Source organism: Burkholderia pyrrocinia, assembly GCF_018417535.1.
Lineage (GTDB): Bacteria > Pseudomonadota > Gammaproteobacteria > Burkholderiales > Burkholderiaceae > Burkholderia > Burkholderia pyrrocinia_E.
Genome location: NZ_CP070977.1, coordinates 3149531 through 3374391 on the forward strand (window position 1 = coordinate 3149531; position 224861 = coordinate 3374391).

Here is a 224861-nt window from a genome sequence, read left to right on the forward strand (position 1 = left end):
CCGTTGCAAAAGCGGTAATATGGAGCAAGCGCGCTGTCGCCGCTCCTCTTCAAGATCCGGTAGAACGCACGCAGCCGCAGTGTCGCGTGGGCGGATTGCTCCATTTCAGCGGATACGGCAATGCGAAACGGTTGCCCCTCGGCGGATGAAAATCCCTCCCCTAGGCCTCCGGGACCTGCGAACAGGTCGACGATTGGAATGTGGCTGATGAGGCTCATTTCTTTCTAAGTTAGTTTCTTCGCCAGCCAGGATACCAGGATATGGACGTCGTCGACAAGGCCACGCGTTCCCGGATGATGTCAGGAATCCCATCCAAGGATACGAAGCCGGAGATGACCGTGCGTCGATTCTTGCACCGGCGCGGATTCAGGTACACGCTGCACGACAAGAAACTGCCTGGGCGGCCGGATCTTGCACTGCCGAAGTACCGGACTGCCATCTTCGTCCACGGCTGTTTCTGGCATCGCCATCTAGGATGTAGGTACACGACCACCCCGCGGTCCAACGAACAGAGCTGGCAAACGAAGTTCGAGGCGAACGTGTCTCGGGACACGAAGAGTGTCGAAGCGTTACGAGCTGCTGGCTGGTCGGTAATTATAATTTGGGAATGCGGGCTCCGTGGGGCGAATGCGGTGGCCCACCTCGAGTGGCTGCCTGACATCATCTCCAGAATGCCGGACGCGGTTTATGAATGGCCGGCTTGACTGCTGAGATTCTCGCGGTGGTGCCACCACACGCCCCCGGATTCAGACGGGCACCGTTGGACAACATCGGAATAAAAAAACCGTGAAGCCTTGTGCTATCACGGGTTGCAGGATTCCCGAGGATGCTCTCGGATAGGTGTTTGGTGCCAGCTGCAGACTCACACTCGCCACCTGACGATTACAAATCAACTGCGAGGCTGACGCTTTGACCAAGCGGCTCGAAAACTCTGAAGAGGGCTGTTACTCGACGGCTTGTCGCCCCCCAGCAAATTCCGTGTTTCCCCGCAACAGTGCAGGGAATCGGAATTCATTGGACTGCGTTCCTCGAAAAATCAATAGCTTGCTAACGAATTCGGTCGGCAGTTCCGGTCCACCCGAACCGAATTAGTGAGACTGCGCGGATTTGGCACGCAAATTCGTTAGACTGGTATTTAGGCCCTTGCTGCTACAGCTTGAGCGCGGTGGCCGGCAGATTCATGGGCGGGTTGGACACCCGGCCACGAAATGACTCTTCGATCCGACCGTGCTCCAGATGACCACCATCTGCGTGTGGAGCACGCCATGAAAACTGCCCGACGCTGCATGGCCTACGGCAACTTCTTTCAACCTCGCCTGCAGACTCCGAACCAGATGCGGGCCGCACGGCGCTCCCTGCAGTCATCCTTTCAAGCGCTCCAGCGCTCCTTCGTAGAGACTCTTCGCCGGCTCCGGCAATCGCTGAATCAATCCGAAAAGCAGCTTGAACCGGTTAAATCTAACTAAAATCTGCTTTGAATCGGCGTCATCCCGGCCCTTCGACATCACCTCAGCGAAGTGATCGACGACAGTGAGAAAGACCTTGCTCAATACCGACTGCGGATAACCGCGAGACAGTATCGCGGGCGCTTCAACATAGAACGTCATGTAATCCGGGATCCGCTCTCCCGAGCACTTTTCCAGAAGGCGTTCGAATTCATCAATAAGCGACTCGCACTCCGCCTCGAAGGCCAGCTCGTGCTCACTCGGTTGCGTGATGATCTGACTGATCGCGCCAAAAGCCCGCTCGATTATGGTGGCGGCCATCACGATGGCATCATACGTCGCCTCCGAGCCGCATTCGCCACGTAACCAATCGCGCAATAGGGCGATTCGTTGTGTTGCCGGTGGATGCATGCCATCGACGAAATCGAGGCCAACCCGCCCCATCACGTCCCAAATCTGCAGTGCCAGTTCGGCGCCTGCGTAGGTGAACGCTAACCATGTCGGATCGGAAGTCCCGTGTTTGGCCATGCAGGCTTTGACACAGAGACTCAGAGCCGCGATGTCGGCAAGGTGCTCTTCAAGCGTATCGTTGACCTCCTCGGCAAACTCCGCATGAGACATCGCCCCCATGGCGGCGTAAACATGGCCCAGCTCGTGTGCGAGCAGGAAACGTTCGGCGCTCACCGCGAGCAGGTTGGCCAGCAGCTTTTGGTCAAGCGTGACCTCGTAGTCGGGACCAAAACTATCGCCCGTCTGCTGCAGCCACCAGAAGATTTCGGCAACGACGCGCGCCAACGTCGGCATGTCGATTCCGGACCCGATCCCTTCAGCGGGCCGGAACACCGCGCTCGCGAGTGGTCGCGCGATGCGATACAGAAATGCAAACAACCCGCTATATAGCACCACGACGAATTGCCCATCTTCCACTGGGATGACTTGGGCGTTGGGGGAGTCGAGACCAACCTCCGCAACGACCAAACGGCCCTCCCGTATGAGTTCCTGGAGGATAGGCGGCAGTACGTCTTCCAGGTCGTGCAAGAGTTCAGGCACCCGGCCGCGCAGATCCGAAACAGCATCGCGAGCTGCCGCTCCCAGATCCTGGGTCACCATGTGAATACGCTCAGGCGGCAATTCCGGCAACGGATGCTGCGCCAGCAGCGCCTCCAGATACTGCTGAGCGGCGGTCTGTGTCACGCCTTGCGCTTCAGTTTCAATTTGATTGCCGCCTGCGCACCGACGGTGGCCTTGCCCAGCAGTTCGACGCCGCCACTGGCTGACACGGTCAGCGATAGTTCGATCTCTTCAATGACTGTATTGCCCATACCGATCGGGCCCTCGTCCAGGAGGTCGGTGAACTGGGCAGCAAAAGATCGAATGCTTTCCCTCAACGCGTCACTGCTGATGTCCACGGTCTTGCCGACCGCTGTACGTGCCAAAGTCGGCAGTGCGGACTTGGTGGTTGTGTCTGAGGCCTCGTCGACCCACACCTTAACTGTTTCCAAACTATCTCTCCCGAAATACGATTCGCGAAGTGGTCTGTATGCGAATGGTATCAACCATTTTCGCCGGAGTTCAATGTTCCGCGTCGCGCGGTTTTATAGACTCTTTATCGGCAGTTTGAGCTGACAGTTGAGGCGGGTTGACCTGCCCCCGGTTTTAGCCCGAACTGCAGTTAGAGTCCGAGGTTAAAAACTGCTGCTTCGCGTCGTGCGCCCGGGCGAACTGCGCAGGCGTCAGATAGCCGAGCGAACTATGAGGCCGCTCGGGGTTGTACTCGATACGCCATTCCTCAATCAGCCGCTTGGCGTGGCGCATTGAGACGAACCAGTGCTCGTTCAGGCATTCGTCGCGGAACCGCCCGTTGAAACTCTCGATATAGGCATTCTCCACCGGCTTGCCAGGCCGAATGAACGACAGCGTGACACCGGCTTCGTAGGCCCATGCATCCAGCACCTTACCAGCGAACTCCGGCCCGTTGTCGACCGTGATGGATGCGGGTAAGCCTCGCATCTCCTTGAGCCGCTCGAGCACTTGCTGCACTCGTAGGCCCGGTAGCGAAGTATCGACCTCAATGGCCAAGCACTCGCGGGTGTAGTCGTCGACCACGTTCAGGCATCGAAACCGCCGACCATAGGCCAACCTGTCAGAAACGAAGTCCATCGACCAGCTCTGATTCGGGCCTGTTGTGGTAACGGCAGCGGGGTGCGCTCGACAGCCGCAATACGCTTGCGTCGCCGCTTGCGCACGCTCAGCCCCGCCTTGCTGTACAGGCGCCAGATGCGCTTGTGGTTGGCGAAGCAGCCATCCCGCTGCAACAGCACGTGAATCCGGCGATAGCCGTATCGGCGCTTCTGCGCGGCGATGGCCATCATCCGGCCAGTCAGCGCTTCGTCGTCAACTCGGCGACGTGATTCGTAGTGGAACAGCGAGCGCGAAATCCCTACCAGCCCGCAGGCCCGGGTAACACCCATGGCACGTTCGGTCATCAATATCCGGACCGCTTCGCGCTTGGCCTGCGAGCTTGCTACTTTCGAGCCAGCAGATCCTTCAACGCGGCGTTGTCGAGCATCGATTCGGCCAACAGGCGCTTGAGCTTGTTGTTCTCCTGCTCCAGTTCCTTCAGGCGCTGCGCTTCGGAGACCGTCATCCCGCCGAACTTTGCTTTCCAGTTGTAGTAGGTCGCTTCCGAGATGCCGTACTTGCGACACAGCTCCGCCGGCTTCAGGCCAGCCTCGGCTTCCTTCAAGATGCCGATGATTTGTTCTTCGGTGAATCGCTTTTTCATTGCCGCTCCTCTCTGGAACGGACTCTACACCGTCACCGTACTAAACACGGGGAGCAGGTCAAACCAGCATCCACGATTCCCGGAGCGGTTCAATGTCAAATTGTGTCGTATTCCGAGAGATCTGACGAGGGGCCATACTCAATTTCCAGCCAGCGCTCATAAGCCGATTTCATGCCAGATGTGAATTCTTCGATTTTCAAATCAACCTCCTCCAACGATGAATTATCACAACCCGCGAAACGGTAAGCGGCTCTCAGCCGAAGATTAAAGCAAGTGAAACAGTCCGAGATAAGACGCATCAGGTGCGCCATGTGCAGTGAATCACGCCGCTCGGGTGAGCGCATTTCACGATCCATTGCGATAGAGACGCCCACGTAGTCCGCGTGGTGTATATGGCTGGCCACCGCGTAAGAATAGGACAATCCAGTGAATCCATGATAGAAAGGGTCCCCGCTCCTACTTAGAGAATCTAAAATTCCAGCGTATCCCCAGCGGGTTTCCATGGCACGCCGGGTGGATTTGTCATAGCGCGTTCGTAGTTCGTCGCGTGTAGCATCCGGAAGAACCATATCGCGGATGGGTCTCCATTGGTCCGCTTCTGGGTCGCGAAGGCTAGTCAATAAATCTCTCGCCTTCTGATCGTCTTTCATGAATGCAAGTTCTCGCTGATCCTCTGTGTACTCCCTAAATCTTTGCGAAAAATCCTCGCGAGTCTGGACGATAAACGCAAATTTAAGCGATGCCTCGAAGACTGATCGGACAGCAACTTCCGCATCCCAAAGTTGCCCATAGGCTATTAGAAGGAAAACACTCTCAGTGGAGCGAGCGGCAGCGGTAAGCAGCATACCAAGACTGATGCGCTCATGCGCTTCTAACTCGCGGTAGCGCGCGAATTCTCCCATGAAAGGGAGCAATTCTCGCATAAGGAACAGCCCGCGCTCGCCCCAGGCGTTCTGTTCGGCAGACATCTCGTCCGTGTACATTGTATTCACCTATACGTGACGGTACTTTGTTTACTTCGAACACTATACTATTTGTCTGATACCAGCCCCCAGCGCATTTTCCCTTGCTATTGGTATGTCAAAAATCGATACAGCGCCTAGGTATCGAAGCCCTGCTTCCACGCTCGCGAAAGACGGCGGGCCCCCAATTTATTGTGGATGTCAGCATACCAGGTGCGAGCGTGGCAATACCGGCACGCCGTGGCGAAACCCAATGTGAAATCTTGTGGGTGACCGAATTCGCTATCGCGGAAGGGAATAAAAAAACCCTGCAGCCATTGGAGTTGCAGGGTTTCAGAAATACTAGAGCATTGCCTGTTTCGGTGTCAAACGTCAATATTCCCCGCCCGCAACGCATTCGACTCGATAAACGCCCGCCGCGGCTCGACATCATCCCCCATCAGGGTAGTAAAGATCCCATCCGCCGCAATCGCGTCTTCGATCTGCACGCGCAGCAGGCGCCGTACCGCCGGATCCATCGTCGTTTCCCACAGCTGCCCGGGGTTCATCTCCCCGAGCCCCTTATACCGCTGCTTCGACACATTCCGCTCGGCATCCGCCAGCAGCCACTTCATCGCGCTCTTGAAGTCCGTCACGGCCATGCTGCGCTCACCACGCTTGATAACAGCCCCTTCCCCAATAAGCCCCGTGAACGTATTCGCGGTAGCCACAAGCTGCTGATAATCCGCCGTGTGCTGGAACTCCTGATCGATAACAGAAACCCGCACATTCCCGTGATGGGTACGCTCGACATGCAGCGACCGCTGTTCCCGAACCGCGTCATACGAAGGCACCACACGCACTTCGTTCTTCAAAGCCTCGTCATGCAGCGCAGCATGCAGCGCCTTCGCCGAAGCCTCCGTCGAAGCCTCGTTGGAAAGGTCGATCGCCACCCCGTCCATGATCGCCTCGAGCGCCGCCGGGTCATACAACCGGCTCAACCGGTTGATCACACTCTGCGACAGCAAATACGACCGCGCCAGCTCCCCAAGCGCATCGCCGGAGATCGCCGCCGCATTCTCCCCAGGCACCAGCTCCGACCCTTGCAGCGCCAACCGCAGCATATGCGCGTTCAACTCCACATCATCCTTCAGATACCGCTCGTCCTTGCCCGCCTTGATCTTGTAAAGCGGCGGCTGTGCGATATACACATACCCGCGCTCGATCATGTCCGGCATTTGGCGATAGAGGAACGTGAGCAGCAGCGTCCGGATGTGCGCACCGTCGACGTCCGCGTCGGTCATGATGATGATGCGGTGATAGCGCAGCTTGTCGAGGTTGTAATCGTCCTTGCCGATCCCGCAGCCGAGCGCCGTGACCAGCGTAACGATCTGCTCCGACGAAAGCAGCTTGTCGTAGCGCGCCTTCTCGACGTTCAGCACCTTGCCGCGCAGCGGCAGGATCGCCTGGAACTTGCGGTCACGCCCTTGCTTGGCCGAGCCGCCTGCCGAGTCACCCTCGACGATGTAGATTTCGCACTTCGCCGGGTCTTTCTCCTGGCAGTCCGCGAGCTTGCCGGGCAGGCCGACGCCGTCGAGCACGCCCTTGCGGCGCGTCATCTCGCGCGCCTTCCGTGCCGCATCGCGCGCACGCGCGGCTTCGACGATCTTCCCGCAGATGATCTTCGCGTCGAGCGGCGTTTCCAGCAGGAACTCCTCCAGCGCCTTCGCGACGACTTCTTCAACCGGCGCCCGCACTTCGGACGAAACCAGCTTGTCCTTCGTCTGCGAGCTGAACTTCGGCTCCGGCACCTTCACGGAAAGCACGCACGACAGCCCTTCGCGCATGTCGTCGCCGGTCGTCTCGACCTTGGCCTTCTTCGCGATTTCGTTGTCGGTGATGTACTTGTTGATGACGCGCGTCATCGCGGCCCGCAGGCCGGTCAGGTGCGTGCCGCCGTCGCGCTGCGGAATGTTGTTCGTGAAGCACAGCACGTTCTCGTTGTAGCTGTCGTTCCACTGCATCGCGACTTCCACACCCACGCCGTCCTTCTCGCCGATGGCGTGGAAAACCGTCGGATGCAGGTTGGTCTTCGTCTTGTTGATGTACTCGACAAAGCCCTTCACGCCGCCGGCGAACGCGAAATCGTCTTCCTTGCCGCTGCGCAGGTCGGTCAGGCGAATCCGCACGCCGTTGTTCAGGAACGAAAGCTCGCGCATCCGCTTCGCGAGGATGTCGTAGTGATACTCGACCGTGCCGAAAATGGTCGGATCGGCCATGAAGTGCACTTCGGTGCCGCGGTTCTCGGTATCGCCGGTCACCAGCATCGGCGACACTTCCACGCCGTCCACCATCTCGAGCACGCGGTCCTGCGCGATGCCGCGATGGAACTCCATGAAACGCTTCTTGCCGCCGCGGCGCACGGTGAGGCGCAGCCAGCTCGACAGCGCGTTCACGCACGACACGCCCACGCCGTGCAGGCCGCCGGACACCTTGTAGCTGTTCTGGTCGAACTTGCCGCCGGCGTGCAGCTCGGTCATCACGATCTCGGCGGCGCTGCGCTTCGGCTCGTGCTTGTCGTTCATCTTCACGTCGGTCGGAATCCCGCGGCCGTTGTCGATCACGGAAATCGAGTTGTCGACGTGAATCGTCACCTGGATGTCGTTGCAGTACCCGGCCAGCGCTTCGTCGATCGAGTTGTCGAGCACCTCGAACACGAGGTGATGCAGACCGGTGCCGTCCGACGTGTCGCCGATGTACATCCCGGGGCGCTTGCGCACCGCCTCCAGACCTTCGAGGATCTGGATCGACGAGGCGCCGTAGCTGCTGTTATCGGGTTGCGAATTGTGCTGTTCACTCATGGATATCTTCCGGTTCTGCGAGGCCACTCTAGTGGCGGCGCGGTGCGTTTCAGCGAGAAATCGCCGGGCCGCTCCAGTTTCCTGGCTCGTCCGCGGTGCCGGTGAGGCACCGAAAGGACGGGTTGTCGGTTCGCCATAAAAACGCCAAAGGGGCTTGCCGCCCCCTGGTGTGTGTCGTGATGTCGCGCGCGTCAGATGCGCATCGGCATCACGACATACTTGAACTCGTCGTTCTCGGGCACCGTGATCAGCGCGCTCGAGCTGGCGTCGCCGAGGCTCACCTGCACGGTGTCGACCTTCAGGTTCGCGAGCACGTCGAGCAGATACGTGACGTTGAAGCCGATGTCGACGGTGTCGCCCTGGTACGCGATTTCCAGTTCTTCCTGCGCCTCTTCCTGGTCGGCGTTGGTCGACATGATCTTCAGCTGGCCCGGCGCGATGATGCAGCGCACGCCCTTGAACTTGTCCGAGGTCAGGATGGCCGCACGCTGCAGCGAACGCTGCAGTTCTTCGCGGCCGATCTCGAACGTGTTCTTGTGCGCCTTCGGGATCACGCGCTGGAAGTCGGGGAACTTGCCCTCGACGAGTTTCGACACGAGCTCGACCTGGCCGAACGTGAACTTGGCCTGGGTTTGCGCGATGTCGATGGTGACGGTGTCGTCGATGTCCTCGAGCAGGCGCTGCAGCTCGAGAATCGTCTTGCGCGGCACGATCACTTCCTGGCGGCCGAACGTGCCGCCTTCGAGCTTCATCGACGAGAACGCGAGGCGGTGGCCGTCGGTGGCCACGGCCATCAGCTGGTCGCCGTCGACGACGAGCAGCATGCCGTTCAGGTAGTAGCGGATGTCCTGCTGCGCCATCGCGAAGTGCACCATGCCGAGCAGCTGGCGGAACGACTTCTGCGGGACGGTGAGGGTCGCGCCGAAATCCTTCGCCTGCGCGACGGTCGGGAACTCGTCGGCCGCCAGGGTTTGCAGTGCGAAGCGGCTCTTGCCCGATTGAACGGTGAGGCGCTTGTCGGCGAGCGACAGCGTGACCTGGCCGTCAGGCATCGCGCGCAGGATGTCGAGCAGCTTGCGGGCCGCGACGGTGGTGGCCACCTGGTCGCCGCCGACGCCGAAATCGGCGCGCGTGGTGATCTGCAGCTCCAGGTCGGTCGACAGGAACGAAACGTCCGGGCCGTTCTTGGTGATCAGCAGGTTGGCAAGGATCGGCAACGTATGGCGGCGTTCGACGATGCCGCTGACCGTTTGCAGCGGCCTGAGGAGTGTGTCTCGTTCGGTCTTGACCAGTTGCATAGAGTTCCTTCGTTGAGTAACGGCCTGCAGCGCAGCAGCCTCGCAGCGCCCCGCCAGCCGGGCTCTTGGCCCGCCACCGCCGGGGCGGTCAAACCAGTATTGTGCCTCAAAACCGAACCGCCCCCCTTAATTTGGGGCGGATGCCGAATTATCAAGCGCGCCCGCGCGCTCAGCCCTTCAGCGTCTGTTCCAGCACGTGCAGCTCGTGGTTGAGCTGCGCGTCCTTGCTGCGCTCGTCGGCGATCTTGCGCACGGCGTGCAGCACGGTGGTGTGATCGCGCCCGCCGAACAGCTCGCCGATTTCCGGCAGGCTCTTCTGCGTGAGTTCCTTCGCGAGGTACATCGCGATCTGCCGCGGCCGCGCGATGTTCGCCGGACGCTTCTTCGAATACATGTCGGCGACCTTGATGTTGTAGAAGTCGGCGACGGTCTTCTGGATGTTCTCGACCGAAATCTGCCGGTTCTGCACGGTCAGCAGGTCCTTCAGCGCTTCCTTGGTCAGCTCGATCGAGATCTCGCGGCCGTGGAACTTCGAATACGCGAGGATCTTGCGCAGCGCGCCCTCGAGCTCGCGCACGTTCGAGCGCAGGTGCTTCGCGACGAAGAACGCGACGTCTTCCGACAGGTTCACGCCTTCCGACTGCGCCTTGCGCATCAGGATCGCGACGCGCATTTCCAGCTCGGGCGGCTCGATCGCGACGGTGAGGCCCGAGTCGAAGCGCGAGATCAGACGATCGTCGATCCCCGAAATCTCCTTCGGATACGTGTCGCTGGTGATGATCACCTGCGCCTTGTTCGCGACCAGCGCCTCGAACGCGTAGAAGAATTCCTCTTGCGTGCGCGACTTGCCGGAGAAGAACTGGATATCGTCGATCAGCAGCAGGTCGAGCGAGTGGTAGTAGCGCTTGAAGTCGTCGAACGCCTTGCGCTGGTACGCCTTCACCACGTCCGACACGTATTGTTCCGCATGGATGTAGCGGATCCGCGCGCCGGCCTTGTCGAGCAGCAGCTGGTTGCCGATCGCGTGGATCAGGTGGGTCTTGCCGAGGCCGACGCCGCCGTACAGGAACAGCGGGTTGTATGAGATGCCCGGGTTGTCCGCGACCTGGATCGCGGCGGCACGCGCCAACTGGTTCGCCTTGCCGGTCACGAAGTTGTCGAACGTCAGTACGGGGTTCAGCTTCGAGCGCTCGTACATCGAATCGGCTTCGCCGCCTGCGGGGGCCGCACCGGGGCCCGGGCGCCACGTGCGGCGGCCGGCGGCCGCTTCGTGCGCGGGCAGGCTCGGCAGGTCGATGTCGGCGTCGTCGGCGTTCAGGTGGTGCGCGGCCGCCGCCGACGGCGTCATCGGCACGTCGGCGGGCGCCGCCGCGGCATGCGCGGTCAGGTTGGCGGCGATCGCGGCCACCGTGGCGGCCGGGCCGCTCGGCTGCAGCGGCGCGCGCGGGGCGCCTGCGCCCGGTGCTGCGCCGGCCGCGGCGCTGCGCATGCCTGCCTTGGGATCGAGGACGAACTGGACTTCGATCGGCGCGTTCCAGAAATCCCGGGCCAGATCGGAGATCCGGCCCGAAAACTGGCTCTTGACCCAGTCCAGCTTGAAGCGGTTCGGCGCGGCGATGGACAGCGTGTTCGCCGACGCATCGAAGGCCACCGGGGCCAAGGGTTTGATCCACGTCACGTACTGCTGGGGCGTCAGCTCGCGCTCCAGCAGTGCGGAACAGTGTTGCCAGAAATCGTTCATCAAGTAACAGTCGTTTTTTGCATGCACAGCGTGGCTCGCCGGCGCCCTTGTCGCGGTCGCGCAACAAGGCCCGAAGCGGTCGTGCGAGCGTGCCTCGGACGCCTGCGTCACAGTCTTGGAGAGGCAGGCGAGAGCCGAAGCGGCGTGCGGGATTCTTGGAGGTAAGGCGAGATTCTACCGCCAAACGCGGCCACAGCGGGACTTATCCACAGGCTGGTTTTGTGGGTCGCGGGGCCGGATCGGCCGGGGCGGGCACAGGCGAGCGACTCCTAAAGTATTGACCGTCAAGAGAAAAACGGTTTAAATAGCGGGTTCCGCGAAAACCAATCCTGTATTCCCGGCGATTGCGTTCGCCCGAATGCCTCTGGTTAAGGGCACGCGGTCCCCTGAATTTCGACATTCTCGAACAAGTGAGAACATCATGAAACGTACTTACCAACCGTCCGTGACGCGCCGCAAGCGCACCCATGGCTTCCGTGTCCGCATGAAGACGGCAGGTGGCCGCAAGGTCATCAACGCTCGCCGCGCGAAGGGCCGCAAGCGCCTCGCCATCTAAGGCAGGTTGCACGCTGTGTCCGCCGTCCGCAGTCCCGCGGAAGGTGCCGTCGAGCCGGGTGCGAATCCGTCGCAGACGAAAGCCGCCTTCCCGAAAGCTGCGCGACTTCTGAAAACGGATGAATTTTCATCCGTTTTTCGTTTGCGCCCCTGGCGGCGTTCGGCGCACTTCGTGATTTACGGCAAGCCGACCGGTCAGCCCGCGCGTCTGGGGCTCGTCGTCGGCAAGAAGTATGCGCCGCGTGCAGTCACGCGTAATCTCGTGAAGCGGCTGGCGCGCGACGCGTTTCGCTTGCGCCGGGCCGAATTCGCCGGTTACGACCTGCTGCTGCGGCAGCACACGCGCTTCGACAGGAAAGCGCTGCCGAGCGCGGCTTCCGCCCCGCTCGCGGCGATGTGTGCGGCCGAAATCCGCGAGCTGCTCGACAGGGCAGTCCGGGAGATCGCCCGCCGTGCGTCGAAGCCCGCGTCCGAGTGACGCATCCGTGCCCGGTGCGGCGTTCGCGCCCGCCCGGCCGGTTTTGACGCGGCGCCGAACGGCGTCGCCCAAGGTATGGAAACGGTATTGATCGCCTTGCTGCGCTTCTACAAGGTTGCCGTGAGCCCTCTGCTCGGCAACCGTTGCCGTTTTTATCCTTCCTGTTCGGATTACGCGCGCGAGGCAATCCAGTATCATGGCGCCGCGCGCGGCACGTATCTCGCCGTCAGGCGCGTGTGCCGATGCCATCCGTTTTCCGCGGGCGGCATCGACCTCGTCCCGCCGCCCAACTCCGACACTCGCGCTCGCGGCGAAGCCGACGCGCGGTCCCATCGACTCTGAGACAACGCATGGATATCAAACGCACCGTCCTATGGGTGATCTTCTTCATGTCAGCTGTCATGCTGTACGACAACTGGCAGCGTTCCCATGGACGCCCGTCGATGTTCTTCCCGAGCGCCACGCAGACTGCCCCCGCGGCCGCTGCCGGCGGCGCATCGGGCACGGGCGCGACGACGACGACCGCAGGTGAAGTGCCTGCTGCCGCAGCCGGCGCCGCACCGTCGACGACGGCACCGGCCGCCCAGGCGCAGCTCGTGAAGTTCTCGACCGACGTGTACGACGGCGAAATCGACACGCGCGGCGGCACGCTCGCGAAGCTGACGCTGAAGAAGCAGGGCGACGGCAAGCAGCCCGACCTGTACATCACGCTGTTCGACCACACGGCCGGCCACACGTATCTCGCACGCTCGGGCCTGCTCGGCGGCGATTTCCCGAACCACAACGACGTCTACACGCAGGTGAACACCGGCTCGACGTCGCTCACGGGCGACCAGAACGCGCTGAAGCTGTCGTTCGAATCGCCGGTGAAGGGCGGCGTGAAGGTCGTGAAGACCTACACGTTCACGCGCGGCAGCTACGTGATCGGCGTCGATACCAAGATCGACAACGTCGGCACGGCGCCTGTCACGCCGACGGTCTATATGGAACTGGTGCGCGACAACACGGCCGTCGAAACGCCGATGTTCTCGCACACGTTCCTCGGGCCGGCGGTCTACACGGACACGAAACACTTCCAGAAGATCGACTTCAGCGACCTCGACAAGAACAAGGCGAACTTCGAGAAGTCCGCCGACAACGGCTGGGTCGCGATGGTGCAGCACTACTTCGCGTCGGCATGGATTCCGCAGCAGGGCGTGAAGCGCGACATCTACGCCGAGAAGATCGATCCGACGCTGTACCGCGTCGGCGTGAAGCAGCCGGTCGCCGCGATCGCGCCGGGCCAGTCGGCCGACGTGCAGGCACGCCTGTTCGCCGGTCCGGAAGAAGAGCGCATGCTCGAAGGCATCGCGCCGGGCCTGGAACTCGTGAAGGACTACGGCTGGGTGACGATCATCGCGAAGCCGCTGTTCTGGCTGCTCGAGAAGATCCACGGCTACGTCGGCAACTGGGGCTGGGCGATCGTGCTGCTGACGGTGCTGATCAAGGCCGTGTTCTTCCCGCTGTCGGCCGCGAGCTACAAGTCGATGGCGCGCATGAAGGAAATCACGCCGCGCATGCAGGCGCTGCGCGAACGCTTCAAGAGCGATCCGCAAAAGATGAACTCGGCGCTGATGGAGCTGTACAAGACCGAGAAGGTCAATCCGTTCGGCGGCTGTCTGCCGGTCGTGATCCAGATCCCGGTGTTCATCTCGCTGTACTGGGTGCTGCTCGCATCGGTCGAAATGCGCGGCGCGCCGTGGATTCTGTGGATTCACGACCTGTCGCAGCGCGATCCGTTCTTCATCCTGCCGGTGCTGATGGCCGTGTCGATGTTCGTGCAGACGAGCCTGAACCCGACGCCGCCGGACCCCGTCCAGGCGAAGATGATGAAGTTCATGCCGATCGCGTTCTCGGTGATGTTCTTCTTCTTCCCGGCCGGCCTCGTGCTGTACTACGTCGTGAACAACGTGCTGTCGATCGCGCAGCAGTACTACATCACGCGCAAGCTCGGCGGGGTCAAGAAGAAACCGGCCTGACGCTCGTTGCACCCGCGGGCGGCGAGCCGCCCGCGATGCACGCAAAAAAGCCGCATGGTTCGCCCATGCGGCTTTTTTATTTCTCGGCGGCGGCGCGCGGTGTGCGGTGCGCGTGCCGTTCGCGGTCAGATCTTCTTCGCTTCGATTTTCGGTTCGCCGTAGAACTGCTCGACCAGTTCCTGAACGAGGTAGCGTTGATGCGGCGACAGCGCCTCGATCTTCGACGCGAGTTCGATCGTTTCCGGCGTCGGCGGATAGCGTTCGTCGCGCGGCAGCGGTTGCGGCGTCGGGTGTTCGATCACGCTCGGCGACGGCCCGTAATGCAGCCAGTGCAGTTCGACACGCAGCCATTCGGCGAGCGTTTCGAGTTTGTCCGACGTCGGAATCGTGCGGCCCGTCAGCCATTTATGCGCGGTTTGCGGCGAAACGGGATGCGATCCGCGGTGGCGCAGATTGAATCGGTTCGCAAGCTCCGTCGCGCCGGAGACCTTCTCCGGGCTGCGCCGCAGGGCGAATTTCAGGCGTTCCGAGAACGCGGCTTTTTCTTCGGATGTCGGCATGGGGGAGATTGTGCAATTCCACCGATGCGTTTCAGACAACCGTATGGGATAAACGTATCTCATTTGGACGAATCTCAACCTTGCGCTGGATTGGCAGCGAAATTGAGGGACGAAACGTCAGGCCGCTCTGGCAAACATACTCGTCCGAAACGGTGGCGGTGTTATCGCGCTGGACTGATACTAGACTTATCCCCGCCGGGATAAATTCGGGCGAGTCCGAATCCCGCGTGGCGCCCGGTGGTGTGTGTGCCGGCACGCTACAATGCCGGCGTTCCGATGCCCGTACTGTTGCGCGGGCGCACCACTCACCGTCTGATCACCCGATTCATCCGATTCCCATGCTCGCTACCGATTCCGATCCGATCGTCGCCATTGCCACTGCTGCCGGCCGGGGCGGCATCGGTGTCGTCCGCGTGTCGTTCGGGCGTGGCGGCGAGGCGGCCGCGCTGCCGCTGATCGACGCGTTGTGCGGGCAGAAGCTCGCACCGCGCCATGCGAGCTACGTGCCGTTCCTCGACGAGCACGGCGCGCCGCTCGACCGCGGGATCGCGCTGTATTTCCCGGCGCCGCATTCGTACACCGGCGAGCACGTGCTCGAGCTGCAGGGGCATGGCGGGCCGATCGTGATGCAGCTGCTGCTGCAGCGCTGCCTGGATGCGGGGCGTGGCTTCGGGCTGCGGCTCGCGGAGCCGGGCGAGTTCACGCGGCGCGCGTTCCTGAACGACAAGCTCGACCTCGCGCAGGCCGAAGCGGTGGCCGACCTGATCGAGGCGAGCACCGAGGCGGCGGCGCGCTCGGCCGGGCGCTCGCTCGATGGCGCGTTCTCGCGGCAGATCCATGCGCTCGTCGAAGACGTGATCACGCTGAGGATGCTGGTCGAGGCGACGCTCGATTTTCCGGAAGAGGAGATCGACTTTCTGGAGGCCGCCGATGCACGCGGCAAGCTCGCGAAGATCCGCGCGCAGCTTGCGCATGTGCTTGGCGATGCCCGGCAGGGTGCGCTGTTGCGCGAAGGGCTGTCGGTCGTCCTTGCCGGACAGCCGAACGTCGGCAAGTCGTCGCTGCTGAATGCGCTGGCCGGCGCGGAACTGGCGATCGTCACGCCGATCGCCGGGACGACGCGCGACAAGGTCGCGCAGACGATCCAGGTCGAAGGAATTCCGCTGCACATCATCGATACGGCCGGGTTGCGCGAGACGGAGGATGAAGTCGAGCGGATCGGTATCGCGCGTACGTGGAGCGAGATCGAGCGCGCGGACGTCGTGCTGCATCTGCTCGATTCGCGCACGGGGCTGACGCCGGATGACGAGGCGATCGCGGCGCGGTTTCCGGGCGGCGTGCCGGTGGTGCGCGTGCTGAACAAGACGGATCTGACCGGCGTGCCGGCTTGCGTCGAGCATCCGGCGGCGGAAGGGGACCTGACCGAGGTGCACCTGTCGGCGAGGCGCGGCGACGGGATCGATATGCTGCGTGCGGAGTTGCTGCGGATTGCGGGGTGGCAGGCGGGGGCTGAAGGCGTGTATCTCGCGCGCGAGCGGCATCTGATCGCGTTGCGAGCGGCGCAGGAGCATCTGGCGCAGGCGGCGGATCATGCTGAGCAAAGGGCGCAGTCGCTGGATCTGTTTGCCGAGGAGCTGCGACTCGCGCAGGAACAGCTCAATGCGATTACCGGGGAGTTCACTTCGGATGATCTGCTGGGGGTGATTTTCAGCAGGTTCTGTATCGGGAAATAGAAGCGAAAAGGATTGCAGGGCGGGAATGGCACAGCCATCGCCCAGTAATAGAACGTGCCTGCATCCGCGTGACGGCTGCAAGTCAGATTGACACTGTGGTTTTACAGATGCGGACGGGCCGCTAGCATCCGATCGATAAACGATGGCGGCAACGATATATATACAGAATCATCTCCGCCGTCACCTTTTGAAAAGGACACGTAGGCCTCGCTATAACTATTCCAGGAAATTTCGGGAATCGGTGTGCTGAATGTGTGCTGGGCTATTAACCTCCCAGTTTGTGCGATGTATACGCGACCAACATACCGCGAATCTCCACCCGGAACCCAAGCTAAAAGGCACAGGTCGGCAAGATACATCCCATCTGGAGATGTCGACGTTCTACACTCTTCCCCTCGAGGCGTTCGGTCAAAGGCAAAGGTACCAATCAGTGCCATGATGAGCAGTGTATGAGTAATTTTCAAAGAAATCGTCATGATTTATTGTTGAATTTGATCATAGTGAAATTTCTATGGGAGGGGAGATTGGGATGAATTTTTTGTCAGAGTAGATGATAAAGTCGCCGCCTCTGTCATGTATCTTAGACCATTTTCTAAAATCGATATTTTCTACCGGATAGTGGACGTTCCCCTTGATGAGTGAGTCGCCTCTGGCGACGGCGTATTTGACATATGGGATATGCTCGGAGTTCGAGAATGCAGCGATTGCACTATATGGCACAATGATGACGCCGTCGCTACTCCAATGCCCTAAGTATTGGGATCGCTCATTAGATTTGTCGGTGAATGTATAGTTGTCTTTCACATACACCCACACTCCGGTCACTTCAGCTATTTTTCTGTGTGAATCCACGTCCCACGAGAAGCGCGCGCTTCCGAGCGCCACATAGATATTGAAGGACCCGAGTGCTCCGGATAGGTCGTCAGGTACACCATTGTTGCGAAGTTGTGCATCTAGTTGAGTTTCAATTTTCTGCCCAAACGTGCTATCTACTTTTGAGTATTGAAATTGGAATCTTCGGTGCAAATCGCGAAGATCATTGCCACATATGTCGTGGTGTAGAGTCGCGCTGCGCAGTCTTTATGCGGGATCAGCAGTTTGTAAAGCTGGATTCTGGATTTTGGTGAGCGAATCATTTCATTAATAAGATAATCGAATTGCCGCTTCGCTCGGGGGAAGCGCAGAATCCAATCCAATTTAATGGTAGACATGTCATACATGTCGGATGGATATGGTTTTCCATATTGATTGATTTCTAACGACTCATCCGAAGAAGTCCGTGAATAATTTAATTTTCCAGAGAACCATCGCTCCATAAGTTTGGCAGATGTCGGAAGGTACATTTTGCGCATTGCTGCGGGAATCTCTTGAATATCGAACGCTGGTACGGGATCGCCCTTTTTAAGTTTCACGATGGAGGGTTTGGGAGGGGGGGCATTTAGCCAAACTTGAAAGCGTGCCAGCGCCTTGCCGGCCCTTTCCAAGGCATCAACCATTTTGTCAAGCGAATCGCGCTTGGGCGTGGCGGAGGAATGTTTGAGTTCAGTTGCGTTCGATTTTTGTTGCATCGGAAGCGGTGGCGCAGGTTTATCCATGGATAACGAGATGTTTGGAACAATCTTGCATCCAATCAGCACCGTCATGGAGTTTCCACTTCCAAAAAATTTTATTTATCGTGAAATAGGGAATTTTTTCCTTGTTTGATGGCATTTCTATTTTAGATCCGGTGATGGTGGGCGGTTTGCGCGATGCCTGTTACGCTAGCGTGATCGCACCCGTAAAATCAATCGGACTAGTTCGAAATCGTTGTTAACGTGACTGGGTTTGGGGTCAAATATTCTTGGGGTTTTCTTGGCCGTCTAAGCGCACCGGGATCGTGAGGCCGTCGATAGGTATGCAGATATTCAAAGGAGTTGCGACTTTTTATTTTTCTTGGCCAGGTGGCGGGTCGGGCGTTAGCTATCATTGTGCTGGCGTCAACGGTGGCCGGCGCAGCGGGTATTCCACGGGTAGAATATCCCGTTGCGGTCGGTGATATGCGAGTCGCGGGGAATGTCTATTACCCGGTCCGGAATGGCTCATTTCGCGAGTGGTAGCGGCGTCATCATCGAGGCGGCGATTTTGTTATTTTTTCGGACTACTGCTAAGTGACGTTGCAGGAACCCATCAAACTTCGGCTCACATGAATCTTCGTATTAATGATTTGGGCGTGTTGTTAATGATAGCCCTCGTGACGATAATATTGTCCGTTGTCGTGCTCGCTTCGGCAGTGAGATTGCTGAATGCTTTCTTATCTGGCTCAAGAGGTTGGGCTGATGTTATTGCGAGTGAGATTAGGATTTTCATTCGGCGCGCATTCGTTTCGGCTGCCGTCGTCACTGTCCTCGGGTTTGGCTGGAGCTACTGGAAAGACGTATAACTGCGCGCGATTTGCGATTCACGCGAACAAAAGATCGAGCGTTCTTCGCACGGTGGCTATTGGGCACGGTACTGTTATTTTGGAGATACGATCGTTCTCAGGCTCTACGACAGGGGGGGCGAGCACCTCGTCGCCGAGCGAACGTATCGGGACGGGTCTCGCTTACCTGTTGAGCTTCATTGGGCGAAGGAGGCATTGATGTACCCCCAAGGGCTCGAGTTCGGCGCAACATTTGGCGAAATCAGTTTGCCGCCGACTTTTCTTGACCGGATGTTGGCGGCTTCCCTAGCAGACCACGTTCGGCGCTTATGCTTCGCAAGCACGTCGCGCTCAAGGGAGTGGGGCTCCGATTGGGCGACGGTCGATGCAAATGCGATCGACAGCGTGCCAGGTGAATGTAGCTGCTGGCGTGCAGAGTGACTACGCCGGCCTGATTGAGTTGCGGTCCGGATCATCGATCCAGCATGGGCGAGCATGCTGATCGACTCGTCCGGACCCCCACCCGCATCAATCCCAATGATGGTGATGGTAATACCCGCCACCACCGTAGTACCCGCCGTCCGGCACCACGATACAGCCGCTCAATAGCACGGCGACGCTGGCAATCAGCAAAAGGGTTTTCTTCATCGCGTCCACCTGCTCGGGTTCAATATGGAGCCCAGCATAGCGAGCGCTCGCAACACCGGCTGTAAGCGATCGTTTCCCTGTTCCGCAATCCGTAACGGCGCATTATTCCGGTCAAAATGACCGTAACAAATGCCCCAAACAGCAGACGTTTTCAGGCGACGACGACCCTGTTTCTCCCCGCATCCTTCGCACGATACAGCGCGGCATCGGCGGCTTCGATCAGCGCGTCGGGCGTCGACAGGTCGTCGGCCGACACGGTCGCACAGCCGACGCTGACGCTCACGCGCCCGGCCGGCGAAGCAGGCATCGCGAGATCGAGCCGCAACACGGCTTCGTGTGCTTCCTCGGCAACGACCCGCGCGCCGCGCGCACCGGTGTTCGGCAGCACGATCGCGAACTCCTCGCCGCCGTAACGCGCGACGATATCCGCTGGCCGCCTCACCGCGCCGGCCAGCGCATTCGCGATCGCGATCAGGCACGCGTCGCCCTTCACGTGACCGAACGCGTCGTTGTACGCCTTGAAGCGATCGACGTCGACCATCAGCAGCGACAGCGGTTCGCCCTGCCGCCGCGCCTGCAGGAACAGCGTGTGGAAATGATCGTTGAAGTGGCTGCGGTTGAACGCGCCCGTCAGCCCGTCGCGCGCGGAAGAACGAATCAGCGTTGCATGTGCCTCGAACAATTGCTGATACAGCATCGTGACTTCCCATGCGAGCACGCACACGAGCACGCCGGGCGTGAACATGCTGAACACGCGCGCGACATACCAGCCGACCGTGAAGCGGTTCGTGCTCAGCAGGTTGAGCGTCGTGTCGGTGAGGCACGCCAGCACCGCGATCGCGAGCCACAGGTCGAGCGTCGTGCGCAGCCGTCCGGTGACCAGTACGGTCACGAGCGCAAGCGCATTGAGTATCCATACGCCGAGCGCGACGCCGTTGACGGGCAGCACGGCCGCGTCGCCGGGCGGATGGAACGCGGGCGGCAGCGATACGTTCAGCGCGAGTGCGCACAGCAGCGCGGCCGCGATGGCCGGCCCGCCGACCAGCGCGACGGCCCACCGGCGCGTCTGCTTCTGGCCGACTGGTGCGCGCGTCAGCCGCTCGCGTGCGAGCAGCGCGGCCATCACGAAGCACGGGAAGCCCGCATGCCAGAAGATCCACATCCACGCGGCGCTTTGCGGGCGCGCGCCGAGCAGGCCCTGCGGCGCGAACACGCCCGGAAAGGTGAGCAACTGCAGCGCGACGGCGAGTGCGGTGAACGCATAGGCGCCGCCGAGCGCGCCGAGCACGGGCTGGCGCGTCACGGTGAACTGCGCGCCGAGGAAGAACGCCGCGATGCTCGCAGTCGTGAACACGGTGAGCGCACACATCGGCATGAACGGCTCGACGGCTGGCAGCGCGACGTTCGCGTGCGGCGCGGCGATCCCGAGCGCAAGCAGGATGACGAGCGCCGTCAGCGCGCCGAACCACAGCTGACGACGCGTCGTGTGCTGGATCAGGATGCCTTCCATGGAGTCCCCCGGACACGCGTGCGACACGCCCGGTCTTGCGCCGGGCGGCACGCATCCCGGCCGCGGCGCGACCGGTGCGGCCCGATCCTATCGCGTTATTCGCGCGGGCTCAAATGCCGAGCCCCGGGCCGAAGTTGCCGGCGACCCAATGCGTGACGGCGTCGACGTCCGCATAGTCCTGTTCGGGCAGGCCGTCGAGCATCGACAGCACTTCGTTGCTGGCGCCGGCGTCGCGCGCGGCATCGACGATCGCATCCTTGTTCGCCGGGTAGCGGACGGCCGCCAGCACGTCGGCGATCTGCAGGTCGATCGTTTCGTGAGGGATATCATGCGGAGGGAGGGCGGGCTTGTCGTTCACGTCGGCGTCTCGCGGGTTGGGCGGGAATCGGATCGAAGCGGATAAGGGCGCAACACGCGTTGCCCGGCCCGGGACGGCCCGGCCGGCGCGCGCCGCGGGTCGACGGCGATATCGGCTCAATGCCCGCGTCGCACGCGGCGCCACGGATGCTTCCAGTCGATGTGCGGGGCGTTTTCGTCGCGCGGATGCTGGCGCCGATGTTCCTGCCAAAGTTCGTCGGAAAACAGCGCCGCCACGATCACGAGCGGCAGCACGAGAAAAATTCCGAGTATGACTTGCTCGATCACGATAGCCTCCTCGCGGTGGCAGGAACCCTTGCTCCCATTCTAGGCTCTGAACTTCGCCCGCGTTCAATTTCTTACAGTGCGGAACGGGCCCGAACGCGGCTGCGCCGCACGGGCGTTCCGCACGTGCGCCGGCATCAACCAGGACACGAAAATGCAACTCCAGAACGATACCAACACGCTCGCGCTGCGGCCGCTGGAGCGCCAGGACCTGCGCTTCGTCCACGAACTGAACAACGACGCAAAGATCATGCGCTACTGGTTCGAGGAGCCGTACGAAACCTTCTCGGAACTGTCACAACTGTACGACCGCCACGTGCACGATCAGCGCGAGCGCCGCTTCGTCACGGTCGATGCGCAAGGCGAACTGGTCGGCCTCGTCGAGCTGATCGAACTCGACTACATCCATCGCCGCGGCGAGTTTCAGATCATCATCGCGCCGCAATGCCAGGGGCGCGGCTATGCCGGCCAGGCGACGCGCCTCGCGATCGCGTACGCATTCAAGGTGCTGAACATGCGCAAGCTGTACCTGATCGTCGATACGTCGAATGCAGCGGCGATTCACGTGTACGAAAAATGCGGATTCCAGCACGAGGCCGAATTGAAGGAAGAATTTTTCGGCAACGGCGCGTATCACAACGCTTATCGCATGTGCATCTTCCAGCGCGATTATTTCGAGCGCCAGCAATCGGCCTGAATAAAGCCGGGTAAACACGCTGACGAAAGACGCCCGCGGCATGGCCTCCGCGGGCGCCGGGTGCATGCGGGGAAATACGGATAAATACGGATGCGCTTATACCTGGCATTTTTCTTGTATCAGGTAAATGCGATTCCGCGCTGCGGTAAAGTCGGATCGTTTCGGATGACTTTATGTGCAACGCATCAAAACGATCCGGATATCGAAATGGATTATCCAAACCGTTCAATCGCCGCATTGTAACTTTGCTGAAAGTCATGCCGGGCAACGCTTTCCGCCCGGCGTCACGGGCCTGTCCGCCGCGCGGCAGGTTTTGTCCCGCACGCGCATCGCGCGAAAAACGGGCTGCGCACGGGGTGCGACAATCCGCCGCTATTGCGGTCGCACAACAAATGTGCTTGCTATCGCTTGCCGGTCTTCTAAAGTGAAAAACGTGGGTTGACGATCATCTTTAAACACATAGCTAACCCAAGCCTGGTGCCCGCAAGCCTGGAGACAGAACATGATGAAGCGTACCGGTATCCTTTTTGCCCTCGTCGGCGCATTTTGCGCGGTATCGATTGCCCAGGCAGGCGGCGATTCGGCCGTCAAGCCGAAGCAGGAAATCCAGTTGACGAAGAACGCATGGGGCTGCCTGTCAAAAGACAATCTGGATTCCGTACTGAGTCACGAGCGCGACGGCAAGTCGCAGGCGAAGCAGCAGTATTTCGACGACTACCGTTGCCTGTCGGTGCCGGAAGGCCAGCGCTTCCGCGTGGTGTCGGTCGACCAGGGCGACGTGCAGTTCGTCAGTGCCGACAACAGCGACCAGCAGGGTCTCTGGGCCGATTCGCGCTTCGTCAAGCAATAAGCGCACCTTCACCGCGCAGTCGCACGACGCGCGAGCGCGCCGGCCCGATGAGCCGGCGGCGCGAACCGAACACGGCCCGGCCCATGCCGGGCCGTTGCGCTGTGGGTTGCGCATGACACGCGCCGGACGGCGCGCATTCGGTATCATCACGGCCCGACCGAACCGAATGCCCGCCCGGGCCGCATCCGCATGGCGCTGAAATCCACGATCTACAAAGCTGAACTGCAAATCGCCGACATGGATCGGCATTACTACGCCGATCACGCGCTGACGGTGGCGCGCCACCCGTCGGAAACCGACGACCGGATGATGGTGCGGATCGTCGCGTTCGCGCTGTTCGCGCACGAGCGGCTCGAATTCTGCAAGGGGCTGTCGGACGTCGACGAGCCCGATCTGTGGCAGAAGGACCTGACGGGCGCGATCGACGTGTGGATCGAGGCCGGCCAGCCCGACGAACGGCGTATCTCGAAGGCGGCCGGCCGCGCCGGGCAGGTCACGGTGATCGCGTACGGTGGCAAGACGTCGGATATCTGGTGGCAGGGCGTGCGCAGCAAGGTCGAGCGGCTGCGCAACGTGCAGGTATTGTCGCTCGCCGACGGCGTCGCGGCCGCGCTCGGGCAGCTCGCGGAGCGCACGATGCGCCTGCAGTGCACGGTGCAGGACGGCGCGGCGTGGATCTCGAGCGCCGACCACGATCCGGTCGCGGTCGAATGGACGGTGCTGAAGGCGCGCGCAGGCGCGTGACGGCCCGCGCGCCGGCCGTGCTCAGCCGATCGCGGCCGGCGGCCCCTTGAATTCCAGCATGTTGCCTTCGGGATCGAACAGGTAGATCGACGGCCCGTAGCCGCCGGCGCCGTAGCGCTCCGCGGGGGCGCCCGGCCGCGCACCATGCGCGGCGAAATGGGCGATCAGCGCGTCGGGATCGAACGGCTCGACGCGCAGGCACAGGTGATCGAGGTTGCGTCCCGTGCCGGGCGGGCCGCTGTCGGGACGGTCGATCGGGCCGCCGACCGACAGCAGGTCGATCAGCGCGTCGCCTGCGCGCAACTGCACGAGGCCCAGATCGGGCTGTTCCTTCTCCACGTGACAGCCGACGGCGTCGCAGTAAAAGCGCGTCATCGCCGCCATGTCGGTCACGCGCAGCACGACGTGATCGATCGCGCGGATGGTCGGTTTCATGGGCAGGCTCCCTTCGTAGTCGACGAGCATCGAGTGTAGACGCAACGCGCCTGCGACGCGGGCCGGAACGCGGCACAATCGACGGACGAAAAAAAGCCCGTTCACGCAGAGCGGAACGGGCTTAATCCATATCAGGAGGAGACATGGAGGAGACAGTTCCAACTATACACACGGCGATGGTGCGACGCAATATTCCGAATGCAAAAAATCGTCAGGACGGCGATTTGTCGCATCCGCACTGCAGCAAAATGGTGACGGGACGATGACGAAAACCGCGCTGGAGCGGCCGGCGCACGCTTTCCATCCGATTTCTTTCGTATGATGTGACCCCGGTTCACCGGCACGAATCACAGAGCAAGATTCAGGGCGCGACAGCACGTGCCGATGTCTAGAGTAGGCACCATCTACACTGAGAGTGCGAGGTTCAGATGAAAACCGCCTATCCGACCGACGATGCCCGCTGGGGTGCCGTGACCGAGCGCGATCCGCATGCGGACGGCGCGTTCTTCTATGCCGTGCGCACGACGGGCGTGTTCTGCCGCCCGACCTGCGCGTCGCGGCTGCCGCGCCGCGAGCATGTGTCCTTCTTCGCCGATCCGGCCGCCGCGCGTGCGGCCGGCTTCCGGCCCTGCAAGCGCTGCCAGCCGGAAGGGCTGCCGCGCGAGCTCGAGATCGTCAACCGCGCGTGCGCGGTGCTCGACGCGCATGCCGAGCGGCTCACGCTGCAGCAATTGAGCGATGCCTTGCATGTGAGCCCGTTCCACCTTCAGCGGCTCTTCAAGCGTGTGGTCGGCGTGTCGCCGCGGCAATACCAGGCCGCGCAGCGCGGCGCCGCGCTGCGGCAGGCGCTGCAAAGCGGGCAGCCGGTCACGCAGGCGGCCGTCGATGCCGGCTTCAACTCGCCGTCGCGGCTCTATGCGTCGGTGCCGCGCGAGCTCGGGATGGCGCCGTCCGCGTTCCGCCGCCAGGGCGCAGGCCTGCGGATCGACTATGCGACCGCGTCGACGTCGCTCGGCACCGTGCTCGTCGCCGCGACCGAACAGGGCATCTGCCGGATCGCGTTCGGCGACGAGCCGGCGTTGCTGGTCGGCGAGCTGAAGGACGCGTTCGCGCGCGCCGAACTGGTGGAATCGTCCGCGCGGCTCGCGCCGTTCGTCACGCAGATCCGCGCGTACCTGGACGGCACGCGGCACGCATTCGACCTGCCGCTCGACATCGCGCCGACCGCGTTCCAGCAGCGCGTGTGGGAAGCGCTGACGCATATTCCGTACGGCGAAACACGCAGCTACTCGGAAATCGCCGAGGCGCTCGGTTCGCCGCGCGCGGTGCGCGCCGTCGCGTCCGCGTGCGCGTCGAATCCGGTCGCGCTCGCGATTCCGTGCCACCGCGTCGTGCAAAAGGGCGGCGCGCTCGCCGGGTATCGCTGGGGCGTGCGCCGCAAGGCGACGCTGCTCGCGGCCGAGGCGCGTCATGCGCGAAACGATGAAACCGAAGCCATGACGGAGGGAAGTGCAGTTTGAGCATCGCCAAAACAACGATCACGTCAACCGTGAACGGCGGCCATGTGCCGCCGTCCGCGCAGATGGAGCTGCGCTTCAACGCGCCTTACGACTGGGCGCGCGTGCTGCGCTTCTTCAGCGGGCGCGCGATTCCGGGCGTCGAGCAGGTCGCGGACGGCGTGTATCGCCGCATCGTCGACCTGCATGGCGACTCGGGCCGGCTCACCGTCACGAAACATCCGCGCAAGCATTGCCTGATCGCGACGGTCGAAGGGGCGGTCGCGCGTCATGTCGACGATGCGTTCGCCGTGCGCGTCGCGACGATGTTCGACCTCGGCGCCGATCCTGCCGCGATCGGCGATGGGCTCGCGCGCGATCCGTGGTTCGCGCGGCTCGTCGAGGCCGCGCCGGGGCTGCGCGTGCCGGGCGCCTGGTCGGGGTTCGAGCTGGCGGTGCGCGCGATCGTCGGCCAGCAGGTGAGCGTGAAGGCCGCGACGACGATCGTCGGCCGGCTCGTCGAACGGGCCGGCGAGCGCGTTGTACGTGAAGATGACGGCGCGCCCGCGTGGCGCTTCCCGACGCCTGACGCACTGGCCGCATGCGATCTCGACAAGATCGGGATGCCCGGCAAGCGCGTTGCGGCACTGACGGGCGTGGCGCGCGCGGTGGCGGCCGGCGACGTGCCGGTCGATCGCGCGCATGCCGACCTCGCGACGCTGCGCGGCGCGTGGCTCGACCTGCCCGGCATTGGCCCGTGGACCGTCGAATACATCGCGATGCGCGCATGGCGCGACCCGGACGCGTGGCCGGCATCCGATCTCGTGCTGATGCAGTCGATCGCCGCGCGCGATCCGTCGCTCGACCGGCTTGCGAGCCAGAAGCGCCGCACCGAAGGCTGGCGGCCGTGGCGCGCGTATGCGGCGCTGCATTTGTGGAACGAAGTGGCCGACCGGGCGGGCGGCGCGCGCGGCGGGTGATCGGGGCAGCCCGCGGCCGGGTGTGACCGGACACGGCCGTGATGCAACCCGTTGCGCAGGCCGTGCCGCCATTCGCCGGCTGCCCGCCGGATGCGGGCCGTCACCGCGATTCCGCGAATCCGGCGCCTGCCGGATGCCAGGCGCGCGACGTGCGCGCCCCCCGCTTTCGTCGACCCGATCGGCGGCACGGTTGCACCTGCCGCGGCCTGTCCGTTCTTCCCGTTCCGTCGGACGAATTCGCGTGACCGACGTGCCGATCGGCGCCGCCTGGAACCGGTGGCACGTGATGCGACCGCCGCGATCGGCCCGTCCGGCGGCCCGCTGCGGCCCGCGCGCCGTGCCCGCGGCCACCTCAAGCGCGTGTTCCGGCGAGATGTTAAAGTGCCCGCTACCAACGAAGCGACCAACAATCCAGCCGGCCGCGCGCGGCATTCTGCGCGCGGCCGTCACGCACTTGCGTCTCCATGTCGAACACCATGACTCACCGCCAGTCCGAACTGCTGCTGAATCGCCTCGAAGCACTGAGCTCGGGCCCGACGCGGCAGCATCTGCCCGACGGCCTGCGCGGCATCGAAAAGGAAAGCCTGCGCGTGACGCGCGACGGGATGATCGCGTTCACGCCGCATCCGCGTGCGCTCGGTTCGGCACTCACGCACCCGGCGCTGACGACCGACTATTCCGAAGCGCTGATCGAGCTGATCACGCCCGCGGAACCCGACGCCGCGATCACGCTCGAACGCCTCGACGAGCTGCATCGCTACGTTTATGCGTCGCTTGGCGACGAGATGCTGTGGAACGACTCGATGCCGGGCCTGCTGCCGGCCGACGACCAGATTCCGATCGCCGACTACGGCGCGTCGAACATCGGCCGCCTGAAGACGGTGTACCGGCGCGGCCTCGCATATCGCTACGGCCGCACGATGCAGTGCATCGCCGGCATCCATTACAACTACTCGTTGCACGAGGAAGTGTGGCGGCGCCTGCATGCGGAAGAAGGGTCGACGGCCACGCTCGTCGACTACCAGTCGGAGCGCTATCTCGCGCAGATCCGCAACTTCCGCCGCCGCAGCTGGCTGCTGATGTACCTGTTCGGCGCGTCGCCCGCGCTCGACACGAAGTTTCTGCGCGGCAAGCCGCACAAGCTCGATACGTTCGACGCCGATACGCTGTACCAGCCGTATGCGACGAGCCTGCGGATGAGCGATCTCGGTTACTCGAACACGACCGCGCAGGCCGCGCTGCACGTCGACTACAACACGCTGCCCGGCTATCTCGACGCGCTGTCGAAGGCCGTCAGCGAGCCGTATCCGGCGTACGAGGCGATCGGCACGCATCGCGACGGCGAGTGGATCCAGATCAACACGAACGTGCTGCAGATCGAGAACGAGTTCTACTCGACGATCCGGCCGAAGCGCGTCACGTATTCGGGCGAGCGCCCGCTGCATGCGCTCGCATCGCGCGGCGTGCAGTACATCGAGGTGCGTTGCCTCGACATCGATCCGTTCGAGCCGACCGGCATCGCGCTCGAGACCGCGCGCTTCATCGACGCATTCCTGCTCGCGTGCGCGCTCGACGACAGCGCGCCGCTCGACTGCGACGCGTACAAGGAAGCGAACGCGAACTTCGGCAGTGTGACGATGGAAGGCCGCAAGCCGGGGCTCACGCTGTCGCGCGACGGGCAGTCGATTTCGCTGCAGGCGTGGGCGGACGACCTGATGGCCGATATCGAAACCGTCGGCCGCCGTCTCGATGAAATCCGCGGCGGCGACGAGCATGCGCGCGCGATCGCCGCGCAGCGCGAAAAGCTCGCCGATCCGGAGCGCACGCCGTCCGCGCGCGTGCTGCGCACGATGCGCGAGAACGGGCAATCGTTCCTCGCGTTCGCGCTGGCGCAGAGCGAAACGCATGCCGCGCATTTCCGCGCACATCCGCCGTCGGCCGACACGCTGCGCACCGAGCAGGCGCTCGCCGCGAAGTCGCTGGCCGAGCAGGCCGAACTCGAAGCGAAGGAGGCCGGATCGTTCGACGCGTTCGTCGCGGCCTATCGCGCGTATACGCTGAACCGCTTCAGCGTGTGACGATCGCGCACGTGCACCGCGTCGGTCGGCGCGGTGCACGATGCGCATCTCCGTCGCCGGTTGCGCCGCACCGTGGCGCGACCAATCCGGTCCGGTTGGCAATCAGTGATGCGCGTACGTACCGCGATCGATCGCGTACGGCAGCGCCGGCTTGCCCGATTCCCCGTTCGCCCGTGCGTCGCTGCCGTAGCCGGCGGCGTCGCCGCGCGCCTGCGCGGCACGCTGCATGATCGCCTGCATGTTCTCCGGAAATTCGGGACTGCTCGCGAGGCTCGTCCGGTAGCCGGCGGCCTGCAGCTCCGCGAGTTCCTGGCGGACCTCCGCGCGCGTCAGCGTCGATGTGGCCTGCGCGTGGGCGGCGAACGCTGCGCCGATCAGCAGGAACGCGCATGCCGCGTGTTTCATCGTCTTCATCGTGTTCACTCCGTGAGGTTCCGGTGCCGTGCCGTCGTCGGCGCGGGCGGAATCGATGCGGCCAGTCTAGGCTTCGGACGCCAAACGAAACATCCCGCTTGCCGGTAGTCACCTTTGTCGCGCGCGCAACATTACGCGGGCGTCGGCGCCGGCGTCGCGCACGCCGGTGAACCGTTCGCGACCGGCTTCCTGTCGGGCGCGGCAGTTGCCCGCCAACTGCCGGTCATCGTGCTGCGGATGCTCCGTTTCGGGTCGCCGCGCATCGGGCTTGTCCCCCTTGTACAAGCGCCGTGCGCCTCCTAACCTCTTTTAAGCGACTGATCGGTTGGCCGTGCAACGTGGTTGCGCGCGCAAGCGCCCGATCATTGTCGTGACTGAAGAACGTCGCCTTGTACTGAATCCGGGGGCGCCGAAGCGCCGACTCGGGTCGCCTTTGGAGACACGATGAACCCTACCGACGCCCTGCCGCCCGGCATCGTCTTCGCGCAGCCGTTGACACCGATCGCCAACTCGCTGCTCCTGTCCTTCCTCGTCGCCGTGATCCCGATCGCGGTCGCGCTGATCGCGCTCGGCGTGCTGCGCCGCCCCGCGTGGCAGGCGTCGCTCGCCGGGCTCGTCGCCGGCCTCGCGGTCGCGATCGGCGCGTGGGGCATGCCGGCCGGGCTCGCGTTCAACGCGGTCGGCGCGGGCATGGCGCTCGCGGTCGTGCCCGTGATGTGGATCGTCTTCAACGCGCTGCTGCTGTACAACATCGCGGTGAAGTCGGGCCGCTTCGACCAGTTCCGGCAGTGGATGCTCGACAACCTGCCCGACGACCGCCGCCTCGTGCTGCTCGTCGTCGCGTTCTCGTTCGGTTGCCTGCTCGAAGGGATCTCCGGATTCGGCACGCCGGTCGCAATCACGAGCGCACTGCTGATCGCGCTCGGCTTCCCCGCGCTCGAAGCGCTCACCTACACGCTGCTGTTCAACACCGCACCGGTCGCGTTCGGCGCGCTCGGCGTGCCGATCACCGTGCTCGGCGCGGTCACGTCGCTGCCGCCCGCGACGCTCGGCGCGATGGTCGGCCGCCAGTTGCCGTTCTTCGCGCTGCTGCTGCCGTTCTACGTGGTCGGCGCGTATGGCGGGCTGCGTTCGATCAAGCAGCTGTGGCCGGCGCTGCTCGTGTCGGGCGCCAGCTTCGCGATCGCGCAGTTCGTCACGTCGAACTTCCTCGGCTACCAGCTCACCGACGTGCTGTCGTCGCTCACGTCGCTGATCGTCACGATCGGCTTCCTGCAGGTGTGGAAACCGCAGCCCGATCCGCAATACGCGCTCGCGCGCAGCGTGCCCGCGGCAGCCGGCGCCGCGCGCGCGGGCTTCGGCGGCTGGCTGCCGTGGCTCGTCGTGTCGGTGGTCGTGATCGTGTGGGTGCACGCGAACATCGCGGCGATCGGCGACGTGAAGATCAAGTGGCCGGGCCTGCACAATGCGGTGTTCGTGTCGCTGTACCACAAGCCGTATGCGGCGATCTGGGATTTCCAGCCGCTCGGCACGGGCACCGCGATCCTGCTCTCGGCGATCATCACGGCCGTGCTGACGCGCACCGGCGTCGGCGCGTTCTTCGAATGCGTGGTCAAGACGTGGCGGCAGACGTGGCTCGCGATCGTCACGGTGATGATGATCGTCGGGCTCGCGTACCTGCTGAACTACTCGGGAATCAGCTACACGCTCGGCACCGGCGTCGCGTCGACGGGCGCGCTGTTTCCGCTGGTGTCCGCGTCGCTCGGCTGGATCGCCGTGTTCCTGTCCGGCAGCGACACGTCGGGCAATGCGCTGTTCGGCAACCTGCAGGTCGTGGCCGCCAGGCAGCTCGGCTTCGATCCGGTGCTGATGGCCGCGACCAATTCGTCGGGCGGCGTGATGGGCAAGATGATCTCGCCGCAGAACATCGCGACGGGCGTATCGACGACGGACCTGAAGGGGCAGGAAGGCGTCGTGTTCGCGCGCACCTTCTGGCACAGCGTGATCCTCACACTGCTGCTCGGCGTGCTCGTGTTCCTGCAGCAGCATGTGTTCACGTGGATGATTCCGGCGCTGCCGAAGTGACGCGTGGCCGGACGCGAGAAGGAAGGCACGAGGAAACAACGAGGGAAGGCGCGACGAAAAGCGCCAGGAAATGCGTGAAAGCGGCGAACGCGCGGCGGCTCAGCGCGCGTTCGCCCGCCGCGTCGCGTGCTTCGCGTCGTTCGCTGCGTGCTCCGCCGGCAGGATGCAGGCGAGGAACGCATCGATCGCCGGGCTCTGGCGGCGCGCTTTCAGGTAGTACACGTATTCGTCGATCGTCGTGTCGACGCCGCGCAGCGCGATCACGCGCAGGTCCGGATGGCGCTCGGCCTCGCCGAGCGGAAACAGGCTGCCGCCCACGCCATGCAGGATCGCCTCGCGGATCGCTTCGCGGCTGCCGATCTCGGCGACCGACACGGCCGCGACGCCGGCCGTCGCGAGGATCGTCTCCGTGCAGCGGCGCGTGACCGAGCCTTCCTCGCGCATCAGCAGCCGCACGTCGGCGAGCTGCACCGGATCGATCGCGTCGAAACGCGCGAGCGGATGGTTGCGATGCACGACGAGCACGAGCGGATCGGTCGAGATCACCTTGCGCTCGAGTCCGTCGGCGTCGTTGCGCTGCGACGAGACCGCGAGATCGATGCGGAACTCCTGCAGCGCCTGCAGGATTTCCTCGGAGTTGCCGATCCGGCAGGTGAGCGCGATCGACGGATGCGCGTTCGAGAAGCGGCCGACCGCGTCCATGATGTAGTACGGGCCCGTCGCGCCGATTCGCAGGTGGCCTTCGAACAGGCCGCCGACGTTGCGCAGCATGATGTCGGCCTGCGCCTCGAGCGCGATCATCTTCTCGACGAGCGGCAGCAGCTCGATGCCCGTCTCGGTGACCTCGAGCTTGCGGCCGCTGCGGTAGAACAGCTCGACGCCGTACACCTGCTCGACCTGCCGGATCTGCGCGGCAATCGTCGGCTGGCTCACGCCCAGGTGGCGCGCGGCGCGCGTGATGCTGCCCTGCCGGACGGTCGCGTGGAACGCCTTCAGCTGATCGAACACGACTCGGCTTCTCCCCCCTCTTCATCGCGCGTCAGCGTAGCGCATGCGTGTGTCGGCCGCATGAAAGGCGCGTCGTATGCCGCTTCGAAAAAAAGCTGGGGGTCACCGCAAGAAACCTGCTGGAACCGGTCACGGCCGGGACATGCCGGTGCGGGGTAATAACGGCAACGCACCGACCGCCGGCCCCGCTCGACCGGCGACCCCACTCCTACCGACCACAGGGTCCTCTTCATGTCCTCGAACAATCGACGCGATTTCCTGCGCCTCGCCGCGCAGTCGGCCGGCGCGATGGCCGCCTACGCGGGCTTCCCGCCCGCGATCCGCAACGCGCTGGCGATGCCGGCCGCCTATCGCACCGGTACGATCCGCGACGTCGAACACGTCGTGATCTTCATGCAGGAAAACCGCTCGTTCGACCACTACTTCGGCGGGCTGCGCGGCGTGCGCGGCTTCAACGACCCGCGCCCGCACCTGCTGCCGAGCGGCGCGCCGGTGTGGCAGCAGCCGCCGGCGTCGGTGTTCACGAAGAACTACCATTCGCGCGGCCTCGACCCGTCGGCGCCGTACGTGCTGCCGTTCTACCTCGACCCGAAGCAGACGACCGAATTCCAGCCGGGCACCAATCACGGCTGGAGCAGCGGCCACCTGTCCTGGAACAACGGCCAGTGGGACCAGTGGGTGAACCAGAAGCAGGACGTGCTGACGATGGGCTACCTGAAGCGCCAGGACCTCACGTACCACTACGCGCTCGCCGACGCGTTCACGATCTGCGATTCGTATTTCTGCTCCGCGCACGCCGACACCGCGCCGAACCGCATCTACCTGTGGACCGGCACGATCGACCCGCGCAACGTGTACGGCACGCAGCCGAACGGTCCCGGCATCGGCGAGCGCAACAATACGAACGGCTATACGTGGACGACCTACGCCGAACGGCTCGAGAACGCGAAGATCAGCTGGAAGGTGTACCAGGGCGGCACCGGCATCCCGGGCGACCCGACCGACAACTACACCGACAACTCGCTGATGTTCTTCAAGCGCTTCCAGGTGAAGGAAGGCGCGAGCGGCCCGCTGGTCGACAATGGCGCGTCGAACCACACGCTCGCCGAGCTGAAGGCCGACGTGCAGGCGAACCGGCTGCCGCAGGTGTCGTGGATCGTGTCGCCGTACAAGTACAGCGAGCACCCGCAGGCATCGCCGACCGACGGCGCGTTCTACATCAACATGGTGCTCGAGGCGCTGACGTCGAACCCGGAGGTGTGGGCGAAGACGGTGTTCATCCTCAACTACGACGAGAACGACGGGCTGTTCGACCACGTCGTGCCGCCGGTGCCGCCGGTGACGAGCGGCGTGGGCGGCCAGGGCATCGTGTCGTCGAACCTGCTGTCGAACCTCGGCGACGAGCTGCTCGACCTGAACAAGTATCCGGGAGAGATGAGCCCGCTCGTGCCGGGCGCGGACCCGGGCGGCATCCAGCCGATCGGCCTCGGGCCGCGCGTGCCGCTGATCATCATCTCGCCGTGGACGAAGGGCGGCTGGGTGTGCTCGGAGACGTTCGACCACACGTCGGTGCTGCGCTTCCTCGAAGCGCGATTCGGCGTGCAGGAGCCGAACATCAGCGCGTGGCGCCGGTCGATCTGCGGCGATCTCACGTCGGCGTTCGACTTCTCCGCGCGTCCCGACACGCGCACGGTGAGCTTCACGGTGCCGCAGCACATCGCGACGGCCGGCCAGGCATACCAGGTGCCCGCGCAGCAGTCGATGCCGGCGCAGGAGCCCGGCACGCGTCCCGCGCGTGCGCTGCCGTACGAGCTGTTCGTGCACAGCCGCGTGAGCGGACACGACGACACCGTGTCGCTCGACTTCGCGAACTCCGGCGACGCGGGCGCGGCGTTCTACGTGTACGACCGCCGCAACCCGGCGACGCCGCCGCGCCGCTACGCGGTGTCCGCGCACGACCGCTTCGTCGATACGTGGAGCACGTCGGCCGCGCGCGGCGAGTACCATCTCGCCGCATACGGCCCGAACGGCTATCTGTGCGAGTTCCAGGGCAACACGCGGCTCGCGGCCGATGGCCGCCACGCGAATCCCGAAGCGAAGATCGGCTACGACGTGCGCAACCGCCACGTGTACCTGCAACTGCGCAACAGCGGGCGCGCGACGTGTCGCGTGACGGTCGACAACGCGTACAGCCATGCGCATGCGCGCACCTACACGCTGGAGCCGGGCGAGCGCGTTGAGGATCACTTCGAGCTGTCGTCGAGCCACGGCTGGTACGATCTGACGATCACCGCGACGACGCTGCGCGGCGGCGACGACAAGGTCGTGCGCCGCTTCGCGGGCCACGTCGAAACGGGCCGGCCGAGCCACAGCGACCCGGGGCCGGTGAAGCACTCGGCCTGACGGCCGGCATCTGTCGCGCGGTTCGGGCGAACTTCGCCCGCCATGCGACGGCCGCCTGCCGGGGCCATCCCGGCAGGCGAAATTGGTTTTTGGAGACTGAAAACTGTTGACAATGTGCCGGGCCGAGGGTATAGAAGGATCATTCGCCGATATGGCGCCCTCGTTTCCACCCGCAGCCCCGCTGCCTGCCCGACCATGACTGCCCCGAACGCGCTCAGCGCCATCGAACTCCTGCAAAGCCAGTCGCTCGCGATGATCGTCCAGGACATGCTCGAGCGCGCGATCGTCTCCGGCGAATACGCACCCGGCGAGAAGCTCAACGAAGTCGAGATCGCGACGAAGCTGAACGTGTCGCGCGGCCCCGTGCGCGAAGCGTTCCGCGCGCTCGAACAGGCCGGCCTGCTGCGCAACGAGAAGAACCGCGGCGTGACCGTGCGCGTCGTGCCGCTGCGCGAGGCCGAGGAGATCTACGAAGTGCGCGCGATGCTCGACGAGTCGGTCGCGCGCGCGCTCGCGAAGCGCATCTCGCCCGACACGCTGAAGGTGCTCAAGGGCATCATCCAGTCGATGAAGGGCGCCGCGAAGACGCACGACGTCACGCGCTATACCGAGCTGAACGTGCAGTTCCACGACGCGATGGTCGTCGGCGTCGGCAATACGCACCTGACCGACACCTACCGCCGGCTCGTGCGCCAGCTCGGGCTGCTGCGCCAGGCCGCGATCGAGGCCGAGGAAGATGCGATTGCCGTGTCGGCGGCCGAGCACGATAAGATCGTGCAGGCGCTCGCGGCCGGCGACGGCGAGAAGGCCGTCGCGCTGGTGCGCGAGCACGTCGCGCACGGTCTTGCGCGGATGCGCCGCACGCACGAACAGGGGCTGCCCGCGACGGGCAAGGCGGCGCGGGAGAAAACCGCGCGCGCATAAGGCCCGTCAAGGCCCGGCAACGCTCGCGCGGGTTGCCGCACAAAAGCAAAGGGACGCATTCGCGGCGTCCCTTTTTTGTTGCGTCGTTACCATCGTGGCGTCAAACGCATCGTCACGCCTTGTCCGCCTTCCCGGCCGCGCTCGCGAATTTCGCGAGCCACGTATCGACGGCCGACGGCTGCCGGCTCTCGTCCTCGGCGCGCTCCTTGCGACGAATCGCATTGCGCACGACATGCGCGCCGACATAACGGATCGGCTCCGGCGGGAAATGGCCGAGCGGGCCGCGCACGATCGGGCTGCGCGTCCACGCGTTGTCGAGGCCGAGCACGAGCGACGACAGGATCTGCCCGCCCATGTAGGTCGGCCCGACGCCGTTGCCCGAATAGCCGAAGCCGTAGAACACGTTCGGCGCGTCGTCGAGGCGGCCGAAGAACGGGAAGCCCGTGACCGAGCGGTCCGACGGGCCGTTCCAGCTCGCGGTGACCGGCACGCCCGCGAGCGACGGAAAGAACGCGCGCAGGCTTTGCGTGAGCTGCGCCTCGTATGGCGAGCGCCGGTCGAACACGGGCGCGATGCGGCTGCGCCACGAGAACGTGTTGCCGCCCTTGCCGAGCATCAGCCGCCCGTCGGCGGTGGTGCGGTAGTAATAGACGAAGATCCGCGAATCGAGCACCGACACGCCGTCCACGAGCCCGGTCTTCTCGAGCAGCTCGGGGCATTTCTCGGTGATGACCATGTCGCTCGACACGACCGCGATCGTGCGCTCGAACTGCGGGAAGCGGCTCGCCATCCACGCGTTGATCGCGAACACGAGCTTGCCCGCCATGACGCTGCCGGACGGCGTGAGCACGACGGCCGGCTGCCCGGGCGTGAAATCGAGCATCGGCGTGCGTTCGTAGATCCGGATGCCCATCGCGAGCGCGACGCGGCGCAGCCCGCGCACGAGCTTGCCGGGATGCACGGTCGCGGCGATCGGCGAGTAGACGCCGTCGAGATTGCGCGCGGAACCCGAGCGGCGCGCGACTTCGGCGGGCGGCAGCGGCTCGTAGCTGTGGATGCCGCACGCGGCGAGCGCGTCGAGCACCGGCGCGAGCGTGCCGACCTGCGCACGCGACGTCGCGGTGTACAGCGTGCCGTCGAGCCGCAGTTCGGCGTCGATGTCGTGCGCGCGGCAGAAATCGGCGATGTGCCGGACGGCCGCTTCCGACGCCTTCACGAGCCGGATCGCCTCGGCTTCGCCGAACAGGCGCCGCAGCGTCAGGAATTTCGCGGACCACGTGAGCAGGCAGCCGCCGTTGCGGCCGCTCGCGCCGGCGCCGCACAGGTCGGCTTCGAGTATCGCGATGTCGAGCGCCGGGTTCTGCTGCTTTGCCTGGATCGCGGTCCAGAGCCCGGTGAAGCCGCCGCCGACGATGCAGACGTCGGCCTGCGTTGCGCCCTGCAGTGCGGGGGCGAGATCGCCGTCGTTGAACAGTGCTTGTTCGATCCAGAAGGGGCGCATCGGATGGCTCTTCAATAAGGGTCGGGGGCCGTGCCGTGCACGGCCGGAAAACCTGGCCGCCGCGTGGCGACACACGGCGGGGTTGGCCGCGCGCGCATGGGCACGCAGCCGGGGGCATCACATGGGGGCATCACATCACATTGCGTCAGGCTGCCGCTTCGGCCGACACGCGGCGCCTGCCCATCGCCCGCAGCGTGTCGGCGATCGCGGCGACGGCGCCCGGAATGCCGGTTTCGCCGAGGTGGCCGATGCAGCCGACCCGAAACGTCTCGACTTCGGTCAGCTTGCCCGGAGACAGAATGTAGCCGCGCTTTTTGACCTCCTGATAAAACCGCCTGAAGTCGTAGCTCGGTTCATCTACAGACTCCTTGACTGTGGCGCCGCGGCACGCGGCGGATGAGTGGAGCCCCGCCCTCTTTCTGTCACATCGTTTTGCTTTCTGTTCTCTGTATGTTGTTGACAATCTACAAATCATCAATTTTAATGTCAAGCATGGAAAACACCTCCTTCGGCGCGGCGCGGGCGCCGACGGCTCAACGCCTTCGACCTGAAAGGAATGAACGTCATGACTGAAACGCCGGTATCCGTGGAAGTGAACGGCCGCCGCTACAACTGGATGAGCCGGCCCGTGGTGGTGGTCTGCGTCGATGGCTGCGCGTACGAATATCTGGAAATGGCGGCCGAGGCCGGCGTCGCGCCGTTCCTGCGCACGCTGCTGAAGCCCGGCACGGCGCTCAAGGGCGAATGCGTGGTGCCGAGCTTCACGAACCCGAACAACCTGTCGATCGTTACCGGCGTGCCGCCGTCGATCCACGGGATAAGCGGCAACTACTTCTACGATCGCGACACCGGCGCCGAGGTGCTGATGAACGATCCGAAGTACCTGGTCGCGCCCACGGTGCTCGCGACCTTCGCGGAACAGGGCGCGCGCGTCGCGGTCGTCACCGCGAAGGACAAGCTGCGCCGCCTGCTCGGCAAGGGGCTGAAGGGCATCTGCTTCTCGTCGGAAAAGGCCGACGAGGCGAGCATCGAGGAGAACGGCATCGACAACGTGCTGGCGCTGGTCGGCAAGCCGGTGCCGAGCGTGTACAGCGCGGATCTGTCGGAATTCGTGTTCGCGGCCGGCGTGCGCCTGCTCGAGACGCGGCCGATCGACCTGATGTACCTGTCGACGACCGACTACGTGCAGCACAAGTGCGCACCCGGCACGCCCGGCGCGAATGCGTTCTACGCCATGATGGACACGTACCTGCAGCGCCTCGACGCGCTCGGCGCGATCGTCGCGATCACGGCCGACCACGGGATGAACGCGAAGCACGACGACGAGACCGGCGAGCCGAACGTGATCTACCTGCAGGAGCTGTTCGACGAGTGGCTCGGCCACGACGCGGCGCGCGTGATCCTGCCGATCACCGATCCGTACGTCGTGCACCACGGCGCGCTCGGTTCGTTCGCGACCGTCTACGTGCCGGCGTCGGTCGATGCCGACGCGCTGCGCGCGCGGCTCGCCGCGGTCGACGGCATCGAGGTCGTGCTGACGGGCGCGGAGGGCTGCGCGCGCTTCGAGCTGCCGCCTGCGCGGATGGGCGACCTGATCGTGATTTCGAAGCAGGACGTCGTGCTCGGCACGCGCCGCATCAAGCACGACCTGTCGGGGCTCGACGTGCCGCTGCGCTCGCACGGCGGGATTTCCGAGCAGATCGTGCCACTGATCTTCAGCAAGCCCGTCGCCACCGGCGTCGCGGGCCGCCCGCGGCTGCGCAACTTCGACATCATCGACATCGCGCTCAACCATCTGCAGTGATGCGCACGCATCCGCAAGGGGACACATTCATGAACGCCATTGCAGCATCGACGGCTGTCCGCGAGATTCGTCGCGAAGCACTGCGAATCGATGGCGAACGGATTCATCGGGACGCGGTGATCGACGTGCGCAACCCGTACGACGGCTCGCTGGTCGGCACCGTGCCGAAGGCGACGCTGGACGACGTGCGGCGCGCCTTCGCGGTCGCGCGTGCGTACCGGCCGACGCTCACGCGTCACGATCGTGCGGCGATCCTGCGCCGCGCGGCCGACATCGTGCGCTCGCGCACCGCCGAGATCGCGGCGCTGATCACGGCCGAGGCCGGGTTGTGCATCAAGGATTCGACGTACGAAGCGGGCCGCGTCGCCGACGTGCTGACGTTCGGCGCCGGGGAAGTGCTGAAGGACGACGGTCAGATCTTCTCGTGCGATCTGACGCCGCACGGCAAGAAGCGCCGCGTGTACACGCAGCGCGATCCGCTGCTGGGCGTGATCTCGGCGATCACGCCGTTCAACCACCCGATGAACCAGGTCGCGCACAAGATCGTGCCGTCGGTCGCGACCAACAACCGGATCGTCGTGAAGCCTTCGGAGAAGGTGCCGCTGTCGTGCTACCTGTTCGCCGACATCCTGTACGAAGCCGGCTTGCCGCCGCAGATGCTGCAGGTGCTCACCGGCGACCCGGCGGAGATCGCGGACGAACTGATCACGAACCCGGCGATCGACCTCATCACGTTCACCGGCGGCGTATCGATCGGCAAGTCGATCGCGGCGCGGATGGGCTACCGGCGCGCGGTGCTCGAACTCGGCGGCAACGATCCGATCATCGTGATGGAAGACGCCGATCTAGACGAAGCGAGCACGCTCGCGGTGTCGGGCTCTTACAAGAACTCGGGGCAGCGCTGCACGGCGATCAAGCGGATGCTCGTGCACGAGTCGGTGGCCGATCGCTTCACGGAACTGGTGGTCGAGAAGTCGCGTGCGTGGTCGTACGGGAATCCGGCCGATCCGTCGGTCGACATGGGCACCGTGATCGACGAAGCGGCCGCGAAGTTTTGCGAGCAGCAGGTGAACGACGCGATCGCGCGCGGTGCGCGGCTGCTGGTCGGCAACGTGCGCGACGGCGCGCTGTATTCGCCGACGGTCGTCGATTGCGTGACGCCCGACATGCCGCTCGTGAAGCATGAAACCTTCGGCCCCGTGTCGCCGATCATGCGCTTTAGCGACATCGACGAAGCGATCCGGATGTCGAACAGCACCGACTATGCGCTGTCGTCGTCGGTCTGCACGAACCGCTTCGACAACATCACGCGTTTCATCACCGAGCTGGAAGTCGGCAGCGTGAACGTGCGCGAAGTGCCGGGCTATCGACTCGAACTGACGCCGTTCGGCGGCGTGAAGGATTCGGGGCTCGGCTACAAGGAAGGTGTGCAGGAAGCGATGAAGAGCTTCACGAATACGAAGACGTATTCGCTGCCGTGGTAAGCGGCGTGCGATGCGGACGCGCCGGCGCGAAGGCCGGCGCGCGGAATGTCCCCCGGGGCGGGAGGCGGCCGCGACGGCCGCCGGGCGACGGTCAATCGTCTTCGTCGTCGCGGTGATGTCGCCAGCCGCGATGCCAGCCGTTGTCGTGCCGGTAGCGGCGGTAGCGATATTCGCCGTAGTACGGGCCGTAATAGACGGGCGCCGGCTCATACACGACGGGCGGCGGCGCGTAGTAGACAGGCGGCGGCGCCTCGATCACCGGCCCCGGCACGCCGAAGTACACGCCGATGTCGGCGTGCGCGAACGCGCTGGCCGACACGCAGGCGGCCGCGATGCCGAGGGCACAGGACAACAGGATGCGTTTCATTTGCCGTTCACTCCGTTCGTGGGGGCAAGGCCCGCGAGCAATAGGTTCACCTGTCTTCATGGTACGTAGCGCATGCCGAATGGGTGATACCGCGGTGTCGCTTCTGTAACCGCCGGTAACGAATCGTCGGACGATCGCCGCGCTACATCGCGACGGATTTCGTCTGCGGAATGCGTGGCTGACCGGCGCGTTATTCGACGCGCTCATATCGTTAGCGGATTTGCGTTTTTGCCGGGCATCGGCGCGTCGGTAGAATTCGCGGACCTCTCGCGCGGCCGCTCGGGCCGGCGGGTTCACTTCCTTCCATCGCTCGGGGTCCGCATCATGAAATTCCTTCGCTCCATTCTGGTCGTCGCATTGCTGCAGGCCACAGCCGCCACGAGCGCGCTGGCGGCCGACGCTCTCGCGCAGATCAAGTCGTCCGGCGTGTTCCGGGTCGGCACCGAAGGCACGTACGCGCCGTTCACTTACCACGACGAGACGGGCAAGCTGACGGGCTTCGATGTCGATATTGCCACCGCGATCGCGCAGCGCCTCGGCGTGAAGCCGCAGTTCGTCGAAGGCAAATGGGACGGGCTGATCGCGGGCCTCGACGTGAACCGCTACGATGCGGTCGTCAACGAAGTGTCGATCACCGACGCGCGCAAGGCGAAATACGCTTTCTCGTCGCCGTACATCACGTCGCACGCAGTGCTGATCGTGCGCACGGACAACACGACGATCCGCTCGTTCGACGACCTGAAGGGCAAGAAATCCGCGAACACGCTGACGAGCAATTTCGGCAAGCTCGCGGTGGCCCACGGCGCGGACGTGGTGCCCGTGCAGGGCTTCAACGAATCGATCGACCTGCTGAGCTCCGGGCGCGTCGACGCGACGATCAACGATTCGCTGTCGTACCTCGATTTCCGCAAGCACAAGCCCGACGCGAAACTGAAGATCGCGGCGACCGACACGACCGGCGCCGGCGACGCATCGGGCGTGCTGCTGCGCAAGGGCAGCCCCGAACTGGTGGCCGCGATCGACAAGGCGCTCGCGGACATCAAGTCGGACGGCACCTACGCGAAGATCTCGCAGAAGTATTTCGGCCGCGACGTGTCGCAGCCGTAACGCGGGGCTGAACGATGCCGGCCTGGCTGCACCTGATGGCGGAATCGCTGCGGCCCCTGCTGGTCGCGGGGCTGGTGTTCACGGTTCCGCTCACGCTCGCGTCGTTCGCGATCGGCCTGCTGCTCGCGTTCGGCGCGGCGCTCGTGCGCCTGTTCGGGCCGCGCTGGGCGCAGGCCGTCATTCGCTTCTATATCTGGCTGTTCCGCGGCTCGCCGTTGCTCGTGCAACTGTTCGTGATTTTCTACGGACTGCCGAGCGTCGGTATCGTGCTCGATCCGCTGACGGCCGCCGTGATCGGTTTTTCGCTGAATGTCGGCGCGTACAACGCCGAGGTGATCCGCGGGGCGATCGAATCGATCCCGAAGGGGCAGTGGGAAGCCGCGTACTCGATGGCGATGACGCGCGCGCAGGCGCTGCGCCGCGCGATCCTGCCGCAGGCCGCGCGCGTCGCGCTGCCCGCGCTGTCGAACTCGTTCATTTCGCTCGTGAAGGACACGTCGCTCGCGGCCGTGCTGACCGTGCCCGAGATCTTCCAGGCCGCGCAGCGCATCGCGGCGGTGACCTACGAGCCGCTGATTCTCTATACCGAAGCCGCGCTGATCTACCTGTTGTTCAGCTCGGTGCTCTCCACGCTGCAGCGTCGCCTCGAAACCCGTTTCGGCCGTCACGCGCTGTTCCAGGTGGAGTTGCGATGATTCGTCTCGAACGCATCGACAAGTCGTTCGGCGCGCATCGTGTGCTGAGCGCGATCGACCTCGCATTGCAGCCGGGTAGCGTGACCGCGCTGATCGGGCCGTCCGGCAGCGGCAAGAGCACGCTGCTGCGCTGCGTGAACCTGCTCGAAGTGCCCGAGGCGGGCGCGCTCACGGTGGGCGATGCGCACATTGACTTCGCGGCGGGGCGCCGGCCGTCGCGCGACGCGGTGTTTGCGGTGCGCCGGCAGACCGGCATGGTGTTCCAGAATTTTCAGTTGTTTCCGCACCTGAGCGTCGTGCAGAACGTGATGGAAGGGCTCGTGACCGTGCAGCGCTGGCCGCGCGAGCGGGCGCGCGACCGGGCGCTGGCGCTGCTCGACAAGGTCGGCATCGCGGACAAGGCCGACGCATGGCCCGCGACGCTGTCGGGCGGCCAGCAGCAGCGCGTCGCCATCGCGCGGGCGCTCGCGCCGTCGCCGCAGGTGCTGTTGTGCGACGAGCCGACGTCGGCGCTCGATCCCGAGCTGTCCGTCGAAGTGGTCGAGGTGCTGCGCCAGCTCGCGCGCGAAGGCACGACGATGCTGATGGCCACGCACGACCTGCGCCTGGCGGCGTCGATCGCGCACGACGCGGTGTTTCTCGCGGAAGGGCGCGTCGTCGAGGCCGCAGCATCGCACGACCTGTTCGGCCGGCCGCGCGACCCGCGCACCGCGAAGTTCATCTCGACGCTCACGCAACGCGTGCTGGCTGCCTGATTGCCTGGCTGACGCGATTCCGGCGGCGCATCAGGCCCGTCCGTGCCCGTCCAGCACCGCGGCGACGATCGCTTCCGGTGCATCTTCCTGGACCAGGTGGCCCGCGCGCGGCACCCGGATCAGCTTGCCGTTCGCGATGCGATCGGCAAGCGCTTGCCCCTGTTCGAGCGGAATCCACGCATCGTCCTCGCCCCACACGATGCGCACCGGGAAATCCGGCGGCGCATAGCGGGCCTCGGCTTCCTCGATGTAGCGCTGGCGCATCTGCGCGATCTGGCGATAGAACGCGGATTGGCCGGCGTGCGTGAGCCACGGCGCGCGGTAGATCGACAGCGCGTCGTCGCTCAGCGGCCGCGCGACCGCATTGCCGATATAGGCCGACACGAGCGCGTGATGCGCATACGCCGGCAACCCGGTGAACGCGGCTTCGTGCTGTGCGACATGGCGCACGAACGGCGATCCCTGCGGTGCGGTCGCGACCGGGTTCACGAGCGTGAGGTCCGCATACGCGATGCCGTCGAGGAAGTGCGCGCGCAGCACGGTCGCACCGCCGTAATCATGTGCGAGCACGCGCGGGCGCGAGATCTTCCACTCATCCAGCATCGCGCCGAACAGCACGTTCTGCCGGCCGAGCGACACATCCGCGTCCGGCATGTCGGACTGGCCGTAGCCGAGCAGGTCGTAGAAGTACACGCGATGACGCCGCGCGAGCCACGGCGCGATCCGGCGCCACACCTGCGACGAAAACGGCGTGCCATGCACGAGCACGAGCGGCGGGCCTTCACCGAGCGTGCCCCATGCAATCCGGTGACCTTCAAAAATGAAGCGGTTGGCGAGATCGAGCATCGGCTTCTCCGTGCTAACCTGTTTTGGTTGTTAACAGGTTACTCCGGATTGCCCGGATGTGAAACCGATAGGTGAATATAAATGGTTACTCGACACGAGCCTGCGCGACGCGCGCCCGAATGGGGTGCAGCCGATTTCGTCGGCGGACATCCGTCGCTCGACTTCCTCAACACGGTGGCCGACACGGGCAAGACGCGCGACGAGGACAAGCTCGTCGACTGGCCGGCCGTGCGTGCGTGGGCCGAGAAAGCGGGATTGCTGGCGCCGGCCGATCTGGCGCGGCTTCTGCGTCATGCGCGGCAGGACGGCCCGGACGAACTGGCGGCGCTACATCGCTTTCGCGAGGATGCATACGTTGCGATCGTGCACCTGACAGCCGGAGGCGGCGGCAGCGCCGGTGCGCGCGCGGCGGACCGGCTCGCCGACGCGATCCGCGAAGCGATCGGGCGCAGCGCGTTCGATGCGGTCGACGGCCGTTTCGCGTGGCGGCCCGATGCGCGCGCCGCGTCGCGCTGGATCGATGCGGCCGCGCTCGGCTTCGAGCATCTGCTGCGCAGCGACGATTTCGCGCGCGTGCGGCAGTGCGGCCGGTGTACGTGGTTCTTCGTCGATCGGGGGCGCGGCATCGGGCGGCGCTGGTGCGACATGCGCACGTGCGGGAATCGCGCGAAGGTGGAAGCGTTCAGGGAACGGTGAGGCGCGCGCCGTTACGGTTGCCGCGCCGCGCGCGGCCGGCGCGCGATCGTCATTGAGCGGCTTCGTGCGGCCGATGGTCCGGCCACAGCGTCGCGGCGACGAACAGCCCGGCTGCGAGGAACGGCGCGCCGATCGCGAACAGGATGGCCGTAAGGCCCCAGCGATCCCAGAAGCGGTCGACGAGCGCGCGCTCGGGTGTGACGGGATCGTACAGCACGTTGACTGCTTCGCCTTCGCGCAGGCCCGGATGCGACGACGCCGATCCCTGGGCGAACGTGATCTGGCGCCCGCTGTCGGTCGTGAACGCGACGATCGCCGAATACAGCGACATGCGCGCCCGGGACGAGCGCGCGTTTTTCGCGATCTCGACGACGTGGCCGGTCGAGTGCGCGTAGTGGCGGACGATCTGCCACTGACGCAGGCCGGTCGCGCCGGCGCCGGCGAGGAAGCCCGTGCCGATCGCGATCGGAATCAGCACGATCGCGATATCCCAGCGGCGCCGCGCCTGCTTGCTTGCGGCGCGGGCCGGCGGCGGGCCGGATTGCCGGCGGCGGCGCTCGCCGGCGATCAGCAGGCCGCCGATCGCAAATGATGCGATGGCGAGCAGCGCCGGCACCGCGGCCGGAAACCAGCGCTGCGCGAAATCGTCGATCAGTGCGGGGCGGTCGGGATGAGCCGGGTCGAGCAAGACGTCGACGTTCTCGCCGATGTCGTACGCGGGGACGGTCGAGGCGGTATTGCCGGCAATTTCGCGGCGCTGGCCGTCGTTCGTGAGGTAGGCGACGATCGGCCGGTATGCGCGCATCGCGTCGCTGTCCTGGACGATGCGCACGACCGTGCCCGGCGCGTGGACTAGGTGGCCGGTCGCGCGGCCGGTCGTGACGGCAAGCACGCCTGCCAGCACGAGCAGCACGACGCCGAGCGCCAGCGCGGCGAGCGCGTCCTTACCCGGCATGACCGGATCCGGCTCGTGCGCCGCGCGACGGATCCGGGTGCGATCGGGTGGACGGCGTGTCCCGACGGACAGGCCGATATCGGCGCAACCATGCCCTCTGAATGGTCGCGTCTCGTTCACATGCTTCCATGTCTGACGTCCCATGTTCTCTCAGTGCCGGCAGGCAAACGACAGTACCCGCGCCGGTCGTGTGATATTTGTCGGACGATTCTAGCGGAAACGGTGCGCAAGGGGCGTGCGGATGCGTATCGAGAGAGGCGCGCGCCACGAGCGGGCGACGGAAATGAAAAAGGCCGGTCAGCTTGCGCTGACCGGCCTTTTGAATTCCTGGTGGGGCGTGAGTGACTCGAACACTCGACCTACGGATTAAGAGTCCGCTGCTCTACCAACTGAGCTAACGCCCCCAACAGAAAAAAGATTATGCACGCGTTTAAGGGGCATGGCAAGCCCTTTGTGCGAATTTCCTGAAAATATTTCGTCACACCAACTGCAGCCGTCGCCGCGGTCACGAGCGGTCGCAGTTTGCGCGCTCCCGGTATGATGACGCCACACGCGTTGCGCGGCGGTCGCGCAACGCTTTCTGGACATTCGAAGATGGACGAAAACGCAGTCCGCGAATTGCTGGATCGCCTGCTGGCCCCGTGGGTCCGCTCGCTCGGTCTGGTCCCCGTGTCGATCGGCGACGACAGCGTCACGATGCGCTTGCCGTTTTCCGGCGAATTCCGCCATTCGGGCGGCGTGATCTGCGGCCAGGTGTTCACGGCGGCCGCCGACACCGCGATGGTGGTCGCGATCTCGGCCGCGCTCGGCGAGTTCCGGCCGATGACGACCGTGTCGCTGAACACGAACTTCATGCGCCCCGTGCGCAAGGGCGACGTGCTCGTCACCGCGCGCGTGCTGCGGATGGGCCGCAACCTCGTGTTCGGCGAAGTCGAACTGTTCGACGAGGACGGCAAGATGGCCGTTCACGCGACGTCGACCTACGCACTCGTCAGTTGAGCGGCGCGATGTTCGACCAGATCGTCTTTGCGGGCGGCGGCAATCGCTGCTGGTGGCAGGCCGGCTTCTGGGACGTCGCGCAGCCGGCCCTCGGCCTGCACCCGCGCGTGATCACCGGCATCTCGGCCGGCGCGGCGACCGCGTGCATGCTGTATACGCGCGACGCCGCGTGGGTGATGCGCTATTACGAAGAGGCGCTGCGCCACAACCGGAAGAACGCGTACTGGGGCAACCTGTTCGGGCGTGAGCCCGTGTTTCCGCATTACCGCATCTACCGTCAGGCGTTGATCGACATCTACGGCGAGCCGTTCGCGAAGCTCGCCGCGGCGCCGGAGATCCGCATCGGCGTGTCGCACGTGCCGCGCTGGCTTGGCGCGCGCAGCGCGGTCGCTGCCGGCCTGGTCGCGTACAACATCGAGAAATACGTGCGCAAGACGCTGCACCCGACACTCGGGCGCACGCTCGGCTTTCGGCCCGAATTCGTGCGCGCGCAGGCCTGCACGCAGGTCGACGAACTCGCCGACCTGATCCTGCAGTCTTCCTGCACGCCGCCGTTCACGCCGGTGCTGCGCCGCGGCGGCCGGCCCGTGCTCGATGGCGGGATGGTCGACAACGTGCCGGTCGACGCGCTCGACCCGTCGCCGGGCGACGTGCTGGTGCTCGTCACGCGGCTGTACCCGCGCCCGCAGATGTTCACGGTCGCGCACGGCGACCAGCGGCGGCTGTACGTACAGCCGTCGAGCAAGGTGCCGATTTCAAGCTGGGATTACACGAGCCCGTCGCAGATGCGGCATGCGTACGACCTCGGGCGGCGCGACGGCGAGCACTTCCTCACGCGCGTCGATGCGATGACAGGCGGCCGCGTGGCCGCCTGATGGCGGGGAGTGGAGCAGCGGCCCGCCCGTGCGATCAGCGCTTGCGGATCGGCGTCAGCGCTTCCGGATTGGCGACGCTCGACATGTCGCCGTCGTCGAACGCGAGGATGTTCCTGAACGCCGCGCTGAAATAGAGCTCGTAGCTTTCGCGCTCGACATAGCCGATGTGCGGCGTGCAGATCACGTTTTCCATCCGCAGCAGGCTGTAGCCCTGCAGGATCGGCTCGCTCTCGAACACGTCGATCGCGACCATTCCCGGACGGTTGTGCGACAGCGCGTTGACGAGCGCGTTTTCCTCGAGCAGCTCCGCGCGGCTCGTGTTGACGAGCAGCGACGTCGGCTTCATCCGCATCAGGTCTTCCTGCTTGACGATCCCGCGCGTGTCGTCGTGCATGCGCAGGTGCAGCGACAGCACGTCGCTCTGCTCGAACAGCGCCTCGCGGCTCTCGGCGGCCGTGTAGCCGTCGGCGCGCGCGGCTTCGAGCGAGTGCTCGCGGCCCCAGATCAGCACGTTCATCCCGAACGCCTTGCCGTAGCCGGCGACGAGCCGGCCGATCTTGCCGTAGCCCCAGATGCCGAGCGTCTGGCCGCGCAGCACCTGGCCGAGGCCGAAGTTCGGCGGCATTGCCGACGTCTTCAGGCCCGACTGCTGCCAGGCGCCCTGCTTCAGGTTCGCGACGTATTGCGGAATGCGGCGCTGGGCGGCCATCACGAGCGCCCAGGTCAGCTCGGCGGGCGCGACCGGCGAACCGGTGCCTTCGAGCACCGCGATGCCACGGTCGGTACACGCTTCGAGATCGATGTGGCTTGAGACGCGGCCGGTCTGGCTGATCATGCGCAGGTTCGGCAGCTTGGCGAGCAGTTGCGACGAAATCGGGGTCCGTTCACGAATCAGCACGAGCGCCTCGACTTCCGCCAGGCGGCTGGCGAGCTGTCCCAGGCCGCGCACCGTATTGTTGAAGACCTTCACGTCGTGGCCGGCAAGCATCTCGAAGCAGTTCAGCTTGCGGACGGCGTCCTGGTAGTCGTCGAGGATGGCAATTTTCATGGTGAACGGGTGTCGCGCGTTGAAAGCGGCAGTGGCGGCGGCGCACGTCGCGCACCCGTCCCGCCCGGCCGGGGCCGACATGATGCTACGTCGGCCGCCTTCCTGGTGTCTTTTTAACAGGTTGTTACGCTCCGCCGCAATTGGCGGCAGCCTTACCCGGAACCGCTTGTATGCGGTGCGCAAGGGTGCGCTGTTGTGTCGCACCAAATACGTCCTTCCTGATTCGGCCGCTTACTCGACGAGGTTCACCCAATTGTTGCTCCAATCAGAATAGTTGGATCAACTATCCGCAGAAGGCGAGGATTTTTGACTATTTTTATCGTCAACCGGCGCCTTGTTGAGCAACTCTGCATCATTTCCGCTGTCGTAGGAGAATTACGCATTTGCTTCATCTTTTTGAAGTTGTAACAGCGGCAGGAGTCGTTTATGGATCATTTGCAGTCGATGCGCGTGTTCGTCAAGGTTGCAGATCTCGGCAGTTTCGCGCGGGCCGCGAGCGCAATGGATATCTCCAACGCGGTCGCGACGCGTCACGTCGCCGACCTGGAAGGCCGGCTCGGCACGCGTTTGCTGAATCGCACCACACGCAGCCTTTCCCTGACGGAGTCGGGTCAGGTCTATCTGGAACGTGCTCGCCAGATCCTCGATGAGCTCGAGGACGTCGAGCAGATGGTCGTCGCTCGCAATCACGAGCCGGTCGGCACGCTGCGCATCGTCGCGCCGGTCGTGTTCGGCCTGCACAACCTCGCGCCCGTGCTGCAGTCGTACACGGAGAATTTCCCGAAAGTGGTGCCGGATCTCACGCTGGTCGACCGGCAGGTCGATCTCGTCGAGGAAGGCTTCGACGTCGGCATCGTCGTCACGCGCCAGATGCGCAGCGCGAGCATCGTCACGCGGCGCCTGACCACGGGCTGCATGACCGTGTGCGCAACGCCGAGCTACCTGGAGAAGCATGGCGTGCCGACCCATCCGGAGCAGCTTGTCGCGCACCCGAGCCTGAGCCTGCCGGCCGAATACTGGGGCGACGAGCGCGTGTTCACGGGGCCGGACGGCGAAGTGCGCGTGCGCCCGACCAACGTGATCGTCGCGAACAACACCGCGATGCTGCGCCAGTTTGCGCTGCTCGGGATGGGCGTCGCGATCCTGCCGAGCTACCTGATCGGCAGCGACATCGCGCGCGGCGCGCTCGTGCGGCTGCTGCCGGATTTCCGGCTGCCGCAGGTCGAGATCAACATCGCTTACCCGAGCCGGCGCCATCTGCCCGCGAAGGTGCGCACGTTCATCGACCACCTCGTCGAGTATTTCAGTCGCTCGACCGATGCGACGATCGGCGAGCAGTGGGCCGCGCAGGGTGCGCCGCTCGCGCCGATCGGCGTCGAGACGCGTGCGGAGCAGCCCGAAGTGGCCGACCCGAACCTGTCGCCGCGCCTGCCGCGTTCGTCGCGCACGCGTGTCGCGGTGCCGTCGCCGCTGTAACGGCGCGCCGGCCGGGCGGCGGTTGCCGCCGGCACAAAGAAAAAACGCGGATCGAGCGATCGATCCGCGTTTTTTTATGGCTGCCTGGCGGAGCCCGATGCGCCGGGGAAGGCCCCGGCGGCCCGGTCGTTACGAGCCCGTCTTGCGCACCGTCGTTTTGCGAGCGGCGGTCTTGGCAGCGGTCTTGCGGGCCGGTGCCGGTTTCTCTGCGGCGCCTTCCGTCACGGTTTCGGCATCCTTCGTCGCCGATTTTGCCGTCTTCTTCGCGGCGGCGGCCTTCGGTTCCTTCTTCTCGAACTCGAAGCCGATCTTGCCGTCCGGCTGCTTCACGAGGAACGCCTTGAAATTGCGGCCCGTGCGCGACGACTTGAAGTTCGGCAGCAGATCCGTGCGGCCGTCGGCGAGCAGCTTGCCCATCTGCTCGCGCGTGATTTCCTGCTGCAGGATCACCTTGCCCGAGCGGAAGTCGCAGGTCTTCGGGTTCGCAACCGAGTGCTCGCACACGTAGCTCATCCCGTGCTCGAACACGCGGCCCTGGCACTTCGGGCATGCGCCGACCGGCTCCTGCGCGGAGAAGTCGGGTGCTTCGCCTTCCTCGCCGCCCTGGTCCTGGCCGAAATCGAACTCGAGCTTGTAGTTCTTCGTCTCGTCGTCGAACGACAGCTTGAGGATCGCCGAGAACGGGCGGCCCATCTTGCTGCGGAACCCGGACAGCGGACCGATTTCCTTCTTCTGCAGCAGTTCCTCGACTTCCGGGATCTCGAACTGCCGGCTGCCCGGGATTTTCGAGATCGAGAACTCGCACTTCGTGCACGCGAAGCGGCGGTAGTTTTCCTTCACCTGGCCGCCGCAGTTCGGGCACGGCGTCTCGAGCGTCGCGTAGTCGCCGGGGATCGTGTCGGAGTCGTATTCCTTCGCGCGCTTGACGATCTGCTGCGTCATGCGGGCGATTTCCTGCATGAACGCGTCGCGCCCGAGGTTGCCGCGCTCCATCTGCGACAGCTTGTATTCCCACTCGCCGGTGAGTTCCGGGGCGGTCAGTTCCTTCACGCCGAGCCCGCGCAGCAGCGTCATCAACTGGAATGCCTTCGCGGTCGGGATCAGCTCGCGGCCTTCGCGCAACAGGTATTTCTCGCCGAGCAGGCCTTCGATGATCGCCGCGCGCGTGGCCGGCGTGCCGAGACCCTTCGCGGCCATCGCCTCGCGCAACTCATCGTCCTCGACGAGCTTGCCCGCGCCTTCCATCGCCGACAGCAGCGTCGCTTCCGAGTAGCGTGCGGGCGGCTTCGTCACGAGCGCGACGGCGGCGATTTCGTCCGTCTTCACCTTCTCGTTCTTCTGCACCGGCACGAGGTTCGCGTCCGCGCCTTCGGCGTCGCGGCCGTAGACCTGCAGCCAGCCCGGCTCGACGAGCACCTTGCCTTCGGTCTTGAAGTGATGGCCGGCGACTTCGGTGATCCGCGTCGTGACGCGGAATTCGGCCGCCGGGAAGAACACGGCGAGGAAGCGCTTCACGACCAGGTCGTACAGCTTCTGCTCCGGCTCGGACAGCGACTTCGGCGCCTGCAGCGTCGGGATGATTGCAAAGTGGTCGCTGATCTTCGAGTTGTCGAAGATCCGCTTGTTCGGCTTCACCCAGCCCTTGTCGAGCACCTGCTTCGCATGCGGCAGGTAGTTGTTGCTCTCCTTGAGCATCTCGAGCGTGGACTCGACCGTCGAAAGATAGTCTTCCGGCAGCGCGCGCGCGTCGGTACGCGGGTAGGTCAGCACCTTGTGCTTTTCATACAGCGCCTGCGCGAGGCCGAGCGTGTTCTTCGCGGAGAAGCCGAAGCGGCCGTTCGCCTCGCGCTGCAGGCTCGTCAGGTCGAACAGCAGCGGCGACAGTTGCGTCGACGGCTTCGATTCCTCGGAAACCGTGCCGACCTGGTCGCGGCATGCGGCGACGATCGTTTCGGCGGCAGGCAGGCTCCACAGGCGGGAGTCGCGTTTCTCCGGATCGAATTCGTCGCGCTTGAATTTCGGGTCGTACCACCTGCCTTCGTAGAAACCCCCCGCGCAGGCGAATTCGGCCCGCACTTCCCAATAGTCGCGCGGGATGAAGCGGCGGATCTTCTCTTCGCGTTCGACGACGATCGACAGCGTTGGCGTCTGAACGCGGCCGACTGTCGTCAGGAAGAAGCCGCCGCCCTTGCTGTTGAACGCGGTCATCGCGCGGGTGCCGTTGATCCCGACGAGCCAGTCGGCTTCCGAGCGGCAGCGTGCGGCGTCGGCGAGCGGCTGCATGTCGGTGTCGCTGCGCAGGTTCGCGAAGCCGTCGCGGATCGCCTGCGGGGTCATCGACTGCAGCCACAGGCGCTGGACCGGCTGCTTCGCTTTCGCGTGCTGCGCGATCAGGCGGAAAATCAGCTCGCCCTCGCGCCCCGCGTCACATGCGTTGATCAGGCGCTCGACGTCCTTGCGCTTCATCAGCTTCGTGAGCACCTTGAGGCGCGACTCGCTTTTTGCGATCGGGTTCAGGTCGAAATGCGGGGGGATGACGGGCAGATGCGCGAAGCTCCATTTCCCGCGCTTGACCTCGTACTCTTCCGGGGCGGCGATTTCCAGCAAGTGGCCGACAGCGGACGAAAGGACGAATTCGTCGCTCTCGTAATACTCGTCATGCTTGGTAAAGCCGCCCAAAGCGCGTGCGATGTCGTTCGCGACAGAAGGCTTTTCCGCAATGATCAGTGCTTTGGACATGACAGGTGTGTGTTGGTGGACCGGGTTCGCCGGTTGTGGGTCCCTTTTACGACCGCTTTATAGCACACGCCGAAGCGACGGCGGCTCGGCGTGTAAAAAGCGGCCCATCATAGAGGGGGGGCGCAACGGCGGCAAGCGCCCGGCGCGACAGGGCGCGCAAACGTGCGAAAAACCGCCGGGTCGGCACGCGAATTCAGGCTTCGACGTTCAGGACGTTGCGCAATTTCGGTGCGTGCGGCGCACCGGGTACCGCGCTCAGGTCGGACAGCATCCGTTCGACGATCGCCGCGTGCGGCAGGACCGTGCCGAAGAAGCGGGCGGCGTTGGCATCCTCGATCAGGATCGTCGGGAAGTTCTCGACGTCGAGATCGTCGAGCCGGTCGGCATGCGTTTCGATGTCGATCCAGGCGAAGCAGGCGTCCGGATGCGCGTCGGCGAGCTGGTCGAAGGCCTTTCGGTAGTCGCGGCACGTGCCGCACCACTCGGCGCACAGGCAGGCGACGAGCAACGCGCCGGGATCGGCGAGCCGCTCGGCGATCCGATCCGCATCGGTGTCGAGATTCAGCGCGGGCATGGATTTCCTTGGGTAGCGTCGGCGGCACGGCCGCCCCTATTCGGGGAAATGTAGCACGCCGCGCGCGGGCGGGGTGGGCGCGGCGTCAAGCCGCGCGAAGCGTCCGCCGGGGAGGCTTGCAACGCGACCGGCCAGTTCGAGCGCGAGCAGCGCGCGGTGCAGTACGTCGTCGGACAGGCCGCTGTGTTCGGCGAGCCATTCGTATGTGACGGGGCCGTATCCCAGTGCGGCGAGCACGGCCTGCTCGGGCAGGGTGCGGGGTGGCGGCGGCGCTTCGACCCGGGCGGGCGCGGCGGCTGGAACGGCGGGATCGGTTCGCGTGATGCCGGCGACGGCGCGCTCGCCGGCGGCTTGGATTCCGCCGATGCTGCCGGCGTTCGCGCCCGAATTTCCGGAGCATGCCGCGCGTGCCGTCGGTTCGCCCAGCCCGTATTCCTCGAGAACATCGAGCGGCGCCGCCGTAAGCTTCGCGCCGTCGCGGATCAGCGCGTGGCAGCCTTGCGCGAGCGGTGCGTGGATCGAGCCCGGCATCGCGAACACATCGCGCCCCAGTTCGTTCGCGAGCCGTGCGGTGATCAGCGAACCGGAGCGCGGGGCGGCCTCGACGACGAGCGCGCCGATCGCCAGCGCCGCGATCAGCCGGTTGCGCTGCGGGAAATGTGCGGCGCGGGCCGGCGTGCCGAGCGGCCATTCCGACAGGATCGCGCCGTGCGCGGCGATCTCGTGGGCGAGCGTGCGGTGCCGCGCCGGATAGACGAGATCGCCGCCTGTCGCGATCACCGCGATCGTGCCCGACCGGCCGTCGAGCCCGCCGCGATGCGCGGCGCCGTCGATTCCGAGCGCGAGGCCCGAGATGATCGGAAGCCCCGCGTCGGACAGCTCGCGTGCGAAGCGCGTCGCGTCGGCGAGCCCCTGCGGAGTCGCGTGGCGGCTGCCGACCACGGCGAGGCCGCGTGCGTGCAACAGGTCGAGCCGGCCCTTTACATATAGCAGCGGCGGCGGGTCGTGCAGGTCGCGCAGCCGCGGCGGGTAGGCCGGATCGTTGAGCGTGACGAGCGCATTACCCGGCGCATCGAGCCACGCGAGCGCGGCATCGGTGCGTGCGTCGAGATCGTCGCGTTCGCTCGCGCGCACGGCCAGCGCGGCGGCCGGGCCTGCTGCCGCGGCAATGGCCTGGTCGGGCGCGCGCAGCAGCGCCGCCGGCGAGCCGAACGCGTCGAGCAGCGCCTGCAGTACGGTGGGCGCGAGGCCAGGCGCATGCGCGAGCTGCAGCCACGCGCGCAATGCGGAGGTGGTCAGCGCTTGCGGCGACATGAGGCTGCCCTCGAACGCGGCGGCCAGCGGACCGCGTGACGCCATGATAAAATTTTCATCATCCGAAATACTCGACAGGGCCGCGCGTGCAGGCGCCCGGCCAATTGCAGGAGGCGCGATCCGCGGCATTGATTCGCCGCGCATCCGCCTCATCTTCATTGCATCGCGGCGGCGGCGCCAGCCGGCCGGATGGCCGATGCCGCACCCCGCTCTACCGAATACCGAACGCCATGGCTTTGCTCAACATTCTTCACTACCCCGACAAGCGGCTGCACAAGGTCGCCAAGCCGGTCGACAAGGTCGACGACCGGATCCGCAAGCTCGTCGCCGACATGGCCGAGACCATGTACGCGGCGCCCGGCATCGGCCTGGCGGCCACGCAGGTCGACGTGCACGAGCGCGTGATCGTGATCGACATTTCCGAGGAAAAGAACGAGCTGCGCGCGTTCATCAACCCCGAGATCGTGTGGTCGAGCGACGCGAAGCAGATCTATGAAGAGGGCTGCCTGTCGGTGCCCGGCATCTACGACGAAGTCGAGCGCCCAGACCACGTGCGCGTGCGCGCGCTCAACGAACAGGGCGAGAGCTTCGAGCTCGACTGCGAGGGCCTGCTCGCCGTGTGCGTCCAGCACGAGATGGATCACCTGATGGGGCGCGTGTTCGTCGAATACCTGTCGCCGCTCAAGCAGACGCGCATCAAGACGAAGATGAAGAAACTCGAACGCGCGATGTGACGCGCGTTCGCCCTGCCCGACCCCGAACGCTGTCATGACCCATACGTTGCGCGTGATTTTTGCCGGTACGCCGGAATTTGCCGCGGCTGCCCTCGCCGCGATCCACGAGGCCGGTTTCCCGGTGCCGCTCGTGCTCACCCAGCCCGATCGCCCGGCCGGGCGCGGGATGAAACTGCAGGCGAGCGCCGTGAAGCGCTACGCCGTCGAGCATGGCATGCCCGTCGCGCAGCCGCCGTCGCTGCGCCGCGCGGGCAAGTACCCCGCGGAGGCGGCCGACGCGATCGAGCTGCTGCGCGCGACCCCGCACGACGTGATGGTGGTCGCCGCGTACGGCCTGCTGCTGCCGCAGGAGGTGCTCGACATTCCGCGCGACGGCTGCATCAACATCCATGCGTCGCTGCTGCCGCGCTGGCGCGGCGCCGCGCCGATCCACCGCGCGATCGAGGCCGGCGACGCCGAGACGGGCGTCACGCTGATGCAGATGGACGTCGGCCTCGACACCGGCGCGATGATCGAGGAGGCGCGCATCGCGATCGCGCCCGACGATACGACCGCGACGCTGCACGACCGGCTGGCCGCCGACGGCGCGCGGCTGATCGTCGACGCGCTCGTGCGGCTCGAGCGCGACGGCACGCTGCCGGCGACGCCGCAGCCGGCCGACGGCGTGACCTATGCGGAAAAGATTGGCAAGCACGAAGCGGCGCTCGACTGGCGCAAGCCGGCCGACGTGCTCGCGCGCCAGGTGCGTGCGTTCGATCCGTTCCCCGGCGGCGTCGCGACGCTCGACGGCGCGGCAATCAAGCTGTGGGCGGCCGAGCCCGTGGCGGCGCGCGGCGACGCGGCGCCCGGCACGATCGTCGAAGCCGCGCCGGAAGGCGTGGTCGTCGCATGCGGTAGCGGCGCGCTGCGCGTCACGCAGTTGCAGAAGCCGGGCGGCAAGCGGCTGCCCGCGCGCGAATTCCTGGCCGGCTCGCCGCTCGCCGCGGGCCAGCGTTTCGCGCTGACCGACGTTGCGTAAGGTGGCCTGACCGCCATTCGACACGGCCTGCCGGCCCTGCGCAATCGGCCGGACGGCCGAATCGCGCAGCGCGGCAGGCGCGCGTAGAATTTCCCTGCGCTCTCCGGTTTCGAGGTTTTCATGTTTGGCATCACCCATTTCGGCTTCTTCGTGCTGGCAGTTTTCTTGCTGAACGTCACGCCCGGCCCCGACACGGCCTACATCGTCGGCCGCAGCGTCGCGCAGGGCCGCGGCGCGGGGCTGATGTCGGCGCTCGGCATTTCGGCCGGCTGTTGCGTTCACGCGCTGGCGTGCGCATTCGGCCTCACGGCGCTGCTCGCGGCGTCGGCTGCCGCGTTCACGGTGATCAAGCTGGCCGGCGCCGCGTACCTGATCTACCTCGGCGTGCGGATGATCGTCGCGAAGCAGGCGGCCGCGCCGTCGGGCGCCGCGGCCGCGCAGGCCGCGAAGCCGCTGCGCCAGCTGTTCACGCAGGGCTTCTGGACCAACGTGCTGAACCCGAAGGTCGTGCTGTTCTTCGTGTCGTTCTTCCCGCAGTTCGTGTCGGTCGACAGCCAGCACAAGGCATTGGCGTTCCTGACCCTCGGCGCGGTGTTCGTTGCGATGAGCACGGTCTGGACCAGCCTGGTCGCATGGGTCGCGGGCAGCGTCACGCAGCGCTTTTCCGGCAAGCCGGGCGTCAGGAAGTGGCTCGACCGCACGGTCGGCAGCGCTTTCGTCGGCCTCGGCCTTCGTCTTGCAACATCGCAACGCTGAGATTGAATTTTTCCGGCAAGACCTTATCTAACAAATCGCTTACAATTTTCCGCCGTGCCTGTGATGCGCGGCGGGTCCCCTGACGGATAAGGAGTGGGTATGTTCAATTGGGTCAAAACGGCGATGCTGATGGCCGCGATCACGGCCCTGTTCATCGTGATCGGCGGGATGATCGGCGGTTCGCGCGGCATGACGATCGCGTTGCTGTTCGCGCTCGGCATGAATTTCTTCTCGTACTGGTTCTCCGACAAGATGGTGCTGCGCATGTACAACGCGCAGGAAGTGGACGAGAACACGGCGCCGCAGTTCTACCGGATGGTGCGCGAGCTGGCCACGCGCGCGAACCTGCCGATGCCGCGCGTCTACCTGATCAACGAGGATGCGCCGAACGCGTTCGCGACGGGCCGCAACCCCGAGCACGCGGCGGTCGCGGCGACGACAGGCATCCTGCGCGTGCTGTCGGAGCGCGAGATGCGCGGCGTGATGGCGCACGAACTCGCGCACGTGAAGCACCGCGACATCCTGATCTCGACGATCACCGCGACGATGGCGGGCGCGATCTCGGCGATTGCGAACTTCGCGATGTTCTTCGGCGGGCGCGACGAGAACGGCCGGCCGGCCAACCCGATCGCGGGTATTGCGGTCGCGCTGCTCGCGCCGATCGCCGGTGCGCTGATCCAGATGGCGATTTCGCGGGCACGCGAGTTCGAGGCCGACCGCGGCGGCGCGCAGATTTCCGGCGATCCGCAGTCGCTCGCGACCGCGCTCGACAAGATCCATCGCTATGCGGCCGGCATCCCGTTCCAGGCGGCCGAAGCGCATCCGGCCACCGCGCAGATGATGATCATGAACCCGCTCCACGGCGGTGGCCTGAAGAACCTGTTCTCGACGCACCCGGCCACCGAGGAGCGCATCGCACGCCTGATGGAGATGGCGCGTACCGGCCGCTTCGATTAAGTCCCGGCGCACCGCGCGGCCGTTGCCGCGTGGCGTCCGCCCCGCCACCCCGCACGCGTCGCGCTGCGGGGTGTTTCATTTGTGCGCGCGGTAAAGGGGCCAAAGGGGCCGCATGGTCGCACGCTACAATGCGCGGTTTGGGATCGCGCCTGCTACGCGGCCGCGATCCCGTCGTTTGCCGCATTTGTTTGCAGCGCCTGTTTGCTGATTCCGCTCCGATGACACGAACCCGTTCTTCCGCTCCGTCTTCTTCCGGCCGCCCGGCGCGCCTGTCCGCACTGCACCTGGCGCCCGAGTCGCTCGGCTTCGCACTCGACGCGGCCGCGCAGGCGGTCGATGCGGTACGGCGCGGCACCGCGCTGCCGGCAGCACTCTCGGCGGTATTCGGGCAGATGGCGTCCGGTGCGCAGGCGCTCGCGCGCGGCGCGACGCAGGACGTTGCGTACCGGACGATGCGTCGCCTCGGCAGTGCGGACTGGCTGATCGGCCGGTTCGTCGGCAAGGCGCCGCCCGCGCACGTGCACGCGGTACTCGCGGGCGCATTCGCGCTGCTGCTCGACCCGGCGGAAGATGCCGCGTATCCGGCGTTCACGGTGGTCGACCAGGCCGTCACCGTGATCGGCGCGCGGCGCGAATACGCGTTCGCGAAGGGCATGGTCAACGCGGTGCTGCGTCGTTTCCTGCGCGAGCGCGATGCGCTCGTCGCGGCGATGCAGGACGACGCCGTCGCGCGCTGGAATTACCGCGCATGGTGGGTCGATGCGGTGAAGCGCGCATGGCCCGATGCATGGCAGGCGATCCTCGCGGCCGGCGAGCGCCAGGGGCCGCTGACGCTGCGCGTGAATGCGCGCCGCGCAAGCGTCGACGCGTATCTCGACACGTTGCGCACGAGCGGGATCGAAGCGACCGCAATCGGCCGGCATGCGGTGCGGCTCGCATCGGCGCTGCCGGTCGAGCGCATTCCGGGATTCGCCGACGGCGTGGTGTCGGTGCAGGATGCCGGCGCGCAGCTCGCGGCAGAATGGCTCGGCGCGCGCGACGGCATGCGCGTGCTCGACGCATGTGCGGCGCCCGGCGGCAAGACCGGCCATATTCTCGAACTGGCCGATGCGGAAGTCGTTGCGCTCGAAAGCGACGCGACGCGCGCGGCACGCATCGGCGAGAACCTCGTGCGCCTGTCGCTGGAAGCGGACGTGCGCGTCGGCGATGCAGGTGCGCCCGATGCGTGGTACGACGGGCGCCCGTTCGACCGTATCCTGGCCGATGTGCCGTGCTCGGCCTCCGGCATCGTGCGGCGGCACCCCGACATTCGCTGGCTGCGCCGCGAGGCCGACATCCCGGCGCTCGTCGCGGAGCAGCGCCGCATCCTGTCGGCGCTGTGGCCGCTCGTGAAGCCGGGCGGCGAACTGCTTTACGTGACCTGTTCGATCTTTCCCGAAGAAGGCGAGTTGCAGGCCCGCTGGTTTGAAGCGGCTTGTGAAGATGCGGTACGATTGGACGCCCCCGGCCAACTGCTGCCGGACGGAGTGCAGGGAGGGGCTGCCGCCGGCGCACTCGACCAGAACACCGATCACGACGGATTTTTCTACGCGCGGTTTCAGAAACGGTGACGATCAAACACCTTTTTCCACTTCGGCTCGCGGCCGTCCTGATGGTCGCGTTGACGCTGTGCCTGGCCGTCGTCCGGCCGGCGCATGCCCAGTCGATCGCCGTGCAGCGTGCGTCGCTCCAGGCCGACGGAAGCGGCTGGAGCCTCGACGCCCGCTTCGATTTCGAGCTGAATCCGAACCTCGAGGATGCCGTTAACAAAGGCATTCCGGTGTATTTCACGACGGATTTCGAGTTGAGCCGCGCGCGCTGGTACTGGCTTGACGAACAGCCGGTATCGGTGTCACAGACGATCCGCCTGTCGTTCCAGCCGCTCACGCGCGAGTACCGCGTGTCGACGGGCGGCCTGCAACTCGGTTTCCCGTCGCTGAAGGACGCGCTCGCGGTGGTCCGGCACATCACGTCGTGGCACGTGATCGACCGCAACCAGGTGCGCACGGGCGAAACCTACATGGCGTCGGTGCGGATGCAGCTCGATACGGCGCTGATGCCGAAGCCGTTCCAGGTCGACGCCGTGAACAACCGCGACTGGACGCTCGGGTCGGACTGGAAGCGCTTCAACTTCACGGTGACCGAACGTGCTAAATAAAGTGCGCCGCGCGGCCAGCGGGAAGAGCCTCCTCGTTCGCGTGATCGTCTCGACCGTCGCGCTCACCGCGCTGCTGCTGCTCGTGCTGCTCGCGGCCGCGAGCGCCAACACCGAATTCTTCGATCGCTACTACTCGTGGCTGTACGCGACGAACATCGTCGTCGCGCTCGTGTTCCTGCTCGTGGTGCTCGGGCTGATCGGGATGATCGTCGTGCGCCTGCGCAAGGGCAAGTTCGGCACGCGGCTGCTCGCGAAGCTCGCGGTGTTCTTCGCGCTCGTCGGCGTGGTGCCCGGCGGGATCATCTACATCGTGTCGTACCAGTTCGTGTCGCGCAGCATCGAGTCGTGGTTCGACGTGAACGTCGAGACGGCGCTGACGGCCGGCCTGAACCTCGGCCGCGGGATGCTCGATGCGTCGCTGTCCGATCTGCAGACGAAGGCGCGGCTGATGTCCGATCAGCTCGCGAGCGTCGACGCGAACACGAACGGCACGACGCTTACGCTGCTGCGGCTGCGCGACCAGTTCGGCGTGCAGGACGCGACGATCGTCGAGCCGAGCCGCGGCGGTTCGGGCGCGGCGCCCGACCTGCATATCGTCGCGCAGGCGTCGGGCAATTTTGCGGCGTTGATTCCGGACGACCTGCCGACGTCGCTGATGCTGAGCCAGGCGCGCGAACACGGCGCGTACGCGGCGATCGAGGGCGAAGTCGACGGCGACCCGCGCGCGCACGGCGCGAAAGGCGCGCTGCGGTTGCGTGTCGTGCGGCCGATTCCCGATGCGACGACATCGCTGTTGCAGCCGGCCGAACGCTTCCTGCAGCTCACGCAACCGGTGCCGCCCACGCTCGCGCACAACGCCGACGCCGTGCAGCGCGCGTATCGCGAGTACCAGGAAAAGTCGCTCGGCCGCACGGGGCTGCGCAAGATGTACATCGGCACGCTGACGCTCGCGCTGTTCCTCGCGACCTTCATCGCGATGATGCTCGCGCTCGCGCTCGGCCAACAGCTCGCGCGGCCGCTGTTCCTGCTCGCGCAGGGCACCAAGGAGATCACGGAAGGCGACTACACGCCGAAGCGCGAGATCAAGACGCGCGACGAGCTCGGCTTCCTCACGCAGTCGTTCAACGCGATGACGCGCCAGTTGTCCGAGGCGCGGCTCGCGGTCGAGAAGAACCGCATCGCGCTCGAGCATTCGAAGACGTATCTCGAGAGCATCCTCGCGAACCTGACCGCAGGCGTGTTCGTGCTCGACCGCCAGTTCCGGCTGACGACGGCCAACCGCGGCGCCGAGCGGATCTTCCGGCAGCCGTTCAACGCGCTGATCGGCACGACGCTCGACCGGATCGGCGTTGCCGCGGGGTTCGGTGCAATGGTGCGCAAGGCATTCGCCGATCGCGAGGCGGCGTCCGACGGCGGCAGCGGCGATCGCGGCCACTGGCAGCAGCAGTTCGCGATCGAGATGCCGGGCGAAACCGAACCGCTGACGCTGCTCGTGCGCGGCGCGCGCCTCGTGTCGACGGTCGAGGGGCAGGCCGACGATCCGCAGACGTCCGGTTACGTCGTCGTGTTCGACGATATTTCCGACGTGATTTCCGCGCAGCGTTCGGTCGCGTGGGGCGAGGTCGCGCGGCGGCTCGCGCACGAGATCAAGAATCCGCTGACGCCGATCCAGCTGTCGGCCGAGCGGCTGCAGATGAAGCTGTCCGACAAGCTCGCGCCGTCCGACGCGGATGTGCTCAAGCGCGGCGCGACGATGATCGTCAACCAGGTGGCCGCGATGAAGCGGATGGTCGACGATTTCCGCGAATACGCGCGCACGCCGCCGGCGGTGCTCGCGAACCTGCAGTTGAACGAACTGGCAAGCGAGGTGCTCGGGCTGTATGGTGTCGGTGAAGGCAAGAGCCCGATCGTCGCCGAGCTCGCGCCGTCGCTGCCGGTGATTCGCGGCGACGCGACGCAATTGCGCCAGGTGATCCACAACCTGCTGCAGAATGCGCAGGATTCGGTCGCGGAGTCCGCACATCCGCGTGTGTTGATCGAAACCAAGACAGTAGAATATGGCGATCCCGACGCCGAGGGCAAAACGCGCGTCGCGGTACGTCTTACCGTGTCCGACAACGGGCCCGGTTTTCCGGCACGCATCCTGACCCGCGCGTTCGAGCCTTACGTGACGACGAAGGCGAAGGGCACAGGGCTCGGGCTGGCCACGGTCAAGAAAATCGTCGATGAGCACGGTGCGCGGATCGATCTGCGCAATCGCATGCACGGCGAGACCGTCGAGGGTGCGCAGGTGTCGATCCTGTTCCTGCAGATGGCGAGCGATGCGCCGGGCGCCGAATCGGGCGCGCAGGGCGGGACGACCCCCGCTAAGACAAAAGCAAGTGAGCAGACAAGGGCAGCGTAAATGGCAACCATCCTGGTGGTAGATGATGAAATGGGCATCCGGGAATTGCTCTCGGAGATCCTCAGCGATGAAGGACATGTCGTCGAGGCAGCGGAGAACGCGCAGGCCGCGCGGGAATACCGGCTGAATCAGGCGCCCGATCTCGTGCTGCTCGATATCTGGATGCCCGATACCGACGGCGTCACGTTGCTCAAGGAATGGGCCGCGCAGGGGCTGCTGACGATGCCCGTGATCATGATGTCCGGGCACGCGACGATCGACACGGCCGTCGAGGCGACGAAGATCGGCGCGCTCGATTTCCTCGAGAAGCCGATCGCGCTGCAGAAGTTGCTGAAGTCCGTCGAGCACGGTCTCGCACGCGGCGCGGCGCCGGTGTCCGCGAACGCGGCGGCGAAGGCCGGCGCCGGGCAGGGCGCGGGGCCCGCGGCGGTTGCGTCCGCGGCGGCGCTGCCGACGCTCGGCGACGACATGGCGGCGGCACTCGGCCTCGCGGGGCAGACGGCCGCGATCCCGTTCGACATCCCATTGCGTGAAGCACGCGATGCGTTCGAGCGCGCGTACTTCGAATATCACCTCGCGCGCGAGAACGGCAGCATGACGCGCGTCGCGGAGAAGACGGGCCTCGAGCGCACGCACCTGTATCGCAAGCTCAAGCAGCTCGGCGTCGAGCTCGGCAAGAAGCCGTCCGAAGGCGCGATATAAGATTTTTTGCGAAAACGCTTGAGCAGATGTGAAAAGCTCGATATACTTTCATTCTTCGTTGGCCCGGTAGCTCAGTTGGTAGAGCAGCGGATTGAAAATCCGCGTGTCGATGGTTCGATTCCGTCCCAGGCCACCAGAATTAGACGCCCGACCTGAACAGGTCGGGCGTTTTCATTTCTGCGCTCTGATATGTCATTCGGCCGTTTGCCAAATTTTGCCAAGCGGATTAGCATGGCCGCATGAGCACCATGAATATCTCCCTTCCCGAATCGCTGAAGGCTTTCGTCGATGAGCAGGTCGGCCTGCGCGGTTACGGTACCAGCAGCGAGTACGTGCGCGAACTGATTCGCAAGGATCAGGATCGCCAGCATCTGCGCGGGCTGCTGTTGGCGGGCGCCGCTTCGGCGCCTACCGCGCCTGTCGGTGACGATTATTTCGATTCGCTGCGGGTTCGCGCCCGCGGATGACGAAGAAGCCTGTCGTTCCGAGGGGGCTTGCCAGGCAGGATGTCGAAGACGCAATCGACGACTACCTGCGACAGAATGCGCGGGAAGCCGCACTCGGTTTCGTCGACGCGCTCGAGCAGGCGTATATGCATATCGGCCGACATGCGGCGACCGGTTCGCCTCGTTATGCTCATGAGCTCGCTGTGCCGGGATTGCGTAGCTGGCAACTGACGCACTACCCGCACATCGTTTTCTATGTCGAGCACGACGATCACGTCGATGTCTGGCGCGTATTGCACGGCATGCGCGATATTCCGTCGTGGCTGCGCGAAGAGGATGGCCAGAGCTGACCTGTTCCCCCTTGTCGGAGCGACGTTTTTCGCCGTCATCGCGTCGCGACAACCAGGAGGTGAACTGATGAAGGGAAGAAAAAGCGCGTTGCCGTTCGAGTTGCAATCGCTGCGCAGGCGCAAGGCTGCGTATATCGACGTGAGGAATCGCATTCGGCGAGCAGCGCCGATGCTCGGCGGACAGTTCACCACGCACGATTACCTGCACGGTCGCAATGGCTGGATCGATGCATTTTTTCTTGGACGCAAGGCTCCGGTGTTCTACAACCTGACGATCGAGACCGCGCGCCATGCATTTCAGGAAGCCGTTCAAGATCGCGCATGGCGGCATTCGTATGAACTCGCACCCGACCGCGAACCGCTGTTTGTCGACGCCGTGGTCGACCCGAAATCGGGGTGCCGTACGTTCGGTGCACGGGAGCCCGTCCGTTACCCCGAGCTCGATGGCAATACGCGGGCCGAATGGGTGCAGGCGCACCTTCAGTCCGTTGCCGACAGTGGCGACATCGAGGTCTTCGAAGCGTGGGAGTTGCATCGCGATTATTCCGTCGGCATAGGGTTGCATGCGACGATCGATGTGCCCTATATCACGGTCGACGCAGTGAACGGTTTCATCGACCGTTTCCGCGTGACCGAGGCAAATCATCGCGATCCGGTGCCGCGTGCTTGGCGATATGAGCAATTGCCGCACTGGGGATTGGAGGCAAATGCGGTACTTGAGCCGTGGGAGTGGGCTGACGCGGAAGCGAAGGCTGGGCTGGCCGTCCCCGACCGTTGAGTGTGATAAAATCGTACGCTGCCGGTACCAACCCCAAGAGTCGTGGCGATTCTTGGGGTTTTTCGCTTGTGCCGGGTGCGACGCGTCCCGCGTCCTTTTGGGCGGCATGGTAAAATCCGTGCCCGCTCAATGACTTAGCCGCGGCTTCGAGCGCGGCGCACTGATGCCGTGCGATGGGCGCCGTGCGATGGCCGGTATAACCTCCCGCCGTCTTTGCGGCATGTGCCGCTGCCTATACTGGTCGAGCCGGCGCAGGCCGGCACGCGTCGGGCCGCCCGGCGGCAGCCGGCCCCGGGGCGCAGCGCGACGCGAGCCTACACATTCACGGAGTATCACGGTGATTCGGACAGACGCTAAAGACGGCGCGCTCGTGTTGTTTTCCGGCGGGCAGGACTCGGCCACGTGCGTGGCATGGGCACTCGAACGCTACCAGACGGTCGAGACCCTTGGCTTCGATTACGGCCAGCGCCATCGTGTCGAGCTCGAATGTCGCGAAGGCGTGCGCGAAGCGCTGAAGCGCAAGTTTCCTGCGTGGTCGGACCGGCTCGGCGACGATCACATGATCGACCTGTCGGTGCTCGGCGCGATCAGCGATACCGCGATGACGCGCACGATCGAGATCGAGACGGCGGCGAACGGCCTGCCGAACACGTTCGTGCCGGGCCGCAACCTGATGTTCATGACGATCGCCGCGGCGATCGCCTATCGCCGCGGGCTGCGCGTGCTGGTCGGCGGGATGTGCGAGACCGATTTTTCGGGGTACCCCGACTGCCGCGACGATACGATGAAGGCGCTGCAGGTCGCGCTGAACCTCGGGATGGACACGCGTGTCGTGCTCGAGACGCCGCTGATGTGGCTCGACAAGGCGCAGACGTGGCAGCTCGCCGAACAGCTCGGCGGCGAAGCGCTCGTCGAACTGATCCGCGTCGAGACGCACACGTGCTACGTGGGCGAGCGCGCGGAACTGCACGACTGGGGCTTCGGCTGCGGCGAGTGCCCGGCCTGCAAGCTGCGCAAGCGCGGCTACGAGGCCTACCTGAAGGGCGAGCGGGTGACCGAAGCGCCGCTGTGACGCGGATGCGCCGGCAGCGCTTGATGGATAACGGATTCTGATCGACAACGAGCGGCGCGAGCCGGACGAAGGACGATGACTTACGCGGTCAAGGAAATTTTCTACACGTTGCAGGGCGAGGGCGCGAACGCGGGCCGGCCGGCCGTGTTCTGCCGGTTCGCCGGCTGCAACCTGTGGTCGGGCCGCGAAGAGGATCGTGCGGAGGCAGTGTGCCGTTTCTGCGATACGGACTTCGTCGGCACCGACGGCGAGAACGGCGGCAAGTTCAAGGACGCCGAAGCGCTCGTCGCGACGATCGCCGGCCTGTGGCCGGATGGCGAGGCGCACCGCTTCGTCGTCTGCACGGGCGGCGAGCCGATGCTGCAGCTCGACCAGCCGCTCGTTGACGCGCTGCACGCGGCGGGCTTCGAGATCGCGATCGAGACCAACGGCTCGCTGCCGGTGCTCGAATCGATCGACTGGATCTGCGTGAGCCCGAAGGCCGATGCACCGCTCGTCGTCACGAAGGGCAACGAACTGAAGGTCGTGATCCCGCAGGACAACCAGCGGCTGGCCGACTATGCGAAGCTCGACTTCGAGTATTTCCTCGTCCAGCCGATGGACGGCCCGTCGCGCGACCTCAATACGAAGCTCGCGATCGACTGGTGCAAGCGTCATCCGCAGTGGCGCCTGTCGATGCAGACCCACAAATATCTGAACATTCCCTGAGCCACGGCCTTTGACATCGTGCTGATTACCCGAAAACTCGAATTCGATGCGGGCCACCGCATTCCCGATCACCGCAGCCAGTGCAGGAACCTGCACGGCCATCGCTACGTGCTCGAAATCACGCTGCGCGGCGATCTCGTCGATACCGAGGGGGCGCCCGACCGCGGCATGGTGATGGATTTCGCCGACGTGAAGGCGCTTGCGATGGAGCACCTTGTCAGCAAGTGGGACCACGCGTTCCTGGTCTATGCGCGCGACGAGGTCGTGCGCTCGTTCCTCGAACAGATGGCCGACCACAAGACCGTCGTGATCGACCGGATCCCGACCGTCGAGAACCTCGCGGCGATCGCGTTCGACCTCCTCGCGAACGTGTACGACGCGCACTACGGCGTGAACCTGCGCCTCGAGCGCGTGCGCTTGTACGAAACGCCGAACTGCTGGGCCGACGTCGAGCGCCAGCCCGGCCGCTGATCCCGCCTTTCCGGCAGCCCCGCCGTCCGGCGCGGGCTGCCCGCCACCGCGCCCCGCGGCCTCGTCCCGCGCCGGCGTTGCTCCCCGCCCATTCCGACATTCCGCGTAATGCCGCGCTATGATCGTTGCGTGGCACCGGAAAACGCATCGGTGCGCCGTCGTACGGCCCGCGCTGTCAGATCGGCCGTCCACGGCCGACTAACGTTCCAGGGCGAGGCTTGGCGCCGCCGTCGTGCTGCTCTACCCGGCGCGTTGCGCCGTCGCTTCGCCAGTTGCTTGTCCCGTTCGATTGCCGTTCCGTCCAGGAGGCCGTATCGATGAGCACGCTCACCAATTCCCTCAAACAACGCCTGCGCGACGGCGACGAGCCGCTGTACGGCCTGTGGCTGTCGCTCGGCAGCGATTCGGCCGCGGAAGCGCTCGCGCACGCCGGCTACGACTGGCTCTGCATCGACATGGAACACGCGCCGAACGACAGCCGCGAGGTCGCCTCGCAGTTGCGCGCGATCGCTGCCGCACACCTGCCGAGCGAGCCCGTCGTGCGCGTGCCGGCGCGCGAGCCGTGGCTCGTGAAGCGCGCGCTCGACGCCGGCGCGCGCACGCTGATGTTTCCGTGCATCGAGACGCCCGACGACGCCGCGCACGCGGTGCGGCTCACGCGCTTCCCGTCGCCCGAATCGCCCGACGGGCTGCGCGGCGTCGCGGGCATGGTACGCGCGGCGGCGTACGGGATGCGCCGCGATTACGTGCAGACGGCGAACGCGCAGGTCGCGGTGATCGTGCAGATCGAATCGGCGCGCGGCGTCGACGAAGTCGAGCGGATCGCGGCGACGCCCGGCGTCGATTGCCTGTTCATCGGCCCGGCCGATCTCGCGGCGAGCCTCGGGCATCTCGGCGACATCCGCCACCCGGACGTGGAAACCGCGATGGCGCGCGTGCTCGCGGCCGGCAAGCAGGCCGGCGTCGCGGTCGGCATTTTCGCGGGCGATACGGCGGGCGCGCGGCAGTACCGCGAGGCCGGCTACCGGATGATCACGCTGTCGGCCGACGTGAGCTGGCTGCTGCGTGCGACGCGGCAAGCGCTGCAGGAGGTACGGTCATGAACGGCGGCGACGGCGCGTCTTGCAGGCGCGCGCAGGGTGCGACCGGTGCGACCGGGGCATGCGCGCGGTTCGGCGCGATGCTCGGCCTGTGGGCCGTGTGTGTCGCGGCGGCCGCGCAGGGCGCGCCGCAAGCGAAGCCTGATCCGTCGCGCGAGACGCAATCGGCGGTCGCCGACTACAACGCCGGCGACTATCGCGCGGCGCTGGTGCAGTTCCACGACGCGGCCGAGCGCGGCGACCGTCTCGCGCAATTCAACTACGCGATGATGCTGCTGACGGGCGAAGGCGTGACGGCGAACGTCGACGAAGGGCTGCGCTGGCTGAAGCGCGCGGCTGACGCGAACATGTCGCATGCGCAGTACGTGTACGGCCGGATGTTCGACGACGGCGAGTTCGTCGCGCGCAATCCGTCCGAAGCGCATCGCTGGTTCCTGCGGGCGGCGAAGCAGGGGCATGTGCAGGCCGAGCTGTCGCTCGCGAACCAGTTTCTCGACGGACGCGGCACGCCGCGCGACAACCGGCAGGCGTTCGCGTGGTACAAGCAGGCCGCCGACGCCGGCGAGCCGACCGCGCAGTACGTGACCGCATCGTTCTACGAGCGCGGCGGCGACGGCGTCGAGCAGAACCTGAACATCGCGCGTGCGTATTACGCGGCGGCGGCCGCGCAGGGCGACGAGACGGCCGGGCTGAAATTCAAGGAGTTGAGCGCGCGGCTGAAGTCGCAGGGGCCGGCGCCGGGTGGCGGCGCGGAGCAAGGAGGCCCGCACGCGGCGCCGCAGTGAGCGGCGGCCGCGTTGCATCGCATGGCCGCGTTCGGCACGCCCGATGAAAAACGGCGCCGCGGGGCGCCGTATTTTTTCCGCGATGCAGGCTGCGCGGTCAGCTCTTCATCAGCCGCCGCTGTCGCCCGACGCTCATGATCATCCCGATCGCGATGCCGAGCGTCGTGAGCGCGGTGCCGCCGTAACTCATGAACGGCAACGGCACGCCGACGACCGGCAGCACGCCGCTCACCATCCCGATGTTGACGAATGCGTAGACGAAGAACGCGAGCGTGAGCGAGCCCGCGAGCAGGCGGCCGAACAGCGTCGCGCCCTGCGCGGCGATATAGAGCCCGCGCGCGATCAGCGCCATGTACAGCGTCAGCAGCACGAGCCCGCCTGCGAGCCCCCATTCCTCCGAGAACACCGCGAAGATGAAGTCGGTGTGCTTCTCCGGAATGAATTCGAGGTGCGCCTGCGTGCCCTTCAGGTAGCCCTTGCCGAGCACGCCGCCCGAGCCGATCGCGATCACGGCCTGGATCGTGTGGAAGCCCTTGCCGAGCGGGTCGGAGGTCGGGTCGAGCAGCGTGCACACGCGGTGCTTCTGGTAGTCGTGCATCAGTGGCCACTGCACTTCGGGCTGGCAGATGCGCTCCTCGAACACCGCGATCGACCCGACCGCGATCACGCCCGCGACGAGCACCGGCACGATCAGCTTGAACGACAGGCCGGCGAGGTAGATCACGAAGAAGCCGGCCGCGAACACGAGCAGGCCCGTGCCGAGGTCGGGCTGCTTCGCGATCAGCCCGACCGGCACCAGCAGGATTCCGAACGCGACGAGGAAGTCGTACCAGCGCAGCCCGCCTTCGCGGCGCTGGTAGTACCACGCGAGCATCAGCGGCGTCGCGATCTTGAGGATCTCCGACGGCTGGATCACGACGCCGACGTTCAGCCAGCGCTTCGCGCCCTTCTTGGTCATCCCGAACAGCGCGACCGCGATCAGCAGCGCGACCCCGAACGTATAGAGCGGGACCGCGAAGCGCATCAGCGTGGTCGGCGGGATGTTGGCGATCACCCACATCAGCACGAACGTCAGCAGGATGTTGCGCAGTTGATCCTCGACGCGACCCGGCATGTCGATCGCCGCGCTGTACAGCGTGACGATGCCGACGCACAGCAGCAGGAACACGATGAGGGCGAGCGGGCGGTCGAAGCCCGCGAACATCTGCTTGATCTTGTCGAGCCAGGCGCGCTTGTCGAATTGCATGCCTTTCTCCGTTAATGAGCGGTGCCGGCGTCCGCCGCTTTCGCGGGGGCCGTCGCACGATGGTTGTCGTCCCGCGGCGCGGCAGCGACCGGCTGCGCGTCGCTGGCGGGGCGGCGCGGCCGGTGCGGGCGCCGGATCGGCGGCAGGCTCGCGGCCCTCGGCGCCGCGGCGCTCGCGTCGGCGGGCTGCGCCGCGCTTGCACCGGCCGCACCCGACGCATCGGACGCCGACGCGGCCGAGGCCGCATCGGCCGCGCTGGCCGCGGTCTGCACGACGGGCTGCGGCAGCGTCTTGAAGCCGACCGCGACGGCGGCGGGCTTGTTCGCGTCGCCGATCACCGGTGCGTTGACGGGTTCGGTCGCCGATGCCGCGGCGGCCACGGCCGCGGCCTCGTTCTTCGGGTTCTGGCGCTCGACGAGGTAGAAATCGAGCACGCGGCGCGCGATCGGGCCCGCGGCCTGCGCGCCCCAGCCGCCGTTCTCGACGACCAGCGCCACGGCGATCTGCGGATGGTCGACCGGCGCGTACGCGATGAACAGTGCGTGGTCGCGCAGGTGCTCGGCGAGCAGGTGGCCCTTGTAGTTGGAGCCCTGCAGCGAGAACACCTGCGCGGTACCGGTCTTGCCGGCGGCGAGGTACGGCGCACCGCGGAACACCTTGTACGCGGTGCCGGACGGGTTCTCGATCACGTTCTCCATGCCGCGCTTCACGACATCGATGTCGGCCTGCTTGAGCGGGATCGTCTCGCTTTCCTTCGGCACGGTCAGGTGGCGCCCGCGCGTGATCGGATCCTCGACTTCCTTCACGAGGTGCGGCTTCATCACGACGCCGTTGTTCGCGAGCGTCGCGGTCGCGTGCGCGAGCTGCAGGATCGTGAACGAGTTGTAGCCCTGGCCGATCCCGAGGCTGATCGTCTCGCCGTCGAACCACTTCTGCTGCGCGGCCTTCTTGAACGCCTTCTTCTTCCAGTCGGTCGACGGCAGGATCCCGCGCGCTTCGCCCTGGATGTCGATCCCGGTGATCTGGCCGAAGCCGAACGGCTTCATGAAGTTCGCGATCGCGTTCACGCCGAGGTCGCGCGCGAGCATGTAGAAGTAGGTGTCGTTCGACACCATGATCGCCTTGTTCATGTCGACCCAGCCCTGGCCCGAGCGCACGTCGTTGCGGAACGTGTGGCCGCCGAACGTGAAGTAGCCGGGATCCTGGAACCCCCAGCCCGGCGAACGCTTGCCGAGCGTCAGGCCCGCGAGCGCCATGAACGGCTTGTACGTCGAGCCGGGCGGGTAGGTGCCGTGCAGCGGGCGGTTCAGGAGCGGTTTGTCGGTCGACGTGTTGAGTTCGTCCCAGGTCTGCTGGTCGATGCCGTCGACGAACGAATTCGGGTCGAAGCTCGGCGACGACACGAACGCGAGCACGTCGCCCGTCTTCGGCTCGATCGCGACGAGCGCGCCGCGCTTGCCGGCGAACGCCTGCTCGGCAACCTGCTGCAGCCCGATGTCGAGCGACAGCACGAGGTTGTTGCCGGGCGTCGCCTGCGTGCGCGACAGCGTGCGCACGGGCCGGCCGCCGGCCGTCACCTCGACTTCCTCGAAGCCCGTCAGCCCGTGCAGCTCGGTCTCGTAGCTCTGCTCGACGCCGATCTTGCCGATGTAGTCGGTGCCCTTGTAGTTGTTCGCGTCGCGGCGCGGATCGTAGTTTTCCTGGTCGCTGTCGTTGTCGTCGCTCACCGCGTCGATACGATCCTGATCGCGCTTCGAGATCCGGCCGATGTAGCCGATCACGTGCGCGGCGGTCGTGCCGAGCGGGTATTGGCGGAACAGCCGCGCGCGCACGTCGACGCCGGGGAAGCGGAAGCGCTGCGCGGTGAAGCGCGCGACTTCCGCATCGGTCAGCCGCGTGCGGATCGGCAGGCTCTCGAAGTTCTTCGAGTCTTCCTGCAATTTCTTGAAGCGGCGGCGGTCGCGTGCGTCGATCGGGATGATCTCGGACAGCTTGTCGATCGTGTTGTCGAGCGTGTCGTCGAGCTTCGACGGCGTGATCTCGAGCGTGTACGCCGAATAGTTCTTCGCGAGGATCACGCCGTTGCGGTCGGTGATGATCCCGCGGTTCGGCACGATCGGCGCGACCGAGATGCGGTTTTCCTCGGCCTGCAGCGCGTATTTGCCGTGCTGCATCAACTGCAGGTAGAAGAAGCGGCTCGCGAGCAGCCCGAAGCAGACGAACACGAACACGCCCGCCGCCGCGACGCGCAGGCGGAACTTCGAGAGCTGCTGTTGGGTGTCGTTGAATTCGGTCATGCGGTTAGGGTCGATCTGACCCGCGGGCGCGCGGGCGAGGTGCCGCCCCGAAGCGCGGTGCGCGGCGGGCGTGGGGGCGGCGGGTATTCAAGGTCGGTCCGGCTCAGATGGGGCGCGTGTCGTCCGGATCGACCGGGCGGCGTTGCGGCATCAGCAGCAGGTGGCTCGCGATCGGCCACAGCGCGGCCTCGACGAAGCCGTCGACCAGGTAGCGCCAGCCGGGGAACGCGGCGCCCATCACGAGACGGATCACGAACGGCACGAGCTGCGCGACGACGAGCAGCGGCGTGACATACAGCACCTGCACGCCGATCGGCATCCAAAGCACGCGGCGGTGGATTGTGATCGCACCGTACGACAGCAGCGTATAGGCGAGCGCGTGCTCGCCGAGCAGCCCCGCGTCATGCACGTCCATCAGGATGCCGAGCGCGAACGCGACGCCCATCCCGACCTTGCGCGGCTGGTGGATGTTCCAGAACAACAGCACGAGCGCGACGAAATCGGGCACGCCGGGCAGGCGGCCCCACGGCATCAGGTTCAGCAGGAACGCGGCGGCGAGGCTGAAGACGATGAAGTACGGATTGACCGGCTGCAGGATGTATTGCGGGCGGTTCATCGCTGGGCTCCTGGTTGCCCGGCCGGGGACTTCGCGGGCGCGGCGGCGGGCTTGCCGGGGGCGGCGGGCGCGGCCGGCGCGGGCTTCGCGCCGGGCTGGGCCGCAGCGGCCGGTTTCGCGTTCGCGTCGGCCTTGTCGGCTTTCTCGCCCTTCGCGGCGGCTTTCGCGCCCTTCTTGCCGCCCTTCGCGTTCTTGTCGGCGGCCGGTTCGAGTTCGGCCGGGCGCGGCGGGATGTCGTTCTGGTAATGCAGCACGAGCATCTGGCGCGCGCCGCGTACGGCCGCGACCGGCGCGCAGGTCACGCGCGCGAATGCGGTATCGGCGAGCTTGTCGACGCGCACGACCTTCGCGACCGGCAGGCCGGGCGGATAGACGCCGTCGAGGCCGCTCGTGACGAGCTCGTCGCCGACGACGAGATCCGCGCTCGTCGGCACGAAGCGCAGGTCGAGCGAATCGCCCTTCGGCGTGCCGTAGATCACGCTGCGCAGGCCGGTGCGCAGCACCTGTACCGGAATCGCGAGATCGCGGTCGGTGACCAGCGTGACTTCGGACTGCAGCGGGAACACGCGCGTGACCTGGCCGACCACGCCGTCCTCGCTGACGACGGGCGCGCCGTTCTGGATGCCCTGCTGCGAACCTTGCCCGACCACGATCTTCTGCGTGAACGGATCGCTGGTGTCGTACTGGATCTCGACCGGCGTCGATTGCGTCGCGATGTGCTGGCGCAGCTCGAGCACCGCGCGCAGGTGCATGTTTTCCTGCGCGAGCACGGCGGCCTGGTTGGCCTGCGTCGACAGTTGCAGGTTGCGTTTGCGGAGGTCGTCGTTCTCGTGGCGCAGCGACGCGCCGGTGACGGCGATGTCGGCCGCGCCCATGAACAGGTCGCGCGGCACGAGCGCCGCGCGCTGCAGCGGGTAGAGCACGGTGCCGAGTACGCCGCGAACGATTTCGAGCGTGCTGAAGCGCGCGTCCGACACGAGGAGCGCGATGGCGAGGGCAACGAAGAAGATGAGCCGCGCGAGCGCGGGCGGACCTTGCTTGAAGAGGGGCGGCGGACTGTATTCCATGGTCGGCGCCGGGCGCGTGTGATCGGTTAAATGATGCTCAGACGCGCAAACGGCGCGGCGGTTCGTTCTAAACGAGCGATCCGGCCACGCCGCGGGTGCGTCATATCAACGAAATCGGGGGGCTGTTTTCCCATGAAACGTGCGTGCGTTGACCCGAAACGGGCCGCTCGCAAGGATCGCGACGCCGCGAATACTTGACGTATTCGCAAGGAGCATGACGCAGCGAGCGGCCCGTTTCGGGTCAACCCCAAATTTAAAATTCGTTTCACGGGAATGCCCGAAATCGGCCGCATGGCGGCGTCGTTCGTCGCTTGTTTGGCGCGGCCAAACGGCGCTCCTCACTTCTTGCCCTGCGACCGATTTCGGGCATTCGCACGTACGTTTCATGGGAAAACAACCCCCTAGACGATCACTCGTACGAGAAGATGCTGCCCAGCTTGTCCATGCGCTCGAGCGCCATGCCCGAACCGCGCACGACGCAGGTGAGCGGATCTTCCGCGACGAGCACCGGCAGGCCGGTTTCTTCCGCGAGCAGGCGGTCGAGGTCGCGCAGCAGCGCGCCGCCGCCCGTCAGCATCATCCCGCGTTCGGCGATGTCGGCGCCGAGTTCCGGCGGCGTCTGTTCGAGCGCGATCTTCACCGACGACACGATCTGGTTCAGCGGATCGGTCAGCGCTTCGAGGATTTCGTTGCTGGAGATCGTGAAGCTGCGCGGAATGCCTTCCGACAGGTTGCGGCCCTTCACTTCCATTTCCTTGACTTCGGAGCCCGGGAACGCGGAGCCGATTTCCTTCTTGATTGCCTCGGCGGTCTGTTCGCCGATCAGCATCCCGTAGTTGCGGCGGATGTAGTTGACGATCGCTTCGTCGAACTTGTCGCCGCCGACGCGCACCGAACCCTTGTACACGATGCCGCCGAGCGAGATCACGCCGACTTCGGTCGTGCCGCCGCCGATGTCGACGACCATCGAGCCGGTGGCTTCCGACACCGGCAGGCCCGCGCCGATCGCGGCCGCCATCGGCTCCTCGATCAGGTAGACCTGCGACGCGCCGGCGCCGTGCGCGGCTTCCTTGATCGCGCGGCGCTCGACCTGGGTCGAGCCGCACGGCACGCAGATGATGATGCGCGGCGACGGCGAGAACATGCGCGACTCGTGTGCCGTCTTGATGAACTGCTTGATCATCTGCTCGGTGACGGTGAAGTCGGCGATCACGCCGTCCTTCATCGGGCGGATCGCCTCGATGTTGCCCGGCACCTTGCCGAGCATCTGCTTGGCTTCCTTGCCGACCGCCTGGATCGTCTTCTTGCCGTTGGGGCCGCCTTCCTGACGAATCGACACGACGGACGGTTCATCGAGCACGATGCCCTTGCCGCGCATGTAGATCAGGGTGTTTGCGGTGCCGAGGTCGATCGCGAGATCGTTGGAGAAGTAGCTGCGCAAAAAACCGAACATTCAGAATCCTGTTTCGCTCTGGGCCGGCCCTGCATAGCGAACGCTGAGGGCGGCAGCGGAAAAAATAACAGCCTCGGGAAGCGTGGCGGAAGCGGCCGCCGCGGCGCACGAAGCTGCGAGTGATGTCTACCGGGGATCGCACGAAGCACGCACGGCTTGCCGAAGTGGGGCGAAACGGTGCGGGAAAAGGCTGCCGGGTTTGGGTCGAACGCGTAATGATACCTTATAATTTCACGGTATTTGAATCGAAACGGGCGGTATTTTTGCCGCTTCGGTCCCGATTTTTGAGGGTGGGATCGCACCCTCCAACCCCCCGCCGCGGCGCTGCTTTCGATGCGCCGCGCAGCCTTGTTTTTCCGGTGATCGCATGGCCCTGACCCTGACCGATGTGAAACGCATCGCGCATCTGGCGCGACTCGAAATGGCCGACGCCGACGCCGAGCACATGCTCGGCCAGCTCAACGAATTCTTCGGCCTCGTCGAACAGATGCAGGCGGTCGACACCGCCGGCATCGCGCCGCTCGCCCACCCGATCGAACAGATCCAGGCAGTCGCGCAGCGCCTGCGCGACGATGCCGTGACGGAAGTCGTCAATCGCGACGACAACCAGCGTCCGGCGCCGGCCGTCCAGGACGGCCTCTATCTCGTGCCGAAGGTGATCGAGTAAGCATTCGATGACAAGCGCGCCGGCCCGCCAGCGCCGCGCGCCACCCAGAATTCCCAGGAAAACCACTCAATGCACGCAAAAAGCCTGACCGAACTGCGCGCCGCGCTCGCCGCCAAGGAATGCTCGGCCGTCGAGCTCGCACAGCACTACCTGAAACGGATCGACGCCGCGCGCGACCTGAACGCGTTCGTCTACGTCGACGCCGATCTGACCCTCGCGCAGGCGAAAGCCGCCGACGCGGAGCTCGCGCGCGGCGCGGGCGGCGCGCTCACCGGCCTGCCGATCGCGCACAAGGATGTCTTCGTCACGCGCGGCTGGCGCTCGACCGCCGGCTCGAAGATGCTCGCGAACTACGAGAGCCCGTTCGACGCGACCGTCGTCGCCCGCCTGCAGGCGGCCGGCATGGTCACGCTCGGCAAGACCAACATGGACGAGTTCGCGATGGGCTCGTCGAACGAGAACTCGGCGTTCGGCGCGGTGAAGAACCCGTGGGACACGAACGCGGTGCCGGGCGGCAGCTCGGGCGGCAGCTCGGCCGCCGTCGCCGCGCGCCTTGCGCCGGCCGCGACCGGCACCGACACCGGCGGCTCGATCCGCCAGCCCGCGTCGTTCGCGGGCGTGACGGGCATCAAGCCGACCTACGGCCGCGTGTCGCGCTACGGGATGATCGCGTTCGCGTCGTCGCTCGACCAGGGCGGCCCGATGGCGCAGAGCGCGTCCGACTGCGCGCTGCTGCTGAACGCGATGGCCGGCTTCGACGAGCGCGACTCGACGAGCCTCGAGCGCGACGACGAGGATTTCACGCGCCATCTCGGCCAGCCGTGGGCGGCCGGCAACGATACGGGCAAGCCGCTCGCGGGCCTGCGCATCGGCTTGCCGAACGAGTATTTCGGCGACGGCCTCGCCGACGACGTGCGCGCGGCGATCGACGCGGCACTGAAGCAGTATGAAGCGCTCGGCGCGACGCTCGTGCCCGTGTCGCTGCCGAAGACGGAACTGTCGATCCCCGTGTACTACGTGATCGCGCCGGCCGAGGCGTCGTCGAACCTGTCGCGTTTCGACGGCGTGCGCTTCGGCCATCGCGCCGCGCAGTACGGCGACCTGCTCGACATGTACAAGAAGTCGCGCGCCGAAGGCTTCGGCCCCGAGGTGAAGCGCCGGATTCTCGTCGGCGCGTACGTGCTGTCGCACGGCTACTACGACGCGTACTACCTGCAGGCGCAGAAGATCCGCCGCATCATCGCGCAGGATTTCCAGGAAGCGTTCGAGTCCTGCGACGTGATCATGGGCCCGGCATCGCCGACGGTCGCATGGGATCTCGGCGCGAAGGGCGACGATCCGGTGCAGATGTATCTCGCGGATATCTACACGCTGTCGGTGAGCCTCGCCGGCCTGCCCGGCATGAGCGTGCCGTGCGGCTTCGGCGCGGGCGCGAACGCGAAGCGCCCGGTCGGCCTGCAGATCATCGGCAACTATTTCAACGAAGCCCGGATGCTGCAGGTCGCCGACGCGTTCCAGCGCGCGACCGACTGGCACAAGCAAGTTCCGGCGGGGGTGGGGAATGAGCCCCCACGCTCACTTTGTTCGCTGCCCCCCGAGGGGGCGCATGCCTCCCTTGAGGCGGCTCGGCGGGAGGCATGAATATGGCTACTCAATGGGAAGTCGTTATCGGTCTCGAGACGCACGCGCAACTGTCGACCGTCTCGAAGATTTTCTCGGGCGCGCCGACGCAGTTCGGCGCCGAACCGAACACGCAGGCGTGCCCGGTCGACCTGGCGCTGCCGGGCGTGCTGCCGGTGCTGAACCGCGGCGCGGTCGAGCGCGCGATCCGCTTCGGCCTCGCGATCGGCTCGACCATCGCGCCGCGCAGCATCTTCGCGCGCAAGAATTATTTCTACCCCGATCTGCCGAAGGGCTATCAGATCAGCCAGTACGAGATTCCGGTCGTGCAGGGCGGCCAGATCACGATCCAGGTGCCCGCCAACGAAAAGGCCGGCAAGGAAGCGTACGAGAAGACGGTCAACCTGACCCGTGCGCACCTAGAGGAAGATGCGGGCAAGTCGCTGCATGAAGATTTCGCCGGGATGACGGGGATCGACCTGAACCGCGCGGGCACGCCGCTGCTCGAGATCGTCACCGAGCCGGAAATGCGCAGCGCGGCCGAGGCCGTGGCCTATGCGAAGGCGCTGCACGGGCTCGTCGTGTGGCTCGGCATCTGCGACGGCAACATGCAGGAAGGCTCGTTCCGCTGCGATGCGAACGTGTCGGTGCGACCGGTCGGCCAGGAGAAGTTCGGCACGCGCGCGGAAATCAAGAACCTGAACTCGTTCCGGTTCCTCGAGGAAGCGATCAACTACGAAGTGCGTCGCCAGATCGAGCTGATCGAGGATGGCGGCGAAGTCGTGCAGGAAACGCGCCTCTACGATCCGGACAAGCGCGAGACGCGTTCGATGCGCAGCAAGGAAGACGCGCACGATTACCGCTACTTCCCCGACCCCGACCTGATGCCGCTCGTGATCGGCCAGGACTGGATCGACCGCGTGCAGTCCGGGATGCCCGAACTGCCGGCCGCGATACAGCAGCGCTTCGTCGAGCAATACGGCGTGTCCGCGTACGACGCGGGCGTGCTGACGTCGAGCAAGGCGATGGCCGCGTATTTCGAGTCCGTGGTCGCGAAGGCCGGCGCCGCGAATGCGAAGATCGCCGCGAACTGGCTGATGGGCGACGTGTCGTCGCAACTGAACCGCGACGGCATCGAGATCGATGCGATTCCGGTGTCGGCGGCCCAGCTTGCACTCGTGCTGCAGCGCATCGCCGACGGCACGATCTCGAACAAGATCGCGAAGGAAATCTTCGCGACGATCTGGGACGAGAAGGCGGACGACGAAGGCGCGGCCGACCGCATCATCGACGCGAAGGGGCTGAAGCAGATCTCCGATACCGGCGCGCTCGAAGCGATCATCGACGAGGTGCTCGCGGCGAACGCGAAGTCGGTCGAGGAATTCCGCGCGGGCAAGGAAAAGGCGTTCAACGCGCTGATCGGCCAGGCGATGAAGGCGACGAAGGGCAAGGCCAATCCGCAGCAGGTCAACGAACTGCTGAAGAAGAAGCTCGGCTGAGCATGATCGCGCGCCTGAACCGCGCTTGACGACGGGCCGCCGCCGAACCTGTTCGGGGCGGCCCGTTGCGTTGATGGGTGCGTTATCGTATGCACCACACCGTCCAACGGAGGAACGAATGGCGAAACAACCGTCGCTCGACGATTTCCGCGTGCCTTACAGCACGCGCGAGAAGGAAGCCGCCGCATTCACGCTCGATGCATTCGACCCGGCCGCGAAGCCGTTTTCGTCCGGTTCGAAGGACGCCGACCGCGAACGGCTGTCGGCCGTGTCGACCGAACTCGACGTGCAGCAGGAGCGTCTGCACACGCAGCAGAAGAAGCGCGTGCTGCTCGTGCTGCAGGGGATGGATACCAGCGGCAAGGACGGCACCGTGCGCGCGGTGTTCCGCGAGGTCGATCCGCTCGGCCTGCGCGTCGTGTCGTTCAAGGCGCCGACGCCGATCGAGGCCGCGCACGATTTCCTGTGGCGCGTGCATGCACAGGTGCCGGCCGCGGGCGAGCTTGCGATCTTCAACCGCAGCCACTATGAAGACGTGCTCGTGCCGCGCGTGCTCGACACGATCGACGGCAAGGAATGCGAGCGCCGCTACCGGCAGATCCGCGATTTCGAGACGATGCTGGTCGAGAACGGCACGACGATCATCAAGTGCTTCCTGCACATCTCGAAGGACGAGCAGCGTGAGCGGCTGCAGGCGCGCATCGACGATCCGGCCAAGCACTGGAAGTTCGACATCTCCGATCTCGACGCGCGCAAGCACTGGGACGCGTACCAGTCCGCGTACCGCGACGCGCTTGCCGCGACGTCGGCCGAGCATGCGCCGTGGTACGTGATCCCGGCGGATTCGAAGACGCACCGCAACGTGATGATCGCCGAGCTGCTGCTGCGCACGATGACCGACATGAAGCTGGAATTCCCGCCGCCGAAGCCCGAGCTCGAAGGCGTGAAGATCCGTTAAGCTGCCACCCTGTAAAACATCGAACTGAACGGAACCCGACATGATGCGAGTGATTACCGCCAACCTGAACGGCATCCGCTCCGCCGCGAAGAAGGGCTTCTTCGACTGGCTCGGCGAACAGAACGCCGATTGCGTGTGCGTGCAGGAAATCAAGGTATCGGCCGACGACCTGCCGGCCGAATTCGTCGAGCCGCACGGCTTCAGGAGCTACTTCCACCACGCCGAGAAGAAGGGCTACAGCGGCGCGGGCGTGTACAGCCGCCACGAGCCCGATGACGTGATCATCGGCTTCGGCAGCAGCGAATTCGATTCCGAGGGGCGCTACGTCGAGGCGCGCTACGGCAAGCTGTCGGTCGTGTCGGTGTACGTGCCGTCCGGCTCGAGCGGCGAAGAGCGCCAGCAGGCGAAGTACCGCTTCATGGACGAGTTCATGCCGCACCTCGCTCAGCTCAAGAAGAAGCGCGAAGTGATCCTGTGCGGCGACGTGAACATCGTCCACAAGGAAATCGACATCAAGAACTGGAAGAGCAACCAGAAGAACTCGGGCTGCCTGCCGGAAGAACGCGAGTGGCTCACGAAGCTGTTCGACGATGTCGGTTATGTCGACGTGTTCCGCACGCTCGACCCGCGCGCCGAGCAGTACACGTGGTGGAGCAACCGCGGCCAGGCGTATGCGAAGAACGTCGGGTGGCGGATCGACTACCAGATCGCGACGCCGGGCGTGGCCGGTACTGCGAAAAGCACGTCGATCTTCAAGGACATCAAGTTCAGCGATCATGCGCCGCTGACGATCGATTACGACTACAAGAAGTGACCGCCGGCGCTACGCAGTGCGCGTAGCGGTCGAACCCCCCTGGTTGCAGGATGCCAAACGGGCCGCATGTCGAACATGCGGCCCGTTTCGTTTTTGCTTCGGTGCGGCGGTCGTGCGCGCCGCCCGGCGACGCTCAGTGCTTGATCGACGCCATGTCCACCACGAACCGGTACTTCACGTCGCTCTTCAGCATCCGCTCGTAGGCCGCATTGATCTGCTGCATCGGAATCGTCTCGATATCCGACGTGATCCCGTGCTCCGCGCAGAAGTCGAGCATTTCCTGCGTTTCCGCGATCCCGCCGATCAGCGAGCCAGCAAGGCGGCGGCGCTTGAAGATCAGGTTGAACACCTGCGGCGACGGATGGTCGTGCTCCGGCGCGCCGACCAGCGTCATCGTGCCGTCGCGCTTCAGCAGGTGCAGGAACGGGTTCAGGTCGTGCTGCGCGGCGACCGTGTTCAGGATGAAGTCGAAGCTGTTCAGGTGCGCGTTCATCTGCGCTTCGTCCTTCGAGATCACGACCTCGTGCGCGCCGACGCGCTTGCCGTCGTCGATCTTCGACGGCGACGTCGTGAACAGCACGACGTGCGCGCCCATCGCGCGCGCCAGCTTCACACCCATGTGGCCGAGGCCGCCGAGACCGACGATGCCGACCTTCTTGCCGGGGCCGACGTTCCACTGTCGCAGCGGCGAGTAGGTCGTGATCCCCGCGCACAGCAGCGGCGCGGCGCCGGCCGGGTCGAGCGTGTCGGGCACGCGCAGCACGAACGCCTCGTCGACGACGAGCTGCGTCGAATAGCCGCCGTACGTGACGTCGCCCGTCACGCGGTCCTGACCGTTGTAGGTGCCGACGAAGCCGTTCTCGCAATACTGCTCGAGGCCGTCGGCGCAGCTCGCGCAGGTGCGGCACGAATCGACGAGGCAGCCGACGCCGACCAGTTCGCCGACCTTGAAGCGCGATACCTGCGGGCCGGTCGCGGTCACGCGGCCGACGATTTCATGGCCCGGCACGACCGGATAGATCGTGTTGCGCCATTCGTTGCGCGCCTGGTGCAGGTCCGAGTGGCAGACGCCGCAGTAGAGGACGTCGATCTGGACGTCGAGGTCGCGCAGCGCGCGACGCTGGAATTCGAACGGGGCGAGCGGCGACTGCGAATCGGTTGCCGCGTAAGCGTAGGTGGTGCTCATGCAGGGGGCTCCTTGTCCGGGAAAAACATCCGGCGAAACGAACTGCCGTCGCATCATGTGGCGATGCGGCGAGGCAGGACGTCATCGTAAGGAGCGCGGCGCCGCGGCGAAATACACGAAGGTCTGGAAGATTTGCCTATTCCTCTCGAATTGCACGCGAACGCCCGTTAAAACGCATTCATGGTGCTACATTGCGAGCCAGATTCTCTTGCCGGACAGGACCACGCAGATGAGCTTCCAGCCCCTTTTTGCCGATGCGGGCGAGCGTGTGCAGCGCCGCATGATCGAGCTGCACACGCGTCTCGCGCCGAACGAGGGCGACACGCTCGCGGCGCTCGACGGCGTACGCTTGATTCGCGTGAGTCGTCCCGCGCCGCGCATGCCGGTGCTGTACGAACCCAACATCATCGTCGTGTGCCAGGGGCGCAAGCTCGGCTATCTCGGCGACCGTTCGTTCGTCTACGACGCGCAGCAGTATCTCGTGCTGTCGGTGCCGCTGCCGTTCGAATGCGAGACCTTCGCGAGCATGGACGAGCCGTTTCTCGCGATCTCGATCCGCATTGATCTCGCGGTGATCGCCGAGCTCGCGATCCTGCTCGACGAGACGCTCGGCGCGGCCGCCAGCGAGCCGCTCGGCGTCTACTCGACGCCGCTCGACGCGCCGCTGGCCGACGCGGTGGTGCGGCTGCTCGAAGCGCTCGCGTCGCCGCACGACACGCGCGTGCTGGGGCCGGCGATCATGCGCGAGATCGCGTATCGCGTGCTGACGGGAGCGCAGGGCGACGCGATCCGCGCGGCGCTCGTGCAGCAGCATCACTTCGGCCGCATCGCGAAGGCACTGCGGCGCATCCATGCGGAGTTGAAGGCCGATCTCGACGTCGAGACGCTTGCGCGCGAGGCGGGGATGAGCCTCGCGGTGTTCCACGCGCAGTTCAAGCATGTGACGGCGACGTCGCCGATGCAGTACGTGAAGGCCGCGCGCCTGCATCAGGCGCGGCTGATGATGGTGCAGGACGGGGTCGGCGCCGGCACGGCTGCCGCGCGCGTCGGTTATGCGAGCGCGTCGCAGTTCAGCCGCGAGTTCAAGCGGCTGTTCGGCCGCAGCCCCGGTGACGAGGTGCGCTGGATGCGTGAGAGCGGAGGCCGGCCGATCGCGGCGGACGTGGACGCATAGCGATCGGCTCCGCGCGGCGCTCAGCGCCGCACGACCTTGCGCCGCTGCGCGCTGATGCCCGCGTAGTCGGGCAGCGCGTCGACGCGCTTGCCTATCGCCTTCGCGTACAGCGGCATCAGGTCCGGCAGGCGGTTCAGCAGATCCTGGCGCCGGGCGGTGCTGTACGGGTGCGTGTAGATGAAGCCTGTCGCCTTGTTCGCGCGCGTCGCGACCGCGAGCTTGTCCCACAGCGTGATCGCCGCGCGCGGATCGAAGCCCGCGCGGGCGGCGATGTCGCCGCCGATCACGTCGGCTTCGGTCTCGTCGGTCGGGTCGTAGCGGAGCGCCTGAAGGCGCTCGCCGAGGTTCAGTGCCTGCGGCAGCGGATCGCCGACGCCGAACAGCGGCGGCAGCGCGGCTGCGCGCAGCGACGTCTGCGACGCCGCGCTGAAGTTGCTGCGCGCGTGTTCGCGCAGCGCGTGCGCGATGCCGTGCGCGAGCAGCACGCCGAGCTCGTCGTCGTTCAGGCGGACGCGGTCGAGCAGGCCGCCGTACACGAGCACCTTGCCGCCCGGCAGGCAGGTCAGGCGGATGTCGCGCGAGCGGATCGCGTTGACGTCCCACGCCCAGTTCTTCACGCGATCGTTCCACTTCACCGAATACGGCGCGAGCTTCGCGACGATCGCGCGCAGGCGCTTCACGCGCGGCTGGTTCGCGGGCAGCAGGCGGTTGCTGTCGGCTGCCGCCTGCACGATCTGCGCGTATTCGTTCGCGGTGAGCTGTTCGAGCAGCGGCGACGGAAGCAGCGTACGGAACGCGATCTCGTTGCCGTAGCGGACCTGCTGCGGCGTCGGCGTATAAGCCTTCGCCGACGCGGTGGCGCCGGTCGGCTGCGCGGCTTCGGCGGCGGACGGCGGGACGGGCGCGGCGGAAGTCGCCGGCGCGGATGGCGTTGCCTGCGTAGCGGCCGGCGCGGAGCCCGCCGCGGCCGCACCGGTGTCGGCCGCGTGCGCGAACCCCGCGGCGAGTGCCGCGGCACCGACGCTCAACGAAGCCGCAACGCGCGCGACGCGGCGCAGGCGGTCACTGCGCACGGCTGGCCTCGCCGTTGCGTGCGGTGCCGTTCCACGGCGCGATCCTGAACAGCAGCAGCATGCCGGGAATCGCGAGCGCGGTGCACACGATGAAGTAGTCGAACCAGCCGATCTTCGCGACGATGAAGCCGCTCGCGGCCGATGCGAGCGTGCGCGGCACCGATGCGAGGCTCGTGAACAGCGCGAACTGCGTGGCCGTGTAGCGCGGGTCGGTCGTGCTCGCGATATATGCGACGAACGCGGCCATCGTCAGGCCGGTGGTGAAGGTTTCGACGCCGTAGACGAGCGCGAGCGCGACCGTCATCGGGCTGAATTGCGGCGCGACGGCAATGCCGAAGATCGACAGCCCCGATGCGATCGCGTGGCTCGTCGCAACGGTGAAGTCGTAGAGCGCCGCGAGCACGGGCGAGCCGGGGCCGAGTTGCGCGAGCCACGCGAAGCCGAGCGTCGACACCATCTGCAGCGCGCCGAAGATCCACAGCCCGCGGCCGATGCCGATCTTCACGAGCCAGACGCCGCCGATGATGCCGCCGGCGACGCTCGCGACGAGCGCGGTGGTTTTCGCGACGATGCCGATCTCGGTGCGCGTGAAGCCGATGTCGAGGAAGAACGACGTCGACAGCGTGGTGGCCATCGTGTCGCCGATCTTGAACAGGAAGATGAATGCGATGACGAGCAGCGCGCCGGTCCAGCCGTCGCGCTGGATGAATTCGCGAAACGGCAGCACGATCGCGTCGCGCAGGTTGCGCGGCGGTGCGCCGACCACTTCCGGCTCGCGCACGACGAGCGTCATCAGGATGCCCGGCAGCATGAACGCGCCGGTGATCGCGAACACGACATCCCACGGCATGTGGTCGGACAGGATCAGCGCCAGCGAGCCGGGGATCAGCGCGGCGAGCTTGTATGCGTTCACGTGCACCGCGTTGCCGAGGCCCTGCTCGGTGTCGCGCAGCAGTTCGCGGCGATATGCGTCGATCACGATGTCGGAGCTCGCGCCGAAGAACGCGACGAGCGTCGTGAGCGCGGCCACGGTCCAGATCGAGTCGCGCGGCGATACGAAGCCGAGCGCGGCGATCGCGCCCGCGACCAGCACCTGAGTGAGCAGCATCCAGCCGCGCCGGCGGCCCGGCCGCCAGCCGGGCAGGCGCGGGAGGTAGCGGTCCATCAGCGGCGCCCACAGGAACTTCCACGTGTACGGGAACTGGATCAGCGCGAACAGGCCGATTTCCTTCAGGTTCACGCCCTCGGAGCGAAGCCATGCCTGCACGAGGTAGACGAGCGTGAACAGGGGCAGGCCCGACGTGAAGCCCAGGAACACGCAGATCAGCATGTGCGTATTCAGATAGGCTCGCCAGCCGGGGTGATCCTCGTGAGCGGTGAGTGCGGGCGCCTCGTGTGGCGTTTTCGACATGGACTGGAACTGGGTAGCGTTGACTGATTGCGGCGGCAGCGCGCGGCGGGGGAGCGGCGCGGGCCGGGCCCGGCGTCCGTCAACGGCCCCCCGGCTCAGCTGCGCTTGACGCGGTAGACAGCAAGACTACCACGCCAGTTCGCTCCCCATCGAATCGGCTGGCCTTCGTGCAGCACGACGCGGTCGAGGATCGTGACGCCGACTTCGGGCGCGAGCGCCTCGAAATCCTTGATCGTCAGCACCCGCACGTTCGGCGTGTTGTGCCACTGGTACGGCAGCGATTTCGACACGGGCATCCGGCCGTGCAGCACCGACAGCCGGTGCGACCAGTAGCCGAAGTTCGGGAACGACACGATGCACTCGCGGCCGACGCGCGCCGTTTCGCGCAGGATCGCGGCCGTCTGGTGGATCGTCTGCAGCGTTTGCGACAGGATCGCGATGTCGAAGCTGTGGTCCTCGAACAGGCGCAGGCCGTCCTCGAGGTTCTGCTGGATCACGTTGATGCCGTTCTTCGCGCTTGCGAGCACGCCCGCGTCGTTCAGTTCGATCCCGTAGCCGGTGACGTCCAGCTCCTCCATCAGCAGCGCGAGCAGCGAGCCGTCGCCGCAGCCGAGGTCGAGCACGGTCGAGCGCGGCTCGACCCAGCGTGCGATCGTGCGGAAGTCCGCGCGCGCGGACAGGGAATTCAGCGCTTGCTGGTTCATGCCCTCACCTCGTTGGCGATTCGTTCGTAATACGCGCGGATCAGGTTGTGATAGCGCGCGTCGTCGAGCAGGAACGCGTCGTGGCCGTGCGGCGCGTCGATTTCCGCGTAGGTGACCGTGCGCTTGTTGTCGAGCAGCGCCTTCACGATCTCGCGCGAACGCGCCGGCGCGAAGCGCCAGTCGGTCGAGAAGCTCGCGATCAGGTATTTCGCCTGCGTTTGCGCAAGCGCGGCGGTCAGGTTGCCGTCGAACGCCTTGGCCGGATCGAAGTAGTCGAGCGCGCGCGTGATCAGCAGGTATGTGTTCGCGTCGAAGTAGTCGGCGAACTTGTCGCCCTGGTAGCGCAGGTACGACTCGACCTCGAATTCGACGTCGAAGCTGAAGTTGTACGCGTCGAGCGCGCCGTCGGCGCGGCGCAGCGCGCGGCCGAATTTCTCGGCCATGTCGTCGTCGGACAGGTACGTGATGTGGCCGATCATTCGCGCGACGCGCAGGCCGCGCTTCGGCTTCACGTCGTGCGCATAGTAGTCGCCGCCGTGGAAGTCGGGATCGGACAGGATCGCCGAGCGCGCGACCTCGTTGAACGCGATGTTCTGCGCGGACAGCTTCGGCGTCGACGCGATGTCGATGCAGTGTGCGACGCGCTCCGGATACATCAGGCTCCACGCGAGCGCCTGCATCCCGCCGAGGCTGCCGCCCATCACGGCCGCGAAGCGCTCGATGCCGAACGCGTCGGCGACGCGCGCCTGCGCATGCACCCAGTCCTCGACGGTGACCACCGGAAAGCGCGCGCCGTACGGCTTGCCCGTCGACGGATCGATGCTCATCGGGCCGGTCGAGCCGAAGCACGAGCCGAGGTTGTTCACGCCGATCACGAAGAAGCGGTTGGTGTCGAGCGGCTTGCCGGGCCCGACCATGTTGTCCCACCAGCCGGTGCTGCGCGGATCGTCCGCGTAGACGCCGGCGACGTGATGCGACGCGTTGAGCGCGTGGCAGACGAGCACCGCGTTCGAGCGCGCGGCGTTGAGCTCGCCGTACGTCTCGACGACGAGCTGATAGTTGCCGAGCGCGCTGCCGCTTTGCAAGCGCAGCGGTTCGGCGAAATGCATGGTCTGTGGAGCGACGATGCCGATCGATTCCATTCGTTCCGCCTTATGACTGGGCGGCTAAATGGTGTCGGCGATGCGCGGAGTCGAAGATGCGCGGCTGACGACCTCTTTAGCCGCATTTGTAGTGAACCGCCGGGACAAAGACAAATCAAGGCCCCGGCCGGTTCGCGCGCCCGCAATCGAGTCAGCAAATCGGCGCGCTTCCGACACACCGCCCGGGAGGGGGCGGCAGTCGGCAAAGTATAGCGGAAATCCGGAGGGCACGGATTTCACGGCACAGCCGTCGGTTTGCACGCGCAAATCGTCGAGTGTCGCGGTGGTGGCGCCCGGCATGAACAGGGTCGACGCGCAGTCGTCAGTCGTGCCGGAGCGGCGAGCGGGGGTTGCTGTCGGCGAACGCTTTGCTTACTGCAGGATCAGCCGCAAATGCGCGTCGGCCTGCTCGCTCGGCGATTTCTGGAATCCGCCTTTCGCGAAGCGGTGCCACCTGCCGATCACGTAGCTGACGAGCAGGCTTGCGCGCGCAGCCGGGTCGTAATCGGCCGGCAGCGGGAAGGGCGCGGCACCGTCGGGCGCGGCAGCTTCCGTGCGCGCGACCCGCAGGCATTGCTTGACGGTCGCCTCGATGCGATCGAGCAACTGGTTCACGCGTTCGGTGAGCCGTTCGTCCTCGCCGACCAGCGCTTCGCCGGTCAGCACGCGCGTCATCCCGGGGTTCTTCGCGGAGAAATTGAGCATCGTCAGCGCGATCGTGCGGGCCTGCAGCACGCCGTTCGGCTCCTTCGCGACGATCTGGTTGACGAGGCCGAACAGCGACTGCTCGATGAACTCGATCAGCCCTTCGTACATCTTCGCCTTGCTCGGGAAATGGCGGTACAGCGCGGCTTCCGACACGTCGAGCCGGGCCGCCAGCGCGGCCGTCGTGATCTTCTCGCGTTTCGGCGCCTCGAGCATCGCGGCGAGCGTCTGCAGGATGTGCACGCGGCGCTCGCCCGGCTTCGGACGTGCACGGGTGCGGGTGGGTGATGCCTGGTCGTCCGTTACCGCTTGGTCCTGCGGGTGAGTCGGCTGCATTTCTGTCGCCCCGATCGAGTGCCCTGTCGGAGCGATTTTAGCGAACGAATGCGCTGGTCGACATAAAGCGGGCGGCCGGTACCCGGCAGGTGGCCGGGAAGATGGCCGGTAATCCAGACCGTGCCGATGCCGAGGCGCTTGTAGCGCTTCAGGTGGCCGCGCGTGTCCTCGACGAGGATCGCGTCGGTGATCCGTGCGTGCGCGGCGCGCAGCGTTCGGCGCAGCATCATGTGGTCGGGTTTCGCGCGCCACGTGCGGCGGTCGCGCATGTGCTCGATCGCGATCACGCGCTCGAACAGGCGCTCGATGCGCAACTCGCGCAGCACCGCGCGCGCATAGTTCTCCGGCGCGTTGGTCAGCACGAACTTGCGGCCCGGCAGCGCGGCGATGATGCGCGCGAGGCCGCGCTCGGCGCGCACCATCGCGGGAAGATCGGCGAACGTGTGGACCACGCGCAGGAAGTCGTGCGGATCGATCGGGTGATGGCGCGTGAGGCCGAGAAGCGCGGCGCCGTAGCGCTGCGTGTAGCCGGTGCGCAAGCGGTCGGCTTCGGCGCGCTCGACCTGCAGCGCGTCGATGATGTACTGCGTCATCGCCCGGTTGATCTCGGGAAAGATCGCGTGCGACGCGTGGTGCAGCGTGTTGTCGAGATCGAACAGCCAGACGGGCGCGCCGGCGCGCGGCCGGCTGCGCGAGATGCGCCGGCGCCGCAGCGGGGCCGGCAGGTCAGGGCTGGCTGGCGGGCGGCGTGTGCTCAATGCGAGCGGATCATCGTGCCGAACGGCTGCTCGGTCAGGATTTCCAGCAGCACCGAGTGCTCGATCCGGCCGTCGACGATGTGCACCGACTTCACGCCGCTCTTCGCGGCGTCGAGCGCCGACGAAATCTTCGGCAGCATGCCGCCGGAGATCGTGCCGTCCTCGAACAGCGCGTCGATCTCGCGTGCGGACAAATCGGTCAGCAGGTTGCCGTCCTTGTCCATCACGCCCGGGATGTTGGTCATCATCAGCAGCTTCTCGGCGTTCAGCACCGTGGCGAGCTTGCCCGCGACGAGGTCCGCGTTGATGTTGTACGACAGGCCGTCTTCGCCGAAGCCGATCGGCGAGATCACCGGGATGAACGCGTCGTCCTGCAGCGCCTTCACGACCGCCGGGTTGATCGCCTCGACTTCGCCGACCTGGCCGATGTCGATGTACTGGCCCGGGTTGTCGCGGTCCGGCATCAGCAGCTTGCGCGCATGGATCAGGCCGCCGTCCTTGCCCGTCAGGCCCACCGCGTGGCCGCCGAAGTGGTTGATCAGCGTCACGATGTCCTGCTGCACTTCGCCGCCCAGCACCCATTCGACGACTTCCATCGTCTCTTCGTCGGTGACGCGCATGCCCTGGATGAAGGTGCCGGCCTTGCCGATCTTTTTCAGCGCCTGGTCGATCTGCGGACCGCCGCCGTGGACGATCACCGGATTGATGCCGACCAGTTTCAGCAGGATCACGTCGCGTGCGAAGCCTTGCTTGAGCCGTTCTTCCGTCATCGCATTGCCGCCGTATTTGATGACCACGGTCTTGCCGTGGTAGCGGCGGATGTACGGCAGCGCCTCGGCGAGGATTTCTGCTTTCAGCGTGGGGGCGATCTGCGAGAGGTCGATGGGCTCGGACATGGCGGCGGCTCAGGCTGGGAACGGTTGAAACACGGCGAATTGTACAGGAGTGGCGCAGCGCAGCATCGGGTTTTTGGGCTGGCGGAACGCGGGCGGCGCGGCTCGGGCACCGCACGCGGCGGCCCGCCGGCTATGGCGCTGCGCGATGCGGGCGACGGTGCGCGCGCGGCGGCGGCAGGCAGGTCCGCGCGCGTTCGTGACGAACCTCGGCCGGGCGGCCGGCGTGCAAAATCCGTCCGTCGCGCTATGCTTGTCGCGTAGGGCGACTTCACGCCCGCTTCCGCGATTGCGCCATGACCGATTCCGCCGCCGACGCCCGTTCCGCCCCGCGCCGTGCGCGCTGCCCGCACTGCGGGCGCGGCTTCGACTGCGGCGCCCGCACGCAGCCGTTCGACTGCTGGTGCGCGTCGATGCCGACGCTGCGCGGCGGCACGCCGCCTGCGCCCGGCACGCGCTGTCTGTGTCCCGAGTGCCTCGCCGACGAGATCGCGCAGCGCATGGCCGGCGCGACCGGCTGACAGCACCGGCCTGGCACGCGATGCGCCCCGTTCACCCGCTCCGATCCGGCCCCGCTGGAGGCGCCGCCCGCTAAACGGGTAAACTGCCCGGATGCAACGAATCACCACCACCGGGCGCGTCAACCTCAGTCACCTGTTCTGGCTTCGCAATCTCGCGATCATCGGCCAGCTCGTGACGATCGGCGTCGTGCAGACCTATTTCGGCGTGCACCTGCCGTTGCCGGCGATGCTGATGGTCATCGCGCTCGAAATCGTTTTCAACGCGCTGACCTGGGTGCGCGTGCTGCGCGCGCGGCCCGAGACCAATTTCGAGTTGCTCGGCCAGTTGTGGGTCGACCTCGGTGCGCTGTCGGCGCTGCTGTTCCTGTCGGGCGGCACGACCAACCCGTTCGTGTCGCTGTACCTGCCGTCGCTCGCGATCGCGGCGGCCGTGCTGCCGTGGCACCTGATGATCTGGCTCGCGGCGTTCGCGGTCGCCTGCTACGCGGCGCTCGGCTTCGATTCGGTGCCGCTCAACATGGACAACCCCGCGAACCTGTTCGACTACTACCGCACCGGGATGTGGGCGAACTTCATGGTCAGCGTCGGGCTGATCGCGTGGTTCGTCGCGCGCATGTCGAATGCGCTGCGCCAGCGCGATGCGGCGCTCGGCGAAGCGCAGCAGCACCTGCTGCGCGACGAGCGGGCGGTTGCGCTCGGCGTGCAGGCCGCCACCGTCGCGCACGAGATGGGCACGCCGCTGTCGACGATCGCGATGCTCGCCGAGGAGCTGCGCGACGCGGCGCGCGCCGACCCGGGGCTGGCCCGCTACGAGGCCGACCTGAAGGTGCTCGAGGAACAGATGACGCTCTGCACGTCGGCGCTCGCGCGCCTGCGCAGCCGCGCAAGTGCGCCGGCGAGCCGCCAGCCGGTGGACGACTGGCTCGACACGTTCGTCGAGCACTGGCGCCTGCGGCATCCGCACGTGCAGTTCGAGCTGCTCGGCGCGCGTCCGGCGGGCGTCGCGCTCGACGACACGGTCGCGGCCGGCCAGATCCTGACGATCCTGCTCGATAACGCCGCGCGCGCGAGCCCGCAGCGCGTGACGCTGGCAGGGAAGGTCGCGCACGACCGCGCGGCCGACGTGATCGAATTCGAGGTATGCGACGACGGGCCCGGCATTCCGGCCGCGCTGCGCGAATCGCTCGGCGCGATGCCGGTCGACAGCACGCAGGGCGGACACGGGGTCGGCCTGTATCTCGCGTTCAGTGCGGCCGCGCGGCTCGGCGGCGAGATCGAACTGTCCGATGTCACGCCGCGCGCGGCGGGCGGCAACGGGCGGGCCGGCGGTGCGGCGAATGGTCACGCCGCCGTCGTATCGGGTCAACGCGCGGCCGAACGAACGGCCGGCACGCCGGACAGCCGCCCGGCCGGCGCAACCGCCGGGCGCGGCACACGGGCGGTGCTGCGCCTGCCGGTCGTGCGCGTCGCGGCGCCGGCTGCCTCAACCAACACGTAGACGGAGAAACCACATGAGCGAGAACAATTTCCTGGTGATCGACGACAACGAGGTGTTCGCGGGCACGCTCGCGCGCGGCCTCGAGCGCCGCGGTTACGCGGTCCAGCAGGCGCACGACAAGGAGACGGCGCTCAGGCTCGCCGCGGGCGGCAAGTTCCAGTTCATCACCGTCGACCTGCATCTCGGCGAGGATTCGGGCCTGAGCCTGATCGCGCCGCTGTGCGACCTGCAGCCCGATGCGCGGATTCTGGTGCTGACCGGCTACGCGAGCATCGCGACCGCCGTGCAGGCGGTGAAGGAAGGCGCCGACAACTATCTCGCGAAGCCCGCGAACGTCGAGTCGATCCTGGCCGCGCTGCAGACCAACGCGACCGAAGTGCAGGCCGACGAGGCGCTCGAGAATCCGGTCGTGCTGTCGGTCGACCGGCTCGAATGGGAGCACATCCAGCGCGTGCTCGCGGAGAACAACAACAACATCTCGGCGACCGCGCGCGCGCTGAACATGCACCGCCGCACGCTGCAGCGCAAGCTCGCGAAGAAGCCGGTCCGGCAGTAAGCGACGCGCCGCGGTTGTCGCGGCGGGTGTCGGTTCCGCACGACGCGCGACGCGGGTTGCGAGGTGCAGGCCGTGCTCGGCTGCCCGCCGGACCCGCCAACGAAAACGGGCGGCCCGTCGGGCCGCCCGTTTCGCATTCGACGCCGCGCGCGTTACAGCACGTAGCGCGACAGGTCTTCGTCCTGCGACACTTCGCCGAGCGCCCGGTCGACATACTTCGCGTCGATCGTCACACGCTCGCCGGCGTGGTTGCCGGCCGCGAACGACACTTCCTCGAGCAGTTTCTCGATCACCGTGTACAGCCGGCGCGCACCGATGTTCTCGGTCTTCTCGTTGACCGCATACGCGATCTCCGCGAGGCGGCGGATGCCGTCCGCGGCGAATTCGAGCTGCACGTCTTCGGTCGCGAGCAGTGCCTGGTACTGCTTGACGAGGCTCGCGTCGGTCGCATCGAGGATCGCCTCGAAGTCTTCGACCGACAGCGAATCGAGCTCGACGCGGATCGGAAAGCGGCCCTGCAGTTCGGGGATCAGGTCGCTCGGCTTCGCGAGGTGGAACGCGCCGCTCGCGATGAACAGGATGTGATCGGTCTTCACCATCCCGTACTTCGTGTTGATCGTCGTCCCTTCGACGAGCGGCAGCAGGTCGCGCTGCACGCCCTGGCGCGACACTTCGCCGCCGCTGCCTTCGTTGTTGCGCGACGTGATCTTGTCGATCTCGTCGAGGAACACGATGCCGTTCTGCTCGACGTTCTGCACGGCCTTCGTCTTCACTTCCTCTTCGTTGAGCATCTTCGCCGCTTCCTCGTCGGTCAGCAGCTTCAGCGCTTCCTTGATCTTCACCTTGCGGCGCTGCTTCTTGCCGCTGCCGAGGTTCGAGAACATCGAGCGGATCTGCTCGGTCATCTCTTCCATCCCCGGGGGCGCCATGATGTCCAGGCCGGCCGACGGCTGCTCCAGGTCGAGCTCGACTTCCTTGTCGTCGAGCTGGCCTTCGCGCAGGCGCTTGCGGAACGTCTGGCGCGTCGCGTTGTTGTCGTCGTTCGCGTGTTCGGCATTGCCGCCGAAGCCCACCGCGCGCGGTTGCGGCAGCAGGATGTCGAGGATGCGGTCTTCCGCCTGGTCGGTCGCCTTGCTGCGCACCTTGCGCATCTCGGTTTCGCGCGTCTGCTTGACCGAGGTCTCCATGAGGTCGCGCACGATGCTGTCGACGTCGCGGCCGACGTAGCCGACTTCGGTGAACTTGGTCGCTTCGATCTTGATGAACGGCGCATCGGCGAGCTTCGCGAGGCGGCGCGCGATTTCGGTCTTGCCGACGCCCGTCGGCCCGATCATCAGGATGTTCTTCGGCGTGATTTCCGTGCGTAGCGGGTCGGCAACCTGCTGGCGGCGCCAGCGGTTGCGCAGCGCGACCGCGACGGCCTTCTTCGCGTTGTTCTGGCCGATGATGTGCTTGTCGAGTTCCGAGACGATCTCGGCAGGGGTCATGGTGCTCATGGTGCGGTCCTTACTCGATCGTTTCGATGATGCGGTTGTGGTTCGTGTAGATGCACATGTCGCCCGCGATCCCGAGCGACTTCTCGACGATCTCGCGCGGCGACAGCTCGGTGTTCTCGACGAGCGCGCGCGCCGCGGCCTGCGCATACGCGCCGCCCGAGCCGATCGCGCAGATGCCGCCTTCCGGGTCGAGCACGTCGCCGTTGCCGGTGATCACGAGCGTGGTGGTCGCATCGGCCGCGATCAGCATCGCCTCGAGGCGGCGCAGCATCCGGTCGGTGCGCCAGTCCTTCGCGAGCTCGACGGCCGCACGGGTCAGGTTGCCCTGGTGCTTCTCGAGCTTCGCCTCGAAGCGGTCGAGCAGCGAGAACGCATCGGCGGTGCCGCCCGCGAATCCGACCAGAACCTGGTTGTTGTAGATCCGCCGCACTTTCCGCGCACCACCCTTCATGACGATGTTGCCGAGGGTTACCTGGCCGTCGCCGCCAAGCGCGACCTTGTCGCCGCGCCGGACCGAAACGATGGTCGTGCCGTGAAATTGCTCCATCTGCGTTCCTTGAGAAAAACGGGGAAGAGTCGGGCGGCGCAAGGCGCCGCCGCGTGAATCGCAATGCGCCGGGGAGCGGCCCGGCGCGCATCCGTTTCATTTTAGGGCGGGCGCGGGGATATCAAGAGGCGGGGGGGCAAATCGGCCGGCCGGGAACCGGTGCCGGAAAAACAAAAAGCGCGCGGCAGGCCGCGCGCTTTCGGAAAGCAGCGTGTCGGAGCGGAACGCCGCTCGATCAGTCGCCGAACAGCTTCTGGCGCAGCTCGCGGCGCTCCTGTGCCTCGAGCGACAGCGTGGCCGTCGGGCGCGCGAGCAGGCGCGGGATGCCGATCGGTTCGCCGGTTTCCTCGCACCAGCCGTAATCGCCGGAATCGATGCGGGCGAGCGACTGCTGAACCTTCTTGAGGAGCTTGCGTTCGCGATCGCGCGTGCGCAGCTCGAGCGCGTGCTCTTCCTCGATCGTCGCGCGATCGGCGGGATCGGGCACGATCACCGTCTCGCGGAGGTTCTCGGTCGTCTGGCCTGCATTCTTGAGGATGTCCGCCTGCAACTGTTCGAGCCGATTTTTGAAGAAGGCGAGCTGATCCTCATTCATGTAATCCTTGTCGCTCATCTTCAGGATTTCGGCTTCGGTCAAGAGTTTCTTCGTCATCTGCTTGCTTCTTCAATGTGCGGCAAATCGACAGATATTGCCTGCACTTTGGGATTACCCGCAACCGCGCTTGCAATCATTTGCGATTTGCCGCCGCGGGGCCGAAAGCCTCTGGAAAACCGGTTCTCAAATACCAGGATAGGCCTGGCGCGAATTTGCGCGCGCGGCGAACCGGTATGCTGCGCGGCAGATCGCATCGGCCGCGGCCGGGTGGCGGATTGGCGATCCGGCGCGGTTGCGATGCCCGGAAAACTGGTTCAGCAAGAACCGGGCCTGTTTGTTGCCGTACTCCAGCGGGCACGTATTGTAACTGAATCGCAAGCGGGCGCCGTATCGGGTCGATCCCCGTCGGCTGCGCCAATATCTAGAAAATATAACGCGCAAATCGCGAAAAAGCGATGACGGCGAAACCCTGCCCGCACGCCGCCGCCGGGGCCGCCGCGAGAGCGGCGGCGCCGGCGGGGCGCAAAGGGGCGCAAACGGCGCCCGCGCGCGTCAGGCGAGGCAGGCGTCGAGGCCGTCGGTGATCAGGTCCTGCGGCAGGTCGACGCCGATGAACACCATCTTGTTGGTCTTCTTCTCGGCCGGCAGCCACTTCGCGGCGAGGTCGCTGCCCATCATCTGGTGCACGCCCTGGAACACGACCTTGCGGTCGACGCCCTTCATGAACAGCACGCCCTTGTAGCGCAGCATCCGCTCGCCGTAGATCTGCAGGATGCCGCCGAGGAAGTCTTCCAGCTTGTTCGGGTCGAACGGGCGGTCGTTGCGGTACACGAACGACTTGATCTTGTCGTCGTGGTGCGCGTGGTGGTGATGGTGGTGGCCGTGGTCGTGATCGTGCGCGCATTGACCGTGATCGTGGTCGCAATCGGCGTGATCGTGATCATGGCCGTGATCGTGGTGATGGTGCGCGTGATCGTCCTCGGCGAGGAAGTCGGGGTCGATCTCGAGCTTCGCGTTCAGGTTGAAGCCGCGCAGGTCGAAGATTTCCTTGATGTCGGCAACGCCAAAGTTCACGACCTTGATCGCCGCCCTCGGGTTCATGTGCATCAGGCGATGCTTGAGGCCGGCGACGGTCTGGTCGTCGACGAGGTCCGACTTCGTGATGAACAGGCGATCGGCGAAACCGACCTGACGCTGCACGACTTCGTGTTCGTCGAGCTGCGCGTTCGCGTGCTTCGCGTCGACCAGCGTGATGACCGCGTCGAGCAGGAAGTCGTCGGCGATTTCGCTGTCGATGAAGAAGGTTTGCGCGACGGGGCCCGGGTTCGCGAGGCCGGTCGTCTCGATCACGATGCGGTCGAAGTCGAGCTTGCCTTCGCGTTTCTTCGCGGCCAGATCGCCGAGCGCGCGTGCGAGGTCGCCGCGGATCGTGCAGCAGATGCAGCCGTTGCTCATCTGGATGATCTGCTCGTTCGAATCCTGCACCAGGATTTCGTTGTCGATGTTCTCTTCGCCGAACTCGTTCTCGATCACGGCGATCTTCATGCCGTGCGGTTCGTTCAGGATGCGCTTGAGCAGCGTCGTCTTGCCGCTGCCGAGGAAGCCGGTGAGGATGGTGACGGGAGTGGCCATGTCGGTCGCCTGTGGTTCGTGAATCGGGGTCAAAACCAGGATGTGCGTCGCGCCCGCGCTTTGCCAGCCGGGGCGCACAACCATCCATTGAAACATACCTGTCAAGCCCTCGCCCGTCGTCCGGACGACAGGCGAAAGCGCTGGGCCGCCAGGGGGCGGGCGCGGTTGTCCGGCTAGATCGGGGCGATCAGACGATTTGCAACAGCAGGCCCTTCAGATATTCGCCTTCCGGGAACGCGGCGAGCAGCGGGTGATCGACGCCCGCGCCGAGCCGCTTCAGGATGCGCGCGTCGACCTTCGCGTCGGCTGCCGCGCCTGCGACGATCTTCTGGAACAGGTCCATGTCGATCGCGCCCGAGCACGAGTACGTGAACAGCAGGCCGCCCGGACGCAGCAGCTTGAAGCCGCTCAGGTTGATGTCCTTGTACGCGCGCGCCGCGCGATCGACGCTGTCGCGGGTCGGTGCGAACTTCGGCGGATCGAGCACGATCAGGTCGAAACGCTCGCCTTCGTCGACGAGGCGGCGCAGCGTCTTGAATGCGTCGGCGTCGAGCCAGGTCGCGCGTTCGGCGTCGAAGCCGTTGGCGACGACGTTCTGCTGCGCGAGCGCGAGCGCATCGCCCGACGAGTCGATCGACACGACGCGTTTCGCGCCGCCCTTGAGCGCCGCGAGCGAGAAGCCGCCCGTATAGCAGAAGCAGTTCAGCACGTCGCGGCCGGCCGCGTACTGCGCGACGAGCGCGCGGTTGTCGCGCTGGTCGACGTAGAAGCCCGTCTTGTGGCCGTTCGGCACGTCGACGTGATAGCGCACGCCGTTTTCGTTCGCGATCAGCGTCGCGGGCGGCGCATCGCCGGCCAGCACGCCGGTTGTCTGTTCGAGCCCTTCCTTGTCGCGGATCGACACGTCCGAGCGCTCGTACACGTTCGGGCAGCCCGTCGCGCCGGTGAGCGCCGCGACGATCGCGTCCTTCCACGCTTCGACGCCCGCGGCCATGAACTGGCAGACGAGCTGGCCGCGCGGCGCTGCGCCGGCTTCCGCGGTGTCCGCGACGTAGTAGTCGACGATCAGCCCCGGCAGCCCGTCGGCCTCGCCGAACACGAGCCGCACCGCGCCCGTGCCCGACACCATCGTCGTGCGGTGCGCGACCGCGCGCTGTACGCGGCGCTTGAAGAACGCGTGGTCGATCGGCTCGTTCTCGTCGAAGTTCCAGACGCGCACGCGGATCTGCGATTGCGGGCTGTACGCGCCGCGCGCGAGGAAGCGGCCGTCGTGCGTGCGCACGATCACGGTTGCGCCGGGCGCGGGCTTGCCGTCGACGCGGTCGATCGCATTGGCGTAGATCCACGGATGGCGACGCAGCAGCGATTTTTCCTTGGACGGCTTGAGTGTGACGGTTTGCATGATGAGGTCGAGGTGGGCCGCGCCCGACGCCGACCGTTGCCGGTCGCCGCGCGCGGCGGGTAACACGGGAAACGCGTCAGTCGCGCTTCTTCGCGCGCGGATGCGCGCTGTCGTAAATCTTCGCGAGATGCTGGAAGTCGAGCGACGTATAGACCTGCGTCGCGGCGACGCTCGCGTGGCCGAGCAGTTCCTGCACCGCGCGCAGGTCGCCGCTCGACTGCAGCACGTGCGTCGCGAACGAGTGGCGCAGCACGTGCGGGTGGACGTTGGCGGGGATGCCGGCGGCGAGCGCCGCGCGCTTCACGCGCTCGCGCACGACGCCGGGCGACATCCGGTTGCCGCGCACGGACACGAACAGCGGATGCGGGTCGTGCTTCACGAATTCGCCGCGCACCGCGAGCCACGCATTCAGCGCATCGATCGCCTTGCGGCCGACCGGCACCTTGCGCTCCTTGTTGCCCTTGCCGCGCACGGTGACTTCGGCTTCGGCGAGATCGAGCCAGCCGGCCGAGCGGTAGCCGTCGGCCTGCGTGTACACGGCGTCGAGCCCGATCAGCTCGGCCAGGCGCAGCCCCGACGAATAGAACAGCTCGAGGATCGCGTGATCGCGGATGCCTTCGGTCGTGCCGGCGACCGGCGCGTCCATCAACGCCGAGGCGTCGTCGACCGACAGCGCCTTCGGCAAGGTTTTCGGGCGTTTCGGCGCGCGCACCGCGGCAACCGGGTTCGCGGGCATCTCGATGCGCTGCGCGAGCCAGCGGTAGAACGCGCGCCACGCAGATAACCGGTGCGAGATCGACCGCGCGGACAGCCCGCCCGCATGCGCGCGCGCGACCGCGCCGCGCATGTCGGCGGCCGTCAGCGTGTCGAGCGGCCGGCCCGCCGCGAGCTTCTTCAGCTCGTCGAGTTCGTGCGTGTACGCGCGCAGCGTGTGTTCCGACAACTGCCTGACGTGCTTCAGGTTCGACAGGTAGGCGGCGATCGGATCGTCTGTCATCGCGTGCGGCGGATCAGTGCGGCAGCAGGCGCGTGAGCGCGGCGCTCGCGAGCGTCGCGATCTGCGCGAGGAAGTCGGTGGCCATCCCGTCGTGGAAGCGGCGCGGATCGGGCGAGCCGAGCACGAGCAGGCCGAACGCGGGCGCGTCGGTGCCGGCGAGCGGCGCGCGCAGCGCGAGCAGCGCGACCGATGCGGCGGAGCCGTCGCCGGCCGGCGCTGCCTCGGCGCCTTCCGCCGCATTCGCGGCCGAGGCGGCTACCGCGGGCGCGAGCCACTGCGCGGCCTCGAAGCCCGTATTCGCGCCGCAGTACGGCGTCGACAGGCCGTTCGTGAACAGGCGCACTTCCTCGCCGACCTGGCGCGCGAAGTCGGCCTGCGCGTAGGTGTCGGCGACGTCCCACACGCGCAGGGCCGTCTGCGGCACGTCGAACACGTCGGCGATGCCGTCGGCGATCGTGCGCGGCAGCGCGTATGGATCGCGTTCCGCGATCACGCGCGCGGTCCAGCGGCTGAACTTCGCGGACAGGCTGTCGTTCTCGTGGCCGTAGCGCACGAGCTCGGCGAGGCGGCGCTCGAGATGCTTGTTCTTGTCGCGCAGCATTTCCATCTGCCGCTCCTGCAGCGAGATCGCGGCCTTGCCGTGCGGATTCGCGAGACGGATCGTCGCGAGCAGTTCGGCGTGCTGCGCGAAGAATTCGGGATTGGCGAGCAGGTAGTCGGCGACTTCGCGATCGTTCATGTGGCTGGAGCGTTCAGTTATCAAGGACGTTGCAGGGTCAGGCGTTCAGGTCGATCTCGCCTTCGAACACGGTCGTGGCGGGCCCGGCCATCGTCAGCGCGGCGGTTTCGTCGCGCGCGCCGTCCCAGCCGATCGTCAGCGTGCCGCCGTGCGTGTGCACGGTCACGGGCGAATCGAGCAGGCCGCGCCGGATGCCGGCCGCGACCGCCGCGCATGCGCCGGTGCCGCACGCGAGCGTCTCGCCCGCGCCGCGTTCGTACACGCGCAGCTTCACTTCGTGGCGCGACACGATTTGCATGAAGCCGGCGTTCACGCGCTGCGGGAAGCGCGCGTGGCGCTCGATCAGCGGGCCTTCTGCCAGCACGGGATACGCTTCGGCATCGTCGACGACCTGTACCGCATGCGGATTGCCCATCGACACCGTCGAAATCCAGCGCGTCGCGCCGCCGACGTCGAGCGGCCACAGCGTGTCGCGGCCTTCGGTGCGGCCGTCGAGGCCCGATGCGTCAAACGGCACCTGCGCCGGCGCGAACACGGGCGCACCCATGTCGACGACGACTTCGCCGTTGTCCTGCAGTGTCAGCGTGATCAGGCCCTTCATGACCTGCACGCGCACGCTGCGCTTGTCGGTCAGGCCGCGGTCGCTGACGAATTTGACGAAGCAGCGCGCGCCGTTGCCGCAGTGCTCGACTTCGCCGCCGTCGCAATTGAAGATCCGGTACTTGAAATCCGCGCCGTCGACGGTCGGTTTCTCGACGAGCAGCAACTGGTCGGCGCCGACGCCGAAGTGCCGGTTGGCGAGTGCGCGCACCTGCGCTTCGGTGAGCGGCGGCAACGCGCGCGAATAGCCGTCGAGCACGACGAAGTCGTTGCCCGCGCCGTGCATCTTGGTGAACGAGAGTTTCACTGGGTCCGGGATTCCATGGCGAACAAGGCGGCCGGCACGGTGCGAACGGCCGGCCGCCATGCCGGGCGGCCTCGTTCGTCGTGCTGATCTCAACCGCAAATGATACATGCAGCCGACAGGGGCGTCCTGCGCGCGCGGGCGTTTCGCGTCGTCGGCGAAGGGGGAATGGGCGGCATCTGTCGATCGGTCGACTGGTCGCGTCGGTGGTGAGCGGACAAATTGACGCGGCGCGGCGGGCGTTGTCGCCGCGGAGGCGAGGCTGGCGATGCGTGCTCGGTGCATGACGAAAGCATGGGACGACCCGGACGCGCGTTTTCGTACGGGTCAAATTGACAGGGTAATCAAGCGATTCGTATAGCTTGGCTATACGCATACAGGCCATGCTGTCGATATCGCGACTCGAGTGTGCGAGGTCCATGATCAAGTCATGGCGGCACAAGGGGCTGGAAGCGATTTTCATGAACGGAAGCAAGGCGGGCATCCTGCCGGACCATGCTCCAAGACTGCGGCGCCAGCTTGCCCGTCTCGACGTGGCGAGCCGACCGTTCGACATGAACGTGCCGGGCTGGCGCTTCCACGGCCTTGCCGGCGGGCTGGACGGTTATTACGCGGTGAGCGTGAGCGGTAACTGGCGCCTGACGTTCAGGTTTGAGGGCTCCGATGTCGTTCTGGTCGATTACCAGGACTATCACTGAGGTGTTTAAGCCATGACACGCATCTTCAATCCGCCCCATCCTGGCGAAACGTTGCGCGACGACGTGCTGCCGGCGCTCGGCCTCACCGTTACCGAGGCCGCCGCGCAGCTCGGCGTGACGCGCGCGGCGCTGTCGCGGATCCTGCACGGACATGCCGGCATCTCGCCGGAAATGGCGCTGCGTCTCGAAGCGTGGCTGGGCGAGGACAATGGCGGGCGTGCCGATCTATGGCTCGCGCAGCAGGTTGCGTTCGATTTGTGGCGGGCGCGCGCGAAAGGCGTGCCGAAGGTGGAGAGGGCGCAGGCGCGCTCCTGATGGCGCGCCCGCGGGTTTCGCCCGGCAGGGTCAGTACAGGCTCGGTTCGCCGGGCGGGCGCGTCTTGAAGCGCTTGTGAACCCAGTAGTACTGCTCGGGCATCAGCGGGATCTGTTCCTCGAGGAATTCGTTCATCCGCCGTGCGTCGAGATCGTCGTCGCCGGTCGGGTAGTTGGCCCACGGCTTGAAGACCTTCAGCCGGTAGCCCTTGTAGTTCGGCAGCACCTCGCCGATAAAGGGCAGAACCTGCGCGTGACCGGTCTTTGCGAACCGGCCGACAGCCGTCAGCGTGCAGGCGGGTATGCCGAAGAAGGGCACGAACGTCGAGTTGCGCAGCCCGTAGTCCATGTCGGCACCCAGCATGACCGGCTTGCGGTCGCGCAGCCAGCGCAGCACGGTGCGCGCGCTGTCTGCCCGGCTCGCCAGCTCCGCACCGAAGCGGCTGCGGCCGGCTTTGGCCGCGGCTTCGACTTCCGGGTTCTTCATCGGCGTGTAGAGCGAGCCGCACATGCGGCCGAGTGCGAGATTGATCGCCATCGAACCGGCCTCGATGCCGACGAAATGGAAACCGAGCAAGAGGGTCGGCGGCATGTCCGGATCGCTGAGGTCGACCTCGCTCTCGACCGTAAACAGCTTGCGGTAGGCCTGTTCCGACGCGAACCACTGGTAGCTGCGCTCGACGTAGCTGCGGATCGCGTGACGGAAATGCAGGCCGGCCACTTCCTCGCGCCGTTCGTCGCTCCAGTCCGGGAAGCAGAGTTTCAGGTTGGTGTGTACGATGCGCTTTCGCCCGCTGGGGATCTGGTACAGCAGCCAGCCGAGACCGTCGCCGAGCCGCGCGGTCAGGCCGTACGGCAACAGGGCGAGCAGCTTCAGGAAGCCGATGGCGAGATGCGTGCCGACGCGGCCTAGCATGCGGAACCTCCGTGGGACCGGCTGGCCGGCGCGTTGCGAACAGGGTGATAAGACAGCGGAAAATGCAGCACGGGCAGCACTCTGTGACAATTCAGGAAAGCCGCTATAATACGGGCTTCGCCGAGTTAACTGACAACTTGCGGGGCGAAGCCGGCTGGCGCGAAGCGCGCTGCCCGGTCCTGGTAATCCGCTAAAGCGTCGCCGCTTCAGGCCCAACGAAGCTGGCTACGTGAAACCAACCGTAACCACACAGGAGCCTGAAAAAGTGGCAAACGATTATCTCTTCACGTCCGAATCCGTCTCCGAAGGCCATCCGGACAAAGTCGCGGACCAAATCTCGGACGCGATTCTCGACGCCATCCTCGAGCAGGACAAATATTCCCGCGTTGCGGCGGAAACGCTGTGCAACACGGGTCTCGTTGTTCTGGCCGGTGAAATCACCACGACGGCCAACATCGATTACATCCAGATCGCGCGCGACACGATCAAGCGAATCGGCTACGACAACACCGAATACGGCATCGACTACAAGGGTTGCGCGGTGCTCGTCGCGTACGACAAGCAGTCGCCGGACATCGCCCAGGGTGTCGATCGTGCACACGACGACAACCTCGACCAGGGCGCGGGCGACCAGGGTCTGATGTTCGGTTATGCGTGCGACGAAACGCCGGAACTGATGCCGCTGCCGATCTACCTGTCGCACCGTCTCGTCGAGCGCCAGGCCAGCCTGCGCCGCGACGGCCGCCTGCAATGGCTGCGCCCGGACGCGAAGTCGCAGGTGACGGTCCGTTACGTCGACGGCAAGCCCGATTCGATCGACACCGTCGTGCTGTCGACGCAGCACGCACCGGACATCGAGCTGCCCGCGCTGCGCGAAGCCGTGATCGAGGAAATCATCAAGCCGACGCTGCCGGCCGACCTGATCAAGGGCGACATCAAGTTCCTGGTGAACCCGACCGGCCGGTTCGTGATCGGCGGCCCGCAGGGCGACTGCGGCCTGACCGGTCGCAAGATCATCGTCGATACCTACGGCGGTGCCGCACCGCACGGCGGCGGCGCGTTCTCGGGCAAGGATCCGTCGAAGGTCGACCGTTCGGCTGCGTATGCCGGCCGCTATGTCGCGAAGAACATCGTTGCCGCCGGCCTCGCGTCGCGCGCGCTGATCCAGGTGTCGTACGCGATCGGCGTGGCCGAGCCGACCTCGGTGATGGTCAACACGTTCGGCACGGGCCGCGTGTCGGATGCGGTGATCACGAAGCTCGTGCGCGAGCATTTCGACCTGCGTCCGAAGGGCATCATCAAGATGCTCGACCTGCTGCGCCCGATCTACGAGAAGACGGCTGCTTACGGCCACTTCGGCCGCGAAGAGCCGGAATTCTCGTGGGAAGCGACCGACAAGGCGCTCGCACTGGCCGAAGCGGCCGGCGTGGAGCCGACGGCACGCGTCGCGTAAGCGTCGTTCGCCCGAAATGAAAAACCCCGGCATGCCGGGGTTTTTTTATGGGTTCCGACCGCCGGCGCAACGGCGGCGATCATGGCGGGCTGTGCCCGCCGGTGCTGCGTCAGCGCGCGCTGAACGCGAACCAGCCGTCGCTGGCTGCGAGGCGGCGCGGGCGGTTGACGCGGCGCTGCGGGCCGAGCGTCCGGCGCAGCGCGAGCGCGCGCAGCGACGACGGTTTCTGCAGCAGCGAGCGCAGGCCGGCACGGCGTGCGAACGCTTGCGCGCTCATCATCGAGAAAAACGTGTGGAACCACGCACGGATACCGTCCAGCCGGCTGTGTGCGTGCGTGCGCTCGGCCAGCGCCTGCGTGCGTGCGCGGTGATGGCGCAGCGAGCGGGCAGGAGCGGACGGCACGACGCGTTTCGCAGCGCGGCTGAGACGGGAAGTCAGACGGAATGGCATGTGAACGATGCTTCGCTTGTATGGATGGCGCCCTTGAAGAGCGCACTGGTATGAACGGCCTCGGATGGCGCAACGGATCTTACCGAACGTCGCTGCGCGCCGCGCCCGCCAGAATTGACAGGCCGCGTCAGGCTACAGGGGATTCATGACGGGCAAAAGTCGCGATAAACCCTTGTGCCACAAGGCGTGTGCCGCATACCGCCTGTCGGTGAGGCAGGTGCCGCGCCGCACAGTTCCCTTGAGCCAGATCAAATCCGCGATTGGCATGCCCCTGCGCACGACAATGGTGCTGTTCGCGGCATCCGGCGCCGAATTACAATCGTCACATTCACACAATAAACGTCTGGCATCCCATGTCGTCTCCATTGCAGTCGGAATCGATCCGCGCGCAAGTCGCGGAATTGCGCGAGCGCGGCTTCGTCGTCGCGCGTGGCCTTGTCGGCGAGCAACAGTGCGCGGTGCTCAAACGGATTGCGGAGCACCAGTTGCAGGAGGCCGCCGAGCCGATCGAATTCGAGGCGGACCTGCGTTACCCGGGCGCACCCGAGTCGAAGCATGTGCCGGGCGGGCACACGGTGCGGCGGCTGCTCGACGCGTACTCGCGCGATCCGGCATTCGCCGAGCGCGCGATCGCACCCGAAATCGGCGCGTGGATGCGCGAGTATTTCGGCGAGGAGCCGGTGCTGTCGCGCGCGCATCACAACTGCATGATGACGAAGCACCCAGCGTACGGCAGCCTGACCGGCTGGCATCGCGATTTCCGCTACTGGTCGTTCGAGCGGCCGGACATGGTGTCGGTGTGGCTCGCACTCGGACCGGAAACGAATGAGAACGGCGCGCTGTGGCTGGTGCCGGGTTCGCATACGGCCGAATTCGGGCCGGAAGCGTTCGACGACGCGAAGTTCTTCCGCAGCGACCTGCCGGAGAACCGGAAGATGATCGACGCGGCCACGTGCCCGTCGCTGCAGGCCGGCGACGTCGTGTTCTTCCACAGCAACACGCTGCATTCGGCCGGGCAGAACCGTTCCGACCAGGTGAAGTTCTCGCTCGTGTACACGTACCACGGCGCGAGCAACCGGCCGGCGCCCGGCACGCGCTCGGCGGCGAAGCCGGAAGTGCAGTTCTAGGTGCGGATCGGGTGGCCGGCGAGGCCGCCGCGATTGCCCGGTGCGGCGCTTCGCGTCGCGGGCGAATGAAGCAACGGGCGGCCAGGCCGCCCGTTTCGTTTTGCGCGACCCGATCGTGTGACGCGGGCCGTTCGCGCGGCTGCGCGATCAGCGCTTGCCGCCCGGCATCGCGAGGCCGATCAGGCCGATGAACGATGCGACGGCGCCGCCCACGATCAGCAGGATCGTCTTCGTGGCGGGCGAGCCGGTGAAGAAGCGCGACATGTTGTCGTTGAGCGAATGGAACGACTGGCCGCCGAAATACAGCAGCAAGACGCCGCCGACGAGCAGCGCAACCGAGATGACCCGGGACATACCAACCTCGCTGAAACGGTGATTCGAGACGCCGCAGTGTAGGCGACGACCGCGGTCGCGTCCATCGCCGTGCGCGCATCGGCCGCCTTCGTTACCATAGCCGTCGTGCGTTTTCTTCGCCGCCGTCGCGCCGTGGGCGCGGCCGGTGTGCGTCTCTCCCTCCGACGTCCTGACGGGAAATACTCATGGCCTACGAAGCAGCTTCCGAACGTTATGCGGACATGCAATACCGCACCTGCGGCAAATCCGGGCTCAAACTGCCCGCCCTGTCGCTCGGCCTGTGGCACAACTTCGGCGACTCGACGCCGATCTCGACGCAGCGCGAGATCCTGCGCACCGCGTTCGACCTCGGCATCAACCACTTCGATCTCGCGAACAACTACGGGCCGCCGTACGGCAGCGCCGAAACCAATTTCGGCCGGCTGCTGAAGGAGGATTTCCGGCCGTATCGAGACGAGCTGCTGATCTCGACGAAGGCCGGCTGGGACATGTGGCCGGGGCCGTACGGCAGCGGCGGCGGGTCGCGCAAGTATGTGCTCGCGAGCCTCGACCAGAGCCTGCAGCGGATGGGGCTCGACTACGTCGACATCTTCTATTCGCACCGCTTCGACGCGCACACGCCGCTCGAGGAAACGGCGGGCGCGCTCGCGTCGGCCGTGCAGCAGGGCAAGGCGCTCTACATCGGCATCTCGTCGTATTCGGCGGCGAAGACGCGCGAGATGGCCGAGTTGCTCGCGCAGTACAAGGTGCCGCTGCTGATCCACCAGCCTTCGTACAACATGCTGAACCGCTGGATCGAGAGCGAACTGCTCGGTACGCTCGACGACGTCGGCGCGGGCAGCATCGCGTTCACGCCGCTCGCGCAGGGGCTGCTCACGTCGAAGTACCTGAACGGCGTGCCGGCCGACGCGCGCGTGAACAAGCCGGGCGGCGGCTCGCTGAAGCAGGATCACCTGAGCGCGGACAACCTCGAGCATGTGCGCAAGCTCGACGCGATCGCCGAACGGCGCGGGCAGAGCCTTGCGCAGATGGCGCTTGCGTGGGTGCTGCGCAATGGCCGCGTGACGTCCGCGCTGATCGGCGCGAGCCGTGCGGAGCAGGTGCGTGAAAACGTCGGCGCGCTGAAGAACCTCGAATTCTCGGCGGAGGAACTCGCGGAGATCGATCGTCATGCGACGGAAGGCGGCATCAATCTGTGGGAAAAGCCGTCCACCGATCAGGCCATCTGACCGGCAGTCGATACGGCATGCGAAACATTGCATGCCGTATTGCAGAAAGCCCGACGCACATCGCTGCGGTGCAGCGATGTGCGTCGGGCACGGGGTGCGCCGCTAGAGCAGCGCAGGCAGGCCTTCGACCAGCAATACCGCGACGCCGACGCCGAGGATGACGCCCAGCACGCGCAACAAGTTGTGGCGGAATTCGGTTGCGCATGGCACCGCGCCGAGAAATAGCGCTCCGGCCAGCGCCATCGGGATCAACAGGATGAAGTCGCCGATTGTGAAATAGGTGGTCATGCGTGTCTCCAGTGTCGGCCGGAGTTGGCGCTTTAGCGCTTACTTCGGCCCCATGCCGGGTGTTTCTAGTGTTGGTCCGACCCGATTGCGAGCGGGGCGGTCAATTCGAGTATAGGTAACCGGCAGCGCTTTTCGCTATCCGAACCATTAAAAATCAGCGGAAAGCCCGGCGAATCGCGCATCTTTCCCGCAAGTTCGACGAACGCCTTGCACGCATCTTTCCCGTTCCTTTCGATTTTCGCGGAATTGGCGTATGTGTCCGATGCGGGCCGCCGCACCCGCGGGCGCGGCGGCCTGTCCGTTTACGCGCGGTCGGGTTGCTTGCGTGCGGCCGGTGCGCGGAACACGAGCGCGAGCCCCGCGATGATCGCGCCCATGCCGGCGAGCGCGAGCGGTTCGGGCCGGTTGCCGAGCCACACGGCATCCATCAGCGTGGTGACGACGGGCACGAGATAGAACAGGCTCGTCACGTTGACGAGATCGCCGCGCTGCATCAACCGGTAGAACAGCAGTTGCGCGATCACCGAAATCACGATGCCGAGCCATAGAAGCGGCACGACGAACGCCCAGCTCATATCGAACGACACCGGCCGGAACGGCACGATCGCCATGCACAGCGCGAGGCCGATCGCATTCTGCAGCGGCAGCACGTCGGCGGGCGCCGCGCGTACGCGTTTTTGCAGCAGCGAGCCGACGGTCAGCGCGACGAGTGCCGTGAGCGCGCACGCGATGCCCGCGAGCGGCAGACCGGTATTGCCCACGCCGCGGCCCACGACGAGCGCGAGACCGGCCAGCGACAGCGCGAGCCCCGCGACGCGCATGGGTTGCCAGCGCCGCTCGACGATCGCGAGCGTGAGGATCGGCTGCACGCCGAGGATCGTCGCGAGCACGCCCGGTGCGATCCCGCGCTCGAGTGCGAGCAGGTAGAAGATCGAATAACCGCCCATCATCAGCAGGCCGGTCAGCGCGGCCATGCGCCGCTCGCCGCGCTGCGGCAGCCAGCGTTTGCGCATGAAGGCCAGCGCGAGCAGCACGAGCGACGCGAGCGCGAAACGCGCGGTGAGAAAGACGAACGCGGATGCGTGGCGCAGACCGAGTTCAGAGAAGATCGCGCCGCTGCTCCACAGCAGCACGAAGAGCGACGTCGCTCCATGCGCGGCAAGCGCGCGTTTGAACGAAACCATGTGAATCCACCTGTCGAACGGATCGGAACGTTCCATCCGCGCGCGCAGCGAAGCGCCGTGCGTCACGACGCACGAACCAAAGCCGACGGGCGAATGGAAGACGAAACGGAAGCCGGCTGGTCAGCCGGCGCGTGCCGCCGGAGGGGGCGGCGCGGCGCCGACGAGCGGCGGTGCGACAGGAGGCGGGAGGACCGACGGATGCGCGCACGCCTGCGGCCGCGAGTCGAACTGCGGCCGGGATTTTGCGAGGGCGGACGTGAGCGGATGCATCGTGTCGGAATGCGGTTGAACGCGAATGAACGCCAAAGGTACCGCAAGGCCGTCATCCAGCGCAACACCTGTCGGCGGCCCCGCACGACGAAAGACGTGTTGCGGCGATGCCGCGCGATGCGTGCGCGCCAGCGGCGGCGCGAGCCGCGTTCGAGCTAGGAGGAGGACGCGACAGCGCGCGACGCAGGCGGCGTGGTTCCGGGGCGGGTTCGGTCACGCGAAATCTCCCGGCGGCCGGGCACGTGGCAAACGATGCGCGCGTTGTGTCGATCGCGTGTGCGCCGCGGCGCCGGGCGGATTCGGCGGACGGTCACATTCGACAGGGTATGATGGGGGTATCCGCCCGTGCAAGCGCACGCGCGGCGCAGTGGTTGATTGGAGACATTCGACGAAATCGCGGCACTTCGCCTGCTTCTTCTTCTTTTCGCGCTTCGATAAACCGTGAACAATGGGATTACGCGCAGCGCTCCGTCGAGAGCGGCGCGGATCGTGCATTTGCCGGCTCGCCAGCGGGCCGGGTTTCAAGATTCAAGAGTGGGGAACCATCATGCATGTCGGGTCGATTGTCTGCACTACCCATATCGCGGTGCCGAAGGGCGCGCGCGGCATCGTCCAGCGCGTCCTGGGCGACATGGCCATGGTGACCTGGTACGCGGGCGTGCCGGGCGAGTCGAAAGAACTCAACACCGAGCCGTTCTTTCTCGAGGATCTGATCGACACCGGCGAATCCGTGCTGCCGGCCGGCGCGGCGCTTCACTGAGCGTGCAAGCCGCACCGGGCGCTCGTCTTTCGGCCCGGCTGGCGGCACAATGCGGGGCATGAACGAAGTCACTTCCGCTCCTGCTTCCCCCGCCGGGCCGCCGCCGTTCGCCGGCCTCACGCCCGAGTGCGTGCTCGACGCGCTCGACAGCGTGCTGATGCCGGTCGGCCTGCGCACCGACGGGCGCCTGCTCGCCCTCAACAGCTACGAAAACCGCGTCTACCAGGTCGGCATCGAAGACGGCCCGCCGGTCGTCGCGAAGTTCTACCGGCCGGCGCGCTGGTCGGACGACGCGATCCTCGAAGAGCACGCGTTCGTCGCCGAACTCGCCGCACGCGAGATTCCGGCGGTGCCCGCGCGCGCTTTCGAAGGCCGCACGCTGCACGCGTTCGACGGCTTCCGCTTCTCGATCTTCGAGCGGCGCGGCGGCCGCGCACCCGATCTCGACCGCAGCGACACGCTCGAATGGCTCGGCCGCTTCGTCGGCCGGATCCATGCGGTCGGCGCGACGCAGCCCTATGTCGCGCGTCCCGTGCTCGACATCGGGACGTTCGGCTACGAGCCGCGCGACTACCTGCTCGCGCACGATTTCATCCCGGATGATGTACGACCCGCGTACGAGACGGCGGTCACGCTCGCGCTCGAAGGTGTCGAGGCCGCGTTCGAACGCGCGGGCGAGATTCGCCTGCTGCGCACGCATGGCGACTGTCATCCGAGCAACGTGCTGTGGACCGATGCCGGCCCGCATTTCGTCGACTTCGACGACAGCCGGATGGCGCCCGCGATCCAGGATCTGTGGCTGTTGTTGCCGGGTGATCGCGAAGGCGCGTCGCGCGCGCTGGCGGACCTGCTGGCCGGCTACGAGGATTTCTGCGAATTCGAGCCGCGCGAGCTGCATCTCGTCGAAGCGCTGCGCACATTGCGGCTGATCCACTACGCGGCGTGGCTCGCGCGGCGCTGGGACGATCCCGCGTTTCCGGCCGCGTTTCCGTGGTTCAACACGCATCGTTACTGGGAAGCACGGGTGCTCGAACTGCGCGAGCAGATCGGCGCGATGCAGGAAGGGCCGCTCTGGCCCGTGTGACGGCGCGCGCGGCACCGGCGCCGCGCGGCAGGCTTGCGCGGGCCGCGGCGCGATGCGCGCGGCCCGTCCGGTTCAGAGTTTCAGCATCAGCTTGAGCACCGCCGCGAAGCGCTTGCCGTACGGCGGCGCGATCAGGCCGCGCGTGTTCAGCCGCGCCTGCGTGAGCACCGGCTTCATCTTCGAGAACGTCACGAAGCCGTCGTAGCCGTGGTACGCACCCATGCCGCTCGCACCGACGCCGCCGAACGGCAGGCTGCCGCATGCGATGTGCATCAGCGCCTCGTTGATCGTCACGCCGCCCGAGATCGTTTCGCGCATCACGCGATCGATCGTGCCGCCGTCCTCGTCGAACAGGTAGAGCGCGAGCGGACGCGGGCGCGCATTCACATACGCGATCGCCTCGTCGAGCCGCTCGTACGGCACGAGCGGCAGCAGCGGGCCGAAGATTTCCTCCTGCATCAGTTGCGACGCGGCCGGAACCTGCGTGATCGCGCACGGTACGAAGCGACGCGACGCCGGATCGGACTGCGCGTCGGACAGCGGATGCAGTTGCGCACCGGCCGCCTGCGCATCGCTCGCGAGTTGCTGCAGCCGGGCGTAATGGCGCGGCGACACGATCGTCGTGTAATCGCCGTTGGTCGACAGGTCGGGATACATCTTCGCGAGCCGCGCCCGCGCGCGCTCGATGAACGCGGCTTCCATCCCGCGCGGCAGCAGCACGTAGTCGGGCGCGATGCAGGTCTGGCCCGCGTTCAGCGTCTTGCCCGCGACGATCGCGTCGACGGCTGCGTCGAAGCGCGCATTCGGGCCGACGATCGCCGGCGACTTGCCGCCGAGCTCGAGCGTGACGGGCGTGAGGTTGTCGGCTGCCGCGCGCATTACGTGGCGGCCGACTTGCGTCGAGCCGGTGAACAGCAGGTGATCGAACGGCAGCCCGCTGAACGCGGCGCCGACCTCCGCATCGCCGTTCACGACCGCGACGTGGTCGCGCGTGAAGGTCTTCGCGATCAGTTGCTCGAACAGCGCCGACGTGCGCGGCGTCAGTTCGGACATCTTGATGATTGCGCGGTTGCCGGCGGCAAGCGCGCAGATCAGCGGGCCGGCCGCGAGCAGCACCGGGTAGTTCCACGGCACGACGATGCCGACCACGCCGAGCGGCTGCGGAATCACCTTCGCGCGTGCCGGGCGCAGCCACTTGTTCATCGGCTTGCGGATCGGCTTCATCCAGCGCTTGCCGTGCTTGAGCGCGTCGTCGATCTCTTCCTTCGCCATCCAGATTTCCGACAGCAGCACTTCCTGCTTCGCGCGATGGCCGAAATCGGCGCTGATCGCTTCGGCGAGCGCGTCCGAATTGTCGAGCAGCATCGTGCGCAACGCGCGCAGGTGCTGCACGCGCGTCTCCCATGCCGGGTACGGTGCGCGCAGGTAGGCCGCGCGCTGGTCGCGCAGCAGCGACGTCAGCGCATCGGCCGACGGCAGTGCTTGCGGGGCCAGTTCGGGCAGGTCGTTCTTCATGTCGTCTCCTCCAGTTGGGCCTGGCTTGTCGGCCAGCCGTCACGCCGCACGTGAGCGCTCGGCGAGCGCGGCGGCGCGGATCGGGGTGGTGCGCGTCGCCCGGCGTGGGGCCGGATGCGACGTGTGTTCAAAAACCGGTTGTTGCGTGCGACGGGCGTCGCATCCGCGCGACGGTATCCGCAGCCGAAAACCGCGCTGCAGCGCATGCGCGTGCCGCGCGATACGACTGTTGCCGGGCATGCGACGCTGCCGCGCGAGCGCTTGCCGGCGCACCGAAGCGGGGCAGCGCGACGCGCACGCCAATACGGGCGGCAGCACCTCGTGCCGCCGCGGCGGACAGCCGTCCAAACGGTCGGCGACGACGCATGCCGTTCGATTTCGATCTGCTGCGCGCATGATGCCGACTGTCCCCGCGCGGGCAGCCGTTTGAAATGAAATGCGGGCCGTGTGCAGTGCATCCGGGCAACCCGGTCGGCACGCGGCCTGCAGAACCTGGCGCTGCATCGTCGTCTCTCCCGTTTCGCGACGGATCGGCTTCTCGTGGCCGGCGCGTCGCGCGAAGCGAATCGATACATCTTAAATTTAGTTCACGCGGGCGTTTAGAGGAATCGCTCTTGAATCCGCACGCCGCGCGCATGACGGCCATTCCTACAATGCCCGAACATTACAGGACGCGGTCGCGCGGCGGTGCCGGGCGCCCTCCATGACACGACGGAGACGCGACATGCAATACGACTACATCATCGTCGGCGGCGGTTCGGGCGGTTCGAGCCTGGCAGGCCGCCTCGCCGATGCCTGCCCCGATGCGACGATCGCGCTGATCGAGGCCGGCTCGCATACGGAGCGCAACCTGCTCGTCAACATGCCGGTCGGCATCGCGGCGCTGGTGCCGTTCAAGCTCGGCACGAACTACGGCTACGAGACGGTGCCGCAGCCGGGCCTCGGCGGGCGGCGCGGCTACCAGCCGCGCGGGCGCGGGATGGGCGGCTCGAGCGCGATCAACGCGATGATCTATACGCGCGGCCACCCGGGCGACTACGACGAGTGGGCACAGCTCGGCGCGACAGGCTGGGGCTGGCAGGACGTGCTGCCGTATTTCCGCCGCGCGGAAGGCAACGAGCGCGGCGCCGATGCGTGGCACGGCGCGGATGGGCCGCTGTCGGTGTCCGATCTGCGCTTTCGCAATCCGTTCTCCGAACGATTCATCCAGGCCGCGCACGCGGCCGGCTATCCGCTGAACGACGACTTCAACGGCGCGACGCAGGAAGGCGTCGGTTTCTATCAGGTCACGCACCGCGACGGCTCGCGCTGCAGCGTCGCGCGTGCTTACATCTACGGCCGTAACCGGCCGAACCTGCACGTGATCACCGACGCGACGGTGTTGCGCGTCGGCTTCGACGGCAAGCGCGCGGTCGGCGTCGCGGTATCGCGCAACGGCCGTGTCGAGACGCTCGGCGCGCGCGCGGAAGTGATTCTGTCGGCCGGCGCGTTCAATTCGCCGCAACTGCTGATGTGTTCGGGGATCGGCCCGGCGGAGCAATTGCGCCGCCACGGGATCGCGGTCGTGCAGGATGCGCCGGACGTCGGCACGAACCTGATCGACCACATCGACTTCATCATCAACACGCGCGTGAATTCGTCGGAACTGGTCGGCGTGTGCCTGCGCGGGATCGCGAAGATGACGCCCGCGCTCGCGCGCTATTTCTCGAGCCGCACGGGGATGATGACGAGCAACGTCGCGGAGGCCGGCGGCTTCATCAAGAGCGATCCGTCGCTCGAACGTCCCGACCTGCAACTGCATTTCTGCACGGCGCTCGTCGACGACCACAACCGCAAGATGCACTGGGGCTTCGGCTATTCGCTGCACGTGTGTGCGCTGCGGCCGTTCAGCCGCGGCACGGTGGCGCTCGCGAGCGGCGATGCGCGCGACGCGCCGCTGATCGATCCGCGTTTCTTCAGCGATGCGCGCGATCTCGACCTGCTCGTGCGCGGCACGCAGGCGATGCGCCGCATCCTGTCGCAGGCGCCGCTCGCGTCGCAGGGCGGGCGCGAGCTGTACACGCGGGCGGACCAGAGCGAAGCCGAGTTGCGTGCGACGATCGTCGCGCATGCCGACACGATCTATCACCCGGTCGGCACGTGCCGGATGGGCTCCGATGCGCGTGCGGTCGTCGATCCGCAACTGTGCGTGCGCGGCGTCGAAGGGTTGCGCGTGGTGGATGCGTCGGTCATGCCGACGCTGGTCGGCGGGAACACGAATGCGCCGTCGGTGATGATCGGCGAACGCGCGGCGGACTTCATCGTTGCCGCGCGCAAGGGCGGCGTACCGCGCGGCGAGGCGGCTGCCGCGGTGCACGGCCGCTGATCGGCGCGCGCACTTAAGCGGCAATGCTCAGGCAAACGTATCGACGAGGCCCGCGCGGCTCACGCGCGCGGCGGCCGGTGCGGATTGCGCAGCGTCGGTGGGTGCATCGACGGCTGACGATCCGCCGTGCCCGCGCCGCGACGACTGGCCGCGGGCGAAGGTCTGTTGCGGGTTCTGCTGCTGCGACGCGAAGCCGCCGTCGCTGACTGTCGCGCTGCCGAGCCCGAGCCCGCCCGCTTCCATCGCATCGCGCAGCTTCGGCAGCGCGGCTTCGACCGCGTCGCGCACCTGTGCGTGCTGCGACACGAACAGCGCATGCGCGTGGTTGTCCGCGACGCGCAGCACCACCTGCAGCGGCCCGAGATCGGGCGGGTTGAGCGTCAGTTCGGCGCTCTGCTGGTGCGCATTCGACAGGAATACGACCTTCTGGCTCAGCGCGTCCGTCCAGTCGGCGGTACCGACGTGCGGGGCGAGCACGTGCGGGTTGGCAGTGGCGATCGCGCTCGCGGCGGGCGACAACTGCAGGTTCGCCTGCGCCGCGGCCGCAGCCGTTGCGCCGGCCGCGAGCGTCGCGCTGGCCGCCGGGTCCGTCGCGTCGCCGGCTGCCGCGAGCGCATGCTGCGCGCCGGACTGCGCGTTCGCGTCGGCCTGCAGCGCCTGCGCGGTGACCTGCGTCGGCGTCTGCTGGGTGGCGAGCGCCCCTTTCGCGTCGGCGAGCGTGCGGTCGAACGTCGGCACCTTCGGCGTCAGCGGTGCGGCGGCGGTCGATGCAGACGATGCGGGTGCCGAAGCCGAAGCCGAAGCCGAAGCCGAAGCCGAAGCCGAAGCCGTTGCGCCGGCCGCGGGCATCGCGATCGCGCCCGAGCCGCCGGTCAGCTTGGCGAGCGCCGCTTGCAGCGCGTCGCGGCTCGACGCCGGCGTGGCCGGCTGGGCGGCCGCATCCTTGGCTGCGTGGTCCGCCAGCGCGGCCGTCGCGTCGGGCTGGCCGGACACGGCCGCCTTTTGCGCGGTAGCGGCGGCTGGGGCGGTATCGGCTGGCGTCGCGTTGTCCGTGCGTGCCTGCAGTTGTGCCTGCACGGCCGCGGCGGCCGCGAGTGCGCCGGCGTCGGGATTGGGGTTGGCGGTGGCGTTCGTGTCGTCGGTCGACCGGGCGTCGTCCGGGCCGGACGGCTTCGTGCCGGCGGCCGGCTTCGACGCGGCCTGCGTCGTCGACGCACCCGGCGTGCCGGCGTTCGCCGCGTCGCGCCGCGTGACGACGCTTTGCTTCAGCGTCTGCGCGAACGGCACGGCGGCCGTGGCGGTCGTGGTGGCAGCGGTGTCTTTGGCGGAGGCGGTGCCGGACGAACCCGAGCCGCGGGCGGCCTTGAGTGCGGCGCCGGCGGTGTCGATCAGCGCGCCGAGCAGGGGCAGGGGAGGCATGGCGGTTCTCTCGTTCGAATGCGGTGGTCGGTTACGACGAACGGGCCGCGTCGGCCCGCATGCGCAGGAGCTTCGCGGCGTGTTCATCGGAGTCGCGCTGTTCGCGCCGGGCGTCGCGCTGCGCTTCCTGCGCGACGCCGCGCGCCTGCAGGATTTCATACGAGCCGACGGTGCGTTTCTTCTGTTGCCAGTTCGGGCGTGCTTCGTCGATGCGGACTTCGGCCGCGGCCAGCACGTTGCGCTGCTGCGCGATCGCCGCGTCGAGCGTGTCGATGAACGCCTGGAAATTGCGCCAGTTGCCGGCCGGCATCCCGTTCTGCGCGGATTGCGCGAAGCGCGCGTGGTATTCGTCGCGATAGCGCAGCAGCGCGTCGAGCTGCTCTGCGGCCGAGGTGCGGTCGCGCTGCGCGGTACCGAGCTGCTTCGCGGCCGTGTCGAGGTCTTCCTGCGCGCGGTCGAGCAGCAACTGAAGGGGAAAGCCGGGAGCCATCGTGATCAGCCTCCGTAAGCATCGAACAGCGCATCGAGCCCGGCGAGGCTCGACGCGAACGGCGCGCATTCGCGAAAGCCCTGTTGCAGGAACGCCTCGATGCGCGGATAGAGCGCGATCGCGCGGTCGAGCTGCGCGTCGCGTCCGGGGGCGTACGCGCCGACCGCGATCAGGTCGCGATTGCGCTGGTAGCGCGACAGCATCTGCTTGAACTGCCGCACGTGGTCGAGATGCGTTTCGTCGATCAGCGCGGTCATCGCGCGGCTGATCGACGCCTCGATGTCGATCGCGGGATAGTGGCCGGCCTCGGCGAGCGTGCGCGACAGCACGATGTGGCCGTCGAGGATCGCGCGCGCCGAATCGGCGATCGGGTCCTGCTGGTCGTCGCCTTCGGTCAGCACCGTGTAGAACGCGGTGATCGAGCCGCCGCCTTCGGGCCCGTTGCCGGTGCGCTCGACGAGCGCGGGCAACTTCGCGAACACCGACGGCGGGTAGCCCTTCGTCGCGGGCGGCTCGCCGATCGCCAGCGCGATCTCGCGCTGCGCCATCGCGTAGCGCGTCAGCGAATCCATCAGCAGCAGCACGTGCTTGCCCTGGTCGCGGAAATACTCGGCGAGCGACGTCGCGTAGGCCGCGCCCTGCATCCGCAACAGCGGCGACACGTCGGCCGGCGCCGCGACGACGACCGAGCGCGCGAGCCCGTCTTCGCCGAGGATCTGTTCGATGAATTCCTTCACTTCGCGGCCGCGTTCGCCGATCAGCCCGATCACGATCACTTCCGCGCTCGTGTAGCGCGCCATCGTGCCGAGCAGCACCGACTTGCCGACGCCGGAGCCCGCGAACAGGCCCATCCGCTGCCCGCGGCCGACGGTGAGCAGCGCGTTGATCGCGCGCACGCCGACGTCGAGCACGTGGTGGATCGGTTCGCGTTCGAGCGGATTGATCGACGGCGCCGACAGCGGCGCATCGACCTTCGACGCGAGCGGGCCGAGGCCGTCGAGCGGGCGGCCCGACGCGTCGACGACGCGCCCGAGCATCTCCCAGCCGACCGGCAGCCGCTTCGCGCCCGCGAGCGGATCGGTGACGGGCGCGCTTTCGCGCGGCCACACGCGCGCGCCGGGCAGCACGCCGGCGACGTCGGTGGTCGGCATCAGGAACAGGCGGTCGCCGGCGAAGCCGACGACTTCCGCTTCCGCGTGCGGCAGCGTGCTGCCGGGCGGCAATTCGATCGTGCATTCGGCACCGACCGACAGGCGCAGCCCGATCGCCTCGAGCACGAGGCCCGCCGCGCGCGTGAGGCGCCCGCACGGCCGCAGCGGCAGCGCGCGGTGGCTGCGCGCGGCGAGCCCGTTCAGGTGCGTGCGCCAGTGCGCGAGATGCGGATTGTGCGGCGCGCGCGGCGTGGTGCCGGATGCGGCGGCCGCTGCGTGCGGCTTCGCGTCGTGTGCGGTGTCGTGTGCGGCAGCGGGGCCGAACGATGCGAGCGCGAGCTCGCGTTCGAGCGGCGTCATGCCGTCATGCGCGAGCGATTCGGGCGGCCGCGTCACCACGTGCTCACCTTGCCGATCGCGGCGGCGACGCGCTGCCAGCGCGTGGGCAGCGTCGCGTCGACCTCGCCGGTCGCGGCGTGCGCGCGGCAGCCGCCGCGCTCGATCGACGCGTCGGTGCGCACGTTCCAGCCGAGCGTATCGAGATCGTCCTGCAGATAGGCTTCGACGACGGGCAGGTCGGCCGGATTCACCGCGAGATGCGGCGCGCCGGACAGCGCGGGTTCGGCCGCGAGCACGTCGCGCACGGCCGCGACGAGCGCGGCCGGGTCGTGTTTCACGTGCTGGCGCACGACCTGCTGCGCGATGTCGAGCGCGAGCTGCGCGATGTCGGACGCGAGATCGTGCTCGGCGGTCGACACGGCCTCGCGGAACGACGCGGCGAGCGCCGCGAGCTGCGCGGCTTGTTCGCGCGCATCGGCCTGGCCGGCCTCGAAACCCTGTTCGCGGCCCTGCTCGAACCCGGCCTGGTAGCCGAGCGCCTGGCCTTCGACGTGGCCGGCCGCACGGCCTTCGGCGTGCGCGGCGTCGCGCACGCGCTGCAGTTCCTCGGCGAGCGCGGCGGCGGCCGCTGCCGCGTCGTCGGTCGGCGGCGGCGGCGGCGGGTCGAACGACGCCATCTCCCACCGCTGGTAGGCGGTGAGGGTGCCCGCGCGATCGCTCGCCGAATCAGACATACGCGTCTTCCGCCTTGCCGCCGATCACGATCTGGCCGCTCTCGGCGAGGTTGCGCACGATCTGCAGGATGCGGCGCTGCTGCGTCTCGACTTCGGACACGCGCACCGGGCCGCGCGCGTCGAGATCCTCGGCGAGCAGTTCGGCGGCGCGCTGCGACATGTTCGCGAGGAACTTCTGGCGCAGCGCGGGCGGCGCGCCTTTCAGCGCGACGATCAGTGTTTCCGACTCGACTTCCTTCAGCACCATCTGGATCGCGCGATCCTCGAGTTCGAGCAGGTTCTCGAACACGAACATCTGGTCGACGATCTTCTGCGCGAGATCGGCGTCGTACTGGCGCACGCTTTCGAGCACGCCTTCCTCGTGCACGCTCGTCATGAAGTTCAGGATCTCGGCCGCGGTGCGGATGCCGCCCATCGGGCTGCGCTTCAGGTTGTCGCTGCCGGACAGCAGGCCGGTGAGCACGTCGTCGAGCTCGCGCAGCGCGGCCGGCTGGATGCCGTCGAGCGTCGCGATCCGCAGCAGCACGTCGTTGCGCAGCCGCTCGGTGAAGCACGACGCGATCTCGGACGCCTGGTCGCGGTCGAGGTGCACGAGGATCGTCGCGATGATCTGCGGATGCTCGTTCTTGATCAGTTCGGCCACGGCGCCCGAGTCCATCCACTTCAGGCCCTCGATGCCGCTCGTGTCGCTGCCCTGCAGGATGCGGTCGATCAGCACGCCGGCCTTGTCCTCGCCGAGCGCCTTGGTCAGCACCGAGCGGATGTACTCGCTCGAATCGAGTGACAGCGCGGTGTGCTGCTCGGCTTCCTTCACGAAGTCCTGCAGCACGTCCTCGACCTGCTCGCGCGTGACGTTCTTCAGCGCGGCCATCGCGGCGCCGATCTTCTGGACCTCGCGCGGCGCGAGGAACTTGAATACCTGCGCGGCCTCTTCCTCGCCGATCGACATCAGCAGCAGCGCGCTCTTGGTCAAGCCTTCAGCGTTCATCGGACACCCAGTTCTTCACGACGGTGGCGACGATCTTCGGATCCTGGCGGGCGATCGTGCGCGCGTAGTCGAGGTTGCGTTCGTAGCGGTTCTTCTCGTTCTCGAAGCCGAGCAGCAACGAGTCGGCTTCCTCGGTCATGACCGGCGCCGGCAGGCCGTCGAGCACGACCGGATCTTCCGGCGCCGCGAGCGCCGGCGCGACCGGCTCGGCCGGCGGGAACGCGCGGCGCATCGCCGGGCGTACGAACATGAAGTAGAGCGCCGCCGCGGCCGCCGCGATGCCGAGCCATTTCGCGGCTTCCTTCGCCATCGCGATCATGTCGGGCTGGCGCCACCACGGCAGGTCGGCGTACGGGTCGCTCACGGTCGAGAACGCGCTGTTCACGACGTTGACCGAGTCGCCGCGCTTCTCGTCGTAACCCATCGCGTCCTTCACGAGCTGCTCGACCTGCGCGAGCTTCGCGGGCGGCAGCGGCTGCATCGTCACGTGGCCCTTCGCGTCGGCGATCGGCTGGTAGTTGACGACGACCGCGACCGACAGCCGCTTCACGCTGCCCATCGGCTGTTCGAGATGGCGGATCGTCTTGTCGACTTCGTAGTTGGTCGTCTGGTCCTTGCGGTCGCTGACCGGCGTCGTCTGCGGCGCATTCTGGCCGTTGCCGGCGACGACCGGCGCGGAAGCCGGCTGCGGCGGCGTGTTCGACAGCGCGCCCGGCACGCCCGACGCGCCGCCCTGCGCGAGTTCGGTCGCGCTGCTGGTCTGCTGGCTGCGGATTGCGGCCTGCTGCTGCGTGCCGTTCGGGCCATAGCTTTCCGACGTCTGCTCGATCTTCGAGAAATCGAGGTCCGCGCTGACCTGCGAGCGCGCGTTGCCGGCGCCGAAGATCGGCACGAGGATCGCGTCGATGCGCTTCTGCGTGTTGTGCTCGACCTGCTGCACGTACTTGAGCTGGCTCGCGTCGAGGCCCGACGCCGAAGCCGGCTGGGTCAGCAGGTTGCCGTCCTGGTCGACGATCGTCACGTTCTTCGCGGGCATGTCGGGCACGCCGGACGACACCATCCGCGTGATCGCCTGGACCTGGCCCTCGTCGAGCACGCGGCCCGGGTAGAGGTCGACGAAGACCGACGCGCTCGGCGCTTCCTTGTCGCGCACGAATACCGACGGCTTCGGGATCGCGAGATGCACGCGTGCGCTGCGCACCGCGTTGATCGATTCGATGGTGCGCTGCAGCTCGCCTTCGAGCGCGCGCTGGTAGTTGACCTGTTCGGCGAACTGGCTGATGCCGAATTTCTGGTTGTCCATCAGCTCGAAGCCGACCGAGCCGCCCTTCGGCAGCCCCATCGCGGCGAGCTTCAGGCGCGTTTCATGCACCTGGTTCGACGGCACGAGGATCGCGCCGCCGGCATCGGCGAACTTGTAGGGAACGTTTGCCTGCTGGAGCGCGGTAATGATCGCGCCGCCGTCGCGGTCCGACAGGTTGCTGTACAGCACGCGGTAGTCGGGCGTGCGGCTCCACAGCACGAGCGCGGTAATCGCGGCGATCGCGAACGCGACGGCGATCAGGAACGGCAGCTTCGGGTTGCCCTTCATCCGCGAGATGCCGGGAATGCGTTCCGCGAAGCCGCCGAGCCCGAAGTCCGCGCCGGCGACGCCCGCGCCCGGCAACGCGGCGGCCGCGGCGGCGCCGGGCGCCGGGCTGGCGAGGCCCGCGCGGGCGTCGGGGTTGATCAGCGAGTTGGCCTGCGAATCCATGCGTCGAGTTTCTCCGGAGCGGGACGACTGAGCTCGCTCGGACGAGCGGGCGGACAATGACACGATGCGATTATCGTGACCCGGGCCGGACTCCGATCGACCGAAAAGAGCGGGGTTTCCCCCGTACTTTCTCGGCTTTGCCGCGCGGCGCGCTGCTATCCTTTTTCGCGATCCGGTATGGTGCGCGTGGTGCGGCGCCGGCGGAAACGCCCGGTGCGTCCGGGTCTCTTCTCTTATGTCTGGGGACAGCATGGCTGCGAACGTCAGCGGAATCGGTTCGGTGTTGCAACAGATGCAGTCGATGGCCGCGCAGGCGTCGGGCGGCGTCGCAAGCCCGACGGCGGCGCTTGCCGGCTCGGGCGCGGCGACGGCCGGCACGTTCGCGAGCGCGATGAAGGCGTCGCTCGACAAGATCAGCGGCGACCAGCAGCACGCGCTCGGCGAGGCGCAGGCGTTCGAGGTCGGCGCGCCGAACGTGTCGCTGAACGACGTGATGGTCGACATGCAGAAAGCCAACATCGGCTTCCAGTTCGGGCTTCAGGTCCGCAACAAGCTAGTGAGCGCTTACAACGACATCATGCAGATGTCGGTGTGACGCGACGGGCATCCGGGGACGGCCAACCGGCGACGGCCTCCGGGCTTGCCGGGCAGGGCCGGCGGGCCGGCATCCCGGGTCCGGCGGCGGCCCCGCGCGCCTAAAGCTTTTCAAATCCCTTCCGATAACTCCGGAGAAGGCCGCGTCGTGCGATGCACGGCGGCGGCTCCCGTATAGCCAAGGCATGACAAGGAGAAGCGCATGTTTTCCCCAGGACACGCTGGAGCCAGTGCTTACGCGCGTGTCGGCGTCGAGACGGGGGTGATGGGCGCCTCCCCGCACCGGCTGATCGCGATGCTGTACCAGGGCGCGCGGCAGGCGATCGCGCTGGCGCGCATGCATCTGCAGCAGGGCAACGTGTCCGCGCGCGGCGAAGCGATCGGCAAGGCGATCCGGATCGTCGAGAGCGGCCTGCAGGCGTCGCTGAACCGCGACGTGGGCGGCGAGATCGCGGGCCGGCTCGACGCGCTGTATGCGTATATCGGCCGGCGCCTGCTGGAAGCGAACGCGCAGGCGAGCGACGCGATGCTGGTCGAGGTCGACGGGCTGCTCGCCACGCTCGAGGAAGCATGGACGGGCATCGCCCCGGAAGTCGCGCGGATGGCCGCGCAACAGGCAGTGGAAGCAGCACGATGAATCTCAAGGCCGAATACTTCGCGCGTTACGAGGCGCTCGCGGCCGTGTCGGGCCGGATGCTGTGCGCCGCGCGCGGCGCCGACTGGAGCGCGTTGCCGGGGTTGCAGGCCGAATTCATGCAGCTCGTCGCCGGACTGAAGGAAGCCGATCCGGGCGTCGCGCTCGACGAATCGGATCTCGGCCGCAAGCTCGACCTGATTCGCCGCATCCTGGCCGACGACGCCGCGATCCGCGATCTCGCGAGCCCGGACGTCGCGCGGCTGTCCGCGCTGTTCGAGGCGCGGCGCTCGACCAAGGTATTGACCGACCTCTACCGCGCGCGCGGGTAGGGCCCGTTTTCCGGGGCGACGGGCGCGGAGTGCCCGCACCCGTTGCCGCATGCGGCACGCGCGCTATTCCCGCGGGCGGCACTGGCGTGCCGCGCCCGGATTCGCAACGATGTGGCTGAGGTGAGCAGGCTCCGATCATGACCGGTATCGACTCCGTTGCAGCCGCGCTGCTGGCGAGCCGTCTCGACAGCCTGCTGACCGGCACCGTATCGGCGCCCGCCGGCGGCGGCGCGACCTCGCAGGTCGGCACGCCGGGTACCGGTGCGTCGTCCTCGCCGCCGGCCGGCGGCCAGCCCGCCGCGCCGCAAGCCTCCACACAGACCGCGCTGTCCGATGTCGGGCGCGTGCTCGACGCGATCTCGCGCGCGGGCGGCGACGCGACGCCGGCGATCGCCGGGCGTGCGCCGCTGCTGGCCGATCCCGCCGTGCTGCTGACCGATACGGCCGTGCCGGCGCGTGCGCCGGCCGCGTCCGATCCGGCGGCGTCTTCCACGCCTTCTTCCGCCGCGGCGGCGCGCGAAACGACCGCGCTGCCGCCGGTCGCAGCGTTGCGCGCAGCGCTCGCGCAGGCCGTGAGCGAGAGCGGCCTCTTCTACGAATCCCATCTGGCGCAGTGGCTGGCCGGCCAGCGTCCGCTCGCGGCGCTGATGCGCGAGCCGCAGGCGCGCCTGACGGCCGCGCTCGCGCCGGCCGACCCGGGTGCCGCGCAGCACGATTCGACCGACGTGCTCGACGAACTGCTCGCGCAGCGCCCGCCGCTGCCGGCGACCACGCGGGCGACCGCGCAGGCGGGCACGCCGGCCCAAGGCGGCGCGCCCGCTCGCGATTCCGCGCAGGCGTGGCCGGCGGCCGCCCGGCAGGGCGCGTCGCTGCCGCCCGATACCGTCGATCCGCTCGGCGCGCACGCCGACCCGCGCTGGACGCCGGCGCGTGCCGAGCTGGCTGCCGCGTCGTCCGATCCACCGGCGCAGACGCTCGCCACCGTACACCCGGCCGCCGTGCCGCTCGTCAGGCAACAGCTCGACGCACTCGCGACCGACCAGTTCCGCTGGACCGGCGAGGCGTGGCCCGGCGCGCGGCTCGACTGGACGATCGAACCCGACGATGCGGGCAGCCGCGCGCCGGGCGGCGGCGACGACACGGGTGACGGCATCGCATGGCGCACGCGCCTGACGCTGACGTTGCCGTCGCTCGGTACGGTCGACGCGGAGCTGGTGCTGAACGGCGCGCAGCTTGTCGCGCGGCTGCGTGCGAACCAGACGGGTGCCGACCGTCTCACGCGGCACGAGGCCGCGCTGCGGCAGCGGCTCGAGGGATCGGGGCTGCGGGTGGGCGGGCTGTCGATCCGCGCGGTCGATGACGGGCCGGACGGCTTCGACCTGTTTGCCGCGCAGGCCGCCGCCACCGCGTATGCGCGCGGTGCGGCCGGCGGGCCGGGCACGCGCGTGCCGGGCGCCGACGACGAGGTGCCGCAATGAGCATGACGTCCCGCAAGCGCGCGGCCGCGCTCGTCTACGACCCGAAAGGCGGCGATGCGGCGCCGCGCGTGGTCGCGAAGGGCTACGGCGTGCTCGCCGAGATGATCGTCGCGCGCGCGCACGATGCGGGGCTGTACGTGCATACCGCGCCGGAGATGGTGTCGCTGCTGATGCAGGTCGACCTCGACGACCGGATTCCGCCGCAGCTTTACCAGGCCGTCGCGGATCTGCTTGCGTGGCTGTACGCGCTCGATCGCACCGAGCCCGGGCCGGACGACGCCGCGCCGCGCTTTCCGCTGCCGCCGCTGCGCTGAACGGCGCGCCATCGCGCGTCTGCTTACGAAATGCTGTCTCGGTCTTGTGGAGTCATTCGGCCGGCATTTGTCGTCTATTTGTCGATATTTGAATGCAACGTGCCAGCTTCGCCCGTATTTCTTCGCTCATCGAGCCCGCCGCCGCGTAACCGGACGGATTGAGCCGGCATTCGATTTGTGTAATGATATCCATTCTCATTTTCATGTTGCTCGGGCGGCGTGCGATCTCTGCGCGCCGCCCGTTGTTTTGAACGAATGGATACTTTCGCGTGAACGCGCCCGAAACGATCAATCCGCCGCAAGCACGCGTCACCGTGCTGCGCCCGACGGCCCGCCCGCTGACCGACGACGAACTGGCCGCGCGCCGCCAGCGCTCGCGCCGCGCAACCTTCATCAAGTGGCTGCGCAAGGTGCACGGCTGGGTCGGCCTGTGGGGCGCGGTGCTCGGGCTGCTGTTCGGCGTGACGGGCGTGCTGCTGAACCATCGCGCGCCGCCGCTGAAGATCCCAACCGGCGAGCCGCAGGTCGAGCAGATGCAGATCGCGCTGCCCGATCCGGTGCCGAAGACACCCGCCGCGATGACGAAATGGCTGCAGCAGGAATTGCATTTCGACGGCCGGCCCGGCCGCATCCGCAAGGAGCCTGCGCAGGCCGTCGCGTGGGGCGACCAGCGCGTGATGCAGCCCGAGCACTGGCAGTTCGGCCTGTTCGGCCCGCACCAGAACCTGCAGGCCGAATACTGGGTTGGCAACGGCTACGTATCGGTGAAGCGCACGGACAACACGTTCCTGACGACGCTGAACAACCTGCATCGCGGCGTCGGGATGAACCTCGGCTGGGTGCTGCTGATGGACACGATTGCCGGCTCGCTGATCCTGCTGTCGCTGACGGGCGTGCTGTTGTGGACCGAGCTGAACAAGCGCCGCACGGTCGGCGTCGTGCTGGTGGTCGGTTCGGTCGCCGCGGCGCTTGCCGCCGGCCTGACCTGATCGACGATCGCGCCGGCCCGCCGCCGGCGCGAACCGATTCGTCCGATTCGTCCGGTTCGGCCGCTTCTGCCGCTTCTGCCGCTTCTGCCGCGCATCCGGCGCGGCAGAAGCGGTTGGCCGGTCCGGATCAGAGGCCGCAGGCCGCGCCGCTGTTCGCCGCGATTTCTCGCGCGGCCTTTGCGCCTTCGACCTGCAGGATCGTCGGCAGCGACACGTTGTTCTTCGCGGCGGTGATCTCGGCGAGGATCGAGATCGCGATTTCCGGCGGCGTCCGGCTGCCGATGTAGATGCCGGCCGGCCCGTGCAGCCGGCCCAGTTCCGCTTCGTTCAGGTCGAACTCGCGCAGCCGCTCGCGCCGCGCCGCGTTGTTGCGCCGCGAGCCGAGCGCGCCCACATAGAACGCGGGCGTCTTCAGCGCCTCCATCAGCGCAAGATCGTCGAGCTTCGGATCGTGCGTGAGCGCGATCACGGCCGAGCGCGCATCGAGCTTCATGTCGAGCACCGTATCGTCGGGCATCGTGCGCACGACGCGCGCGCCCGGCACGTCCCACGCATCCGTGTATTCCTCGCGCGGATCGCACACCGTCACCTGGTAGTCGAGCCCGACCGCGATCTGGCACAGATAGCGCGACAACTGGCCGGCGCCGATCACGAGCATCCGGTAGCGCGGCCCGTGGATCGTCACGAGCCGCTCGCCGTCGAACGCGAGCCCGTCGGCCGCCTGCGCGGGCGACAGCGCCGCGCGGCCGGTCGCGAGCGTCATCGTGCGCGTGACGAGGCGGCCGGCCTCGACGTCCGCGCACAGCGCGGCAATCCCGCTGTCGCGCGTGAGCGGCTCGAGCACGAGCTGGATCGTGCCGCCGCACGGCAGCCCGAAGCGGTGCGCTTCCTCGGCCGTCACGCCGTATTTCACGGCTTCCGGGCGCGCGTCGGCGGCGATCCCGCTTGCATGCACGCGGGCGATCAGGTCGTCCTCGATGCAGCCGCCCGACACCGAGCCGACGACGAGCCCGTCGTCGCGCACCGCGAGCGTCGCGCCTTCGGGGCGCGGCGACGAGCCCCACGTCTTCACGACTGTCACGAGCAGCACGCGGCGGCTTTCTTCGATCCAGCGCGCGCTCGTCTTCAGCACGTCGAGATCCACACTTTCCATCGTCGGTTTCCAGTTGCAGGACGGGCCTGGCGGTCCGTCATTCGATGGCGGGATTATGAACCGCCCGGCGCAAGCGTGCAGGAGGGGGGCGAGCAGGGAGGCCGCGACGCGGGAAAGAGGGGAGGCGCGGACGGCGGGCGCGCCATCCGAAGGCGGGACCAGTGGCGGAGCCGGTCGGCGCGCCGCCCCGGCCGGTCCGGGCGAGGTGCGCTGGTGCGTTGCCGGGCGGGCGCATCCGCCCGGCGGCGCGATCCGTCAGAGCGATCCCAGGTACTGCGTCAGGTTGCGAATGTCGGTGTCGTACGCGCTCGACGAGCCGAGCTCGACGCCGCCGCTACGCACGTAGTACTCGAACGGCACGGAGCGGGTGCCGAAGAACGGCAGGAAGTTGTCCGGCTGCAGCGTCGTGCCGTTCAGGCCGATTGCCCAGTTCCTCGACTTGTACAGCTCGAGATCGCGGATCGTCGCGTTGACCGCGTTCGTCTCCGATGCGCGAATCGCGGCGATGTGGTGTGTCAGCGTCTCGATGTTCGCCTGGTATGCGCTCGGCTCGCCGATCGAAACGCCTCGCGCGCGCACGTAGTAGCTGAAAGGCAGGTTGCGTTCGGTGAAGAAGGACAGGAAACCATCCGGCGCCAGCGTATCCCCGTTCAGCCCGATCGCCCAGTTCCTGCTCTGATAATCCTTGAGCTCGCCGATCGTCTTGTTGGCGGCGTTGATTTCGACCTTCGCCGTGACGTTAACCAATGTATTGCTCATGACGGACCTCTCAGGTTCTTGTTGAACTTCGGACAGGTGCTGCAACATGCCTCCGCATGGAGGCAATTCAAGGCAAACGGCCGGATTATCCGATTTGAATCGGGTCGAATGAAAATGGGCTGAATAATTCGTTTATTGGCGCTGCCGAGAATTCCAGTTATTGGAAATTAATTTCAATGAAGTCGGCCGTGTGGCGCCGTGCGACGTGGGCAGCGCAAGGCCCGGCCGCGCGAGGCCAAGCGGGTGTGTGCGTGTGGTCGAACTGAATACTAGGTTGGCCGCTTAAAGAGATCAACGTCGGCTGGACAATTTTTTTTCGCCATTAATTTGAATTCAGTGGAATTGCATGATGCGTCGATTAATTCAACGCGATGCATCGAATCTGCCGGTATTCGGGAAATCGGCCTGAAAGAATCGAAACCGCCGCGCGGATCGTTGCGCGTTTCGCAGCAACGCGGCGGCGCGATCAGGGGAAGGAGGTGAAGGCGCGGGGCCGGCATCCGACCCCGCGGGAGTGCACCGTGCCGCGTGCGGCACGGTGGCGTTCAGTGCGCCTGCTGGCCGTGCGCGAGCTTCGAACGGCTGCGCGAATACGCGAAGTAGATCACGAGGCCGATCACGAGCCACACGGCGAACGCGATCCACGTGACGGGCTGCAGGTTCAGCATCAGGAACAGGCACGACGCGACCGCGAGGATCGGCACGACCGGCACGCCCGGGCAGCGGAACGCGCGCGGCAGGTCCGGGTGCGTGCGGCGCAGCACGAGCACCGCGATCGACACCATCGAGAACGCGGCGAGCGTGCCGATGTTGATCAGTTCGGCGAGCACGTTGAGCGGCACGAGCGCGGCGATCAGCCCGAAGAACAGGCCGACGAGCCAGGTCGTCAGGAACGGCGTCGCGTAGCGCGGATGCACGCGCGACAGCGTCGCCGGCAGCAGGCCGTCGCGCGACATCGCGAAGACGATGCGGGTCTGGCCGTAGCTCATCACGAGGATCACGGTCAGCATGCCGAGCACGGCGCCGAGATCGATGAAGCCCGCGACCCAGTTCTCGCCGGCGGCCTGCAGCGCGTACGAGATCGGGTGCGAGATGTTCGCGTACTGCGCCGACGGCACGATGCCGGTCGCGACCGCGGCGACCGTCACGTACAGCACCGCGCACACCGCAAGCGACGCGATGATGCCGATCGGCAGGTCGCGTTTCGGATTCTTCACTTCCTCGGCCGCCGACGACACCGCGTCGAAGCCGATGAACGCGAAGAACATCACGGCCGCAGCTCCGAACACGCCGTTCCAGCCGTGCGGCATGAACGGCTTCCAGTTCGCCGGCGTCACGTGGAACACGCCGACCGCGATCACGAGCAGCACGACCGACACCTTGATGAATACCATGATGTTGTTGATGCGGGTCGACTCGCGGATGCCGATCGACAGCAGCGTCGTGATCACGACCATCACGAGGAACGCAGGCAGGTTGAACCACGTGACGACGCCGGGCACCGCGCCGGGTGCGGCCGTCAGCACGGTCGGCAGCGTGAGGCCGAAGCCCTGCAGCAGCGACTGCAGGTAGCCGGACCACCCGACCGACACGGCGGACGCGGCGAGCCCGTATTCGAGCATCAGGTCCCAGCCGATGATCCACGCGACGAGTTCGCCGAGCGTCGCGTACGAATACGTGTAGATCGAGCCGGCGACCGGAATCGTCGATGCGAATTCCGCGTACGACAGCGCCGCGAGGCCGCAGGCGATCGCGGCGATCACGAACGACAGCATCAGCGCGGGGCCGGCCTGCACGGCGCCGGTGCCGGTCAGCACGAAGATGCCGGTGCCGATGATCGCGCCGATGCCGAGGAAGGTGAGGTCGATCGCGCCGAGCGCTTTCTTGAGCCCGGCGGCGTGCGCGCCGGCGATCATGCGATCGACGTTTTTCTTGCGGAAGAGAGACATTGCGGATGAATTGCCAGCGCGCGCGAGCGCGGCGACGCTGACTGAGTGAAAACCCGTAATTTTAGCCGATCTGGCGAACAAGACCCGCTGCGACGCAGCGGCGCGTTGCGGAATCGTCCGATAAAACAAGCGCTTGCGCGAGAAAGGGGGCTGTTGAAGGCGACGCGGCGCGCGCCGCGCCGTTGGATCGGGTGAATCAGGCGCCGGCCGCGGGCGCCATGTCGACGAGCCGGTTGCTCATCACGTAGAACGTGAGCTCCGCGTTGTTCGACAGCCGCATCTTCTCGAGCAGCCGCGACCGGTACACGCTCACCGTCTTCACGGACAGCGACAGCGTGTTCGCGATGTCGGTGAGCCGCTTGCCCGATGCGAGCATGCAGAGCGTCTGGTATTCGCGGTCGGACAGTTTCTCGTGCGGCAGCGGCTCGTTCTCGAACGACACGTATTCGGCGAGCGCCTCGGCCATCGCGGGGCTCACGTACTTGCGGCCGGCCGCGACCTGCTGGATCGCGCCGATCATCTGCGCGGCGTTGACCGTCTTCGACAGGTAGCCGGAGGCGCCGGCCTTCAGCGCGCGCACCGCGTACTGGTCCTCGCGGTACATCGAGAACATCAGCACCGGCGTGCGCGACAGCTTGCGCTTGAGGCGCTTGAGCACCTCGATGCCGTTCGTGTCCGGCAGCGAGATGTCGAGCAGGATCACGTCGAATTCCTGCCGGTCGACGGCAGCCATCGCGTCGCCGCCGGTCTCGGCCTCGGTGACGTCGCGCGCGATGCCGCGGTCGATCAGCAGTTGGCGGATCCCTTGCCGGACGATCGCGTGATCGTCCACGAGCAGGATGTTCAGGCTCATGACGACCTCACGAAAGCGACGCGCGGCGTGCCGCGACGGGCACCGCGAGCAGCGAATCCCACGCGAAGCGCGCGGTGACGCGCGTGCCGTGGCCGGTTTCCGGCGTGGCCGTCTCGAAGCTGCCGCCGAACGCTTCGCAACGGGCGCGCATGCCGGCGAGGCCGTAGCCGGTGCGACGGCTCCGGGCGAAACCGGTGCCGTCGTCGGCGACAATCAGTGACAGATGGGTGCCGTCGGTGACGATCCGCACGTCGACGGACGCCGCGCGTGCGTGCTTCGCGACGTTCGACAGCGCTTCCTGTGCGACGCGGAACACCGCGAGCGCGCTGGCGCCGGCAATCTGCGTCAGGCGCGCGTCGGCCGCGCACACGAAGCTGGTGCGCAGGCCCGTGCGCGTGGCATGGCTGTCGACCCACGACGACAGCGCGCCGACCACGCCCGCGTCGAGCGCCGGTGTGTTGCGTTCGTCGATCAGCCGGCGATTCGCGTCGGTCGCGGCGTCGAGCGCCTGCTGCGCAAGTTCCAGCGCGCGCAGGCAGCCGTCCGGCGCATCGGCCGGCAGCCATGTTTGAACGTTTGCGAGCGCGAATCGCGCGGCGGTGAGTTCGGCGCCGAGTCCGTCGTGCAGCTCGCCGGCCAGATGGCGGCGGGCGGCTTCGTCGGCGGCCAGCAGTTGGGCGGATAGCGCCGCGATGCGCGCGGCGGACGCGGCGCGTTTCGACGCGGCTTCGGCACTGGGCGGAGTAGCGGCGCAGTCATGCACGTGTTGCCGCGACGGGAACGGGGCGTGGGCGCCCGAGGGCGCGTTAAGCGACGTATCCATGACTCTCCCTGCTGTCAGAAAGCGGTTCAGACACCGGCTGGCTGCGTGGAACGGCTGCCGTTTCGATGACGGTCGCCGCCAGGGAGTCGCCCCATGCCGAGGTAACAAAAGTTACATTTAGTAACATCTGCATCCGACCCTTCAACACGCATCCGAACGGCAACCACGCGCGCCGAATAATATCTCAAAAACTCCGTAAAAGTCATGTCGGGCGGACATTTAAGGGTAAATGTGAATAATCGGGATGAACCTGTTGTAGGAAAAACACTGACACCCAAGCACCGGGCGATGACGTATCGAAATGTAACTATTTGAGATGAGATGGTCCCAGTTTGTTACGAATTCGCCAAGTGGGGACGAAAAAAAACCGGAGCTTTCGCTCCGGTTCTTGATGCGGCGCAAATTTCGGGGACTGATCAATCCACGAATGCGCGCTCGATCACATAGTGGCCCGGCGCGCTGTTCTTGCCTTCGACGAGGCCGGCCTGCTTCAGCAGGTCGGTCGTGTCCTTCAGCATCGCGGTGCTGCCGCACAGCATCACGCGGTCGTTTTCCGGCGAGAACGGCGGGACGTCGAGATCCGTGAACAGCTTGCCCGTCGCGATCAGGTCGGTGATCCGGCCTTCGTTGTCGAACGCTTCGCGCGTGACCGTCGGGTAGTAGACGAGCTTTTCCTTGATGATGTCGCCCAGGTACTCGTGGCCCGGCAGGTCGTGCTTGATGTAGTCCATGTACGCAAGCTCGCCCTTCAGGCGGCACGTGTGCGTGAGGATCACCTTGTCGAAGCGGTCGTAGATGTCCGGATCGCGGATGATCGACATGAACGGCGCGAGGCCCGTGCCCGTCGACAGCATCCACAGCGTCTTGCCCGGCAGCAGGTTGTCGGCGACCAGCGTGCCCGTCGGCTTCTTGCCGATCAGCACCGTGTCGCCCACCTTCAGGTGCTGCAGGCGCGACGTCAGCGGGCCGTTCTGCACCTTGATGCTGAAGAATTCGAGATGCTCTTCGTAGTTCGGGCTGACGATCGAGTAGGCGCGCGCGAGCGGCTTGCCGTCGACCTCGAGGCCGACCATCGTGAATTCGCCGTTGTTGAAGCGCAGGCTCGCCTCACGGCTGCAGGTGAAGCTGAAAAGCGTGTCGGTCCAGTGGTGGACGGATTGGACGGTGGCGGTGTCGTATTTGCTCATGGCTTTGAAAACGGACGCGCGTAGCGAACGCGTGTAACGGGCCCAAAAATGGGCAAAAAAAACCGAGTGCGACGGCCCGATCGCGGATCGGCCGGCCGGCGCGTCGGACACGCGCCTTCTCGATGACAGACGATTGACGAACTGGTTATTTTACCCTGTTGGCGCTGATCGCGGGCTTGACCCCCGCAGTTGCGCGGATTTGGCGCAACGAATTATTTCAATCTGCTTTCACCGATCGGCTGCGAGTTTGGCGCCGAGGCCGACGAGCGCGACGCCGCACAGCGCGTCGAGCGGGCGCCGTACACGCCGGTAGCCGCGCTGCGCGCGCGGGCTCGCGAACAGGTACGCGACGCACGAATACCAGCCGGCCGACAGCACGCCGATCGTCACCAGTACCGCGCCGTTGAACCACAGCGGCACATGCGCGGGCAGCATCGCCGCGAATACGCTGGTCCAGAACGCGCACGATTTCGGGTTCGTCAGGCAGGTGAACAGGCCGCTGCGATAGGCGCGCAGGTAGTCGCGCGCGTGCGGTGCGGCCAGCGGCGCGCGTTCGTCCGGTGTGTCGGCCGGCGCCGCGTCGCGGCGTACGCCCGAGCGCAGCAGCTTGAAGCCGAAATACACGAGATACACGGCGCCGCCGATCCGGATCGTCTCGTACAGCCATTCGACCTGGTGCAGCACGGCCGCGAGGCCGAGCATCGCGAGCGTCGCCCACGCGACCGACGCGGTGCCGACACCGAGCGCCGACGCGGCGCCGAGGCTGCGCCGCCCCGCGAGCGACAGTTGCGAAATCATGAAGAAATTCGGGCCGGGCGTGATCGCCGCGACGAGATAGACGACGGCGATTTGCAGCAGGATCGGAAGGTAGGTCATGGCGGCGCGGGCCGGCGGCGGCTCGGTGGCGGGATGGGCAAGCCGTTAATGTAGCAGCGCGCGCCGCGCGGCCGCGCTTGCGGCGGATCGCAATCGAGTCGCGATCGAGACCGTTATTGCGGGTCGAGGCGCAGGCGCGCGATGTACGGCAGGTGGTCCGACAGCCACGCGGCCTCGCCGGACGGTGCGCGCCATTCGAGCGGCGTCAGGCCGCGCACGAACATCTTGTCGAGCGCGAGCGCCGGCGAGAACGCGGGGAACGTGCGGCCCGATTCGCCGAGCAGCGTCGCGACCTCGGACATCCCGATCTCGCCGAACAGCGCGACCGAATCGTTGCGCCAGTCGTTGAAGTCGCCGGCGAGCATCAGCGGGCCGTCGCCGGCATTGCGCACGATCCAGTGCGCGATCCAGTGCATCTGGCGCAGCCGCGCGGCGCGCGTGAGCGCGAGGTGTGCGCACAGCAGCGTGACCGGGCGCGCGCCCGCGAGCGTCGCGCGTGCGACGAGCAGCCCACGGCGTTCGAAGCGGTGCGCGGAGATGTCCCAGCGGCCGCCGAGGTCGAGCGGATGCGGCGACAGGATCGCGTTGCCGTGCCGCCACGACGGCTTGAACACGTTCGGCCCGAGCGCGATCTGCCAGTCGAGCGCATGCGCGATCTCGGTGGCCTGGCAGTGCCACACGTCGTCGACCGCGTCGTCCATCGGCACGCCGAAGCCGGGCGCGAGCATGGGGCGCGGCATGCGGCGCGCCATCGCTTCCTGCAGGAAATACACGTCGGCGTGCGTCGACTGCATCCAGTTGCGCATCGCGTTCCATGCGGTGAAGCCGAGCGGCGAGCGGCCCTTGTGCAGGTTCCAGCTCACCGCGGTGATTTCGTCGGGTGCGGCGTGCGGTTCGGCGAACGGCAGGGACAGGGCATCGGCGGACATGTCGCTCAGTCCTTCGCGACGTGCGCCCGCACGCGGTACACGAGGTGCGGGTGCTGCTCGACGAGCGTCCAGTCGGTCCACGCGTCGCTGCCGACCGACAGGCCGGGGTGGCTTGCGACGATCTGCCGCGGCGATGCGGGCACGCACGGATCGCTGCGCGTCGCGCTTTCGTCGTCGAGCGTTTCCTGCACGTCGAGCGCGAGCGACACGGTGTTCGCGCCGGCATCGACGGCGAGCGGCGCGACCGTCACCGAGCGCGAGCGCTCGGTCGGCACGACGCGCGCGGCGTTGCCGCAGCCGACGGGCACGGCGGACGGATAGCGATGGGTATCGGTGCGGGTCTGACCCACGGTGGTGCGCTGCTGGAACGTGTCGATCGTCTGACCGTCGCGCGCCACCTGGATCTCCCACGCGACGGAGGCCGGTGCGGGGCTCTGCGCATGGGCGGCGAGCGCGACGCTCGCAAGCAGGACGGCCAGGCCGTGTTTCAGCATGAAACGTCTCCGGAAACGCGGGATAGCGGGGAACGGACGCACATCTTACGCCCGATCGATTTCGATCGTGATGTGACAGGACGCGCCGCGACAGGTTCGCCGCGCGGTGCGGTCCTGTCCGAAAGGTAGGTGCGCGTCACGCGTTTTCAAGCGAAAAAGCGCGTGAATTCGGCGACGGGCGCACGCTCGGTGACGAGGCGATTCTCGATCGCGTCCGGGTCCGCATGGCCGAGCGACATGCCGCAGACAAATTGTTCGTTGGCGGGAATGCCGAGGTGTTCGGCGACGATCCGGTGAAACGGCACGAACGCGGCCTGCGGGCAGGTATCGAGCCCGCGTGCGCGCGCGGCCGTCATCACACCCTGCAGGAACATCCCGCAATCGAGCCACGCGCCGTGCGTCATCACGCGGTCGAGCGTGAAGAACAGCGCGACCGGCGCATCGAAGAAGCGGAAGTTGCGCGCGTGCTGCGCGTGCATGCGCGCCTTCTCGTCGCGGCCGATGTTCAACAGCCCGTACAGGTCCCAGCCGACCTTGCGGCGCCGGTCGATATACGGCGACACCCATTCGCGCGGGTAGTAGTCGTACTCGGCCACATATTTCTCGTCGCGCGCGGGATCGTCGTGGGCCCGCGGTGAGCGCGGCGGCGAGCGCATCGCGCGTGGCGCCCGTCGCGACGTACACGCGCCACGGCTGGATGTTGGTGCCCGACGGCGCGCGGCTCGCGGCTTCGAGGATCGCCTCGAGCGTGTCGCGCGGCACGGGCGTCGGCAGGAACGCGCGGATCGCGCGGCGCGACAGGAGCGCCGCGTCGACGGCGCGGATTGCATCGGCGTCGATGCGCGGGGATGCAGTGGGGACGGACATCGGCAAACCCTTCGGGACGAAAGCGGACGCGCCGCGCGCAGCGGCGCGGGCGAGGCCGCGCAGGTCGGCAGCGCGGCCGGTGAATTGTCGATCATACGCCGCACCGTCCGCGGCTGCAGCGCGCGGCGGGTGTTAGCAGCAGACGCACACGGCTGCTTGCTTGCGCGCGGGTACGGGACCGCTACACTGAAATCGTAAGGGTCTGATGGTTGTGCGACAGCAAGCGGCAGCGAGGTTGGTATGACGACGGCGATGGTGAAACAGGAACTGGCGGTGGCGTCCTTCAGCACGGTGTACGACCTCGAGCAGGTCGAGACGGCGCTGAGCGACCTGAACGAGAGCGCGAGCGATGCGCTGCGCGCCACCTACGAGAGGATGCTCAAGACGGGGAATCTGCGTTTTTGCGTGAAGCCGAACCGGATGCCGTCGTTCGACGCGCTCGGCGACGCGCTGCCCAATTTCACCGAGCCGCTCGACGACGTGCGCAAGCAGGTCGCGCTGTGCCTCGAAACGGACGACCGGCTCGAACTGATGCCGATCCTGCTGCTCGGGCCGCCCGGCATCGGCAAGACGCATTTCGCGAAGGCGCTCGCGCAACTGCTCGGCACCGCGTACCACTACGTGCCGATGAGTTCGCTGACGGCCGGCTGGATCCTGTCGGGCGCGTCGTCGCAGTGGAAGAACGCGAAGCCCGGCAAGGTGTTCGATGCGCTCGTGAACGGCAGCTACGCGAACCCGGTGATCGCGGTCGACGAGATCGACAAGGCCGGCAGCGATGCGCAATACGATCCGCTCGGCGCGCTGTATGCGTTGCTCGAGCACGACACCGCGCGCGCGTTCATCGACGAATTCGCGGAAGTGCCGATCGATGCGGGCAACGTGATCTGGGTCGCGACCGCGAACGACGCGCAGGCGATTCCGGAGCCGCTGCTCAACCGGATGAACGTGTATGAGATCGCGCCGCCCGATGCGGCCGGCGCGCGCCGGATTGCGCAGACGATCTACGACGAGATCCGCACGTCGCACGCGTGGGGGCGGCGCTTCCCCGAGACGCTTGGCGACGACGCGCTCGACGTGCTGGCCGCGACGCCGCCGCGCACGATGCGCCGCGCGCTGCTGCACGCATTCGGCGCCGCGCGGCTCGACGGCCGCGACGCGATCGGGCCGCACGACATTCGCGCCGACGAGGGCGCGGCGAAGCGCAGGCCGATCGGCTTCTGAACCGGCGGCGCGCGCACGCCGTGCGCCGTGCCGTCGCGATGCAAATACAGATGCGTTCGGCAAGCGGATGAACCGGGACGTACAATTCCTTTCTCTCCCCTCGACGCGCTAGCGGCGCGAAAAGTCATGGAGCAGATGGATTGTGTAGTGATCGGCGCGGGCGTCATCGGCCTTGCGATTGCGCGCGAACTGGCCGCACGCGGGCGGGACACGCTCGTGCTCGAGGCCGCCGATGCGATCGGCACGGGCACGAGCTCGCGCAACAGCGAAGTGATCCACGCGGGGCTCTACTATCCGCGCGGTTCGCTGAAGGCGATGTCGTGCGTGCGCGGCCGCGATCTGCTGTACGAATTCTGCGACACGCATCACGTGCCGCACCGGCGCGCGGGCAAGCTGCTCGTCGCGACGAGCGCCACGCAGGTGAAGCAGTTGAAGGCGATCGCCGTGCGCGCCGCCGAAAACGGCGTGCTCGACCTGATGCCGCTCACGCGCGTCGAGGCGCAGACGCTCGAACCCGCGCTCGAATGCGTGGAGGCGCTGTTCTCGCCGTCCACCGGCATCGTCGACAGCCACCAGTTGATGCTCGCGCTGCTCGGCGACGCAGAGCGCGAAGGCGCCGTGTGCGCGCTGAAATCCCCGGTCGAGTCGATCGACGTGCTGCGCGGCGGGCGCTTCGTCGTGCGCACGAGCGGCGACACGCCGACCGAGATCGAGGCCGCCTGCGTGATCAACAGCGCGGGCCTCGGTGCGCAGGCGCTCGCACGCCGCACGCGCGGCCTCGACCCGCGCTGGGTGCCGCCGCTCTATCTCGCGCGCGGCAATTATTTCAGCCTGTCGGGCCGCGCGCCGTTCTCGCATCTCGTCTACCCGATGCCCGACCGCGCGGGGCTCGGCGTGCACCTGACGCTCGACCTCGCCGGGCAGGCGCGCTTCGGCCCGGACGTCGAATGGTGCGATTCGCTGCGCTACGAAGTCGATCCGGCGCGCGCGGGCGCGTTCTACGCGTCGATCCGCGCGTACTGGCCGGATCTGCCCGACGGCGCGCTGCAGCCTGCGTACGCGGGTATCCGGCCGAAGGTCGCGGGGCCCGGCGAACCGCCGGCCGACTTCATCGTGCAGGGTGCCGCGCAGCACGGCGTGCGCGGGCTCGTGAACCTGTTCGGCATCGAGTCGCCGGGGCTCACCGCGTCGCTCGCGCTCGCGCAGCGTGTCGGCGAGATGACCGCTTACGGCTGACGCGCCGGTGCGCGTCGCACCGTGTGAAATCCCTTATTTCCGGCATTTCGACGCGCACATTTGTTCGCTTGAGCGTTATTCTGTTGAACGGCTGTCGCCAGAACAGCTTTCAAACCGATAACGTTGGAGCGAGTCCCCCATGAAAACATCCCGTCGGAGTTTCCTGATTTCGAGCGTTGGCGTCGTGTCCGCGCTGGCGCTGTCGCGCGAAGCGCTGGCCGATGCGCCGATGCTGTCGGAAACGGATCCGACCGCGGTGGCGCTCGGCTACAAGGCCGATGCCACGAAGGTCGACAAGGCGAAGTACCCGAAATACGCAGCGGGCCAGGATTGCGCGGCCTGCATGCTGTACCAGGGCAAGAAGGGTTCGGCTGCGGGCCCGTGCGGCGCCTTCCCCGGCAAGCAGGTGTCGGCGAAGGGCTGGTGCAGCGCATTCTCGAAGATGGGTTAAGGTCCATGCGGCATCGTGCGATGCCGCAATGTGGCGAAAACCGCAAAACGCCCGCCGTCGAAAGACTGCGGGCGTTTTTATTGCTTGAAAACGGTTCCGTCGCTTTCTACACTCGCTGCAAACCAGCGTGCGGCGATACACCGCGCGCGGCGCCGCGCCGCCCGACACGGCGCATTCACGAGGATGAGGACGCATGGCGACGATTGCGAATTCAACGAAATCGATCCGGCCCGAGCGTGCGCTGAACCGGCGCGCAGTCGCGGCTGCCGTGATCGGCAACGCGCTCGAGTGGTACGACTTCACGGTGTTCGGCTTCATGACGGTCGTGATCGCCGAGCTGTTTTTCCCGACCTCCAGTGAATATTCGTCGCTGCTCCTGACCACCGCGACGTTCGGCGTCGCGTTCTTCATGCGCCCGATCGGCGGCATCGTGTTCGGGCTCTATGCGGACCGCGCGGGCCGCAAGGCCGCGCTGTCGCTCGTGATCCTGCTGATGACGGCCGGCATCTTCCTGCTCGCGATCGCGCCGCCCTATGCGGCGATCGGCATCGGCGGCCCGATCCTGATCGTGTTCGCCCGCCTGCTGCAGGGCTTCTCCGCGGGCGGCGAATTCGGCAGCGCGACGGCGCTGCTGATCGAGGCCGCGCCGTTCTCGAAACGCGGTTTCTACGGCAGTTGGCAGATGGCGAGCCAGGCGGCCGCGCTGCTGATCGGCGCGCTCGTCGGCGCGGCCGTCACGCGCGGGTTGTCGCACGACGCGCTGCATAGCTGGGGCTGGCGCGTGCCGTTCATCCTCGGGCTCGTGATCGGCCCGATCGGCTTCTATATCCGCCGCCATCTCGCCGATTCCGAAGCGTTCCTGCACGCGCAGCAGAGTGCGCGCCGCGCGACGCTCGGCGAAGTGTTCACGCGCCATCCGCGCGAGGTGCTGTGCGGGCTCGGCTCGGTGATCGCGCTGACGGTGACGATCTACGTGCTGATCAGTTATCTGCCGACCTTCGCGGTGAAGCAACTGAAGCTGCCGTACGCGGAATCGTTCTACGCGGTGATCATCGGCAACCTGCTGCTGATGGTGCTGTCGCCGGTCGCGGGCGCGTGGTCGGACCGCATCGGCCGCAAGGGGCTGTCGCTGTGGTCGCTCGTGCTGACGCTCGCGCTGATGTATCCGCTGTTCGCGTGGCTCGACGCGGCGCCGAGCATCGGGCGGCTGATCGCGGTGCAGGCCGTGCTGTCGGTGACGCTTGCCGGCTATTACGGGCCGTTCGGCGCGATGATCGCCGAACTGTTCCCGGCCAACGTACGCTCGACCGGGCTGTCGATCGCGTACAACGTCGCGGTGATGCTGTTCGGCGGCTTCGGGCAGTTCATCGTCACGTGGCTGATCAAGGTCACGGGTACGCCGCTGGCGCCCACCTACTATGTGATGGCCGGGCTTGCGCTGTCGATCGTCGCGGTCGCGTTCGTGCCCGCCCGCAGCGCCGACCTCGACGCGCCGGCGTGACAGCATGACAGCATGACAGTATGAAGACCGTCATCGGATCGTTTCGCAAAACGCAATGATGTGCGACCAGACGCGGGAAACGGCGCGCGGACCCTTCGCGTTCGCGCCCGAATTGTTTAGTCGTCGAACGAAACTTGCGCGGGATGAACGAAACTGTCGCTCGCGCGCGTTGTCGCATTTTTTATCCGCGTCAAACATCGGCAAAAACCCGCGCGGGCGCGTCTGGAAGAGTTTTTTCTCCAGCTTGTTGCCGCATCGCTAGCTCAAGTAATATCCGCGTACGCCGGCCCCTGGCGGGGCCGGCTCCGATCTGGAGACCTGGAGGAAACATGGAATACAACCGTCTGTTGCACACCCTGCGTGTTACCGCCATTGCAGGCGTGGCAGCGGCATCGCTCGGCGTCGCGGGTTCTGCATTCGCACAGATCCCGAACAAAACGCTCGTCTACTGCTCAGAAGGCAGCCCGGCGGGTTTTGATTCCGCGCAATTTACGACCGGCGTCGATTTCACCGCCGCCACGTTTACCGTTTACAACCGTCTCGTCGAATTCGAGCGCGGCGGCACGAAGGTCGAGCCGGGCCTCGCCGAGAAGTGGGACGTGTCGTCCGACGGCAAGGTGTACACGTTCCACCTGCGCCACGGCGTGAAGTTCCACACGACCGACTTCTTCAAGCCGACGCGTGAATTCAACGCGGACGACGTGCTGTTCACGTTCCAGCGCATGCTCGACCCGAACCAGGCGTTCCGCAAGGCGTACCCGGTGTCGTTCCCGTACTTCACCGACATGGGCCTCGACAAGCTGATCACGAAGGTCGAGAAGGTCGATCCGTACACCGTGAAGTTCACGCTGGCCGAGCCGAACGCGCCGTTCATCCAGAACATGGCGATGGAATTCGCGTCGATCTTGTCGGCCGAATACGGCGACCAGCTGATGAAGGCCGGCAAGGCTGCCGACATCAACCAGAAGCCGGTCGGCACGGGCCCGTTCATCTTCCGCAGCTACACGAAGGACGCGACGATTCGTTTCGACGGCAATCCTGATTACTGGAAGAAGGGCGAAGTGAAGCTGTCGAAGCTGATCTTCTCGATCACGCCGGACCCGGGCGTGCGCGTGCAGAAGATCAAGCGCAACGAATGCCAGGTGATGAGCTATCCGCGTCCGGCCGACATCGCGACGCTGAAGGCCGATTCGGGCGTCGACATGCCGTCGCAGGCGGGCTTCAACCTCGGCTATCTCGCGTACAACGTGGAGCACAAGCCGGTCGACAGGCTCGAAGTGCGTCAGGCGCTCGACATGGCGATCAACAAGAAGGCGATCCTCGAATCCGTCTACCAGGGTGCGGGCCAGGCTGCTACCGCACCGATGCCGCCGACCCAATGGTCGTACGACAAGAACCTGAAGATGGCCGCGTTCGACACCGCGAAGGCGAAGGCGCTGCTCGCGAAGGCCGGCTATGCGAACGGTTTCGAGATCACGCTGTGGGCGATGCCCGTGCAGCGCGCGTACAACCCGAACGCCCGCCTGATGGCCGAGATGATCCAGGCCGACTGGGCGAAGATCGGCGTGAAGGCGAAGATCGTCACGTACGAGTGGGGCGAGTACATCAAGCGCGCGCACACGGGTGAGCAGGACACGATGCTGATCGGCTGGACGGGCGACAACGGCGATCCGGACAACTGGCTCGGCACGCTGCTCGGCTGCGAGGCGATCAAGGGCAACAACTTCTCGCACTGGTGCTACAAGCCGTTCGACGAGCTGGTCCAGAAGGGCCGCACGACGACGGGCCAGGACGCGCGTACGAAGCTCTACACGCAGGCGCAGCAGATCTTCGCGCAACAGCTGCCGTTCTCGCCGGTCGCGAACTCGACGGTCTACCAGCCGGTGCGCAAGAACGTGGTCGACATGCGCATCGAGCCGCTCGGCTATGCACGCTTCGACGGTGTCGGCGTGAAGTAATACGACCGGCGTAAGCTGTCTACGAAGACCGAGACCGGTAAGGGCCTGTTCACGCTAATAACGGGCTTGCGCTGGTCGCCAGACGGGCTGAGCGCAAGGAATGCGACGAAGCGAATACTCGACGTATTCGCAAGGAGCATGACGCCGCGCTCGGCCCGTCTGGCGACCAGCCCCACGAATGATTTTTTGGAAACAGGGGAACGTGTCTTTCCGCCCGCATTGCGGCGTCGATCGTCGCTTGTTTGGCTCGGCCAAACGGCGCTCCTCGCTCCTTGCACTGCGAGCGGAAAGACACGTTCGCAAGCCCGTTATTAGCGTGAACAGGCCCTATTCATCCGGCGGCGGGAGGCCACGAGCTTCCCGTCGCCGGTCGCACATTTCCCACAAGAAAATACGAGACGCATCATGTTCACATTCGTGTTGCGCCGCGTGGGGATGGTGATCCCGACTTTCATCGGCATCACCATCCTGGCGTTTGCGCTGATTCACCTGATACCGGGCGACCCCATCGAAGTGATGATGGGCGAACGCGGCGTCGATCCCGCCATGCACGCGGAGGCGATGAAACGCCTCGGGCTCGACCAGCCGCTGCCCATGCAGTATCTCCACTACGTCGGCCGTGCGATGCACGGCGACCTCGGCACGTCGATCATCACCAACACCAGCGTCGCGGGCGAGTTCTTCGCACGCTTCCCGGCGACCGTCGAGCTTTCGCTGTGCGCGCTCGTGTTCGCGCTCGCGGTCGGGCTGCCGGCCGGCGTGATCGCCGCGCTGCGGCGCGGCTCGGTCGTCGACCACGGCGTGATGGGCACCGCGCTCACCGGCTATTCGATGCCGATCTTCTGGTGGGGGTTGATCCTCATCATGGTGTTTTCGTCGTACCTCGGCTGGACGCCCGTGTCGGGGCGCATCGCCGTCGAATACGACTTTCCGCACCCGACGGGCTTCATGCTGATCGACGCGCTGCTCGCGCCGGACGAAGGTTCGTTCAAGTCGGCGGTCAGCCACCTGATCCTGCCCGCGATCGTGCTCGGCACGATCCCGCTCGCGGTGATCGCGCGGATGACGCGTTCGTCGATGCTCGAAGTGCTGCGCGAGGACTACATCCGCACCGCACGCGCGAAGGGGCTGTCGCCCGTGCGCGTGGTCGTCGTGCATGCGCTGCGCAACGCGCTGATCCCGGTCGTCACCGTGATCGGCCTGCAGATCGGCACGCTGCTCGCGGGCGCCGTGCTGACCGAGACGCTCTTTTCGTGGCCCGGTGTCGGCAAGTGGCTGATCGATGCGATCGGCCGCCGCGACTATCCGGTCGTACAGGGCGGCATCCTGCTGATCGCGACGCTCGTGATCGTCGTGAACCTGGTTGTTGACCTGCTGTACGGCGTGCTGAATCCGCGCATCCGCCACACGAGGTAATTCCATGAGCAATCTGCAAAACACCCTGCCGACCGAATCCGCGCCGGCCGGCGGCCGTGCGCTCGCGCTGCGCGAGTTCTGGGCCAACTTCTCGCGCAACCGCGGCGCCGTCGGCGCCGGCATCGTCGTGCTCGCGCTGATCCTGGTCGCGCTGCTCGCGCCGCTGATCGCGCCGCACAGCCCGGTCGAGCAATACCGCGACTACGTGAAGATCCCGCCCGCGTGGCTCGACGGCGGCAACTGGACATTCATCCTCGGCACCGACGAAGCGGGCCGCGACATTCTTTCGCGCCTGATGTACGGCGCGCGGATGTCGTTCTGGATCGGCTTCGTGTCGGTCGTGCTCGCGCTGATCCCCGGCATCGTGCTCGGGCTCGTCGCCGCGTTCTTCCAGAAGTGGGCCGACACGCCGGTGATGCGCATCATGGACGTGCTGCTCGCGCTCCCGTCGCTGCTGCTCGCGGTCGCGGTCGTCGCGATCATCGGCCCGGGCCTCACCAACACGATGTTCGCGATCGCGATCGTCGCGCTGCCGGCCTACGTGCGCCTCACGCGCGCGTCGGCGCTCGGCGAGCTGCAGAAGGAATACGTGACGGCGTCGCGCGTGGCCGGTGCCGGCACGCTGCGCCTGATGTTCTCGCAGGTGCTGCCCAATTGTACGGCGCCGCTGATCGTGCAGGCGACGCTCGGCTTCTCGTCGGCGATCCTCGACGCGGCCGCGCTCGGCTTCCTCGGCCTCGGCGTGCAGCCGCCGACCGCCGAGTGGGGCGCGATGCTCGCGTCCGCGCGCGACTACATCGACAACGCGTGGTGGATCGTGACGATGCCCGGCCTGTCGATCCTGATTTCGGTGCTCGCGATCAACCTGCTCGGCGACGGGCTGCGCGACGCGCTCGATCCCAAACTGAAACGGATGGCCTGAGATGAAACAACCCCCACGCTTTCTTCGTTCGCTGTCGACCGGAGTTGGCGCTTCAGCGCTTACTCCGGTCCCATGCACGGCTCCCCCCGAGGGGGCGGTCATCCTCCTTGGGGCGGCCCGGCGGAGGATGACATGAGCAACCTACTGACCATCCGCAATCTCGCGGTGAACTTCAACGGCCTGCCCGCCGTCGACCGGATCAACATGTCGATCGCGCCGGGCGAGGTGGTGGGCGTCGTCGGCGAATCGGGCTCGGGCAAGAGCGTGACGATGATGGCGCTGATGGGCCTGATCGACGCGCCGGGCAAGGTGACGGCCGACGAGGTCACGTTCAACGGCGTCGACCTGCTGAAGGCGTCGCCGAAGGCGCGCCGCAAGATCGTCGGCAAGGACATCGCGATGGTGTTCCAGGACGCGCTGACGAGCCTGAACCCGAGCTACACGGTCGGCTACCAGATCAAGGAAGTGCTGAAGCTGCACGAAGGGCTGCGCGGCGACGCGCTGCACCGGCGCGCGCTCGAACTGCTCGACCAGGTCGGCATTCCCGATGCGAAGAACCGCATCGCGTCGTTCCCGCACCAGATGTCGGGCGGAATGAACCAGCGCGTGATGATCGCGATGGCGGTCGCGTGCAACCCGAAGCTGCTGATCGCCGACGAGCCGACCACCGCGCTCGACGTGACGATCCAGGCGCAGATCATGGATCTGCTCGTGAAGCTGCAGAAGGAACGCGGGATGGCGCTCGTGCTGATCTCGCACGACCTGGCCGTGGTGTCGGAGGTCGCGCAGCGCGTCGCGGTGATGTACGCGGGCGAGATCATCGAGACCAACAACGTGCCCGACATCTTCCGCGCGCCGCATCATCCGTACACCGAAGCGCTGCTTGCGGCGATTCCCGAGCACAATAAGGGGGCGCGTCGCCTGGCCGCATTGCCCGGCATGGTGCCCGGCCGCGATGATCGCCCGTCCGGGTGCCTGTTCGCCCCGCGCTGCAAGTACGTCGTCGACGATTGCCGCAAGGCGCGGCCGGCGCTCGACCCGCTGGTGTCCGGCAACGACGCGATGCGCGCGCGCTGCATCAAGCCGCTCAATGTTTCCAACCTCGACCTGACGGCTATGCATGGGACCGGAGTAAGCGCTAAAGCGCAAACTCCGGTCGACAGGAGTTCACGATGAATGCCAATCAAGAAGTCCGTGCCCCGCACGACGAGGACGTGGTGCTGGTCGCCGACCAGCTCGCGAAACACTACGCGGTGAAGCGCGGCATGTTCGGCCATGGCACGGTGAAGGCGCTCAACGGCGTGTCGTTTTCGCTCAAGCGCGGCAAGACGCTCGCCGTCGTCGGCGAATCCGGTTGCGGGAAGTCGACGCTCGCGCGGCAACTGACGATGATCGAAACGCCGACGTCCGGCCACCTGTCGATCGACGGCAAGGACGTCGCGGGCGCTGACCGCCACCGGGTCGCCGACCTGCGCCGCCGCGTGCAGATGGTGTTCCAGAACCCGTTCGCGTCGCTCAACCCGCGCAAGACCGTCGAGCAGACGCTCTCCGAGCCGCTCGAGATCAACGCGAACCTGACGGCCGCCGAACGCGCGCAGCGCGTCGCGCAGATCATGCGCACGGTGGGCCTGCGGCCCGAGCACGCGAAGCGCTATCCGCACATGTTCTCGGGCGGCCAGCGGCAGCGGGTCGCGATCGCGCGCGCGATGATCCTCGATCCGCGGATCGTCGTCGCCGACGAGCCCGTGTCCGCGCTCGACGTGTCGATCCAGGCGCAGATCCTGAACCTGTTCATGGATCTGCAGGAGCAGTTCAAGACGAGCTACGTGTTCATCTCGCACAACCTGTCGGTGGTCGAGCACATCGCGGACGACGTGATGGTGATGTACTTCGGCAGTGTCGCCGAGCTCGGCGACAAGGCGACGATCTACGCACGGCCGCGCCATCCGTACACGCGCGCGCTGATGTCGGCGACGCCGGCGATCTTCGAGGAAGACCGCCGCGTGCAGATCAAGCTGCAGGGCGAGCTGCCGTCGCCGCTCAATCCGCCGTCGGGCTGCGCGTTCCACCAGCGCTGCCCGTATGCGGTCGAGCGCTGCCGCGCGGAGGAACCGCAGTTGCGCGAGGTAGACGGACGGCGCGTGGCCTGCCATCGCGCCGAGGAGGTAGGGGAGGGGAATGCCTGAAGCGTTGGCGGCGCGCGCGTCCGGCGTGCGCCGTTCGGGGGCAAGCAGCGCGCGCGTGATGCGCGCGTACCGCTACGCGCGGCGCTGGAGCGTGCGCACCGTCACGGGCGCGGCGCTGGCCGGCGCGTGCGTGGCGGCCAGCGTCGCGGTTCCCGTCGAGGCCGCGCGCGCCGAAGGGCGCGCGCCGGCCACTTCACCGATTCATCCGTCGCAAGTCCCGCCGCCCGGCATGAACCTGCCGGGCTTCCATGCGCCTGCCGTGTCGAACGGCACGGTCGCGCGCGGCACGGTGCGCGTGCAGCCCGCGCGCATGCCGTTCTACGTCGCGACCAAGGGCAAGGTCACGCTCTACGTGCTCGGCACGCTGCACACGGGCGACCCGTCCGACTACCCGGGCGCGCAGCCGTTCCGGCCGCGCATCCTCGCGGCGCTCGCCGCGTCGCCGACACTCGCGCTCGAACTGTCGCCCGACGACCTGCTCGAATCGCAGGACGACGTGTCGAAGTACGGCGTGTGCCGCTACCCGTGCCTGCAGCGCCTGCTGCCCGAACCGCTGTGGCAACGGCTCGCGGCGCGCCTGCACGGCAACCCGGCCGCGCTCGCCGAGATCCGCAAGATGCGGCCGTGGCTCGCGGCGCTCGTCGTCGAGACCTACGATTCGCTGTCGGCCGGCCTGCAGACCGAGTACGGCACCGAGGCGCAACTGCAGAACGTGTTCCTGAAGAAGAAGGGCGGCCGCGTGATCGGGCTCGAGACGCTCGCCGAACAGATGCGCGCGTTCACCGGGCTCACGCTGGCCGAGCAGCGCGAGATGCTCGCGCAGGACATGGTGCAGACCCCCGCGCAGAACGCGGACGACATCAAGGCGCTGCACCGGCTGTGGCGCATTGGCGACGCCGACGCGATCTCGGCGTGGGCCGTCGCGAAGAGCGAGCGGCTCGCGCGTTCGAAGGCGTTGTCGGCGTCGATCGACAACAAGATCCTGTACGAGCGCAACCGGCGCTTCGTTGCACGGATGACGGCAATCGCCGCGCCGAACCGGCCGCTGTTCGTCGCGATCGGCGCGCTGCATCTGGGCGGCGCGCGCGGCGTGCTCGAATTGTTGCGCCAGCAGGGATACCAGGTCGACGCGAACTGATCGCGCCCGGCTGCACGCACCGATCTTCCCCTGTTTGATCGACATCGCGCGCACCGCGTGACGCGTCTGAGCGGCGGCGTAAATCGATAAGGAAAACCCTTGATTCGTCAGAAAATAGCGTTTAAAACGATTGACATCCCGTTCTGCCAATATCTATTCTTCACCCCACAAGTTGAAAAAATGAAAAGAATAGATAAGTTCTACGGGGTAGCAGAAATAAAGCGCGGGGTTAGCGTTGCCGGCACGTGAAGCACGTGCCGGCCGCGGAGTGTCTGCATGTACGGCGGGGCCAATCATCGTCGGACAACACATGCATGCAGGCCGACTTGCAGATAAGCAACGTTCCGTCGTCTGACCGGGGAATGCAGTGATCGGGCGGCGGCGGACGTTTTTTAATCCGGAAGATTTTTCCGGTCACCGTCGAAAGACGGTTTCGGGGGGCGAATCGACAGACGGCAAAGCCGCAGCGATTGCGTCAACGGAAAAGCGCCACGAGGGCGCTTTTTTCTTTTGTGCCGCGGTTTTGTGCAGCGGATACGTGCCATGCACGTGTCGCGCGACGGATGCGCGTCACGCGCCTTCGTCGGCCTGCAGCGCGCCGGGCGCCACCACGTCGACACCGGCGGCCTCGAGCGCCGCGCGGATCCGCTTCGCGAACGCCAGCGCATGCGGCCCGTCGCCGTGCAGGCAGACGGTCTGCGCGTTCAACGGCACCCATTCGCCGCTCAATGCGCGCACCTGCCGGTTGCGCACCATGTCGAGCGTGCGCGCGAGCACCGCGTCTTCATCGTCGATCAGCGCGCCGGGCTGGCTGCGCGGCACGAGCGAGCCGTCCGCGCGGTAGCCGCGATCGGCGAACACTTCTTCCACCGCGGCGAGCCCCGCATGCCGCGCGGCCGCGACGAACACGCTGTTCGCGAGCCCGAACACCGCGAGCGACGGATCGAAATCGTGGATCGCGGACACCACCGCATCGGCGATCATCGGGTCGCGCGCAGCCTGGTTGTACAGCGCGCCGTGCGGCTTCACGTGCGCGATGCGCCCGCCTTCGGCCTGCGCGATCGCCGACAGCGCGCCGAGCTGGTACAGCACGCCGGCATAGATGTCGCCGGCCGGCAACTGCATTTCCTTGCGGCCGAAATTCTCCGGATCGTGAAAGCTCGGGTGCGCGCCGATCGACACGCCTTTCTGCACGGCCCAGCGCACGCAGTCGCGCATCGCATTGGCGCCGCCCGCGTGCCAGCCGCATGCGATGTTCGCCGACGTGACGAGGTCGAGCAGCGCCTCGTCCGATCCGCATCCTTCGCCGAGATCGGCATTCAGATCGATTTCCATGATGTTCCTCGTCCACTGATTGCGTGGCGCGTCTTCCGTACTGCTTCCGCCATTGTCACGCCGCGCGCGATTGGGCGCGGCGGCGCGCTTCCTCGCGCAGGTCGATCGCGACGTCGATCTGCCGCAGATAGGCACGTTCTGCGGTCAGGGCGGCGCGCGCGGCGTCGGGTGTCGTGCGCACGAAGCGGATCGGCAGGTTGAGCCGCGCCTGCGCGAGTTTCCACAGGTCGGCGCGGATCACCGTGCCGATCTTCGGGTAGCCGCCGGTGGTCTGCGCATCGTGCATCAGCACGATCGGCTGGCCGTTCGGCGGCACCTGGATCGTACCGGGCAGCACCGCGTGCGACAGCAGTTCGACCGGCCGCTCGCGCATGAGCTCGGCGCCGGCGAGGCGATAGCCCATCCGGTTGCTGTTCGCGGTGACGAGCCATTCCTCGTCCCAGAACGCCTGCTGCGAATCGGCGGCGAACGACGCGTAGTCGGGGCCCGGCAGCACGCGCACGGGCATCGCCCACGGCGCATGCGCGGGGCGGTGGCGGCGCGGCGGCTCGTCGACGCGCACGAATGCGCACCACGCGGGCGCCTTGACGCCGAATTCGGGCGCGTCGGGCGCGAGGCAGCCCGCGCCGGCCGGTGGCACACCGACCGGGAGCCGATCGCCGTCGCGCAGCGTGCGGCCGCCGAGGCCGCCGAAGCGCGACGCGAGATCGGTGCTGCGCGAGCCGAGCATCGGCAGCACGTCGATGCCGCCCGCGATGCACAGGTAGCCGCGCATCCCGCGTTTCGCGGCCGGCAGCGCGAGCGTCTGGCCGGCTTCGACCGGCAGGCTCCACCACGAATACACGCGCTGGCCGTCGAGCGTCGCGCCGAACTCGGTGCCGGTGATCGCGATGCGGGTGGCGCGCGTGAAGCGGAAGGCGGCCGGGCCGATCGTGATCTCGACGGCCGCCGCGTCGGGGCGGTTGCCGACGAGCCGGTTGCCGACCTCGAGCGCGAGGCCGTCGAGCGCGCCGCCCTGCGCGACGCCGAGATGGCGCGTGCCGCGGCGCCCGAGATCCTGCACGGTCGACAGCGGGCCGGCCCGCACCACCTCGATGGTGCCCGGGGCGTTGCTCTGGGTCATCGTGCGTCGACTCCCGCAATGGTGAAGCGCACGCGGTCGCCGGGCAGCAGCAGCGTCGGCTGCGGCCGCGCCGGATCGAACAGCACGTGCGACGTGCGGCCGATCAGTTGCCAGCCGCCGGGCGACGTGGCCGGGTAGATGCCCGTCTGCGCGCCGCCGATGCCGACCGAGCCGGCCGGCACCTCGAGGCGCGGCGCCGCGCGGCGCGGCGTGTGCAGCGATGCGTCGAGGCCGCCGAGATACGCGAAGCCCGGCTGGAAGCCGATGAAGAACACGACGTATTCGCCGGCAACATGGCGCGCGACGACCTCGTCGGCCGACAGGCCCGTGTGCGCGGCGACGGCCGCCAGATCGGGGCCGGCGGCACCGCCGTACTGGACCGGGATCTCGACCTCCCGACCGTCCGCGTGCTCGACGTCGGCCGTCTCCCACGCGTCGAGCAGCGCCGGCGTGAGCGAGCCGGCCGTCGTGGCGAGCGCGTCGAATACGATGGTCAGGTTGTTCATGCCCGGCACGACGTCGATCACGTCGGGCCACGCGCGCGCGGCCTCGGCGACGGCCCAGACGCGGCGCTGGCAATCGAGCGTGGCGGGCGGCGGCACCTCGCAGACGAGGGCGGCATCGCCGAGCGGATAAATGCGGGGTTGCGTCATCGGACTGGCACGGTTCGGACGGCAATGTTAGCGCACATTGTCAATAAGATATCGATAACTTCTCAATAAGCGTTTTCGCCTAGCCCGTCTTCCGGGGCTTCTGTCGTACACTCGGCACACCCTGACATCCTGCTTGCGCCGCCTTTCCATGAAGCGTCCTCCGACCAAGATCGTGTCATCCGAACACCTCGTTTCCGATTCGAGCGCGGAACTGTCGGAGCTCGAATACGGGCTCATCATGGCCGGCAACGCGTTCAACCGCTGGATGGTGCGCTGCATGTCGGCGGCCGGCGCGAAGGACATGACGGCGGTCGAGGTGTCGCTGCTGCATCACGTCAGCCATCGCGAACGCAAGAAGAAGCTCGCCGACATCTGCTTCGTGCTCAATATCGAGGATACGCACGTCGCGACCTATGCGCTGAAAAAACTGATCGCCCGCGGCTATGTGAAGAGCGAGAAGAACGGCAAGGAAGTGTTCTTCTTCGCGACCGACGCGGGCCGCGACCTGTGCCTGAAGTATCGCGAGGTGCGCGAGCACTGCCTGATCGAGACGCTGAAGGACAGCGGGCTCACCAACGCGCAGATCGGCGACGCGGCGCAGTTGCTGCGCCACGCATCGGGCCTCTACGACACGGCCGCGCGGGCGGCAGCGTCGCTGTAAACGATTGCGGAAAGGGGGGCGCGCTGCGCTGCGCTGACGGGCGTGCGACGACGGCCGTGGCGCCGCGTCATCCGGCAGCCGTGTAGAGTGCGCCGTCGGTCACGATCCAGTGCAGCGCGAGATCGTGCGCTTCGGCCGGCAACGCTTCGACGCGGCACGCTTCATACGCGATGCCGACCGTCACGGGCAGCGTGTCGCCCGGCCATGCGGCGAGCGTGCGGTCGTAATAGCCGCCGCCGTAGCCGAGCCGGTAGCGCTGCGGATCGAATCCCAAACAGGGAATCAGCAGCAGGTCGGGCACGACGACGATTCCCGCCGCCGGTTCCGGAATCCGGTGATGACCTTCGCGCATCGGCGTGTGCGCGTCCCACGCATGGAACGCGAGCGGCGTGTGCCGCTCGCCGATCACGGGCAGCGCGGCGCGCCGGCCGGCGCCTGCCGCACACCACGCGAGCACCGCGTCGCGCGCGTCGAATTCGCCCGGCAGCGGCCAGTAAAACCCGACCGTGCGCGGTGCGAGCCGGTCGAGGAGCGTGCGCAGCCGCGCGTCGAGTGCGGCGTTCGCGGCGGGCTGCGACGCGGCGTCGCGACGCGCGCCGGACAGCGTTTTGCGCAGCGCGACCTTCGGGTTCGGCACAGGGTTGCGTGCTATGCTTTCGCTCAATTCGTGCTCCATTCAAAACGATGTCGAACAGCCTTTTTCGAGTATATCGCGCGGTTGCGCTGACACTTTCGGCCGCCGCGCTCGTCGCGGGTACGGCCGCGTGTGCCGCACCGGGCGACGACACGGTCGCCGGGGATGACCAGGTCTTCGTGCAGCTTCGCGAAGCCGCGCGCCGCAACGACGCCGCGAAAGCCGCGCAGCTCGCGTCGATGATCCCGAACTATCCGGTCCCGTCCTACGTCGAGTATTTCCAGATCAAGCCGCAGTTGTTCGATTCGACGGGCCGCGCGCGCGTCGATGCGCCGGACGCGCCCGTGCAGTCGTTCCTGCAACGCTACGACGGCCAGGCGATCGCCGACCGCCTGCGCAACGATTACCTGCTCGTGCTCGGCGCGCGCCACGACTGGCGCAGCTTCGACGATCAATACAAGCGCTTCGTGCTCGACGACGACACGCAGGTCAAGTGCTACGCGCTCGAATCGCGCGCGGCGCGCGGCGAGAACGTCGCCGATGCGGCGCGCGCGCTGCTCGTCGAGCCGAAGAATTACGGCGACGCGTGCGTGGACCTGATCACCGCGCTCACGGTCAACCAGCAGTTCACGAGCGACGACGTGTGGCAGCAGGCGCGCCTCGCGTACGAGCAGAACTACACGACGCTCGGCGGCAAGATCGTCGATGCGCTCGGCCCGCGTCCGGTCGGCTTCGACCAGGCGACGAGCGCGCCGCCGCTGTACCTCGCGCGCGGCGTCGGCAGCGATGCGGCGTCGCACCAGATCGCGCTGATCGCGCTCGGTCGCATGGCGCGCAACGATCCGGATGCGGCCGCCGGGATGCTGACGTCGGTCGCCGGCTCGCTCACGAAGCAGGAACAGGCGATCGCGTGGGGCGCGATCGGTTACCAGGGCGCGATCAAGCGCTCGGCGCTCGCATCGGTCTGGTACGCGAAATCCGCGAATGCGCCGCTGTCGAACCCGGGCTACGAATGGCGCACGCGCGCCGCGCTGCTCGCCGGCAACTGGCCGATGGTGCGCTGGTCGATCGAGCAGATGCCGCCGTCGCTGCGCGACGATCCGGCGTGGATCTACTGGCATGCGCGCGCGCTCAAGCAGAGCGGCGACACGCTGCAGGCGAACCAGGAATTCGAGCAGGTCGCGGGGCAGTTCAACTTCTACGGACAGCTCGCCGGCGAAGAGCTCGGCCAGCGCACGACGATCCCGCCGCGCACGAAGGTGAGCGACGCCGAGATCGACGCGATGAGCAAGATTCCGGGCTTCGCGCTCGCGCAGCGCTTCTACGGGCTGAACCTGCGCCTCGAAGGCAACCGCGAATGGAACTGGCCGCTGCGCGGGATGACCGATCGCCAGTTGCTCGCGGCCGCCGAATACGGCAAGCGCGTCGAACTGCTCGACCGCACGGTCAACACGGCCGACCGCACGAAGGCCGAGCACGACTTCACGCTGCGCTACCCGTCGCCGTACCGCAATATCGTCGAGCGCTACGCGCAATCGACGGGCCTCGACGTCGAATGGGCGTACGGGCTGATCCGCCAGGAATCGCGCTTCATCACGAGCGCGCGTTCGTCGGTGGGCGCGGGCGGCCTGATGCAGCTGATGCCGGCGACGGCCCAGATGGTCGCGAAGAAGCTCGGCATGGGCGCGATCACGCGCGCGCAGATGCACGACATCGATACCAACATCCAGCTCGGCACCTGGTATCTGGCGGACATCTTCAACAATTTCGACAGCTCGCCGGTGCTGGCCACCGCCGGCTACAACGCGGGCCCGGGCCGGCCGCGCCAGTGGCGCCAGGTGTTGACGCAGCCGATCGAAGGCGCGATCTTTGCAGAGACGATTCCGTTCAACGAGACGCGCGACTACGTGAAGAACGTGCTGTCGAATACCGTCTACTACGCGGCGCTCTTCGAGGGCAAACCGCAGTCGTTGAAGAAACGTCTAGGCATGATCTCGCCCTGATCCGCAACTTCACACTGCCGCGCGAGACGCGGCAGTGTTCTTTTGAGGAGCCGAACATGGATCGCCAGACCGTCGCGCTGCTGGGCGGCACCGGCTTCATCGGCAGCCGGCTCGTGAATGCGCTGATCGACGCCGGCAAGCACGTACGGATCGGCACGCGGCGGCGCGACCACGCGCGCCACCTGCAGATGCTGCCGGTCGAGATCGTCGAGCTTGAAGCGCTCGACACGCGCACGCTCGCGCGTTTCGTCGCCGGCGCGCACGCGGCGATCAATCTGGTCGGCGTGCTGCACGGCGGCCGCGGCACGCCGTACGGGCCCGGCTTCGAGCGCGCGCACGTCGCGCTGCCGGCCGCGCTCGCAAGCGCGTGCACCGAGGTCGGCGTGCGGCGCCTGCTGCACATGAGCGCGCTCGGCGCCGATTCGCACGGCGCGAGCATGTACCAGCGCTCGAAGGGCGACGGCGAGGCTGCGCTGCACGCGATCGCGGCGACCGATTCGCTCGCGCTGACGATCTTCCGCCCGTCGGTCGTGTTCGGCCCCGGCGACGCATTCCTCAACACGTTCGCGAACCTGCAGCGCACGGTGCCCGTGCTGCCGCTCGCGATGCCCGACGCGCGCTTCCAGCCGGTGTTCGTCGGCGATGTCGTGCGCGCGTTCGTCAACACGCTCGATCTCGCGGCCGCGCACGGCAAGACCTACGAGCTCGGCGGCCCGACCGTCTACACGCTCGAGCAACTGGTGCGCTATTGCGGCACGCTGGTCGGCCGGCAGGCCCGCATCGTGCGGCTGCCCGACGCGCTCGCGCAACTGCAGGCAATCGTGTTCGAATGCCTGCCCGGCGAACCGGTGCTCACGCGCGACAATCTCGCGTCGATGTCGGTGCCGAACGTGCTGTCGGGGCCGCTCGCGCTGGAACTCGGAATCTCGCCCGCAAGTCTCGAAAGCATTGCGCCCGCGTATCTCGGCAACGCCGCGGCGCGGTCGCGGTTCGACTGGTTCCGCTCGCGGCGGCGCTAGGCCCGGCCGGGGCGCCGCCGTTCAGCCGCATCCTTTCCACCTTCGCGTTTTCCGGAACACCGTCATGAAACTCGTCATTGGAGACAAGAACTACTCGTCGTGGTCGATGCGTCCGTGGCTGCTGCTCGCGCATTTCGGCATCCCGTTCGACGAGATCGCGGTCGAGCTGCGCCGCGACGACACGACCGCGCGCATCCTCGAGTATTCGCCGTCCGGCAAGGTGCCGTGCCTGATCGACGACCACGGCGTCGCGATCTGGGATTCGCTCGCGATCGCCGAGACGCTCGCCGAGCGTTACCCGCAGTTCCCGATGTGGCCGGCCGATCCGCTCGACCGCGCACATGCGCGCTGCGTCGCGGCCGAGATGCATTCGGGGTTCGCTGCGCTGCGCACGCAGATGGGCATGAACGTGCGCGCGTCGATGCCGGGGCGCGGCGCGACGCCCGACGCGCTCGCCGATGTCGCGCGCATCGATGCGCTGTGGAGCGCGTGCCTCGAGGCGTCGGGCGGGCCGTTCCTGTTCGGCGAGTTCGGGATCGCCGATGCGATGTACGCGCCCGTCGTGATGCGTTTCAACACGTATGCGCCGGGTCTGTCGCCGGAAGCGGCCGGCTACGCGGCGCGCGTGACGGCGCTGCCGGCCGTCCAGCGGTGGATCGACGCGGCGCGCCGCGAAACGACCGTGATCGCCGACTACGAGCCGACGCCATGAACATCTACGCAGTAGGCGGTGCGATCCGCGACGAATTGATCGGCGTGCCCGTGCAGGACCGCGACTACGTGGTGGTGGGCGCGACGCCCGAGCAGATGGCCGCGCAGGGCTTCCGGCCGGTCGGCAAGGATTTCCCGGTGTTCCTGCATCCGCAGACGCAGGAGGAGTACGCGCTGGCGCGCACCGAGCGCAAGACGGCGGCCGGTTATCACGGCTTCCAGTTCTATTACGCGCCGGACGTGACGCTCGACGAGGATCTCGCGCGGCGCGACCTGACGATCAACGCGATGGCGCGCGAGGTGAGCCCGGAGGGCGCGCTGGTCGGGCCCGTGATCGATCCGTTCGACGGGCAGGCCGACCTGCGCGCGCGCGTGTTCCGGCACGTGAGCGACGCGTTCGTCGAGGATCCGGTGCGGATCCTGCGCATTGCGCGCTTCGCCGCGCGGTTCGCGGATTTTACGGTCGCCGACGAAACGCTCGCGCTGATGCGGCGGATGGTCGACGCGGGCGAGGTCGACGCGCTGGTGCCCGAACGCGTGTGGCAGGAAATCGCGCGCGGGCTGATGGAGGCGAAGCCGTCGCGGATGTTCGCGGTGCTGCGCGAGTGCGGCGCGCTCGCGCGCGTCCTGCCCGAGGTCGATGCGTTGTGGGGCGTGCCGCAGCGCGCCGACTACCACCCGGAAGTCGATACGGGCGTGCACGTGATGATGGTCGTCGACTATGCGGCGAAGCAGGGTTATTCGCTGCCGGTGCGCTTCGCGGCGCTCACGCACGATCTCGGCAAGGCGACGACGCCCGCGGACGTGCTGCCGCGCCACGTCGGCCACGAGGGGCGCAGCGTTGACCTGCTCAAGCCGCTGTGCGAGCGGCTGCGCGTGCCGAACGAATGCCGCGATCTCGCGCTCGTGGTCGCGCGCGAGCACGGCAACCTGCATCGCGTGATGGAGATGGGCGCGGCCGCGCTGGTGCGGCTGTTCGAGCGCAGCGACGCGCTGCGCAAGCCGGCGCGTTTCGCCGAAATGCTGCAGGCGTGCGAATCGGATGCGCGCGGGCGGCTCGGGCTCGACACGCAGCCGTATCCGCAGGCCGAGCGGCTGCGCGTGGCGCTCGCGGCCGCGCGTAGCGTCGATGCCGGCGCGATCGCGCGCGGCATCGGCAGCGAGGCGGAGAAGATCAAGGAGGCCGTGCATCGCGCGCGGATCCAGGCCGTCGCACAGGCGCTCGCGATCGGCGAATAGGGCGACAGGCATGACAGCGGCGGGCAGTGCGCGCCCGCCAGCCGTTACGGTTTCTTGCGCGCGGTTGCCTTGCGCGCAGGGGTGTCGGCAGCTGGGCGTTTGCCGGCCGATGCGCGCTGCTTCGCGGCAGCCTTCTGTTCCGCTGCGCTGGCCGGCCGTGCCGGCTCGGCGTCGCGGCCGCGTTTCGGCGCCGGTTCGCGGCGGCTCACGCGCGGCTCGCCCGGTGCAGTGCGCACGACGGGGGCGGGCTGCCTGATTTCCAACGTCGCGGACACGAATTCGGCGCAACTGTCGTCGAACAGCGGCAGCGTGCTGACCGCGATCAGTTCGGCGGGCCCGTCGCCCACGTTGGCGACGCGATGCCGCTTGCGCGCGTCGAAGTGCAGCGAGTCGCCGGGCGCCAGCGGGTAATCCTTCTTGCCGACCGTGTAGCAGATGCGGCCGGTCAGCACGTAGACGAATTCGTCGCCGCCGTGCGATACCCATTCCGAGCGGTAGCTTTCCATCATCTGCACCTTGACCGCGTTGATCTGGCTGCCGTCGAAGGTCGTGGAGAGCCGTTCGTACCACTGCGACGCGCTGTCGACCGCGTACGGTTCGCGGCTGCCTTCATGCGAATCGGGCTGCGCCTGGCGCGGCTGGTCGATCAGCGCGCCGAGCGGCACGCCCAGCGCCTTCGCGACGTTGACGAGCGACGACAGCGAGATGCCCGTGAGATGGCGCTCGACCTGCGACAGGAACCCGACCGACAGCTTCGCTTCGGTCGCGACTTCCAGCAGCGTCTTCTTCGCTTCCCGGCGCAGGCGGCGAATGCGCTGGCCGATACGCATGATGTCTGAATCCATGAATCTCTTTCGTGGCAACGAGTCGGGAGGCGAGCGGAGGGGCGGTGCTGTCGCCGGGACATCGCTTTCCGCGCATCGCACGAAGCACGGCCGTCGGGACGACGATGCCGGCGCATTGTACCGCGCGGTATCGCCGGGCGAGGCCGCGTCGCGCACGCATGCGGGACCGCTCGGACGATTTTAGTCCTACGAAAATTTTAGCTTGACCTCAATTTCGGCCTGCTCTAGATTCTGTCGCGCGCATCAAAAAAAGTTAAGTGAGACAAAAATTTCCGCGGACCTGTCGCTGGCACGGCACAGCGGCCCGGCGACGTGCAGTGCCGCGCGTCGTCCGCGCAGCGGCGCCGTGTCGCGTCAAGCCTGCTTCAGGCACGCGCCCCGCCGCGTCACGCCGCCGACCACCGACAACAATGAATAACGTGGGCATCCGATGATCGATCGACTGAAATACAGCTTCTCCGGCCTTCCCCCGTACGACGCGCCCGTCGCCGACGCGCAGGCCGGCCTGTCGCGCCTGCTCGACGCCGCGCGGCTCGACGCGGTGGTGGTCACGTCGCAGGACGAATATGTCACCGAGTACCTGCCGCGCGGCAATAACCCGCGCTACGCGCTGTCGGGCTTCGACGGCTCGGCCGGTTGCGGGATCTTCCTGAGCGCGGCGACCGCGCAGGCGCTCGGCCTGCCGCCGTTCGTGCTGTTCGTCGACGGTCGTTATCACCTGCAGGCCGAGCAGCAGTGCGATCCGGCGCGCGTGCGCATCGAGAAGCTCGGGATGAACCTGACGATCTGGCAGGCGATGGCCGACTGGCTGGTCGCGCACGCGAGCCGGCTCGCGCGGGTCGGCTACGACGGGTTGCGGATCAGCGTCGCGCAGCGCAACCGGCTGCTCAAGCAGACGCAGGCCGCGGTGCTCGACTGGACGAGCCTCGCCGATCGCGAGATCGACCGCGCGATCGCGCTGCCGGGCTGGGTCGTCGAGCGGCCGATCTTCGAGCTGCCGGAATCGATGACGGGCCTGAGCGTCGCGCAGAACCTCGACACGCTGAACCGCCAGCTCGCCGCGCATACCGGCGCGGCCGACGGCAAGACCGCGTTCTTCACCTGCGCGTCGGACGATCTCGCGTATCTGCTGAACAGCCGCGGTTATCACATCCCGAATGCGTCGTCGCACCTCGGCTTCCTGTTCGCGGTCGGCGCTCAGGTCGCGCTGTTCCTGCCGGAAGGCTGCGACCGCTGCGAAGTCACGCTCGAGTCGTATCCGGCGCTGCACGTGATCCGGAGCGACGTTGCGGCGCTCGAGCGCTTTCTCGCGCAGTTCGCGGTCGAGCACGTGTGCTACGGCTTCGAATCGGTGAACTGCGCGCTCGTCGATGCGGTGAGCGGCGTGTGGCCGCAGGCGCGCCATGCGGACTTCAATCCGGTCGAGGCGATGCGGGCCGCGAAGACGCCGGCGGTGCTCGACCGGTTCCGCGATGCGTTCGCGCGCAGCTCCGCGGCGATCGCCGAGACGATGCGCTGGGCGAAGACCGGCGAGCCGGGCGCGCGCCACACCGAATACGACCTGGCGCGCACGATCAACGACGCGTACGGCGCACGCTCGGCGGTCGCGCTGACGTTTCCGACGATCGCGGCGAACGGCGCGAACAGCGCGTTCGCGCATTACACGGCGGCGAGCGCCGACGTCGAGCTGACGGAAGGCGAGCTCGTGCTGCTCGACAGCGGCGCGTACTACGAAGCCGGTTTCGCGACGGACTGCACGCGCGTCGTGCTGCGCCGCACACGCGCGGATACGGTCGCGCAGCCGTGGCAGCGCGAGATCTACACGGTCGCGCTGAAAGCCTGCATCAAGGGGCTCGTCACGCGCTACCCGGGCACGGCGACGGGCGGCGACGTCGATGCGCTCGTGCGGCAGGTGTGCCGCGATCACGGTCACGATTTCGGCCACGGCACCGGGCACGGCGTCGGGATTCACGTGCACGAAGGCGGCGTGCGCTTCGCGCCGGGCGCGAAGTACGGGCTGGTGCCGAATGCGGTGATTTCGGTCGAGCCGGGCATCTACGTGCCGGGCAAGGGCGGCGTGCGGATCGAGAACATCGTGATCATCCGGCAGGATGAAGCGCAGCCGGACACGGTGACGTTCGAGAACATCGTGACGGTCGGCTACGACTGGGACCTGATCGATCTCGACCTGCTGGACGACGACGAGCGCGCGTACCTGCGCGACTACGAGCGGCTGTGTGTGGCGCGGGGCACGCAGGTCACCGCGTGTCCGCTGTTGTAAGGAAAGGGAAGACAGGCGCGCGGCCGCCGGGCGGCCGCGTGGCGCGGCGTCAGCGCATCAGCGCCGACACGCGCCCGTCGGGGCCGTAGACGCCGGCCGGCGCGGGGGCCGAGCGCAGCACCGCGAGTGCGCGCTCGTTGTAGTCCATCCGGATCCGGATCAGCATCCCGTTGTTCGCGTTGGCCTGGCGCGCGCGTTCGGCGGCCTGCTGCAGCAACTGCCAGCGGCCGGCGAGGCGTGCATCGCGCTCGGCGGCCTGGTCCATTCCTTTCTTGCCCGACGCAAAGCCGAGCGCGGACAACTGCGTGTCGCGCGTGCGCTCGAGCTGCGCGAGCCGGTCGATCAGCTCGCTCTTCTTCTCGACGATCCCCGGCAGCATGTCGAGCGGCTCGGGCGTCGTCAGCGCCTTTTCTTCATAGGCGAGCAGGGACGCGAACGCCTCGACCGTCGCGTGTTCGTCGTTGACCGTGGCCAGCAGCTCTTCTCTCATCGCGTCATGCTCGTCGCGCCGGCGCGCGTGGTGCGGCGTGCCGGCAAACCGGGGGACCGGCCGCGAGGCGACCGGCTCAGCTACCCTGCGGGCGCTGCTGCTGCAGCAGCTCGCGGGCGGTATTCAATACGCCGTCGGCAATCTTGTTCGCGTCGATCGTCAGCGTGCCGTTGTTCAGCGCTTCCTTGATCGACTGGACCAGGCCCGTGTCGATATCGCCGTTGCCGGACGCGGATACCGAGCGCAACTGGCCGGACAGACCCGACAGGTTCACGGTCGTGTCGCCGCCGGTCGATCCTGCGTCGGCCGCCTGCGCGGACGACTGGGCCGCGCCGGATTGCGCACGGGTCGCACCGTTGCCGGTCGGCGCGAGGGGGCTCGGGTTCGGAGTGGAATCGATCTTCACGATGGGTTTCCTGTACGGTTTGACCCAGATAACGGCCGGGTCGGCCCGAACTTTAGCATCGTGAGCCCGAAATTCTCCGAATAAACAATTCTTTGCAATCTTGCGGCGGCATCCGCCCCTACAGCGGAATTTCCACGGTGCCGGCGTCCTTGACGATCGCCGTGACGATCTGGCCCGCCGCCATCCGCACCCGCACCGACTGGCCGGGCGCCGCATTCGCGAGCACGCTGCCCTCGGCCGAAATCGTGAAACCGGGGCCGGCCGCGACGACCCGCACCGTCTGGCCGGCCGACACCGACGCCGCGCTCTTCAGCATGTCCTGCCGCAGCGGCAGCCCGGCCGAGATGCGCGCGAGCGCGGTCGAGCCGATCGCCTGCGCCGGATCGGTGATCACCGCGAGCGGCAGCACCGTCAGGTCGCCGTCGCGCGCGATCAGGTCGGCCGCGCCCAGCGGCTCGCCGGGCGCGATCTGGCGCGCGGCGACGTAATAGGTGGCCTGCACGGCGACCTTCGCCTGCAGGTAGACGGTCCACGGCCGCTCGCCCGCGCAGCGTACGCCGACCGTCGTGCGGCCCCACAGGCGCGCGCCGGTCGGCAGGAACGGCTCGAGCGTCGTGCACGCGGCGAGCCCGCGCGGAAACGCGGTCGTGACCGTCGCGGTGGTCTTGCCGGGCAGGCCGGCGATCTGCTGCTGCAGGAACGCGAGGGCCGCGCGCCGGATCGAGTCGGGGTCCTGCTGGCCGGGCGGCGTCGCGCTCTGGGCCACGGCGGCCGCCTGGGCCGGGTTGGCGGAAGCCACCGGCGCGCGCGGCGCCGGCGCGGCTGACGTGGCGCGGGCCGCCGCCATGCGCGCGGCGATTGGCTGTGGCGCCAGCCGCGCGGGATTCGACGCGGGCCCGGCCGTACCGGCGACGACCGTCGCGATGGCGTCGGGATCGGCGGTGCGCGGTGCGCCGTAACCGGTGTTCGCGCGAGCGGCTGCGTAGACGGGGGCAGGCGCGGCGGCCGGCGCGGGCGGCGGCGGGACGTTCGTCACGACCATCGCGCCGGCCGGTTGCGCCGCGTAGCCGGCAGCGGCAGTGCCGGCCGTACCACCCGAGCCGGCCGCCGCACGTCCGGCGTCCGGCGCGATGCCCGCACCCGAAGCCATCCCCGCATTCCCGCCGAACTGTCCGCCGCTCGCCGCATTGGCGTGCGCGAGCGCGGTTTCGGCCGTCTCGCCGCGTCCGGGAATCACGATCATCCCGTCGTCCGCATGCGCGGCCGATGCGGCGATCCACAGCGCCGCGGCGAGCGCAAACGCACGCCGGACGTGCGTGAGCCGCCCGTTCCTGCCGCGAAGTGCGCTGCCAGTCATCGCCGTGTCCTCGATCCGTTGATCCGATTCGCATTCTAGGGAGCGGGGCCGCCGCGCAAACGATGAATAGAGGGGGGCTTTGCCGCGTTATTCGCCCGATTGCCGGTTGCGTGCGGCGCCTACCATCGCTGTCATGGAAAAAAGCCTCTCGAGTCGCCATCCGGCGCGAGGGGCGTGCAGCGCTTCATACGGAGAGACGCACACATGCTGGACAAACTCGATGCGGAATTCGCGTTCGGCCGAGAGGCGCTCGATGTGCGCGCCTACCGGCAGGAACTGCTGTCGTCGAACGTCGCGAATGCCGACACGCCCGGTTACCAGGCCCGCGACGTCGATTTCGCGTCGACGCTCGCGCGCTCGCTGAAGCAGACGAACGGCGGCCTCGCGCCGAGCAACGCCGCGCAACTGCCGATGGCGCAGCCGGCCGGCGTGGCGAGCGGCATGTCGATGGTGTCGACGGCGGCGGGCCATATGGCCGGCACGGCGAAGCTGATCCCGACGGGCGGCCCGGCGGACGACTACGGCCGCGCGCAGTACCGGATGCCGCTGCAGCCGTCGCTCGACGGCAACACGGTCGATCTCGACGTCGAGCGCGTGCAGTTCGCGAACAACGCGCTGCACTACGAAACCGGGATGACCGTGATGACCCAGCAGATCAAGGCCATGATCGCCGCGATCTCGACGAACTCGTAAGCGCGCCGCTTCCGAACCCGCGCACAAGCACAAGGAGCCTCCATGCCTTCGTTGATGAACATCTTCGGCGTCGCCGGTTCGGCGCTGTCCGCGCAATCGCAGCGCCTGAACGTCACCGCGTCGAACCTCGCGAACGCCGACAGCGCCACCGGCCCCGACGGCAAGCCGTACAAGGCCAAGCAGGTGGTGTTCGCGACCGACCCGATGGGCGGCGCGCGCACCGCGTCCGGCCAGGGCGTGGGCGGCGTGCGCGTGACGAAGGTGGTCGACGACCCGTCGCCGATGAAGTCGACCTACGACCCGGCGAACCCGGCCGCCGACGCGAACGGCTACGTGCAGATGCCGAACGTCGACCCGGTGCAGGAGATGGTGAACATGATCTCGGCGTCGCGCTCGTACCAGGCCAACGTCGAGACGCTGAACACCGCGAAGACGCTGATGCTCAAGACGCTGACGATCGGCTCGTGAGCCGCGCGCCGACCGACCTTACAGACCCGACAGACCCGACAGACCCGACAGACCCGACAGTTCCGATACAAGGCCACCCAGGATGACTTCCTCCAGCACGACGATCGGCAGCAGCGGCACGAACGTGTCGACCTTGCCGACCGACACGATGAACACCAACAACGTGTCGTCGACCAACGGCACGTCGGCGAGCGACCTGCAGGCGACGTTCCTGAAGCTGCTCGTCACGCAGTTGCAGAACCAGGATCCGACGAGCCCGGTCGACAGCTCGCAGATGACGTCGCAGCTTGCGCAGATCAACACGGTGAGCGGCATCGCGCAGTTGAACACGTCGCTCACGTCGCTGTCGACGCAGCTCGCGGCCGGCCAGCAGACGCAGGCCGCGCTGCTGATCGGCACGAACGTGCTCGCGCCGGGCAACAGCGTCGCGGTGAAGAGCGGCGCGGCGTCGCCGTTCGGCGTGTCGCTGGCGAGCTCGGTGTCGAACCTGACGATCACCGTGAAGAACTCGGCGGGCGCCGTCGTGAACACGATCAACGCGGGCGCGCAGTCGGCCGGCACCGTGCCGTTCAACTGGACGCCGACCGACGCGGCGGGCAATGCGCTGCCGGACGGCAAGTACACGATCAGCGCGTCGTATCCCAACAGCGCCGGCACGCCGCAGGCGGCCGCGACGCTCGCGTCCGCGCAGGTGCAGAGCGTGATCAAGCAGGCGGACGGCACGGCGGGGCTCGTGCTGTCGAACGGCACGACGGTGGGGCTCACCCAGGTCGCGTCGATCTTCCCGAACACCACATCGTCCACGGCGTCTTCGTCGTCGTCCGGCGGCACCACTACCAACTGATCCAACTGATCGAGCTTTCTCGAAACGGAGACCGAAATGGGTTATCAACAGGGTCTGAGCGGCCTCGCCGGCGCATCGAACGCGCTCGACGTGATCGGCAACAACATCGCGAACGCGAACACGACCGGCTTCAAGTCGAGCACCGCGCAGTTCTCCGACATGTACGCGAACTCGGTCGCGACGTCGGTCAACACGCAGATCGGCATCGGCACGTCGCTGAACTCGGTGCAGCAGCAGTTCGGCCAGGGCACGATCAATACGACGAACTCGTCGCTCGACGTCGCGATCAACGGCAACGGCTTCTTCCAGATGTCGAACAACGGCGTGACGACGTATTCGCGCGACGGCACGTTCCAGCGCGACAAGAACGGCTACATCGTCAATGCGCAGGGCATGAACCTGATGGGTTACATGGCCGACAAGAGCGGCGTGATCAACACCGCGCAGACCGTGCCGCTGCAGGCGCCGACGACCAACATCGCGCCGACCGCGACGACCAAGATCACCGGCCAGTTCAACCTGAACTCGCAGGACACGGTGCCGGCCAAGACGCCGTTCAGCGCGACCGACACCACGACCTACAACTACTCGACGTCGATCCAGGTGTACGACTCGCTCGGCGGTTCGCAGGCGGTCAACATGTACTTCGTGAAGTCGGCGGCCGGCGCGTGGGAAGCGTACGCGGGCGTCCAGGGCGGCGCCACGACCGATCTCGGCACGGTCACGTTCAATTCGGCCGGCGCGATCCAGAGCACGACGCTGCCGGGCTCGGCCACGCCGACCACGTCGCTCGGCCAGTTCCAGTTCACCGTGCCGAACACCGATGGCTCGGCGACGCCGCAGAGCCTCACGCTCGACCTGACCGGCACGACGCAGTACGGCGGCAAGGACGGCGTGAACAACCTCGCGCAGGACGGCTACGCGAGCGGCACGCTGACGACCTACTCGATCGGCACCGACGGCAAGCTGACCGGCAACTACTCGAACGGCCAGACCGCCGTGCTCGGCCAGATCGCGCTCGCGAACTTCAACAACCCGAACGGGCTGGTCAACCTCGGCGGCAACCAGTATGCGGAATCCGCCGCATCGGGCGTGCCGCAGATCTCCGCGCCGGGCAGCACGAACCACGGCACGCTGCAGGGCAGCGCGCTCGAGAACTCGAACGTCGACCTCACGTCGCAGCTCGTCAACCTGATCACCGCGCAGCGCAACTACCAGGCGAACGCGCAGACGATCAAGACGCAGCAGACCGTCGACCAGACGCTCATCAACCTGTGACGCACGGATAACCGGCAGCCATGGACCGACTGATCTACACGGCGATGACGGGCGCGTCGCAGGCGCTCGACCAGCAGGCGACAGTCGCGAACAATCTCGCGAACGCGTCGACGACGGGCTTTCGCGCGCAGCTCGCGACGTATCGCGCGGTACCGATGAATTTCGGCGACGGCAGCGCGATCGACCCGACGACGACGCGCACCTACGTGCTCGCGTCGACGCCCGGCGCGGATTTCGCGCCGGGTCCGATCACGCGCACCGGCAATCCGCTCGACGTCGCCGTGCAGGGCGCCGGCTGGCTGTCGGTGCAGACGGCCGACGGTAGCGAGGCGTACACGCGCGCCGGCAACCTGCACGTCGACGAGAACGGCCAGCTCGTCAACGCGAGCAACCTGCCGGTGGTCGGCAACGGCGGCCCGATCTCGGTGCCGCCGAACGCGGAAGTGACGATCGGCAAGGACGGCACCGTTTCCGCGCTGATGCCGGGCGACCCGCCGACGGCGGTCGCGATCGTCGACCAGATGAAGCTCGTCAATCCCGATCCGGCCACGCTCACGCGCGGCAACGACGGGTTGTTCCGCACCGCCGACGGCAATCCGGCCGACGCCGACACGAACGTGGTCGTCACGCCGAATTCGATCGAAGGCAGCAACGTCAACCCGGTGAGCGCGATGGTCGCGATGATCGACAACGCGCGCGCGTTCCAGCTTCAGTCGAAGCTGATCCAGACGGCCGACCAGAACGAGCAGTCGGCGAACCAGCTGCTCAACTTCAGCTGAGCGCCCGCGCCAGCCCACGCAGGAGACCTTACAAGTGAACCGTTCGCTCTACATCGCCGCCACCGGCATGAATGCGCAGCAGGCGCAGATGGACGTGATTTCGAACAACCTCGCGAACACCAGCACGAACGGCTTCAAGGCGTCGCGCGCGGTGTTCGAGGATCTGCTTTACCAGACGATCCGCCAGCCCGGCGCGAACTCGACGCAGCAGACCGAGCTGCCGTCGGGCCTGCAGCTCGGTACCGGCGTGCAGCAGGTCGCGACCGAGCGCCTGTACACGCAGGGCGGCCTCACGCAGACCGGCAACTCGAAGGACGTCGCGATCAACGGCTCGGGCTTCTTCCAGGTGCTGATGCCGGACGGCACGAACGCGTACACGCGCGACGGCTCGTTCCAGACCAACGCGCAGGGCCAGCTCGTCACGTCGAGCGGCTACCAGATCCTGCCGGCAATCACCGTGCCGCAGAACGCGCAGTCGCTGACGATCGGCAAGGACGGCGTCGTGTCGGTCACGCAGCCGGGCTCGGGCAACGCGGTGCAGATCGGCTCGCTGCAGATCGCGACCTTCATCAACCCGGCCGGCCTCGAGGCGCGCGGCGAGAACCTGTTCTCCGAGACGACGTCGTCGGGCGCGCCCAACGTGTCGCAGCCGGGGCTGAACGGCGCGGGCGTGCTCAACCAGGGTTATGTCGAAGCGTCGAACGTGAACGTCGTGCAGGAGCTCGTCAACATGATCCAGACGCAGCGTGCCTACGAGATCAACAGCAAGGCCGTGACGACGTCCGACCAGATGCTGCAGACCGTCACGCAGATGAAGACCTAACCGGAACACCCCGTCGTCGCCATGAAGCAGGTTCGCCTCCTCCCGTCAGCCACCGTCCGCGCCGCATGCGCGGTCGCGGTGGCGGCGCTCGCCGGTTGCGCGCAGATCCCGCGCGATCCGATCATCCAGCAGCCGATGACGGCGCAGCCGCCGACGCCGATGTCGATGCAGGCGCCCGGCTCGATCTTCAACCCCGGCTACGCGGGGCGGCCGCTGTTCGAGGATCAGCGGCCGCGCAACATCGGCGACATCCTGACGATCGTGATCGCGGAGAACATCAACGCGACGAAATCGTCGGGCGCGAACACGAACCGGCAGGGCAACACCGACTTCAACGTGCCGACGGCCGGCTTCCTCGGCGGGCTGTTCGCGAAGGCGAACCTGTCGGCGTCCGGCAACAACAAGTTCGCGGCGACGGGCGGCGCGAGCGCGGCGAACACGTTCAACGGCACGATCACGGTGACCGTCACCAACGTGCTGCCGAACGGCAACCTCGTCGTCAGCGGCGAGAAGCAGATGCTGATCAACCAGGGCAACGAATTCGTGCGCTTCTCGGGCGTCGTCAACCCGAACACGATCTCGGGCGCGAACTCCGTCTTCTCGACGCAGGTCGCCGACGCGCGGATCGAATACTCGGCGAAGGGCTACATCAACGAAGCCGAGACGATGGGCTGGCTGCAGCGCTTCTTCCTCAACATCTCGCCGTGGTGATGACGATGCAGAAGACCCTGTCCAGCCGCCTGTCGTCCCGCGCGCAAGCCTTCGCGCGGCTCGCCGTCGCGTTCGTGGCCGCGGCCTGCGTGTTCGGCGCGGCGCCCGCGCACGCGGAACGCCTGAAGGATCTCGCGCAGATCCAGGGCGTGCGCGACAACCCGCTGATCGGCTATGGCCTCGTCGTCGGTCTCGACGGCACGGGCGACCAGACGATGCAGACGCCGTTCACGACGCAGACGCTCGCGAACATGCTCGCGAACCTCGGCATCTCGATCAACAACGGGTCGGCCAACGGCGGTTCGTCGTCGCTGAACAACATGCAGCTGAAGAACGTCGCGGCCGTGATGGTGACCGCCACGCTGCCGCCGTTCGCGCGGCCCGGCGAGGCGCTCGACGTGACCGTGTCGTCGCTCGGCAATGCGAAGAGCCTGCGCGGCGGCACGCTGCTGCTCACGCCGCTGAAGGGCGCGGACGGGCAGGTGTACGCGCTCGCGCAGGGCAACATGGCGGTCGGCGGCGCGGGGGCCAGCGCGAACGGCAGCCGCGTGCAGGTGAACCAGCTCGCGGCCGGCCGGATCGTCGGCGGCGCGATCGTCGAGCGTTCGGTGCCGAACGCGATCGCGCAGATGAACGGCGTGCTGCAACTGCAACTGAACGACATGGACTACGGCACCGCGCAGCGGATCGTGTCCGCGGTCAATTCGAGCTTCGGCCCGGGCACCGCGACGGCGCTCGACGGCCGTACGATCCAGCTCGCCGCGCCGGCCGACTCGGCGCAGCAGGTCGCGTTCATGGCGCGGCTGCAAAACCTCGACGTGAGCCCGGACAAGGCCGCAGCGAAGGTGATCCTGAACGCGCGCACCGGCTCGATCGTGATGAACCAGATGGTCACGCTGCAGAGCTGCGCGGTCGCGCACGGCAACCTGTCGGTCGTCGTCAACACGCAGCCGGTCGTGTCGCAGCCGGGGCCGTTCTCGAACGGGCAGACGGTGGTGGCGCAGCAGTCGCAGATCCAGCTCAAGCAGGACAACGGCGCGCTGAAGATGGTGACGGCCGGCGCGAATCTCGCCGACGTCGTGAAGGCGCTGAACACACTCGGCGCGACGCCGGCGGACCTGATGTCGATCCTGCAGGCGATGAAGGCGGCCGGCGCGTTGCGTGCCGACCTGGAGGTCATCTAAATGGCAGCCACGCTCCCGAATGCGAACGACCTCACGCAGCGCTTCGCGCTCGACGTGCAGGGTTTCGACGCGCTGCGCGCGCAGGCGAAGCAGTCGCCGCAGGCCGGCGCGAAGGCCGTCGCCGGGCAGTTCGACGCGATGTTCACGCAGATGATGCTCAAGAGCATGCGCGACGCGTCGCCCGATGGCGGGCTGTTCGATTCGCATACGTCGAAGATGTACACGTCGATGCTCGACCAGCAGCTCGCGCAGCAGATGTCGACGCGCGGGATCGGCGTCGCCGACGCGCTGATGAAACAGTTGCTGCGCAACGCGGGGCAGGGCACGGGCGGCGACACGGCGGCCGATGTCGGCGCGGGCGGCCTGGGCGCGGGCGGCCTCGGCACGGCCGGCAACGAAGGCAGCCTCGCCGCGATGAACGCGATGGCGCGCGCGTATGCGAACGCGGCCGGGAACAACGGCGGGCTCGCCGGCGCGCGCGGCTATTCGGGCGGCAGCGCGCTGACGCCGCCGCTGAAAGGCGCGAGCGGTGCGCCGGACGCCGACGCGTTCGTCGACCGCCTCGCCGCGCCGGCGCAGGCCGCGAGCGCGACCACGGGCATCCCGGCGCGCTTCATCGTCGGCCAGGCCGCGCTCGAATCGGGCTGGGGCAAGCGCGAGATCCGCGCGGCCGACGGCTCGACCAGCTACAACGTATTCGGCATCAAGGCGAGCAAGGGCTGGACCGGCCGCACGGTGTCGGCGCTGACGACCGAGTACGTGAACGGCACGCCGCGCCGCGTGGTCGCGAAATTCCGCGCGTACGACTCGTACGAGCACGCGATGACCGATTACGCGAACCTGCTGAAGAACAATCCGCGCTACTCGGGCGTGCTGAGCGCGAGCCGCAGCGTCGAGGGCTTCGCGCACGGGATGCAGAAGGCCGGTTACGCGACCGACCCGAACTATGCGAAGAAGCTGATCTCGATCATGCAGCAGATCGGCTGACGAACCAGGGCCTGTTCCTGCTGATAACAGGCCCCAGCCACCGCCAGTTGGCCCCTTTCGGACCGCGCCCGGCAGCCTGCCGCGCGCGGTTTCAACGTTTGCGCGAAAAAAATCGGCAAATCGATCTAAACTTTCGGTCAGCACTGCCGCTAAGTGTGAGAGACCTGCGACCGGGCCCCCGTTCTGGCCCGGTTTTACTGCGCACCGGTTGCCCCGGGCGCCCATGACAAGAAAGACCGGCTAGCCATGAATATCGAAACGTCGACCGACCCCAGCCTGGATGCAGGTCACTCCGGGCCCGACTATGCCCGCCGCAATCCGCTGGAAATTGGCGTGCAACTGCGCAACCTCGTGAACCGCGGCGATTTCCTGACCGTCCAGTATCCGGGCGGCCAGCTCGTCACGCGCCTGCTCGAGGTCGACGTCGGCGCGCGGACGTTCACGTTCGACTGGGGGGCGCTGTCCGAGCAGAACGCCGGCATCCTCGGCGCGTCGCACTGCACGTTCGCGGCCTCGCCGGAGGGCGTGCGCGTCGAATTCACCACGGGCACGCCGCGCGAGACGCGCTACGAGGGGCTGCCCGCGTTCGTCGCCGATTTCCCCGAAGTGCTGATGTGCATCCAGCGCCGTGAATATTTCCGCGTCGATGCGCCGATCGTCGATCCGTTCCTGTGCCGCGGCAAGCTGCCGGACGGCGAGAGCTTCCTGTTCGAGGTGCACAACCTGTCGCTCGGCGGCGTGGGGCTGCGCACGGCCGACGAACGCGTCGAGGCGCTCGAGGTCGGCACGCTGCTGCCCGACGTCGAACTCGAGCTGACCGGCCACGGCAAGCTGTCGCTCGACCTGCAGCTCGTGTCGCAGCGCTCGACGCAGATGCCGAACGGGTCGCGGCGCTACCAGCTCGGCTTCCGCTACATGTCGCTGCCGGGCAGCGCCGAGAACACGCTGCAGCGGCTGATCACGCAGCTCGAGATGAAGCGCCGCTCGCTCGCGCGGGCCTGACGCACACGCGGTCGCCGGCCTCGCACGGGCCGCCCGCGTACCACGGCCGGCCCCGCCCGCCGGACGCTTCGACCCGCGACGCACGAGCGCGCGCCGCGCGTGCATTTTTCCCTCAATTTTTTCGATCCGCGGCCGTTATACCGGGAGTCACGCAACCCGGCGGCCGCAGCGCGGCCGGCTCATCAGGATCGCGCATGTCCAACACACTCATGAACCTCGGCGTCAGCGGCCTGAATGCCGCGCTCTGGGGCCTCACGACGACCGGCCAGAACATCAGCAACGCCGCGACGCCGGGCTATTCGGTCGAACGACCGGTCTATGCCGAGGCGAGCGGCCAGTACACGAGCAGCGGCTACATGCCGCAGGGCGTCAGCACCGTCACCGTGCAGCGGCAGTACAGCCAGTACCTGAGCGACCAGTTGAACGGCGCGCAGACGCAGGGCGGCGCGCTGTCGACGTGGTATTCGCTCGTCACGCAGTTGAACAACTACGTCGGCAGCCCGACGGCCGGCATCTCGACCGCGATCACGAGCTACTTCACCGGGCTGCAGAACGTCGCGAACAGCGCGTCCGACTCGTCGGTGCGACAGACCGCGATGAGCAATGCGCAGACGCTCGCGAACCAGATCACCGCGGCCGGCCAGCAGTACGACGCGCTGCGCCAGAGCGTGAACACGCAGCTGACGAGCACCGTCACGCAGATCAACGCGTACACCGCGCAGATCGCGCAGCTCAACCAGCAGATCGCGTCCGCGAGCAGCCAGGGCCAGCCGCCGAACCAGCTGATGGACCAGCGCGACCTCGCGGTGTCGAACCTGTCGAACCTCGCGGGCGTGCAGGTCGTGCGCAACAGCGACGGCTACAGCGTGTTTCTCGCGGGCGGCACGCCGCTCGTCGTCGCGAACAAGAGCTACCAGCTCGCGACCGTCGCGTCGCCGTCCGATCCGAGCGAGCTGACCGTCGTGTCGCAGGGGATCGCCGGCGCGAACCCGCAGGGGCCGAACCAGTACCTGTCGGACGCATCGCTGTCGGGCGGCACGCTCGGCGGCCTGCTCGCGTTCCGCAGCCAGACGCTCGACCCCGCGCAGGCGCAGCTCGGCGCGATCGCGACCAGCTTCGCCGCGCAGGTCAACGCGCAGAACGCGCTCGGCATCGACCTGTCGGGCAATGTCGGCGGCAACCTGTTCACGACCGGCTCGCCGATCACCTACGCGAACCAGGGCAACACCGGCAACGCGGCGCTGTCCGTGTCGTTCGCGAACGCATCGCAGCCGACCACGAGCGACTACACGCTGTCGTACGACGGCGCGAACTACACGCTGACCGACCGCGCGAGCGGCACGGTGGTCGGCTCGTCGACGTCGATGCCGGCTTCGATCGGCGGGCTGAACTTCTCGTTCTCGTCCGGCTCGATGAGCGCCGGCGACAAGTTCACCGTGCAGCCGACGCGCGGCGCGCTGAACGGCTTCGGCCTCGCGACGTCGAACGGCTCGGCGATCGCGGCGGCGGCGCCGTACGTACCGTCGGCCACCACGACGAACACGGGCACCGGGACGATCGGCGCTCTGTCGGTCACGAGCGCAACGGCCGCGGCCAATGCGCACAATTACACGATCACGATGGGCGGGACGTCGGCCGCGCCGTCCTACACGGTCACCGACAACACGGCCGTGCCGCCGACGACCACCGCCGCGCAGCCGTACCAGTCCGGCTCGCCGATCACGCTGACGGCCGGCGTCACGGTGACGGTATCGGGCACGCCGGCGGTGGGCGACACGTTCAAGGTCGCGCCGAACACGGGCGGCACGAACGACGGCAGCAACGCGCTCGCGCTGTCGAAGCTCGTCAACTCGAAGTCGTTCGCCAACGGCTCGACCACGCTGACCGGCGCGTACGCGAACTACGTGAACAGCATCGGCAACACGACGAGCCAGCTGAAGTCGTCGAGCGCCGCGCAGACCGCGCTGGTCGGCCAGATCACGTCCGCGCAGCAGTCGGTGTCGGGCGTGAACCAGAACGAGGAAGCGGCCAACCTGATGCAGTACCAGCAGCTCTACCAGGCGAACGCGAAGGTGATCCAGACGGCGTCGACGCTGTTCCAGACCGTGCTCGGCCTGTTCAACTGATTTCGGGGATCGAAGCGATGCGGATTTCCACCACCCAGTTCTACCAGATGAACGTCGCTCAGATGAGCGACCAGCAGGCGCAGCTCTCGCAGCTGTACCAGCAGATCTCGAGCGGCGTGAGCCTCGCGACGCCGGCCGACAACCCGCTCGGCGCGGCGCAGGCCGTGCAGCTGTCGATGACGTCGGCGACGCTGTCGCAGTACGCGTCGAACCAGAACGCCGCGCTGTCGTCGCTGCAGAAGGAAGACCAGACGCTCATCAGCGTCAACAACCTGCTGAACAGCATTCATACGGTCGTGATCCAGGCCGGCGACGGCTCGATGTCCGACAGCGACCGCTCGGCGCTGTCGACGCAACTGCAGGGCTATCGCGACCAGCTGCTGACGCTCGCGAACTCGACGGACGGCTCGGGCAATTACCTGTTCTCGGGCTTCCAGTCGACCACGGCGCCGTTCTCGAATGCGCCGGGCGGCGGCGTGACGTACAGCGGCGATACGGGCACGCGCCAGGTGCAGATCGCCGACACGCGTGCGATCTCGCAGGGCGACAACGGCGCGAACGTGTTCCTGTCGGTGCCGATGCTCGGCAGCCAGCCGGTGCCGCTCGCCGGCGCGACCAACACGGGCACCGGCACGATCGGCGCGGTGTCGATCACGAGCCCGTCGGCCGCGACCAACGCGCACCAGTTCGCGATCACGTTCGGCGGCACGGCGGCCGCGCCGACCTATACGGTCACCGACAACTCGGCCGTGCCGCCGACCACGACCGCCGCGCAGCCGTATTCGGCCGGCGCGGGGATCGCGCTCGGCAACGGCCTGTCGGTGCCGGTGTCGGGAACGCCCGCGCCCGGCGACACGTTCACGGTCACGCCCGCGCCGAAGGCCGGTACCGACGTGTTCGCGGCGCTCGACACGATGATCGCCGCGCTGAAGGTGCCGATCAGCAGCAACACGACTTCCGCGGCCGCGCTCGCGAACGCGATGACCACCGGCACGACGAAGCTGAACAACATGATGACGAACGTCCTCACCGTGCAGGCGTCGGTCGGCGGCCGCGAGCAGGAAATCAAGGCGATGCAGACCGTGAACCAGACCAACACGCTGCAGGTCAGCAGCAACCTGGCCGACCTGACGAGCACCAACATGGTGACGACGATCAGCCAGTTCCTGCAGATGCAGAACGCGCTGTCCGGCTCGCAGAAGGCTTACGCGCAGCTTCAGAACCTGTCGCTGTTCCAGTACATCAATCCTTGATGCACGGGGCGCCGGCGGCGATGTGAGCACACGCTTGCATCGCCGCCGGCGCCATCCGCCGCCCGCGCGCAACGCACGGACGGCCGCTTCACCGGGCCGCGTGGCCGCGCACCGGTTCGCGCATGCGGCAAGCCGCGTCCCGCGCCTGTCGGCCCCGCTTGTCAGTCCCGCTTGTCAGTCCCGCTCGTCAGCCCCGCGTGTCAGGCCGCTTGCCAGCCTTATTCGCGCTCCGTAAACTCGCGCCAGATTCCAGACCGGCGCGCCCTCCGCAGCCGGCGACAGACCGACAGGAGCCCCTTCCCCATGTCCGATTCCTACTTCCCGCGCTGGCGGGTGCAATCGACCGGCGCGGCGTCGCGCGTGGTCGGCCCCGACGAGCGCCTGCCGTGGCCGCAGATGGTCGCGATGGGCGTGCAGCACGTCGTCGCGATGTTCGGCTCGACCGTGCTCGCGCCGCTGCTGATGGGCTTCGACCCGAACCTGTGCATCTTCATGTCGGGCATCGGCACGCTGCTGTTCTTCGCGCTGGTCGGCGGCCGCGTGCCGAGCTACCTCGGCTCGAGCTTCGCGTTCATCGGCCTCGTGATCGCGGTGACGGGCTACGGCGGCAGCGGCCCGAACCCGAACATCCCGGTCGCGCTCGGCGGGATCGTCGCGTGCGGCGTCGTGTATGTCGCGCTCGGCGCGCTGGTGCAGGTGATCGGCACGCGCTGGATCGAGACGCTGATGCCGCCCGTCGTCACCGGCGCGGTCGTCGCGGTGATCGGGCTGAACCTCGCGCCGATCGCGGTCAAGGGCGTATCGGCGTCGACCTTCGATTCGGTGATGGCGCTCGTCACGGTGCTCTGCGTCGGCGGCGTCGCGGTGTTCGCGCGCGGGATGATGCAGCGCCTCCTGATCCTCGTAGGGCTTGCAATCGCGTACGCGATCTACGCGATCGCGACCAACGGGATGGGCCTCGGCAAGCCGATCGACTTCGCGATCGTCGGGCATGCCGCATGGTTCGGCGTGCCGGCGTTCCGCGCGCCGGTGTTCGACCCGCACGCGATGCTGATGCTCGCGCCGATCGCGGTGATCCTCGTCGCGGAGAACCTCGGCCACATCAAGGCCGTCAGCGCGATGACGGGGCAAAACCTCGACCGCTACGTCGGCCGCGCGTTCATCGGCGACGGCCTGGCGACGATCGTGTCGGGCAGCGTCGGCGGCACGGGCGTCACGACGTACGCGGAGAACATCGGCGTGATGGCCGTCACGCGGATCTACTCGACGCTGGTGTTCGCGGTCGCCGCGCTGATCGCGATCGGGCTCGGCTTCTCGCCGAAATTCGGCGCGGTGATCCAGACGATCCCGGGCCCCGTGCTCGGCGGCGTGTCGATCGTCGTGTTCGGGCTGATCGCGGTCACGGGCGCGCGAATCTGGGTCGTCAACAAGGTCGACTTCTCCGACAACCGCAACCTGATCGTCGCGGCCGTCACGCTCGTGCTCGGCGCCGGCGACTTCTCGCTGAAGATCGGCGGCTTCGGGCTCGGCGGGATCGGCACCGCGACGTTCGGCGCGATCATCCTGTACGCGATCCTGCGCCGGGAAAAGGAGCCGGGCCCGGTGCTGTGAGCCGCCGCGCGGATCATGGCCGCGGGCCCCGGCGATCGTCGGACGTCACGGGTTGGGCTGCACCGAAAACGTAATCGGCCATGCGAAGGTCCCGTCCTTCGCCTTCCGCGCGAACACGAAGCGATAGGTCACCGTGAAGGTCGTGTTGAGCGCCGTATACGGCACGGCGATCTTGCCGCCCGTCGGCGGAAGCACGACCTTGCTGCCGATTCCGCTGATCTCGATCGAGCTGAACTGCGCCTGGCTGGCGGCGGCAACCTGCACCAGCACCGTGTAACCGGCCCGGTCGTTGGTCTGGACCGCAAGCGTCGTCCCCGTGGCGTTGTTGACGTTCGGCACGTTCAGGTAGCCGATGCTCGTGTCCTTGTTCGCGATCACGAGCTGGGCCGGACTGGTCGCCTTGATCCGCGCATACGCCTGGACCGTTGCGCCGACCTGCAGCGACCGGTTGGCCTGCTTCGCATCGGTCTGGCCTGGCGCGGCGCCGAGCAGCGCGATCGATAGCGCTGCCATCGCGGCAAACAGCCTTCGCGCGCGGCGGGCGGCCCGCTGCGGTGCGACAGACGCCGCGCGGGTCCGTCCGCATGGGCTGCACCGCGATGCGGCGGCGCTCGCTGTCTCGGTTCGATTCATGATCTGCCCCGTTGTCTGAGTCCGTGGTGCTAGTAGTTGATGGTGATCGTGATGTGCGGGTCCGCGTATCCGCCCGGCACGACGTTCTGGCCACCGCGGATCAGCCCGTACACGGTTGCGTTGACGGTTCCGGCGCCGTTGATCTTGCCCCACGAAATCACCGACGTGCCGCTCGTGCCGTCACCCCAGATCGACGTGTGCGCGCTGTCGAGATACAGGTTGTAGCCCAGCGTCTGCGTGCCGCCGGTCCTCGTCATCAGGCGATTGGCGAAGGTACCGCCGCCCGCGCTCGCCGTCACCGCCGGCGAGGGGTTGCCGTTGCCGCTGCAGTTGACCGAGATCGTGATCGCGGAGGTGGCGGCATTGAGCGTGTCGTACGTGCCGAACACCATCGACGACGGCACATTCATCGTGCAGGTCGTCGCCGCGAGCGCGGGCAGCGAGGCCAGCACGGCCGCGCCGGCCGCGAGCACCGTCGCGGCGGCGCGCAGGGGCGTCGGCCGGTCACGCCGCCCGGCATGCTTGCAATGTCTCATGGTGTGACTCCCTTGCAAAGATGGGTGCCCAGGTCCGGCAGCGGATCGTCGCCGGCGGGAAAGCGGACGGTCAGGTCGCATTGCTGGTCGCGCCACGTCGCGCGCAGGCGGTTCTGCTCCGACAGTCCGGTGAGATAGACGACGCCGTCGTGGCCGACCGGGAAGGCTTCCTTCTGCCCGGCAACCGTGACGATCGCGCCTGCCGGCAAGTGAGCGCCGTTCTCGAGATCGAGCGTGAGCACCGCACCGCGCGAGCGCGAGACCGGAAACTCGAGCGCCATGCCGCTGCGGAAATAGGGCACTGCGTCGAGCTTCAGCGTGCCGATCTTCGCGTCGAACGGCAGGTCGGCCTGCTCGATCGAGATCGGATTGCTTTCGTACGCGCGCAGCCGCGGCAGCAGCGCGACGCCGTTGGCGTCGGTGTGCGCGACGAGCTGGTTGTCCGCGAGGATGCCGACGTTGGCGAAGCCAGGCACCTTGACGAGCGCGAAGCTGTCCGTGATCTGCCGCGACAGCCGTGCGGTGCCGTCGACGAACGCGATGCCGCCCGCCGCGTTGGCGCGTACGCCGGCCCGGCCGCGATAGGCCGCGGCCTCGACGCTGTAGGTGCCGGTGCGCGTTTGCAGCGTCGCGCTCGCATCCTGCGTGTTGTTGCCGGCCTGCAGCGAGTAGCCGAATCCTTCGCCGACCGGCAGGCTGCGCTGCACTTGCGCGAGCATGTCGGTGGCGCCCTGCTGGTGCGTCATCGTGACGGACGCGCTCGTGCGGTTGTCGATCGGTATCGTCCATGCGACGCCGACGGTCGTCGCGCCCGAGCCGCCCAGCGGCTTGCTGACGCTGACGTTGGCGAAGCCGAAGCGCCCGAGCTGAACGCTGTAGCTGAGCGACAGCAGCTGAACCTTGTAGCCGCCGCGATCGTCGACGAACACGTGCGCGAGGCCGAGCGAGCCGAAGCGGCCCATCCCGACGCCGATGTTGAAGCTCGTCAGCAGCTTCGGCGCGAGCGTGCCCGGTTCGAGCCCGATCTGGGCGAAATGCGGCGTGGCCCATTGCGCGTGCGCGCCGATGTCGACGAGGCCGGACTGGCTCTCGACACCGATCGTCGCGAGGGCGCCCGGGCCGTCGGCGCTGCGGCTCGCCGCCGCGGACGCATTGACGACGCCGAGCGGCCCGGCCAGCACCACGCCGCCGACGCCGAGGTTCTGCCGGGACGCTTCGGCTTCGGCGTGGATCTCGCCGGTGAACCGGTCGGTCACGCCGATCCGGTGCGTCGCGCTGGCGAACCATCGCCCGTAGTTGTTGCTCGCCAGGCCGAAATCCCGCCGCTCCTTGCCGACCTCGTACGAGAAGTCCTGCATGCCTTTCTTGAGGAGATTCGCGCTCGCGTAGAACGATTGGGTGATCACCTGCTCGCGGCCCATGACGTCGCGCACCACGACCCGCACGTCGCCCTGGCCGGTCACCACGGGCACGTTGTTGATCGCGAACGGGCCGGGCGCGACGTCGCGCGTCGACGTGAGCGCGTTGTTGACGTAGACGTCGACGGTCGACGGCAGCACGGCCTGCCCGCTCACGCCCTGGAGCGGAATCGTGACGAGCCCGGGCTGCGTCGCGAAATTGGTCGCGTACTGAATGCCGCCGAAGCGGATCGCGCGGCCCCACATGCCGGGGCGGCTGATCGCGTCGCCGACGCGCAGGCTCGCGAGCTTGCCGGGCCGATCGGTCGTCCACGTGGTTTCGAGGCGCGTCAGCCGCCGGGTCGGGCCCGACTCGTCCGCGAGGAACGTGCCGACGCCGACGCCGAAGCGGTTGAAGAAGCCGAGCTCGAACAGGCCCGAGCCGTGCGTCTGGCCCGCGGCCTGCTCCGCGAGCAGGTCGTAGTTGAAGAAGCCGCCGATGCCGGGCTCGACCGCGCTCGCGCGGTGCCTGTCGGTCTCGTCGAAGGTCGCGCCGACGAATGCCTGGGCCGGGACGCTGATCGCCATCGTCAGGTTTTGCTCGTCGACCGTGTACGCGAGCCCCGCGATCGCTTTCAGCCGGTAGAACGGCGCGTCGTTGCCGGCCAGCGGCGCGACGTCCGGCAGCCTGAGCCGCCAGCGTTTCAGGTCGTCGGCCGACACGTAGAATTCGCCGTCGGCAGCCTTGATCAGCAACGCCGTTTCGTCGAGCCCCTGCCGGTTGATGTCGATCTGATACAGCAGCTCGGCCGGGCCGCCCGCAGCGCCGTGCGCGGCTTGTGCCGCCGGTGCCGCCGGTGTTGCGACGAGGCGTTCTTCCGCGAGTGTCATCTGCGTGCTCGTGAGGATCGCGATCAGAAGCGCCGCCTTAGCGGGCGTTCGGCGCGATCGTCGAATCGATGTCGCCCGCATCGGAGTAGCCGACCAGATGCAACCCGGAAGCAACGGCCGGCGCGGTTCCTGCGCCGGGCTTGAACATCAGTTCCCGCGACTGGCCCGGCAGGACGTAGGCGAATTCCGCATGCGTGGCGACGGGACGATCGCTGCCCGGCGCGAACAGCGCGAGGTTCGCCACCTGCGCATGCGCGGTGCCGTCGTTGGTTACGCGCAGCGCGAGCCCGCCCGTGCCGCCCGGACGCGGCTCCGCTGCCCAGCGCAGCCGCGCGGCGGTTTCGGTGGCCGGCTTGACGAAGATCGGCAGGCTCATTTCCAGCGCGATCTGCACGCCGGCGAAGCCCGGCTTCGGTGCGCGCGGAATCTCTTGCAGATAGAGCCGGTAGCCGGTTTCCTGATCCGAGGCTGGCGCGTGCCGCAGGCCGATGCGCACGACCTGCGAACCGCCGGGCGCGATCGTGAAGATGGGCGGGGCCGCAATCAGGTCGCCGGTGGACGCGTAGACGTCGTCGCCCGCGTTCTGCGACCACGCAACGGTGCGCAGTTGGACGACCACGGGTTCGTCGGACGACTCGTTCCTGACCATGAGCGCGACGCTCCGTTGCGCCGCGGATAGCTCGACGCGAACGGGAGACACGGTGAAGTCGGTTGCCTGGCTGTCGACGCATGCGGCGGCGAGCGTCACGGCCGCGATCCAGGTCGCGAGTTTGCACACGTTCTGTTTCATGACAGATCCACCTCCAAGGGATTCGCTTCGCCACGCGCGGCGGCCGCCGGTCGGGAGGGCCCGTGCATGCGGGATGCGGCGGGCCCCCGTGCGGCACTAAAACGTCACGGTGACCGTCACCGTATCGGCGTAGTTGCCCGGCACCGCATTGGGCTGATCGGGGACCTTGCCGTAGACGGTCTTGGTGATCGCCTGGGCCATCGCCATGCCTGCGCCCGTGCCGTTGACGGTGTCGGTCGGCGGCGTGTTGCCCCAGACGACCGTGCGGTTCGAATCCTGGTACAGCGTGTAGTTGAGCTGGTTCGAGCCGCTCGTCATGATGCGGTTGGCCACCGTCGCGCCGGACGTGGTGCCCGCATTCAGTCCGATGTTGAAATTCGTGCCGTTCGTACAGCGGACCGTGACCGCCGACTGCGCCGTCTGATCGCCGGTGCCCGGCGTGTAGGCGGGGAAGGTCAGCGCGCTCGCCGAGTCGATCAGGCAGGTTGCGTTGACGGTGGCGGACACGCCGAACGTCGAGCTGGCTTGCCCAGCCGATGCCGAGACGGCCGCGCAAGCGAGCGATGCGGCAAACGCCGCCTTGGTCAGTAAGGATTGCGTCATGATGGGTTTCTCCCTTGAAAGCTGGAATGTGCGGCCGGTGCGACGAGAGGGTCGTTCGGGACGGAATCTCGATCGTCCGGATGCGCAATGGGTCTTCTGGCTGGGTCGGAATCGGGTCGTTTGCTGGGTGGGCACCTCCTTCGTGTCGGTATGCGCCGGCCGGACCGGCGTGGCGCCTGGGGCTCGGGAGGTCTGGCCTCGGCGCTGCGGGGCGTACGACATCCCGCAGCCGTCGCCGCCCGCGGCAATGCCCGCGCGAACGGCGCGGATCGTCGTCGTGGCGCGCATGCGCCCGGCAGGGGCTTCCCGGGGTCGCCTATCGAATCGAGGCGTCGTGACGTCGGATGACGGTGCGGACCGTGTCGGCGCATCGGGCGTCGACGGCGCGAAGTCGCGCCGCCGGCATCAGCCGATGCGTCACAGGAGCAGTGATAGGAACAGTGAGGCGAGACAGCAGCCGTGTGACGGCCGATATGATTTTCGACATGATTTCCCCGACCTGCTTGATGAATATTTGTCGCCTGCATCGAGCCGCTCGCCCGTGCAGTCGTCGTTGTCTGCACGGCTGCATGAGCAAGCAGCGGGCCAGCGCGCGGATTGCCGCGCGGACAGGGGCTGAGCGGTCGCTGCTTGCAGCCGTGCAACGTGTCGGACGCGGCAATGTTTCAGGCGTGAAACGTGCGGCGGCAGAGCCGGTCGGCGGCGCGCCGTGCCCGGTGCGGAACGGCCGGACTGACGGGGGATCGCCGGTGCGGCGCGACGGCGATTCCGCTGGGGAAACGGATGCGACGCGTCCGGAATGGTTTCAGCCTTGCAACACGTGCGGGGAGGGGCGGCGGCGCATCGCTGCCGTTTCGATCAGGTGTCGGGTGCGCGGCGCGTCATGCGTTCGCATTCGACTGCGCTTCCAGCCATGCGCAGAACTGCGCGACGAGCGGATCGTCGGCCGGCGCGCGCGGCGCGATCCACCAGTAGCTGCGCGTCGCGATGCGCGGGCCGGGCAGCGGCATCACGAGCCGGCCGCTCGCGAGCTCGTCGTCGATCAGCGGCAGCGGGCCGAGCGCGACGCCGAGCCCGTCGACGGCCGCCTGCAGCGCCAGGTAGAAGTGGTCGAACGACTGCCGCTTGCGCCCCTTCATCACGACGCCGGCCGCCGCGAACCAGTCGCGCCAGCCTTCCGGCCGCGTATCCGAATGAAGCAGCACGTGCCGGGCGAGGTCGTCCGCGCGCGCGATCGGCGCGCGCTTGAGCAGCGCCGGGCTGCAGACCGGAATCACGCTTTCGTCGAGGAAGTGGCCGCTCGTGCAGTTCGGCCAGTGGCCGGGGCCGCGGCGGATCGCGACATCGAAGCCGTCGAGCGCGTCGAGCGGCGCGTTCGACGTCGACAGCTTCAGCTCGACGTTCGGCACGTCGCGCTGGAACCGCGACAGGCGCGGCAGCAGCCATTTCATCGCGAAGGTCGGCAGCGCATTGATGCGCAGCACGCGCGCCGCGCCGGTGTTGCGCAACTGCTCGGTCGCGTGCGCGATGCTGTCGAACGCCGCGCGCACGGTGTCCAGGTAACGGCGGCCTTCGTCGGTGAGCTTCACGCGCTTGCCGTAGCGGTGGAACACCGGCTTGCCGAGCCACGCCTCGAACGCGGCGATCTGCCGGCTGATGGCACCGTGAGTCACATGCAGCTCGTCGCCGGCGGCGCTGAAGCTTTCATGTCGTGCCGCGGCTTCAAAGGCCCGAAGCGCGGAAAAGGGCGGGAGATCGCGTGCCATGCTTGTGATTCTAGATCACAAGGGCGCGCCGATAAAATCGTTTTGCCGGGATCGGGAACGGCGGTAACCTCGGCTGACCGTTTAATGAGGATCCCCATGCAATCCGTTTCCCCGCCGCCTGCTGCGTCGCCCCGCAGCGTCGGTCTCGCCGAGCTGTTCACCGGTTTCCTGTCGCTCGGCCTCATGTCGTTCGGCGGCGCGCTGCCGTTCGCGCGGCGCACGATCGTCGACGAGCGCAAGTGGCTCTCCGCCGACGAATTCACCGATCTGCTCGGCCTGTGCCAGTTCCTGCCGGGCGGCAACGTGATCAACCTGTCGGTCGCCGTCGGCATGCGCTTTCGCGGCGTCGCCGGCGCGTTCGCCGGCATTCTCGGGCTGATCGCAGGCCCGACGCTGGTCGTCGTCGCACTCGGCGTGCTGTACGCGAAGACGCAGAACGATCCGCACGTGCAGCACCTGTTCGCGGGGCTCGCCGCCGCGGCCGCCGGGCTGCTCGTCGCGATGGCCGTGAAGGTCGCGAAGCCGCTGCGGCATGCGCGCGCGGCGGCCGGTATCGCGGCGCTCGCGTTCGTCGCGATCGCGGTGCTGCGCATCCCGCTGCTGACCACGATGCTCGTGCTGACGCCCGTCAGCGTCTGGTTCGCGTCGCGGCGCCGCGACGCGGGCACGCCGCAGTCGGCGCAGGCTTCGGTACGCGATACGCAGCCGGGAGGCCGGCCATGAACGACACGCTGGTCGCGATCGCGACGATTTTCAGCCAGTTGTCGCTGCTCGCGTTCGGCGGCGGCAACACGATCCTGCCCGAGATGCAGCGGCAGGTCGTCGACGTGCATCACTGGATGAGCGCGCACGAGTTCACCGCGTTGTTCGCGCTGGCCCAGGCGGCGCCCGGGCCGAACATGATGATCGTGTCGCTGGTCGGCTGGCACGTGGCCGGCTGGGCCGGGCTGCTCGTCGCGTCGCTCGCGAAGTTCGGTCCGTCGTCGATCGTCACCGTGCTCGCGCTGCATGCGTGGGAGCGCTTTCGCGATCGGCCGTGGCGCCGCTACGTGCAGCAGGGGATGATGCCCGTCACGGCCGGGCTCGTCGCTGCGAGCGCGGTGCTGATCTCCGCGGCGTCGAACCGCACGGCGATCCAGTGGGGCATCACGGCCGCGTGCGCGGTGCTCGCGTGGCGCACGCGCATCCATCCGCTGTGGCTGCTCGCGGGCGGCGCACTGATCGGGCTCACGGGCTTCGGGCAGTGAGTTGCCGTGCAGCCGGCCGTTGCCGGCTGCGACCGCAGGCTACTGCGACGCGGGCAGGTCGCTGTTCACGATACCGAGCAGCCGGCCGCGCTCGCTGCCGACATCGTCCGTCACGGTCGGCCAATCGACCACGTAACCCGCGTCGAGCGCATCGCGCATGATCGTCCCGAAGTCGGCCTTCGCGAGCCTGCCGCCGCGCAATGCGTCGGCCACCTCGTGCTTCAGCTTCGGCGTGAACGACGGATAGGCGGCCACCAGCGCCGCATACTGGCGCGCATCGATCTCGCCCGATTCGCGGTTGAACGCCCAGACGGCCACCAGCACGATCGCGGCGAACGGGATCACGGTGTAGCGCAGGAAAAACTTCGCGAGTGTCATTCGAAGGCTCGGTGAAGAGGCGCGGGGCGGCGGCCGGGTCATCGGCGGGCCGCGGCCGGGCCGGTATACTCGGCCGGCTCATCGGCGGTGAAACGCACCTTGTCGACACGTTCCGGCCGCCTGCGGTGCGCGGCGGGAACCGGCATCCCGACGGCGAGCATTATATTGGCGCGCGGCACGCGGCGATGCGCGGCCGCGCAGTGCCGGCGGCGTCCCGCGCCGGCCGGCAGGACTGAATTTCGCCTGAATTTCGCCTGAATTTCGCACCGCCCGCCGCGCGCGGCCGGGCGGCGCGCACCACCGGAGGATCGATGGATCTCGACGGCGCCAGCCGCAATCTCACTGTCGCCGCGTTGCTGACGCTGTCCGGCGGCTACCTCGACGCGTACACGTACGTCGGCCATGGCCACGTGTTCGCGAACACGATGACCGGCAACGTCGCGCTGCTCGGCATCAACCTGTCGGCCGGCGAATGGGCCGCCGCGCTGCATCACGTGCCGCCGCTCGTCGGCTTCGTGATCGCGGTGTTCGTCGCGCACCTGCTCGGCCTCGTCGCGCAGCGCGGCTGGATGCGGCACACGGCGTTCGCGAGCCTGATCGTCGAGATCGCGTTTCTCGGCGTCGCCGCGAGCGGCCTCGTCGGCGCGTCGAGCGCGTGGCTGATTCCGGGCATCTCGTTCGTCGCGACGCTGCAGACGCTGTCGTTCACCCATCTCGAGGAACTGTCGTACACGTCGGTGATGACGACCGGCAACCTGCGGCGCGCCGCGCAGAAGCTGTTCGTCGGGCTGATCCCGCGCTACGACGCGGGTGCGCTGCATGATTCGGCACTGCTCGCGACGATCAGCTTCTGCTTCCTGGCCGGCGCGGTGGCCGGCGGCCTCGTGACGCGGCTCGTGCCGGACGTCGCGCTGTGGGGTGCCGTGCTGCTGCTTGCGGGCGCGTTCGCGGAGATCGTGCGGCGCGCGTGGCGTCGCGCGGGGAACGGCGGAGGTGGCGACAACGGCGACGGCGGGGCGGCGCAAACGGCCTGAAGACCTGACGGCGCGCTTCATGCGGCAGCGGTTGGCGCCGCGTTTCGGATTGACCTAATCGCCGTATCACTACGTCACCGCTTCATCAATTCACCGATCCGCCGATCCGCCGATCCGCCGAAGCGCTGATCCACCGATCCACCGATCCACCGATCCACCGATTCACCGATCCACCGATCCACCGATTCACCGGCGCACCCGGACGCGAGCCGGTTGCGCCGGCCGCACCAACCCTCCCGCCGCGATACGCCCTTTACCGCGCCGCACCCTCGCCGATCCTTACAGCACCGCGCGCACGCGCCGGTCCCGTCGCGAACCGTCCCGCCGGCGCGCGAGGCAAGCCCGGCACGGGAAACGTTGTTCCCGGGCGACAATCGCGCGATTACCACGTATTTCAATTTCTTTCAGCGATTGCACTCGTCATATGATTCAGACCACATCGTGCGCGCCAAGAACGTGTGCGATCGCCACCCGGCTGCGCACGCGGCCGGCAATGAACGGAGACACCTACAAAAAGGAAAGCTCATGAAGCAGACCACCCGACTCGCAGCCATCGCAGGGGGCGCCGCGCTCGCATTCGCCAGCCAGTACGCGGCCGCACAAAGCTCGGTCACGCTCTGGGGCGTCGCCGACGTCAGCGTTCGTTACCTGACCAACGCGAACGCCAAGAACGACGGCCTGCTGTCGATGACCAACGGCGCGATCACCAACAGCCGCTTCGGCATCTACGGCACGGAAGACCTCGGCAGCGGCCTGAAGGCCGTGTTCAACCTCGAAAGCGGCGTGAACCTGCAGAACGGCGCATTCGCCGACAGCGGCCGCCTGTTCAACCGCGCGGCCTACGTCGGCCTGCAGAGCCCGTACGGCACGGTGACCCTCGGCCGCCAGAAGACGCCGCTGTTCGACCTGCTGTCGGATACCTACGATCCGCTGACGGTCGGCAACTACCTCGAAAATGCGTGGCTGCCGGTCGCACTCGGCGGCGGCCTGTATGCGGACAACCAGATCAAGTACACGGGCAAGTTCGCGGGCCTGACCGCGAAGGCGATGTACTCGACGGGCACCAACTACGAATCGACCGGCGCCGGCGGCTTCTCGGGCCAGATCCCGGGCTCGCTCGGCAAGGGCAATGCGTGGGGCGTGTCGCTGTCGTACGTGATGGGCCCGCTCAGCATCGCGGCCGGCGCGCAGCAGAACAGCGACAACTCGGCGCGCAAGCAGACCATCTATCACGCGAACGTCGTGTACGCGTTCAGCAAGGCGAAGGTCTACGCGGGCTACCTGCGCTCGAAGGACGACACGGGCTTCGTCGACAGCCTGCTCGCGCAGCAGACGATTCCGGTCGCGAAGGGCACGGGCCGGATCGACGACGGTCCGTTCGCGGGCGTGAGCTGGCAGGTCAGCACGCCGCTGACGCTGACGGGCGCGTTCTACTACGACCACATGCGCAATGCGATGACCGCGAACGGCACGCTCGCGAGCGGCAACCGCTACGCGGTCGTCGGCATCGCCGAGTACGCGCTGAGCAAGCGCACCGAAGTCTACGGCACCGTCGACTTCAACAAGACGAACGGCGCGGCGAACGTCGAGCTGCCGGGGCGCAGCAACCAGACGGGCATCGCGATCGGCCTGCGCAATATCTTCTGACGAACGTCGGAACGCACTTGCCGGCATTCGTCCGGCACGCATCGAAGAGGCGCCGGAAGGCGCCTCTTTTTTTGGTCATGCGGCGTTCATACGCGCACACGACTATTCGGCAATCGCTTCATCACGGAATCCCCGCGCCGTAAGCGATCCGTCGGCATTCCAGAACATACTTTTACAGTACGCGCGCAGGCTTTCCGCTACGCTGCGTGCATCGCCCGCTGCGTGCCGCCGTGCACGCGCGTGTGTCGTTCCGGCGGCGTTCGGTGAGCGCGGCCGGCCTGGTGCGTAATTTGTGTATCCGGTGATGACAAACACGGTCTGCCGGTTTTTTTTCGTGGGACGATCCGCCTCACGATTTCTTGAAAAGGGGATGACGATGGGTATCCTGAACACCGTGGGTGAAATCGCCGGCGCAGTGGCGGCAGTCGAAGGCGCGGAAAAGCTGGATCCGGATGCGGGCCTGCTGACCAAGGCGGCAGCGGCCGTCGCCGGCTTCAAGGGTGCCGAGGCGATCGAAGGCATGCTCGAGAAGAAGAAGGAAGACCAGCCCGAGCAGCAGGCAGACGATACGCAGGCGACGGACGGCAGCGACACGTCGCAGGCCTGAGCATGGCGGCTGGTCCGGCCGCGGGCGCGCACTTCGCGCGCCCGGGCGGACCGGTGCCGCGCGGCCGGCAGGTCGGGCATGCGGTCGATCGGTGACGCATGACACACCCGGCAGCTGGTTTGACCGGCGAGAGGCGACGCTTCTCGCCGTTTTTTATGGGGCGCGCGGCATGCGGCGCCGTGCCCCGCACGAATTCCGGAATCTTGCTATCGTGCCGTCATCCGAACTGCGATGAGGCAATGCGATGGATTTCGACTACGACCTGTTCGTCATCGGGGCCGGCTCGGGCGGCGTGAGGCTCGCGCGGATGTCGGCGTCATACGGCGCGCGCGTCGGCATAGCGGAACAAGAGCAGATCGGCGGCACCTGCGTGCTGCGCGGCTGCATCCCGAAGAAGCTGCTCGTCTACGCGTCGCACTACCCGCACGAAGTCGACGACGCGAAAGGCTTCGGCTGGACCTTCGGTGCCGGCACGCTCGACTGGCCCGCGCTGATCGCCGCGAAGGATCGCGAGATCAATCGGCTGAGCGACATCTACATCAACCTGCTGCGGCAATCGGGCGTCGAGATGTACGCGGGGCGCGCGACGCTCGTCGATGCGCACACCGTCGCGATCGGCGCACGCACGATCCGTGCGCGGCACATCGCGATCGCGACCGGCTCGCGTCCGTCGCTGCCGCGGCGGCCAGGCATCGAGCATGCGATCACGTCGCGCGAGGCGCTGTCGCTCGCGACGTGCCCCAAGCGCATCGCGGTAGTCGGCGGAGGTTATATCGCGGTCGAGTTCGCGGGCATCTTCAACGGCTTCGGCAGTCACGTCGACCTGTTCTATCGCGGCGAGAAGATCCTGCGCGGCTTCGACGACGACGTGCGTCAATTCCTGACCGACGAGATGACGAAGCAGGGTGTGGCGATTCATTCGCGCGCGGTGGTCGAATCGATTTCCCGCGCGGACGACGGCACGCTGAGCGTGCGCGTCGGCGATGCGCGGCACGGGCCGTACGACGCGGTGCTCTATGCGACCGGCCGCGTGCCGAATGTCGACGGGCTCGGGCTCGAACAGGCGGGCGTGCTGCTCGACGCACGCGGCGCGATTGCCGTCGATGCGTATTCGGCGACGTCGGTCGCGTCGATCCATGCAATCGGCGACGTCACGTCGCGACCGCAGCTCACGCCGGTGGCGACGCGCGACGGCGCGCTGCTCGCGCGTACGCTGTTCGGCGGGTCGCGCGTCGCGGCCGATCACGAATGGGTGCCGTCGGCCGTGTTCAGCCAGCCCGAGGTCGCGACGGTCGGCCTCACCGAGGCCGATGCCCGTCGCGCGCACGGCGACGTCGACATCTACCGTACGTCGTTCAAGGCGCTGCGCCATACGCTGTCGGGTCGCGACGAGCGCACGATGATGAAGCTCGTCGTCGCGCGCGACAGCCAGCGCGTGATCGGCGCGCACATGGTCGGCCGCGACGCGGGCGAGATCATCCAGGGGGTCGCGATCGCGATTCGCGCGGGCGCGACGAAGGCGCAGTTCGACGACACGATCGGCATCCATCCGACCGCGGCCGAGGAGTTCGTGACGATGCGGCAGAAGCTGGCCGACTAGCGGCGGCGCACCCGCACGGGTGGCGCAAGGGTCGGCCGCGCGTCGGCGTGGCCGTTTTTCATCGGTGCGCCGCGGTGCGCCTCAATGCACGCCGAACGCGTCGAGCATCCGATACCAGCTCATCGCGAGCACCAGCGCCGGCGTGCGCAGCGCCTCGCCGCCCGGGAAATCGCGATGCCGGATCTTGTCGAACAGGTCGAAGCGGCTCGCCTGTCCGTCGATCGCCTCGGCGATCAGCTTGCCCGCGAGCGCGGTCGTGTTCACGCCGTGCCCCGAAAATCCCTGCGCGAAGTACATCGTCGGCGCGATGCGGCCGAAGTGCGGCGCGCGGTTCATCGTGATGTCGACGAAGCCGCCCCATGCGTAGTCGACCTTCACGTCCGCGAGCTGCGGGAACGTCTTCAGCATGTCCGCGCGCATCGCGGCCGCGAGATCGCGCGGCTGCCGCGTCGAATAGCTGACCTTGCCGCCCCACACGAGCCGCGTGTCGGGCGCCGGCCGGAAATAGTCGAGCACGAAGCGGCTGTCGCAGATCGCCGCGCGCGCGGGCATCAGCGCGGCGGCGCGCGCTTTGCCGAGCGGTTCCGTCGCGATCACGTAGGTGCCGACCGGCATGATCTTCTTCGACAGCGCGGGCGCGAGCGTGCCGACATAGGTATTGCACGCGAGCACGACGAAGCGCGCGCGTACGTTACCGCCGCTCGTCTCGACGACGTGGCCGCCCGCGACGTCGCGCACGTGCGTCACACAACTGTCCTCGTGGATGCGCACGCCCGCGCCGGTCGCCGCACGGGCGAGACCGAGCGTGTAGTTGAGCGGATGCAGGTGGCCGCTGTCCGGGTCGTACAGGCCGCCGCAATAGCGGGCGGACTGCACGTAGTCGCCGAGTTCGTCGGCTTCGACGAAATGGAAGCGGTCGTAGCCGAAGCGCTTCGCGGCTTCGTCGCGCCAGCGCTTGAGCGCATCCGCGTCGCGCTCGGTGTTCGCGGCGGTTAGGTAGCCGGGCACCAGCGCGCAGTCGATGTCGTGCTGCGCGATGCGCGACTTCACGAGCGACAGCGTTTCGAGCCCCATGTCCCAGATGCGCTTCACGTCGCCTTCCGGCATGAATTGCCCGAACGTGTCGATGTCGCATGCAAAGCCGCCGATCAACTGTCCGCCGTTGCGGCCGCTCGCCGCCCATCCGACCCGCGACGCTTCGAGCACGATCACCGAATGGCCGCGCTCGGCGAGGTTGAGCGCGGCGGACAGGCCCGTGAGGCCCGCACCGATCACGCACACGTCGGCGTCGGTCGCGCCGGCGAGCGGCGCGTGGCGGGTCGTATCGTTGGCGGTCGCCGCGTAGTAGGACGCGACGTGCGGCTGGTTGGCGAATGTCTGCATGGTCGGGAAAAGGGAGAAAGAGGGCTCAGAACAGCTCGCGCACGCGGTGGTACAGCATCCCGAGTTCGAGCGCGGGTTGCCGCCATGCGTCGCCGCCGGGGAAGCGCCGGTGACGCACGCGCGCGAACAGGTCGAACGCGCGCGTGTCGCCCGCGATCGCGCCGGCGATCGCGCGTCCGGCGATGCCGGTGAGCGCGACGCCGTGCCCGCTGAAGCCCTGGACGTAGAAGAAGTTCGGATCGAGCGTGCCGAAGTCCGGCGCGCGGTTGCGCGTGACGTCGACGAAGCCGCCCCACGCGTGCTCGACGCGCACGTCGCCGAGCTGCGGGAACACGCCGACCATCCGTTGCCGGATCGTTTCGGCGAGCGTGGCGGGCGACGCGCCGGCCGAATTCGCGCGGCCGCCGAACAGCATCCGGTGGTCGGCCGATAGCCGGAAGTAGTCGAGGAAGAAGTTGTTGTCGCACACGGCTTCGCGCCGCGCGATCAGCGCGTCGGCGCGTGCCTGGCCGAGCGGCTCGGTCGCGATGATGTACGACGCGATCGGCGCAATACGCGCGGCGGTCGCGGCCGGCAGCACGCCGCCCGGGCCCGCGTTGCAGCACGACACGACGAAGCGGCAGCGCACCTCGCCCGACGGCGTGCGCACGACGGGCCGCGCGCCGCGCACGATGTCGAGCGCGGGCGTGTGCGCATACAGTGCGACGCCTTCGCGGCGCGCGGCATCGGCGAGGCCGAGGCAATACTTGAGCGGATGCAGGTGGCCCGACAGCGGATCGTGCACGCCGGCCAGGTAACGCGTCGATGCAATGCGCGCGCGGATTTCTCCGGTGTCGAGCCACGCGAGCGACGGGTGGCCCCAGCGCGAGGTCGCGGCGTTCATCCACGCGCGCAGGTCGTCGATGCGGCGCGGCTTCGTCGCGACCGTCAGGTAGCCGCGCGTGAAGTCGCAGTCGATCCCGTAGCGAGCGATCCGCTCGGCGATCAGCGCGACGCCGTCGAGCGACAGCGACCACGCGGCGCGCGCGCCGTCGGCGCCGAGCTGCCGCTCGATTTCCTCGTCCTTCGCGAAGCCGGTGATCGCCTGGCCGCCGTTGCGGCCCGACGCGCCCCAGCCGGGCCGGTGCGCATCGATCACCGCGACGGACAGCCCGCGCGCGCGGCAGTCGAGCGCCGTCGACAAGCCCGCGAAGCCGGCGCCGATCACGCAGACGTCGACGTCGATTGCATCGTCGAGCATCGTGTCGTCGACCACGGGCCGCGTGACCGTCGCTTCGTAGTACGAGTCGCGCGCGAGCGCATCGGCGCGGCGGGTGAAAGACTGCGTCATGAAACCGACTCCCTCGAAAAGGCTGCCACGGCACGCGACCTGCCGGCAGCCGCCCCAGAAAACGGCACGGGACGCCGTGCGCGCGGCACGGCGTCCCGCGTGTGCTGCGTCAGAACGAATAGATGAACTGCGTCGCGAGCAGGTCGTTGGACTTGCCGTACGAACCATCGTTGCGCAGGAACACCTTGTTGTTCGCCCAGTCGTGCCGGTATTCGACCTTCACGGTGATCTGCTGGGTCGGATAGAACAGCAGGTCGAGCGCGACGTCCTGACGGATCGCGCCCTTGCACTCGAAGCCGAGGCCACCGCCGGCCTTCGACGTCGCGAGGCAGTCCGAATCGACGCCGAAGCCGTTGCTCGGATCCATCCCGTTGCCGTTCAGCGCGATGCCGCCGCCGCCGCCGCCGTTCTTGCTGTTGACGAGCGCATCGTAGCGCAGCGTCACGCCCATGCGGCCGACCACCGGCGCGTTGAACTTGCGGTGCGCGAGCAGCGACAGCCCGTACCACTGCGCGAGCCCGCCGTTGAACGCCGCATGATCCTGTCGGCCGTAGTCGACTTCCGCGTTGTATTGCACGTCCGCGAGCGTGTAGGTCGCGTCGAGTTCGCCGAAGAAGAACGAGCCATACGCGCTCGGCGCGTTGCCGCCCGGGCCGTAGTGCACGACGCCGTTCGAATCGATCGCGCTCGCGAGCGTCTGCCGCCCGATGTTGAACGAGCCGCCGATGTCGAGCGCGCTCGACCACGTGTAGTCGGCGCGCGCGGTGAAGGTCGGCACCTTGTTGCTGGTCGTGATCGGGTCGCCGAGCGCATTGGTGCCGGTCTGCGTGACCGAACCGTAGGTGCGGTACTGTTCGTTGCCGAGGAAGAACTTCCACGCCCAGTTGCCCTTCGTGTAGTTCGCGCCGGCACCGATGTAGCTGCCCGGATCGGAGAAGTCGTACAGCAGGTTGTGCGTGAGCGTGAGCATCTGGTTCGACTGCTGCACCTCGTAGCCGCCGAAGCTCGGGATCAGGCCGGCGACGAGCGTCGTCTCGGCCGTGATCGGCACGTTGACGACCGCCGTGTTCAGGATGTTGTTGCCGATGTTGCCGCGCGAGTTCTGCAGCAGCGTGATGCCGTTGCCGCGGTTCGGCATCAGCGTGATCTCGGCCGACGGCGCCATCGGGCCGACGCCGAAGGTCTTCTTGATGTCGAGGTAGAGGTCGCCGAACGTGCTGTTGAAGTAGTTGTACGCGCTCTCGTGGTTCGCGAACAGGAACGACGACGTGCCGGCCGCGCGGTTGTAGATGTAGGTCGGATCGATGTAGCCCGTCACCGACAGGCCGGCGAGCGGGCCCGTGTTGGCCGCGTCGGTCAGCGAGTCGACCTTCAGCTGCTGGTTCGCGATCTGCTGCTTCATTTCGCCGACCTCGTCGTTGGTCAGCGTGGCCTGCGCCTTGCCGTAATCCGGCGAGCCCGGATCGACGGCCACCGCAACCGGCGCCGCGCCGGCCTTCGCACCGGCCTGCGCGACCGCGGCGCCGCCCGGCTTCGCGGCGAGCTGCGCCTGCATGGCCTTCATCTGTTTCTGCAGCGCCGCGACCTGCGCCTGCAGCGCCTTGATCTCGGCGGATGTCGAGTCGGCCAGCGCGATGCCCGGCAACGCGCCGGCCACCAGCAGGCAGATCAGTTTCTTCTTCATTGCGGATTCTCCTTGTCGTGCGCCAGTCAAAGTGCGATCGGTTCGCGCGCCGCATGGGGCGGCGCGCGGGTCTTGTTATCGATGAAAAGAAAAGAGGAGGCTCACGCCACCGCGAACGCCGCCTTCATGTCGGCCATCCGGCGCCGCTCGCGCGCGATCATCATCCGGTTCACGACGATCACGCCGATCGTCACGGCCGTGATGAACAGCGTCGCCAGCGCATTCATCTCCGGGTTCAGCCCGAGCCGCACGCGCGAGAACACCACCAGCGGCAGCGTCGTCGACCCCGGCCCCGACAGGAACGCCGACAGCACCAGGTCGTCGATCGACAGCGTGAACGACAGCAGCCACCCCGACAGCAGCGCCTGCGAGATCAGCGGCAGCGTCACCACGAAGAACACCTTCAGCGGCGTCGCACCCAGATCCAGTGCAGCCTCTTCCAGCGACTTGTTCATCTCCTTCACGCGCGACTGCACGATGATCGCCACGTACGACACGCACAGCATCACGTGACCGATCCAGATCGTCAGCATCCCGCGGCCCTTCGGCCAGCCGAACATCTGCTCCAGCGCAACGAACAGCAGCAGCAGCGAGATGCCCTGGATCACTTCCGGAATCACCAGCGGCGCGTTGATCATCCCCGTGTACAGCGTGAAGCCCTTGAAGCGGCCGAAGCGCGCGAGCACGAAGCCCGCCCACGTGCCGATCACGACCGACGCGGTGGCCGTCAACAGGCCGATCTTCAGCGACAGCCACGCGGCGGTGAGCAGCTCGTCGTCCTGCCACAGCGCCGCGTACCACTTCAGCGAGAAGCCCGACCACACCGTCACCAGCTTCGACTCGTTGAACGAGTACACGACCAGGCTGATGATCGGGATGTACAGGAACAGGAAGCCGAAGGCGAGAACGCCCGTCGACAGCGGTTTGCTCGGTTTGATCATTTCGCTTCCTCCAGTTCCTTGACCTGGTAGTACTGGAACAGCGCCATCGGCACCAGCAGCAGCATCACCATCGCGACCGTCACCGCGGACGCCATCGGCCAGTCCATGTTGTTGAAGAATTCATCCCACATCACGCGGCCGATCATCAGCGTGTCGGCCCCGCCGAGCAGTTCCGGAATCACGTACTCGCCCACCGCCGGGATGAACACCAGCAGGCTGCCGGCGATGATCCCGTTCTTCGACAGCGGCAGCGTGATCCGCGTGAACGCGACCCACGGCTTCGCGCCGAGGTCGTATGCGGCTTCGAGCAGCGTGAGGTCCATCTTCACGAGGTGCGCGTACAGCGGCATCACCATGAACGGCAGGTACGAATAGACCATCCCGATGTAGACGCCCGCATCGCTGTGATAGAGCCGCAGCGGCGTGTGGATGATGCCCAGCGCGATCAGCGTATGGTTCAGCAGGCCGTCGTCCTTCAGGATGCCGATCCATGCGTACACGCGGATCAGGAACGACGTCCAGAACGGCAGCATCACGGCCATCATCAGCACGTTGCGCCGGTTCGGCTCGGCGCGCGCGATGTAGTACGCCATCGGGTAACCGATCAGCAGGCACAGCACCGTCGACACGGCGGCCATCTTCAGCGAGCTGAGGTAGGTCGCGATGTACAGGTCGTCCTGCAGCAGGAACGCGTAGTGCGACAGCTGCAGCGCGAAGTGCACGACGCCGTCCTTGAACTCGACGAGCGACGTGTACGGCGGGATGCCCATCACCTGGTCGGCGAAGCTGATCTTCAGCACCAGCACGAACGGCAGCGCGAAGAAGACCGCGAGCCACAGGAACGGCACGCCGATCGCGACGTTGCGGCCCGACGGCAGGAAGCGCGACAGCGCGGCGAAGCGGCCCGGGCGGGACCGGCCGGCGCCGGTGCTCGCGGCACCGGTCGACACCGGCGCGGACGGAGTGGAAGCAGAGGTTCTCATCGTGTCGTCCTCACTGCGTCAGCACGACGCCGCTGGCCGGCGACCACGACACGAACACGTCGTCGTTCCAGGCGGGCGCCGCGTCGGTCATCAGGTGCGAGCTCGACAGGTTCGACACGACCGTCTTGCCGCTCGGCAGCCGCACGTGATACAGCGAGTACGCGCCCATGTACGCGATGTCGGTCACGACGCCGCGCGCCCAGTTGTGTTTCGAGCCAGGCTTGTCGCGCGATACGTGTACGCGCTCCGGGCGCACCGAGATGCCGACCGGCATCCCGAGCGGGCCCGTGACGCCGTGGCTCACGTACATGCGCGCTTCGAGGTCGTCGCTCTCGACGAAGATGTGGTCGGGTTCGTCCTCGACGACGCGCCCTTCGAACAGGTTGGTCGAGCCGATGAATTCGGCCGAGAAGCGGCTGTTCGGGAACTCGTACACTTCACCGGGCGCGCCGATCTGCACGATCTTGCCTTCGCTCATCACCGCGAGGCGGCTCGCCATCGTCATCGCTTCTTCCTGGTCGTGCGTGACCATCACGCAGGTCACGTCGACCTTCTCGATGATGTTCACCAGTTCGAGCTGGGTCTTCTGGCGGATCTTCTTGTCGAGCGCGGACATCGGCTCGTCGAGCAGCAGCAGCTTCGGGCGCTTGACCAGCGAGCGGGCCAGCGCGACGCGCTGCTGCTGGCCGCCCGAAAGCTGATGCGGCTTGCGCTTTGCATACTTGCTCATCTGCACGAGCGCGAGCGCATCGGCCACGCGTTCCTTGATCTCGTTCTTCGGCGTACCTTCCTGCTTCAGGCCGAACGCGACGTTCGATTCGACCGTCATGTGCGGGAACAGCGCGTACGACTGGAACATCATGTTGACCGGGCGGCGGTACGGCGGCAGCGACGCGAGGTCTTCGCCGTCGACGAAGATCTTGCCGGAGGTCGCCGTTTCCAGCCCGGCGAGCATGCGCAGCAGCGTCGACTTGCCGCAGCCCGAGCTGCCGAGCAGCGCGAACAGCTCGTTCTTCGCGATCGTCAGGTTCACGTTGTCGACGGCCGTGCTGTCGCCGAATTTCTTCACGACGTTCTCGATGCGCACGAAGGCGTCGTTTTGCGTACGGGCCGCAGCGGCCGGTTGGGTCTGTCGTGCAGCAGCGGAAGAGGGTATCGATTGCATGGGAGTCACCATTCGTTCTTCACGGATTGCAGGCGTGAGCGTCCCCGCGCGAGGCGTGCAACGCGACTCGCGGACAACGGCTCGTGCCGGATGGAACAGTGCGCGCGGCGCGCACGGGCGGACGGATGTCCGCGAATCTCAGGCGGGCAGGCGTGAAGCGAAACCTGCACCGCCGTGATGCCTGGCGATCAGTGGCCGGTTTTCAGCTGCGCCCACAGACGGTTTTCGAGGCGCAGGATGTCGGCCGGCATCGGCTTCATCAGCACCATCTTCTTCAGCACGTCTTCCGGCGGATAGACGGTCGGATCCTGCGCGACGGCCGGCGTGACGAACTGGTGCGCGGCCTTGTTCGCGGTCGGGTAGAACACCGTGTTGGTGATCGCCGCGTTGACCTTCGGATCGGAGATGTAGTTGATCCACTTCAGCGCGCTCTCGGGGTGCGGCGCATCCTTCGGGATCACCATCACGTCGAACCACAGCAGGCCGCCTTCCTTCGGGTTCGAGAACTTGATGTCGTACGAGCGCTTCGCTTCCGACGAGCGGCGGTGCGCGATACCGACGTCGCCCGACCAGCCGAGCGCGACGCACACGTCGTTGTTCGCGAGGTCGTTGATGTAGCCGGACGAGTTGAACTGGGTGATGTACGGGCGGACTTTCTTCAGGACTTCGAATGCAGCCTGGTAATCGCCGGGGTTCTTGCTGTTCGGATCCTTGCCCATGTACTGCAGCGTGGCGGCGAACACGTCGACGGCCTGGTCGAGGAACGACACGCCGCAGCCCTTCAGCTTTTCCATGTTGGCCGGATCGAACACCAGTGCCCAGCTGTCGACGGGCGCCTTGTCGCCGAGTGCCTTCTTCACCGCCTGCGCGTTGTAGCCGATGCCGTCCGTGCCGTAGGCCCAGGGGACGCCGTACTGGTTGCCCGGATCGGCATCCGAGATCATCTTCATCAGCAGCGGGTCGAGGTTCGCGAGGTTCGGCAGCTTCGACTTGTCGAGCTTCTGGTACACGCCGGCCTGGATCTGCTTGGCCATGTAGTTCGACGTCGGCACGACGATGTCGTAACCCGAGCTGCCGGCAAGCAGCTTCGCCTGGAGCGTGTCGTCGCTGTCGTAGTTGTCGTACTTGACGTGGATACCCGTCTGCTTCTGGAAGTTCGGGATCGTGTCCGGTGCGATGTAGTCGGACCAGTTGTAGACATTCAGCTCGTCGGCATGCGCCGACGGGCTGGCGACCGACGTGAACGCTGCCGCGGCGGCAAGGGCGGCAACAGAACAGGCTTGGCGAAGAAAGCAGGCACGCATGGTGGAGTTCCCCTGGTTATGGCGGCGTGCGGCGCCCGCCGCACGCCTGTAGACAAAGCCGTTACGAAATACTCAGTTGCTGGGCGGTTGCATCGACGGCCTTCTTCGCCTTCGACACGAGTTCATCGATTTCCGGACGCGAGATCACGAGCGGCGGCGACAGCAGCATCCGGTCGCCGGTCGCGCGCATGATCAGGTTGCCGCTGAAGCAGAAGTCGCGGCAGATCGTGCCGACGTCGCCGCCGTTCGCGAAGCGGCGGCGTTCGGCCGGCGCTTCGGCGAGCTGCAGGCTCGCGACGAGGCCATGGCCGTGCACTTCGCCGACGATCGGGTGACGCGCGAAGGTTTCGCGCATCAGTGCCTGGAAGTACGGGCCCGTGTCGTTCTTCACGCGCTCGACGATCCCTTCGTCGCGCAGCACTTTCAGGTTCGCGACCGCGACGGCTGCGGCGACCGGATGGCCCGAGTACGTGAGGCCGTGGTTGAATTCGCCGTTGTCGATGATCGGCCGCGCAACCCGTTCGTGAATCCCGACCGCACCCATCGGCACATAACCCGACGTGAGGCCCTTCGCCATCGTGATCAGGTCGGGCTCGAAGCCGAAGTGCTGGTGTGCGAACCACTCGCCGGTACGGCCGAAACCGCCGATCACCTCGTCGGCGACGAGCAGGATGTCGTACTTGCGGCAGATCCGCTGGATTTCCGGCCAGTACGTCGACGGCGGGAAGATCACGCCGCCCGCGCCCTGGAACGGCTCGCCGATGAACGCCGCGACGTTCTCCGCGCCGAGTTCGAGAATCTTCGCTTCGAGCTGCTGCGCGCGAGCGAGGCCGAACGCTTCCGGCGTTTCGCCCGGCTGCGCTTCGCCGAAGAAATACGGCTGGTCGATGTGCACGATGTGCTCGACCTTCGACGGCATCTGCTCGTGCATGTAGCCCATCCCGCCGAGCGTGCCGCCCGCGATCGTCGAGCCGTGGTAACCGTTCTTGCGCGAGATCACGTACTTCTTCTGCGGCTTGCCCTGCACGCGCCAGTACTGGTGCACGAGGCGCAGCACGGTGTCGTTGCCTTCCGAGCCGCTGTTGCAATAGAAGAAGTGGTTGAAGCCGGCGGGCGTCACTTCCGCGAGCATCGCGGAAAGCTCGATCACCGGCGGGTGCGTCGTCTTGAAGAACGTGTTGTAGAACGGCAGCTCCTGCAGCTGGCGATACGCGGCATCGGCGAGTTCCTTGCGGCCGTAGCCGACGTTCACGCACCAGAGGCCGGCCATCCCGTCGATGACCTTGTTGCCGTCCGAGTCCCACAGGTAGACGCCGTCGGCCTTCACGATCACGCGGCTGCCCGCGCGGTTCAGCGCACCCATGTCCGAGAACGGGTGGATGTGGTGCGCGGCGTCGAGCGCGCGGTATTCGGCGGTCGAGCGTGCCTGCGTCGCGCGCGGCGCGGCAGCCGGCGCGGCCGGCTGGATCCAGGCAGATTCGTTGCGGTAAGTCATGTTTCCTCCGTGATTCCGTATGGCGGTTGTGCGCGCGCTTATACGTGCAGCAGCAGATGGCGGCGTTCCCACGAGCTGATCACGCGGAAGAACGCTTCGTATTCGGTTTCCTTCAGCGCGAAATACGCCTTCAGGAACTTGTGGCCGAGGATCTCGCCGAGCGGTTCGCACGCGGCCATCAGCGTCAGCCCTTCCTCGAGGTTGCGCGGCAACTGGTACGGCAGGTCGTAGCCGTCGCTGACGAGCGGCTCGGTCGGCTCCAGGCGTTGCGTCATGCCGAGGTAGCCGGCCGCGAGCGTCGCGGCGAGTGCGAGGTACGGGTTGCAGTCGACGCCCGGGATGCGGTTCTCGATGCGGCGTGCCGACGGGCCCGAGTGCGGGATGCGGAAGCCGACCGTGCGGTTGTCGTAGCCCCACTGCACGTTGATCGGCGCGGCCATGAAGCGCGACAGCCGGCGGTACGAGTTGATGTACGGCGCGAAGATCGGCATCAGTGCCGGCGTGTACTTCTGCAGCCCCGCGAGGTAGTTGTAGAACATCGACGTCGCGCCGCCGGTTTCCTGCGACGTGAACAGGTTCTGGCCCGTTTCCTCGTCGACGATGCTCTGGTGCACGTGCATCGCGGAGCCCGGCTCGTTTTCCATCGGCTTGGCCATGAACGTCGCGTACATGTTGTGACGCAGCGCGGCCTCGCGCACCGTGCGCTTGAACAGGAACACCTGGTCGGCCAGCGACAGCGCGTCGCCGTGCATGAAGTTGATCTCCATCTGCGCGGCGCCGACTTCGTGGATCAGCGTGTCGATGTCGAGGTTCTGCGCTTCGCAGTACTCGTAGATGTCCTCGAACAGCGGGTCGAACTCGTTGACGGCCTCGATCGAATACGACTGGCGGCCCGTTTCGGGGCGGCCCGTGCGGCCGACCGGCGGGCGCAGCGGCAGGTCGGGGTCCTTGTTCATGTCGACCAGATAGAACTCGAGCTCGGGCGCGACGACGGGCTTCCAGCCCTTCGCCTGGTACAGGTCGAGCACGCGGCGCAGCACGTAGCGCGGCGAGATCTCGACCGGCGAGCCGTCGAAGTGCACGCAGTCGTGGATCACCTGAGCGGTCGGGTCGATGGCCCACGGGATCAGGCGGATCGTCGATTCGTCGGGCACGCACACCATGTCGGGGTCGGTCACGCCGGTCAGCGAGCCGTCCTCCGGATATTCGCCGGTGACGGTCTGCACCATCACGGCCTGCGGCAGGCGCATCGATTCGCCGGACGTGAACTTGTTGCGCGGCGTGATCTTGCCGCGCGCGATGCCGGCCATGTCGGGAATGATCGCCTCGACTTCGGTGATCCGGTGTTGCTTCAGAAAACTTTCGATGTCTTGCATGTCTGTTCTCGTAAGTGGGTCGGCGCGCTCAGGCGAGCGCGGCGGCGGCCATGGTGCGCGTGCGGGCATGGCGGCGGGCGCGGCAGGCGTCGCCGAAAGCGCGGAAGATCGCGCTCGACAGCGGGTCATGCGCATGCCGCCATTCCGGATGCCATTGCACGGCGAGTACGAAAGCCGGTGCGTCGACGACGCTCACGGCCTCGATCAGGCCGTCCGGCGCGACGGCTTCGACGGCGAGGCCGGAGCCGAGCTGCGCGATGCCTTGCTTGTGCAGCGAGTTCACGTGCACTTCATCGCGGCCGCCGGCGAGTGCATGCAGCTTGCCGCCGGGCGTCAGGCGCACGACGTGTGCGGGGCCGTATTGCGACTCCATCGGCGCGGTGTCGTCCTCGCGGTGATCGGCGAGGCCCGGCACGTCGTGCACGTGCTGGTGCAGCGTGCCGCCGCAGACGACGTTCAGCTCCTGGAAGCCGCGGCAGACGGCGAGCACCGGCACGCCTGCGGCGATCGCCGCGCGCAGCAGCGGCAGCGTCGTCGCGTCGCGCGCCGGGTCGTGTTTCGTGCCGGGTGCGCTCGGCTCGCCGCCGTACAGGTGCGGCTCGACGTTCGAGTAGCTGCCGGTAAACAGCAGGCCGTCGACCGTGTCGAGGACGTCGTCGGCCGACTGGCGCTCGCCGAGCGCGGGCAGCACCATCGCGAGCGCCTGCGCGCCGTCGACGATCGCGGCGACGTATTTGTCGCCGACCGTATGCGACGCGTGTGCGCCGATTTGCGTGAGGTCGGCGGTGATGCCGACGAGAGGTTTCCTTTCCATGACGTCAATCAGTAATCCATAGGGCTGTAGCGTGCGTCGGGTCGGATATTGCAAAACGCAGGCACGACACGGCCCCGCAGCCTGGCGCAGAGCGCAAGGCCGCTGGTGAATGGGCGCAGCGGGATGACGTGGCGATCCGCGCTGCGCGCGACGATCAGGCCGTCGTTCGTTTGGTTGCGATACGCGACGCGGCAACGAATGCGCGGACGCGTTCCGTCACCGCATGGACGATGCGGTTGGCGAATCGGCAGACGAAACGAACGACGTAAAGAAAGGAGAGGCGCTACGGCAGCAGCGACGCCACTTCGTCGGTATCGACGGCGACGAATGCGCGTGCGGACACGGCGTTGTGACGCCGGACGGAACGACGGGACAGGATGGTGTAGATCGACAGATGCTGCAGGCGAGGACTATGCCAGCCGCAACTGCCATCGGAAGGGGATGCAGCGCTGCGCGAACTTCGCGCCACGCTTCGATCCCACCTCACCAGAGGGCCACGGACTCTCACGATTACACTCGACTGGGTTGTTGAAAGTATTGAACACCTGACCGTTTCAACGCGCTGGGCGTTTAAAATAATCAAGGCGCCGGTTACGCGTCATTTACATTGATGGGCATCAATTTTTGCGTTGCGATAACGCTTTTTGCTGCCGATGAAAGTCTGATGACGCTGACCTGAGAGCCAGCATATACGAGCCAAAAACGGCGTCAAATGTTTTTTAACGGTCCTGCATCAGGGCTTTCCCGAGCAGTACGAACAAAAGATTCGCAAAAGGAATGATCGACACGGTGTTCATTATTTCGAACGCCTTTCAGGGTTTTCCCCGCTGATGTACGGCATAAAGTGATTAGAATATTCAACGGCTGTCCACTGCGTCGTTTCACTTTGCCATCGCACTTATCGTGTCCGAAACCGAATCGATGTCCACCGAAGTTGCCGAGCGCCTGCGTTTCGTGCGCAACAAGCATGGCCTGTCGCAACGCGAGCTCGCGAAGCGCGCCGGCGTGACCAACGGCACGATCTCGCTGATCGAACAGGGCCGCGTGAGCCCGTCGGTCGGCTCGCTGAAGAAGCTGCTCGAATGCATCCCGATGAGTCTCGCGGAGTTCTTCACGTTCGAGCTCGTCGAATCGCGCTCGGTCGTGTCGCGTCGCGACGAGATGCCGAACCTTGGCAACGACACGCTCGCGTTCCATCTGGTCGGCGCGAGCGTGAAGGACCGCAACATGTGCATCCTGCGCGAGATCTACCAGCCGCATGCCGATACGGGGCCCGAGATGCTCGTGCACGCGGGGCACGAGGGCGGCGTCGTCGTGTCGGGCCGGCTCGAGCTGACCGTCGACGGCGCGACGTGGCTGCTCGACCCCGGAGACGGCTACTACTTCGAAAGCCGTTTGCCGCACCGTTTTCGCAATCCCAGCGCGGAACAGATCTGCGAGGTCGTCTCGGCCAATTCGCCGGCAACCTTCTGACCGCGCGTCACCGCATTCGCGGCCGGCCGCGCATGATGCGCGCGGCGCGTCGCACCGCGAATGCCACAACATTGAGGCATCCTGATGAACAAGTTGACTTTGGCTGACTGGCAAAACAAGGCGGCGTCGCTCGAGATCGACGGGCGCGCATTCATCGACGGCGCGTCGCGCGACGCGCACGGCGGCAAGACGTTCGACTGCGTGAGCCCGATCGACGGCCGCGTGCTGGCGAAGGTCGCCGAATGCGGCGAAGCCGACGTGAACGCGGCCGTCGCGGCCGCGCGCCGCGCGTTCGACGCGGGCGTGTGGGCCGGCCTGAACCCGCGTGCACGCAAGGCCGTGCTGCTGCGCTGGGCCGCGCTGATGCGCGAGCATCTCGACGAACTGTCGCTGCTCGAGACGCTCGATGCGGGCAAGCCGATCGGCGATACGACGACGGTCGACGTGCCGGGCGCCGCGTACTGCGTCGAATGGTTTGCGGAAGCGATCGACAAGGTCGGCGGCGAAGTCGCGCCGGCCGATCATCATCTCGTTGGCCTCGTCACGCGCGAACCGGTCGGCGTGGTGGCGGCGGTCGTGCCGTGGAACTTCCCGATCCTGATGGCCGCGTGGAAGTTCGGCCCCGCGCTCGCGGCCGGCAACAGCGTCGTGCTGAAGCCGTCGGAGAAATCGCCGCTGACCGCGATCCGCGTCGCACAGCTCGCGTACGAAGCCGGCATTCCGGCCGGCGTGTTCAACGTCGTGCCGGGCGCGGGCGAACCCGGCAAGCTGCTCGCGCTGCATCGCGACGTCGACTGCATCGCGTTCACCGGGTCGACGGCGGTCGGCAAGCTGATCATGCAGTACGCCGCGCAGTCGAACCTGAAGCGCGCATGGCTCGAACTCGGCGGCAAGTCGCCGAACATCGTGCTGCCGGACTGCCCCGATCTCGACCGCGCCGCGCAGGCGGCGGCCGGCGCGATCTTCTACAACATGGGCGAGATGTGCACGGCCGGCTCGCGTCTGCTCGTGCATCGCGACATCAAGGACACATTCATCGAGAAGCTCGTGGCGGCCGCGCGCGCGTATGTGCCCGGCAATCCGCTCGATCCGTCGGTATCGATGGGCGCGATCGTCGACGGCATCCAGCTCGAGCGCGTGCTCGGCTATATCGAGGCGGGGCGCAACGAAGGCAGGCTCGTCACGGGCGGTGCACGCGTGAAGGAGGAGACGGGCGGCTTCTACGTCGAGCCGACGGTGTTCGAGGTGAAGCCCGATGCGAGGATCGCGCGCGAGGAGATCTTCGGGCCCGTGCTGTCCGTGATCGTGTTCGATGACGTCGACGAGGCCGTGCGGATTGCGAACGACACCGAATACGGGCTGGCCGCGGCCGTGTGGACGTCGAACCTGACGACCGCGCACGACGTGTCGCGCCGGTTGCGCGCGGGCACGGTGTGGGTGAACTGCTACGACGAGGGCGGCGACATGAACTTCCCGTTCGGCGGCTACAAGCAGTCGGGCAACGGCCGCGACAAGTCGCTGCACGCGCTCGAGAAGTACACCGAGCTGAAGTCGACGCTGATCCGGCTGCACTGACGCGATGCCGCGGGCGCTGCCGCTCGGCGGTGCCCGCAGCCCGCGGCGCGCGTTATGCGCTGCGCAACGCCGGGTGGAAGCCGGCGGCTTCGATGATCGACTGCACGCGTTCGGCGCCTTGCGCCGATTCGACCTTGACGATCTTCGTCGCGACGTCGATGTCGAGCTTCGCGGCGGGATCGGCGGCCGTCACCGCACGTGTGATTGCATTGGCACAGCCGCCGCAGGTCATGTCCTGGACCTCGAATTCCATCGTGTTCTCCTGAGTTGACGATTGACGAGCACCGTCAGCATGAAGCTTGCCATAGTGGGAAGGTCAAGCGCATTCATGCAGACATGACGCGTGCGTTGTCGCCCGGCGCGGCGAGATCGCCTGCCAGCGTGAAGTCGGACGAATCGGAAGGCAGTCGCATGCGTCAGTCGGAATCTTTCCCGATTGACGCCGACGCGCCGCCGGCTTCATGTGATGAGAGCCTTGCCTGGCAAGGCTCGAGGCATACTTGTGAAACGCTATCTCCATAAAGCAAGTAAGGGTACGCGATATGGAAATGCGAATCGATCTTACTATCAGTGCTCTTCGATATTTCATTTCGTTACGCACATGAACCGTTTCGCACTGGGTTTCACCGTGGCCCTGCTGGGCGCGTCGGCCGCCACCGCATTCGCCGCCGACGACGTCGTCAACCTGACGCTGAAGGACCACAAGTTTTCGCCCGATGGCGTGACGATTCCGGCCGGCAAGAAAGTGAAGTTCGTCGTGAAGAACCTCGATGCGACGCCCGCGGAATTCGAGAGCGACGACTTCAAGGCGGAGAAGGTCATTCCCGCCGGCAAGTCGGCCGAGATCCTGGTCGGGCCGCTGAAGGCCGGTACCTACGAGTTTCACGACGAGTATCACGAAGCGCAGTCGAAGACCCACCTGACCGTCAAGTAAGCGAATCCCGCCATGCTGTCTACCGCGCTGATTGTCTTTCGTGAAGTGCTCGAGGCCGCGCTGGTGGTCTCGATCGTGATGGCCGCCACGAAGGGCGTGCCGCGGCGCGGCTGGTGGGTCGGCGGCGGGCTCGTCGGCGGCGTGGTCGGCGCGGGCCTGATCGCCGTGTTCGCCGACGCGATCTCGCAGTGGGCGTCCGGCATGGGCCAGGAAGTATTCAACGCGGGCGTGATGTTCGTCGCGACGCTGATGCTGGCCTGGCACTGCATCTGGATGAGCCGGCACGGCCGCGAGATGGCGCTGCACATGGGCGAAGTCGGACGGGCCGTCGCGGCCGGCAGCCGGCCGCTGACCGGGCTGGCGATCGTGGTCGGTGTCGCGGTGCTGCGCGAAGGCTCCGAGGCCGTGCTGTTCCTGTACGGCATCGCCGCGGGCGATCCGGGGCAGACGCCGCAGATGGTCGCGGGCGGGCTGCTTGGCGTGCTCGGCGGGGCCGGGCTCGGCTATGCGATGTATGCGGGGCTGCTGCAGATTCCGCTGAAGCGCCTGTTCTCCGTCACCAACGGGTTGATCGTGCTGCTGGCGGCAGGGATGGCGAGCCAGTGCGTCGGCTTCCTGCTGGCGGCGGGGCTTGTCCCGTCGTGGGGCGACGCGATCTGGGATACGTCGTGGCTGCTCAAGGATACGAGCATCGTCGGCAAGGCGCTGCATACGCTGATTGGCTATACCGCAAGCCCGGCGGGCATCCAGATCGCCGCATACGTCGCGACGCTGGTGGCGATCGTCGGGCTGACGCGGCTCGTCGGCCGTCCGCAGGCGACAGTGAGACCGCCGCGGGCTGCCGCGTGAGTTTTCCGGGTTCGAATCAAAGAAGGGGCGTCATGGACGCCCCTTCTTTCGTTTACCGTTCGCGGCCGGCTCGTGTACGGCGGCGCGCCGGATGCACGCGGCCACGCCGGTCAGCGGTGGCTGTCGATCCACGCGCGGGCCCATTCGAGTCCGGCCTCGCGCGCGTCGTCCTCGGTGTCGAACACACCGAGCACGCCGGACGCCTCGACGAGCCGGTTGTTCTGCGTGATCGTGCCGCTTGCCGCGAAGCGTTCGGGCTGCAGGATCTCGTCCTGCTGCAGGATCGCGTGGCCCCAGATCTGGTAGCCGAGGTAGTTTTGCGCTTCCATTATCGAGTCACCTCCGCGGAGCGGTTGTGCGTACCGACCCGCAGCACGTTGCCGTCCGGCGTGTATTGCCGCGGGATGTCGGAGAAATTGAGTGCGTGCGTCGCGTCGGGGCCGGCAGGCTGCATCACCGTGAGACGTCCCGGCGCGGGCTGCGCGACGGGGCGCGGTGCGGCCGGTGCGTCGGCCGCGGCGGCGGGCGGGCGATGCGAACCGGCTTTCACGGTTTGCGCGACACGGCGCTTGTGCGGTTTCGCGGCGGCCTTCGGCGTTGCGCTCGCGTGCTTCTCGGCGTTCTTGCCGGCGCGTGCGTCGGCAAGCGCGCGCGCGGCCGGCATACGGGCTTCCGGCGTACGTGCCGCCGGCTGCCGTGCCTCGGGCGGGTTCCAGACCTCGACGTAGTGCTCGGTGGCCCAGCCCGTCGACGCGAACGTCAGCGCCAGCAATCCGCATCCAAACAGTCTTACCATTGTCTCTCCGTCTGTCTCGTCGGTGCGCCGGGCCGGCCGCACCTGGCCGGCCGCACCGATCGGCGTCCTGCTTTACTCCACCGTCACCGATTTCGCGAGGTTCCGCGGCTTGTCGACGTCGGTGCCGCGTGCACACGCGGTGTGATACGCGAGCAGTTGCAGCGGCACGACGTGCAGGATCGGCGACAGCTGCCCGTAGTGCTCCGGCATCCGGATCACGTGCAGGCCGTCGTCGTTGACGATCTGCGTATCGGCATCGGCGAACACGTACAGCTCGCCGCCGCGCGCACGCACTTCCTGCATGTTCGACTTCAGCTTCTCGAGCAGCGTGTCGTTCGGCGCGACCGTGACGACCGGCATCGCTTCCGTGACGAGCGCGAGCGGCCCGTGCTTCAGTTCGCCGGCCGGATAGGCCTCGGCGTGGATGTACGAGATTTCCTTCAGCTTCAGCGCGCCTTCGAGCGCGATCGGGTAGTGCAGCCCGCGGCCGAGGAACAGCGCGTTTTCCTTGCGCGCGAATTCCTCCGACCACGCGATGATCTGCGGCTCCAGCGCGAGCACGCTGTTCAGCGCGGCCGGCAGGTGGCGCAATTGCTTCAGGAATTCGGCTTCCTGCGCGGCGTCGACATGCCCGCGCAGCTTGCCGAGCGTCGCGGCCAGCACGAACAGCGCGACGAGCTGCGTCGTGAACGCCTTCGTGGACGCAACGCCGATCTCGGTGCCCGCGTGCGTCAGGAACTGCATTTCGGTCAGGCGCACCATCGCGCTTGTCGCGACGTTGCAGACCGCGAGCGTATGCGTGTGGCCGAGCGACTGCGCATGCTTGAGCGCCGCGAGCGTGTCGGCCGTCTCGCCCGACTGCGAGATCACGAGCACGAGCTGGCGCGGGTTCGGCACCGATTCGCGATACCGGTATTCGCTCGCGATCTCGACCTGGGTCGGGATCTTCGCGATCGATTCGAGCCAGTACTTCGCGGTGAGGCCCGAGTAGTAGCTCGTGCCGCACGCGAGGATCAGCAGGCTGTCGACGTCCGCGAACGCGGCGGGCGCGGCGTCGCCGAACAGCGTCGCGTCGAACGCGTCGGTCTGCGGCACGGTATCGCCGATCGCGCGCGGCTGCTCGAAGATTTCCTTCTGCATGAAGTGGCGATACGGGCCCAGCTCGACCGCGCCGCCGTATGCGCTGACGACGCGGATGTCGCGCTGCACGGTGGCGCCGTGGCGGTCGACGATCTTCACGCCGTCGAGCGACAGCTCGCACACGTCGCCTTCCTCGAGGAACGTGAAGCGGTCGGTGCTGCCCGCAAGCGCGAGCGCATCGGACGCGAGGAAGTTCTCGCCGTCGCCGTGGCCGACGACGAGCGGCGAACCCTGGCGCGCGCCGACGACGGTGTGCGGCTGGTCCTTGTGGATCACGGCGATCGCATACGCGCCGTGCAACTGCTGCACCGCCTCGCGCACCGCGTCGAACAGGTTGCCGCGATACAGGCTGTGCACGAGGTGCGCGATCACTTCGGTGTCGGTCTGCGACACGAATTCGTAGCCCTTCGCGCGCAGCGCGTCGCGCAGCGGCTCGAAGTTCTCGATGATGCCGTTGTGGACGAGCGCGAGCGCGTTCGACGAGAAGATCGGGTGCGCGTTGTGCGTGACGGGCGCGCCGTGCGTCGCCCAGCGCGTGTGCGCGACGCCGGTCGTGCCTTCGAGGTGCGATTCGCGCACCTGCGCGTCGAGATCGGCGACGCGCGCGACGCTGCGCGCGCGCTTCGGTGCGCCCGGCTCGAGCACGGCGACGCCGCACGAGTCGTAGCCACGGTATTCGAGGCGCCGCAATCCTTCGATCAGCACCGGAACGATATTACGCTGCGCAACTGCGCCGACAATGCCGCACATGAATGGTCAGTCCTGTAAGTCGAAGCGGGCGCCGCCCGGGCGCCCGCAAAAGGTTCAGCTTTTCTTCTTGACCGGGCGGACGTAGCCGCTCTTCGCGGTCTGGGTCTTCTCGTTCAACACGAGCAGGCCGTCGGCAACGTCCTTCCAGATCGTCGTGCCGGCGGCGATCGTCACGCCGCGGCCGATGCGCACGGGCGCGACGAGCTGCGTGTCGGAGCCGACGAACACGTCGTCCTCGATCACGGTGCGGAACTTGTTCGCGCCGTCGTAGTTGCAGGTGATCGTGCCCGCGCCGATGTTCACGCGCGCGCCGATGTCGGCGTCGCCGATGTACGTGAGGTGATTCGCCTTCGAGCCGTGGCCGATCACCGCGTTCTTCACCTCGACGAAGTTGCCGACGTGCGCTTCGTCCGCGAGCTGCGCGCCGGGGCGCAGCCGTGCGTACGGGCCGATCACGGTGTGCGCGCCGAGCACGGCGCCGTCGATGTGCGTGAACGCGTCGATGCGCGTGCCGGCGCCGACCGACGCGTTGCGGATCACGCAGTTCGCGCCGATCGTCACGTTGTCGGCGAGCGTCACGTTGCCTTCGAACACGCAGTTCACGTCGATCGACACGTCGCGGCCGCAGCGCAGCGTGCCGCGCACGTCGACGCGCGCCGGATCGGCGAGCGTGACGCCGTCGACGAGCAGCGCTTCCGCGACATTGCGCTGGTGAATGCGCTCGAGCTCGGCGAGCTGCGCCTTGCTGTTCACGCCGAGCGTTTCCCATTCGTCGTCGGGCTGCGACGTGACGACCTCGAAACCGGCCTCGATCGCGAGCTCGACGACGTCGGTCAGGTAGTACTCGCCTTGCGCGTTTTCGTTCTTCAACGCGCCGAGCCACATCGACAGCTGGGCCGTGGGCGTGATGATGATGCCGGTGTTGATCTCGGCGATCTTCAGCTCTTCCGGCGACGCGTCCTTCTGCTCGACGATGCGCGTGACGAAGCCGGACACGTCGCGCACGATGCGGCCATAGCCGGTCGGATCGTCGAGCGTGACGGTCAGAATCCCGTAGCGGCCGTCGCGCGCGGCGTCGACCAGACGCTGCAGCGTCGACGCGCGGGTGAGCGGCACGTCGCCGTACAGCACGAGCGTCGGTTGCGCGGGATCGAGGAGCGGCAGCGCCTGGCGCACCGCATGGCCGGTACCGAGCTGCTCGGCCTGCACCGCGAACTGGACATCGGGCGCGGCGACGGCAGCCTGGACCTGCTCGGCGCCGTGACCGACGACGACGACGAGCCGGGACGGCTGCAGCGTGCGCGCGGTGTCGATGACGTGGGAGAGGAGCGGCCTGCCGGCCAGGGGGTGAAGCACTTTCGGCAGCGCGGAACGCATGCGCTTGCCGGTGCCTGCCGCCAAAATCACGATATTCATGGCGCCAGCTTTGTCGGTGGAGTTCGGAGCCGGTTATTTTAGCATGCGGCCCCCGTCGTTCCGGGCCGCCGCGGCAGGGCCTCCACGCCGGAACGGACGGCTGGCGCCTCCGTTCCGGCGGGTCTTCCGACCCCGCTTACAGGTCGTCGAACTGGACGATCGAGATCGATTTGGCGGCGCCCGGCGCCGCTGCGTCGTCGCCCGACGCGCACGGTTCCTCGTCGAACGCGATGTCGCCCTGCGGATCGGCTTCGCCTGTCGCGCGCAGCGACGTGAACGGGAACAGCGTCGTGTCCATCAGGTGCGACGGCACGACCTTCGCGAGCGCGTTGAACATGTTCTCGACGCGGCCCGGGAAGCGCTTGTCCCATTCGCGGATCAGCGCCTTCATTTCCGCGCGCTTCAGGTTCGGCTGGCTGCCGCACAGGTTGCACGGGATGATCGGGAATTCGCGCAGCTCCGCGTATTTCTCGAGATCGGTTTCCTTCACGTACGCGAGCGGGCGGATCACGATGTTCTTGCCGTCGTCCGACTGCAGCTTCGGCGGCATCCCCTTCAGCTTGCCGCCGTAGAACATGTTGAGCAGCAGCGTCTGCACGATGTCGTCGCGGTGGTGGCCGAGCGCGATCTTGGTCGCGCCGAGCTCGCCGGCCACGCGGTACAGGATCCCGCGGCGCAGCCGCGAGCACAGCGAGCAGGTCGTCTTGCCTTCGGGCACGAGCCGCTTGACGATGCTGTAGGTGTCCTGGTTCTCGATATGGAACGGCACGCCGACCTGCTTCAGGTATTCGGGCAGCACATGCTCGGGGAAGCCCGGCTGCTTCTGGTCGAGGTTCACCGCGACGATGTCGAAGTCGATCGGCGCGCGCTCGCGCAGGCGCAGCAGCACGTCGAGCATCGCGTAGCTGTCCTTGCCGCCGGACAGGCAGACCATCACCTTGTCGCCGTGCTCGATCATGTTGTAGTCGCCGATCGCCTGGCCGACCTGGCGCGCGATCCGCTTGAACAGCTTGTTGTTCTCGTACGCTTCCTTCTGCTCGCGGCGCGTCAGCGCCTGGCGGCCGGCCGGGGCGGCGGCGTCGAGGGTGGCGGCGTCGGCCGCCGTGTCATTCATGTGGGGGGCGTTCATGCGCGCTCCTCGTCCTTGATGCGAAAGACTTCGACGCCGACGGCGTCGCAGTCCGGATAGGCGTCCGGTTTCTCGGTACAGACGCGTACCGCGCGCACGGCATCGTGCGCCAGCAGGCGCGCGGCGATCGCGTCGCACAGCGTTTCCTGCAGATGGATGTGGCCGCGCGCCACGCATTGCGCGACGCTCTGCTTCATCAGGTCGTAGTCGACGACTTCATGGAGACGGTCGTCGACAGGGGTGGACAGCGCGAGCGGCACGAACAGGTCGACGTTGATGACGACGCGCTGCTCGCCGCGCTTCTCGTGTTCGAAGGCACCGATGTTGATGTGCACCTCGTAATCGCGCAGGTAGAGCCTGCGGCAATCCGCGAGGCGGGGGTGCAGGAGAGCGGAAAACATGGTCGTCCCAGTCAAATTGGCGTGCGCGCACGCAAAGCGGCGCGGGCGGCGGCGGTCAGGCCGCGCGCCCGCGCGGTTCATTCATTCGGGCCGGCGGCGGGCGGCACGAGGTGCTCGCCGCCGTCGACGGTCAGCGTCGCGCCCGTGACGCCGGGCGCGCTCGCGAGATAGCAGGCGGCCGCCGCGATGTCGTCCGCGTGCGCCGCGTGGCCGCGCACCAGCGCCGCGACCCGCACCTTCGGCGCGAGCGCCAGCGCCAGCGCCGACGTCGCGCGGTTCAGCGCGGCCTGCATCAGCGCGTGCGACAACTGCGCCGGTGCCGGGTGAAACAGCGCCTGGTCCAGCAAGTGGATCGCGCACGCGCGCAGCGCTTCGTTCTCGCGCGCGGCATCGGGCGTCGCCTCGGCGAGCGCGCGGGCCAGCGCGAGCGGCGCCGTCACGTTGCGCGCGAGCGCGCCGGCGAGCGACGCACCGTCCACCGTGTGCGCGTCGTCGGCGCCTGCACTCGCGCTCACGAACACCGCGCACGCGGGCCGGCCGAGCGCCGCGCCGCACGCGGCGACGAGTGCGGCTGCATCGGTTTCCAGGGCCAGATCGGCGTCGAGCACGGCCGCACGGCGGCCGAGCGCCGCGACTTCGGCGACGAGCGCGTCGGCTGCTGCGCGCGGCGCGCCGTGGCTGCGCTGCAGCGCGACGTCCCAGCCGCGGCGCGCGAATCCCGTCGCGAGCGCACGACCGATCGACGCGGCATCGGCCGCACTGCCCAGGGCGCCCGCGACGAGCACCACGCGCAGGGTCGACGTATCGGCTGAAACGGTCATTTACAATGCCGGGATGAACCCGAAAGCTCACGAACCCGCTAGTTTACCTGCTCCCGGCCCTGACGCGCTCGCGCAGTCCGAAACCCTTGCCGCGCAACTGCGCGACGAGATCGCGGCGGCCGGCGGCTGGCTGCCGTTCGACCGCTTCATGGAGCGTACGCTGTACGCGCCGGGCCTCGGCTATTACAGCGGCGGCGCGCGCAAGTTCGGGCGCCGCGCCGACGACGGCAGCGACTTCGTCACCGCGCCCGAGCTGTCGCCGCTGTTTGCGCAAACCCTCGCGCAACCGGTCGCGCAAGCGCTCGCGGCGAGCGGCACGCGCCGCGTGATGGAATTCGGCGCCGGCACGGGCAAGCTCGCGGCCGGGCTGCTCGCGGCGCTCGACGCGCTGGGCGTCGAACTCGACGAATACCTGATCGTCGACCTGTCCGGCGAGCTGCGCGAACGCCAGCGCGACACGATCGAGGCCGCCGCGCCGGCGCTCGCCGCGAAGGTGCGCTGGCTCGACGCGCTGCCCGAGCGGTTCGAGGGCGTCGTGGTCGGCAACGAGGTGCTCGACGCGATGCCGGTGCGGCTGTTCGCGAAGGCGGACGGCGCGTGGCACGAGCGCGGCGTCGCGCTCGACGCGCAGCACGCGTTCGTGTTCGAGGACCGGCCGGCCGCGCCGGCCAGCCAGCCGCCGGTGCTCGCGGCGCTCGGCGCCGATGTCGCCGACGGTTACGTGACCGAGACGCACGAGGCCGCGCTGGCGTTCACGCGCACCGTCTGCACGATGCTCGCGCGCGGCGCGGTGCTGCTGGTCGACTACGGCTTTCCCGCGCACGAGTACTACCATCCGCAGCGCGACCGCGGCACGCTGATGTGCCACTACCGCCACCACGCGCACGACGACCCGTTCCTGTACCCGGGGCTGCAGGACATCACCGCGCACGTCGAATTCACCGGCATCTACGACGCGGCTGTCGCCGCCGGCGCCGACCTGCTCGGCTACACGTCGCAGGCGCGTTTCCTGCTGAACGCGGGCATCACCGACGTGCTGGCCGCGATCGATCCGTCCGACATCCGGCAGTTCCTGCCGGCCGCGAACGCGGTGCAGAAGCTGATCTCCGAAGCCGAGATGGGCGAGCTGTTCAAGGTGATCGCGTTCTCGCGCGGAATCGACGGCACGCTCGACGCGTTCGCGCGCGGCGACCGTTCGCACGTGCTCTGAGCCCGGCATGCTGCGCTGGCTGATGGCGTCGTTCGTCGCGGTGATGATCCTGACGCGCTGCTGGCCGTGGCTCGGCAAGCTCGGCATCGGGCGGATGCCGGGCGACGTCACGCTGACGCTCGGCGGGCGGCGCTACCCGTTCCCGTTCATGTCGACGCTGGTGCTGACGATGCTGGTATCGATGGTTGCGCGGCTGCTCTGAGCCGCGCCGAAAAGGGCGGTGCGCGTTACAGCTCGATCTCGCCGAGGATCCGGTGCGCGAGCGCCTTTGCCTCGTCGAACGCTTCTTCCTCGCTGGGGCTCGTCGAGTGGACGTCGTAGCGGGTGTTCTCGGTCTCGTCCCCGTCGTCCCGCGCGAGGATCACGTAACCCTGGAACTGCCCGTTGGCCGCATGCTGGGTATGCGCCTTGGCCGTGTAGATGCCCTTCGTGAACGTGTTGGTGTCCATCGTGCCTCTCCCGCAAAAGGACACTTCATCGTAGCACTGCGGCGCAGCATGTACAGCGCGGCTTATCGGTGACCGAACGGCGCCCGGTCGGCGTTCGATCAGCCTTCGTCAGCCTTCGATCAGCGCAACCACTTCGTCGAGCGTCGGCGCGTGTGCGCCCGTGTGCCGGCACGCGGCGGCGCCCGCCGCCAGCGAGAACGCCAGATGCTCGCGCCACGAGCGCTGCGGCGCGGCCATCAGGCTGAACAGCATGCCGCCGATCGACGCGTCGCCCGCGCCGACGGTATCGACCACTTCGACGCGCGGCGGGCTGGCCTCGTGCACGTCGCCGTCCGCGTAGAGCGTCGCCGCCTGCGCGCCGCGCGTGACGAACACGGCCGCGCGCGGGTTCAGCGCGCGCACCGCCGCGATCGCGTCGGGCCCGTCGCCGCCGAACAGGTGCCGCAGGTCCTCGTCGGATACCTTGATCAGGTCGGCGAGGCCGGCCATCTTCTCCAGCGTCGGCCGGTACGCGGCCGTCATCAGGTTCCGGTAGTTCGGATCGAAGCTGATCTTCACGCCGCGCGCGTGCAGGTCGGCCGCGAGCGCGGCCAGCGTGCCCGCGAGCGGCTCGCGCACGAGGCTGATGCAGCCGAAATGCGCCCATTTCACGTGGTCGGCCCAGCCGGCCGGCAGCCGCGCGGGATCGAACGCGAGATCGGCGCTCGCTTCGCCGATGAAGAAGTACGCGGGCGGACGCGTCTCGTGGACGATCGCGAGCAGCGGCGGCCGCGCGACGCGCTGCAGGAAGCGCAGGTCGAGCCCGGCCGCGTCGCTCGTGCGCCATAACACGTCGGAGAAGCAGTCCTCGCCGATCGAGCCCGCGAGCGCGCTCGGCACGCCGAGCCGCGCGACCGCGCGCGCGACGTTCCAGCCGGCGCCGCCCGGCACCGACGTCCACTGCGCATCGCCCGCGCGCACCATGTCGGTCAGGATGTCGCCCGCCGACACGAAAGCCGGAAACGTGCCGCCGCTCATTGCGTCGGCTCGCTGCGCGCCGTGCGCGCGAGGGTCGCGAGCACGTCGTAGCATGCGCCCATCGTGTGATAGTCGGTCTTGCCGGCCGGGCTCTTCTCGTCGCTGTACTTGCGGTTGTCGCAGGTGAGGATCCGGTACCACGCGCCGTAGCGGTGATCGACGAAATGCGCCCAGCTGTAGCGCCAGATCTCGTCGTACCAGTCCCAGAAGCGCTCGCTGCCGGTGCGCGCGCCGAGCATCGCGGCCGCCGCGAAGGTTTCCGCCTGCACCCAGAAGTACTTGTTGTGGTCGCAGATCGTGAAGTCGGGGCCGAAGCCGTAGTACAGGCCGCCGTGATCGGCGTCCCACGCATGCGCGAGCGCCGCGTCGAACAGTTCGGCCGCGCGCGGCACGAGCCAGTCGAGCGGGCGGTGCCGCTCGAGGATCAGCAGCAGCTTCGCCCATTCGGTCTGGTGCCCTGGCTGGAAGCCCCACGGCCGGAAGATGTTCGAACTGTCTTCCTTGTTGTAGTCCCAGTCGGCCGACCAGTCCGCATGGTAGTGCTCCCACACGAGCCCGCCCGACAGCGCGGCCTGGCGCTGCGTGATGTGGGTCGCGAGCTTTTCCGCGCGATCGAGGTAGGTCAGATGGCCGGTCGCCTCGTAGGCCGCGAGCAGCGCCTCCGTCATGTGCATGTTCGCGTTCTGGCCGCGGTACGACGACACGATCCAGTTCGGCGTCGCGTCGTCCGCATAGAGGCCCGCGGCCGCATCCCAGAAGCGGTGCTCGGCCAGCTCGTAGGTCGCCGCGATCAGCGCTCGCGCCTCGTCGATGCCGGCCATCGTCGCGTGCGCGGCCGCGAGCAGCACGAACGCGAGCCCGTAGCAGTGGCGCGTGCCGTCGAGCGTCGCGCGCTTCGCGCCGTCGCGCCAGTCGAGTTCCCAGTCGTAGCCCTGCAGTGCGTCGTCCCAGTGCGCGTCGCGCAGGAAGCGCAGCCCGTGGCGCGCGTAGTCGAGGTGACGCGGATCGCCGAAATGCCGGTACGCCATCGCGTAGTTGAAGACGAACCGGCAACTGCTGACGAGGTGGCGCGACGTGCGGTTGTAGATGCTGCCGTCGTCGCGGAAGTAGTGGTAGAAGCCGCCCGTCGGGTCGAACGCGTTCGTCGCGTAGAAGCGCAGCGTGTCCTCGATGTGCGACAGCAGGAACGACGGATCGCGGAAGCTCGCGACGAACGGTGCGGCTTGCGTGTGGGCGGCCGGCGCGGCCGTGCAGGGTTGGACCGGGGGCATGTTCATGATTCGGTAGCCGTTGCGATATCGAGTGCCGGGGAGCCGGCGGGCTGGCTGCTGGCCCGCACGATCAGCTCGACGGGCAGGGAAATCTCGGTGCGCTCGGGCGCTTCGGCGAGCAGCAGCTCGACGCCGCGGCGGCCGAGCGCTTCCTTGTCGACCGCGAGCGTCGTGAGCGGCGGGCTTGCGTGTGCGGCGGCCGGGATGTCGTCGAAGCCGACGATCGCGATGTCTTCCGGAATCCGCACGCCGCGTGCGATGCATACGCGCTGCGCGGCCAGTGCGGCGGCGTCGTTGTACGCGAAGACGGCGTCGGGGCGCTGGCCGGGCGCGTCGAGCAGTTGCTGCATCGCGCGCGCAGCGCCGGTGTCGGGGTCGAGCCCGGCGTCGATCGTCACTTCGTACGCGGGATCGAACAGCCGGCCGGCCTCGAAGAATGCGCGCCGGTAGCCGATCGCGCGCTGCGCGATGCTGTAGTGCGCGGCCGAGCCGCCGATGAATGCGATGCGCGAACGGCCGGTGGCGAGCAGATGGCGCATCGCGAGCGCCGCGCCGGTCGCGTTGTCGATGTTGACCGAGCGCAGCCCGGGCGCCCACAGGTCGATCAGCACCAGCGGCCGGCCGGTCGCGGCGAGCGCCTCGATCGTCTCGGGCTCGATGAAGCCGGCGACCGCGATCGCGTCGGGCGCGTGCGGGCGCATCTGGCGCAGCACGTCGTCGTTCGGGCCGACCGTGAGCAGCGTCGGCACGATGCCGCGCTCGCGGCACGCGTCCTCGACGCCGTGCAGCACGTGCGAGAAGAACGGGCTGGCGGGAAAGCGGTTGTGCTGGCGGTGCAGCAGGAAGGTGAGCCGGCGGATGCGCGGCCGCAACTGCGCGGGATCGTAGCCGAGCTGCCGCGCGATCTCGACGATGCGCGCACGCGTGGCTTCCGACAGGCCCGGCTGGTTTTTCAGCGCGCGGGAGACGGTGCCGATCGAGACCTCTGCCGCCCGCGCTACATCGCGAATGGTGGTGCCCATCGTTCGGGGTCCGGTTTGTTTAGGGTGAAAGCGATTGTATAGTAAAACATATCGCGGAATTCGGGCCGGATAGCCGGGGAATACCCGCGAATAACGGGTTTTTAAGCGCTAATCTGCGAAAACGTCGTTACTAAAAATACTAAACAAAACGTGAAAAAGGCAAGGTGGCCGTGCGGGAGCCCGGCGGTCCGGACGGCGGGTGGGAACGGTGCGGGAAGCGGTTGGAAAGCGGGCCTGCTTCGCGTGTCCGCGCAGGGGGCGCGGCGGCCGGTGCGGGTGGCCGGAAGCCGAAGCGCAACGATTCGGCCGGTTGATGGGTGGACGTCCATCCCCGCCGCACGGAGCGCAGCCGTATCCGCGCTCGACGATTGCCCGTCGTTCAGCCAGCCGCCACCGCCGCGGCCGGCGGTTCGCCGCGATTGCGCAGCGCGGCGCGGCCCGCGTCGAGATCGACGACCGCGAGCCCGCCCGGCCGCTGTTTCGCGCGCCGCTTCGCGAGCGCCGCGACCGACGCGATCTCGTCGCTGCCGTAGCGCTCCGCGCCATGCGCGCCGGCCGGCACGCCGACCGCGCCGATCGCCATCGTCACGAAGCCGAAGAACGCCGGGTTGCCGTGGCGGTCCTCGCCGCGCAGCCCGCCCGCCTGCCGGTCGGCCTGCGTGTAGAAGCGCTGCGCGCCGTCGTTGAAGCGCGCGATCGCGTCGGCCGCGCGCACGTGCCAGTCGTCGCGCTGGAACAGCACGAGGAAGTCGTCGCCGCCGACGTGCCCGAGAAAGTCGCGCTGCGGGTCGCACACGCCGGCCAGCACCGTCGCGGCGAACTTCAGCACCTCGTCGCCCTGCCAGTAGCCGTACTGGTCGTTGAACGGCTTGAACTGGTTCAGGTCGACGTAGCACGCATGGAAACCGGCATCGCGCTGGAGCAGGCGGTCGATATGCGCGCTGATCGGGATGTTGCCGGGCAGGAACGTCAGCGGGTTCGCGTAGCGCGCGGCTTCGATGCGCATCTCGGTCACCGCGCGCACGAGGCTCTCGCCGGTGCCGAGCCCGACGTAGCGGCCGTGTTCGGTGATCACGAAGCCGTCCGCGAGATAGCGCTGGTCGTGGCTCGCGAGCAGCGTCGCGAGCTGCTCGACCGTCGTCGCGTTGTCGATCATCAGCGGCACGTCGTTCGCGAACTGCAGGCACGGCTTCTTCCCGAACACCTCGCGGTGATACGGCAGCGCGAAGCGGTCGATGAAGCCGCGGCGATTCACGAGCGCGACCGGCCGCCCGCGTTCGACGAGCGCGACCGCGTGCAGGTCGGGCATCCGGTTGAACAGGTCGAGCACGTCGTTGCTGGTCGCGTCGCGCGGCAGCGCCGGCGCGGGGACGAGCATCTTCGCGGCGATCGTGCCGGCCGGCCGCACGGTGCGCGTCGCGCCGGGAAACACCGCGATGTGCGGCGCGCGGATCGCATCGCGCGCGGCCGGCGCGACGATCCGCGACGGCTGCGCGTTCGGCCGGCCGAGCAGGAAGCCCTGCACGCAGCAGATGCCCATGTCGCGCACGACGATCAGGTCGCACTCGTTCTCGATGCCTTCCGCGATCAGTTGCGCGCCGCTCGCCTGCGCGAAGTGCTGCATCGCCCTCACGGCCTCGAACTTGAGCGGGTCGCGCGAGATGTCGTGGATGAAGAAGCGGTCGATCTTCACGACGTCCGGATGCAGGCGCAGCCACAGGTTCATGCTCGCGTTCGCGGTGCCGTAGTCGTCGAGCGCGAACTGGATTCCGGCGTCGCGCAGCGACGCGACCGCCGGCCCGATCTGCGCGACATCCGGTATCGCGTTCTGCTCGGTCAGCTCGATCACGATGCGCTCGGCGCCGACCTGCGCACGGCCGAGGAACTGGCGCGCGCGCTCGCGTTCGCTGGCGAGCCGCAGGATCGTGCCGGCGCTGAAATTGAGGAACAGCTTGCCGTCGCAGCCGAGCGCCGCGAACGCGTCGAGGCAGGTGAGCGCGGCGGCCTGTTCGAGCGCGATGGTTGCGCCTTCGCGCGCGGCCTGCGCGAACAGCGCGGCGGGCGGCTCGAGGTCGGTGCCGTGCGGGCCGCGTATCAGGCCTTCGTAGCCGACGACCGTCCCCGACCCGAGATCGACGATCGGCTGGAAAACGGCGGCGAGCGCGCGATCCGCGATCAGGCGCGCGGTGCTGACGGCAGCGGAGTCGGAGTGGAGCGCGGGCATGGGCGAGGGCAGCCGAATCGACGGGACGCCCGGCTTAACGGCATCGCTCGCGGGAAATTGAGTGAAGATTTCATGACGCGACGGGCGCTGATGGTGCATCGCGTTGGGCGCGCATCGGTGCGCGTTCGGGAGGCGGGGAGGCGGGGAGGCGGGAAGGCGGGAAGGCGGGAAGGCGGGAAGGCGGAAGGCGGAAGGCGGAAGGCGGCCACCCGTTGACCGTCCCGCCTCCGTTCCCGTCAGCGCTTGCCGGCGCTCAGCGCGCCGGGCGTCGATGCCGCGCCGTCCTGCCCGCCGCGCTCGCCGCTCATGTCGCGCGCGCCCCAGCGCTGCGCGAGCGCCGCGCACGCCATCAACTGGATCTGGTGGAACAGCATCAGTGGCAGCACGATCGCGCCGACCGCATTCGCCGAGAAGATCACCTTCGCCATCGGCACGCCGGCCGCGAGGCTCTTCTTCGAGCCGCAGAAGATGATCGTGATCTGGTCGGCCCGGTTGAAGCCGAGCCGCTTGCTGACGAACGCGGTCAGCAGCAGCGCGATCGCAAGCAGCACCAGGTTGACGATCAGCAGGCCGCCGAGCGCGCGCGCCGGGATCTGGTGCCACAGGCCCTCGTTGACGGCCTCGCTGAACGCGACGTAGACGACGAGCAGGATCGAGCCCTGGTCGACGAAGCGCAGCACGCCGCGGTTGCGTTCGATCCAGCCGCCGATCACGGGCCGCAGCAACTGGCCGGCGATGAACGGCACGAGCAGTTGCATCACGATGCTGCCGACCGTGCTCCACGGCGACGCGGCGGCGGCCGACTGCGACGTGATCATCAGCCCGACGAGCGCCGGCGTGACGAAGATCCCGAGCAGGCTCGACGCGGATGCAGCGCACACGGCGGCCGGCACGTTGCCCTTCGCGATCGACGTGAACGCGATCGACGACTGGACCGTCGACGGCAGCGTGCACAGGAACAGCACGCCCGCGTAAAGCGTCGGCGTGACGAGCGGCTGCAGCACGGGTTTCAGCGCGAGGCCGAGCAGCGGGAACAGCGCGAACGTGCTGAGCAGCACGACCGCGTGCAGCCGCCAGTGGGTCGCGCCGGCGACCACCGCCTCGCGCGACAGCTTCGCGCCGTGCAGGAAGAACAGCAGGCCGACCGCGATATTGGTCGCCCAGTTGAACGCATGGGCGGCCGGGCCGCGGCACGGCAGGAGGCTCGCCAGCACGACGGTGCCGACGAGCGCGAGCGTGAAGTTGTCGGGAAGAAAACGGGGACGGGCCATCGGGAACTCGATTCGGAAACGACGGAGGCGCGCGTCGCGCGCGCGGATGGCGCTATTGTCCCGGTTGGTCATTCACTACACAAATTCATTGTGAGAATCGATTGATGAATCGATTGCATGCAACGGCGGCCATCGCACGCCCTCGGCGATGCGCAAAACGGCAGAAGAATGTTCTGTCGCGTTCGCGCCCTGAAGTGAAAAAAACTAGCAGTAACATGGTGTTACACCGATGCCGGCGACCTAACACTTTTGGGCTCGACACAGTTTCGGGCGGCTCATAAATTACTGCTGAAAGCCTTGCGTCGGCCGAACGGTGCCGGCGGAAGGCGTGGACAGGCACGGAACGATGACGGAACGGGTGAAACGGAAGATCGGACGATGGGTGGCAGGCGTGCTCGGCGCGCTGCTGATGCCGCTCGCGCTCGCGCAGCCGCCACACGGTGGTCATGGGTTCGGCGGCCACGGCTTCGGTGGCGGCGACATGCGTGCGTACGGTCAGCCGGCTGGCGGCGGGCCCGGTGGCATGCCCGTCTGGCGCCGCGTTGCGCCCCCCGCCGGTGCACGCGCCGGCGGCGTGAGCAGCTACGGCTCCCGCTGGGGGCTGCGGCCCACACCGTCGTACGGCCATTACGCCGCGCAAAGCCCGTATCGCCCGATCAGCGCCGATGCGCGTCAGGTGCCGCGCCCGCCGGGCGGCGGCAACGTGCCGCTGCGCGCCGGTTCGATCCGCGCCGACGTCGCGCGCTACAACGAGGAGCGCGGCGGCCGTCCGATGCCGCCGCCCCGCTCGCAGGAAGAGCCTGCGCACTCGCCGTATTACTCCCCGTTCTACCGAAACTGAGCGCCCGCGCGCTCGTCCCCCTGCCGGCTGATGCGAATTCGCCACAGTCGCGCGCAGATTTCCGCTGATTTTCCCGCCGCATTGCGCTATCTTTCGCGCCCGGTTCGCGCATGCCACGCCGCCGTCCCGCCGCGCGGCTGCGTTCGCGCCGGGCCGCCGGCGCGCCTCCGGCCATGGTTCGATTCCGCGAAGTTAATGCCGCCGCTATACCAGCAATAAGTGTGCGCAATTTTGACCGGACGAATGATCCGTAAAGATGGCTGCGCCCCATACGACGCAAGCACTCGGCTCTAAAAAACAACGCTCGCGCCACTTATCGACTATTCGACAAAACCTGGAGATCCCATGAATGCATTCGTTCGCCGTGCGTCGCGCACGTCCGTCAAGCTGATCGCCGCAGCCGCCTGCGTGGCGGCCACCGCTCCCGTCCATGCGCAGTCGAGCGTGTCGCTCTACGGTCAGGTTGACGAATGGGTCGGCGCAACCAAGTTCCCGGGCGGCGATCGCGCATGGAACGTGTCGGGCGGCGGGATGTCGACGTCGTACTGGGGCCTGCACGGCGCAGAGGATCTCGGCAGCGGCTACAAGGCGATCTTCACGCTGGAAAGCTTCTTCCGCGCGCAGAACGGCCAGTTCGGCCGCTTCCAGGGCGACACGTTCTTCGCCCGCAACGCATACGTCGGCATCAGCTCGCCGTACGGCACGGTCACGGCAGGCCGCCTGACGACGCACCTGTTCCTGTCGACGATCCTGTTCAACCCGTTCTACGACTCGTACACCTTCTCGCCGATGGTGTACCACGTGTTCCTCGGCCTCGGCACGTTCCCGACCTATCCGAGCGACCAGGGTGCAGTCGGCGATTCGGGCTGGAACAATGCGCTGTCGTATACGTCGCCGTCGTTCGGTGGCCTGAATTTCGGCGCGATGTATGCGCTCGGCAACCAGGCCGGCGACAACCGCTCGAAGAAGTGGAGCGCGCAGTTCAACTATGCGAACGGCCCGTTCGCGGCGACCGCCATGTATCAGTACGTGAACTTCAACAACGGCCCGCAGGACCTGAGCGC

The 224861-nt window shown here is 67.1% G+C and carries 216 protein-coding genes, 2 tRNA genes and 3 pseudogenes (2 of these 221 running past the window's edge); 108 read left to right on the plus strand and 113 right to left on the minus strand.

The window, feature by feature from the left end; genetic code table 11:
• On the minus strand, positions 1-218 hold the beginning of the coding sequence (locus tag JYG32_RS14590; RefSeq protein ID WP_213263920.1) for a DNA cytosine methyltransferase. It extends 1339 nt beyond the left edge of the window; the window shows 218 of its 1557 coding nt (coding positions 1-218); its start codon is at positions 216-218; its stop codon lies off the left edge, out of view.
• A gap of 42 nt (positions 219-260) precedes the next feature.
• On the opposite strand from JYG32_RS14590, the gene JYG32_RS14595 reads away from it, so the two are divergent.
• The gene (locus JYG32_RS14595) at positions 261-704 is read left to right on the plus strand and encodes a very short patch repair endonuclease (protein ID WP_213263921.1); all 444 of its coding nucleotides are present in this window, start codon (positions 261-263) and stop codon (positions 702-704) included.
• Positions 705-1361: 657 nt separating this feature from the next.
• Here the strand turns inward: JYG32_RS14595 and JYG32_RS14600 are convergent.
• The 7 genes and pseudogenes from JYG32_RS14600 to dnaA all read right to left on the minus strand — a co-directional run bounded on the left by JYG32_RS14600 (position 1362) and on the right by dnaA (position 11071).
• Positions 1362-2639, minus strand: coding sequence for a hypothetical protein (locus tag JYG32_RS14600; protein ID WP_213263922.1), 1278 nt, complete (start codon positions 2637-2639; stop codon positions 1362-1364).
• Entirely contained in the window at positions 2636-2947 is a 312-nt protein-coding gene (locus JYG32_RS14605) for a Pepco domain-containing protein (RefSeq protein WP_213263923.1), read from the minus strand. The genes JYG32_RS14600 and JYG32_RS14605 overlap by 4 nt, the downstream gene beginning before the upstream one ends.
• Positions 2948-3101: 154 nt before the next feature.
• Positions 3102-4230: pseudogene (locus JYG32_RS14610) on the minus strand (IS3 family transposase).
• A gap of 95 nt (positions 4231-4325) precedes the next feature.
• Entirely contained in the window at positions 4326-5213 is an 888-nt protein-coding gene (locus JYG32_RS14615) for a DUF5677 domain-containing protein (protein WP_213263924.1), read from the minus strand.
• A gap of 344 nt (positions 5214-5557) precedes the next feature.
• The gene (gyrB, locus tag JYG32_RS14620) at positions 5558-8032 is read right to left on the minus strand and encodes a DNA topoisomerase (ATP-hydrolyzing) subunit B (RefSeq protein WP_213263925.1); all 2475 of its coding nucleotides are present in this window, start codon (positions 8030-8032) and stop codon (positions 5558-5560) included.
• Positions 8033-8223: 191 nt separating this feature from the next.
• A complete protein-coding gene (dnaN, locus tag JYG32_RS14625) occupies positions 8224-9330 on the minus strand; it encodes a DNA polymerase III subunit beta (protein ID WP_006756934.1) in 1107 nt (368 codons plus the stop codon).
• A 169-nt stretch (positions 9331-9499) separates the two neighbouring features.
• Positions 9500-11071: a chromosomal replication initiator protein DnaA gene (gene dnaA / locus JYG32_RS14630; RefSeq protein WP_213263926.1), complete on the minus strand. Its 1572-nt coding sequence runs from the start codon at positions 11069-11071 to the stop codon at positions 9500-9502.
• 421 nt (positions 11072-11492) lie between these two features.
• On the opposite strand from dnaA, the gene rpmH reads away from it, so the two are divergent.
• From rpmH to yidC, 4 genes are all read left to right on the plus strand, one after another.
• Complete coding sequence (gene rpmH, locus JYG32_RS14635; RefSeq protein WP_004198824.1) at positions 11493-11627, plus strand: 50S ribosomal protein L34; 135 nt, start codon at positions 11493-11495, stop codon at positions 11625-11627.
• 15 nt (positions 11628-11642) lie between these two features.
• On the plus strand, positions 11643-12104 hold the full coding sequence (gene rnpA / locus JYG32_RS14640) for a ribonuclease P protein component (RefSeq protein WP_213263927.1): 462 nt from the start codon (positions 11643-11645) through the stop codon (positions 12102-12104).
• A gap of 75 nt (positions 12105-12179) precedes the next feature.
• Entirely contained in the window at positions 12180-12446 is a 267-nt protein-coding gene (yidD, locus tag JYG32_RS14645) for a membrane protein insertion efficiency factor YidD (protein ID WP_009694594.1), read from the plus strand.
• A gap of 8 nt (positions 12447-12454) precedes the next feature.
• Entirely contained in the window at positions 12455-14122 is a 1668-nt protein-coding gene (gene yidC / locus JYG32_RS14650; protein WP_174380643.1) for a membrane protein insertase YidC, read from the plus strand.
• A gap of 125 nt (positions 14123-14247) precedes the next feature.
• Here yidC and JYG32_RS14655 read toward each other — a convergent pair whose 3' ends face one another.
• A complete protein-coding gene (locus tag JYG32_RS14655) occupies positions 14248-14682 on the minus strand; it encodes a transcriptional regulator (protein ID WP_174380644.1) in 435 nt (144 codons plus the stop codon).
• A gap of 338 nt (positions 14683-15020) precedes the next feature.
• On the opposite strand from JYG32_RS14655, the gene mnmE reads away from it, so the two are divergent.
• Complete coding sequence (mnmE, locus tag JYG32_RS14660) at positions 15021-16415, plus strand: tRNA uridine-5-carboxymethylaminomethyl(34) synthesis GTPase MnmE (RefSeq protein ID WP_213265438.1); 1395 nt, start codon at positions 15021-15023, stop codon at positions 16413-16415.
• Positions 16416-16910: 495 nt separating this feature from the next.
• Here mnmE and JYG32_RS38915 read toward each other — a convergent pair whose 3' ends face one another.
• The 5 genes from JYG32_RS38915 to JYG32_RS14680 form a co-directional block, all read right to left on the minus strand.
• On the minus strand, positions 16911-17441 hold the full coding sequence (locus tag JYG32_RS38915; RefSeq protein WP_249744552.1) for a DUF6402 family protein: 531 nt from the start codon (positions 17439-17441) through the stop codon (positions 16911-16913).
• Positions 17405-18058, minus strand: coding sequence for a DUF6402 family protein (locus JYG32_RS38920; protein WP_249744553.1), 654 nt, complete (start codon positions 18056-18058; stop codon positions 17405-17407). The genes JYG32_RS38915 and JYG32_RS38920 overlap by 37 nt, the downstream gene beginning before the upstream one ends.
• Positions 18059-19612: 1554 nt before the next feature.
• Positions 19613-20971, minus strand: coding sequence for a sensor domain-containing diguanylate cyclase (locus JYG32_RS14670; RefSeq protein WP_213263928.1), 1359 nt, complete (start codon positions 20969-20971; stop codon positions 19613-19615).
• A gap of 109 nt (positions 20972-21080) precedes the next feature.
• A complete protein-coding gene (locus JYG32_RS14675; RefSeq protein WP_174380654.1) occupies positions 21081-21329 on the minus strand; it encodes a DUF2795 domain-containing protein in 249 nt (82 codons plus the stop codon).
• Between the two features lie 116 nt (positions 21330-21445).
• Complete coding sequence (locus JYG32_RS14680; protein WP_162489606.1) at positions 21446-21583, minus strand: hypothetical protein; 138 nt, start codon at positions 21581-21583, stop codon at positions 21446-21448.
• Positions 21584-21767: 184 nt separating this feature from the next.
• Between JYG32_RS14680 and speG the strand changes: the two genes are divergently transcribed.
• The 3 genes from speG (at position 21768) to JYG32_RS14695 (ending at position 23904) form a co-directional block, all read left to right on the plus strand.
• Complete coding sequence (gene speG / locus JYG32_RS14685) at positions 21768-22310, plus strand: spermidine N1-acetyltransferase (RefSeq protein ID WP_213263929.1); 543 nt, start codon at positions 21768-21770, stop codon at positions 22308-22310.
• A gap of 502 nt (positions 22311-22812) precedes the next feature.
• Positions 22813-23160, plus strand: coding sequence for a surface attachment protein Sap1 (gene sap1 / locus JYG32_RS14690; RefSeq protein ID WP_174380656.1), 348 nt, complete (start codon positions 22813-22815; stop codon positions 23158-23160).
• Positions 23161-23349: 189 nt separating this feature from the next.
• Positions 23350-23904 (plus strand): YaeQ family protein, encoded by a 555-nt coding sequence (locus tag JYG32_RS14695; RefSeq protein WP_031401498.1) that lies wholly within the window; start codon positions 23350-23352, stop codon positions 23902-23904.
• Between the two features lie 21 nt (positions 23905-23925).
• On the opposite strand, the gene JYG32_RS14700 is transcribed toward JYG32_RS14695, so the two are convergent.
• Positions 23926-24339, minus strand: coding sequence for a VOC family protein (locus JYG32_RS14700; protein WP_041491412.1), 414 nt, complete (start codon positions 24337-24339; stop codon positions 23926-23928).
• A gap of 428 nt (positions 24340-24767) precedes the next feature.
• Between JYG32_RS14700 and ada the strand changes: the two genes are divergently transcribed.
• The 3 genes from ada (at position 24768) to gshA (ending at position 28893) form a co-directional block, all read left to right on the plus strand.
• On the plus strand, positions 24768-25859 hold the full coding sequence (ada, locus tag JYG32_RS14705; RefSeq protein ID WP_213263930.1) for a bifunctional DNA-binding transcriptional regulator/O6-methylguanine-DNA methyltransferase Ada: 1092 nt from the start codon (positions 24768-24770) through the stop codon (positions 25857-25859).
• A complete protein-coding gene (locus tag JYG32_RS14710) occupies positions 25856-26815 on the plus strand; it encodes a DNA-3-methyladenine glycosylase family protein (RefSeq protein ID WP_213263931.1) in 960 nt (319 codons plus the stop codon). Before ada ends, JYG32_RS14710 begins: the two co-directional genes overlap by 4 nt.
• A 464-nt stretch (positions 26816-27279) precedes the next feature.
• The gene (gene gshA, locus JYG32_RS14715; RefSeq protein WP_213263932.1) at positions 27280-28893 is read left to right on the plus strand and encodes a glutamate--cysteine ligase; all 1614 of its coding nucleotides are present in this window, start codon (positions 27280-27282) and stop codon (positions 28891-28893) included.
• A gap of 102 nt (positions 28894-28995) precedes the next feature.
• On the opposite strand, the gene JYG32_RS14720 is transcribed toward gshA, so the two are convergent.
• The gene (locus tag JYG32_RS14720) at positions 28996-29307 is read right to left on the minus strand and encodes a DUF4148 domain-containing protein (RefSeq protein WP_213263933.1); all 312 of its coding nucleotides are present in this window, start codon (positions 29305-29307) and stop codon (positions 28996-28998) included.
• 108 nt (positions 29308-29415) lie between these two features.
• On the minus strand, positions 29416-29592 hold the full coding sequence (locus JYG32_RS14725) for a hypothetical protein (protein ID WP_213263934.1): 177 nt from the start codon (positions 29590-29592) through the stop codon (positions 29416-29418).
• 159 nt (positions 29593-29751) lie between these two features.
• On the opposite strand from JYG32_RS14725, the gene JYG32_RS14730 reads away from it, so the two are divergent.
• Complete coding sequence (locus JYG32_RS14730; RefSeq protein WP_174380662.1) at positions 29752-31392, plus strand: L-lactate permease; 1641 nt, start codon at positions 29752-29754, stop codon at positions 31390-31392.
• A 99-nt stretch (positions 31393-31491) separates the two neighbouring features.
• On the opposite strand, the gene JYG32_RS14735 is transcribed toward JYG32_RS14730, so the two are convergent.
• On the minus strand, positions 31492-32400 hold the full coding sequence (locus tag JYG32_RS14735) for a LysR family transcriptional regulator (protein ID WP_174380663.1): 909 nt from the start codon (positions 32398-32400) through the stop codon (positions 31492-31494).
• 231 nt (positions 32401-32631) lie between these two features.
• On the opposite strand from JYG32_RS14735, the gene JYG32_RS14740 reads away from it, so the two are divergent.
• On the plus strand, positions 32632-34803 hold the full coding sequence (locus JYG32_RS14740; RefSeq protein ID WP_174380664.1) for a phosphocholine-specific phospholipase C: 2172 nt from the start codon (positions 32632-32634) through the stop codon (positions 34801-34803).
• Between the two features lie 195 nt (positions 34804-34998).
• Entirely contained in the window at positions 34999-35727 is a 729-nt protein-coding gene (locus JYG32_RS14745; protein WP_174380665.1) for a phosphonate utilization associated transcriptional regulator, read from the plus strand.
• Between the two features lie 112 nt (positions 35728-35839).
• Here JYG32_RS14745 and JYG32_RS14750 read toward each other — a convergent pair whose 3' ends face one another.
• The gene (locus tag JYG32_RS14750) at positions 35840-37228 is read right to left on the minus strand and encodes an FAD-dependent oxidoreductase (protein ID WP_213263935.1); all 1389 of its coding nucleotides are present in this window, start codon (positions 37226-37228) and stop codon (positions 35840-35842) included.
• Positions 37229-37373: 145 nt separating this feature from the next.
• Positions 37374-37586 (minus strand): annotated as a pseudogene (locus tag JYG32_RS14755) (2-aminoethylphosphonate--pyruvate transaminase); the annotation flags it as partial.
• 207 nt (positions 37587-37793) lie between these two features.
• Between JYG32_RS14755 and phnA the strand changes: the two are divergent.
• Together phnA and phnY are read left to right on the plus strand one after the other, a co-directional pair.
• The gene (gene phnA, locus JYG32_RS14760) at positions 37794-39032 is read left to right on the plus strand and encodes a phosphonoacetate hydrolase (protein ID WP_213263936.1); all 1239 of its coding nucleotides are present in this window, start codon (positions 37794-37796) and stop codon (positions 39030-39032) included.
• Between the two features lie 29 nt (positions 39033-39061).
• Positions 39062-40516: a phosphonoacetaldehyde dehydrogenase gene (gene phnY / locus JYG32_RS14765; RefSeq protein WP_174380668.1), complete on the plus strand. Its 1455-nt coding sequence runs from the start codon at positions 39062-39064 to the stop codon at positions 40514-40516.
• Between the two features lie 91 nt (positions 40517-40607).
• Here the strand turns inward: phnY and JYG32_RS14770 are convergent, their stop codons facing one another.
• Positions 40608-40883 (minus strand): hypothetical protein, encoded by a 276-nt coding sequence (locus tag JYG32_RS14770; RefSeq protein WP_213263937.1) that lies wholly within the window; start codon positions 40881-40883, stop codon positions 40608-40610.
• Between the two features lie 324 nt (positions 40884-41207).
• On the opposite strand from JYG32_RS14770, the gene JYG32_RS14775 reads away from it, so the two are divergent.
• From JYG32_RS14775 to JYG32_RS14785, 3 genes are read left to right on the plus strand one after another with little or no spacing between them, the layout of a single operon-like run.
• Positions 41208-41990, plus strand: a complete 783-nt coding sequence (locus tag JYG32_RS14775; protein ID WP_213263938.1) for an amino acid ABC transporter substrate-binding protein — start codon at positions 41208-41210, stop codon at positions 41988-41990.
• A 14-nt stretch (positions 41991-42004) separates the two neighbouring features.
• Entirely contained in the window at positions 42005-42685 is a 681-nt protein-coding gene (locus JYG32_RS14780; RefSeq protein ID WP_213263939.1) for an amino acid ABC transporter permease, read from the plus strand.
• The gene (locus JYG32_RS14785) at positions 42682-43440 is read left to right on the plus strand and encodes an amino acid ABC transporter ATP-binding protein (RefSeq protein ID WP_174380672.1); all 759 of its coding nucleotides are present in this window, start codon (positions 42682-42684) and stop codon (positions 43438-43440) included. Before JYG32_RS14780 ends, JYG32_RS14785 begins: the two co-directional genes overlap by 4 nt.
• Before the next feature lie 30 nt (positions 43441-43470).
• On the opposite strand, the gene JYG32_RS14790 is transcribed toward JYG32_RS14785, so the two are convergent.
• Positions 43471-44286, minus strand: a complete 816-nt coding sequence (locus JYG32_RS14790) for an alpha/beta fold hydrolase (protein ID WP_213263940.1) — start codon at positions 44284-44286, stop codon at positions 43471-43473.
• Between the two features lie 81 nt (positions 44287-44367).
• On the opposite strand from JYG32_RS14790, the gene JYG32_RS14795 reads away from it, so the two are divergent.
• Positions 44368-44982: a CGNR zinc finger domain-containing protein gene (locus JYG32_RS14795; protein ID WP_213263941.1), complete on the plus strand. Its 615-nt coding sequence runs from the start codon at positions 44368-44370 to the stop codon at positions 44980-44982.
• 49 nt (positions 44983-45031) lie between these two features.
• On the opposite strand, the gene JYG32_RS14800 is transcribed toward JYG32_RS14795, so the two are convergent.
• Both JYG32_RS14800 and JYG32_RS14805 read right to left on the minus strand, forming a co-directional pair.
• Positions 45032-46081 (minus strand): DUF3592 domain-containing protein, encoded by a 1050-nt coding sequence (locus JYG32_RS14800; protein ID WP_213263942.1) that lies wholly within the window; start codon positions 46079-46081, stop codon positions 45032-45034.
• Positions 46082-46265: 184 nt separating this feature from the next.
• Positions 46266-46341: transfer RNA gene (locus JYG32_RS14805), tRNA-Lys, on the minus strand.
• Positions 46342-46531: 190 nt separating this feature from the next.
• On the opposite strand from JYG32_RS14805, the gene JYG32_RS14810 reads away from it, so the two are divergent.
• Positions 46532-46936 carry a PaaI family thioesterase gene (locus tag JYG32_RS14810; RefSeq protein WP_044847342.1) on the plus strand — a complete coding sequence of 135 codons (405 nt, stop codon included), beginning with the start codon at positions 46532-46534 and terminating at the stop codon, positions 46934-46936.
• 8 nt (positions 46937-46944) lie between these two features.
• Entirely contained in the window at positions 46945-47811 is an 867-nt protein-coding gene (locus JYG32_RS14815) for a patatin-like phospholipase family protein (RefSeq protein WP_213263943.1), read from the plus strand.
• 34 nt (positions 47812-47845) lie between these two features.
• On the opposite strand, the gene JYG32_RS14820 is transcribed toward JYG32_RS14815, so the two are convergent.
• Complete coding sequence (locus JYG32_RS14820; RefSeq protein WP_027788844.1) at positions 47846-48859, minus strand: D-2-hydroxyacid dehydrogenase family protein; 1014 nt, start codon at positions 48857-48859, stop codon at positions 47846-47848.
• Positions 48860-49285: 426 nt separating this feature from the next.
• On the opposite strand from JYG32_RS14820, the gene JYG32_RS14825 reads away from it, so the two are divergent.
• On the plus strand, positions 49286-50335 hold the full coding sequence (locus JYG32_RS14825) for a LysR family transcriptional regulator (RefSeq protein ID WP_213263944.1): 1050 nt from the start codon (positions 49286-49288) through the stop codon (positions 50333-50335).
• Positions 50336-50464: 129 nt separating this feature from the next.
• Here JYG32_RS14825 and JYG32_RS14830 read toward each other — a convergent pair whose 3' ends face one another.
• From JYG32_RS14830 to dprA, 3 genes are all read right to left on the minus strand, one after another.
• Positions 50465-53074, minus strand: a complete 2610-nt coding sequence (locus JYG32_RS14830) for a DNA topoisomerase III (RefSeq protein WP_213263945.1) — start codon at positions 53072-53074, stop codon at positions 50465-50467.
• Positions 53075-53267: 193 nt separating this feature from the next.
• Positions 53268-53648, minus strand: coding sequence for a thioredoxin family protein (locus JYG32_RS14835; protein ID WP_213263946.1), 381 nt, complete (start codon positions 53646-53648; stop codon positions 53268-53270).
• Between the two features lie 36 nt (positions 53649-53684).
• Positions 53685-55121, minus strand: a complete 1437-nt coding sequence (dprA, locus tag JYG32_RS14840; protein WP_213263947.1) for a DNA-processing protein DprA — start codon at positions 55119-55121, stop codon at positions 53685-53687.
• 71 nt (positions 55122-55192) lie between these two features.
• On the opposite strand from dprA, the gene def reads away from it, so the two are divergent.
• The 17 genes from def to JYG32_RS14925 all read left to right on the plus strand — a co-directional run bounded on the left by def (position 55193) and on the right by JYG32_RS14925 (position 69440).
• A complete protein-coding gene (gene def / locus JYG32_RS14845; RefSeq protein WP_174380681.1) occupies positions 55193-55696 on the plus strand; it encodes a peptide deformylase in 504 nt (167 codons plus the stop codon).
• A gap of 34 nt (positions 55697-55730) precedes the next feature.
• Positions 55731-56714, plus strand: a complete 984-nt coding sequence (fmt, locus tag JYG32_RS14850) for a methionyl-tRNA formyltransferase (RefSeq protein WP_174380682.1) — start codon at positions 55731-55733, stop codon at positions 56712-56714.
• 120 nt (positions 56715-56834) lie between these two features.
• A complete protein-coding gene (locus JYG32_RS14855) occupies positions 56835-57470 on the plus strand; it encodes a LysE family translocator (RefSeq protein WP_213263948.1) in 636 nt (211 codons plus the stop codon).
• 99 nt (positions 57471-57569) lie between these two features.
• The gene (gene htpX, locus JYG32_RS14860; RefSeq protein ID WP_174380684.1) at positions 57570-58427 is read left to right on the plus strand and encodes a zinc metalloprotease HtpX; all 858 of its coding nucleotides are present in this window, start codon (positions 57570-57572) and stop codon (positions 58425-58427) included.
• A gap of 218 nt (positions 58428-58645) precedes the next feature.
• Complete coding sequence (rsmB, locus tag JYG32_RS14865) at positions 58646-60037, plus strand: 16S rRNA (cytosine(967)-C(5))-methyltransferase RsmB (RefSeq protein ID WP_213263949.1); 1392 nt, start codon at positions 58646-58648, stop codon at positions 60035-60037.
• Positions 60034-60624: a DUF4390 domain-containing protein gene (locus tag JYG32_RS14870; protein ID WP_213263950.1), complete on the plus strand. Its 591-nt coding sequence runs from the start codon at positions 60034-60036 to the stop codon at positions 60622-60624. Before rsmB ends, JYG32_RS14870 begins: the two co-directional genes overlap by 4 nt.
• On the plus strand, positions 60614-63028 hold the full coding sequence (esaS, locus tag JYG32_RS14875) for a sensor histidine kinase EsaS (RefSeq protein ID WP_174380687.1): 2415 nt from the start codon (positions 60614-60616) through the stop codon (positions 63026-63028). Before JYG32_RS14870 ends, esaS begins: the two co-directional genes overlap by 11 nt.
• Positions 63029-63730: a response regulator transcription factor EsaR gene (esaR, locus tag JYG32_RS14880; protein WP_174380688.1), complete on the plus strand. Its 702-nt coding sequence runs from the start codon at positions 63029-63031 to the stop codon at positions 63728-63730.
• 60 nt (positions 63731-63790) lie between these two features.
• Positions 63791-63866, plus strand: a tRNA-Phe gene (locus JYG32_RS14885).
• A 103-nt stretch (positions 63867-63969) separates the two neighbouring features.
• Positions 63970-64197: a ribbon-helix-helix domain-containing protein gene (locus JYG32_RS14890; RefSeq protein WP_174380689.1), complete on the plus strand. Its 228-nt coding sequence runs from the start codon at positions 63970-63972 to the stop codon at positions 64195-64197.
• On the plus strand, positions 64194-64526 hold the full coding sequence (locus JYG32_RS14895) for a type II toxin-antitoxin system RelE/ParE family toxin (protein WP_213263951.1): 333 nt from the start codon (positions 64194-64196) through the stop codon (positions 64524-64526). Before JYG32_RS14890 ends, JYG32_RS14895 begins: the two co-directional genes overlap by 4 nt.
• 67 nt (positions 64527-64593) lie before the next feature.
• On the plus strand, positions 64594-65304 hold the full coding sequence (locus tag JYG32_RS14900) for a hypothetical protein (RefSeq protein ID WP_174380691.1): 711 nt from the start codon (positions 64594-64596) through the stop codon (positions 65302-65304).
• Positions 65305-65641: 337 nt separating this feature from the next.
• A complete protein-coding gene (gene queC, locus JYG32_RS14905) occupies positions 65642-66376 on the plus strand; it encodes a 7-cyano-7-deazaguanine synthase QueC (protein ID WP_174380692.1) in 735 nt (244 codons plus the stop codon).
• Positions 66377-66451: 75 nt separating this feature from the next.
• Positions 66452-67084 carry a 7-carboxy-7-deazaguanine synthase gene (gene queE / locus JYG32_RS14910; protein ID WP_048244690.1) on the plus strand — a complete coding sequence of 211 codons (633 nt, stop codon included), beginning with the start codon at positions 66452-66454 and terminating at the stop codon, positions 67082-67084.
• A gap of 18 nt (positions 67085-67102) precedes the next feature.
• Complete coding sequence (gene queD / locus JYG32_RS14915) at positions 67103-67555, plus strand: 6-carboxytetrahydropterin synthase QueD (protein WP_006482561.1); 453 nt, start codon at positions 67103-67105, stop codon at positions 67553-67555.
• A gap of 317 nt (positions 67556-67872) precedes the next feature.
• A complete protein-coding gene (locus JYG32_RS14920) occupies positions 67873-68658 on the plus strand; it encodes an HpcH/HpaI aldolase family protein (RefSeq protein WP_213263952.1) in 786 nt (261 codons plus the stop codon).
• Positions 68655-69440 carry a tetratricopeptide repeat protein gene (locus JYG32_RS14925; protein WP_213263953.1) on the plus strand — a complete coding sequence of 262 codons (786 nt, stop codon included), beginning with the start codon at positions 68655-68657 and terminating at the stop codon, positions 69438-69440. The genes JYG32_RS14920 and JYG32_RS14925 overlap by 4 nt, the downstream gene beginning before the upstream one ends.
• A 97-nt stretch (positions 69441-69537) precedes the next feature.
• Here JYG32_RS14925 and rodA read toward each other — a convergent pair whose 3' ends face one another.
• The 5 genes from rodA to JYG32_RS14950 all read right to left on the minus strand — a co-directional run bounded on the left by rodA (position 69538) and on the right by JYG32_RS14950 (position 76119).
• Positions 69538-70686: a rod shape-determining protein RodA gene (rodA, locus tag JYG32_RS14930; protein ID WP_213263954.1), complete on the minus strand. Its 1149-nt coding sequence runs from the start codon at positions 70684-70686 to the stop codon at positions 69538-69540.
• Positions 70687-70697: 11 nt separating this feature from the next.
• Complete coding sequence (mrdA, locus tag JYG32_RS14935) at positions 70698-72983, minus strand: penicillin-binding protein 2 (protein WP_213263955.1); 2286 nt, start codon at positions 72981-72983, stop codon at positions 70698-70700.
• Positions 72984-73086: 103 nt separating this feature from the next.
• Positions 73087-73599, minus strand: a complete 513-nt coding sequence (mreD, locus tag JYG32_RS14940; protein ID WP_009687274.1) for a rod shape-determining protein MreD — start codon at positions 73597-73599, stop codon at positions 73087-73089.
• Positions 73596-74666: a rod shape-determining protein MreC gene (gene mreC / locus JYG32_RS14945; RefSeq protein WP_213263956.1), complete on the minus strand. Its 1071-nt coding sequence runs from the start codon at positions 74664-74666 to the stop codon at positions 73596-73598. The genes mreD and mreC overlap by 4 nt, the downstream gene beginning before the upstream one ends.
• Before the next feature lie 409 nt (positions 74667-75075).
• Positions 75076-76119 carry a rod shape-determining protein gene (locus tag JYG32_RS14950; RefSeq protein ID WP_004189550.1) on the minus strand — a complete coding sequence of 348 codons (1044 nt, stop codon included), beginning with the start codon at positions 76117-76119 and terminating at the stop codon, positions 75076-75078.
• Positions 76120-76486: 367 nt separating this feature from the next.
• Here JYG32_RS14950 and gatC point away from each other — a divergent pair, with 367 nt between their 5' ends.
• The 5 genes from gatC to JYG32_RS14975 all read left to right on the plus strand — a co-directional run bounded on the left by gatC (position 76487) and on the right by JYG32_RS14975 (position 81677).
• Positions 76487-76786 carry an Asp-tRNA(Asn)/Glu-tRNA(Gln) amidotransferase subunit GatC gene (gene gatC, locus JYG32_RS14955; protein WP_043184729.1) on the plus strand — a complete coding sequence of 100 codons (300 nt, stop codon included), beginning with the start codon at positions 76487-76489 and terminating at the stop codon, positions 76784-76786.
• A gap of 69 nt (positions 76787-76855) precedes the next feature.
• Positions 76856-78427: an Asp-tRNA(Asn)/Glu-tRNA(Gln) amidotransferase subunit GatA gene (gene gatA, locus JYG32_RS14960; RefSeq protein ID WP_213263957.1), complete on the plus strand. Its 1572-nt coding sequence runs from the start codon at positions 76856-76858 to the stop codon at positions 78425-78427.
• Between the two features lie 2 nt (positions 78428-78429).
• Positions 78430-79905 (plus strand): Asp-tRNA(Asn)/Glu-tRNA(Gln) amidotransferase subunit GatB, encoded by a 1476-nt coding sequence (gene gatB / locus JYG32_RS14965; RefSeq protein WP_213263958.1) that lies wholly within the window; start codon positions 78430-78432, stop codon positions 79903-79905.
• A gap of 118 nt (positions 79906-80023) precedes the next feature.
• Positions 80024-80863, plus strand: coding sequence for a polyphosphate kinase 2 family protein (locus JYG32_RS14970; protein WP_174382869.1), 840 nt, complete (start codon positions 80024-80026; stop codon positions 80861-80863).
• Between the two features lie 40 nt (positions 80864-80903).
• A complete protein-coding gene (locus JYG32_RS14975) occupies positions 80904-81677 on the plus strand; it encodes an exodeoxyribonuclease III (protein ID WP_213263959.1) in 774 nt (257 codons plus the stop codon).
• 133 nt (positions 81678-81810) lie between these two features.
• Here JYG32_RS14975 and JYG32_RS14980 read toward each other — a convergent pair whose 3' ends face one another.
• Complete coding sequence (locus JYG32_RS14980) at positions 81811-82863, minus strand: NAD(P)-dependent alcohol dehydrogenase (RefSeq protein WP_213263960.1); 1053 nt, start codon at positions 82861-82863, stop codon at positions 81811-81813.
• 229 nt (positions 82864-83092) lie between these two features.
• Here JYG32_RS14980 and JYG32_RS14985 point away from each other — a divergent pair, with 229 nt between their 5' ends.
• Positions 83093-84037 (plus strand): AraC family transcriptional regulator, encoded by a 945-nt coding sequence (locus tag JYG32_RS14985; RefSeq protein ID WP_174382872.1) that lies wholly within the window; start codon positions 83093-83095, stop codon positions 84035-84037.
• 20 nt (positions 84038-84057) lie between these two features.
• Here the strand turns inward: JYG32_RS14985 and JYG32_RS14990 are convergent, their stop codons facing one another.
• The 7 genes from JYG32_RS14990 to argB form a co-directional block, all read right to left on the minus strand.
• Positions 84058-85110 carry a M48 family metallopeptidase gene (locus JYG32_RS14990; protein ID WP_213263961.1) on the minus strand — a complete coding sequence of 351 codons (1053 nt, stop codon included), beginning with the start codon at positions 85108-85110 and terminating at the stop codon, positions 84058-84060.
• Positions 85100-86521, minus strand: coding sequence for an AmpG family muropeptide MFS transporter (locus JYG32_RS14995; RefSeq protein WP_174382874.1), 1422 nt, complete (start codon positions 86519-86521; stop codon positions 85100-85102). Before JYG32_RS14995 ends, JYG32_RS14990 begins: the two co-directional genes overlap by 11 nt.
• 95 nt (positions 86522-86616) lie before the next feature.
• On the minus strand, positions 86617-87225 hold the full coding sequence (gene metW / locus JYG32_RS15000) for a methionine biosynthesis protein MetW (RefSeq protein WP_021156285.1): 609 nt from the start codon (positions 87223-87225) through the stop codon (positions 86617-86619).
• Complete coding sequence (gene metX / locus JYG32_RS15005; protein ID WP_174382875.1) at positions 87222-88367, minus strand: homoserine O-succinyltransferase MetX; 1146 nt, start codon at positions 88365-88367, stop codon at positions 87222-87224. Before metX ends, metW begins: the two co-directional genes overlap by 4 nt.
• Before the next feature lie 372 nt (positions 88368-88739).
• Entirely contained in the window at positions 88740-89408 is a 669-nt protein-coding gene (gene slmA / locus JYG32_RS15010; protein ID WP_174382876.1) for a nucleoid occlusion factor SlmA, read from the minus strand.
• Positions 89375-90166 (minus strand): pyrimidine 5'-nucleotidase, encoded by a 792-nt coding sequence (locus JYG32_RS15015; protein ID WP_213263962.1) that lies wholly within the window; start codon positions 90164-90166, stop codon positions 89375-89377. Before JYG32_RS15015 ends, slmA begins: the two co-directional genes overlap by 34 nt.
• Positions 90163-91062, minus strand: coding sequence for an acetylglutamate kinase (gene argB, locus JYG32_RS15020; RefSeq protein WP_006754950.1), 900 nt, complete (start codon positions 91060-91062; stop codon positions 90163-90165). Before argB ends, JYG32_RS15015 begins: the two co-directional genes overlap by 4 nt.
• A 293-nt stretch (positions 91063-91355) precedes the next feature.
• Between argB and JYG32_RS15025 the strand changes: the two genes are divergently transcribed.
• From JYG32_RS15025 to JYG32_RS15035, 3 genes are all read left to right on the plus strand, one after another.
• Complete coding sequence (locus JYG32_RS15025; protein WP_213263963.1) at positions 91356-91580, plus strand: cysteine-rich CWC family protein; 225 nt, start codon at positions 91356-91358, stop codon at positions 91578-91580.
• 91 nt (positions 91581-91671) lie between these two features.
• Positions 91672-93078, plus strand: coding sequence for an ATP-binding protein (locus JYG32_RS15030; RefSeq protein ID WP_213263964.1), 1407 nt, complete (start codon positions 91672-91674; stop codon positions 93076-93078).
• A 13-nt stretch (positions 93079-93091) separates the two neighbouring features.
• On the plus strand, positions 93092-93634 hold the full coding sequence (locus JYG32_RS15035; protein WP_011546464.1) for a response regulator transcription factor: 543 nt from the start codon (positions 93092-93094) through the stop codon (positions 93632-93634).
• Positions 93635-93786: 152 nt separating this feature from the next.
• Here JYG32_RS15035 and hslU read toward each other — a convergent pair whose 3' ends face one another.
• The 8 genes from hslU to dapF form a co-directional block, all read right to left on the minus strand.
• The gene (hslU, locus tag JYG32_RS15040) at positions 93787-95130 is read right to left on the minus strand and encodes an ATP-dependent protease ATPase subunit HslU (protein WP_174384223.1); all 1344 of its coding nucleotides are present in this window, start codon (positions 95128-95130) and stop codon (positions 93787-93789) included.
• A 10-nt stretch (positions 95131-95140) separates the two neighbouring features.
• Positions 95141-95677, minus strand: coding sequence for an ATP-dependent protease subunit HslV (gene hslV / locus JYG32_RS15045; RefSeq protein WP_114178356.1), 537 nt, complete (start codon positions 95675-95677; stop codon positions 95141-95143).
• Positions 95678-95912: 235 nt separating this feature from the next.
• Positions 95913-96329 (minus strand): RNA polymerase-binding protein DksA, encoded by a 417-nt coding sequence (gene dksA / locus JYG32_RS15050; protein ID WP_006477498.1) that lies wholly within the window; start codon positions 96327-96329, stop codon positions 95913-95915.
• A gap of 495 nt (positions 96330-96824) precedes the next feature.
• Complete coding sequence (locus JYG32_RS15055) at positions 96825-98000, minus strand: CobW family GTP-binding protein (RefSeq protein WP_213265439.1); 1176 nt, start codon at positions 97998-98000, stop codon at positions 96825-96827.
• Positions 98001-98091: 91 nt separating this feature from the next.
• Positions 98092-99306, minus strand: coding sequence for a class I SAM-dependent rRNA methyltransferase (locus tag JYG32_RS15060; protein ID WP_213263965.1), 1215 nt, complete (start codon positions 99304-99306; stop codon positions 98092-98094).
• Between the two features lie 76 nt (positions 99307-99382).
• A complete protein-coding gene (gene xerC / locus JYG32_RS15065; RefSeq protein ID WP_174384220.1) occupies positions 99383-100303 on the minus strand; it encodes a tyrosine recombinase XerC in 921 nt (306 codons plus the stop codon).
• Positions 100304-100316: 13 nt separating this feature from the next.
• Positions 100317-101042: a DUF484 family protein gene (locus JYG32_RS15070; RefSeq protein ID WP_072437587.1), complete on the minus strand. Its 726-nt coding sequence runs from the start codon at positions 101040-101042 to the stop codon at positions 100317-100319.
• Positions 101043-101079: 37 nt separating this feature from the next.
• The gene (gene dapF, locus JYG32_RS15075) at positions 101080-101949 is read right to left on the minus strand and encodes a diaminopimelate epimerase (RefSeq protein ID WP_213263966.1); all 870 of its coding nucleotides are present in this window, start codon (positions 101947-101949) and stop codon (positions 101080-101082) included.
• A gap of 416 nt (positions 101950-102365) precedes the next feature.
• Here dapF and JYG32_RS15080 point away from each other — a divergent pair, with 416 nt between their 5' ends.
• Positions 102366-102644, plus strand: a complete 279-nt coding sequence (locus JYG32_RS15080; RefSeq protein ID WP_213263967.1) for a type II toxin-antitoxin system RelE/ParE family toxin — start codon at positions 102366-102368, stop codon at positions 102642-102644.
• A 12-nt stretch (positions 102645-102656) separates the two neighbouring features.
• Positions 102657-102959: a HigA family addiction module antitoxin gene (locus JYG32_RS15085; protein WP_213263968.1), complete on the plus strand. Its 303-nt coding sequence runs from the start codon at positions 102657-102659 to the stop codon at positions 102957-102959.
• Positions 102960-102989: 30 nt separating this feature from the next.
• Here the strand turns inward: JYG32_RS15085 and JYG32_RS15090 are convergent, their stop codons facing one another.
• The gene (locus JYG32_RS15090; protein WP_174384433.1) at positions 102990-103874 is read right to left on the minus strand and encodes a lipid A biosynthesis lauroyl acyltransferase; all 885 of its coding nucleotides are present in this window, start codon (positions 103872-103874) and stop codon (positions 102990-102992) included.
• 265 nt (positions 103875-104139) lie between these two features.
• Here JYG32_RS15090 and metK point away from each other — a divergent pair, with 265 nt between their 5' ends.
• The gene (gene metK / locus JYG32_RS15095) at positions 104140-105327 is read left to right on the plus strand and encodes a methionine adenosyltransferase (RefSeq protein WP_069746751.1); all 1188 of its coding nucleotides are present in this window, start codon (positions 104140-104142) and stop codon (positions 105325-105327) included.
• 109 nt (positions 105328-105436) lie between these two features.
• Here the strand turns inward: metK and JYG32_RS15100 are convergent, their stop codons facing one another.
• Positions 105437-105778 (minus strand): hypothetical protein, encoded by a 342-nt coding sequence (locus tag JYG32_RS15100; RefSeq protein WP_213263969.1) that lies wholly within the window; start codon positions 105776-105778, stop codon positions 105437-105439.
• Positions 105779-106131: 353 nt separating this feature from the next.
• Here JYG32_RS15100 and JYG32_RS15105 point away from each other — a divergent pair, with 353 nt between their 5' ends.
• Entirely contained in the window at positions 106132-106905 is a 774-nt protein-coding gene (locus JYG32_RS15105) for a phytanoyl-CoA dioxygenase family protein (RefSeq protein ID WP_213263970.1), read from the plus strand.
• Between the two features lie 147 nt (positions 106906-107052).
• On the opposite strand, the gene JYG32_RS15110 is transcribed toward JYG32_RS15105, so the two are convergent.
• The gene (locus tag JYG32_RS15110) at positions 107053-107259 is read right to left on the minus strand and encodes a DUF3185 family protein (protein WP_096472011.1); all 207 of its coding nucleotides are present in this window, start codon (positions 107257-107259) and stop codon (positions 107053-107055) included.
• A gap of 185 nt (positions 107260-107444) precedes the next feature.
• On the opposite strand from JYG32_RS15110, the gene mgrA reads away from it, so the two are divergent.
• Positions 107445-108488 (plus strand): L-glyceraldehyde 3-phosphate reductase, encoded by a 1044-nt coding sequence (mgrA, locus tag JYG32_RS15115; RefSeq protein WP_213263971.1) that lies wholly within the window; start codon positions 107445-107447, stop codon positions 108486-108488.
• A gap of 102 nt (positions 108489-108590) precedes the next feature.
• On the opposite strand, the gene JYG32_RS15120 is transcribed toward mgrA, so the two are convergent.
• Together JYG32_RS15120 and JYG32_RS15125 are read right to left on the minus strand one after the other, a co-directional pair.
• Positions 108591-108776, minus strand: coding sequence for a hypothetical protein (locus tag JYG32_RS15120; protein ID WP_014895742.1), 186 nt, complete (start codon positions 108774-108776; stop codon positions 108591-108593).
• Between the two features lie 302 nt (positions 108777-109078).
• Complete coding sequence (locus JYG32_RS15125) at positions 109079-109960, minus strand: DMT family transporter (protein WP_213263972.1); 882 nt, start codon at positions 109958-109960, stop codon at positions 109079-109081.
• A gap of 817 nt (positions 109961-110777) precedes the next feature.
• Between JYG32_RS15125 and JYG32_RS15130 the strand changes: the two genes are divergently transcribed.
• Positions 110778-110990 (plus strand): hypothetical protein, encoded by a 213-nt coding sequence (locus JYG32_RS15130; protein WP_011353523.1) that lies wholly within the window; start codon positions 110778-110780, stop codon positions 110988-110990.
• A 49-nt stretch (positions 110991-111039) separates the two neighbouring features.
• Positions 111040-112074 carry a serine/threonine protein kinase gene (locus tag JYG32_RS15135; protein WP_433960828.1) on the plus strand — a complete coding sequence of 345 codons (1035 nt, stop codon included), beginning with the start codon at positions 111040-111042 and terminating at the stop codon, positions 112072-112074.
• 72 nt (positions 112075-112146) lie between these two features.
• On the opposite strand, the gene JYG32_RS15140 is transcribed toward JYG32_RS15135, so the two are convergent.
• Complete coding sequence (locus tag JYG32_RS15140) at positions 112147-113589, minus strand: coniferyl aldehyde dehydrogenase (protein ID WP_174383774.1); 1443 nt, start codon at positions 113587-113589, stop codon at positions 112147-112149.
• Positions 113590-113628: 39 nt separating this feature from the next.
• The gene (locus JYG32_RS15145) at positions 113629-114093 is read right to left on the minus strand and encodes a hypothetical protein (protein ID WP_213263974.1); all 465 of its coding nucleotides are present in this window, start codon (positions 114091-114093) and stop codon (positions 113629-113631) included.
• 220 nt (positions 114094-114313) lie between these two features.
• On the opposite strand from JYG32_RS15145, the gene JYG32_RS15150 reads away from it, so the two are divergent.
• Positions 114314-115954: a GMC family oxidoreductase gene (locus JYG32_RS15150; RefSeq protein WP_174383775.1), complete on the plus strand. Its 1641-nt coding sequence runs from the start codon at positions 114314-114316 to the stop codon at positions 115952-115954.
• Between the two features lie 27 nt (positions 115955-115981).
• On the opposite strand, the gene JYG32_RS15155 is transcribed toward JYG32_RS15150, so the two are convergent.
• The 6 genes from JYG32_RS15155 to fliF are packed head-to-tail and all read right to left on the minus strand — an operon-like array spanning position 115982 to position 122828.
• Positions 115982-117373, minus strand: coding sequence for a flagellar hook-length control protein FliK (locus tag JYG32_RS15155; RefSeq protein WP_213263975.1), 1392 nt, complete (start codon positions 117371-117373; stop codon positions 115982-115984).
• 31 nt (positions 117374-117404) lie between these two features.
• On the minus strand, positions 117405-117863 hold the full coding sequence (gene fliJ, locus JYG32_RS15160; protein WP_213263976.1) for a flagellar export protein FliJ: 459 nt from the start codon (positions 117861-117863) through the stop codon (positions 117405-117407).
• Positions 117864-117868: 5 nt separating this feature from the next.
• Entirely contained in the window at positions 117869-119413 is a 1545-nt protein-coding gene (fliI, locus tag JYG32_RS15165; RefSeq protein ID WP_213263977.1) for a flagellar protein export ATPase FliI, read from the minus strand.
• Entirely contained in the window at positions 119407-120087 is a 681-nt protein-coding gene (fliH, locus tag JYG32_RS15170; RefSeq protein WP_213263978.1) for a flagellar assembly protein FliH, read from the minus strand. The genes fliI and fliH overlap by 7 nt, the downstream gene beginning before the upstream one ends.
• Positions 120080-121075, minus strand: coding sequence for a flagellar motor switch protein FliG (fliG, locus tag JYG32_RS15175; protein ID WP_213263979.1), 996 nt, complete (start codon positions 121073-121075; stop codon positions 120080-120082). The genes fliH and fliG overlap by 8 nt, the downstream gene beginning before the upstream one ends.
• Entirely contained in the window at positions 121065-122828 is a 1764-nt protein-coding gene (fliF, locus tag JYG32_RS15180; RefSeq protein WP_213263980.1) for a flagellar basal-body MS-ring/collar protein FliF, read from the minus strand. Before fliF ends, fliG begins: the two co-directional genes overlap by 11 nt.
• 250 nt (positions 122829-123078) lie before the next feature.
• Here fliF and fliE point away from each other — a divergent pair, with 250 nt between their 5' ends.
• The 6 genes from fliE (at position 123079) to JYG32_RS15210 (ending at position 127169) form a co-directional block, all read left to right on the plus strand.
• A complete protein-coding gene (fliE, locus tag JYG32_RS15185; RefSeq protein WP_069257816.1) occupies positions 123079-123423 on the plus strand; it encodes a flagellar hook-basal body complex protein FliE in 345 nt (114 codons plus the stop codon).
• A gap of 201 nt (positions 123424-123624) precedes the next feature.
• Positions 123625-124059: a flagellar export chaperone FliS gene (gene fliS, locus JYG32_RS15190; protein WP_213263981.1), complete on the plus strand. Its 435-nt coding sequence runs from the start codon at positions 123625-123627 to the stop codon at positions 124057-124059.
• The gene (locus JYG32_RS15195; RefSeq protein WP_213263982.1) at positions 124056-124388 is read left to right on the plus strand and encodes a flagellar protein FliT; all 333 of its coding nucleotides are present in this window, start codon (positions 124056-124058) and stop codon (positions 124386-124388) included. Before fliS ends, JYG32_RS15195 begins: the two co-directional genes overlap by 4 nt.
• A 137-nt stretch (positions 124389-124525) precedes the next feature.
• On the plus strand, positions 124526-125866 hold the full coding sequence (locus tag JYG32_RS15200) for a flagellar hook-length control protein FliK (protein WP_213263983.1): 1341 nt from the start codon (positions 124526-124528) through the stop codon (positions 125864-125866).
• On the plus strand, positions 125863-126180 hold the full coding sequence (locus JYG32_RS15205) for an EscU/YscU/HrcU family type III secretion system export apparatus switch protein (protein WP_128849050.1): 318 nt from the start codon (positions 125863-125865) through the stop codon (positions 126178-126180). The genes JYG32_RS15200 and JYG32_RS15205 overlap by 4 nt, the downstream gene beginning before the upstream one ends.
• Before the next feature lie 269 nt (positions 126181-126449).
• On the plus strand, positions 126450-127169 hold the full coding sequence (locus JYG32_RS15210) for a PepSY-associated TM helix domain-containing protein (RefSeq protein WP_174383881.1): 720 nt from the start codon (positions 126450-126452) through the stop codon (positions 127167-127169).
• 127 nt (positions 127170-127296) lie between these two features.
• Here the strand turns inward: JYG32_RS15210 and JYG32_RS15215 are convergent, their stop codons facing one another.
• From JYG32_RS15215 to JYG32_RS15260, 10 genes and pseudogenes are all read right to left on the minus strand, one after another.
• Positions 127297-128322: an XdhC family protein gene (locus tag JYG32_RS15215; RefSeq protein WP_213263984.1), complete on the minus strand. Its 1026-nt coding sequence runs from the start codon at positions 128320-128322 to the stop codon at positions 127297-127299.
• Between the two features lie 255 nt (positions 128323-128577).
• A complete protein-coding gene (locus JYG32_RS15220; RefSeq protein ID WP_213263985.1) occupies positions 128578-129081 on the minus strand; it encodes a hypothetical protein in 504 nt (167 codons plus the stop codon).
• A 545-nt stretch (positions 129082-129626) separates the two neighbouring features.
• On the minus strand, positions 129627-131030 hold the full coding sequence (locus JYG32_RS15225; RefSeq protein WP_174383878.1) for an amino acid permease: 1404 nt from the start codon (positions 131028-131030) through the stop codon (positions 129627-129629).
• A gap of 196 nt (positions 131031-131226) precedes the next feature.
• The gene (gene rqpR / locus JYG32_RS15230; protein ID WP_174383877.1) at positions 131227-131883 is read right to left on the minus strand and encodes a response regulator transcription factor RqpR; all 657 of its coding nucleotides are present in this window, start codon (positions 131881-131883) and stop codon (positions 131227-131229) included.
• A gap of 7 nt (positions 131884-131890) precedes the next feature.
• Positions 131891-132706, minus strand: a complete 816-nt coding sequence (gene rqpS / locus JYG32_RS15235) for a quorum system sensor histidine kinase RqpS (RefSeq protein ID WP_174383876.1) — start codon at positions 132704-132706, stop codon at positions 131891-131893.
• 416 nt (positions 132707-133122) lie between these two features.
• Positions 133123-133893, minus strand: a complete 771-nt coding sequence (locus tag JYG32_RS15240) for a ferredoxin--NADP reductase (RefSeq protein WP_096471990.1) — start codon at positions 133891-133893, stop codon at positions 133123-133125.
• Between the two features lie 228 nt (positions 133894-134121).
• Entirely contained in the window at positions 134122-134769 is a 648-nt protein-coding gene (locus JYG32_RS15245) for a LysE family translocator (RefSeq protein ID WP_174383874.1), read from the minus strand.
• A gap of 113 nt (positions 134770-134882) precedes the next feature.
• A complete protein-coding gene (locus JYG32_RS15250; RefSeq protein ID WP_174383873.1) occupies positions 134883-135698 on the minus strand; it encodes an endonuclease/exonuclease/phosphatase family protein in 816 nt (271 codons plus the stop codon).
• Between the two features lie 5 nt (positions 135699-135703).
• Positions 135704-136192, minus strand: coding sequence for a hypothetical protein (locus tag JYG32_RS15255; RefSeq protein WP_213263986.1), 489 nt, complete (start codon positions 136190-136192; stop codon positions 135704-135706).
• Between the two features lie 146 nt (positions 136193-136338).
• A pseudogene (locus JYG32_RS15260) lies at positions 136339-137059 on the minus strand (nitroreductase).
• A 240-nt stretch (positions 137060-137299) separates the two neighbouring features.
• Here JYG32_RS15260 and JYG32_RS15265 point away from each other — a divergent pair.
• The 11 genes from JYG32_RS15265 to JYG32_RS15315 all read left to right on the plus strand — a co-directional run bounded on the left by JYG32_RS15265 (position 137300) and on the right by JYG32_RS15315 (position 149337).
• Complete coding sequence (locus JYG32_RS15265) at positions 137300-138280, plus strand: AAA family ATPase (protein WP_213263987.1); 981 nt, start codon at positions 137300-137302, stop codon at positions 138278-138280.
• A 126-nt stretch (positions 138281-138406) separates the two neighbouring features.
• The gene (locus JYG32_RS15270; RefSeq protein ID WP_213263988.1) at positions 138407-139516 is read left to right on the plus strand and encodes an NAD(P)/FAD-dependent oxidoreductase; all 1110 of its coding nucleotides are present in this window, start codon (positions 138407-138409) and stop codon (positions 139514-139516) included.
• Positions 139517-139655: 139 nt separating this feature from the next.
• On the plus strand, positions 139656-139967 hold the full coding sequence (locus tag JYG32_RS15275) for a high-potential iron-sulfur protein (RefSeq protein ID WP_174384062.1): 312 nt from the start codon (positions 139656-139658) through the stop codon (positions 139965-139967).
• 193 nt (positions 139968-140160) lie between these two features.
• The gene (locus JYG32_RS15280; protein WP_174384061.1) at positions 140161-141468 is read left to right on the plus strand and encodes an MFS transporter; all 1308 of its coding nucleotides are present in this window, start codon (positions 140161-140163) and stop codon (positions 141466-141468) included.
• 329 nt (positions 141469-141797) lie between these two features.
• A complete protein-coding gene (locus JYG32_RS15285; RefSeq protein ID WP_213263989.1) occupies positions 141798-143426 on the plus strand; it encodes an ABC transporter substrate-binding protein in 1629 nt (542 codons plus the stop codon).
• 405 nt (positions 143427-143831) lie between these two features.
• Positions 143832-144842 (plus strand): ABC transporter permease subunit, encoded by a 1011-nt coding sequence (locus JYG32_RS15290; protein WP_174384059.1) that lies wholly within the window; start codon positions 143832-143834, stop codon positions 144840-144842.
• Between the two features lie 4 nt (positions 144843-144846).
• Positions 144847-145764, plus strand: a complete 918-nt coding sequence (locus tag JYG32_RS15295) for an ABC transporter permease subunit (RefSeq protein ID WP_174384058.1) — start codon at positions 144847-144849, stop codon at positions 145762-145764.
• Between the two features lie 132 nt (positions 145765-145896).
• Positions 145897-146940 carry an ABC transporter ATP-binding protein gene (locus tag JYG32_RS15300; RefSeq protein WP_174384057.1) on the plus strand — a complete coding sequence of 348 codons (1044 nt, stop codon included), beginning with the start codon at positions 145897-145899 and terminating at the stop codon, positions 146938-146940.
• Positions 146937-147950 carry a peptide ABC transporter ATP-binding protein gene (locus JYG32_RS15305; RefSeq protein WP_174384056.1) on the plus strand — a complete coding sequence of 338 codons (1014 nt, stop codon included), beginning with the start codon at positions 146937-146939 and terminating at the stop codon, positions 147948-147950. Before JYG32_RS15300 ends, JYG32_RS15305 begins: the two co-directional genes overlap by 4 nt.
• Positions 147943-149088, plus strand: a complete 1146-nt coding sequence (locus JYG32_RS15310) for a TraB/GumN family protein (protein ID WP_213263990.1) — start codon at positions 147943-147945, stop codon at positions 149086-149088. Before JYG32_RS15305 ends, JYG32_RS15310 begins: the two co-directional genes overlap by 8 nt.
• 99 nt (positions 149089-149187) lie before the next feature.
• A complete protein-coding gene (locus JYG32_RS15315) occupies positions 149188-149337 on the plus strand; it encodes a hypothetical protein (protein WP_174384341.1) in 150 nt (49 codons plus the stop codon).
• Positions 149338-149658: 321 nt separating this feature from the next.
• Here the strand turns inward: JYG32_RS15315 and pxpA are convergent, their stop codons facing one another.
• Genes pxpA through pxpB form a run of 3 tightly spaced genes read right to left on the minus strand, consistent with a single transcriptional unit; the run spans position 149659 to position 152199 of the window.
• A complete protein-coding gene (gene pxpA / locus JYG32_RS15320) occupies positions 149659-150423 on the minus strand; it encodes a 5-oxoprolinase subunit PxpA (RefSeq protein WP_034190296.1) in 765 nt (254 codons plus the stop codon).
• Positions 150424-150478: 55 nt separating this feature from the next.
• Entirely contained in the window at positions 150479-151546 is a 1068-nt protein-coding gene (locus JYG32_RS15325; protein WP_213263991.1) for a biotin-dependent carboxyltransferase family protein, read from the minus strand.
• Positions 151543-152199 (minus strand): 5-oxoprolinase subunit PxpB, encoded by a 657-nt coding sequence (gene pxpB / locus JYG32_RS15330; protein WP_174384339.1) that lies wholly within the window; start codon positions 152197-152199, stop codon positions 151543-151545. Before pxpB ends, JYG32_RS15325 begins: the two co-directional genes overlap by 4 nt.
• 148 nt (positions 152200-152347) lie before the next feature.
• Between pxpB and JYG32_RS15335 the strand changes: the two genes are divergently transcribed.
• Positions 152348-152860 carry a winged helix DNA-binding protein gene (locus JYG32_RS15335; protein ID WP_174384338.1) on the plus strand — a complete coding sequence of 171 codons (513 nt, stop codon included), beginning with the start codon at positions 152348-152350 and terminating at the stop codon, positions 152858-152860.
• Positions 152861-152927: 67 nt separating this feature from the next.
• Here JYG32_RS15335 and JYG32_RS15340 read toward each other — a convergent pair whose 3' ends face one another.
• Positions 152928-153536 (minus strand): 5-formyltetrahydrofolate cyclo-ligase, encoded by a 609-nt coding sequence (locus JYG32_RS15340; RefSeq protein ID WP_213263992.1) that lies wholly within the window; start codon positions 153534-153536, stop codon positions 152928-152930.
• Between the two features lie 8 nt (positions 153537-153544).
• On the opposite strand from JYG32_RS15340, the gene JYG32_RS15345 reads away from it, so the two are divergent.
• The 4 genes from JYG32_RS15345 to JYG32_RS15360 all read left to right on the plus strand — a co-directional run bounded on the left by JYG32_RS15345 (position 153545) and on the right by JYG32_RS15360 (position 158466).
• Positions 153545-155497, plus strand: a complete 1953-nt coding sequence (locus JYG32_RS15345) for a lytic transglycosylase domain-containing protein (RefSeq protein WP_174384348.1) — start codon at positions 153545-153547, stop codon at positions 155495-155497.
• Between the two features lie 56 nt (positions 155498-155553).
• Complete coding sequence (locus JYG32_RS15350) at positions 155554-156516, plus strand: complex I NDUFA9 subunit family protein (RefSeq protein ID WP_213263993.1); 963 nt, start codon at positions 155554-155556, stop codon at positions 156514-156516.
• A 64-nt stretch (positions 156517-156580) separates the two neighbouring features.
• Positions 156581-157228: a glutathione S-transferase family protein gene (locus JYG32_RS15355; RefSeq protein ID WP_174384350.1), complete on the plus strand. Its 648-nt coding sequence runs from the start codon at positions 156581-156583 to the stop codon at positions 157226-157228.
• Positions 157225-158466 carry a multifunctional CCA addition/repair protein gene (locus JYG32_RS15360; protein ID WP_174384351.1) on the plus strand — a complete coding sequence of 414 codons (1242 nt, stop codon included), beginning with the start codon at positions 157225-157227 and terminating at the stop codon, positions 158464-158466. Before JYG32_RS15355 ends, JYG32_RS15360 begins: the two co-directional genes overlap by 4 nt.
• Before the next feature lie 44 nt (positions 158467-158510).
• Here the strand turns inward: JYG32_RS15360 and JYG32_RS15365 are convergent, their stop codons facing one another.
• Complete coding sequence (locus tag JYG32_RS15365) at positions 158511-159311, minus strand: helix-turn-helix domain-containing protein (RefSeq protein WP_213263994.1); 801 nt, start codon at positions 159309-159311, stop codon at positions 158511-158513.
• A 430-nt stretch (positions 159312-159741) separates the two neighbouring features.
• Between JYG32_RS15365 and JYG32_RS15370 the strand changes: the two genes are divergently transcribed.
• Positions 159742-161592, plus strand: coding sequence for a M24 family metallopeptidase (locus tag JYG32_RS15370; protein ID WP_213263995.1), 1851 nt, complete (start codon positions 159742-159744; stop codon positions 161590-161592).
• A gap of 49 nt (positions 161593-161641) precedes the next feature.
• Here JYG32_RS15370 and JYG32_RS15375 read toward each other — a convergent pair whose 3' ends face one another.
• The 3 genes from JYG32_RS15375 to flgA form a co-directional block, all read right to left on the minus strand.
• On the minus strand, positions 161642-162082 hold the full coding sequence (locus tag JYG32_RS15375) for a flagella synthesis protein FlgN (protein ID WP_174383113.1): 441 nt from the start codon (positions 162080-162082) through the stop codon (positions 161642-161644).
• 76 nt (positions 162083-162158) lie between these two features.
• Positions 162159-162488 carry a flagellar biosynthesis anti-sigma factor FlgM gene (gene flgM / locus JYG32_RS15380; RefSeq protein ID WP_174383112.1) on the minus strand — a complete coding sequence of 110 codons (330 nt, stop codon included), beginning with the start codon at positions 162486-162488 and terminating at the stop codon, positions 162159-162161.
• 118 nt (positions 162489-162606) lie between these two features.
• Positions 162607-163845 carry a flagellar basal body P-ring formation chaperone FlgA gene (gene flgA / locus JYG32_RS15385; RefSeq protein ID WP_213263996.1) on the minus strand — a complete coding sequence of 413 codons (1239 nt, stop codon included), beginning with the start codon at positions 163843-163845 and terminating at the stop codon, positions 162607-162609.
• 204 nt (positions 163846-164049) lie between these two features.
• Here flgA and flgB point away from each other — a divergent pair, with 204 nt between their 5' ends.
• Together flgB and flgC are read left to right on the plus strand one after the other, a co-directional pair.
• Complete coding sequence (flgB, locus tag JYG32_RS15390) at positions 164050-164538, plus strand: flagellar basal body rod protein FlgB (RefSeq protein ID WP_213263997.1); 489 nt, start codon at positions 164050-164052, stop codon at positions 164536-164538.
• Between the two features lie 42 nt (positions 164539-164580).
• Entirely contained in the window at positions 164581-165006 is a 426-nt protein-coding gene (gene flgC, locus JYG32_RS15395; RefSeq protein WP_174383109.1) for a flagellar basal body rod protein FlgC, read from the plus strand.
• An 18-nt stretch (positions 165007-165024) separates the two neighbouring features.
• Here flgC and JYG32_RS38925 read toward each other — a convergent pair whose 3' ends face one another.
• Complete coding sequence (locus JYG32_RS38925; protein ID WP_249744639.1) at positions 165025-165165, minus strand: hypothetical protein; 141 nt, start codon at positions 165163-165165, stop codon at positions 165025-165027.
• On the opposite strand from JYG32_RS38925, the gene flgD reads away from it, so the two are divergent.
• From flgD to JYG32_RS15450, 11 genes are all read left to right on the plus strand, one after another.
• On the plus strand, positions 165155-165850 hold the full coding sequence (gene flgD / locus JYG32_RS15400; RefSeq protein WP_283842721.1) for a flagellar hook assembly protein FlgD: 696 nt from the start codon (positions 165155-165157) through the stop codon (positions 165848-165850). The genes JYG32_RS38925 and flgD overlap by 11 nt on opposite strands.
• 36 nt (positions 165851-165886) lie before the next feature.
• The gene (gene flgE / locus JYG32_RS15405) at positions 165887-167128 is read left to right on the plus strand and encodes a flagellar hook protein FlgE (protein ID WP_174383107.1); all 1242 of its coding nucleotides are present in this window, start codon (positions 165887-165889) and stop codon (positions 167126-167128) included.
• 20 nt (positions 167129-167148) lie between these two features.
• Entirely contained in the window at positions 167149-167907 is a 759-nt protein-coding gene (gene flgF / locus JYG32_RS15410) for a flagellar basal-body rod protein FlgF (protein WP_174383106.1), read from the plus strand.
• 34 nt (positions 167908-167941) lie between these two features.
• The gene (flgG, locus tag JYG32_RS15415) at positions 167942-168730 is read left to right on the plus strand and encodes a flagellar basal-body rod protein FlgG (protein ID WP_174383105.1); all 789 of its coding nucleotides are present in this window, start codon (positions 167942-167944) and stop codon (positions 168728-168730) included.
• 21 nt (positions 168731-168751) lie between these two features.
• Positions 168752-169441, plus strand: coding sequence for a flagellar basal body L-ring protein FlgH (flgH, locus tag JYG32_RS15420; RefSeq protein ID WP_174383104.1), 690 nt, complete (start codon positions 168752-168754; stop codon positions 169439-169441).
• A 5-nt stretch (positions 169442-169446) separates the two neighbouring features.
• The gene (locus tag JYG32_RS15425) at positions 169447-170625 is read left to right on the plus strand and encodes a flagellar basal body P-ring protein FlgI (protein WP_433960829.1); all 1179 of its coding nucleotides are present in this window, start codon (positions 169447-169449) and stop codon (positions 170623-170625) included.
• The gene (gene flgJ, locus JYG32_RS15430; protein ID WP_213264000.1) at positions 170626-171612 is read left to right on the plus strand and encodes a flagellar assembly peptidoglycan hydrolase FlgJ; all 987 of its coding nucleotides are present in this window, start codon (positions 170626-170628) and stop codon (positions 171610-171612) included.
• Between the two features lie 246 nt (positions 171613-171858).
• A complete protein-coding gene (locus JYG32_RS15435; protein ID WP_174383102.1) occupies positions 171859-172614 on the plus strand; it encodes a flagellar brake protein in 756 nt (251 codons plus the stop codon).
• A gap of 194 nt (positions 172615-172808) precedes the next feature.
• Positions 172809-174740, plus strand: a complete 1932-nt coding sequence (flgK, locus tag JYG32_RS15440; RefSeq protein ID WP_213264001.1) for a flagellar hook-associated protein FlgK — start codon at positions 172809-172811, stop codon at positions 174738-174740.
• Between the two features lie 17 nt (positions 174741-174757).
• A complete protein-coding gene (gene flgL / locus JYG32_RS15445) occupies positions 174758-175993 on the plus strand; it encodes a flagellar hook-associated protein FlgL (protein ID WP_213264002.1) in 1236 nt (411 codons plus the stop codon).
• A 303-nt stretch (positions 175994-176296) separates the two neighbouring features.
• Positions 176297-177604 carry a solute carrier family 23 protein gene (locus JYG32_RS15450; protein WP_213264003.1) on the plus strand — a complete coding sequence of 436 codons (1308 nt, stop codon included), beginning with the start codon at positions 176297-176299 and terminating at the stop codon, positions 177602-177604.
• A gap of 45 nt (positions 177605-177649) precedes the next feature.
• On the opposite strand, the gene JYG32_RS15455 is transcribed toward JYG32_RS15450, so the two are convergent.
• The 6 genes from JYG32_RS15455 to JYG32_RS15480 form a co-directional block, all read right to left on the minus strand.
• Complete coding sequence (locus tag JYG32_RS15455; protein ID WP_249744555.1) at positions 177650-178117, minus strand: hypothetical protein; 468 nt, start codon at positions 178115-178117, stop codon at positions 177650-177652.
• A 149-nt stretch (positions 178118-178266) separates the two neighbouring features.
• Complete coding sequence (locus JYG32_RS15460; protein ID WP_213264005.1) at positions 178267-178773, minus strand: Csu type fimbrial protein; 507 nt, start codon at positions 178771-178773, stop codon at positions 178267-178269.
• Positions 178770-181061: a fimbria/pilus outer membrane usher protein gene (locus JYG32_RS15465; RefSeq protein ID WP_249744556.1), complete on the minus strand. Its 2292-nt coding sequence runs from the start codon at positions 181059-181061 to the stop codon at positions 178770-178772. The genes JYG32_RS15460 and JYG32_RS15465 overlap by 4 nt, the downstream gene beginning before the upstream one ends.
• A 37-nt stretch (positions 181062-181098) precedes the next feature.
• Complete coding sequence (locus JYG32_RS15470; RefSeq protein ID WP_213264006.1) at positions 181099-181851, minus strand: fimbrial biogenesis chaperone; 753 nt, start codon at positions 181849-181851, stop codon at positions 181099-181101.
• 96 nt (positions 181852-181947) lie between these two features.
• Positions 181948-182454: a Csu type fimbrial protein gene (locus JYG32_RS15475; RefSeq protein ID WP_174381861.1), complete on the minus strand. Its 507-nt coding sequence runs from the start codon at positions 182452-182454 to the stop codon at positions 181948-181950.
• An 881-nt stretch (positions 182455-183335) separates the two neighbouring features.
• Positions 183336-184220 (minus strand): transcriptional regulator GcvA, encoded by an 885-nt coding sequence (locus JYG32_RS15480; protein WP_213264007.1) that lies wholly within the window; start codon positions 184218-184220, stop codon positions 183336-183338.
• A 96-nt stretch (positions 184221-184316) separates the two neighbouring features.
• On the opposite strand from JYG32_RS15480, the gene JYG32_RS15485 reads away from it, so the two are divergent.
• Positions 184317-184943 (plus strand): chromate transporter, encoded by a 627-nt coding sequence (locus tag JYG32_RS15485; protein WP_213264008.1) that lies wholly within the window; start codon positions 184317-184319, stop codon positions 184941-184943.
• Positions 184940-185467 carry a chromate transporter gene (locus tag JYG32_RS15490; protein WP_174381858.1) on the plus strand — a complete coding sequence of 176 codons (528 nt, stop codon included), beginning with the start codon at positions 184940-184942 and terminating at the stop codon, positions 185465-185467. The genes JYG32_RS15485 and JYG32_RS15490 overlap by 4 nt, the downstream gene beginning before the upstream one ends.
• Positions 185468-185506: 39 nt before the next feature.
• Here JYG32_RS15490 and JYG32_RS15495 read toward each other — a convergent pair whose 3' ends face one another.
• Positions 185507-185845, minus strand: a complete 339-nt coding sequence (locus JYG32_RS15495) for a hypothetical protein (RefSeq protein ID WP_213264009.1) — start codon at positions 185843-185845, stop codon at positions 185507-185509.
• A gap of 311 nt (positions 185846-186156) precedes the next feature.
• Here JYG32_RS15495 and JYG32_RS15500 point away from each other — a divergent pair, with 311 nt between their 5' ends.
• From JYG32_RS15500 to gor, 4 genes are all read left to right on the plus strand, one after another.
• Positions 186157-186879, plus strand: a complete 723-nt coding sequence (locus JYG32_RS15500) for a YoaK family protein (protein ID WP_213264010.1) — start codon at positions 186157-186159, stop codon at positions 186877-186879.
• A 525-nt stretch (positions 186880-187404) separates the two neighbouring features.
• Positions 187405-188526 (plus strand): porin, encoded by a 1122-nt coding sequence (locus JYG32_RS15505; protein ID WP_048248353.1) that lies wholly within the window; start codon positions 187405-187407, stop codon positions 188524-188526.
• Between the two features lie 376 nt (positions 188527-188902).
• On the plus strand, positions 188903-189133 hold the full coding sequence (locus tag JYG32_RS15510) for a hypothetical protein (protein WP_174381863.1): 231 nt from the start codon (positions 188903-188905) through the stop codon (positions 189131-189133).
• Between the two features lie 244 nt (positions 189134-189377).
• Complete coding sequence (gene gor / locus JYG32_RS15515) at positions 189378-190733, plus strand: glutathione-disulfide reductase (RefSeq protein WP_213264011.1); 1356 nt, start codon at positions 189378-189380, stop codon at positions 190731-190733.
• Positions 190734-190814: 81 nt separating this feature from the next.
• Here gor and JYG32_RS15520 read toward each other — a convergent pair whose 3' ends face one another.
• From JYG32_RS15520 to JYG32_RS38930, 11 genes are all read right to left on the minus strand, one after another.
• Positions 190815-192116, minus strand: coding sequence for an NAD(P)/FAD-dependent oxidoreductase (locus JYG32_RS15520; protein WP_213264012.1), 1302 nt, complete (start codon positions 192114-192116; stop codon positions 190815-190817).
• Positions 192117-192141: 25 nt separating this feature from the next.
• Complete coding sequence (locus JYG32_RS15525; RefSeq protein ID WP_213264013.1) at positions 192142-193446, minus strand: NAD(P)/FAD-dependent oxidoreductase; 1305 nt, start codon at positions 193444-193446, stop codon at positions 192142-192144.
• Between the two features lie 109 nt (positions 193447-193555).
• On the minus strand, positions 193556-195130 hold the full coding sequence (locus JYG32_RS15530) for a DUF3138 family protein (protein ID WP_174381852.1): 1575 nt from the start codon (positions 195128-195130) through the stop codon (positions 193556-193558).
• A 101-nt stretch (positions 195131-195231) separates the two neighbouring features.
• The gene (locus JYG32_RS15535) at positions 195232-196071 is read right to left on the minus strand and encodes an ABC transporter permease subunit (protein WP_174381851.1); all 840 of its coding nucleotides are present in this window, start codon (positions 196069-196071) and stop codon (positions 195232-195234) included.
• The gene (locus JYG32_RS15540; RefSeq protein WP_174381850.1) at positions 196068-197054 is read right to left on the minus strand and encodes an ABC transporter permease subunit; all 987 of its coding nucleotides are present in this window, start codon (positions 197052-197054) and stop codon (positions 196068-196070) included. Before JYG32_RS15540 ends, JYG32_RS15535 begins: the two co-directional genes overlap by 4 nt.
• A gap of 10 nt (positions 197055-197064) precedes the next feature.
• The gene (locus JYG32_RS15545; RefSeq protein ID WP_213264014.1) at positions 197065-198219 is read right to left on the minus strand and encodes an ABC transporter ATP-binding protein; all 1155 of its coding nucleotides are present in this window, start codon (positions 198217-198219) and stop codon (positions 197065-197067) included.
• Between the two features lie 188 nt (positions 198220-198407).
• The gene (locus JYG32_RS15550; protein ID WP_174381848.1) at positions 198408-199523 is read right to left on the minus strand and encodes a polyamine ABC transporter substrate-binding protein; all 1116 of its coding nucleotides are present in this window, start codon (positions 199521-199523) and stop codon (positions 198408-198410) included.
• A gap of 61 nt (positions 199524-199584) precedes the next feature.
• Positions 199585-201018 carry an aspartate aminotransferase family protein gene (locus JYG32_RS15555; RefSeq protein WP_213264015.1) on the minus strand — a complete coding sequence of 478 codons (1434 nt, stop codon included), beginning with the start codon at positions 201016-201018 and terminating at the stop codon, positions 199585-199587.
• A gap of 38 nt (positions 201019-201056) precedes the next feature.
• Positions 201057-202394: a glutamine synthetase family protein gene (locus JYG32_RS15560; RefSeq protein ID WP_213264016.1), complete on the minus strand. Its 1338-nt coding sequence runs from the start codon at positions 202392-202394 to the stop codon at positions 201057-201059.
• A gap of 28 nt (positions 202395-202422) precedes the next feature.
• The gene (locus tag JYG32_RS15565) at positions 202423-203208 is read right to left on the minus strand and encodes a gamma-glutamyl-gamma-aminobutyrate hydrolase family protein (protein ID WP_213264017.1); all 786 of its coding nucleotides are present in this window, start codon (positions 203206-203208) and stop codon (positions 202423-202425) included.
• 283 nt (positions 203209-203491) lie between these two features.
• Positions 203492-203716, minus strand: a complete 225-nt coding sequence (locus JYG32_RS38930; protein WP_072437498.1) for a hypothetical protein — start codon at positions 203714-203716, stop codon at positions 203492-203494.
• Between the two features lie 413 nt (positions 203717-204129).
• Between JYG32_RS38930 and JYG32_RS15570 the strand changes: the two genes are divergently transcribed.
• Positions 204130-204681 (plus strand): cupin domain-containing protein, encoded by a 552-nt coding sequence (locus JYG32_RS15570; protein WP_174381844.1) that lies wholly within the window; start codon positions 204130-204132, stop codon positions 204679-204681.
• 84 nt (positions 204682-204765) lie between these two features.
• Positions 204766-206256: an aldehyde dehydrogenase gene (locus JYG32_RS15575; RefSeq protein WP_213264018.1), complete on the plus strand. Its 1491-nt coding sequence runs from the start codon at positions 204766-204768 to the stop codon at positions 206254-206256.
• Between the two features lie 52 nt (positions 206257-206308).
• Here the strand turns inward: JYG32_RS15575 and JYG32_RS15580 are convergent, their stop codons facing one another.
• The gene (locus tag JYG32_RS15580; protein ID WP_060319544.1) at positions 206309-206509 is read right to left on the minus strand and encodes a heavy-metal-associated domain-containing protein; all 201 of its coding nucleotides are present in this window, start codon (positions 206507-206509) and stop codon (positions 206309-206311) included.
• A 348-nt stretch (positions 206510-206857) separates the two neighbouring features.
• Between JYG32_RS15580 and JYG32_RS15585 the strand changes: the two genes are divergently transcribed.
• Together JYG32_RS15585 and JYG32_RS15590 are read left to right on the plus strand one after the other, a co-directional pair.
• The gene (locus JYG32_RS15585) at positions 206858-207190 is read left to right on the plus strand and encodes a cupredoxin domain-containing protein (protein ID WP_107314464.1); all 333 of its coding nucleotides are present in this window, start codon (positions 206858-206860) and stop codon (positions 207188-207190) included.
• Positions 207191-207202: 12 nt separating this feature from the next.
• The gene (locus JYG32_RS15590) at positions 207203-208039 is read left to right on the plus strand and encodes an FTR1 family iron permease (protein WP_174381842.1); all 837 of its coding nucleotides are present in this window, start codon (positions 207203-207205) and stop codon (positions 208037-208039) included.
• A gap of 110 nt (positions 208040-208149) precedes the next feature.
• On the opposite strand, the gene JYG32_RS15595 is transcribed toward JYG32_RS15590, so the two are convergent.
• The 7 genes from JYG32_RS15595 to JYG32_RS15625 all read right to left on the minus strand — a co-directional run bounded on the left by JYG32_RS15595 (position 208150) and on the right by JYG32_RS15625 (position 214492).
• Entirely contained in the window at positions 208150-208368 is a 219-nt protein-coding gene (locus tag JYG32_RS15595; RefSeq protein WP_174381841.1) for a hypothetical protein, read from the minus strand.
• A complete protein-coding gene (locus JYG32_RS15600) occupies positions 208368-208835 on the minus strand; it encodes a hypothetical protein (RefSeq protein ID WP_213264019.1) in 468 nt (155 codons plus the stop codon). The genes JYG32_RS15595 and JYG32_RS15600 overlap by 1 nt, the downstream gene beginning before the upstream one ends.
• A gap of 72 nt (positions 208836-208907) precedes the next feature.
• Entirely contained in the window at positions 208908-210725 is a 1818-nt protein-coding gene (gene glmS, locus JYG32_RS15605; RefSeq protein ID WP_213264020.1) for a glutamine--fructose-6-phosphate transaminase (isomerizing), read from the minus strand.
• Between the two features lie 54 nt (positions 210726-210779).
• A complete protein-coding gene (gene glmU, locus JYG32_RS15610) occupies positions 210780-212141 on the minus strand; it encodes a bifunctional UDP-N-acetylglucosamine diphosphorylase/glucosamine-1-phosphate N-acetyltransferase GlmU (protein WP_213264021.1) in 1362 nt (453 codons plus the stop codon).
• A gap of 136 nt (positions 212142-212277) precedes the next feature.
• Complete coding sequence (ttcA, locus tag JYG32_RS15615; protein WP_213264022.1) at positions 212278-213270, minus strand: tRNA 2-thiocytidine(32) synthetase TtcA; 993 nt, start codon at positions 213268-213270, stop codon at positions 212278-212280.
• Complete coding sequence (locus JYG32_RS15620) at positions 213267-213671, minus strand: dihydroneopterin aldolase (protein WP_047899203.1); 405 nt, start codon at positions 213669-213671, stop codon at positions 213267-213269. Before JYG32_RS15620 ends, ttcA begins: the two co-directional genes overlap by 4 nt.
• Before the next feature lie 77 nt (positions 213672-213748).
• Positions 213749-214492, minus strand: a complete 744-nt coding sequence (locus JYG32_RS15625; protein ID WP_213264023.1) for an SDR family oxidoreductase — start codon at positions 214490-214492, stop codon at positions 213749-213751.
• Between the two features lie 13 nt (positions 214493-214505).
• Between JYG32_RS15625 and JYG32_RS15630 the strand changes: the two genes are divergently transcribed.
• A complete protein-coding gene (locus tag JYG32_RS15630) occupies positions 214506-215702 on the plus strand; it encodes a class I SAM-dependent methyltransferase (RefSeq protein WP_213264024.1) in 1197 nt (398 codons plus the stop codon).
• 7 nt (positions 215703-215709) lie between these two features.
• Positions 215710-215904 (plus strand): DUF2905 domain-containing protein, encoded by a 195-nt coding sequence (locus JYG32_RS15635; protein WP_006484654.1) that lies wholly within the window; start codon positions 215710-215712, stop codon positions 215902-215904.
• Between the two features lie 25 nt (positions 215905-215929).
• Here the strand turns inward: JYG32_RS15635 and JYG32_RS15640 are convergent, their stop codons facing one another.
• The 6 genes from JYG32_RS15640 to JYG32_RS15665 all read right to left on the minus strand — a co-directional run bounded on the left by JYG32_RS15640 (position 215930) and on the right by JYG32_RS15665 (position 222956).
• Positions 215930-216151, minus strand: coding sequence for a hypothetical protein (locus JYG32_RS15640; RefSeq protein WP_174384326.1), 222 nt, complete (start codon positions 216149-216151; stop codon positions 215930-215932).
• A gap of 108 nt (positions 216152-216259) precedes the next feature.
• Positions 216260-217168 (minus strand): carbohydrate kinase family protein, encoded by a 909-nt coding sequence (locus JYG32_RS15645; protein ID WP_174384325.1) that lies wholly within the window; start codon positions 217166-217168, stop codon positions 216260-216262.
• A complete protein-coding gene (locus JYG32_RS15650) occupies positions 217165-218445 on the minus strand; it encodes an AGE family epimerase/isomerase (RefSeq protein ID WP_213264025.1) in 1281 nt (426 codons plus the stop codon). Before JYG32_RS15650 ends, JYG32_RS15645 begins: the two co-directional genes overlap by 4 nt.
• Positions 218442-219461, minus strand: a complete 1020-nt coding sequence (locus JYG32_RS15655; protein WP_174384323.1) for a LacI family DNA-binding transcriptional regulator — start codon at positions 219459-219461, stop codon at positions 218442-218444. The genes JYG32_RS15650 and JYG32_RS15655 overlap by 4 nt, the downstream gene beginning before the upstream one ends.
• A gap of 379 nt (positions 219462-219840) precedes the next feature.
• A complete protein-coding gene (locus tag JYG32_RS15660) occupies positions 219841-221685 on the minus strand; it encodes an EAL domain-containing protein (protein ID WP_213264026.1) in 1845 nt (614 codons plus the stop codon).
• A gap of 236 nt (positions 221686-221921) precedes the next feature.
• A complete protein-coding gene (locus tag JYG32_RS15665; protein ID WP_213264027.1) occupies positions 221922-222956 on the minus strand; it encodes a bile acid:sodium symporter family protein in 1035 nt (344 codons plus the stop codon).
• 346 nt (positions 222957-223302) lie between these two features.
• On the opposite strand from JYG32_RS15665, the gene JYG32_RS15670 reads away from it, so the two are divergent.
• Positions 223303-223797 (plus strand): peptide-binding protein, encoded by a 495-nt coding sequence (locus tag JYG32_RS15670; RefSeq protein WP_174383834.1) that lies wholly within the window; start codon positions 223303-223305, stop codon positions 223795-223797.
• A 345-nt stretch (positions 223798-224142) separates the two neighbouring features.
• A protein-coding gene (locus tag JYG32_RS15675; RefSeq protein WP_213264028.1) for a porin crosses the window boundary here: on the plus strand, positions 224143-224861 show its 5' portion. The gene runs 358 nt beyond the window's last position; the window shows 719 of its 1077 coding nt (coding positions 1-719); it begins with the start codon at positions 224143-224145; its stop codon lies beyond the right edge, outside the window.

Coding starts and splice junctions, on each gene's coding strand:
- fliF (WP_213263980.1), bottom strand. CDS start 122,828: ATGGATTCGCAGGCCAACTCGCTGATCAACCCCGACGCCCGCGCGGGC.
- JYG32_RS14695 (WP_031401498.1), top strand. CDS start 23,350: ATGGCGCTGAAATCCACGATCTACAAAGCTGAACTGCAAATCGCCGAC.
- flgH (WP_174383104.1), top strand. CDS start 168,752: ATGAAGCAGGTTCGCCTCCTCCCGTCAGCCACCGTCCGCGCCGCATGC.
- mgrA (WP_213263971.1), top strand. CDS start 107,445: ATGGCCTACGAAGCAGCTTCCGAACGTTATGCGGACATGCAATACCGC.
- gatC (WP_043184729.1), top strand. CDS start 76,487: ATGGCCCTGACCCTGACCGATGTGAAACGCATCGCGCATCTGGCGCGA.
- JYG32_RS15510 (WP_174381863.1), top strand. CDS start 188,903: ATGGGTATCCTGAACACCGTGGGTGAAATCGCCGGCGCAGTGGCGGCA.
- JYG32_RS15155 (WP_213263975.1), bottom strand. CDS start 117,373: ATGCCTCCCCTGCCCCTGCTCGGCGCGCTGATCGACACCGCCGGCGCC.
- JYG32_RS14895 (WP_213263951.1), top strand. CDS start 64,194: ATGACGAAGAAGCCTGTCGTTCCGAGGGGGCTTGCCAGGCAGGATGTC.
- JYG32_RS15025 (WP_213263963.1), top strand. CDS start 91,356: ATGACCGATTCCGCCGCCGACGCCCGTTCCGCCCCGCGCCGTGCGCGC.
- rqpS (WP_174383876.1), bottom strand. CDS start 132,706: ATGGATACGTCGCTTAACGCGCCCTCGGGCGCCCACGCCCCGTTCCCG.
- JYG32_RS15205 (WP_128849050.1), top strand. CDS start 125,863: ATGAGCATGACGTCCCGCAAGCGCGCGGCCGCGCTCGTCTACGACCCG.
- JYG32_RS15490 (WP_174381858.1), top strand. CDS start 184,940: ATGAACGACACGCTGGTCGCGATCGCGACGATTTTCAGCCAGTTGTCG.
- JYG32_RS15570 (WP_174381844.1), top strand. CDS start 204,130: ATGTCCACCGAAGTTGCCGAGCGCCTGCGTTTCGTGCGCAACAAGCAT.
- JYG32_RS14750 (WP_213263935.1), bottom strand. CDS start 37,228: ATGCGCCCCTTCTGGATCGAACAAGCACTGTTCAACGACGGCGATCTC.
- flgD (WP_283842721.1), top strand. CDS start 165,155: ATGAACACCAACAACGTGTCGTCGACCAACGGCACGTCGGCGAGCGAC.
- phnA (WP_213263936.1), top strand. CDS start 37,794: ATGACTGAAACGCCGGTATCCGTGGAAGTGAACGGCCGCCGCTACAAC.
- JYG32_RS15630 (WP_213264024.1), top strand. CDS start 214,506: ATGAACCCGAAAGCTCACGAACCCGCTAGTTTACCTGCTCCCGGCCCT.
- JYG32_RS14595 (WP_213263921.1), top strand. CDS start 261: ATGGACGTCGTCGACAAGGCCACGCGTTCCCGGATGATGTCAGGAATC.
- JYG32_RS15055 (WP_213265439.1), bottom strand. CDS start 98,000: ATGTTTCAATGGATGGTTGTGCGCCCCGGCTGGCAAAGCGCGGGCGCG.
- JYG32_RS14835 (WP_213263946.1), bottom strand. CDS start 53,648: ATGCCCGCGCTGAATCTCGACACCGATGCGGATCGGATCGCCGAGCGG.
- JYG32_RS15220 (WP_213263985.1), bottom strand. CDS start 129,081: ATGAGCAATACATTGGTTAACGTCACGGCGAAGGTCGAAATCAACGCC.
- JYG32_RS14745 (WP_174380665.1), top strand. CDS start 34,999: ATGACTGCCCCGAACGCGCTCAGCGCCATCGAACTCCTGCAAAGCCAG.
- JYG32_RS14740 (WP_174380664.1), top strand. CDS start 32,632: ATGTCCTCGAACAATCGACGCGATTTCCTGCGCCTCGCCGCGCAGTCG.
- ada (WP_213263930.1), top strand. CDS start 24,768: ATGAAAACCGCCTATCCGACCGACGATGCCCGCTGGGGTGCCGTGACC.
- mreD (WP_009687274.1), bottom strand. CDS start 73,599: ATGAACCGCCCGCAATACATCCTGCAGCCGGTCAATCCGTACTTCATC.
- gatB (WP_213263958.1), top strand. CDS start 78,430: ATGGCTACTCAATGGGAAGTCGTTATCGGTCTCGAGACGCACGCGCAA.
- JYG32_RS15640 (WP_174384326.1), bottom strand. CDS start 216,151: ATGGACACCAACACGTTCACGAAGGGCATCTACACGGCCAAGGCGCAT.
- JYG32_RS14890 (WP_174380689.1), top strand. CDS start 63,970: ATGAGCACCATGAATATCTCCCTTCCCGAATCGCTGAAGGCTTTCGTC.
- JYG32_RS14815 (WP_213263943.1), top strand. CDS start 46,945: ATGTTCGACCAGATCGTCTTTGCGGGCGGCGGCAATCGCTGCTGGTGG.
- JYG32_RS14980 (WP_213263960.1), bottom strand. CDS start 82,863: ATGAGCACCACCTACGCTTACGCGGCAACCGATTCGCAGTCGCCGCTC.
- rpmH (WP_004198824.1), top strand. CDS start 11,493: ATGAAACGTACTTACCAACCGTCCGTGACGCGCCGCAAGCGCACCCAT.
- mrdA (WP_213263955.1), bottom strand. CDS start 72,983: ATGACCGAATTCAACGACACCCAACAGCAGCTCTCGAAGTTCCGCCTG.
- JYG32_RS15350 (WP_213263993.1), top strand. CDS start 155,554: ATGGATCGCCAGACCGTCGCGCTGCTGGGCGGCACCGGCTTCATCGGC.
- JYG32_RS15530 (WP_174381852.1), bottom strand. CDS start 195,130: ATGAAGAAGAAACTGATCTGCCTGCTGGTGGCCGGCGCGTTGCCGGGC.
- JYG32_RS14820 (WP_027788844.1), bottom strand. CDS start 48,859: ATGAAAATTGCCATCCTCGACGACTACCAGGACGCCGTCCGCAAGCTG.
- JYG32_RS14655 (WP_174380644.1), bottom strand. CDS start 14,682: ATGCCGACATCCGAAGAAAAAGCCGCGTTCTCGGAACGCCTGAAATTC.
- JYG32_RS15245 (WP_174383874.1), bottom strand. CDS start 134,769: ATGACCTACCTTCCGATCCTGCTGCAAATCGCCGTCGTCTATCTCGTC.
- rqpR (WP_174383877.1), bottom strand. CDS start 131,883: ATGAGCCTGAACATCCTGCTCGTGGACGATCACGCGATCGTCCGGCAA.
- JYG32_RS14900 (WP_174380691.1), top strand. CDS start 64,594: ATGAAGGGAAGAAAAAGCGCGTTGCCGTTCGAGTTGCAATCGCTGCGC.
- JYG32_RS15195 (WP_213263982.1), top strand. CDS start 124,056: ATGAATCTCAAGGCCGAATACTTCGCGCGTTACGAGGCGCTCGCGGCC.
- fliS (WP_213263981.1), top strand. CDS start 123,625: ATGTTTTCCCCAGGACACGCTGGAGCCAGTGCTTACGCGCGTGTCGGC.
- JYG32_RS15090 (WP_174384433.1), bottom strand. CDS start 103,874: ATGCTAGGCCGCGTCGGCACGCATCTCGCCATCGGCTTCCTGAAGCTG.
- JYG32_RS15300 (WP_174384057.1), top strand. CDS start 145,897: ATGAGCAACCTACTGACCATCCGCAATCTCGCGGTGAACTTCAACGGC.
- JYG32_RS15470 (WP_213264006.1), bottom strand. CDS start 181,851: ATGAAACAGAACGTGTGCAAACTCGCGACCTGGATCGCGGCCGTGACG.
- flgK (WP_213264001.1), top strand. CDS start 172,809: ATGTCCAACACACTCATGAACCTCGGCGTCAGCGGCCTGAATGCCGCG.
- JYG32_RS15635 (WP_006484654.1), top strand. CDS start 215,710: ATGCTGCGCTGGCTGATGGCGTCGTTCGTCGCGGTGATGATCCTGACG.
- JYG32_RS14615 (WP_213263924.1), bottom strand. CDS start 5,213: ATGTACACGGACGAGATGTCTGCCGAACAGAACGCCTGGGGCGAGCGC.
- JYG32_RS15600 (WP_213264019.1), bottom strand. CDS start 208,835: ATGGTAAGACTGTTTGGATGCGGATTGCTGGCGCTGACGTTCGCGTCG.
- JYG32_RS15225 (WP_174383878.1), bottom strand. CDS start 131,030: ATGTCTCTCTTCCGCAAGAAAAACGTCGATCGCATGATCGCCGGCGCG.
- flgA (WP_213263996.1), bottom strand. CDS start 163,845: ATGACTGGCAGCGCACTTCGCGGCAGGAACGGGCGGCTCACGCACGTC.
- JYG32_RS15580 (WP_060319544.1), bottom strand. CDS start 206,509: ATGGAATTCGAGGTCCAGGACATGACCTGCGGCGGCTGTGCCAATGCA.
- JYG32_RS15540 (WP_174381850.1), bottom strand. CDS start 197,054: ATGAGAACCTCTGCTTCCACTCCGTCCGCGCCGGTGTCGACCGGTGCC.
- dnaN (WP_006756934.1), bottom strand. CDS start 9,330: ATGCAACTGGTCAAGACCGAACGAGACACACTCCTCAGGCCGCTGCAA.
- JYG32_RS14795 (WP_213263941.1), top strand. CDS start 44,368: ATGGTTACTCGACACGAGCCTGCGCGACGCGCGCCCGAATGGGGTGCA.
- JYG32_RS15595 (WP_174381841.1), bottom strand. CDS start 208,368: ATGGAAGCGCAAAACTACCTCGGCTACCAGATCTGGGGCCACGCGATC.
- JYG32_RS14950 (WP_004189550.1), bottom strand. CDS start 76,119: ATGTTCGGTTTTTTGCGCAGCTACTTCTCCAACGATCTCGCGATCGAC.
- xerC (WP_174384220.1), bottom strand. CDS start 100,303: ATGACAGACGATCCGATCGCCGCCTACCTGTCGAACCTGAAGCACGTC.
- flgL (WP_213264002.1), top strand. CDS start 174,758: ATGCGGATTTCCACCACCCAGTTCTACCAGATGAACGTCGCTCAGATG.
- JYG32_RS14785 (WP_174380672.1), top strand. CDS start 42,682: ATGATTCGTCTCGAACGCATCGACAAGTCGTTCGGCGCGCATCGTGTG.
- JYG32_RS15535 (WP_174381851.1), bottom strand. CDS start 196,071: ATGATCAAACCGAGCAAACCGCTGTCGACGGGCGTTCTCGCCTTCGGC.
- JYG32_RS14855 (WP_213263948.1), top strand. CDS start 56,835: ATGTTTGGCATCACCCATTTCGGCTTCTTCGTGCTGGCAGTTTTCTTG.
- JYG32_RS14975 (WP_213263959.1), top strand. CDS start 80,904: ATGATGCGAGTGATTACCGCCAACCTGAACGGCATCCGCTCCGCCGCG.
- gshA (WP_213263932.1), top strand. CDS start 27,280: ATGTCGAACACCATGACTCACCGCCAGTCCGAACTGCTGCTGAATCGC.
- JYG32_RS15550 (WP_174381848.1), bottom strand. CDS start 199,523: ATGCGTGCCTGCTTTCTTCGCCAAGCCTGTTCTGTTGCCGCCCTTGCC.
- JYG32_RS15130 (WP_011353523.1), top strand. CDS start 110,778: ATGCATGTCGGGTCGATTGTCTGCACTACCCATATCGCGGTGCCGAAG.
- JYG32_RS15200 (WP_213263983.1), top strand. CDS start 124,526: ATGACCGGTATCGACTCCGTTGCAGCCGCGCTGCTGGCGAGCCGTCTC.
- flgE (WP_174383107.1), top strand. CDS start 165,887: ATGGGTTATCAACAGGGTCTGAGCGGCCTCGCCGGCGCATCGAACGCG.
- JYG32_RS15435 (WP_174383102.1), top strand. CDS start 171,859: ATGAATATCGAAACGTCGACCGACCCCAGCCTGGATGCAGGTCACTCC.
- JYG32_RS15590 (WP_174381842.1), top strand. CDS start 207,203: ATGCTGTCTACCGCGCTGATTGTCTTTCGTGAAGTGCTCGAGGCCGCG.
- JYG32_RS14775 (WP_213263938.1), top strand. CDS start 41,208: ATGAAATTCCTTCGCTCCATTCTGGTCGTCGCATTGCTGCAGGCCACA.
- JYG32_RS14730 (WP_174380662.1), top strand. CDS start 29,752: ATGAACCCTACCGACGCCCTGCCGCCCGGCATCGTCTTCGCGCAGCCG.
- flgF (WP_174383106.1), top strand. CDS start 167,149: ATGGACCGACTGATCTACACGGCGATGACGGGCGCGTCGCAGGCGCTC.
- def (WP_174380681.1), top strand. CDS start 55,193: ATGGCTTTGCTCAACATTCTTCACTACCCCGACAAGCGGCTGCACAAG.
- glmU (WP_213264021.1), bottom strand. CDS start 212,141: ATGAATATCGTGATTTTGGCGGCAGGCACCGGCAAGCGCATGCGTTCC.
- flgC (WP_174383109.1), top strand. CDS start 164,581: ATGCCTTCGTTGATGAACATCTTCGGCGTCGCCGGTTCGGCGCTGTCC.
- flgJ (WP_213264000.1), top strand. CDS start 170,626: ATGGCAGCCACGCTCCCGAATGCGAACGACCTCACGCAGCGCTTCGCG.
- JYG32_RS15655 (WP_174384323.1), bottom strand. CDS start 219,461: ATGGGCACCACCATTCGCGATGTAGCGCGGGCGGCAGAGGTCTCGATC.
- JYG32_RS15060 (WP_213263965.1), bottom strand. CDS start 99,306: ATGCAAACCGTCACACTCAAGCCGTCCAAGGAAAAATCGCTGCTGCGT.
- JYG32_RS15520 (WP_213264012.1), bottom strand. CDS start 192,116: ATGCAGACATTCGCCAACCAGCCGCACGTCGCGTCCTACTACGCGGCG.
- JYG32_RS15150 (WP_174383775.1), top strand. CDS start 114,314: ATGCAATACGACTACATCATCGTCGGCGGCGGTTCGGGCGGTTCGAGC.
- JYG32_RS15125 (WP_213263972.1), bottom strand. CDS start 109,960: ATGGTTTCGTTCAAACGCGCGCTTGCCGCGCATGGAGCGACGTCGCTC.
- fliH (WP_213263978.1), bottom strand. CDS start 120,087: ATGTCTGATTCGGCGAGCGATCGCGCGGGCACCCTCACCGCCTACCAG.
- queE (WP_048244690.1), top strand. CDS start 66,452: ATGACTTACGCGGTCAAGGAAATTTTCTACACGTTGCAGGGCGAGGGC.
- JYG32_RS15650 (WP_213264025.1), bottom strand. CDS start 218,445: ATGAACATGCCCCCGGTCCAACCCTGCACGGCCGCGCCGGCCGCCCAC.
- JYG32_RS14830 (WP_213263945.1), bottom strand. CDS start 53,074: ATGTCCAAAGCACTGATCATTGCGGAAAAGCCTTCTGTCGCGAACGAC.
- JYG32_RS14780 (WP_213263939.1), top strand. CDS start 42,005: ATGCCGGCCTGGCTGCACCTGATGGCGGAATCGCTGCGGCCCCTGCTG.
- fliE (WP_069257816.1), top strand. CDS start 123,079: ATGGCTGCGAACGTCAGCGGAATCGGTTCGGTGTTGCAACAGATGCAG.
- JYG32_RS15375 (WP_174383113.1), bottom strand. CDS start 162,082: ATGAGAGAAGAGCTGCTGGCCACGGTCAACGACGAACACGCGACGGTC.
- JYG32_RS15565 (WP_213264017.1), bottom strand. CDS start 203,208: ATGGAAAGGAAACCTCTCGTCGGCATCACCGCCGACCTCACGCAAATC.
- rsmB (WP_213263949.1), top strand. CDS start 58,646: ATGACACGAACCCGTTCTTCCGCTCCGTCTTCTTCCGGCCGCCCGGCG.
- JYG32_RS15465 (WP_249744556.1), bottom strand. CDS start 181,061: ATGACACTCGCGGAAGAACGCCTCGTCGCAACACCGGCGGCACCGGCG.
- JYG32_RS15620 (WP_047899203.1), bottom strand. CDS start 213,671: ATGTTTTCCGCTCTCCTGCACCCCCGCCTCGCGGATTGCCGCAGGCTC.
- JYG32_RS15560 (WP_213264016.1), bottom strand. CDS start 202,394: ATGCAAGACATCGAAAGTTTTCTGAAGCAACACCGGATCACCGAAGTC.
- JYG32_RS15215 (WP_213263984.1), bottom strand. CDS start 128,322: ATGGAAAGTGTGGATCTCGACGTGCTGAAGACGAGCGCGCGCTGGATC.
- JYG32_RS15665 (WP_213264027.1), bottom strand. CDS start 222,956: ATGGCCCGTCCCCGTTTTCTTCCCGACAACTTCACGCTCGCGCTCGTC.
- esaR (WP_174380688.1), top strand. CDS start 63,029: ATGGCAACCATCCTGGTGGTAGATGATGAAATGGGCATCCGGGAATTG.
- dksA (WP_006477498.1), bottom strand. CDS start 96,329: ATGACGAAGAAACTCTTGACCGAAGCCGAAATCCTGAAGATGAGCGAC.
- JYG32_RS15280 (WP_174384061.1), top strand. CDS start 140,161: ATGGCGACGATTGCGAATTCAACGAAATCGATCCGGCCCGAGCGTGCG.
- JYG32_RS15585 (WP_107314464.1), top strand. CDS start 206,858: ATGAACCGTTTCGCACTGGGTTTCACCGTGGCCCTGCTGGGCGCGTCG.
- JYG32_RS15475 (WP_174381861.1), bottom strand. CDS start 182,454: ATGACGCAATCCTTACTGACCAAGGCGGCGTTTGCCGCATCGCTCGCT.
- JYG32_RS15140 (WP_174383774.1), bottom strand. CDS start 113,589: ATGAAGAACGACCTGCCCGAACTGGCCCCGCAAGCACTGCCGTCGGCC.
- JYG32_RS15030 (WP_213263964.1), top strand. CDS start 91,672: ATGCAACGAATCACCACCACCGGGCGCGTCAACCTCAGTCACCTGTTC.
- JYG32_RS15255 (WP_213263986.1), bottom strand. CDS start 136,192: ATGCTGAAACACGGCCTGGCCGTCCTGCTTGCGAGCGTCGCGCTCGCC.
- JYG32_RS14790 (WP_213263940.1), bottom strand. CDS start 44,286: ATGCTCGATCTCGCCAACCGCTTCATTTTTGAAGGTCACCGGATTGCA.
- pxpB (WP_174384339.1), bottom strand. CDS start 152,199: ATGACGCAACCCCGCATTTATCCGCTCGGCGATGCCGCCCTCGTCTGC.
- slmA (WP_174382876.1), bottom strand. CDS start 89,408: ATGCAGCCGACTCACCCGCAGGACCAAGCGGTAACGGACGACCAGGCA.
- glmS (WP_213264020.1), bottom strand. CDS start 210,725: ATGTGCGGCATTGTCGGCGCAGTTGCGCAGCGTAATATCGTTCCGGTG.
- JYG32_RS15505 (WP_048248353.1), top strand. CDS start 187,405: ATGAAGCAGACCACCCGACTCGCAGCCATCGCAGGGGGCGCCGCGCTC.
- flgB (WP_213263997.1), top strand. CDS start 164,050: ATGCTGGACAAACTCGATGCGGAATTCGCGTTCGGCCGAGAGGCGCTC.
- JYG32_RS15370 (WP_213263995.1), top strand. CDS start 159,742: ATGATCGATCGACTGAAATACAGCTTCTCCGGCCTTCCCCCGTACGAC.
- JYG32_RS15070 (WP_072437587.1), bottom strand. CDS start 101,042: ATGAACGATCGCGAAGTCGCCGACTACCTGCTCGCCAATCCCGAATTC.
- JYG32_RS38920 (WP_249744553.1), bottom strand. CDS start 18,058: ATGACGGTGCTGATTGGATGCAAGATTGTTCCAAACATCTCGTTATCC.
- JYG32_RS15275 (WP_174384062.1), top strand. CDS start 139,656: ATGAAAACATCCCGTCGGAGTTTCCTGATTTCGAGCGTTGGCGTCGTG.
- JYG32_RS15085 (WP_213263968.1), top strand. CDS start 102,657: ATGACACGCATCTTCAATCCGCCCCATCCTGGCGAAACGTTGCGCGAC.
- JYG32_RS15455 (WP_249744555.1), bottom strand. CDS start 178,117: ATGGCAGCGCTATCGATCGCGCTGCTCGGCGCCGCGCCAGGCCAGACC.
- JYG32_RS15460 (WP_213264005.1), bottom strand. CDS start 178,773: ATGAGACATTGCAAGCATGCCGGGCGGCGTGACCGGCCGACGCCCCTG.
- JYG32_RS15425 (WP_433960829.1), top strand. CDS start 169,447: ATGCAGAAGACCCTGTCCAGCCGCCTGTCGTCCCGCGCGCAAGCCTTC.
- JYG32_RS15285 (WP_213263989.1), top strand. CDS start 141,798: ATGGAATACAACCGTCTGTTGCACACCCTGCGTGTTACCGCCATTGCA.
- fliJ (WP_213263976.1), bottom strand. CDS start 117,863: ATGGCTCCCGGCTTTCCCCTTCAGTTGCTGCTCGACCGCGCGCAGGAA.
- JYG32_RS15575 (WP_213264018.1), top strand. CDS start 204,766: ATGAACAAGTTGACTTTGGCTGACTGGCAAAACAAGGCGGCGTCGCTC.
- JYG32_RS14670 (WP_213263928.1), bottom strand. CDS start 20,971: ATGGAAGGCATCCTGATCCAGCACACGACGCGTCGTCAGCTGTGGTTC.
- JYG32_RS15105 (WP_213263970.1), top strand. CDS start 106,132: ATGTCGTCTCCATTGCAGTCGGAATCGATCCGCGCGCAAGTCGCGGAA.
- JYG32_RS15135 (WP_433960828.1), top strand. CDS start 111,040: ATGCGGGGCATGAACGAAGTCACTTCCGCTCCTGCTTCCCCCGCCGGG.
- phnY (WP_174380668.1), top strand. CDS start 39,062: ATGAACGCCATTGCAGCATCGACGGCTGTCCGCGAGATTCGTCGCGAA.
- JYG32_RS15100 (WP_213263969.1), bottom strand. CDS start 105,778: ATGCCATTCCGTCTGACTTCCCGTCTCAGCCGCGCTGCGAAACGCGTC.
- rodA (WP_213263954.1), bottom strand. CDS start 70,686: ATGCAATTCGACAAGCGCGCCTGGCTCGACAAGATCAAGCAGATGTTC.
- JYG32_RS15495 (WP_213264009.1), bottom strand. CDS start 185,845: ATGACACTCGCGAAGTTTTTCCTGCGCTACACCGTGATCCCGTTCGCC.
- JYG32_RS15485 (WP_213264008.1), top strand. CDS start 184,317: ATGCAATCCGTTTCCCCGCCGCCTGCTGCGTCGCCCCGCAGCGTCGGT.
- ttcA (WP_213264022.1), bottom strand. CDS start 213,270: ATGAACGCCCCCCACATGAATGACACGGCGGCCGACGCCGCCACCCTC.
- metW (WP_021156285.1), bottom strand. CDS start 87,225: ATGAACCAGCAAGCGCTGAATTCCCTGTCCGCGCGCGCGGACTTCCGC.
- pxpA (WP_034190296.1), bottom strand. CDS start 150,423: ATGGAAATCGATCTGAATGCCGATCTCGGCGAAGGATGCGGATCGGAC.
- fmt (WP_174380682.1), top strand. CDS start 55,731: ATGACCCATACGTTGCGCGTGATTTTTGCCGGTACGCCGGAATTTGCC.
- JYG32_RS15290 (WP_174384059.1), top strand. CDS start 143,832: ATGTTCACATTCGTGTTGCGCCGCGTGGGGATGGTGATCCCGACTTTC.
- yidD (WP_009694594.1), top strand. CDS start 12,180: ATGGAAACGGTATTGATCGCCTTGCTGCGCTTCTACAAGGTTGCCGTG.
- JYG32_RS15110 (WP_096472011.1), bottom strand. CDS start 107,259: ATGTCCCGGGTCATCTCGGTTGCGCTGCTCGTCGGCGGCGTCTTGCTG.
- mnmE (WP_213265438.1), top strand. CDS start 15,021: ATGCTCGCTACCGATTCCGATCCGATCGTCGCCATTGCCACTGCTGCC.
- JYG32_RS14985 (WP_174382872.1), top strand. CDS start 83,093: ATGAGCTTCCAGCCCCTTTTTGCCGATGCGGGCGAGCGTGTGCAGCGC.
- JYG32_RS15525 (WP_213264013.1), bottom strand. CDS start 193,446: ATGACGCAGTCTTTCACCCGCCGCGCCGATGCGCTCGCGCGCGACTCG.
- JYG32_RS15360 (WP_174384351.1), top strand. CDS start 157,225: ATGAACATCTACGCAGTAGGCGGTGCGATCCGCGACGAATTGATCGGC.
- JYG32_RS15555 (WP_213264015.1), bottom strand. CDS start 201,018: ATGACTTACCGCAACGAATCTGCCTGGATCCAGCCGGCCGCGCCGGCT.
- JYG32_RS14920 (WP_213263952.1), top strand. CDS start 67,873: ATGAGCACGCTCACCAATTCCCTCAAACAACGCCTGCGCGACGGCGAC.
- JYG32_RS15250 (WP_174383873.1), bottom strand. CDS start 135,698: ATGTCCGCCGATGCCCTGTCCCTGCCGTTCGCCGAACCGCACGCCGCA.
- JYG32_RS15035 (WP_011546464.1), top strand. CDS start 93,092: ATGAGCGAGAACAATTTCCTGGTGATCGACGACAACGAGGTGTTCGCG.
- hslU (WP_174384223.1), bottom strand. CDS start 95,130: ATGAGCACCATGACCCCTGCCGAGATCGTCTCGGAACTCGACAAGCAC.
- JYG32_RS15645 (WP_174384325.1), bottom strand. CDS start 217,168: ATGAGCGGCGGCACGTTTCCGGCTTTCGTGTCGGCGGGCGACATCCTG.
- hslV (WP_114178356.1), bottom strand. CDS start 95,677: ATGGAGCAATTTCACGGCACGACCATCGTTTCGGTCCGGCGCGGCGAC.
- argB (WP_006754950.1), bottom strand. CDS start 91,062: ATGTCCGAGCCCATCGACCTCTCGCAGATCGCCCCCACGCTGAAAGCA.
- metX (WP_174382875.1), bottom strand. CDS start 88,367: ATGGAATCGATCGGCATCGTCGCTCCACAGACCATGCATTTCGCCGAA.
- yidC (WP_174380643.1), top strand. CDS start 12,455: ATGGATATCAAACGCACCGTCCTATGGGTGATCTTCTTCATGTCAGCT.
- JYG32_RS14810 (WP_044847342.1), top strand. CDS start 46,532: ATGGACGAAAACGCAGTCCGCGAATTGCTGGATCGCCTGCTGGCCCCG.
- mreC (WP_213263956.1), bottom strand. CDS start 74,666: ATGGAATACAGTCCGCCGCCCCTCTTCAAGCAAGGTCCGCCCGCGCTC.
- JYG32_RS14970 (WP_174382869.1), top strand. CDS start 80,024: ATGGCGAAACAACCGTCGCTCGACGATTTCCGCGTGCCTTACAGCACG.
- gyrB (WP_213263925.1), bottom strand. CDS start 8,032: ATGAGTGAACAGCACAATTCGCAACCCGATAACAGCAGCTACGGCGCC.
- JYG32_RS15545 (WP_213264014.1), bottom strand. CDS start 198,219: ATGCAATCGATACCCTCTTCCGCTGCTGCACGACAGACCCAACCGGCC.
- JYG32_RS15310 (WP_213263990.1), top strand. CDS start 147,943: ATGCCTGAAGCGTTGGCGGCGCGCGCGTCCGGCGTGCGCCGTTCGGGG.
- dprA (WP_213263947.1), bottom strand. CDS start 55,121: ATGAAGATGAGGCGGATGCGCGGCGAATCAATGCCGCGGATCGCGCCT.
- htpX (WP_174380684.1), top strand. CDS start 57,570: ATGTTCAATTGGGTCAAAACGGCGATGCTGATGGCCGCGATCACGGCC.
- JYG32_RS15145 (WP_213263974.1), bottom strand. CDS start 114,093: ATGCAGCGCCAGGTTCTGCAGGCCGCGTGCCGACCGGGTTGCCCGGAT.
- sap1 (WP_174380656.1), top strand. CDS start 22,813: ATGATGAAGCGTACCGGTATCCTTTTTGCCCTCGTCGGCGCATTTTGC.
- fliG (WP_213263979.1), bottom strand. CDS start 121,075: ATGAACGCTGAAGGCTTGACCAAGAGCGCGCTGCTGCTGATGTCGATC.
- JYG32_RS15340 (WP_213263992.1), bottom strand. CDS start 153,536: ATGGAGCACGAATTGAGCGAAAGCATAGCACGCAACCCTGTGCCGAAC.
- JYG32_RS14700 (WP_041491412.1), bottom strand. CDS start 24,339: ATGAAACCGACCATCCGCGCGATCGATCACGTCGTGCTGCGCGTGACC.
- JYG32_RS15365 (WP_213263994.1), bottom strand. CDS start 159,311: ATGGATTCAGACATCATGCGTATCGGCCAGCGCATTCGCCGCCTGCGC.
- JYG32_RS15625 (WP_213264023.1), bottom strand. CDS start 214,492: ATGACCGTTTCAGCCGATACGTCGACCCTGCGCGTGGTGCTCGTCGCG.
- gatA (WP_213263957.1), top strand. CDS start 76,856: ATGCACGCAAAAAGCCTGACCGAACTGCGCGCCGCGCTCGCCGCCAAG.
- JYG32_RS15355 (WP_174384350.1), top strand. CDS start 156,581: ATGAAACTCGTCATTGGAGACAAGAACTACTCGTCGTGGTCGATGCGT.
- JYG32_RS15120 (WP_014895742.1), bottom strand. CDS start 108,776: ATGACCACCTATTTCACAATCGGCGACTTCATCCTGTTGATCCCGATG.
- JYG32_RS15345 (WP_174384348.1), top strand. CDS start 153,545: ATGTCGAACAGCCTTTTTCGAGTATATCGCGCGGTTGCGCTGACACTT.
- JYG32_RS15500 (WP_213264010.1), top strand. CDS start 186,157: ATGGATCTCGACGGCGCCAGCCGCAATCTCACTGTCGCCGCGTTGCTG.
- JYG32_RS15325 (WP_213263991.1), bottom strand. CDS start 151,546: ATGACCCAGAGCAACGCCCCGGGCACCATCGAGGTGGTGCGGGCCGGC.
- JYG32_RS15670 (WP_174383834.1), top strand. CDS start 223,303: ATGACGGAACGGGTGAAACGGAAGATCGGACGATGGGTGGCAGGCGTG.
- JYG32_RS15270 (WP_213263988.1), top strand. CDS start 138,407: ATGGAGCAGATGGATTGTGTAGTGATCGGCGCGGGCGTCATCGGCCTT.
- JYG32_RS14825 (WP_213263944.1), top strand. CDS start 49,286: ATGGATCATTTGCAGTCGATGCGCGTGTTCGTCAAGGTTGCAGATCTC.
- JYG32_RS14770 (WP_213263937.1), bottom strand. CDS start 40,883: ATGAAACGCATCCTGTTGTCCTGTGCCCTCGGCATCGCGGCCGCCTGC.
- JYG32_RS14925 (WP_213263953.1), top strand. CDS start 68,655: ATGAACGGCGGCGACGGCGCGTCTTGCAGGCGCGCGCAGGGTGCGACC.
- JYG32_RS14720 (WP_213263933.1), bottom strand. CDS start 29,307: ATGAAGACGATGAAACACGCGGCATGCGCGTTCCTGCTGATCGGCGCA.
- JYG32_RS15305 (WP_174384056.1), top strand. CDS start 146,937: ATGAATGCCAATCAAGAAGTCCGTGCCCCGCACGACGAGGACGTGGTG.
- JYG32_RS15240 (WP_096471990.1), bottom strand. CDS start 133,893: ATGAGCAAATACGACACCGCCACCGTCCAATCCGTCCACCACTGGACC.
- gor (WP_213264011.1), top strand. CDS start 189,378: ATGGATTTCGACTACGACCTGTTCGTCATCGGGGCCGGCTCGGGCGGC.
- dnaA (WP_213263926.1), bottom strand. CDS start 11,071: ATGAACGATTTCTGGCAACACTGTTCCGCACTGCTGGAGCGCGAGCTG.
- JYG32_RS15660 (WP_213264026.1), bottom strand. CDS start 221,685: ATGCCCGCGCTCCACTCCGACTCCGCTGCCGTCAGCACCGCGCGCCTG.
- JYG32_RS15080 (WP_213263967.1), top strand. CDS start 102,366: ATGATCAAGTCATGGCGGCACAAGGGGCTGGAAGCGATTTTCATGAAC.
- JYG32_RS15450 (WP_213264003.1), top strand. CDS start 176,297: ATGTCCGATTCCTACTTCCCGCGCTGGCGGGTGCAATCGACCGGCGCG.
- JYG32_RS15480 (WP_213264007.1), bottom strand. CDS start 184,220: ATGGCACGCGATCTCCCGCCCTTTTCCGCGCTTCGGGCCTTTGAAGCC.
- speG (WP_213263929.1), top strand. CDS start 21,768: ATGCAACTCCAGAACGATACCAACACGCTCGCGCTGCGGCCGCTGGAG.
- JYG32_RS15265 (WP_213263987.1), top strand. CDS start 137,300: ATGACGACGGCGATGGTGAAACAGGAACTGGCGGTGGCGTCCTTCAGC.
- JYG32_RS14800 (WP_213263942.1), bottom strand. CDS start 46,081: ATGGGACGTCAGACATGGAAGCATGTGAACGAGACGCGACCATTCAGA.
- JYG32_RS15295 (WP_174384058.1), top strand. CDS start 144,847: ATGAGCAATCTGCAAAACACCCTGCCGACCGAATCCGCGCCGGCCGGC.
- JYG32_RS15335 (WP_174384338.1), top strand. CDS start 152,348: ATGAAGCGTCCTCCGACCAAGATCGTGTCATCCGAACACCTCGTTTCC.
- JYG32_RS14995 (WP_174382874.1), bottom strand. CDS start 86,521: ATGTCGAAAACGCCACACGAGGCGCCCGCACTCACCGCTCACGAGGAT.